The organism is Paraburkholderia sp. DHOC27, assembly GCF_003429005.1.
GTDB lineage: Bacteria > Pseudomonadota > Gammaproteobacteria > Burkholderiales > Burkholderiaceae > Paraburkholderia.
In genome coordinates, this window is sequence record NZ_QVQV01000003.1 from 170,987 (window position 1) to 400,423 (window position 229,437).

The window sequence follows — 229,437 nt, forward strand, 5'->3', positions numbered from 1 at the left end:
ACCATCGACGCCGGATGCGACAGGATACGTCGCACATCCTCCTCCGACATGTTGTGGTACACCGCGCCCGCCGGTTGCAGGCGCCTCGCCGCCTCCTGCTGCGTGACGCCCCATTCGGCAGCGATCTCCTTGACGAGTTTGCCCGCCATCTCAGGGTGCGGTGTCGACCAGGTCACGGTGATGTCGATATCCCCTGTCACCTGCTTCACATCCAGCGTCGACGAACTGCGATTGTACGGATAGCAGTCGCAACCCACCGGCTGCAAACGGCGCGCGCCGTCGAGCGACTTCAGCACTTCGGTGCTGCGCCCCCAGTTCGACGGCCCCGCGCACTTCAGATGCGAGATCACCACCGGCACGCTCGCGTGACGGCCCACCCGGTAGGCTTCGTCCATCGCGTCGAGGATCGCGTCGAACTCGGTCCGCATGTGCGTGGTGTACAGCGCGCCGGCCGCCGCGAGCGGCTCCGCCAGCGCCATCACTTCTTCGGTCGGCGCGGCGAAAGCCGAGCCATAGGCCAGGCCTGAACTCAGACCCAGCGCGCCGTTCTTCAGCGCTTCTTCGAGCTGCGCACGCATGCCCTCGATTTCCTGCGGCGTCGCGGCGCGGTCGAGCCGGTCCATCTGATTGTTACGCAGCGCCGTATGCCCGATCAGCGCGCCGACGTTCACCGCCGGACGCGCCGCGTTCACGGCGTCCACGTAGGCGGCGAAGGTCGGATAGCTGAACGCGTCGCGCTCGCCAAGCAGGTTCATCGGATCGGGCGGATCGCCCTTGAGCGCCACTGGCGACGCGCTGATGCCGCAGTTGCCGACGATCACCGTGGTCACCCCCTGGCTGATCTTCGGCAGCATCTGCGGCGCGCGGATCACGTGGGTGTCGTCGTGCGTGTGCACGTCGATGAAGCCGGGCGCCAGCGCGCGGCCGTTGGCTTCGATCACCTCTTCGGCCAGCCAGTTCGACAGATTGCCGATCGCGACAATCCGGCCGTCGCGCACCGCCACGTCCCGCTCGACCGGCGGCGCGCCCGTGCCGTCGTACAGTTGCGCGTCGATGATCAGCGTGTCGGCGGCTTCAGGATGCGAATGCATGGATCAATCTCCTAGCGGTTGTCGGTCGCCGCCACCGCGGTGCGCGTCGAGCGCATGTTTCATGCGGCGCAGCAGCTCGCGGCTCTCGTCGCCCTGGCTGACAGCGAGTTCAGTGACGAGCACGTCGAGCGCCATCATCATCGCGTAGCGTGATGACGATGGCTTGTAAATGAAGTCAGTTTCGAACGCGACGATCGGAATCACCCAATCGGCCAGCCTGGCCATCGGCGACGCGGGCGCCGTCAGCGTAATCAGCCGCGCGCCGTAGCTGCGTGCGATGCGGCAGTTCTCCACCATTTCGGGCACGCGCCCGGTGGTCGACAGCGCAATCACCACGCAGTCACGCGACACGGTACTCGCCACCATCCGTTGCAACAAGCCGTCCTGATACGTGGCCACCGGCCGGCCGAGCCGCACGAGGCGAAAGCGCATTTCGTCGGCGAGCGCGGTCGAACCGCCGCCCATGCCGAACACGTAGATCATGCGCGCCTCGCGTAGCGCCGCGGCGGCTTCGCTGACCGGCGCCTGGCGCAACAACTGATGGTTATGCGTGAGCGCGGTCTGCACTTCGTCGAAGACGCGGGTGGCGAGCGGCTCCGGCACATCCGCCGACGCCCCGCTCGGCAAGAAACGCTGCCCGACGGCCGCCGCCTGCGCAAGGCGCAGCTTCAGTTCGCGCACGTCGCGGCAGCCCACCGCTTTGGCAAAGCGCGTGACGGTCGCGACGCTCACCGCTGCCTGCTGCGCCAGCGCGCCGATGCTGGCCCGCGACGCGCCCGTCAGGTCGTCCAGAATCAGCGCGGCGACCTTGCGTTCAGCCGAACGCAACCCCGGCGCGCATTCAGCGATGCGCGCGACGATATCGAAGCTGAGGGGTTCCGCGCTGGAATTCATGTGTGACCGTCAAGACGGAGCGGAAAGACCATGCCGCGCGAGCAGGTAAAACGCGCAGACAAGCGGTACGATGACGCCCAGTAACGCGAACCGGGCGGCGCAGGCCGTGGTACTAAATAACATTTCAGCAAACATCGTACTTTCTGTAACATGGGAAAGTCAACTTCGCTGCAATTTATCTGGACGATGGAGCAGGGTCACATGAAAGTTACAAACTATCAGGGCGCGACGATTGATCCGTACAGCAAGGGCCTGGGCAACGTCCCCGGCACCAGCATTCAATTGAGGGATGCCGCGCGTCTTGAATGGAATCTGCTGAACGAGGACATAAGCCTGCCGGCGGCGGTGCTGTACGCAGATCGTATCGAACACAATCTGAAGTGGATGCAGGATTTCGTCGCGCAGTACGGCGTCAAGCTCGCCCCGCATGGCAAAACCACGATGGCGCCGCAACTGTTCCGCCGTCAGCTCGAAACCGGCGCGTGGGGCATCACGCTCGCCACGGCGCACCAGGTGCGCGCGGCGTATCACGGTGGCGTGTCGCGCATCCTGATGGCCAATCAGCTGGTCGGCCGCCACAACATGATGATGATCGCCGAGATGCTGAGCGATCCAGAGTTCGAGTTTTTCTGCCTCGTGGATTCGGTGGATGGCGTCGAGCAACTGGGCAAGTTTTTCGGTTCGGTGCGAAAGTCACTGAACGTGCTGCTCGAACTGGGCGTGCCGGGCGGCCGTACGGGTGTGCGCGACGACGCGCAGCGCGACGCGGTGCTCGAAGCCATCGCGCGTTATCCAGATGCGTTGCAGCTCGCGGGCGTCGAAATTTACGAAGGCGTGCTGAAGGAAGAGCAAGACGTACGGGCGTTTTTGCAAAGCACGGTTGCCGTCACGCGTGGTCTGCTCGACGCCGGGCGCTTTGCGCGGCAGCCGGCCATTCTGTCCGGCGCGGGCTCGGCCTGGTACGACGTGGTGGCGGAAGAATTCGCGCAGCTCTCGGCGGAAGGCAAGATCGAAGTGGTGTTACGTCCGGGCTGCTATCTGACGCATGACGTGGGCGTGTATCGCAAGGCGCAAACGGATATCTTTGCGCGCAATCCGGTGGCGCGGAAGATGGGCGAAGGCCTCTTGCCCGCGCTGCAACTGTGGGCGTATGTGCAGTCCATTCCCGAGCCGGATCGCGCCATCATCGGTCTAGGCAAGCGTGATTCGGCCTTCGACGCCGGCATGCCCGAGCCCGCCAAACACTACCGTCCCGGCGACAAAGCACCGCGCGAGATCGCCGCCAGCGAAGGCTGGGAAATCTTCAACATGATGGATCAGCACGCGTATCTGCGCATACCGGCCGGCGCGAATCTGAAGGTGGGCGACATGATCGCCTTCGACATCTCGCACCCGTGCCTCACGTTCGATAAGTGGCGCCAGTTGCTGGTGGTCGATCCGTCGTATGAAGTGACGGAAGTGATCGAGACGTTTTTCTGAGCGCTCGCTCAGCGTTTGGAAGGCGGTGCGCAGCTTGCGTGCCGCCGCTTGCAAGGTAGCAACCTAAAACTAAAGCGGCGCGCTGCTTAGCGCCCCGCTGTCGTCTCCGCCGCGGCTTCGACACCGGCGGCGGCAGCCACCTCGCCGATCCGCGCCTCCAGCATCCCCAGTGCGCTCGACAGCGCAGCCAGCGCATCGTCCGGCAACGCCGCCATCGTGTCGTGCAGGAACGCCGTGCGCCGCGGCAAGGCCGCTTCGGTCACGGCCAGCCCTGTTTCGGTCAGGCGCACGTTGGTCACACGGTTATCCCGCTCGTCCATGCTGCGCGCGATCCAGCCAAGCCGTTCCAATGCCTTCAACTGACGCGTCAACGCGCCGGGGTCGACGCGCAGACGTTCGACGAGGCGCTTCTGCGACGACTCGCCACCCTGATCGTGCAACGCGATCATGACGCGCCAGCGCGGCAGCGGATGTCCCACCTGCAACTCGAACGCCGCCATGAACGCCCGATAGGTGCGGCCAAATTGATGAACGATGGCGACGCGATCCTGTTCTTCCATGATGTACCGGTGATGCGCGAGGTCGAATCAATCCGCCAGAATGGTCGGCTCAACGTGACGATGAAGTTTGATGGGCGGCACGCGCCGGCTTTGCCAGATCGAGACCACGGCGATCACGGCGGCAAGCGCAAGGCCGAGATGGATCGCCGACACCAGCGACTCACGCGCCGTCTCCAGCAGCACCGCGCCGTTGTGGCCAGCCTGCATCAACTGGCTCAGCAGCGTGGTTTGCGCGTCGCGGTTGATCAAAATCTGCGGGTCGGCCATGTCGCTGAACCAGTGCATGGCCTGATCGTGCGTGAGCGCGCTGCGCACGCCGCTCGCATACATGTGCGTGATGAGCGTGCCGGTCAGCGCCGTGCCAATCATCCCGCCAATCATGCGTAACGACTGCAGCAACGCGGTGGCAATGCCGAGATGCTCGCGGCCGGCGGTCTGCTGCGCAAAGATGGTCAGATTCGGCATGACGAAGCCAAGCCCGAGGCCGCCCAGCACCATGAAGGTCATCAACAGCCATTGCGGCATATCGTGCGTGGCGACCACAACACCCAGGCACGACAGCGCGACCAGTGCGAAGCCCACATACAGCATCAGATTCGGATTGGGCACGCGTGAAACGATCCGTCCGTTCGTGATACTGCCAATGGTGATGAACACCACCAGCGGCGTGATGACGAGACCCGCTTCTTTCGGCGACATGCCGAAGCCGCCCTGGAACAGCAACGGCGCGTAAAACAACAGCGAAAACATCGTGAAGCCGCCGAGCACGGCCAGCGTGAACAAGGCGGCGAGACTGCGGTTGCGGAACATGTCGAGCGGCAGAATGGCGGTCGGGCAGCGCTTCTCCCACTGCAACAGCGCGAACGCACTGACCACGCTCACCGCGAGCAACGCGACGGCCATGAGCGAGAGGCCGTGTTTGGGCAGCATCTCGACGAACAACTGCAACGCGCCGAGCGACAGCGCAATCAGCAGCGCGCCGGGCCAGTCGAGCCGCATCTTGCCTTCATGCTCCACATGCCGCAGATGCGGCAGGAAACGCCAGACGAAGAAGAGCGACAGCAAGCCCACCGGCAGATTCACGTAAAACACGGAACGCCAGCCGTAGTACTGCGTGAGGAAACCACCGAGCGACGGCCCGATGGCGTTGGCGATGCCGAACGCCGAACTCATCATCACCTGCCAGCGCAGTCGGACGACGGAGTCGGGGAACAGATCGGGGATGCAGGCGAACGCGGTGCCCACGAGCATGCCGCCGCCGATGCCCTGCAAGCCGCGCGCGAGCACCAGGAAGAGCATGCTGTTGGCCATGCCGCACAGCACCGACGCCGCCGTGAATACGACGATCGAGGCGATCACGAAGGGCTTGCGGCCGTAGTAATCGCCGAGCCGCCCGAAGATCGGCACGGTGATGACGGAGGTGAGCAGATACGACGTCGCCACCCACGCGTACAACTCGAAGCCTTTGAGTTCGGCGACGATGGTCGGCAGCGCAGTGCCGACCACGGTCTGGTCGAGCGCGACGAGCATGGTCACGAAGGAAACGCCGAGCATCGCCATCAGCGATTCACGGAACGGTAAAACTTGCCCACTCGAATGGTGAGCCGCAGTATGTACAGCCATTTTTTGATAGCGCAACGGTTGACGCGTCAATTAATACTGAATCATACCATCCATTAGCGCTCTAAACTGCACATGGAAGCGGCGGATCGGGCACCTTGCCTGCTATCCCCCTTCACGATCCAAAGAAGTTGCGTGCATCAAGGGAGGCACATGGAGTCTATTTCGCTCGCCGAACAGAGCTTGTCCGCCGAGGACCTGCTGGCACTGCGCCGCGCCAAACATGAACTGGAAAGCCCGGCTCTGGCGATGAAGCTCGCCAGCATCGTCGGCGCGCCGCTCGAAAAGCTGATGTCGCGCATGCCGGTGATCGCCAATGAGAAGGTGAACGACGCTACGCAGCTCGCGCTACGCAAATGTCTGCAGATCGCCTTGCGCACACTTGGCCGCCAGGATAATGCGGCGGCGCCGCTCGCCGCGCCCGACAAGCCAAGCAATCTGCTCCACAAGTTCGCAGTGGCGACCACCGGCGCGGCGGGCGGCGCGTTTGGCCTGTTCGCGCTGCCGGTGGAATTGCCGGTCACGACCACGCTGATGTTCCGCTCGATCTGCGATATCGCGCGCAGCGAGGGGGAGGATCTGTCGTCCATCGATACGCAGTTGCAGTGCCTCACCGTGCTCGGCATGGGCGGCACATCGAAGGCCGACGATGACGCCGACTACGGCTATTTCATCATGCGTGGCGCGCTGGCTCAGGCGGTGTCGAAAGCGACTTCGGAGATCGCCACCAAGGGCTTCACCACCCACGGATCAGCCGCGCTGGTGCGCCTGCTCAACACCATCGCGTCGCGCTTTTCGGTGCAGGTCAGCGAGCAGATCGCGGCGAAGTCGATTCCGGCCATCGGCGCCGTGCTCGGCGCGATGGTCAACACGGTCTTTATGGACCACTTCCAGTTGGTCGCGCATGGTCACTTCACCGTACGCCGGCTGGAACGCCGCTACGGAACGGACCTGGTGAAAGAGGCCTATCAGGCCATCGACATCGCACTCGACGGCTGATCCGCCGCAGCCGTCACCTGGCCCACGAAGCCGGCGGCGGCATCCAGTGCGCGCCCCGCTTCGGGGATGAACGGCGCAAAGATCTGCCAGACGTGCGGCATCTTTGGCCAGACCTGCAATTCGACACTCACGCCCACGGCCCGCGCGTTCTCGGCCGCGCGCGTTGAGTCGTCAAGCAGGACTTCCGTGCTGCCAGCCTGGATGAAGAGTGGCGGCAAGCCGCGCAAATCTGCGTAGACCGGCGAGGCGTAGGGATGAGTCGCGGGCGTATCGCCCAGATAGACTTTAGCCGCGCGGCCGATGGCAGGGCCGCTGAACATCGGGTCCGCGCCGTCGTTGCTGCGGATGCTCGCGCCGCTCGCCGCCAGATCGGTCCACGGCGAAAACAGCACGCCGCCGGCCGGTAGCGGGTCACCCGCATCGCGTAATGCAACGAGCGTCGCCAGCGCGAGACCGCCGCCAGCCGAATCACCGGCAATCACGATCGAACCCGGCGCGATACCGCCCGCAAGCAGATGCCGATACGCCGCGACAGCGTCATCCAGCGCACCCGGAAAACGATGCTCCGGTGCCAGCCGATAGTCCAGCGAGAATGTGGCGGCACGGGCCCGTGTGGCCAGGCCGAACACCAATGAGCGATGCGATTTCGGCGAGCAGAAGTAGTAGCCGCCACCGTGCAGATACAGAATGACCGGCGCTCGTGCCGCACTGGTGGCGCTGCTGTTTGAGTCAGCGTCGAGCGGTTCGAGCCACTCGCCGCGCATGGCGTCGCCCGTTGCGTACTGTTCGCGCAGACGCCAGCCTGCCGGCACTTTCGGCACCCATGCACGCCTGGCCGTGAGATAGCGCGCGCTTTCGACATCGATCTCCGGCTTGAGCGTCGCCGGACGGAACTGCCGTCGCAGATACCAGCATGCCAGTGTGCTTTGCCAACTCATCGGGCGCATCCTCCATGAACCGTTCGCCGTCATGGTACGTGCGTTCGGCAATGCGCTAGTGGGGGATCGGTTCTAATCCTGTTAAGATGCACGGCTTGCCCGGCGGTCGAGGATCGCCCTGGTCCATTAGTTGGACGGCAGGATCTGACCGCGAATCTCACCCATTGGGTTTTGCACGGTGTGGATATTGAAGTACCACTGACCGGCCATCAGGTCCGTCACCTGCTGCTCCGTCAACTGCGCCGTGCCCGTTATCGGACTTGCCAACGCGCCCTTCTGAATGGGAATCTGGATCTTGGCGTTCTGGCCCACCGGCGCTGGACCGTGGAAGTGAGCAGCCGTCGCGGCGCTGCCAAGGCCTTCATACGTGATGGTCCATTGCAGCGACTGAGTCGTAGTGTCGAAGGTGGCATTCAACATGCCATGCCCGTGGCTCACGCGCGGCGGGACTTCACTGGATGGCTCGAGATCGGCCTTGAGCGCTACGGTATCTGCACGCGCCATCCCGGCATGGAAAGCCCCCGCTAGCGCGATGCCCGACGCGAGCGCCCCCAACACGACCATCCGCTCCAGCTTGCGAAACGCGATCATTTTTATGTCTCCGGACTTTGTGCAACGCCGCACCGGCCGATCGCCGGATGCAGGGCACCTCATACTAGTGTAAATCGCCCTTGGGTTTATGCGTCGCGTCCCACGCTTCGGTGTAGATCGTGCGTCAAAAGAAAAAAGGCACCGCAAGCGGTGCCTTTCATGACCCAGCGTTAAGCCGGTACCAGGCGAACGCTGATTGGGCACGACTGAGCGCCCAATCAGCACGAACGCATTAGAAGCGGTGACGAATACCCGTCGACACCACCACCTGGTTGCGACCCGAAGCCGGTGCGTCGGTGCCGAACACTTGCGTGCTGAGCGAATTGCCGCTTGCGCCCACATGCACGACGCCTTCAGCATACAGATCGGTACGCTTGGACAACATGTAGTCGGTTTGCAGACCGAACTGGTTCCAGTGATTTGCGCCGCTATCCGCGCCGACATCACGTGCCAGAGCTTGCGTGTACGTGTAAGCCGCACCCAGCGAGAGTGCCGGCGTCACGTTGTAATGCGCGTTGACTTCGTAGTTGTTGTAACGCACCGAACCGTTGCCCATGGCGAACTGGAAGCGGCTCTGCGTGAACAGGGCGCCAACCACGGCCGGGCCAAACGCGTAGCTTGCGCCGGCACCCCAGGTGCGTTGCTTCTTGGTCACGCCGTCATAGCCCGAATTCAGCGCGCCGTCCTGGATTGCACCGCTCGAACTACGGTCCAGGCCCTGCGCTTCGAGGTAGCCAGCAGCGATCTTCAGGCCGCCGTTTGCGTAGCCAGCACCCACGCTGTACGCGCGGTCGTTGGCGAAACCGCCTGCCTGGTTGGAGAAGCCATACAGGCCGCTGAACGACAGACCGCTGTAGTTCGCGCTCTGGAATTTCACCGAGTTGTTGATGCGCAGCGAACCGTCCGCGTTGTCGTTATCGCCAGCGTGGGCGAAGTACGTGCCGCCCCACGTGCCGGTTGCGCTCAACGGGCCGAGATAGTCGACCACGGAATCGTACTGGCGACCCAGCGTGAGCGTGCCGTACGGGCTGGTGATACCGACGAATGCCTGGCGGTCGAACATGCGGCCGTTCGATGCTGCCTGACCGTTGTTCACGTTGAAGCCGTTTTCCAGGGTGAAGATCGCTGCGAGACCGCCGCCGAGATCTTCCACACCGCGCAGGCCCCAGCGGCTGCCGTCCACATTGCCGCTCGTCAACGAATAGGCCGAATGATGCGTGCCGCTCGTTGCGCCAGCTTCGTTGTTCACGTACGTAAAGCCCGCGTCGACGATGCCATACAACGTCACACTGCTCTGTGCGTAAGCCGCACTCGCGAAGCTCGTGGCCACTGCCGCGAGAATCAGCGTCTTTTTCATGATGCTCCCTAATACCGTATGGATGACGAGTCGTCGGACCCGTCGTGGTCAATCGCATGAACTGCAGGCCGGGCACGCAACACAGCGTGGCCTCGGCGTTAGCCGGATACCGGTTTAATCTGCAGCGCAAGTTTAGGGGGGCAACTTTTCGCGACGGACGGCCCGTCTACACAAAAGACTTTTTGAATTATTCGAAAACAGCGAGCGGGTTTGGCTATGCGCCTTGAGTGGTAAGGCATTTGTTACGTTCGCGGCAGATCGTTAGCGTTACTTATCTAATTAAAGCGTTGCCGGGCCGCCACGACTGGAGCCAGAAACTATCTGATAAGGTGTTGTGACAGTTCGCATGCCTGTGGCGCTCGACAGGCTTTAGTATTCGTCGTCCCGACATGTACCGCGGAGTTCCATCAACACCACTCAGCGCCATCACCACGCTTCCCGCTTGAAGAAATCGAAGATGAATCATTTGCAGGCCATGCGCGTCTTTCTGAAAGTCGCCGAAAATGGTTCGTTCGGTCGCGCCGCGGCGAGTCTGGCTTTGTCCAATGCAGTGGTGACGCGCTATGTCGCGCTGCTCGAAACGCACCTGAACACGCGGCTCATCAACCGCACCACTCGCAGCGTGTCGCTCACCGAGGCCGGGCAGGCCTATGCCGAAGGCTGCCGGCAAACTCTCGAGCAGATCGAGGCCATGGAGTCCGCGATTTCCGAAAGTGCCACGGATCCTTCCGGCACGCTCAAGCTGGTGGCCTTCGCGTCGTTCTCGCTGTTTGGCTTGACGCCGCTGCTGGAGCGTTACCGTGCGCGTCATCCGAAGGTGAAGCTGTCGGTCACGCTGCTGCATCGTCCGGTGGATCTGATCGAGGAAGGTTTCGACGTAGGCATCGTGGGGCCTGGCCAGGTCAGCAGCGGCACACTCATTCAGCGTTCGCTGGTCAGGGTGCAGGCGGTCGCGGTTGCCTCGCCTGACTATCTCCACGCGCACGGCACGCCGGCCACGCCCGCCAGCCTCGCCGCGCATACGTTCCTCGCGCCTTCGGCGACGCTGCATGGCACGGAATGGTGTTTTGTCGGCGCTGATGGCCAGGCAGAGAAAGTCACGCTGGAGCCGGCCTATTCGGTCAACAATGCGGTGATGCTCCGGCAGGCCGCCCTCGCGCACATGGGCATTACCATCCTGCCGGAAAACCACGTGGCGGCTGACCTGTCGTGCGGTGCGCTGGTGAAGGTGCTGCCCGGCTATCAGATCAGCGGGGCGGACAAAGAAGTGTCACTGGTGTATCCGGGGCGCCGGCATGTCCCCGCAAAAACGCGCTCGTTCGTGGACTTCGCCGTCGAATACTTTCGCGGCAGTCCCGCCCCGGCGTTTTCCACGTTATTTCAAAATAGTTAATTGCGAAATACGGGGGCAATGCTCTCAAATTCACGCGCTATTCTTTAGCTAGCGAGAAGTGACTCCTTCATCGAAGGATGTCTCCAATCTTCAACGCGGCTTCGGCCGCGTTTTTTTTCGTCTGTGCATTGTGGACGCGTCCGGCGGGCGGCAATCTGGGTTAGCCCACAGCGTGTGCTTTATGGCAGCCGCTGGCCGTGGGCCGCAGCGCCGCAGAAGCGACGAGCGGTATCAGCGCGTTGCCGCACCTCGTTGCTGTTGACCCATCAATTCGCATTATGCGAGCAGAGCCGCCTGTTCCTCGATGCCATCGAGCATCGCATTGCACTTGCGCGTCAGCGCGAAGCCGTCGTCGCGCAGCCTGTCTGCGGCGTGGACGCCGATGCCGCGCCGGTACTGCTCCAGCACGGCGAGCAACGGCGGATATTGCAGCACACCCGCCGCGCCCGCGATCCGGTGATGCCATTCCCGCAGCCGCCCGGTGTCCGGCTCATCCAGCAAGGGCGGCAGCGCCTTGACGTCGTCGCGCACCGAGGTCACGAACGACGCCAACAGCGCCTTCACCGTCGACTCGCTGCCCCACAACTGGATCATCTGCGCCAGATCGACCGGCACGAAGGCATCCGTGGATTCGGCCGTGGGCGTTTCCGAGACCGGCGACACGCCCATGACCTCAGTCGTCCCCGCGCCGGTCCCCGCCCCCATCTGCCGCGCGCCGTCAGCGCCGAACCAGCGGCTCAGATATTCGCGCAGCGTGGCAAGCCGGGTGGGTTTGACGAGGCAATCGTCCATGCCCGCGGCGCGGCATTGGCTCAAGTCCTCCGGCGCAGTATTCGCGGTTATGCCGAGGATCGGCAACGGCTCGTCGCCGAACGGCCGGGTCTTTTCGGCTTCCCGAATCCACCTGGCCAGTTCGTAGCCCGACAGATTGGGCATGTGGCAATCGGTGATCAGGCAGCCGTAGCGGGTTTTGTCCAGCGCGGCCAACGCTTCCACGCCATCGTTGACCACGTCGCACGCAAATCCGAGCAAGGCAAGCTGGTGACGAATCAGTTCCTGATTGACCGGATGGTCCTCCGCCACGAGGATCAGGCGGCCGCTGGCAATGGCGCGCTCGCGGTCGGGCGGCGCCATGCTGACCTCGGAGGTATCGCGGGCGCGTGTCGGCGCGGGCGACAAACCGGTCAGCGCAGCCGCACAGCCCGCACCCAGTCCGCGCCACGAAATGGGATTGACGCTCACGCGCACGGCGTCGTCAAGAATGCGGTAGCCGGTCGGCTTGGGCTTTTCCGTCAGACAGATCACATGCGACGTAGACGCGACCGCGTGCGGCAGCGAGAGACCTTCGCTGAGGAAGATCAGATCCATGTCCTCGAACACGGCGGCGTCGTTCAGCTCCACCGCCGGCGATACACGGCGCAACTCGAGCCCCAGGGCCTGGCCGAAATGCATCAGCGCGTCGCCGACGCAGGCATCGGAAACCGCCACGATGCCGCGTTTGCCGCGCAGGCCGCTGACCTCGTAGTGTTGCGCCGCCACCAGCATGTCGAGCCGCACGGTCATGCGGGTTCCTACGCCGACGGCGCTCTGCAATTCGAGCGCACCGCTCATCAACGCGACCAGCTTGCGGCAGATGGTCAAGCCGAGTCCCGTGCCACCGAAGCGCCGCGTAGTCGACGACTCCGCCTGCACGAACGGCTCGAACAACTGCGACTGAACCTCCGGCGCGATGCCAATGCCGGTGTCCTCCACCGTCATCTGGAGCGTCTGCACGCCAGCCTTTTGTTCAACCACGGTCACGCTGACGTCGACCCGTCCGGACGGCGTGAACTTGATCGCGTTGCCGAGCAGATTGAAGAGGATCTGCCGCAGACGAACGCTGTCGCCACGCAGGCTGGCCGCAACCTCCGGCGCGATGTCGACGCGCACCTTTAACCCCTTCTCATGCGCACGCCCGGCGAGCAGTCCAACCGCGTTGTCGACCAGATCACGCAGATCAATCGGTTCGGCTTCGATGGTCAACCGCCCGGCTTCGATCTTCGAATAGTCGAGCAGGTCGTCCAGGATTTGCAGCAGGGCACCGGCGGACTCGTGGATCATGCCGAGCATCTCGCCCTGATCCGCGTTCAGACGCGTGCGTTCCAGCACCTCCACCAGCCCCAGCACGCCGTTCATCGGCGTACGGATTTCGTGGCTCATCATGGCGAGGAAGTCGTCCTTCGCACGCGACGCGGCTTCGGCCAGATCACGGGCGCGCGCCAGTTCGTCGGAACGCGCGTGTTCGACGCTGGCGTCCACCCAATAGCCGCTCCACACCACGCTGCCCTCCGCTTCGCGACGCGGCACGAGTTCGGCACGGACCCACGCGGGCTCCTCGAAACCGGCCGAGCGGAACTCCATATGGATCGGCGTCTCCATGCGCGCGGAACGCTCGAGTTCAGCCAGTACGCGTGGCCGGTCCTCGGCATACACGCGCTCGAAACTGAGTTCGCTCGCGCTCATCAGTTTGCTGCCGTCGCCGCCCAGCAGGTGCTGGGTGTCTCCGCCGATGTACGGGAACGAGTAATGGCCGGTGACCTCCCGCCGTAGCTGAAAGACGACGGCCGGCAGCGAGCGCGTCACGTCGAACAGTCGACGTTCATTCTCACGCGCGAGCATCTCCGCGCGCCGGATATCCGTAATGTCCACCACCGTGCCCAACACGCAGGACGGCTGGCCGTCGACACCGCGGCACAAACTGGTCCAGAAGAGCGCATGGTGCAGTTCGCCGGACCGGTCCGTAAATTCCAGTTCGACCTGCGAGCGCTGGCCGGTCTCGACCACCTCGCGCGTCACGTCTTCCAGCAGCAAGCTGTTCGCGGCACCCCATGCCTGCACGTCCTGGCCGTTTTGTCCGATGACCTGCTCGCGTTGCAATCCGGAGCACAGCTCATACGCGCGGTTGATGGCGAGATACCGTCCATCGAGGTCTTTCGCGACGAGCGGGTACGGCACCATCTCCATCATGGTTTGCTGGAAATTCAGTTGCGATGCCAATGCGGCTTCGGTCTGCTTGCGCAGCTTCACTTCGCGCTGCAGCAGCAGGTAAGCGCGCAACGTGATGGCAAGCACGACGCCAATGCCGATCAGCAACGGTAGCAGGCGCAGCGCCGTCACACTCCAGATGCCGCTATCGCCCGCGCGCCCCGTTACCCACTTTTGACGGATACGCTGCTTTTCCGCCGGCGGCATGGCCAGCAAGGCACGGTCGATCAAGCCAGCGAGCGGCGCCAGGTCCGGGCGCAGCGCGAAGCCGAGCGCTTCGGATTCACCGACCGTACCGAGAATCTTGAGCACGCCTGCGTACTGTTGCTTCAGTTGCAGATCGACGGCGGCGACATTGCCGATCAACACGTCCGCCTTGCCTTTGGCGACCAGTTCGAGGGCGTCATCGAGACTCGGCGTGACGATCACGTTCACGCTCGGGATTTTGTAGGCGGCCAGTGAGATCGAACCGGCCACGTGCGCGGACATCGCAATGCGGCGCGTCGCGAAATCGTTCAGGCTGCGTGCGGCAGGCTCGTCGTCGCGGCCGACGATCACCAATGGATAGCTTTCGTAGGCACCGGTTTTCGCTGCACCCGCGAGGCGCGGATCGCCCCGCGACGCCGTGGCCAGCAGCGCCAGATCGCCGCGCTGAAATGCGCTGACTGTCGAGGGCCAGTCTTCGAGCGGCGCGCGCGTGAACTGCAGACCGAGGGTACGGCTCAGATAGTCGAGATATTCGGCGGCAATGCCACTTGGATGACCCGCGTCGTCGAGGTAGCTGAAGGGCGACCAGGCGTTGTCGAAACCCACCGTCAGCGGCGGCAACGAGCGTAACCAGTTCTGCTCGGCAGGCGTCAGGATCAGACGGCGCGCCGCCGGGACTGCGGGTGAGTTGAAGTTGGCGCCAAGCCAGCGCGCACGGATGACGGCTTCGTCCGTGGGCGCGAGCGACGCCAGCGCGCGATCGAGTTGATCGCGCAGCAGCGCGCGATTGCGCGCCACGCCGAAGCGCAATTCGCTCGGCTGCGAGTTGTCCTCGAAAGCGATCCGCAGATCAGCGAATTCGGCATTGCCGAGCGCGTTCTGGACCGCTGGCGTAAAGCCGAGATAGGCGTCCGCCGTGCCCTGCTGGACCGCATTCAGGGCGGACGCCGTATTGGCGAACGTTTCGATTTGCGCGCGCGGAAAACGCTCACGCAAAACGCGTTCGAGTGCGAAGCCGGACTCGATGGCAATGCGCGCGTTGCCAAGTTGCTGCGCGTTCTGAATGACACTGTTTTGCACGTTGACCACCACGGAGGTGGACGCGCGGAAATACGGCGCGGTGAAACTCAGGCTGTGTTCCCGCTCGGGTGTGCGGGCGACGCTCATCAGCAGATCGACTTTGCCTTCGGAGGCGGCCGCAAGGAGATGCGGCATGTCGGGAAACGCCTTCGGCTCGATGACCACACTCGGGCCTACCAGCGTGCGCAGGTAGTCCGCACTCAGGCCGGTGAGACGGCCGTCCTTCAGGACCTCGAAAGGCGCCCAGCCACTAGCGAGAATGCCCACCGTGAGCTTTGCAGGCGCAACGGCGTTTGATGGTGCTGCGGTGTCGGGCGGCGCAGACGTGCTGGCGGCGAAGGCGAACTGCGTAACCAGCAGCATCAAGATGGATGCGAGTGTCAGCAGCAGGCGGCTCACCGAACTACGGCGGACGCGTACGGCTGTTCTGACGGAGCTTTTGAGGAGCGATGACGGTCCAGCCACACACGTTCCCACCAACCAGCCGGGCAATAACGAATCAGACAACTTCACCACACTCCCCCGTCGACTCGCGCTGGCTACGACGCGGTTTGCCCCACAGGAATGAGTAGAGGAACCCGGCGAGGATGGCGCCCGCCATCGGCGCGGCCCAGAACAGCCAGAGTTGATCGAGCGCCCAGTCGCCGACCAGCAGGGCCGGCCCGGTGGAGCGCGCCGGGTTCACCGATCCGTTGGTGACGGGCAGTGCAACCAGATAGATGAGCGCGAAACACGCGCCCTTTACGAGGGGCGCGACCGCTCGCGAAACGCGCCGGCGCGACAGCGTCAGATTCGCTATCACGAAGGCGAACGACAGCACCAGTTCGATCACCACGGCCGAATGAATTTGATAGTCGCCCGGCGAGTGGTCGCCAAAGCCATTGGCGCCAAACTCGCTCGCCGCAAGGTCGAACCCAGGACGACCGCTCGCCACATAGGCGAGCAATGCTGCGCCGGCCACCGCGCCCAGAATCTGCGCGGCGATGTAGGGCATCAGGTCACGAACGGGAAAGCGATGGGCGGCGGCGAAACCCACCGTCACCACGGGATTGAAGTGGCCACCAGACAGGCGGCCGAGCACATACGTGGCGGTGGCGAGGGCGAGGCCAAATGCCAGCGCAATCTCCAGCACGCCGTAGCCCTGCTGGGCACCGCCCGTATTCAGGACGATGCTGCCGCAGCCAATGAACACCAGCCAGGCCGTGCCCGCGCCTTCGACCAGCAACCGCTTACCCAAGCTCAACATTTCGTCCCTCTTTCTACGAGCGGCACGGCGCGATCACACCAACCATGCGTTGGCTCGTACCATGCAGATTCCTGAAAACCGTTTGCATGTCGAACCATTTCCCGATGAAGAAAGTGAACTTTCCTCTCTGATCTGCATGCCGTTCCGAAGTATGGAAGGGCGTTGCTGAGACTCTAATCAGACGATTCTTAAATTGAGATGCGGTACACGTCAGTCTGTCAGTGAATTTCCGACACTCGTTCAGGCTAATCCCATCTGCTGCGCGTATCGGATAAGCGCCGCATCGGAATCGAGCCCGAGCTTGCGCATGGCACTGCGCTTTTGCGTGCTGATCGTTTTCGCGCTGCGGTTCAGTTCCGCCGCGATCGTCTGTAGCGGCACGCCTTGGACGTAGAGACGGAACACGTGCCACTCGCGCGCGCTCAATACCCCCGCGCGTGGCTGCGGCAACGGGCCTGCTTCATCGAACGCTTTGCGTACGCAGGGGGATAGATACTGACGGCCGGCCATGACGGCGTCGATTGCTTCGATCAGCGCATGAGCCATGTCGCGCTTGTCGACGATGGCACGCACGCCGATATGCAACAAGCCGGACAGTGTTGGGGGATGACAGATCATGGTAAGCACCACCACCTGTGGATGAGGTGTGTGACGCAGCACCCGGCGCAACAGCGGCGTGGCGTTGAGCTGGCCGTCGAGGTCCGGCATGCCGATGTCGGAAACGACGACTTCGCAAGCACACAGGTCGATCAGTTCGGCGAGCGATTGCGTATCGGTTGCCTCACCCACGAGCGTCATGTGCGGCACCGTCTGTAGCAGATGCCTGACGCCATGCCGGATGCAACTATGGTCGTCCGCTACGATGACTCGGGTATTCGGTTTCATTTTGTTGTTGTGGATCTGACCGGCATTCCCTGCACTGAGTGCGTCCCCAGGAATGACCAGGCCGTTTTTTCTTGTCGTCGCGCGCTGGCGGCGTGCGCGAGGCCTGGTGGATCAGGTTTGAGGGGGGTGGGATTCGCCTCGTGCTTCCCGCCCATCCTCGGTCAGCACGCCATGATCTACAGCGAAGCGGAACAATTCGCTGTCGCTGTGCAGCGCGAGTTTGCGCATTGCGGTGCACTTCTGCGCGCTGACTGTCTTGACGCTGCGACCGAGCCGCATGGCGATCTCCGTAACCCCGACGCCCGACGCATACTGCGTGAGCACTTCCAGTTCGCGCGGCGTCAGCAGTTCGCGGACAAACTCGAAACGCCGCCCGACCGCCGCGTCGGCGATCAGCTTGAGTACCGCGGGGCCGATGTAACACTCATGCGCGAGCGCGGTCACGATGGCCACGTGGATCAAGTCGATGCGGTCGCGTTTGCTCATCAACGCATCGACGCCCAGCGTGAGCACTTTCTGCAACGTACCGGCGTCCGTCTCCATAGTCAGCACGACGAGCGGTGTGCCCGGGTAACGCCGCTTGAACTGCTTGACGCTTTCAATGCCGTCCAGCTCGTCGTCGCTCGACATGTACAGATCCATCACGGCAAGGTCGAATTCGGTCTGATCGGCTTGCGCAAAAAGTTCGCTGCAATCAGCGGCATGCCCGACGATCTGCACATTGGGATGTACGGACATCAGACTCTCGATTGCAAACAGCACAAGCGGATGATCGTCCGCAATAATGACCCGGACGGGTGTGCTTAATTCGGCGTATTCCAGCATTTTTCGGGCTCCCCCGGTTCAAAGATTCCCGTCGCTCTCTCGTGAACAACCGGCCCTGCACGAGCATCGAATATTCGCCATTTGACAAACATAAGATTGCTCCGAAATGCCCATTCGGATGAATATCTTTTACCTTTTTATTTAGTTATCCGACTTATTTTTCAGACAATCCATTAACCTTGACATAAGCGAACAGAGCGAGATCGTTGTTCACGCCGAGTTTCGCCATAGCGAGTCGTTTCATCCGGCTGATGGCGCGCACATCGCGTCCCAGCGAACGCGCGATATCGGATATCGACTTACCGTGTACGAACAGGCTGATCACGCGCGTCTCGTGTGGTGACAGCGGGCGCCTGACCTGCGTGTCGAAAATCTCGTCACCGCCCTCTGCTAGCAGCAGAGTTTCCTGGATGGCGTCGCTGACATAGGCGCGCTCACCACACGCCCGACGGACCGCCGCGACGAGTTCGGTCATAGAGCCGGCTTTGGTGAGCACGCTTATGGCGCCGTCAGAAATCGCGACGCGCAGAATGGTGGCGTTCATGGAACTGGTGAGAATCACCACGCGCAGCGCGGGCCAGCCCTGGCGGATACGCTGCACCATCCGTATGCCGTCTTTGAGTGAGCCGTCGGCCTCCGGCATGCTCAGATCTGTCACGAGCACGTCACAGGGTCGCGTCTGCAGCAGATGAAGCAACGAAGCAGGACTCGGAGCCTCGCCGACGATCAGAATGTCTGGATGCGCCGACAGCGCGGACCTGACACCGAGCAGAACGAACGGGTGGTCGTCTGCCAATACGACTCGAAGCTGCTCCATGATTTTCTCTCGTTGGTTTCATGACGACGCGAGGTGGGTGCTTCGGCGAGCCACCACGCCGGCTCCCGCTTATGACATGCATTGCATGGTGGGGAAACGGCGCAGCCGCAAACCTTCATGGAATCAAATTTGGGGCACAAACATAATGGGAGATTTCCGAATCCTTTCAGCGATTGCATTCACCTGACTCAATCAATCAGGAATGCATAACTATTTTCCTGCCGCGAGGAACATGACGGTGCGAATTGATGGCGCCGCCAATAGGAATGACGAAGCTAATGCGCTGGAGACTTCCTACAGAGAAGAGCCGGCGTGCTGCCACTGCGAGTTTCGTCATTTCTGCGCGTGCCGCCTCAGTCATCGCCACCGTCACCACTGTCGCCACCACTGTCACCGCCGCCAACTCCGGTTCCGACACGCTCACCACGTCCCACGCCCCGCCTGGCCCACGCACAACCTGCCGCCGACAAACCCTGCCATCGCCGCACAGGGCAACGCGAACGTGCCATACCAGCAACGAGGGCCGATTAGGCCAGCCAGTTGCCGGCAGCAAAAAGCGACGTTGAAAGCGCTGAGGATGCCGCCTATGATTGTTCGGTATCTGCAGAAGTGAGCCGCGTAATCGCGCACCACCCTGTCCGGCAACCATCGGGCAGGGGGTTTTTGCATGACGGCCATCTGGCCGTCATAAATCGGTCGAGCAAAACAGCTTTTCCCTTTAGATATTGGCTCAACGGTTATTGGTCGATTAAAAGTAAATGGTTGTCCATACTGATTCGGTGCCGAACGCCATGGTCAACTAACCGAACCCACTTAATCAACGCTTACTGATTCCGGTTTCGCTGTCGCGGTTTAAAGCAGGTTTGAAGGGCGGTCACGCAAACGGTATTCGCATACCGCGTGCGTGAAAAATATGCGTCATAAACGCGTTCTCCCCGACGAGGCTTGGCGTGCATCGCAGAACTATCGGATCCTCCATTCTGTTTGTGATTTACGCTGCGCGGGCCTGCGCGGCGCTCGCCGCCACGGACGCGGCGGCGCCCATGCCCTCCGCAATGGATGAGCGGGTGCGCGCCTGCACCTCCTGCCACGGCGCGCAAGGCCAGGGCCTCAACAACGACTACTTCCCGCGCATTGCCGGCAAGCCGGCCGACTATCTGTTCAACCAGCTGATTTCGTTTCGTGACGGCGGCCGCACCTATCCGCCAATGGGCTATCTGATCGCCTTCCTGCCGGACGACTATCTGCGCAAGATCAGCGCGTATTTCTCGGCCCTGCAGCCGCCTTATCCGAACGCGGATACCGGCAACGTTTCGCCTGCGGTGCTGCAATACGGTGAGAGGCTCGTCACCCACGGCGACCCGGCACGCAAACTGCCTGCCTGCGCTGCCTGCCACGGTGCGCGGCTGACCGGCGTACAGCCGGGCATTCCGGGGCTGCTCGGTTTGCACGCCAGTTATATAGCCGGGCAGATGGGCACCTGGCGCTCCGGCACGCGCCACGCCACCCCGCCTGACTGCATGCATTCGATCGCCATCAAACTGACCGACCGGGACATCACGGCGGTGTCGAGCTGGCTGGCGCGCCAGCCGCGTCCGGCGGATCCCACGCCTGCCGCGACAGGAGCCGGGCCGCTGCCACTGGCCTGCGGGAGTCAGCCGCAATGAAGCCGATCCTTGCTCAACCCAAACGCATCGCACGGCGTGTCCGTCTGGCAAGACTGCCCCACATCCGCCGCCGCGCTGTGAGCGCGCGCCCGGCCCGAATCGCGGCAGCGTTCGCCATGAGTGCCGTGTTCGTGCTCGCCGCGCTGAACCCGCACGCGGGACTAATCCGCATGGCACGCGCCGCGAGCGACGCATCGGCCCCCACGGCAACCGCAGCCGCCGACACCCGCCCCGACATCGTCAAGCGCGGCGAATACCTCGCTCGCGCGGGCGACTGCATTGCCTGCCACACGGCCCCGCGCGGCAAGATGTTCGCCGGCGGTCTCGCGATGGAAACGCCGTTCGGCACGCTCTATTCGCCGAACATCACCCCCGACGCGCAATACGGCATCGGCGCATGGAGTCCCGACGCTTTCTTCCACATGATGCGTACCGGCATAGCGCCCGGCGGCAAGGTGCTCTACCCGGCCATGCCGGTCGCGCAATACACCAAGGTGACGCGCGAAGACTCGGACGCGATCTTTGCCTATCTGCAATCCGTACCCGCGGTGCGCGAGCCGAACCATCCGCACGAACTCAAGTTTCCGTTCAACCAGCGCAAGCTGCTGCTGGGATGGCGCACGCTGTATTTCCGTGAAGGCGAATTCAAGCCGGACCCGAGCCGCTCGGTGGAATGGAACCGCGGCGCGTATCTGGTGGAGGGTCTCGGCCACTGCACGATGTGTCACACGCGCATCAACATGCTGGGCGGCTCGTCGCAGCGCGACCAGTTCGCGGGCGGCCTGATTCCGGTGCAGAACTGGTACGCGCCGTCGCTCACGTCGGACAAGGACGGCGGCCTCGGCGACTGGAGCGTGAAGGACATCGTCGATCTGCTGCAAGCCGGCATCTCGGATCGCGGCGCCGTGTATGGACCCATGGCGGAAGTCACGTATCACAGCCTGCAGTACATGACCGACGACGACGTGAAGGCGATGGCCGCGTACCTGAAGACGCTGCCCGACAACGACCCCGGCCGCAAATCCGGCCCCACCGCGCCGACCAACACCAAGGTCTTCGCGCTCGGTGAACAGATCTACGCGAACAAATGCGCGTTGTGTCATGGCGCGCAGGGTGAGGGCCAGTTGCAGCATTACCCGCCGCTCGCGCACAACCAGTCCATTGAAATGAACTCCGCCGTCAACCCGATTCGCATTGTGCTGAACGGCGGTTTTCCGCCCGGCACGCAGCGCAATGCCGAACCGTATGGCATGCCGCCCTTCGGCCAGGAACTGAACGATGTCGATGCCGCCGCCGTCGTGACCTACATTCGCACCGCATGGGGCAATCACGGCGCGCCGGTGACCGACCACGAGGTGAACGAATTGCGCAAGGCGCCGCTGCATTGACGTTGTGCTGCACGAACACTTCGAAACGCTGTACGGAGAAACCGCTAGATGGACGACAACGACATTCCCCACACCGCTTCGCCATCCGATGACGAAGTGTCACGGGTCGTCGCCGCCGGACCGCACGGCGCGGTTGCCGTGGCCGGCGTCGCCACGCTGATCGTGGTGGCGATCTGGTTTGCCTTCTACTTCCTCGTGTTCCTGCCACGCGGCGTCGTCCACTGATCATGTCCAGCCCAACCCCATCCCCCGACCATCCGGATAACGGCCACGCCATTGCACTGCGCGCCGAGCGCCGCTGGGCGATCTTCGCCTCGGGACTGATCCTCCTGATGCTGCTCGTCGTCATCTTTTCCGGCGTGCACTGGGCGATGATGCCGCCCTCGCGCGTCGAGACCGTCGATCCGAGCCGCCTGCAACTGTCCGGCGAATTCGTCGAAGAAAATCTGGGCTCGGCTGTCGAACCCGACGGCTCGGTAGTGGTGCGCTTCATCGCGCAACAGTATTCGTTCACGCCGCAATGTCTGCTGGTGCCCACCGACACGCCCATCACCTTTCGCACCACCAGCGCCGACGTCGTGCACGGCCTGCTCGTGACGGACACCAACATCAACACGATGGTCGTACCCGGCTATATCTCGACGCTCGCCACGAGTTTCGACAAGCCCGGCGAGCATCTGATGCCCTGCCACGAGTTCTGCGGCTTCGGGCATCAAACCATGTGGGCGCATGTGAAGGTCATCGACAAGGCTGCCTTTCTCGAGCAGGCACGACAATCACGGAGGTTGAGCTGTGTTCCTCGCTAAGCGACTCGTTCTCGCGCACTTCTGGCTCGCCTTCATCGCCTTTCTGCTGGCGCTTTTCATGGGGGCGTGGCAGATGCTGGTGCGCAGCCCGCTGCATCCGTGGGTGGGCGACCCCGAGCTTTACTACCGCTCGGTGACTGCGCACGGCACGGTGATGGCGTACGTGCTACCCACGCTGGTGGCGATGGGCTTCGGCTACGCGATCGTCGAACTCGCGCTGCGCCAGCCGCTGGTGGGACTCAAGTGGGCATGGGCCGCGTTCTTCGTGCTGGCGGTGGGCGCAGTGGTGGCGATGATCCCGGTGTCGATGGGTCAGGCGTCGGTGCTTTTCACGTTCTACCCGCCGATGATCGGCAGTCCGCTCTATTACCTCGGCGTCGTGCTGGTGGTGGTCGGCTCGTGGATCTGGGTCGCACTGATGCACGTGAACCTGCGCGTCTGGAAGCGCGCCAACGTGGATAAACCCGTGCCGCTCGCCATGTTCGCCAATGTGGCCGGCGCCTATTTGTGGGCGTGGACGGCCATCGGCGCCGCGCTCGAAATCCTGCTGCAGATTCTGCCGGTGGCGTTCGGCTGGGCCCATACCATCGACGCCGGCCTCTCGCGCGTGCTGTTCTCGTGGACGCTGCACGCCATCGTCTACTTCTGGCTGATTCCCGCGTATATCGCCTATTACACGATGGTCCCCGGCGCGATTGGCGGGCGCCTCTACAGCGATTCGATGGCGCGCGTGTCGTTCATCCTGTTCCTGATCTTCGCCATGCCGATTGGCATTCACCATCTGTTCGCGGACCCGCAGGTCGGCGCCGGCTTCAAGTTCGTGCATGCAGTCTTCACCGGCATGGTCTCAGTGCCGACGCTGCTCACGGTGTTTACGATCTGCGCCTCGGTTGAGATTGCCGGCCGCTTGCGCGGCGGCAAAGGCGCGTTCGGCTGGCTAACCGCGCTGCCGTGGCGCAATCCAATGATGCTGGTGCTGGCGTTTTCGTTCGTGATGCTCGGGCTTGGCGGCGCGGGCGGTCTCATCAACATGAGCTACCAGTTGAATTCGACCATCCACAACACGCAATGGGTGACCGGCCACTTCCATCTGATCTTCGGCGGCGCCATCGTCATCATGTACTTCGCGATCGCCTATGAACTGTGGCCGCAACTCACCGGACGCGCGCTCTGTTCGCTGCGCCTCGTGCGCACGCAACTGTGGCTGTGGTTCATCGGCATGATGGTGGTGACGATACCGTGGCACTACGTAGGCCTGCTCGGTGCGCCGCGCCGCATGGCTTACTACGACTACAGCGCGCCGGGGCTGCAACAGCAGGCCGTGTGGGTCGCCGTGTCGGCCATCGGCGGCTTCGTGCTGCTGGCTTCGGGCATCCTGTTCATTTACATCCTCGCCAAGTCGCAACTCGGGCCGCTCGTGCAACCGCGGGAATTCCGTTTCAGCCTGCCCACGCATCCGGTGGATCACGTGCCTGCCGCGCTCAACAGCTTCGGCCTGTGGGTGGCGTTGATGATTGCGTTGACGGTGGTCAACTACAGCGTGCCAATCTTCCAGCTCCTACGGCTGCAACAGACCTCCGTGCCGGCGGTGGTGGTTGGAGGCCAGCGATGAATCAAGAACCCGTCTTCAGCACGCGCAACCCGTGGTTCGTCACCAGCGTGGGCGGCGTGATTGCGCTTGCTATCGTGTCGATCCTGATTGGCTTTATCTGGTTGCCGTCGGTCAACGGTGACTTCAGCGGGCGCGGCCTGTGGGCGATGATCTGCAGCGCGGCGGGCGCGCCTTCAGCCTGGTACGCCAATGGCACGAACGTGACGGGCGCCGCTCCGAGCGAGGTGGTGGTGCTGCCGCCGCAGCATGTCAGCCCCGATGCGGCTTCGATCGGGCGCGGCGCGACGCTCGCCACACAGAACTGTTCGATGTGTCACGGCGTGCTGGGCACCGTGCAGGTGACGGCGCCGGCACTCGCCGGCCAGTACGCGGATGTGATCTACAAGGAACTGCGCGACTATCAGAGCGGGATGCGGGCGAACGCCATCATGCAGCCCATCATCCAGGCCCGCAGCGATCAGGATCTGCACGACCTGGCGGTCTATTACGCGTCGCTGCAACGGGCGAACCCGGCTGAACCGGCTGCATCAGCGGATGCCAACGCGGAGAAGCTCGCCATGCAAGGCGACCCGATCCGCAATATCGCGCCGTGCGCGGCGTGTCACGGTCAGCTCGACCGCAAGGGTGCGGCGCCGTGGCTGGGCGGCCAATCGTCGGTGTATCTGGCCGCGCAGATGCGGGCCTTCGAGAACGGCACGCGCCACAATGACATCAATGAACAGATGCGCAATGTGGCGCGGCAACTGACGCCGGAAGAAATCGACGGGCTCGCGAAGTATTACGCCGCGCAGCCCTGAGAGAACAAAACAGAGCCGATCAGATCAGTTTAGACGGCGCGCTGCGCCGTCAACCGCACGCCCGCTGCGGCGTGGCCATAACCGCGCGTCCGGCCATCTGATACAGCCGCTGCATCGGTGCGGAACACCGCGACCGCCGCCGTCAGACGGCGCGCCTGATCTTCCAGCGAGCCCGCCGCGGCCGCGGCTTCTTCGACCAGCGCCGCATTCTGCTGCGTGACTTCATCCATCTGCGCGATGGCCAGATTGACCTGATCGATGCCCGTGCTCTGCTCGGTCGCAGCCGCTGCGATCTCGCCCATGATGGCACTCACGCGGGCAATCGCCGTGACGATGTCGGTCATCGTCGCGCCCGAGCGTTCGACCAGTTGCGCACCGCTTTGCACACGCGCTGTCGATTCGTCGATCAAGCCTTTGATCTCCTTGGCGGCACCCGCGCTGCGCTGCGCCAGCGAGCGCACTTCGCTCGCCACCACCGCGAAACCACGACCCTGCTCGCCCGCGCGCGCCGCTTCGACGGCCGCGTTGAGCGCGAGAATGTTGGTCTGGAACGCGATGCCTTCGATCACGCCGATGATGTCCGCAATCCGGTGCGAATCGTCGACCATGTGATTCATCGTGCCCACCACCTGCTGCGTCAGCTCACCGCCCTGCGCCGCGAGACTCGACGCGCCCTGCGCGAGCGAACTGGCCTGCTTGGCGTTCTCGGCTGTCTGCTTGACGGTGGACGTCAGCTCTTCGATGCTCGCCGCCGTCTCTTCGAGCGACGCAGCCTGCTCCTCGGTACGCTGCGACAGATCGGCGTTGCCCGCTGCGATCTCGCTCACGCCCGTATCGATCGATTCCGTGCCGAGGCGCACCGTGTTCACCGTCGAGATCAGCGAGTCCTGCATCTTGCGCAGCGCCGTGGCGAGCTTGCCCATTTCGTTGTCGCCCAGCACTTCGATGCGGCCGGTCAGATCGCCGCTCGCGATGCGCTGGAACTGGCCGATGGTGGCGTCGACCGGGTGCACGATGGCCCGCACCAGCCAGACGCGTCCGAGCCACGCCAGCACCAGCGCCAGCACGATGCCCACGGCAACCGCCACGCTGACCGCGTAGAAGCGGTCCTGCGCCTCCTGAAAGCGTTGCGCGCCATGATCGATCTGCAACTGTTCGAGCGTGAGCATCGCCTTCTCATAGGCGCTGTAGAGCGACGGCATCTTGTGCGCCTGCAGCTCTTGGAAGGCGGCCTTGTCGCCCGCCTTGAGCGCGGCCATAGCCGGATCGACACCGTCGCGCAGGAAGGTGTCGCGTTTGTCCTGCATCTCCTTGATGAGGCGCTGCTCTTCGTCGCTCGTGCCCGCGCGGCTCAGATAATGCGCGAGGCGCTCGTTCGAGAGCTTTTGATACTGGTCGAAGCGTTGAAGGACGGCAGCGGCACCGTCCTGATCGTTCAGGTCCACCAGCGACGCATACGTGCCCAGCGCAAGCCGCAGACGCAGCAGTTGCCCCGCGCTGCCTTCGAGATCGGCGACGGCCGGCGTATCCACCGTGTACATCTGCTGCAACGACGCATTGCTCGCCCGCAGCGACAGCAGGCCGGCTGCGGCGCCGCCCAGCAACACGACGCCAAAGAAGACGATCATCACATTGAGGCAGGTGCGGATCGACAGACTTTTCAACATTGACAGATCTCCGTTGGGCTGCCTGACTGAGGGCCATGAAGGCCACATGGGCCGGCTAACCTTTACAGTCAAACGTGCTGCGCCCAAGCCCTCCGGCCAGGTCCGCAACTTGATTAGTATTTAAGCGAACGCCAGACAGGACTACGGCGGCTCTCCAGAAAACTTTATGGTCGCAGCAAACAATTGCCTTACTAGGCTTTGCTCGATCTCAAACAATCCCGGATACTGGCAACGCGCGTTCTGTTCATGTCCAGATTCACGGCCGCTTTATTCGAGGTTTCCATGCTCCGCGCCATTACCACGTTGCTGGTATTTCAATGCCTCGGCGAAGGCGTGTCGTATCTGTTCAAACTGCCGGTACCCGGGCCCGTCATCGGCATGCTGTTGCTGTTCGGCTTCCTGATGTTGCGCCCCGCAACCGCTGACGCGATCGAACCGACCGTGCTCGAACTGCTGCGCCACCTCTCGCTGTTATTCATTCCGGCGGGCGTGGGCATCATGGTGTCGGCCAGCAAGATTCGCGTCGACGCGCTGGCGGTCATCGTTTCGCTCGCGGTCAGCACCACGCTCGCGATAGCCGTGACCGCCCTCGTCACCCGCGCGCTGTTACGCCGGCAACGCCGCGAACCAGTCGCGCAGGAGGGCACGCCGTGAACGCCATCCCGAAGTTGGGCGCGATCTGGGTTTATCTGGCGGCGAGCCCGCTGCTCGGCCTGACCATCACGCTGCTGGCCTATCTGATTGCCCAGACGCTGTATGCGAAAGCGCGCTTCAATCCGCTCGTCAATCCGGTGCTGATCGCGGTGGCCCTGCTCGTGGCCTTGCTCGAAATCACCGGCACGCCGTACGCCACGTATTTCGAAGGCGCACAGTTCGTCCACTTTCTGCTGGGGCCGGCCACCGTTGCGCTGGCGCTGCCGCTGTATCGGCAATGGGCCAAATTACGGCGCGCGGCCCTGCCGCTGCTGGGCGGCCTGGTGGCCGGCTCGTTGACGGCGATTCTCTCGGCGGTTGGGGTGGCGGCGCTATTCGGCGCCTCGCATCAGACCATCGCGTCGCTCGCACCGAAATCGGCCACCACGCCCATCGCGATGGCAGTGGCCGCCGAGATAGGCGGCCTGCCTTCGCTGACTGCCGTGCTGGTGATCACCACCGGCGTGTTCGGCGCGGTCGTCGCCCGCTCGATCCTGAACCTGCTGCGCATCACGGAACCGGAAGTACGCGGCTTCGCGCTGGGGGTCGCCTCGCACGGCATCGGTACGGCGCGCGCGTTTCAGGTCAGCGAGGAAATGGGTGCATTCGCGGGACTCGGCATGGGCCTGAACGGCGTCTTCACAGCGTTCGTGGTGCCGGTGTTGTTGCCCGTGATTCTTCCGTGGCTGGTGCGGTAACTGCGCTGAACAGGAACGCGTCACCGTACGCGGCTCGGGACTACCCGAGGTTGTCCGCCCCGGTGACTTGACGGACAGTAGCGAGGCACAGCATTCGCGGAGCACTGCGCAATGAACGAGATCGGATCGGCCGTGTTGGTATTCGTGCTGCTACTCACCGGCACGTCTGCGGGCGTGCTCGTCAAACCCTTGCTGCCGGAGGAACACACCGCGCACGAAACGGTGCAACTGATCCAGTTGGTGATCGGCATGCTGGTGACGTTCACCGCCCTCGTGATGGGGCTGATGACCGCGTCCGCGAAGAACAATTTCGACACCGTGGGCAATGACTTCCGCAGCTACTCGGCGGATCTCATCCAGCTCAACGCCACGTTGCGCGAATACGGCACCGAAGCCGCGGGCGTCCGGCAAATTTTGCGCGCTTACACGGCAGCGGCCATTGCCAGCACCTGGGCGCAGGAACCGCGCCCACCCGGCAATTACTATCCAACCAACGTGCCCACTGCCGGCGGTTCGGAGAAACTGGAAGACACACAACTCGGCGACATGCTCAACGACGCCGGCCAGAAGCTGCAGCAATTGAAGGCGCCGGACGCCTATCACCAGCGGCTGCTACAGGTTGGCATCGCGCAGTTTCAGCGCATCGTGGAAGCGCGCTGGAAGCTGATCGAAGAAGCGCACAGCACGATCTCGCAGCCGTTCTTCGCCACGCTGACCTTCTGGCTCATCATCATTTTCCTGAGCTTCGGCTTGATCGCGCCGCGCAATGCACTGGCTCTGGTGATGATCATGCTGGGGGCTCTTTCGATTGCCTCCGCCGTATATGTCATCGTGGACCTCGATACACCCTTCACCGGTCCGATCGTCATTTCGAGCCAACCCATGCGCGACGCGCTGGTGCATCTAAACCGCCAGGACTAGGTTTAGCAGGCCACCATCTTTTCGCGCGCCCATGCCACGGCCGCACGCGCCGGGGCAACGCCGCTCGCGCGCACACGCTCCGCCAGTTCGAAGACGCGCGGACCGATCTGCGCCACTTCAGCGAGCACGGCCTGCTCCTGCGCGGAGCCGAGATATTCCCGCACGCAACTGATGATGCCGCCGGCGTTCACGAGGAAGTCCGGTGCGTAGAAAATGCCGCGGCGATGCAGCACGTCGCCTTCGGCCAGCGAGATCAGCTGGTTATTCGCGCCACCCGCGATCACCTTGAATTGGCAATTCGCTGCCACGGCTTCCGTGATGGAGCCGCCGAGCGCGCACGGCGCGAACACGTCTGCCTGCACGCTGGCGATGTCCGTGGTGGCGACCACGCGGGCGTTGAACAGGTCCTGCGCGCGCGCCGTGCGGGTTGCGTCGATGTCCGCCACGATCAGTTGCGCGCCCGCCTGATGCAGCCGCTCGCACAGATCCCAGCCCACCGAACCGAGACCTTGCACCGCCACCGACACGCCATCCAGCGAGGTACGGCCAAGCGCTGCTTCCACGGCCGCCAGCAGACCGACGAACACGCCGTACGCGGTGCGCGGCGACGGGTTGCCGCCATACACGGCGTTTTCGCGCGGAATGCCGCTCACGAAGCGCGTTTCGGCCTGGACGGCGCGCATGTCGTCAGCGGTCGTGCCGACGTCCTCGGCGGTGATGTAGATCCCTTCCAGCGATTCGACGAGCCGGCCGAACGCCGTGAACAGCGCGCCACGGTCGAGCGTCTGCGGACGGCGCACGATCACGGCCTTGCCGCCGCCGAACGGCAGATCGGCAAGCGCGTTCTTGAACGCCATGCCTTGCGACAGACGCAGCGCGTCGTTATAGGCCTCGTGGTCCGACGCGTACTGCCAGAAGCGGCAACCGCCGAACGCCGGTCCGCGCGCCGTGCTGTAGACAGCGACGATGGCCTGCAGTCCGGAAGCCTCATCCGTGGCAAGCACGATGCGTTCGTGAGCGGGTTCGCCATGCAAGCCGAAAAGCGTGCCAGCGGCAGTGGTAGTCAGTCGGTCCATCTCGGTTCCTTCCTTGTGGGCGGAGTGTTCAGTGTCCGCGTGAAGCGATGGCTTCACGCCTGGCCGCGAGCCGTCCGGATCACGGCGGCATGCGGAATACGGGCGAGGCCGCCCGTGCATGTTGCGCGAACGCCTCGACGGCAAGAGTGTAGGCGGCCAAAACAGGGGATTTGTTCTGTTTATCTGGCATCATCGCCTTCCCGGCAGAAGTATCCTCTGCCCTGTCATATTTTTAGAGACGAATCGTCTGCGGGTCACGTGCAAGGGCATTGCCTGCACGCAATCGACCCACACAGTCCCGCAGTCCGCTGGAGGAACCCATGAAGCTCGACGCCATCGACCAACGCATCCTGCGCGAGTTGCGCAACGACGGACGCCTGTCCAACGCGAAGCTCGCCGAACGCGTGGGCCTCTCGGCCACGCCGTGCTGGAATCGCGTGCGCGCGCTCGAAGAAGCCGGGGTGATCGAAGGCTATGCGGCGCTGCTCAACCAGAAGGCGCTGGGCTTGCCCGATACCGTGATCATCGAGGTGACGCTCGACAAGCACGACGAGCGCACGCTGGAACGCTTCGGCCAGGCGCTCGCGGACCTGCCGGAGGTGGTGGAAGCCTTTCTGGTGTCCGGCGAGTACGACTATCTGATCAAGGTGGCTGTGGCGGGGACCGAAGGCTACGAGTCGTTTCTGCGCCGCAAGCTGTACCGGCTGCCCGGCTTTCAGAACAGCCGCTCTATCTTCGCCCTGCGCTGCCTGAAACGCTCGGTGTCCGTGGAAGTGTGAAGGCGCCATGATGGCCGCCGGCCCTGCGCTAAACGACGCGCCGTTGCCCCGAACGCGCGCCGCCACGCCACAGGCCGCTGCGTCCAGTTTTTGCCCTGAGCGGCGTTGCGGCGAATTTCGGCGTGCTATAAGCTCGGAGCCGTCCGGCAGCAAGGCCATTCCTTACGGATAGCTAGACACCTTACGGAGACCTGATCAGTCTGTGCAATCACTGATTTAACCTGCCTCTCGATGCGCGGGTTGCCCGTGATGCAGGGTCCCCGGGCCTCCGTTCGAGGTGGTTCATGGGGATGAGCCCTCATCGGGCAGATCTTCCGCGCTTGCTGCCGTCGCCTCAAACCAGCGTGCCATCGACACAATCGGCGGCGTGCTGCTGGGACCTTTCGATACGGGAAGTTGCGCACCGGTGGCGGATCGCCCGCCGGTTCAGGCGCATAACGGGAGATGCACGATACGTGCGTGTCCGGTCGTCCGGGGTTGTGGCTTCAACGACAGGAAGGATCGGAAGTGAGACATATGCAAACAGTAGAGACCGCACGGCGCCCCATGATGGGCGGCCGTGAACTGGCGTGGCAGTACAGCGGCGGACCGTCGAACACGCCCGGCAGGGCAGCGGCTTGGTCGATCCATCAGGCTGCACGGCGCGCGGCACGCGCCGCAGTGACCGGCACGCCAAAGGCGCGCCCGATGTTCTTCCGTCAGTGGGCAGGGCCGGCCGTCCCGCGCGACTGGCTGTCACGCAGCTTCCTTCCCCGTTCCCTGCTCGCGCATTGGCATACACGCTTGCACACCCAGTTGCGCACAGCGCCCGCGCCGTTACCTTCCGGCGCGCACGGCTTGCCCTCCGGACTCATGTGAGCCTCGTTGTGCATGCGATGTCGCCGCCCTGCACCGGCCGCGTCCCGCTTCGTTCGGGAAAGCCGATTGCACCGCGCGCACTGCCGTTATTTTTTCTCCCGCATTTGCTGGCCATTTTCTTTCGACGCAATCCATGAAACCCACGCAGTTCTCGATCGCGGCATTCACCGCGCTCAGCCTCACCTTTGCCGGCGCCGCGATGGCGGTGACCGTTCCGCCAGGCGTCAAACTCGCCGCCAAACAGGACATCACGCGTCAGGTGCCCACTGAAGTCGAATCGCTCGACCCCGCGCACATCGAATCGTGGACCGGCAATACGATCGGCCTCGATCTGTTCGAAGGGCTCACCCGCATCGGCGCTTCCGGTGCCGTCGTCCCTGGCGTCGCCGAGTCGTGGACACGTACTGCGCCCGACACGTGGGTGTTCAAGCTGCGTCACGATGCGAAGTGGAGCAACGGCGAGCCGGTCACGGCCGCGGACTTCGTCTATGCATGGCAGCGCGTTCTCGATCCGAAGACCGGTTCGAAATACACGGTGCTGGTCGAGTTCGTGAAGAACGCCAAAGAGATTCTTGCCGGCAAGGCGCCGCTCAATTCACTCGGCGCACGCGCGCTCGACCCTTACACACTCGAAGTCAAAACCGACGTGCCCGCCGCGTTCTTCCCCGAACTCGCCGCCTCGGCGACGATGGCGCCCGTCAACCAGGCGGACATTGCCAGGTACGGCGATAGCTGGACGCGCCCCGGCAACCTGATCAGCAACGGCGCCTACACGCTCACCGACTGGGAGCCGAACAACCGCATCATCGCGAAGAAGAACCCGAACTACTGGAATGCGCGCAACGTCGTGATTTCCTCGGTGACCTTTGCGATGGTCGAGAGCAACGAAACGGCGATGCGCATGTATCAATCGGGGCAGCTCGATTACACGTACTCGATTCCATCCGGCATCTATACGCAAATCAGCAAGCAGTTCGGCGACGAACTGAAGACCGGTCTACAGATTGCGACGTACTTCTACAGCCTGAATCTCTCTGATCCGGCGTTCCACGATCCGCGCGTGCGGCAGGCACTCTCTATGGTGATCGACCGCAACCTGCTCACCTCGAAACTCACCCAGGCTGGCGAAGTGCCGATGTACGGACTGATCGCGAAAGGCACCAAAGGCGCAGCGGTTTATACGCCGGAGTGGGCGAGCTGGCCGATGCCCAAACGCGTCGAATATGCGCGCGGGTTGATGAAGGCAGCAGGCTATTCGGACACCAAACCGCTCACCTTTACGCTCACCTATAACACCAACGATCTGCACAAGAAAGTGGCGCTGTTCACGAGCGCGCAATGGCGCGTCTACCTGGGCGTGAATGCGAAACTGGAAAACGTGGAGTACAAGGTGCTGCTGAGCGAACGCCACGCTGGCAAGGTGCAGGCATCGCGTGATGGCTGGTTCGTCGACTATAACGACGCCATGTCGTACTTCGACCAGTTGCGCTGCGGCAGCCTGCAGAACGATGCGCAGTATTGCAACCCGAAGGTGGACGCGCTGATCGATCAGGCCAACGCGCAACTCGACGACAGCGAGCGCACCGCCCTGCTCACCCAGGCACACAATCTGGCCATGAGCGAGACGCCCTTGATCCCGCTCTTCCAGTATTCGGCGGACCGGCTCGTGAAGCCCTACGTGGGCGGCTATCTGGACACCAACTACGTGGACCAGCGCGCCTCGCAGGACATGTACCTGCTCGCTCACTGACGCCGCACCGGCAAAGGAATCCGTCATGTTCGCCTACGCGCTGCGCCGTATCCTGTGGGTCATCCCAACCGTCCTCGCGGTCATCACCGTGTGCTATCTGATGTTGCACGTGACGCCCGGCGGTCCGTTCGAGGGCGAGAAGCATCTGTCGCCCGCCGTGCTCGCCAATCTCAACGCCAAATATCACCTCGACCAGCCGCTCTGGAAGCAATATCTGCTGTATCTGAACGCACTGCTGCACGGTGATCTGGGGCCGTCCATCCGTTACGCGGACTGGTCCGTCAACGATCTGGTCAGCCGCGCACTGCCGGTGAGCCTCGGCGTGGGCGGGCTGTCGGTGCCGATCGCGCTGGTGCTGGGCGTGCTGCTCGGCACTGCAGCGGCCGTGCGGCGCGACGGCCTCACCGACCGCGGCGTGATGCTGCTCGGCAACCTCGGCAACGTGGTGCCGCCGTTCGTGCTCGGTCCGGTGCTGGTGTGGATATTCGCAATCCTGCTGCAACGCGCCGACGGCCACGGCTGGCTGCCCGCCGGCGGTTGGGGCGACGGCAGCTGGCGCTACCGCGTGCTGCCCATGACGCTGCTCGTCATCATCAATGTGTCGTCGATTGCCCGCGTGATGCGCGGCAGCATGATCGAAGTGCTGTCCGGCAACTTCATCCGCACGGCGCGTGCCAAAGGGCTACCCGGCCACGTTATCGTGCTGCGCCACGCGCTCAAGCCCGCGCTGATGCCGGTGGTATCGCTGCTCGGCTCGATCTGCATCTCGTCGATCACGGCCGCTGTGGTGACGGAGTCCGTCTTCGCGCTGCCCGGTCTCGGCCAACTGGTCGTGGATGGCGCCATCAACCGCGACTACACGCTGGTGCTCGGCCTCGTGGTGCTGACCACGGTCGCCGCCGTGATTTTCAACCTGCTCGTCGATCTGGCGTATGCGTGGCTCGATCCGCGCATCCGCTACTGAGCGGCGGCCATGCGCGCCGTTGAGCTATCCCGCGTCGATCATCGAACCTGGACATTGAAGCCATGAACTCCCCTACTACCGTCGCTGCCGCGAGCGCCGCGCCAGCGCGTCCGCGCAGCCCGCTGGCCCTCGCGTTCCGGCAGTTTTTGAAGAACCGTGCCGCCGTTGCGAGTCTCGTGATTCTTGCGTTGATCGTGATTGCGTGTTTTGCCGGCCCGCTGTTTCTGCCTAACGATCCGGATGCCAACGACTGGACCGCGATCGCCATGCCGCCCATGTGGGAAGGCATGCACTGGTTCGGCACCGACGACGTGGGCCGCGACCTGCTGGTGCGCACGCTGGTGGGCGGCCGCGTATCGCTTGAAGTGGGCTTGCTCGGCACGCTGGTGTCGGGCTTGATCGGCGTGGCGTGGGGCGCGACAGCGGGCTACATCGGTGGACGCACGGACGCGGTGATGATGCGCATCGTAGACATGATGTACGCGATCCCCTACATGCTGATCGCGATCCTGATGATGACGCTGTTTGGACGCGACTTTTATCTCGTCGTGCTCACCATCAGCGCGTTCTCGTGGCTCGACATGGCGCGCGTGGTGCGCGGTCAGACGCTGTCGTTGCGCACCCGCGAATTCATCGACGCCGCACGCGCTACCGGCGTCAGCACGCCATCCATCATCGCGCGGCATATCGTGCCGAACCTGCTGGGCGTGGTCGTGGTGTACGCCACGGTCACCGTGCCGGGCATCGTACTGACCGAATCGGTGCTGTCGTTTCTCGGCCTCGGCGTGCAGGAGCCCATGACGAGCTGGGGCGTGCTGATCAACGACGGTGCACAAAAACTGGAGTCGATGCCGTGGCTGCTTTTGTGCCCGGCCGTCGCGTTGTGTGTGACGTTGTACTGCGTGAATTTCGTCGGCGATGGCCTGCGTGACGCGCTCGATACCAAGGAGCGTTGAAATGGCCCTGCTGGAAGTCAAAGACCTCGGCGTGCGCTTTACGCGCCGCGATGCTTCGCCGGTGGAAGCCGTGCAGCGCGTCTCGTTCACGCTGGAAAAAGGCAAGACGCTGGGCATCGTAGGCGAGTCCGGTTCGGGCAAAAGCCAGACCGTGATGGCGCTGCTGGGCCTGTTGCCAGGCAACGGCCAGGCAACAGGCGAAGCGAACTACGCGGGACGCAATCTGCTCACGCTCAGCCAACGCGAGATGAACCAGATTCGCGGCGATCGCATCGGCATGGTGTTTCAGGACCCGATGACCTCGCTCAATCCGTTTCTGACGGTGGAGCGGCAGATGACCGAGGCGTTGCAGCAGCATCGCGGCGTGTCGCGCCGGGATGCACGTCGTCAGGCAATTGCCGCGCTACAGCGGGTGTGGATTCCAGATGCGGAGCGGCGCATCGACCGCTATCCGCATGAGTTTTCGGGCGGCATGCGGCAGCGCGTGACGATTGCCACCGCCCTTCTAACCGAACCGGAAATCCTGATTGCCGACGAGCCGACCACCGCGCTCGACGTCACGGTGCAGGCGCAGATCATCGAACTGCTGCGCGAACTGAACCGCGATCTCGGCACGGCGATCATCCTGATTACGCACGACATGGGCGTGGTCGCCGGGCTCGCAGACGACGTGATGGTGATGTACGCGGGCCGCACCGTGGAGCGCGCGAGCGCCCAGGCACTGTTCGAGATGCCGACGCATCCGTACACCCGTGGATTGCTCGACGCCCTGCCGCGTCTCGAAGACGAAGCGCACATGAGCGACCAGGTGGATGCGCCCTTGCGCACGATTGCGGGTAATCCGCCCGCGCCGGGGGAAGCCATCGAAGGCTGTGCGTTCGCGCCGCGCTGCGCGAGTGCGCAGGACCGTTGCCGCACTACGCGGCCGGCGCTCGAGCCGATTGGCGGCAAGCATGACGGATGGCGCGCGTGCCTGCGCCCGGTCACGGAAATTGTGGAGATTGCGGAGGTGGTACGGTGAACGAAACGGTATTGTCCGTACAGGACCTCAAGGTGCATTTCAAGGTGCCGCGCGGCGGGTATCCGTGGTCGAGCAAGGCGACCCTGCGTGCGGTAGAAGGCGTGTCGTTCCAGATTCGTCGCGGCGAAACGCTGGGGCTCGTGGGTGAATCGGGTTGTGGCAAGTCGACCCTGGCGCGCGCGATCATCGGTCTCACGCCGGTAACGGACGGCAGCGTGCGATGGCACGACACCGAGACGGTGCGCGACGGCCATCGCCCTGCCGATGCCATGCAGCGGTTGCGCAAGGACGTGCAGATGGTGTTTCAGGACCCGCTGGCCTCGCTCGATCCACGCATGACGATCGAGCAGATCGTCGCCGAACCACTGAAGGTGCAGCGCAAGGAACTCGGGCGCGAGGAGACGCGCGTGCGCGTGCTGACGATGCTCGAACGCGTCGGTCTCGGTGCGCATCATCTGGCGCGCTATGCGCATGAGTTTTCCGGCGGACAGTGTCAGCGGATTGGCATTGCGCGTGCGTTGGTCGCCGAGCCGCAACTCGTGATCTGCGATGAACCTGTTTCCGCGCTCGACGTGTCGATCCAGGCGCAGATCGTCAATCTGCTGCGCGATCTGCAGCGCGAGTTGTCGCTGTCGCTGCTGTTCGTCGCGCACGACCTGGCCGTCGTCAAGGCGATCAGCCATCGCGTGCTGGTGATGTACTTGGGGCGCGTGATGGAACTCGGAACACGACGCGAGGTGTATGGCTCGCCGCAGCATCCGTACACGCGCGCGTTGCTGTCGTCCGTGCCGCGGCCCGATCCGGCCACCGAGCGCACGCGCAAGCATGCGGTGTTGTCTGGCGAGATGCCCTCGCCGCTGAATCTGCCTTCAGGGTGTGCGTTTCGCACGCGCTGCCCGGATGCGATCGCTGCGTGTGCGGGGGATGTACCGCAAGCCGTGCCGCGTGGTACGGACGATAGGCGCGTTGCGTGTATTCGGGTCGGCGAGCAACTGGAGCAAGCGTCCAGCGTGATTGCCTGATTCCGGCAGCGCGCGAGAAAGTGGGGCGCTGTAGTCCGTGTTCAGCGGATGCGGCGCCGCTTCTAGCGTGATGCATTTTTGGCAATCTGCGGGGAACCAAACACAACGTAAAACCGCCGCGCATGGCACGAATTACAAACCAGTCCTCGGTTCATACGGCTTGCCCGGATGCTGCGCAATCGCCTGGAATTGCGGCGCCAGCAACGCGCTGACGCTGGTCTTCTGCTGATTGTTCAGGCTATCGTAGAACGTGATCCACGCATTTGCGGATTGCTCACGCAAGGCGTCGTCTTCCTTCTCCACCTTCACATGCGCGGCGTGCACGGCGCGCAGATCGATGATCGACTGCTGATCCGCCGACTGCATCTGTTGCTGCAACTGGTCTTCATTCATGCGGGCGCTGACGTGGCTTTCCTGCATGGTGTCCAGCGCCGTTTGCCACAGGTTTTGCTGCGTCGGCGTCAGGTTCAGTTGCGGCGCCAGTTGCTTCATTGCCGGGATGAACTGGCTGGTGGGCGTTGCGTCGATCGGCGCGGCTTGTGCCACGCCGATGCTGATGGCCAACGCGGCGAACGTGGCCACGAACATCCGGAACGTTTTGCTTTTCATCATCTTCTCCTCGTCGATTTTCGACTGGCCCTCGGGCCTGCTGGCGGTTGGATCCGGTTCAGTCAGGTGACTGCCGAATCCATACTCAGCATCGTATTCGTGGAGAATTAGCGAAAAATGAGGCGCGTGGCCGCCTCGCGGTCAGAACATGGGATGCGCGTCGGGATAAAGCGCAGTGCGCAACGCAAGTCCACCGAGCACCACGAAGATCAACGCCGCGAGAATGTGTACGGCCTTGGTCGGCAGACGGTCTGCGAACTTGTGACCGAGGTAGATCACAGGCACGTTGGCCAGCATCATGCCGAGCGTGGTGCCGGCGACGACGCCGAAGAATTCGTGAAAGCGGGCCGCGAGCGCAATGGTCACGATCTGCGTCTTGTCGCCCATCTCCGCCAGAAAGAACGTAACGGCAGTGGTGCCGAAGACACCCATCGAATCTCGCGCGGGTACTGCGTCGGCGTCGTCCAGTTTGTCGGGAATCAGGATCCACACGGCCATCACGGCAAACGACGCCACCACAGCCCAGTTCAGAATGTTAGGACTCAGAATGCTCGCCAGCCACGCTCCCAGTGCGCCAGACGCTCCATGATTGATGAGCGTCGCAGCCAGCACGCCAAGAATGATGGGAATGGGCTTGCGGTAGCGCGCAGCAAGCACCAGCGAGAGCAGTTGGGTCTTGTCGCCAATTTCGGCGAGGCCGACCACACTGGTAGAGACGAGAAAGGATTGCATGGGGTTTTGTTGTACCCGGGCCGCGCTGAAAAAACGCGATGACGCACATTCCGGCGACCCGGTTAGGTCGGAATGCGTGTCATCGGTCTTGCCAGGCATTACGCTGTGCACGCCATGGTGAGTCTTGCGACTGGCCAAGTATGTTGACGTGCACCCTCGAACATCGCGTTCGAGGCGGCTACTCCCCAATGAGAAGGTGCGATTCTATCGTGCGGGGTGTGACGGAGGCAAGTCGCGAGGGGAGCAAGCCGCAACTCCGCCCAGCCCAAACGAAAGCTTGTTGAAAGCACATCGCTGCGATAGACTGGGCGCCATCTTTTGGGGAGTAGCCTTCCTTCCAGCGCGGAAGGAGAGCGCGTCAACATACTCGGCGGGTCGCAAGATCAACCGTGGCGCGTTCGACCGGTCGGTTTGGCGAGACCATGGGTGCATGCGTCGTTCCTGGTCGGACGGCGGCAATTGCGCCGTGGTTCGTCGACGTCCGACCTGGAGGGCTCATGTTCTTCTTCGCTTCCCGTGTTCCTGTTTGCTTCGTTGCGCGCATCACGTATCGCGTCCTCTTGAAGGTCGGCAGTGCGTTTGCGCCTGCTCGTCCAGGCGGAGGCACGACATGATTCCGCTGTTTCTCGAACTCATTCTGATGCTGGCGATCATCCTCGTCGCCGCGGAAGTCTTCACGAACGCGCTGGAGCATCTCGGCGAACGCCTGAAGATTTCCGAAGGCGTGACCGGTTCGCTGTTCGCCGCGGTCGGCACGGCGTTGCCTGAGACGATGGTCCCGCTGCTGGCGCTCGCCGGTGGCACATCGAGTCAGCGCGTGAACGAGGAGATCGGCGTCGGCGCGATCCTCGGCGCGCCCTTGATGCTGGCCACGCTGACCACTTTCCTGATGACACTCGCCATCCTGCGCACGCGTGGCTTGCGTGGTGTCGTAAAGCCCGAGCGAAGCGGTCTGACGCGCGATCTGAACTACTTCCTGGCGGCCTTCGGCCTCGCCGCTCTTGCGATGTTCGTGCCGCACGACGACTGGTACGTCCGCGCGCTTTTCAGCGCGGTGCTGGTCGGTCTCTATGTGTTGTACGTGGTGATGACGTTTCGCGCGTCGGAGAAACTCGTGGAGAGCGGGCACGGCACGGAGGCGCCCGGCACCATGTTGCTGGCGCGGCTCGGCGTGCCGGTCAACCTCGGGACCATCATCGTGCAACTGGCGCTTGGCGTGGCGCTGCTGGTGGGCGGGGCGAAGGGCTTCATCCACGGCGTGGAGGGCGTGTCGCACGCGCTCGGCATTTCGGCGCTGCTGCTTTCGCTCATCATCATTCCTATCGCGACGGAATTGCCCGAGAAGGTCAACAGCATCCTGTGGATTCGCCGCGGTAAGGACACCCTGGCATTCGGCAACATCAGCGGCGCGATGGTATTTCAGGGCACGCTGCTGCCTGCGATCGGCATTTTGCTGACGCCGTGGGAGCCACGCGTCGAGGTGCTGACGGGCGTGGTCATCACGCTCGTTGCCGCCGCCTGGCTGCGCTTCAATGCCAGGGCGCGAGGTCTTGCGGTGGGCGCGTTGCTGGTGAACGGCGTGCTGTATCTCGGCTACCTGGTGGTTACATTGACGCGCTAGGCGTCGTATCGAGCCGCCGCCGCTGCCTGACAGACGGAGGTTCACGGTTCGCGGTTCACATTCGTGTTCTGCGTATTTCGCGGTGTCTGGCGGCAGCGTTCCGGGTCGAGGCACGCCGCTTGCTGCAACGAGAGCCATTCCATGCGAAATGGTCGACGGTCTTCGGACACGTCGCCCCGTTCGTGCCTACCGCCCGACTACGGGCGGTTCGTGGCCGGAATGCTTGCTTGCCGCTCACGCGAATTCATCCCACTAGGAGGGAAATATGGACCCGGTCTCACATGGCATCATCTTCTGGCTCATCATCGGCGGCATTGCGGGTGCGCTGGCCGGCCGTATCGTCGACGGCGGCGGCTTCGGCATCATCGTGGATATCATCGTCGGGATTGTCGGCGCCTTCATTGGTGGCTGGCTCGGCGGCGCGCTCGGCCTGCACCTGGGCGGCGGCATCATCGGCTCACTGATTACGGCGCTGATCGGGGCGGTGATTCTGCTGTTCATCATTCGCCTCTTCAGTAGCGGCCGTACGCGATCGCTTTGAGCGCCGTTTTCACCGCAATGGCCACGGCCTTTTGAAAAGACTTCCAGCGTCTTGATGTATTGCGCGGTTGATTGAACGCAGATTGCGATGCTGGAAACACAGCGGGCACGTCCTTTAGAGCTTAAAGGACATGCCCGCTTTTCTTCGTGCTGCGTTTTTCATTGACCACGCGCCTTCAAAGGCGCGCTTCTCGCCAAGCGCTTGGAACCCGGCGCTGACAACTGCGAATTGAAGACTGAGCGGCGCGCGAACGGAAGGCTGAGCGACACGCGAACGGCATGCAATCACCACGCCGTCCGCGCGAACCGCATTCAGCGCACGCGCCTTCGTTGATAAACCACGGCGCCGATCCCGAGCGCCGCGATCGCGACGAGAACGATCAGCAGAATTGCCAACGGATTCGAGCCGCCGCCAGCAGCAGGCGTATCCGCAGACGACGCCACGCTTGCCGTCGCTGGCGCAGACGCCGCCGACACGGCCTGCGGCAGCGCCACCCCATAGGCACTCCCTTGCCGCGACACCGGCACGCTCGACGACTGCTCGCTGGCCGCCGCCGCAGCCGTGCTTGCGGTCGTCTGCGGTGTACCGGGTGTAGCGGAAACGCTCGATGCCGGCCCCAGCGCCTCCGACGCGTTCATCACCGGCGCCGGCGCAATCTCGCCGACGGGTGGCGGCGCGCTCACCGCAGGCGCCGCCGCGCTTTGCTCGACGGCCTTGGTCGCATTGCTCCAGGCAGCGAACACCGTGTCGATGCAATGCACGTCGGTACAGGCATCGCGCTTTTGCTTCCACGCCGCGAGATCGGCCGCCGAGAGCTTGCCTTGCTGAAGCAGGCTCTGCTGCCCGGCATAGATGCCGTCGTACTCGTGATTCAGGATGGCGTGATCGCAGATCACCCGCTGGCCGGGCTGCTGCGCGCTCTCGCATTGAATGTCAGTCGCCCATGCGCTGGCGCTACAGAGCAGCAAAGGAATCAGGAACGTGCTTTTGAAGCTGCTTGCGTGCAATGGCAATTCGCCCTCCTCGGAGCACAGGTCAAGTTATGGATGTGGCCGTCACCCGGTATGCGTCAAAGCCCAGGCCAACGCGCCCTACCGATGATCTGACAGCAATCAGTGCCGAAAGTCCCCCAGACCTTTGCCGGTCCAGCGTTTTAATGCGCGGCGGAAGTTGGCAGCGTCGCTGAAGCCCAGCAGCATGGCGATATCTTCCGTGCTCATCTTGGTCGTCTTCAGATATTCCGTGGCCAGCGAGCAGCGCACGTCGTCGACGATCGCGACGAACGACGTGCCTTCCGCCTCCAGCCGTCGCCGCAGCGTGCGGCTGGTCATCTTGAGGGTATCCGCGACGATATCCATGCTCGGGAATTCACCGGGCTTGCTCATGAGGATCTGATACACCTCGCCGGATGCACCGGTCGAAGTCTTCGCCTGGCCAATCAGCCGGTCGCACATTTCCTGGATCAACGCAGCCGAATGCCGGTTCGCCAATTGCGGCTTTTGCTCGAGGATCGCGCTGTCATAGACCAGTTCGCACTGCTCCTCGCCGAAATAACACGGACAACCGAGGTACTTCGGATAGAGATCCGCATACGCCGGTTCAGCATAGGAAAAGCTCGCCCTGATGGGCGGGCAGCTATGACCTGCGACGTCCTGCAGATGCGTGACGTGCTGGGTGAACTGCTGCTCGATCAGGAATTCGCCCAATTCGCGCGACGGGCTGGAGATGAAGGCGTCCGGGAAAGTCCACACGGCGCGATCCGGGTATTCGGTCCAGACGATCGTCACGGTGGGCGTGGCGAGCCGATGGTATTTCACGCCGAGCCTGAAGTAGTCGCGCAGCGACAGACACGACATCAGCGCGTAGCCATACATGCCGTACGCGGACAGATGCAGACGCGAGCCCACCTCGAAGGGCGTGGCGGGGTCGTGCGAGAGCGCCACGGCGTTCTTGCACACCGCCGCGTACTGACGCACCGACGTCAACGTGGCCGGCGCATAGAGCTGATCGGCCTCGATGCCGCTGCCCTTCAGGCTGTCTTCAGGCGCCACCCCCTGCTCGGCCAGTACTTCCACCAGCGCCGCGATCTTGTAGGGCGCGTAGATACGCTCGTTGAGCAACGGCAATCTCGGCAACACGACGTCTCCTCAGAATGTCCCGCAATGACATTCACCTGTCCGGAAATGACCTTACGGAGCCGATCCTATCCGACTATGATCGGTCTCACAAGGGGCGAGTCCGCAGCCATCCACGGCAAAAGGCCGTCCCAGACCAGATGCCGGAGACAGCTTTGAGCAACACCAACCGAAAAGTCATCATCACCTGCGCCGTGACAGGTTCTGCGCATGTCCCCTCGATGTCCGAGTACCTGCCGCTCACCCCGGCGGATATCAAGGCGCAGGCCATCGAGGCGGCTGAGGCCGGCGCGGCGATCCTGCATTTGCACGCGCGCAACCCGGAAGATGGCCGGCCCACGCCGAGTCCCGAGATGTTCCGGGCGTTCGTGCCGGACATCGCCAGGGCGACCGATGCGGTCATCAATATCACCACGGGCGGCAGCACGCGCATGACGCTCGACGAGCGGCTCGCCTACCCGCGCGTGGCGCGTCCCGAGATGTGTTCGTTGAACATGGGTTCGATGAATTTCTCGCTTCATCCGGTGGCGGCGAAAATCTCGTCGTGGCGTTACGACTGGGAGAAGGAGTACGTGGAAGGCATGGAAGACATGATCTTTCGCAACACCTTCCGGGACATCAAGAACATTCTCACGGAGTTCCGCGAGTACGGCACGCGTTTCGAGTTCGAATGCTATGACGTCGGACACCTGCACAGCCTCGCGTACTTCGTCGATCAGGGCCTCGTGAAGCCGCCGTTTTTCATCCAGTCGGTGCTCGGCATTCTGGGCGGCCTTGGGCCGGACCCGGAAAACCTGTCTATCATGCGCGCCACCGCCGACCGCCTGTTTGGCCGCGAGAACTATCACTTCTCGGTGCTCGGCGCCGGCCGGCATCAGATGTCGCTCGTGACGATGGCCGCGATCATGGGCGGCAACGTGCGCGTTGGCCTCGAAGATAGTGTCTACATTTCGAAGGGCGTGAAGGCGCAGACCAATGCCGAGCAGGTGCGCAAGATCCGCCGCATCCTCGAAGAGCTTTCGTTTGAAATCGCCTCGCCCGCCGACGCCCGCGCGATGCTTGGGCTCAAGGGCGCCGACAAGGTTTCGCTCTGACGCATCACATCAGGATTCCGAATTTTTTTCATCACGTTGTTTAATCCGGCATTCGCATCGACAAGCGGCGCGTCTCACGCAGCCGTGACAACAAAAAGATGCTGCCTTTGGTTGGAGACACCATGACTACCGTTCCCGTCGACCACAGCCTCGGAGAAACGCACTGGCTTGCCACACGCAAGGCCATGCTGCGCCTCGTCCCGTTGATGTGCGCCATCTACTTCCTGTCGTTCATCGACCGCACCAATGTCGCGCTGGCCAAGGCTCAACTGGCCGTGGACCTCGGCATTAGCGCCGCGTCCTATGGACTCGGTGCCGGCATTTTCTTTATCGGCTATGCCTTGCTCGAAGTGCCGAGCAACCTCGCCGCACACCGCTTCGGTCCGCGCGTCTGGATTGCGCGGATTGCGGTGAGCTGGGGCGTGCTGTCGACGGCCATGATGTTCGTGCAGGGCCCGATGTCGTTCTATGTACTCCGCGTGCTGCTGGGCGTAGCCGAAGCCGGGCTGTTCCCCGCGTTGATGTACATGGTCACGCTGTGGTTCGCGCCGAAAGACCGGCCGGTTGCGGTCGGCTGGATTTACACGGCGCCCGCGATTGCGTTGATCGTCGGTAATCCGCTTGGTGCAGGTCTGATGCGGCTCAACGGCCTGGGTGGTCTGCATGGGTGGCAGTGGATGTTTTTGCTCGAAGGCCTGCCCACCATCCTGATGGGTTTCTCTCTGTTTTTCCGGCTACCGGAACGGCCCGCACTCGCCAAATGGCTGTCGTCGCAGGAAGCCAAGGCGCTGGAGACGCACGCTGTCATCGACACGCACGGTCACGCCGAGCTGACTTCGGCGAACTGGATCGCCGCGCTCAAACGCCCCACCACCGTCCTCATCAGCCTGATCTACTTTCTGAACCAGGTGGCGTTCGTGGGGCTGTACTTCTTCACGCCGTCCATCGTTCAGCAGATGCATGTCAAATCGCCCATGCTCGTGGGTTTTCTGTCGAGCAGCGTGGGGATCGGCTTTCTGGTGGGCGTATTGCTGCTGCCGCGCATTCACCGTCGCCTTGATCGTGACTGCGTCTACCTCGGCGTGCTGACGACGGGCCTCGTGATCGCCGCCTGTGCGTTCATCTCCACGAGCAATCAAACCGCGCAATTGCTGTTGCTCGTCGTCACCGGATTTTTCGCAGGTGGCGTGCTGCCGTCATACTGGGCGATCGCCATGAAGCGGCTGCAAGGCGTGCAGGCGGCCGCGGGGCTCGCCTTCATCAATACGGTTGGCCTGCTGGGCGGCTTTGTCGGCCCTTACCTGTTCGGCCTGGCGGAGACAATTTCCGGCCGCAGCGATTCGGGCTTTAATGTAGTCGTCGCAGCGGCGGTGCTGGGCCTCGCGCTGGTGCCGCTGCTGGCCAAAGCGATCCGCGCCGAAAATCGCGCTGCTTCGTCGGATGGGCTTGAACTCGTGTGAGTCTTGCGTGGGCCTGGTCCCGCGCAGATTCACACCTCAACACGATGGAACATGACTGATGAACACCTTTGATCTTTTGAAGCCGAGGCCCGGCCTGCGGGTATTCGTGTCCGGCGCGGCGGCCGGTATTGGCGCGGCGATTGCCGAGGCATTTCTTCAGGCCGACGCGACAGTCTACGTTTGCGACGTCGACCCGGCAGCTGTCGCAAAGGCGAAGGCGAAACATCCGCGCCTGCATGCCGAGGTCGCGGACGTGGCGAACCGCGAGCAGGTGGATCGCATCATCGACGATGCGCGCGCCAAACTCGGCGGGCTCGATGTCCTGATCAACAACGCGGGGATTGCCGGCCCCACCGGCGAGGTCGAAACGCTCGACGCCGAGCAATGGGAACGCACGATCTCCACCAACCTGAACAGCCAGTTCTATTTCTTGCGGAAGGCGGTTCCGGTGCTGAAGGAAACCTCGGACTGCCCAAGCATCATCGCCATGTCGTCGGTGGCGGGCCGCTTGGGCTACGCGTTTCGCACGCCGTATGCCGCCACGAAATGGGCGATCGTCGGGCTGGTCAAATCACTGGCTATCGAACTTGGACCGAGCAACGTCCGCGTGAATGCGATCCTGCCGGGCGTGGTGGAAGGCGAGCGCATGGACCGTGTGATTGCCGCGCGCGCGGAAGCGCAAGGCGTTAGCTTCGATGCGATGAAAGAGGAGTATCTGCGCAAGATCTCGCTGCGCCGGATGGTGACCGTGGATGACATCGCGGCCATGACGCTGTTTCTGGCTTCACCGGCTGGGCGGAATATTTCCGGGCAGGCGATTAGCGTGGACGGGAATGTGGAGTATTTGTAAGTTCAGTTGGCAATGAAAAAGCCCCGGGTCGCTTCCAGGTTGTTCAATCTGGGAGGAAGGCCGGGGCTGGTTTGAAGCGGTGTTGGGTGTTCTGGTTGGTCAAGCTTAAAATGCTTTCGGCGGGTTGGACTGTAAAGAAATGCTCACAGCTCAAGCTAGGTCTAGGGATCGCTGACGTCTTACTTCCTCTACACATGGTGTGTATCAATGTCACCCAAAAAATCACCGCAATGCCGCAAGCATGGTTGCTCGGAAGTGCCGCATATTGACGGCCTATGTGAGCAGCACCATCAGGAACAGGCCATCAATCAATGCGCGCGCCAAGACGCGCTGGCCCTTCTGCATCGTAATCTAGTTGATGGGATGGGAATAACGAACCCCGAGATTCGCGACGAGCAAGTTCGCCTCGGAGATTGGTGGCCCCGAATTTGCCATTCGTTGAACGCAAATCGCCTCGATCCAACTTTGCAGAATGAGACCGAGTACGCGCTCGATTGGTGTATCGCAATCGCGACAAGCCTCGTTGACGAAGAACGCCGCTTCAGACTAAGGGGGCCTTCAGACGACAGTATGAAGCGTCAACGAGACTTGTTTTGGCGACGGTTTGTGAACCTCGAGGCTGGTCCGATGAGCAATGACGTACCCGGGTCATAGCGCCAACGCAGCCCCATCGACCGGGTCTCAAGAAAAATACAGTGTGCATCCAGGGACACCGTCGACCTCAGGTGTCGTCCTGATTGATCAATCTACTTATCCAGATGCGCCGTCGACCCGTTTGGAACGTGAACGACGGGGAGCCGTCGCATCTCGGTCAGTCTCTGACAGCACTCGCGGAGTCGATTTTGTCGCCCGCGGTTTCTTGGTCGCGCGCTCTGAGGTTGACGCACTTCGATGTGAGGGAGGGGCGCCGATATGCTCGCATGCGACGACGAGCTTTTGGGCGTAAGAGAAAGCTGCCGTGCGAACAACGCCTTCCGTAAAAAAGCCCAACCAAGCGAGAAGCATGATGAGTCCAACAGCAAGCGAAACCCACTCGCCCCCCGAAAGCATGCGCTCTACATCGCCGGCGAGATGAAGTCGAGCCAATAACGATGTGATGCCGTGTCGCAGAAGTATCCAGCCAATGCAACCCGAGGCAACTGCCACGCCAAGCCATCTTAGCGCGTGGCCATTGCGACGAAATCCGTATGCGATGTTGTCGTTCTTCAGCAGCGGATATTTTTTGTCATCGCGTGTGTTTTCGCGCAACCAATTGCACGCGGACGTATAGAGCACGTCAGCAGCTGCAGGGTTTGCCATCTCCGCATCCCTTGATGGTGGGAACGGTTTGCCCACTTTGCTTTGAAGTATTTTGTGATAGCGCGACTTCGACAGGTCGTCGAACGTCGCGTCCGTATATCTCAAAACCTGCGTACTAGGAGGCCCACCCCACCTGCTCCAAAGCGCCTGCTCCTTTGCCTTGCCTCGGCTTCGTGCCCAATCCGCGAGCATTACCCAGCCGCCACAAAGACCGATAGTCGACACCACGGTCCCCAGTATGCCAAGCGAATTCCCATACAGCGCAATGATTGCAATAACTGCGGGAAGCAGGACAAGCAGCGCGGGCGCGAGTCGTGCGTTGCGGTCGTATCGGTCACCAAATTGCGCTAGAACTTTGTCGATAGCGATAGTCACTCTTCAACCTCTTCATAAAAAGGCACAACTGTTGCGGCGACCCACCCGCTGCGAGCCGGCATACCAATGAAATGGCGGAGAGGTACCCCCTTCGTTTGCGCAACATTGAATCCTCGTCGCTTGAATGCGTTTGTCACCTTCCTCTTGGGATGTCGCGGAGCACGCTCCGCGGCCGACACGAATGCTATTTTCGTCGGCGCTGCCTGTGAATTCGCCCACGGTGTCCCGAAGAGCAAATCTAACGTTGCGGTGGAGACATTGTGGCGACCGCCGTGGTGAGGAATCTGGGCGAACGTGACCCGCGTAGGGAGGTCAATCCCGATGCTGCTTGCATACGTGGCGCTTGCTCGCAACGTATCAATGCCGGCGTCCCCAGTTAGCAAATAACCCCGCTCGCCAACTGAAGCAAAAAGTACGGCACTGCTTTCGTTTTCGGCCGACGTTGAAACCGTCTCGGGAAGGTTCTCCCCCGTCCACAACTCGGCCACAAAGCCCACAGCTTCCATCAAAAAGTTCGCTGCCGATTTCATCATTTCTTTGGCAGCCTGGAGTTCCGGTGATTTTTCGAACTCCGGAATCAGCTCGTGCACATAGCGGTACTGTCCAGGCGAGAGCACGGTGAAAATGCCGATGCGCGAACCAGCGAATGGTTCATAAACGGGAATTTGCTTCTTCTCTGCGAGCTTTTCCAGCGCGTAGGCAGCACCCATCTTGGCCTGCAAACGCTTTGCAAGACTATCGCTCGTGATTCGGCCATCGCGGAAGTAATGACGGATATCGTCGCTGTAATTCCACGGTTGATGCATCCACAGTTGGCCGACCGACAATTGCTCTAGCACAATCGAAAGACCACCAGCATGGTCATTGTCTGGATGGGAGTTAACCACAAAATCGACATAGGTCGTGCCGTAGTGAACCTTCACATGGTCAACCAATGCTTGGCCGGTGCCCCGGTGGCCACCGTCGTATACGAGCACTTTGTATTGACCATCTTCGAGCCACCGAACCGCGATAGCATCGCCGCTGTGTTCGCCATCACCGACTGGCAAAAAATCAATCTCAATGCCACTAACCATTCTTTCTCTCCATCGCCAAAGTTTTTAGTATCACCGCGCACTCAGCCCTCACTGAGCAAAGCAAGCCGCACGGCCAGCGCGAAGATCCGGGCGCGAACGTCATGTTGGGTGGACCAGCAGCGCCTTCAAGAGAAAAAAGCGGAAATATTTTCCGCACCATCGCGATTTAGCGTGTGAGCACACGAACCTTCTGCTCGACAGAAGAAAAGCAAACGTTTGGTTTTTTGCATTCGACAGCTCGTGTTAGCTGGGAAACATAGAGCCGCGTCCGATGCATAAGCTGCGCTTGCTAAGCGACGCCATATGGGTATGGCTGAGTTGCACGTCCATGTTTCCTTCAGGCCGAAGGCAGCAGCGCGAAAACGCCGAAGGCGCTGGACGACGCGCTCCGGGACCAACAGGGTAACGATGAGCGTGAGATTTGGCAGCTCATCGACAAGATGCACGCCGAGCAGAAGATGAAACTCGAGCAGGAGTTTCTTAAGCAGCGAACCGACCTGGCGGATGCCGAGGGCAAACCGGAATCGAAGGTGAAGAAAACAGCAACCGAAGGCCGGTGCATCGTTACCGACAAAATGGAGGCCACGAGACTCGCGCATCTTCACCGGCTACTTCAGCCGGTGCTCTTGATGGAAAACGATCTCGGGCAACGTTCACTACCTTCGATTCATTCCCAAGACCAGTTCGGCTTTCCATTTTGACGCTGAAATGGACGGCGAGTGCGTCGTTGACGCAGAGTTTTAATCGAAGGAACGAGTTCCAGCCCTAGATCCAATTGGCTAAGTGGACGACGTGCTTACTGTGCAAGGGAACGTTAATGTCAACCTTGAATTGGTTGGCGAATTGTCGTGTTCTTTGAAAAACGATATCGACAGAGATACGGTACGCATCGGCCACGCACTTGCTGAACGCGAGCTTAATGTAAGCAGCGAGGTGCTATCTACATTCGAAGATTTTAAAAACGGGGAGCCAGAACTCGTCGAAATTGAAATCGTTCCAACGACAGTCGAGGTCGTATTTCGGGGAGTAGGCCCATATTACGAATCCTAAGCCGACATCTACTTTAATTGATGCAATTCTGCAAGGTTCGCCCAAGGGGCGACGTCTATCCGATTCCGTGCCGAACGAGCAGTCTGTCGAAGAACTCAGCTACATGGCGCTGCGCTTCTGGACCGATCTTCGGTTTCCCGGCAAGGTCCACGTCACGGAATTCGTACCCCCCGAACCGATACACCTCGTAGCCCATCAACCGCAGATGCCGGTCTTCCATCGCCATCTCGGCATATAACTGGGCGTTCGCGATATAGCGCTTGGAGGCGCTTTGGTCTCTCACAGCATAGTGATGGCGCCCATCTATTTCGATGACGATGCGAACGCCATGTTCAAGCATGAGAAGAAAATCCATTCGCTGCCGTGCCAAAAATTTCTCATCGCCCCGCTCGCGGCGCGTGTATGGGTCGTAATGCAGGTAGACCTGCGGGATCAAAGCCGGTAGTTTTTCGCCGAGCGTTTTACTGAAACGTTCGTAATATCCATGGAAAAGCGCGTATTCGCCAGGCGAGTTAGTGCCGATGACCGACTGGCGCAAACGCCGGTACAACATCTTAGAGCCTTCCGTGTCATCAACGTGTTGAAGTTCGGCGTACCAGTCGCGGAGGTCGCTCCATAGCAGCATCCCCGAACTAGGAAGCGGTTGGTCGTAGACCAGCACCTTGTCCGCGTGCTTCGTGATTTCGACATCATTGTTCAGCGCGTCGCGAAAGACTAATTCTGGCTTATCACCGGTCGACGCAAAGATCAGGTTCTTCATCGTCCCGACGACGCCCGCCTGAGCTCGAGCGACACCATAAATTGGGTAATGCGACTCGACAGAAGTCTGCTTCAGCTCAAAGCCGTCTCGCTTCAAAGCATCGCTGATAGCGTCAGCCAGCTCTCCCTGCCCAACATCCCGACGAGTGATCGGATGGACGAGCTTTTCGAGCAAGGCAAAAAATCGAACTTGAGTACATTTCAATGCGCCGCACTGAATGAGCATCTCCTCATGGGACCAGTCGGAAGTGCATAGATAATGTTGCTCTATCTGTGCACAGAGGCTGGCGCCGTCCACCCAAGACCACTCGCCTTCGCGCAATACCTCGGCACCGAATATTTCCTCCAAGCAGTCGAGCACTGGAAGTCCACCGAACAGTGAATCGACCCGATTAAGAACCTTGAGCACGTCGCAGCGGACAATTTTGCTCACGCGATGCTGACCGTGTTCTGTCATTTCGGCGATAGCCTCAGCAAGACCTTCGCTCGGGTATTCGCGAAGCACCTTTCGCGCTAGTTCGATGAGTGCATTTTCGTTGAATTCGAGGATTCTCCGATTGATGTACAACTTTTTGCTGCTGAACGCTTCTGCTTCGTCTTCCGGGTTAATGGACGGCTGAATTCCCAGCCGCATGCACACGTGAGGAAGTTTGTAGGATTTGACATCGTATAGAACGTCTGTAATCAGTTGCCGTATCGTCTCGAGAGGAATAATTGGGAGCTTGATACTCGAACCAGCCATGAATGATTCCTCCATGTCTTGCGTTTACGCATTATCGCGTTCGGGCCACCGCAAAAGCATGCCTTGGTTTCTGCAACAATAATAGGCACGAGACAGCTAAGAGGCTGGCCACTATGTCGGCTTCCGAAGTCGCATACCGCGGAGGGCGGCACATGGCCTCACGTAGACGAACTTCGACCTAAGTGGAGTAATTGGATGGAAATCATCGTTGAGACTTATGTGCCCTCTGGCGAACCCTCGTCAGCAAGCTTGCGCGTAAGGCCGCTCCTTGGGCAGGGAGTAGACCCAAAACTCAAAGTCGAGTGCAGTCGGTCCATGCGGCAGCAGTATCCAGCCGGCTCGCTGTTCCGGCTCACCGTGAAACTGACGAACCGTGAAGGCACACTGTTTCTGTACGCTCACCATGCAGCGCCGTTCGAGCATGTGAGCCGCGAAGAAGCAAATAGATTCATTTCGACCATGTTCGGCACCTGAAAAGGCGAGGCACGAACCTAGACAAAACACAAACAAAAAAGCCCCGACATTTAAGGTCGGGGCTCGATATGTTTACTTCAGTACACCTGTTCCGCGCTTAAAACGGAATATCGTCATCCATCTCATCAAACCCGCCACCTGCCGGCGCGCTCGGACGGCTGGCACCACCGCCACCCGCATTACCGCCCCGCGAGGCACCGCCGCCGCTCACTGCGCGACCGCCGCCACCACCGCTACGCTCCGACGGCTCACTGCGGCTATAGCCGCCTTCATCGCCGCCACCCATCGAACCGCTGCGGCCGCCCAGCATCTGCATCTGTTCAGCGACGATTTCCGTCGAGTAACGGTCGGTGCCATCCTGCGCCTGCCACTTGCGCGTACGGATGCGCCCTTCGATATACACCGACGAGCCCTTCTTCAGATATTCGTTGACGATTTCAGCGAGGCGCCCGAAGAACGAAACGCGGTGCCATTCGGTGGCTTCCTTCATTTCGCCAGACGTCTTGTCTTTGTATCGATCCGTCGTCGCAAGGCGGATGTTCGCCACTGCGTCGCCGCTCGGAAGATAACGAACTTCCGGATCGGCTCCGAGGTTGCCGACGAGAATGACCTTGTTCACGGATGCCATGTGTTTCTCCTGTTGATTCCGTTTCAGGTGGTGCGGCAACGCGCGGTGCGCGTCTCAGGGCCAACGAGGCCAGGGACCGAACTGCGCCTCAGCCGGCCACCGGTGAGTGTTTACCAAGAAAACGCCGGGCCGCTCCCGGTTTTCTTGCCCCTTGATGTCTGACGCAAAGCGGCGGATCAAGGGGACTGTCAGGCTTTCTTGCGCGGCGGCGCTTTCATATTTGCCGCGATTATAAGCCAGCAAAATACCAGCCCGGAGCACGTGAAGAACACCGCACTTTGTCCGTCCACCTTCAGCAGCCAGCCGCCAATCACACCGCCCAGCGCGAGGCCGATTGACTGCGTGGTGTTGTAGACGCCGGTGGCCGCGCCCTTGCGCGAACCCGGCGCCAGTTTCGACACCAGCGAAGGCTGCGAGGCCTCGAGAATATTGAAGCCCAGAAAGTACACGAACAGTATCGCCGCCACAGACAGAATGGTATGGGGTGCGACGCCCAACAACAACTGTCCGATCAGGATAAGACCAATCGCACTCAGCAGCACGGCTTTCATCTTGCCGCGCGTCTCGGCCACGATGATGGCCGGGACCATCATCACGAAGGAGAGGCCCATCACCGGCAAATAGATTTTCCAGTGCGATGCGACCGGCAGGCCGCCCGCCTCCAGAATGCGCGGCACCACGAGGAATAGCGCCGTTTGCGTGGCATGCAGCACCAGCACGCCGAAGTTCAGACGCAGCAGTTCGACGTTGTGCAGCACTTCGGAAAACGGCGCGCGCACGTGTACGGGCTTGGGGGCATCGGGGACGATCCACAGCACCACGCCAATCGCCACAATCGAGAAAATGCCGACCAGCAGGAAGAGCCCGCTCATGCCCACCCACTGGAACACGATCGGCGCGCCGACAATCGCCACTGCGAACGACACGCCAATGCTGCCGCCCACCATCGCCATTGCCTTGGTGCGATGTTCTTCCGAGGTCAGGTCAGCGATGAATGCGAGCACCGCGGACGACACCGCGCCCATGCCCTGAATCACCCGCCCGACGATGATCCACGTCATGTCGTGCGCGCCGGCGGCGACGAAGCTGCCAATCGCGAAGATCAGCAGGCCGGTTGCAATCACCGGTTTGCGCCCCACCTTGTCTGATATCCAGCCGTAGAAGATATACAGCAGCGATTGCGTCGCGCCGTACGCCCCCAGCGCAATCCCCACCAGCAACACGTTGTCGCCGCCCGGGATCGTTTTCGCGTAGATCGAGAACACCGGCATGATCATGAACAGGCCGAGCATACGCAGCGCAAAGATGCTGGCGAGCGACACGGTCGCGCGCATTTCAGGCGCGCTCATGCGTGAAGAAGTGACGGTCGGATTGGACATCGGGAACGTGGTTTGAATGAACGAGACGGTACACCGTGGGGCGGTGGGCAGCGTGAGCCGCGCCCCTTTCCCCGACCCCGGGCCGCCTCGTTTCAGGTCGCTGCAAGTCCGGCGCGAAGCCGCTGCGAGGTCGCCGCGAGCCTGCCGCGCGCCCGTCGCGCCTTGTCAGGAAGCCGTAACAGCGGTCTTGAAAAGTCGTTATAGTAGCAGGTTTAGCCTCCCCTCTTTCCGCCAGGTCATGGCCAGTTAATCACCCGGTGATGGATCAACGCGTGGAACAAATCCGTATTCGTGGGGCTCGCACCCACAACCTGAAGAACGTCAGTCTCGATCTGCCGCGTCACAAACTCATCGTGATTACGGGCCTGTCGGGATCGGGCAAATCGTCGCTCGCTTTCGACACGCTCTACGCGGAAGGACAGCGTCGCTACGTCGAAAGTCTCTCTGCGTACGCGCGGCAATTCCTGCAATTGATGGAAAAGCCGGACGTCGACCTGATCGAGGGCTTGTCGCCGGCCATTTCCATCGAACAGAAGGCGACCTCGCACAACCCGCGTTCCACGGTCGGCACCGTCACCGAGATTCACGACTACCTGCGTCTGCTGTTCGCGCGGGTCGGCACGCCCTACTGTCCGGACCACGAAATTCCGCTGGAGGCGCAAAGCGTCTCGCAGATGGTGGACGCGGCGCTCGCCTTGCCCGAAGACACCAAGCTGATGATCCTCGCGCCCGTGGTGGCGAACCGCAAAGGCGAGCACGTCGAACTGTTCGAGGAAATGCAGGCGCAGGGCTTTATCCGCTTTCGCGTGCGTTCGGGCGGCGGCGCAGCAAATGAAGAGGTGGCGAAGATCTACGAAGTGGATTCGCTGCCCAAGCTGAAGAAGAACGACAAGCACACCATCGACGTGGTGGTGGATCGTCTGAAAGTGCGCGCCGATATGAAGCAGCGCCTGGCGGAATCGTTCGAAACCGCGTTGCGTCTCGCTGACGGCCGCGCTATCGCGCTCGAAATGGACACCGACAAGGAGCATCTGTTCAGCTCCAAATTCGCCTGCCCGATCTGCTCATACTCGCTGCAGGAACTCGAGCCGCGCCTCTTCTCGTTCAACAACCCGATGGGCGCGTGCCCGGAATGCGACGGCCTCGGCCAGATCACCTTCTTCGATCCGAAGCGGGTGGTCGCGCATCCGTCGCTCTCGCTTGCTGCGGGCGCGGTAAAGGGCTGGGACCGGCGCAACCAGTTCTACTTCCAGATGCTGCAGAGTCTCGCGGCGTTCTACGAGTTCGACATCGACACCGCCGTCGAAGACTTGCCGGAGAAGGTCCGCAAGATCCTGCTGTTCGGTTCGGGCAAGCAGGAGATTCCGTTCTCCTATATCAACGAACGCGGCCGCACGTCGGTGCGCGAGCACGTCTTCGAAGGGATCATCCCCAATCTGGAGCGCCGTTATCGCGAGACCGACTCGGTCGCGGTGCGCGAAGAACTCGCCAAGTACCAGAACAACCAGGCCTGCCCCGCCTGCGACGGCACCCGCCTGCGCCGCGAAGCGCGCTTCGTGCGCATCGGCGCTGACGGCGACGCGCGCGGCATCTTCGAAATCAGCGGCTGGCCGCTGCGTGACGCGCTCGGCTATTTCCAGACGCTGCGGCTGGAAGGCTCGAAGCGCGAGATCGCCGACAAGGTGGTGAAGGAAATCGTCGCGCGCCTGATGTTCCTGAATAACGTCGGGCTCGACTATCTGTCACTGGAACGCAGCGCGGAAACACTCTCCGGCGGCGAAGCGCAGCGCATCCGGCTGGCGTCGCAGATCGGCTCCGGTTTGACCGGCGTGATGTACGTGCTCGACGAGCCGTCCATCGGCTTGCATCAGCGCGACAACGACCGCCTCATTTCCACGCTGAAGCACCTGCGCGATCTCGGCAACTCGGTGATCGTGGTGGAGCACGACGAGGACATGATCCGCATGGCCGACTACGTGGTCGACATGGGACCGGGCGCGGGTGTGCACGGCGGCATGGTGATCGCCGAAGGCACGCCCGAGGAAGTGCAGGCGGACGCGGCCTCGATCACGGGGCAATACCTCTCTGGTGCGCGCAGCATCGAGTATCCGGATGAGCGCAAGGAGCCGGACGAACGGCGTCTGCGCATCGTCGAGGCGTATGGCAACAACCTGCGCCACGTCACGCTCGATCTGCCGGTGGGCCTCCTCACCTGCATTACGGGTGTGTCCGGTTCGGGCAAGTCCACGCTGATCAACGACACGTTGTATCACGCGGTCGCGCATCACCTGTACGGTTCGTCAGCGGAGCCGGCGCCGTACGAGTCGATCGAGGGCCTCGAGCATTTCGACAAGGTGATCAACGTCGATCAATCGCCGATCGGCCGCACGCCGCGTTCGAACCCGGCCACTTACACCGGCGTGTTCACGCCGATCCGCGAACTGTTCGCGGGCGTGCCGGCCGCCAAGGAGCGTGGCTACGATCCGGGCCGTTTCTCGTTCAACGTGAAGGGCGGCCGCTGCGAATCGTGTCAGGGCGACGGCGTGCTGAAAGTGGAAATGCACTTTCTGCCCGACGTCTACGTGCCGTGCGATGTTTGCCACGGCAAGCGCTACAACCGCGAAACGCTCGATGTGCAGTACAAGGGCAAAAATATCAGCGAAGTGCTGGAACTGACCGTCGAGGCCGCGCATGAGTTTTTCAAGCCCGTGCCAGTGGTGGCGCGCAAGCTGAAAACGCTGCTGGACGTGGGGCTTGGCTATATCCGTCTGGGTCAGTCGGCGACCACGCTCTCGGGTGGTGAAGCACAGCGGGTCAAACTTTCTCTGGAACTGAGCAAGCGCGACACGGGTCGCACTCTCTACATCCTCGACGAACCCACCACCGGTTTGCACTTCCACGACATCGCGCTGCTGCTCGAAGTGATTCACCGGCTGCGTGATCAGGGTAATACCGTGGTGATCATCGAGCATAATCTGGATGTAATCAAAACCGCGGACTGGCTGATCGACCTCGGCCCCGAAGGCGGCGCCGGCGGCGGTCAGATCATCGCGCAAGGCACGCCGGAGCAGGTGGCGAAGTCCAAGGCAAGTTTTACCGGCAAGTATCTGGCGCCGTTGCTCAAACGTGAGGCCGCTACCAAGTGACGTTGCAACCCTGGGTTGGAGAACGGAAATAAGCCATGACCAAGCGTAACGAGGCGCCCGATGAAGGGCAGGTGCAGGATCTGCGCCCACGCCAGGTCAGGCTGACGAGCGACATGAGCCTGCCCAAACTCTCCGCGGTCGAGATTGGCAGCTACCTGATGATGCTGCTCGGCATGTGGGCGGTGCTGAATCTGCGGCTGCTGGGCGCGCTGCTGGCCGGGCTACTGGTGTTTCAGTTGATCCAGATGCTCGCGCCGCGCATCGAGAAGCATATGTCGAGCGGGCGGGCGCGCTGGCTGTCGGTGGTGCTGCTGTCCATCGTGATCGTGGGGGTGCTGACGGGGCTCGTGATTGGCATCATCGATCACTTCGAAGGCGACGTGCCCGACGTGCAGAAGCTGCTCGACCAGGCCATGCAGTTGATCGACGAGGCGCGTGGCCGGATTCCGCAGTTCGTCGCCAACTATCTGCCCGTCGACACCGACCAGATGAAGGCGCGGGCCGCCGAATTGATGCAGACGCACGCCACCATGCTTCAGCAAGGCGGCAAGAACGTGGCGCGGGTGTTCACGCATGTGCTGATCGGCATGATCATCGGCGCGATCATCGCGGTGGGCGCGCAAAAGCACATGCAGCGCTTGCCGCTTTCCACCGCCTTCGTCACGCGGGTCACGCGCTTTGCCGATGCGTTCCGCCGCATCGTGTTCGCGCAGGTGAAGATTTCAGCCATCAACGCGACCTTCACCGGGCTGTTCCTGCTCGTGCTGCTGCCCATCTTCCACGACCGGCTGCCGCTCTCTAAGACGCTCGTGCTGGTGACGTTCATCGTCGGCTTGCTGCCGGTAATCGGCAACCTGATCTCCAACACCATCATCGTCGCCGTGGCGCTCTCGGTCAGCTTTCCGGCGGCGGTGATGTCGCTGGTGTTCCTGATCCTGATCCACAAGCTCGAATACTTCCTGAACGCGCGGATTGTCGGCGGACAGATCGAGGCGCGCGCGTGGGAACTGCTGGTCGCCATGCTCGTGATGGAGGCGGCGTTCGGCATTCCCGGCGTGATCGCCGCGCCGATTTTCTATGCGTATATCAAGCGGGAACTGATTTATTTGCGGCTGGTTTGATCGGCTGAGCCGTTCCCGAAGTCAATGTAAAAGGCCGCCAGTCACGATGACTGGCGTCCTTTGTCTTTGCTACTTGCCTTCTTTTACCGCGCGCCTTCCTGCCGTGCACACGGCTTAGGCTTTAGCTCAGCGGAACACCACCGTCTTGCTGCCGTTGAGCACGATACGATGCTCGACGTGCCAGCGCACCGCGCGCGCCAGCGTCACGCATTCCACGTCGCGACCAATCGCCGTCAGCTGATCCGGCGTCATGCTGTGATCCACTCGCTCCACTTCCTGCTCGATGATCGGACCTTCGTCCAGATCCGTGGTCACGTAGTGCGCGGTTGCGCCGATCAGCTTCACGCCGCGATCGAACGCCTGGTAGTACGGCTTCGCGCCCTTGAAGCTCGGCAGGAACGAGTGGTGAATGTTCATCGCGCGTCCAGCAAGACGCTCGCACAGCGCGGGCGAGAGAATCTGCATATAGCGCGCGAGCACCACCAGATCGGCCTGATGCTCGTCGATTACTTCCATCACGCGGGCTTCCTGTGCAGCCTTGGCGTCGGGCGCCGAGCCCACCAGCGGAAAGTGATGGAACGGAATGTCGTAGCTGGCCGCGAGCTGATAGAAGTCCTTGTGGTTCGAGATGATGGCCGTAATCTCGATGCCCAGTTGACCGGTGCGATAGCGGAACAGCAGGTCGTTCAGGCAATGACCGATCTTCGAGACCATGATGACCACGCGCGGCTTCACGTTCGCGTCGTGCAGTTCCCAGCGCATGCCAAACTGCTCGGCGAGCGTGCCAAACGAGGTGCGCAGCGCGTCGAGGCCCGGGTCGCCGCCCACCTGCTGGAAGTGCACGCGCATGAAGAACTCGCCGGTGTGGCTGTCGCCAAACTGGGCGGAGTCGAGAATGTTGCTGCCGAGTTCGAACAGGAAGCCCGATACCGCATGGACGATGCCGGGCCGGTCGGCGCACGACAGTTTGAGAATAAAGCTGTGATCGGTCGACATGACCTGGGTAACTCCCTTGTTCAATGCATGATTCGTTCAGTGTGCCGCATGTGGCTGTGCTGGCGTCGTGGCAGTGTCAGCGGCGTCAGCAGCATCAGCCGGCGGACGACGGCAGAAACAGCGCCTCGATCCCCGCGCAAGCCTCAGCGTCGATCCAGTTCCGCCGCAGCAGGCAGTCGAGCGTGGCGAGGCTGGCGTCCACGGTCAGCGCGCCCTCTTCGATCCAGCGCGCCACCTCGTCGATGCGCGCGAGGCGATGCTCGCCCACTTCGCCATCCTGGTTGCGCGGCGCGAAATCCGCCGGCAGCGCCAGGTCGTAGACGAAGAGCTGTTCGGCCTGAGTGCCCTCGGGCAGCGACTGCAGCACGAGGAACGTGCGCCCACGTGTGGCGCTGGCCGCGATCGGCTCGGGAATGCCGGCTTCTTCCCAGCATTCCTTGACGATGGTTTCCTCGATACCGAAGCCCCACCCTATGCCGCCCGCCACCACGTTATCCAGCATGCCCGGATCCGTGGCCTTGGTTTCGCTACGCCGGGCGATCCACAGTTGTGGCGCGCCATCTGCATATTCTACGACGCCGTTCAGATGCACCGCGTAGGTCATGGTGCCGAAGAAGCGCGACGCGGCACGTTCGATATAGGCAAGCGGCGGCGCATCGAACGCGTTGCGGATCGCATAGGTTTCGTCGCGCCAGCCCGGAATGCGCCCTTCCGCAGCCAACGCGCCAATCACGGCACCGAGCGCCGCGCTGCGCAGATCCACGCTGTCGAAGCGCGCAGACAACGTGACGCGGGTAGCGTCGATCTCGAAGACATCCGGCCAGCGGGCCAGCAGCGCGACATCCGCGGAACGGATCCAGCCAACCTGCTCAGCGTCGATCCAGAAGGGCCGGTGCGCGGCCGGATCGAAACGGCGTGCGGCGGTGATACAAGGCAAAGTCATGAATGCTCCAACGGCGTTCAGTCTGGCAAGGTGAGCCTGTGGTTCACCTTCACCTGGCGGGCATGCTCAGTGGCCCCCGAACTCGGTCACCGTGTACAGCGGCAAGCCCGCGCCACGCAGCAAGGCGGAGCCGCCCAGGTCGGGCAGGTCGATGATGGCCGCGCCCTCGATCACTTCGGCGCCCAGACGCTCCAGGAGTTTCTTGCCGGCCATCATGGTGCCGCCCGTCGCGATCAGATCGTCGACGATCACGATGCGGTCGCCCTTCGAGCAGGCGTCCGAATGAATCTCGACGGTGGCCGTGCCGTATTCGAGGTGATACGACTCCGACTCGGTCTTGTAGGGCAGCTTGCCCTGCTTGCGGATCGGAATGAAGCCGACGTTCAATTCATACGCCAGCACCGGCCCGATGATGAAGCCGCGCGCGTCGAGACCGGCCACGTAGTCGAGCTTCGCGTCGATGTAGCGCTGCACGAACAGGTCGATCAATACACGAAACGTCTTGGGATGCTGCAGCAGCGGTGTGATATCGCGAAACTGCACGCCGGCCTGCGGCCAGTCAGGCACGGTGCGAATCTGGCTTTTGACGAACGCCGCTGCATCGAGCGGGGCGCTCGCAAGCGCGTTGGACATGATGACTCCCGATGGACCCGGAAGGGCCCCGATAAAAGACTTAGCTTACGCGACGTTCACGCCCGCCCGCCGATGTCGCGACAGACGTTCCTCGCCGGCCGCGAGCGCTTCAGGCAAGCCGCGCAGCACGACGATGTCGCTCGCGCGCAGCTTGGTGGAGGGGTCGGGCTCGACGCCGCGAATGCCGTGGCGGCGAATCGCCGTGACTTCGACGCCCAGGTCGTACAGGCCGACCTCGGCGAGCGTGCGTCCCACGGCGTCCGAGTTCTCGTCGACCGGCACCGATTGTAGTCGCACCTGCTCGTGACTGTCGTCATCGCCCGCGTCGTCGGCGCCGTGAAAATAGCCGCGCAGCAGGCTGTAGCGCTCGTCACGCATCTCCTCGACCCGCCGCACCACGCGGCGCATCGGCACGCCCATCAGCACCAGCGTATGCGAGGCGAGCATCAGGCTGCCTTCCACGATCTCCGGAATCACCTCCGTGGCACCGGCGGCCAGCAGCTTTTCCAGATCGGCGTCGTCGACGGTACGCACGATCACCGGCAAGGTGGGTTCGAGTTCGTGAATGTTATGCAGCACGCGCAAGGCGGACGGCGTATTCGCATACGTGATGGCAACCGCAGCCGCACGGTGGATACCCGCCGCGAGCAGCGATTCACGCCGCCCGGCGTCGCCAAACACCACTGACTCGCCCGCCGCCGCAGCGGCCGCCACGCGGTCTGGGTCGAGGTCGAGCGCGACGTAGGAGAGCCCTTCGTGCTCCAGCATGCGCGCGAGGTTCTGCCCGGCCCGCCCGTAACCGCAGATGATGGTGTGACCGCTCTGCTTCAGGCTCTGCGTGGCGATGCGGGTCATCTGCAACGACTGCATCATCCATTCAGTGGACGACAGCCGCAGCACGATGCGATCCGCATTCTGGATCAGGAACGGTGCGGCCAGCATCGACAGCAACATGGCGGCGAGAATCGCCTGTAGCAGCGTGGCGTCCACCAGGTGCTTGTCGAGAATCAGGTTGAGCAGCACGAAGCCGAATTCACCGGCCTGCGCGAGACCGATACCGGTACGCATCGCCACCCCCGGCGAGGCGCCGAAGAGTCGCGCGAGCGCGGTAATCATCACCAGTTTCAGCAGCAAGGGGCCGAGCAGGAAGGCCAGCACGATGAACGGGTGCTTCCAGATCACGACCGGATTCAGCAGCATGCCGGTGGTGACGAAGAAGAGCCCCAGCAGCACGTCGCGAAACGGCTTGATGTCTTCTTCAACCTGATGCCGGTACGGCGTCTCCGCGATCAGCATGCCCGCGATGAAAGCGCCGAGCGCGAGCGAGAGACCGAATTTGTCCGTGATGAATGCGCAACCCAGCGTGACCAGCAGCAGGTTCAGGATGAACAGCTCCTGCGAGCGGCGCCGCGCCACCACGTTGAACCAGCGCGTCATGAAGCGCTGCCCGACGATCAGCAACAAGGATAAGGCCACGACGATCTTCACCGCCGCGAGGCCGAGCGCGGACACCAGGTCTTCCGAGCTGCCGCCCAGTGCGGCGATGATGATGAGCAGCGGCACCACGGCCAGATCCTGGAACAGCAGAACACCGAAGATATTCTTGCCGTGCTCGGATTCGATTTCGAGGCGCTCCGCGAGCATCTTGCTGACGATCGCCGTGGACGACATGGCCAGCGCGCCGCCCAATGCCACGCTGCCCTGCCAGGTGATATGCACCCAGCGCTCCAGCACGAAACCCAACGCCACGGCCACCGCGACCGTGCCGATCACCTGTAGCAGACCGAGTCCGAACACGAGACGGCGCATGGAGCGCAGCTTGGAAAGCGAAAACTCCAGCCCGATGGAGAACATCAGGAACACCACGCCGAACTCCGCCAGATTCTGGGCGCCCTGCGAATCCGGAATCAGCCCGAGCGCGTGCGGCCCGACGACGATACCCACGCTCAGATAGCCGAGCATGGGCGGCAGGTTCAGGAAACGGAAAATGACCACGCCTGCCACCGATGCCAGCAGCAGAAACAGCGTCATTTCGAGCGGGGAAATCATCGGAGAAAGCGCATCTAAAGCGTCCTGGTTCGGCAACGGGCCATCGCACGCAAACCGCCGTGCGACAAGGTCGAGGGGCCTATGAAGGCAGTGGCGGGGCACAGCGCGCCCAGCGCGGCGAACAAGCGCCTTTTGTTATACTTCCGCGCATGATAGCGAAAATCAATGGCGACCGGGCCCTCGCGCTCGCTCGCGACGTGCTCGACATCGAAGCGGACGCCGTGCGCGCGCTTCGCGATCAACTCGACGATGGTTTCGTCGAGGCGATCGACTTCATCCTGAGTTGCCGTGGGCGGGTGGTCGTCTCCGGCATCGGCAAATCCGGCCATGTGGCCCGCAAGGTGGCGGCGACGCTCGCCAGCACCGGCACACCGGCCTTCTTCGTGCATCCCGCTGAAGCCAGCCACGGCGACCTCGGCATGGTCACCGCGGAAGACGTCTTCATTGCGATGTCCAACTCCGGTGAATCCGATGAATTGATGGCCATTCTGCCGATCATCAAACGCCTCGGTTCGAAACTGATCGCCATCACCGGCAAGCCGGGTTCGAGCCTCGCCCAACTGGCCGACGTGCATCTGAATTCGGCGGTCGCGAAGGAAGCCTGCTCGCTGAATCTCGCGCCCACGGCCAGCACCACGGCCGCGCTCGCGCTCGGCGATGCGCTCGCCGTGGCGATTCTCGACGCCCGCGGTTTTGGTCCGGACGACTTCGCCCGCTCGCATCCCGGCGGCGCATTGGGCCGGCGGCTGCTCACCTACGTGCGCGACGTCATGCGCACCGGCGATCAGGTGCCGGTGGTGACGCCCGCTGCAACCGTGCGCGACGCGCTGTTCCAGCTCACCGCCAAGCGCATGGGTATGACAGCCATTGTGGACGATAACGGCCGCGTCAAAGGCATCTTCACGGATGGCGATCTGCGCCGCGTGCTCGAACGCGCCGGCGACTTCCGCGACCTGCCCATTTCTTCCGTGATGACGCCCGGTCCGCGCACCATTGGCCCGGACCAGCTGGCTGTCGAAGCAGTGGAACTGATGGAACGTCACCGCATCAATCAGATGCTGGTGGTGGACGACGCGGGCAAGCTGATCGGCGCGCTCAATATGCACGACCTCTTTTCCAAGAAGGTGATCTGATGGCTGCCGCGACTCTTACCGCAACCGAACGCGCCCGTCGCGTCAAACTGATGATTTTCGACGTGGACGGCGTGCTGACCGACGGCGGCCTCGTCTTCACCGCCGAGGGCGACACCATGAAGGTGTTCCACTCCATGGACGGTCACGGCGCGAAGCTGTTGCGCCAGGCTGGCATCGAGACGGCCATCATCACCGGGCGCAAGTCGGGCATCGTCGCCGTGCGCGCCAAGGAACTGAAGATCGCGCATCTGTATCAGGGCGTGGAGAACAAGCCTGACGCCTTCGCTGACCTGCTCAGGCAAACCGGCATGAAGCCCGAGGAATGCGGCTACATGGGCGACGACTGGGTGGACCTTGGCGTGATGCTGAAGGTCGGCTTCGCGGCGGCGCCGGCCAACTCGCATCCTGAAGTGATCGCGCGCGCCCATTGGGTGAGCGAGGCACGTGGCGGTCATGGCGCCGTGCGCGAAGTCTGCGATACCCTGCTGCGCGCCCAGAACAAGTACGACGAACTGCTGGCAGCGGCCTGCGCCGGTACGGAGCAGAAGGGTCTGGTGGGATGAACCAGTTCCGCCTGACTTCGCTGATCCCGCTCGTCGCGATGGCGGCGCTCGCCGGCATCACCTGGTGGCTGCTGCAGGCCACCATGCCGCCGCCGCACGAGGGCGAGGTGAAGCCGAAAGAACATACGCCCGACTACTTCGCCGACAATTTCTCGGTGTCCGAACTGGATCAGTCGGGCGCGACGCAGTATCGTCTGACGGCCACGCATCTGGTGCATTACGAAGACGACGAACTGAGCGACCTGGTCAAGCCGGCTATCCGCGCGTTCCAGCCGGGCAAGCCCATCGTCACGGCCACGGGCGACACCGGCACCGTGAATGGCGACGCCTCGATCGTCGATCTGTACCACAACGCGCGTATCCTGCGCGCGGCCGGCGACGGCGATCCGCAGATGCAGGCCGATTCGGAGCATTTTCGGGTGCTGGTCAACGACGATGTGATCGAGACCGAAAAGCCGGTTAAACTTCAGCGCGGCCTGTCTGTCATGACGGCCAGCGGCATGAACTACAACAATGTGACCCGGGTGATGCAACTGTTCGGCAACGTCCGTGGCGCGATCGCCGCGTCCGACGCCTCCGGCGCCTCCCCGAAGCAACCCGGGTAATCCAATTCAGCGTGACTGCATGAACGAATCGTTCCCCCGTTTTGACACCGGCTGCGTGCGTACCCTGTCTGCGTGCCGCGCCGGACTCGCTGCGCTGCTGCTCGCACTGCCGCTCTTCGGCTTTGCGCCGCTCGCGCACGCGGAACGCGCCGACAAGGACAAGCCGCTCAACATCGAAGCGGACAACATGACCTATGACGACCTGAAGCAGGTCAACATCTTCACCGGACACGTGGTGGCCACCAAAGGCACCATCGTGATCAAAGCCGACCGCGTGGAAGTGACCCAGGACCCGCAGGGCTATCAGTACGCCACGGGCACCTCGAGCGGCGGCAATCTGTCGTATTTCCGCCAGAAGCGCGAAGGCCTCGACGAGTACGTGGAAGGCACCGCTGTGCGTATCGACTACGACGGCAAGCAGGACCTCACCACCTTGACCACCAACGCCACCGTCAACCGCCTGCAAGGCCTGTCGACGTTGATGGATACGGTGCACGGCAGCGTCATCACGTATGACGGCCAGAACGATTTCTATACCGCGAAGGCCGGCAAGGACGTGGCCGGCCCGGGCAATCCCAATGGCCGCGTGCGGGCCATGCTGTCGCCGCGTAACGGCGGCGCCGCGCCGCTCACCGGTGCGTCGGCCACGCTCGTGCCGTCCACCACGATCAAGGGAAACCCGAACCAGTGAACTCCGTGAACTCGCCCTCCCTCCCCCATCGCAAGCCGGCTGGGACCAGCAGTTCGCTGGTGGTTCGCAATCTGAAGAAGCGCTATGGCTCGCGCACGGTGGTGAAGGACGTGTCGCTCGACGTCAAGAGCGGTGAAGTGGTCGGCCTGCTTGGGCCGAACGGCGCGGGCAAGACCACCTCGTTTTACATGATCGTCGGACTGGTGCCGCTCGACGCCGGTGAGATCGACCTCGACGGCAAGTCCATCAGCCTGTTGCCCATCCACAAGCGTGCTTCGCTCGGCCTGTCGTATCTGCCGCAGGAAGCCTCGGTGTTTCGCAAGCTCACCGTCGAAGAGAACATTCGCGCGGTGCTCGAGCTGCAACTCGACGAGAACGGCAAACGCCTCAGCAAGGACACCATCACCACGCGTACCGAAGCGCTGCTCGACGAGCTGCAGATCGCCCATCTGCGTGGCAATCCGGCGCTGTCGCTGTCGGGCGGTGAACGCCGCCGGGTGGAAATTGCACGGGCGCTTGCGACCAACCCCAGCTTTATTCTGCTCGACGAACCGTTCGCCGGCGTGGACCCGATCGCCGTTCTGGAAATCCAGAAGATTGTTAAATTCCTCAAGCAGCGCAACATCGGCGTGCTGATAACGGACCATAACGTGCGCGAAACGCTCGGCATCTGCGACCATGCCTACATCATCAGCGACGGCAGCGTGCTGGCAGCGGGCGCTCCGAGCGAGATCATCGAAAACGAAAACGTGCGGCGCGTCTACCTCGGCGAGCACTTCCGCATGTGATCGAACGAGGGCGCGCATCTCGTGCTGCGTCCTCGCCCAGGCGGGCCTCAGCGTCTATTTTTGACGCGCCGGCCCGCCTGTCTTCCAGCAGGCCCTATCCAGACGGGCGCGTTATCGTGAATGCCGCAAGGTATCGCGGTCGTGGCAAACTCTCTACAATGAATCTCAACTTGCCATGAAAGCCAGCCTCCAACTCCGCCTGTCGCAGCATCTTGCGCTGACCCCTCAACTGCAACAGTCCATCAGGCTGCTGCAGCTGTCCACGCTTGAACTGCAGCAGGAAGTCGCGATGGCGATCGCGCAGAATCCGCTGCTGGAAAACGAGGACGACTGGATCGCCAGCCCGCTGCGGGTTGCGTCGGACGGCTCGCTGATCGCCCAGGCGCCGAACAACTCTGCGCCCGAGCAGATGAGCAACTCATCGTCGTCATCGTCCACTACGACCAGTGAGCGCGCCGAGAACGGCGAACCGCAGGGTGTGGACGAATACAACGGCCTCTCGGGCGACGCCAACGGCGACTCCACGCAATGGAACCTGGACGACTACGGCCGCTCCGGTACCGCCTCTGACGACGACGATCTGCCGCCGCTGCAGATTCACGAGTCGAGCACTTCGTTGCGCGATCATCTGACAGCGCAGTTGCGCGTTACCCAGGCCGGCCAACGCGACCGTGCCCTGATCACCTTCCTGATCGAATCACTCGATGACGACGGCTATCTGACGGCCACGCTGGAAGAAGTTCAGGCGGATCTGCCGGACGAGCTCGAAGTCGATCTCGACGAACTGAATGCAGCGCTTGCGCTGCTGCATAGCTTCGATCCCGCAGGCGTAGGCGCCCGCTCGGCGTCGGAGTGTCTGAAGCTGCAGTTGCTGCGCCTCGACCAATCGCCCACGCGCACGCTGGCGCTCGATATCGTCGGTCATCATCTGGAATTACTGGCGGCCCGCGACTTCACGCGCCTGCGCAAACACCTGAAGGCCAACGACGACGAACTGCGCGATGCGCACGACCTGATCCGCTCACTGGAGCCCTTCCCGGGCGCCGCGTATGGCAAGGCCGAAGCGGACTACGTCGTGCCCGACATCATGGTGCGCAAAACACCGCAGGGCTGGCAGGCAGAACTCAATCCGGAGGTGGTGCCCAAGCTGCGCATCAACCATCTGTACGCGAATATTCTGCGTAACAACCGGGGCGATCCGGGCAGCGGTTCGCTGCGTCAGCAGCTTCAGGAAGCACGCTGGCTGATCAAGAATATCCAGCAGCGCTTCGAAACAATCTTGCGCGTCGCGCAGGCCATTGTGGAGCGCCAGAAGAGCTTTTTCGTACATGGCGAAATTGCCATGCGGCCCTTGGTTTTGAGGGAAATAGCTGATACGCTGGGCTTACACGAGTCAACTGTCTCGCGTGTGACAACCGGTAAATACATGCTGACCCCATTCGGGACGCTTGAATTCAAGTACTTTTTCGGCTCACACGTTTCCACAGATACGGGCGGCGCGGCGTCTTCCACGGCCATTCGCGCGCTCATCAAGCAACTGATAGGAGCGGAAAACACCAAATCTCCTCTTTCAGATAGCCGCATAGCCGAACTGCTGGCGGAACAGGGATTCGTGGTCGCGCGCAGAACCGTTGCGAAGTACCGCGAAGCCCTCAAGATTCCGGCAGTCAACCTGCGCAAGTCTCTCTAGCGCACCCCAACCCGGCGCTTCGTGTCGGGCCCCGCGAGGGGAAGAAACATTTGGGGCGGCTCGGCGTGCTCTTGAGCCCGTCGCCTTCCGTGGCGGGCATTTTCCGGCCGCTCCGCCCGTTGGCGGACAGGCCGGCCGATGCGACCTGCCAGTAGTCAGTCAACGGGGGACGACACAGGCGAGCCGAGCGATCGACCGGTACTGCCCCATCGTGCGGACCAAGCGGCCACTAGCTTGGAGAAGCACTATGAATCTGCAGATCAGTGGACACCATCTCGAAGTAACGCCAGCGTTGCGAGAATACGTGATCACCAAACTGGATAGGGTGCTAAGACATTTCGATCAGGTGATCGATGGCAGTGTGGTCCTCTCGGTCGACAACCACAAGGAAAAGGAAAAGAGGCAGAAGGTTGAAATCAACCTGCATCTGAAGGGCAAGGACATTTTTGTCGAGAGCTGTGACGGCGACCTGTACGCCGCGATCGATCTGATGATCGACAAGCTCGATCGGCAAGTGATTCGTCACAAGGATCGCCTGCAAGGTCATCAGCACGAAGCGATCAAGTACCAACCGCTGGCGCAAGTGGAAGTGCCGCCGCAATAATGCGAAATTAGAGGGTTTCCCTCAACGCGCTAAACCGCCCGGAAACGGGCGGTTTTTCGTTGGGTTTCGGTTGGGCACGAGGCCCCGTGCTGCCGCTTCGTGCGCGTTTCACCAACCCGAGGCAGGCGCCACGAAACCCGCCGCGAATGGTGATGGCGCGCCGCACCATCAAAGGTCACCCTGTTCTATAATGGCCCGGTTACTATCGGGGTCAACCGTCGGGGTCAATCGGGGTTATTCAGCGGGAGTGCTGTGTTTTTTCGGCGCTCAAGCGCATCGCCGTGAGCATCTGTCGAGAATGGAACGCCACTCAACCGCCACAGCGAGGAGTATCCAGGCCACGTTTCCGCCTGCCAACATGAATCGTTTAGCCAAATTTCTTCCCCTCGAAAACGTCGTCGTCGGACTGTCCGTCACCAGCAAGAAACGCGTGTTCGAACAAGCGGGTCTGATTTTCGAAAACCAGAACGGCATTGCGCGCAGTACGGTCACCGACAATCTGTTCGCGCGCGAGCGCCTCGGCTCTACCGGACTCGGCGAAGGTGTCGCGATTCCGCATGGCCGGATCAAAGGCCTGAAGCAGCCGCTCGCTGCCTTCGTGCGTCTTGCTGAAGCCATTCCGTTCGAATCGCCGGATGGCCAGCCAGTCTCGCTGCTGATCTTCCTGCTGGTGCCCGAACAAGCCACCCAGCAACACCTCGAAATCCTCTCGGAAATCGCCCAGTTACTGTCCGACCGCGAAGCGCGCGAGCGGCTGCATACGGAAGAAGACCGCGAAACATTGCATCGCCTGCTCACTCAGTGGCAACCTTGATGCATCCGCGGCAATCCGCGCACGAACGGGTAAGGTCTCACGCTGAAACCGGCTCGGATCCGCTCCGGGCAGCCCGACCGCGCTAGCGCGGTCGGCGCGAGCAAAAAGCGCAGGAAAGCGCGAAAAAAGCGGCCCACATTGGAGTCAGGGATTCATGGATACGTCCAGCATCAACGCCCAAAGCATTTTCGACGACAACGCAGCCATGCTGAAACTCAGCTGGCTGACGGGGCATGAGGGCTGGGAGCGCGGCTTCTCCGCAGAGACGGTTGCGAACGCCACGTCGAGCGCGGACCTCGTCGGCCACCTGAACCTGATCCACCCCAACCGCATTCAGGTGCTGGGCGACGCTGAAGTCGAGTACTACCAGCGGCAGTCCGAAGAGGACCGCTCACGTCACATGGCCGAACTGATCGCCCTCGAGCCGCCGTTTCTGGTGGTGGCGGGTGGCGTGGCGGCGCCCCCAGAACTGGTTCTGCGCTGCACGCGCTCATCGACGCCGCTCTTCACCACGCCCATGTCGGCCGCGGCGGTGATCGACAGCCTGCGTCTTTACATGTCGCGCATCCTGGCGCCGCGCGCCACGCTGCATGGCGTATTCCTCGACATCCTCGGCATGGGCGTGCTGCTCACCGGCGACTCCGGTCTCGGCAAGAGCGAACTCGGCCTCGAACTGATCAGCCGTGGACACGGTCTGGTAGCGGACGACGCGGTGGATTTCGTCCGCCTCGGGCCGGATTTCGTCGAGGGCCGCTGCCCGCCCCTGCTGCAAAACCTGCTGGAAGTGCGCGGCCTCGGCCTGCTGGACATCAAAACCATTTTTGGCGAAACCGCGGTACGGCGCAAAATGAAGCTCAAGCTGATCGTTCAGCTCGTGCGCCGTCCGGATGGCGAGTTTCAGCGCCTGCCGCTGGAAAGCCAGACCGTCGACGTGCTGGGTTTGCCCATCAGCAAGGTCACCATCCAGGTGGCGGCCGGCCGCAACCTCGCGGTGCTGGTGGAAGCTGCCGTGCGCAACACCATCCTGCAACTGCGCGGCATCGACACGCTGCGCGACTTCATGGACCGCCAGCGTCTGGCCATGCAGGACCCGGACAGCCAGTTTCCGGGCAAGCTCATCTGATCGGAGTTGCGCCAGGCCGGGCTGAGCGCCTGGCGTGACATGGCACAAGCTGCCCATTCGGCAGAGGGTACGCGCACGGGGACCAGATGCTATGATGAAACGTACCGATTTCACCACTCCATGCGCATTATTCTGATCACCGGTATTTCCGGCTCCGGCAAATCCGTTGCACTGAACGCGCTCGAAGACGCGGGCTACTACTGCGTCGACAATCTGCCGCCGCGCTTTCTGCCGCAACTCGCCGCCTACCTCGCGCAGGACGGCCAGGATCGTCTCGCGGTCGCAATCGACGCGCGCTCCAGCGCCTCGCTCGACGAAATGCCCGCGATGATCCGCGACCTCTCCGGCGAGCATGACGTGCGCGTGCTGTTTCTCAACGCCAGCACGCAGTCGTTGATCCAGCGCTTCTCCGAAACGCGCCGTCGTCATCCGCTCTCCGGTTCGGCCTCGCAACATGCCGACGTTGGCCTGTTGACCTCGCTCGAAGAGGCCATTGAACGCGAGCGCGATCTCGTCGCGGGTCTGGCCGAATTCGGCCACCAGATCGACACCAGCAACCTGCGCGCGAACGTCTTGCGGGCATGGGTCAAACGCTTCATCGAACAGGAACACAGCGGTCTCGTGTTGATGTTCGAATCGTTCGGCTTCAAACGCGGTGTGCCGCTCGACGCCGATTTCGTGTTCGACGTGCGTACCCTGCCGAACCCCTACTACGACCACGAATTGCGCCCGCTCACGGGGCTCGACAAGCCGGTGATCGACTTCCTCGACGCACTCCCTGTGGTGCACGAGATGATCGACGACATCGAGACGTTCCTCGCAAAATGGCTGCCGCATTTCCGTGACGACAACCGCAGCTATCTGACCGTCGCGATTGGCTGTACGGGCGGCCAGCACCGCTCAGTGTTCATTGCCGAGACGCTCGCCGCGCGCCTCGCCAAACAGGCAAACGTTATCGTGCGGCATCGCGATGCGCCGGTCGACGCCGGCGAATCATCGAAGCTCGTCGCTTAACCGGCCGCATCGCGCGGCCTTAACCGAAGCGTTGCGCCATGCCCTCTACTGCTGCCGTGCTTGCCGATGTCCCGCTGTTTCCTCTGCATACCGTGCTGTTTCCCGACGGCGTGCTGCCTCTGAAGATCTTCGAAGCGCGTTATCTGGACATGGCGCGCGACTGTCTGCGGGAAAAGACGCCCTTCGGCGTGTGCATGCTGAAGAGCGGCGGCGAGGTGGCGCAACCCGACGAGCCGTCGGTGCCTGAGAGCGTGGGTTGCCTCGCGGAAATCGAGGACTGCGATGTAGAAACCTTCGGCATGCTGCTGATTCGCGCACGCGGCACGCGGCGCTTCCGGCTGCTGTCGCATCGCGTGGAACCGAGTGGTCTGCTGGTGGGCATGGCCGAACCTATGCCCGACGATATCCCGCTGGAAGGCAACGAACAGTTGGCCAGGTTCGGCGCATGCGCGGAAGTGCTGGAGCGCATCATCGCGACCATCCGTGAGCGTGACCCGGACAGCCTGCCGTTTGCGGAGCCATTCAGACTGGATGATCCGAGCTGGGTCTCCAACCGGCTATCCGAAGTACTGCCAATCGCCTTGCGGGCCCGACAAAAGCTGATGGAACTGACGGATGCCGGCGCGCGCATCGACGTGGTTCATCACTACATGCAGCAACATCAATTGCTGTGAGATTGCTGTGATGCCGGTTTGAACCTGCGTCGCGCCCGCCTGGTTAGATCAACGTTCCCTGCAGCCCATCCAGCAGTTTGCGCACCGGTGCGGGCACACCGTACGCGTCGATATTGCGCAACGCCACCCAGGCCGTTTCTGCGTCACCCAGCGCGACATGTGCGCTACTCGCGCGATCCAGTTCGGCAAGACGCGGCTCGATATCCAGCCGGAAATGCGTGAACGTGTGTGTGAGCGGAGCGAGCGGCGAGACGACTGCGCCATCGCCGCCGAAGTCACGCGCCCGCTCGGCGAGCGCCGTTTCGTCAGCGGCTTCCGGCAAGCTCCACAAGCCACCCCAAATGCCGGACGGCGGGCGCTTTTCGAGCATCACCTCATCGCCGTTGCGCAACACCAGCATCCACGTGCGGCGCGTCGGAATGGCTTTCTTCGGACGTGCGGCGGGTAGCGCGCGCTGCCGTCCGGTGACGTTCGCGACGCAATCCGCCGCGAACGGACAGCGCGCGCAGTCGGGCTTGCCGCGCACACACAAGGTGGCGCCGAGGTCCATCAGACCTTGCGTGTAGGCACTCACATCGTCATCGCTGCCGTTCACCGGCAGCAGCGATTCGGCGAGCGTCCACATCGCGTTTTCAACGCGCTTCTCGCCCGGGAAGCCATCCACGCCGAATACACGGGCAAGCACGCGCTTGACGTTGCCGTCGAGAATCGTTGCGCGTGCACCGAACGCGAAGGATGCGATCGCCGCGGCTGTCGAACGGCCAATGCCAGGCAAATCCGCCAGCGCTTCGACCGAGGCCGGAAATGCCCCGCCGTGCAACTCGACCACGGCCTGTGCGCAGCGGTGCAGATTGCGCGCTCGCGAGTAGTACCCAAGACCGGCCCACAACGCCATTACGTCGTCCACGGGCGCTGCGGCGAGCGCGGCGACATCCGGGAAACGCGCGAGGAAGCGCGCGTAGTACGGAATCACCGTCGACACCTGGGTCTGCTGCAACATGATTTCCGACAACCAGATGCGATACGGATCGCGCGTGTTCTGCCACGGCAGATCGTGGCGGCCGTGCTGACGCTGCCATGCAATCAGGCGCGCAGAAAAGTCAGGTAACGCGGGGGCAATCGTGACGGCGGCTGGAGTTATGCGTGAGGGCATTGAAATTAACGCTGACAGGTAGGGCAAAAATAGGTGGAGCGCTGCCCTTGCACGATCTGCTTGATCGGCGTTCCACATACGCGGCACGGCAGTCCGGCGCGATCATAAACGAAATAATCGAGCTGGAAATAGCCGCTTTCACCGTCACTTCCAACGAAATCGCGCAGCGTACTGCCGCCCTTTTCGATGGCAGCCGCGAGCGTCAGGCGCACTGCGTCGGCCAGCAGGTCATAACGGACCAGCGACACGCGGCCCGCCGCCGTGGTAGGACGAATGCCCGCGCGGAACAGGCTCTCGGACGCATAGATGTTGCCCACGCCCACGACGATTTCGCCCGCCAGCAGCGCCTGCTTCACCGACACCTTGCGACCGCGCGTCTGCCGATGCATCAGCGCGCCTGAAAACCCAGGCGAAAACGGCTCGACGCCAAGCCCCGCCAGCAGCGGATGAGCGAGCACGTCGCCGTCCGTGCGCGGGTGCCACAGGACGGCGCCGAAGCGCCGTGGGTCGCGATAGCGGAGAATGAACTCGTCGAAGATCCAGTCGATATGGTCGTGCTTCGCCGCCGCCGGCAGATGGGGCAGGTTGCGCAGCACGCGCAGCGTCCCAGTCATGCCCAGGTGCACAATGAACCAGCCAGCGTCGATCTCGAACAGCAGATACTTGCCGCGCCGCTCGACCTTGTGGACCACGCTGCCTCGCAAGGTTCTCGCAAGGTCGGCGGGAATCGGCCAGCGCAATGCGGGCGTGCGCACATCGACGCGCTCAACCTTGCGTCCGGACACATACGGTTCGATTCCCCGTCGGGTAACCTCTACTTCTGGCAACTCTGGCATTTCTAACTGGTCTGCAACTTGCGTGAGTGGTTGTGCGCTTATTGTAGCGAGCGCGTTACAATCGTCCGAAACATTGAACGGATTTCCATGAACTTGTCCTTCGTGAAGCTGTTTTCGAAGCGCCCGGCCCGTACATCGCGCGTGCCGCACGCCGTCTCCGCTCGCCGCCTGCTGGGCGTTGCGGCGCTGGCCCTGTGGGCACTCGCCGCCGTCCCGTCGTACGCGCAAGACCCCTCGCCGGATTCTGACGACAGCGCCATGTCCGCGCCGGACGCACTCGGCGCGCAAACGGCCGAGGATCAGAAGGACTTGCCTGACGTCCCGCTGTCGAGCCAGATCGTCTTCCAGGTGCTGGCGGCCGAAGTGGCGCTGCAACGTGGCCAGCCGGCGCCCGCTTACCAGACGTACCTTGCGCTCGCGCGCGACACGCACGATCCGCGCATGGCCCAGCGCGCCACGGAAATCGCGCTGGCGGCGCAAAGTCCGTCTGACGCCCTCGCCGCCGCGCAATTGTGGCAGCAGTATGCGCCGACTTCCGAACGCGCAGCGCAACTCGACGCATCGTTGCTGGTGCTGTCCGGCAAGCCCGATGACGCCGAGCCGCTGCTCGCGCGCGAACTGGCCCGGGTGCCCAACGAAAACCGTGGCGCGGCCATCCTGTCGTTGCAACTGTTGATCTCGCGCGGCCCGAATCGCGTGGGCGGCCTGCACGTGCTGCAGGATCTGTTGAAGAACGACATGAACCGGCCCGAGGCGAACCTCGCCATTGCGCGTCAGCAGATCGCCGCAGACGACGCGCCCGGCGCCCGCAAGTCGCTCGAACAGGCGCTCGCCCTGAAGCCCGACTATCTGCCGGCAGCGCTGACGCTCTCGCAGATGGGCCCGGAGGAGCGCAAGGAAGGCATTGCGTCGCTCGAAGCCTACGTGCAGAAGAATCCGAAGTCGCATGACGCGCGTCTCGCGCTGGCCCAGATGTACCTGGCAAGCGACCGTCTCGACGACGCGCAGAAGCAGTTCGAGATCATGCACAAGGACAACGCCGACGACCTGACGCCGTTGATGGCGCTCGCCCTGATCGACGTCCAGAAGAAAGACTTCGCCAACGCGCAGAACTACCTCGAGCAGTATGCGCAAAAGGCCGAGAAGACGCCGTCAGCCGATCCGGGTCAGGCCTACATCTACCTCGCGCAACTCTCGCTCGAACAGAAGAACGACGAGGCTGCCGGCAACTGGCTGAACAAGATTTCGCCCACGAGCCAACAGTACATTCCGGCGCAGATCACGCGTGCCCAGTTGCTCGAAAAGCAGGGTAAGCCGGACGACGCGCGCAAACTGCTCGCCAGTCTGCAGTCACCGGACCCGCGCGATCAGGCGTTGATCGCAAGGACTGACGCGGCCATTCTGTTCGACGCGAAGCGCTATCCGGAAGCGGAAGCGCGCCTCGCGCAGGCCACGGCAGATTTCCCGGAAGATCCGGACCTGACGTACGACTACGCGATGGCCGCGGAGAAGAATGACCACTACGACGTCATGGAAGCGCAGTTGCGCAAGCTGATCGAAACGCAGCCGGATAATCCGCAGGCGTACAACGCGCTGGGTTACTCGCTCGCGGATCGCGGCCTGCGCCTGCAGGAAGCGGACAAGCTGGTCGAAAAGGCCTCCTCACTGGCGCCAACCGACGCGTTCATCATGGACAGCGTGGGCTGGGTCAAGTACCGCATGGGCGACACCACGGACGCCATCAAGCTGCTGCGCAAAGCCTATGATCTGCAACCGAACGCCGAAATCGGCGCGCATCTGGGCGAAGTGTTGTGGAAAACGGGCGACCAGGATCAGGCCCGCGCAGCATGGCGCGAGGCCCGCAAGCTTGAACCTGACAACGATACGCTGCTCAAAACGCTCAAACGTTTTCAGGTGAACGATCTCTGATGCTCATATCGAACCGCTCCGTCCGCTCACTTCAATTGTTCCGCGTTCCTGAGGCGCCGCGCCGTGCGGCGCTCGGGTTCGCCGTGGCCGCCATGGTCGCGCTGGCGGGCTGCGCCTCGGTCAAGCCGCAGGGGCCGTCCACCTCGAACGCGGCGACCTCCGTCACGGCGCAGACCACCCGCGCCTATCATGGCCGCTTCGCGGTTCAGTACAACGACCAGAACGGCCAGCAGCGTAATGCGTACGGCAACTTCGACTGGCAGGAAACGGGCGATACCGTCACCTTGCAGTTGCGCAATCCGCTTGGTCAGACGCTGGCCATCATCACGTCGTCGCCGTCTTCCGCTTCGCTCGAACTGCCCAATCGCCAGCCGCTGACTGCTGACAACGTGTCCACCTTGATGCAGAACGCACTGGGCTTCGCGCTGCCGGTCGAAGGGCTGCGCTACTGGCTGCAGCCGTCGCCCGCGCCGACCTCGAAGGCGAAGACCGAGCAGGATCCGCAGGACCCGGCACACCTGAAGGAAATCCGCCAGGACGGCTGGACGATCGACTATCTCGCGTACGCCGATGCGCCGGCCACGGGCCTCAAGCGCGTCAACCTGAGCCGCGATGAACCGCCGCTCAATATCAAGCTCGTGCTGGACCAATAGCAGCAAACTTGCCGCGATTGGTCCATACTCGCGCCCGTACCAGCGCCCTGCATTTTGTCCCGACTCATGATTGAAACGAACGATTCGCTGCGCGATTGCCTCGCGCCAGCGAAGCTGAATCTCTTCCTGCACATCACCGGCCGCCGGCCGGATGGCTACCATTCGTTGCAAACCGTGTTCCAGTTGCTCGACTGGGGTGACACGCTGCATTTCACCCGTCGTGACGACGGTCAAATCACGCGCGGCACCGACGTGCCCGGCGTTCCCGCTGAAGACGATCTGACAGTGCGCGCCGCGCGCCTGCTGAAGCAGCACACGGGCTCGCGGGAAGGCGCTGACATCCAGATCGACAAGCGCCTGCCGATGGGCGGTGGTCTTGGCGGCGGCAGTTCGGACGCGGCCACCACCTTGCTCGCGTTGAACCGCCTGTGGAAACTGCACTTGCCGCGCGAAGAGCTGCAGGCGCTCGCGCTGAAGCTGGGCGCGGATGTGCCGTTCTTCGTGTTTGGAAAAAATGCGTTCGCAGAGGGTGTCGGAGAGGCGTTGGAGGTTGTACAATTGCCGCCGCGTTATTTCCTTGTTGTGACGCCGCGGGTTCAGGTTCCGACTGCAGCGATTTTCTCCGAAAAATCGTTGACAAGAGATTCAAAACCCCTCACAATTACGGACTTTCTTGCACAACATAGTTGCAGCGCAGAATGGCCTGACAGTTTTGGCCGAAATGACATGCAGCCAGTTGTCGTGGGAAAATACGCGGAAGTTGCGCAGGTGCTTGGATGGTTTGATCACATCGCGCCGGCGCGGATGACAGGATCAGGTGCAAGTGTCTTTGCAGCGTTCCAGAGCCGAAGTGAAGCAGAGGCGGCGCAAGCCAAACTGCCCGGTGAATGGAATAGCGCAGTGGCAGCGAGCTTGGATACGCATCCACTCTTCGCTTTCGCGTCATAGTTTTGCATCGTCGAACGGTCCTACACGTTCGGTGAAGCTCAAGTTAGTGTAGGGGAGTCGCCAAGTTGGTTAAGGCACCGGATTTTGATTCCGGCATTCGAGGGTTCGAGTCCTTCCTCCCCTGCCAAAAAATTCTCGCAGTTCCTCGCCCCCAGCCAGAAGCAGGTGCATGATGAGCAGCCATGACGGCCTGATGGTTTTTACTGGCAACGCGAATCCCGCGCTTGCACACGAAGTCGTAAAAATCCTCGGTATCCCCCTCGGCAAAGCGATGGTCAGCCGTTTCTCCGACGGCGAAATCCAGGTCGAGATTCAGGAAAACGTGCGCGGCAAGGATGTTTTCGTCCTGCAATCCACTTGCGCGCCGGCGAACGACAACCTGATGGAATTGATGATCATGGTCGATGCGCTCAAGCGCGCATCTGCTGGCCGGATCACTGCTGCTATTCCCTACTTCGGCTATGCCCGTCAGGATCGTCGCCCGCGTTCAGCGCGTGTTGCCATCTCGGCGAAGATCGTAGCGAACATGCTGGAAATCGCGGGTGTCGAGCGGATCATCACGATGGATCTGCACGCTGACCAGATTCAAGGCTTCTTCGACATCCCGGTCGACAACATCTATGCAACGCCCGTGCTGCTCGGCGATCTGCGCAAGCAGAATCACGAGAACCTGTTGGTCGTGTCGCCGGACGTTGGCGGCGTGGTCCGCGCCCGTGCACTGGCCAAGCAGTTGAACTGCGATCTCGCGATCATCGACAAGCGCCGTCCCAAGGCGAATGTCGCCGAGGTAATGAACATCATCGGTGAAGTGGAAGGCCGCACCTGCGTGATCATGGACGACATGGTCGACACTGCCGGCACGCTCTGCAAGGCAGCACAGGTTTTGAAGGAACGTGGCGCCACCAAGGTATTCGCGTACGCCACTCACCCGGTTCTGTCCGGTGGTGCAGGTGAGCGTATCGCCGCCTCCGCGCTCGACGAGCTGGTGATCACGGACACCATTCCACTTGGCGACGAAGCCCGCTCGTGCGCGAAGATCCGCTCGCTCACCAGCGCGGGTCTGCTGGCCGAAACGTTCTCGCGGATTCGCCGCGGCGATTCGGTGATGTCGCTGTTTGCGGAAAGCTAAGTATTTGCGAAGGCGCAGCGCGTAGTACATACGCACGCTGCGCTTTTGCACAATCGGCATGAACGAACGAAGGTTCGTGCCGTCGCTCTGGGGCCTCAGCCAGAATGGCGTGAAGGCCCCGTTTTTACTGCCTGGTCGCGGGCAGTGTATTGGAGATTCAAAATGAAAGTAGTCGCTTTCGAGCGTTCTTTGCAAGGTACGGGTGCGAGCCGCCGCCTGCGTAACTCGGGCAAGACCCCGGGCATCGTATATGGCGCTGGTGCTGAAACGCAATTGGTCGAACTGGACCACAACGCACTGTGGCACGCGCTGAAGAAAGAAGTTTTCCACTCGTCGATTCTCGACCTGGAAGTGGCCGGCAAGTCGCAACAAGTTCTGCTGCGCGACGTGCAATACCACCCGTTCCGTCAGCTCGTGCTGCACGTGGACTTCCAGCGCGTCGACGCGACGAAGAAGCTGCACACCAAGGTGCCGCTGCACTTCATGAACCAAGAAACCAACCCGGCAGTGAAGCTGTCGAGCGCGGTGATCTCGCACGTTCTGAACGAAATCGAAATCGAGTGTCTGCCTTCGGCTCTGCCGGAATTCCTCGAAGTCGACCTCGCGAAGATCGAAGCTGGTCAAACAATGCACGCCAAGGACATCGTCCTGCCGGCAGGCGTCGCGCTGGTTGCACACGTTGACGTAGAAAACCCCGTGATCGCGTCCGCGACGATCCCGGCAGGTGCTATCGCCGAAGAAGGCGCTGCTGCTGAAGGCGAAGGCGAAACGCCGGCTGCTTAAGCTCAACAGAGCAAGCAATCCTCTCGATCCGTTGGATTACGACGGACGATGTGACCCGCCGCGGTTCGCCCCGGCGGGTTTTTTTTCGGTTTTTTTCAGGTCGCGTGGCACGCCGCCGACCCACATCCAATCATGATCAAGCTGATCGTGGGGCTCGGCAACCCGGGCGCCGAATACACCGCGACGCGCCACAACGCCGGCTTCTGGCTGGTCGATCAACTGGCGCGCGAGGCAGGCACGACACTGCGCGACGAGCGCCGCTTTCACGGCTTCTATGCGAAGGCGCGTCTTCATGGCGAGGAAGTGCATCTGCTGGAACCGCAGACGTATATGAACCGCTCGGGCCAGTCGGTGGTCGCGGTGGCGCATTTCTTCAAGATCCTGCCCGATGAGATTCTGGTCGCGCACGACGAACTTGACCTGCCGCCCGGCACGGTCAAGCTGAAGCTCGGCGGCGGCAGCGGTGGTCACAACGGCCTCAAGGACATCTCGGCGCATCTGTCGTCGCAACAGTACTGGCGCTTGCGGATCGGCATCGGTCATCCGCGCGATCTGATTCCCGAGGCCTCGCGTGCGGGCGCCAAGCCGGATGTTGCCAACTATGTGCTGAAGCCGCCGCGTCGCGAAGAGCAGGACGTCATTGATGCTTCGATTGAACGCGCGCTCGTGCAGATGCCGCTCGTCGTCAAGGGCGAACTCGAACGCGCGATGATGCAGTTGCATCGCAACGGCTGAGCCCGCGTTACCCTGCCCGCGCATGTGCGCAACGACAGGATGCACTGAGCGCGTGATGGCGGCTGCGCTATGATCGGAGGTCCGCCGTGGCCATCCACGCAACCACCCTGATTGCATGCGCTTACCATGCGGTTACAAGCGATGCTGAAACGCCCAGGAGGCTGGTTTGAGTCGTTATTGGAGTGACATCGTCCACCGTCTGACGCCTTATGTGCCCGGCGAACAGCCCGCGCTGGCTCATCCGGTCAAACTCAATACCAACGAGAATCCGTATCCGCCTTCGCCGCACGTGCTCGAGGCGATTCGTCAGGAACTCGGCGAGAGCGCCGAAGCGCTGCGGCGCTATCCCGATCCAACCGCGCGCAAACTGCGCGAAACGGTGGCCGCGTATCACGGTATCCGCGCCGAACAGGTCTTTGCCGGCAACGGTTCGGACGAAGTTCTCGCCATGACGTTTCAGGCGCTGCTCAAGCACGACAAGCCGATCATCTTCCCCGACATCACCTACAGTTTCTATCCCACCTACGCGCGCCTCTTCGAGGTCGAATACCGGACCGTGCCGGTGGACGACGCGTTTGCGATTCGCGTCGACGACTATGCAATGCCGAACGGCGGCGTGCTATTGCCGAATCCGAACGCGCCCACTGGCCATCCGTTGTCGCTTGCTGAAATCGAACGGTTGGTGAAGATCAACAGCGAGTCGGTGGTGGTGATTGACGAAGCCTATGTGGATTTCGGTGCGCAGTCGGCGATCGCGTTGATTGATCGCTACCCCAACCTGCTGGTCGTGCAGACGGTGTCGAAATCACGCTCTCTGGCAGGTATGCGAGTGGGGTTTGCCTTCGGCCATCCCGCGCTGATCGACGCGCTGATTCGCGTGAAGGACAGCTTCAATTCCTACCCGCTCGACCGGCTCGCACAGGTTGCCGCGACGGCCTCCTACCTGGATGACGCGTGGTTCCGCGAGAGTCGTGCGAAGGTTATCGCGAGCCGCGAGCGCCTCACGGCGGGACTCACTGCGCTGGGCTTCGAAGTGGTGCCATCGGGTGCGAACTTCGTGTTTGCGCGTCACCCAGATCATGACGCGGGGACGCTCGCCGCGCGACTAAGGGACAAGGAAATATTCGTGCGCCACTTCAAGGCGCCGCGTGTCGATCAGCATTTGCGCATCTCGGTTGGCACAGATGCCGAATGCGATGTCCTGCTGACGTCATTGCGGGAGATGCTGCGAGCTAACGTGGGCTAATGCGACGGGGCGGGACCGCACGCAAGGTGTCGAAAGACTACTACCTGGCGTGCGCGTGACCGCCTTCCGTCAGAGGCGCAGAGCCGCTGGACATCATTGCGACCGCGCATGCTCCGGCGCGCACGATGCGCACGGCGCGCTCAAACGCCCTCAAGCACCCTTGGCGAGCTGCAACGCATGGTACTTCGCCATCAAGCCCTCAGGTGTCTCCAGATGCTCCGGGTCACGCGGAATGCACTCCACCGGGCACACCTGGATACATTGAGGCTCGTCGAAATGCCCGACACATTCGGTGCATTTTTTCGGGTCGATTACATAGATTTCCGGGCCCATCGAAATTGCGTCGTTCGGGCACTCGGGCTCGCACACGTCGCAATTGATGCACTCGTCGGTAATCATCAGGGCCATGCTGCTCTCACTTCATCCTTCACTACACGGCCGGCCGTGAAAGGCCACGGGCCGGTCAAACCGACAGTTTACGCCGGTTACGGTTGGCTCGCTGGCGGCTCGTCGTCCTTGCCAAGCAGGGCGACCTTGTCCATCAACCACTTCTCGACTGACGGAAACACGAACTTGCTGACGTCGCCGCCTAGCTGGGCGATCTCACGCACGATGGTGCCCGAGATGAACTGATATTGGTCCGACGGCGTCATGAACATGGTTTCGACGTCCGGCAGCAGATAGCGGTTCATGCCGGCCATCTGAAACTCGTACTCGAAGTCCGACACCGCCCGCAGGCCGCGCACGATGACCCGTGCGTTGTTGGTGCGGACGAAATCCTTCAGCAGGCCTTTAAAGCTCATCACCTGCACGTTCGGATAGTGACCGAGCACTTCATGCGCGATGTCGAGCCGTTCCTTGAGCGTGAAGAAGGGCTTCTTGTTGCGGCTGTCGGCGACGCCCACCACCAGCGTGTCGAAAATGCTCGACGCGCGCCGAACGAGGTCTTCGTGACCGCGCGTCAGCGGGTCGAAAGTACCCGGGTACACGGCGACTACCATGTGACTTCTCCTCTCTTCAGACAAATAGGCGCGTCAAACACGCTCTGGGAGCGCGTTGCCGCCGGCCGCGCGCGTAGCCCGCATTGGCCCGGCGCTTGTTTTAGAACGCGCATTATTCCTCATTTTCGCGTTGCAGCAAATGATAGTGGACCGCCCCTGCCTTCCCCTGCCGGATGATGCTCCAGCCCGCCAGCACGGGCGTCTGTGCGATGTCGAGCGCCTCGGCTGATTCGACGTAGAGGAAGCCCTCAGGGCTGACGAGCGGCACCGCCAGCTCCAGCGCACGCCCAAGAAGGTCCGAGTCGAACGGCGGATCGAGAAACACCACCTCGAACGAGCCGGGCGCGAGGCTGGCCGCCAACCGCAACGCATCGGCCTCGGCAATTTCAATGTTGTTCGGCGTGAGGCGCGCCTGATTGGCGCGCAACTGCCCCGCCGCCCGCGCGTTGCGCTCGACCATCAAGACCCGTGCCGCGCCGCGCGACGCCGCCTCGAAACCCAATGCGCCACTGCCAGCGAACAGGTCAAGGCAGCGCTGACCATCGAGACGCTGGCCAAGCCAGTTGAACAGCGTCTCGCGCACGCGATCCGGCGTGGGACGCAAACCGTCGAGGTCGAGCACCGGTAGCGGCGTGCGCTTCCAGTCACCGCCAATGATGCGGATGGCGTGCGGCTTGCCGCGGCTGGACGAAGCACCTGGCGTGCGGGAGGCAGAAGAACGGGGCATGCAGATTCGAACGGCTGAAGTTGGGTGGAGGGTGGCGCCCACGAGCGCTATGCCACGTGGGATTGAGCGCCAACGTTACCACACGGGGCCGGGCACGCCACCCTGGCCGGTTGGCTAATGCAACGCCGTCAAGCGCGCCTGATAAAATGACGGCCTTCCAGCGCCTTGCATCCCGCATTGCCACGCTGCCTGCCGCTGCCACCGGTTCACGCCGGCTGCGCGCACCGGCGCTCGCTCTCACCAAGCCAGATCATGTTCAGCTTTTTCAAACGATTCAAGGGTTCGAACGCGTCCGACGCCGCGCCTGAAGAAACGCAGGCAGCGCCGGAGTCCGCGACATCCGCCGCGCCCGTGACCGTGCCGCCCGTCGAGGCACCGCGTAGCCCGCGTAACGATTCGCCCGCGGTCCAGCCGTCGGCGGCACAAAACGTGGCAGCAAGCCGTGCGGCGCCGCTCGCCGAGGTCAACGCGCTCGAAACCGCTGAGATCGTTCCGCCGCCCGTACCCGAGGCGGCAGCCAAAAAATCCTGGCTCACACGTCTAAAAAGCGGGCTGTCCAAGACCAGTTCCAATCTCACGGGTATCTTCATCGGCACCAAGATCGACGAAGACCTGTACGAGGAACTGGAAACTGCGCTGCTGATGTCCGACGCGGGCGTGGACGCCACCGAATTCCTGCTCGAGTCGTTGCGCGAAAAGGTGCGCGCCGAGCGTCTGACAGATCCACAGCAGGTCAAGGCCGCGCTGCGCTCACTGCTGGTCGAGCTGCTCAAGCCGCTGGAAAAGTCGCTGATGCTGGGTCGCGCCCAGCCGCTCGTCATGATGATCGCGGGCGTCAACGGTGCGGGCAAAACCACCAGCATCGGCAAGCTCGCCAAACATCTGCAAAGTTTCAATCAATCCGTGCTGCTGGCTGCCGGTGACACCTTCCGCGCCGCCGCGCGCGAACAACTCGCCATCTGGGGCGAGCGCAACAACGTGACGGTCGTTTCGCAGGAAAGCGGCGATCCGGCCGCGGTGATTTTCGACGCGGTCGGCGCAGCGCGGGCGCGCAAGATCGACGTGCTGATGGCCGACACCGCCGGCCGTCTGCCGACGCAGTTGCACCTCATGGAAGAATTGCGCAAGGTCAAGCGCGTGATCGGCAAGGCAATGGACAGCGCGCCGCACGAAGTGCTGCTGGTGATCGACGCCAACACCGGTCAAAACGCGCTCACGCAGGTCAAGGCGTTCGACGACGCGCTGGGCCTCACCGGCCTGATCGTCACCAAGCTCGACGGCACGGCCAAGGGTGGCATTCTCGTGGCCATCGCGCGTCAACGGCCGGTGCCGGTGTACTTTATCGGCGTGGGAGAAAAGGTCGAAGACTTGCAGCCGTTCAGTGCAGAAGAGTTTTCCGACGCGTTGCTAGGCGGCTAACCAGCGCGATCTTTCTACCGCGCTGAGTTATGCGCTGTATTACCGGGTTTTCAGCCGCGCCGGAAAACGCAAAGCTATCCGTCACCTCACTCCGCATCCGGCTGCACACCCGGCGCAGCGCGCGCAAATGCGTCGATCTGCGCAGCGTGATCGCAAATGCGCTGAATGGTCGGAAAGCGCGTCACGTCGATCTTGAAACGCTGCGCGTTGAACACCTGAGGCACGAGACAGGCATCCGCCAACGTCGGCGTGTCGCCAAAACAGAACGCGCCGGTTCGCGAATCGTTCGCCAGATGCTCTTCGAGCGTCGTAAAGCCGTTTTCGATCCAGTGCTTGTACCACTCGTCGCGTGCTCCGTCGGCCACGCCAAGCGTGTGCTTCAGATACTTCAGCACCCGCAGGTTGTCCACAGGATGAATCTCGCACGCCACCTGTAACGCCACGGACCGCACGTAGGCGCGATCCAGCGGTGCCTTGGGTAGCAGCGGCGGTTCGGGATGCGTTTCCTCCAGATACTCGATGATCGCGAGCGACTGCTGCAGCACATGGCCGTCGTCGATCAGCGTGGGCACGATTCCATCCGGGTTGAGGCGGCGATATTCCGGCTTCAGTTGTTCGCCACCGTCACGCAGCAGATGCACCGGCGCGTATTCGAACGGCAATCCCTTGAGGTTCAGCGCAATGCGCACGCGGTACGCCGCCGAGCTACGAAAATAGCTGTAAAGCTTCATTGTTGTGTGTCCCCTCCGTTGCGTCCGCTCAGATCACGCGCACGCTGAACTCGCCCAGGCCGTCCACGCCACCCTGCATCAGATCGCCCTTCACGACCGCGCCGACGCCCTCCGGCGTGCCCGTGAAGATTAGGTCGCCAGGCTGCAGTTCGAACAGCGTCGACAGATACGCGATGGTCTCCGCCACCGACCAGATCAGTTGCGACACGTCCGAGCGCTGCTTTTCTTCGCCGTTGACGGTCAGCCAGATCGCGCCTTTGTCGACCTGTCCCACCTTGGCTACCGGATGGATCGGGCCGAGCGGCGCCGAATGATCGAATCCCTTGGCGGTATCCCACGGGCGACCAAGTTTTTTCGCTTCGGCCTGCAAATCGCGGCGCGTCATGTCGAGACCGAGCGCGTAGCCATAGACGTGTTCGAGCGCCTGTTCGACCGCAATGTTCTTGCCCGCCTTGCCGATCGCCGCGACCAGTTCCATTTCGAAATGCACGTTCTTCGACTGCGCCGGATACGGAAATTCGCCGGTCGCGCCAGGCGCGACGTAGAGCACCGCGTCCGCGGGTTTGCTGAAGAAAAACGGCGGTTCGCGGTCGGGATCATGCCCCATCTCGCGTGCGTGAGCCTCGTAATTGCGGCCCACGCAGTAGATTCGCCGTACCGCGAATTGATCGTCGGTCCCGACGACGGGCACCGCCATCACCGGTGCGGGAGCAAACACGTAACTCATGCCGTTCTCCATCTTCATTTGCCAGATTCAGGGGGCGCCGCCTGGGCGGCGAGAAAGCATTGAGTGTAACGCGGCGTCCGGTGGCATGAACGTCAGCCCGGCAGGGGCATCAGACGGCTGCCGCTGCGTTACTCAGGCTTTGGCGGAACGGCCGCGCGCTCCGCCACGTCGTGCCGAGCCGAGAAGAAAAGCCGTCATTGATGCGATACTGACTACGAGAGGCGCCGTCGCGCACAACCGCGAATCAACCGCGAAGTGCATGCCCCAACGCCAGGGCCAGCCCGAGCGTCACGAACAACACACCCCATTTAGCCCGATGACCGAATCCGTCGACACCGCCGCCCCCGTCTTTTCATGCGCCCGCTATATCAAGGAGATCGGCCGCGGACCAAATGGCGCGCGCGCATTGACGCCGGAAGACACGCACACACTCTACAGCGCGATGCTCGACGGCCGCGTCGGCGATCTGGAACTCGGCGCCGTGCTGCTGGCGTATCGCGTGAAGGGCGAGAGCGCGGACGAGCTTGCAGCCATGCTGGCCGCCGCACACGCGTCGTTCGAACCCATCCACATTGCGCACGGCGAGTTTCGTCCGGTTTCCATTCCCAGCTACAACGGCGCCCGCAAACAACCGAATCTGGTGCCGCTGCTGGCGCTGCTGCTGGCGCGTGAAGGGGTCCCCGTGCTGGTGCACGGCGTCACGGAGGATCCGGGCCGGGTAACCAGCGCGGAAATCTTCTCGCATCTGAAGATTGCGCACGCGCAGACCCACGCGGACATCGAGGACAGCCTCGCCGCGCGCCGGCTCGCCTTCGCGCCCATCACCGTGCTTGCGCCGAAACTCGCGCGTTTGCTGGAACTGCGGCGCCGCATGGGTGTGCGCAATTCCACGCACACGCTCGTCAAGATCCTGCAACCGTTCGCGCCGCCTGGCCTGCGGCTCGTCAACTACACCCACCCGCCCTATCGGGACAGCCTCACGCAGCTATTCGTGAGCCATCCGGATGCCGCTTTGGGCGGCGCCCTGCTCGCAAGGGGCACCGAAGGCGAGGCAGTGGCCGATACGCGCCGCCAGGTGCAGATCGACTGGTTGCACGATGGTATCTGCGAAACGCGCGTCACCGCGGAGCGCTCATCGGCCGATGCGCCCGAAGTCGCTCTGCCGGAAGCGCGCGACGCGGCCACCACTGCCGCGTGGATCGACGCCGTGCTGCGCGGCGAGGCGCCCGTGCCGAGCGCGATCGAACGGCAGATCGAGGTCATCGTGGATATCGCCAGAACGCCGGTTTGACGGGGCTCACGGGCCGCGCCGGGGCCCCCGCCAAGGGCCACAAACGACCACCGCCGGCCCCCGTAAGGCGCATGCGCGGTTGACACACCCCGTCGCCCTCGCATAAAGTCGACCCATGCTTTACCTCTCGAACACCCTCCGAATTACCTTCGGCCGCCTCGCGCGGCCCCTATCGCTACGTCTAGCGTAAGTCAGGCGTAGCGCCGCACGTTGGCCGCTCCATGCGGTCTCAGGCGGTCCTCAAAGCAGTTCCCAGCAGTCATTCGCTTCACCCCAACCGCAGTTCCTTTTACCAACCAGTTAGTCGTCTCTATTCGTCCGTTTACCGTTCGGACGAATCGCGAGGGTCAAATGCACATCGTATGGGCTTCGTCCGCAATCATTCCCGGCGTCATCATCGCCATGACGTTTCTCAACCGCGCCCGTTCCTCTGTTCCGCTAGCCATCGGCCGGCGGGCCATGCATCCGTGGCAGCCCGCCAGCCGCCTGCAGCCACACCCCTTTGCATACGACAGAACGAACGAGGCTCATCATGTTGCACCACCCCGCTGAGAAATACCGTCCCTTCCCCGCTGTCCGCCTGCCCGGCCGGAAATGGCCGAACCGCACCATCCAGCACGCGCCCATCTGGATGTGCACCGATCTGCGCGACGGCAACCAGTCGCTGATCGAGCCCATGAACATCGCGCAAAAGCTCGAATTCTTCGAGATGCTCGTGGCAACCGGTTTCAAGGAAATCGAAGTCGGCTTTCCCTCGGCTTCGCAGACCGACTTCGATTTCGTGCGCAAGCTGATCGACGAAGAACGCATCCCCGCTGATGTGACGATCCAGGTGCTCGTGCAGTCGCGCGAAGAACTGATTGCCCGCACCTTCGAGGCGCTCGACGGCGTACCCCGCGCCATCGTGCATCTCTACAACGCGACGGCGCCGACCTTCCGCAAGATCGTCTTTAATCAGTCGAAACAGGAAATCAAGGCTCTCGCCGTGGAAGGCACGCGCCTCATCAAGCAATACGCGCAGACGCGGCCGCAAACGCACTGGATCTTCCAGTATTCGCCGGAAACCTTCAGTACGACCGAACTCCCGTTCGCGCGCGAAATCTGCGACGCCGTTGCCCAGGTCTGGCGCCCGACCCGCACGCACAAGATGATCGTCAACCTGCCGGCTACCGTCGAAGCGGCACCGCCCAACGTGTACGCCGACCAGATTGAATGGATGCATCGCAATCTCGCCTATCGCGACAGCATCGTGCTGTCCGTGCATACGCATAACGACCGGGGCACGGCGATCGCCGCCGCCGAGTTCGCCTTGATGGCCGGCGCGGATCGCATCGAGGGCTGCCTGTTTGGCAATGGCGAGCGTACCGGCAACGTTGATCTCGTGACGCTCGCGATGAATCTCGGCGCGCGCGGCATCGATTCTGGCCTCGATTTTTCAAATATCGACGCCGTGCGCCAGGTGGTGGAGCGCTGTAACCAGCTTCCCGTTGATCGCCGTCATCCGTACGCGGGCGATTTGCTCCGCACGGCGACATCCGGGTCGGATCAGACGGCGGAAGTTGACTCAGCGGTTCCGCACGCTCCAGTCGCTCCGGCTGACCACTCGGCCAGCGACACGGCAAACACGAGCGCCGACGCCGCGATGGCCAGCTCGATGAAGGCCCATCAGGTTTGGCAAGAGACGGATCGCCGGGCGGCGGCCTGAACGGCGGAGAAAGGGCAAGAGAAAGGACGGCGACGCGGGATGTCTGCGACACCCCGCCTCAACGGTTTGCAACCGCAGGCGACAACTTGAACGTGACCGGCGCAACATGCCGCTTCACGTAGAACGACCGCTCACGAGGCGGTCCTGCGACGGGTTTCACAGGAAGTCTGGGTTACCACCCTCACTCGATCGCGCAACGCGTCGCCTGCCACGCAACCAGCCGCCACTGGCCGTCCTCCTGCGCGTGGATGGCAAGATAGGCAATGGGGAACAGCAGCGCGCCGTTGTTGGCCTCCATCTCGATCAACGCGCGCCCGGTCACCACACAGGTTTCGCGGCCCACCGGCAGCACGTCCTGTGACTGAACCTCGATTTGCCGGTAACGGCGGCGCCCGCCGGTGATGCCATCAATGAACTGCTGCTTGGTTTCCCGTTTGCCATTCGTGTGAACATAGCTCACGCTCTCCGAGAGCAGCGTGTCCAGCAACGGCCCATTGCCGTCCACCATCGCGCGAAAGCGGTCACGCTCCAGCCCACGAATCGCTTCGATTACTTTTGCCGGCATTGCTCAACCCCTTTGCGTGGACAGCCCCACTGACACCACCGTCGTCAGCCGCTATGGTGCGCCTGATGTTGCACGTATAGCTGGCTGAAATTTATACCAGGAATCGGCTCTGCGATACCGCCGCGCGCGTAGGCCAGAAAAGCCGGTGTCTGAGGAAGTCAGCGGGGGTCAGCGGGGGTCAGCGGAGGTCAGCGGCCGGAAATCCGGCTCCGTGCCGCCCCCGTAGCTCGCGGGCACCGAACAACTGCTCTAAAGCGGCATCCCGGGAGCGGCCCCGCGGTGAACCGCCCCTTTTTCGAGATGGCCGGGAAGCGCTAGAAATGTCGCTCCAAACCGTAAATCAGGCTAATTCTTGGCCGAGGAGAGGGAAATTGTGCATTTATAACTATCTGTGAGGCTTCACAGGTGCCGTGCACCGGTCTGTTATACGACGCTGGAAGGCGTATAGTGGCTATCGAAATCTAAATTTCAATAGGTAGCCGGGAACCACCATACCCCTACGTGCTCTAAGTATTAGCACTCACTTATCCAGAGTGCTAACATCCACGCTGGAGTCGATTTCTGACTAAGCTTTTGCCTGATTCCAAAGGAGTTTCCTACGTGAGCAACGCAATGACCCTTCCGAGTACTCTGAGCCCGTCGTCGGCTAAGGCCGCTTCGGCAGGTGCACTGACGCTCTCGCACGCTTCGCTGCTGCCCGGTCAACTGGGCAATATTGACGCCTACATCCAGGCCGTGAACCGGATCCCGATGCTGACGCCGCAGGAAGAGCGCCAGTTCGCCACGGAGTTCCGCGACGCCGCAAACCTGGAATCTGCCCGTCGTCTGGTGCTGTCGCACCTGCGGCTGGTGGTGTCGATCGCCCGTAACTATCTGGGTTACGGCCTGCCGCATGCCGATCTGATCCAGGAAGGCAATATTGGCCTGATGAAGGCCGTCAAGCGCTTCGACCCGGAGCAAAACGTACGGCTGGTGTCGTACGCCATGCACTGGATCAAGGCTGAGATCCACGAATACATCCTGCGCAACTGGCGCATGGTGAAGGTCGCCACGACCAAAGCGCAACGCAAGCTGTTCTTCAACCTGCGCAGCCACAAGCAGGGCTTGCAGTCGTTCACGCCTGAAGAGATCGAAGGTCTCGCCAAGGAACTGAACGTCAAGCGCGAAGAAGTGGCCGAGATGGAAACGCGTTTGTCCGGTGGCGATATCGCGCTGGAAGGCCAGGTCGAGGACGGTGAAGAATCGTACGCGCCCATCGCCTACCTCGCGGATTCGCATAGCGAGCCCACCGCCGTGCTGGCGGCTCGTCAACGTGACAAGCTGCAAAGCGACGGCATCGCCAGCGCGCTCGAGGCACTGGACGCCCGCAGCCGCCGCATCATCGAGGCCCGCTGGTTGCAGGTCGAAGACGACGGTTCGGGCGGCTCGACGCTGCACGACCTCGCCGATGAATTCGGCGTGTCGGCCGAGCGCATTCGCCAGATCGAAGCAAGCGCAATGAAGAAGATGCGCGGAGCATTGAACGAGTACGCATAACCTCGTCACTGTCTGATAGCAGCCCTGCCCTCTTAAGACGGCAGGGCTTTTTTGTCTTCCCCCCCGGATTCCCTCCCCGTTTCCTTGACGTAGCGCAATTTAGATTGCAATACTGAACATGACGGCAGGCATGCGCGACGCAATGTCACAGGCGCGAACTCCTTCACTGCCAGCCCCTATCTTAATATTCGTCATGTATTCGCCAGGCCGTGCATGCAGGCACGCGGCTTGATACCGGCCGGATAATCCGGCGTGAAGTCGTCCATCGACCGATCATGACCACAACGCTGCGTGACAGGAATACTCCGCGAGGCTCGCTACGCGCGTGGCTTGCCGGATGGGTACGCGGTCCGACATTTGGCAGAGATATCGCCATCGTCCTTGCCATCAAATTTGCACTGCTGATGGTCCTCAAGTACGCCTTCTTCAATCATCCCCAGGCGGACAACATGTCCATGCCGCCCGCAGTTGTCGCACAGGCACTGCTTTCCGTACCTGTCTCGCATTCGTCTCAAGGTGATCAACATGCCCGTTAGCGATGTCGTGGATCTCTCGCGCCTGCAATTTGCCATCACGGCGCTCTATCACTTCCTGTTCGTCCCACTGACGCTGGGTCTGTCGTGGCTGCTCGTCATCATGGAGTCGGTCTACGTGATGACCGGCAAGCAGATCTACAAGGACATGACGCAGTTCTGGGGCAAGCTCTTCGGCATCAACTTCGCGATGGGCGTGACGACCGGTCTCACGCTGGAGTTCCAGTTCGGCACCAACTGGTCGTACTACTCGCATTACGTGGGCGATATTTTCGGCGTGCCGCTCGCCGTCGAAGGGCTGATGGCGTTCTTTCTCGAATCGACGTTCGTCGGGCTGTTCTTCTTCGGCTGGAGTCGTCTCTCGCGCGTGCAACATCTGATCGTGACCTTCCTCGTTGCACTTGGCTCGAACCTGTCCGCGTTGTGGATTCTGGTGGCCAATGGCTGGATGAACAACCCGGTGGGCGCCGAGTTCAACTACGAAACCATGCGCATGGAACTGTCGAGCCTGTTCGCCGTGATCTTCAATCCGGTCGCGCAGGTGAAGTTCGTCCATACCGTCTCCGCCGGTTATGTGACGGCGTCGATGTTCGTGCTCGGCGTGTCGTCGTGGTATCTGCTGAAGCGGCGCGACACGGAGTTCGCTTTGCGTTCGTTCGCCATTGCTGCGGGCTTTGGTCTCGCATCGACGATCTGTGTGATCGTGCTGGGCGACGAGTCCGGCTATCGCACGGGCGAAGTTCAGCAGGTCAAGCTCGCCGCGATCGAATCCGAATGGGAAACCGCACCCGCCCCGGCGCCCTTCACGATCATTGGCATTCCCAATCAAAAGGAACAGCGCACGGACTATGCGATCCGCGTTCCCTACGCCCTTGGTCTCATAGCGACGCGTTCGCTCGACGAGCCCGTGACGGGGCTAAAGGACCTGATGGCGCGAAACGAAGTCCGCATCAAGAACGGCATGCTTGCCTACGCCGCGTTGCAACAGATCAAGCAGGGCAATGCGACGGACGAGATGAAGGCCGCCTTCGACGCGCACAAGGAGGACCTCGGCTACGGTCTGATGCTCAAGCGTTTCACGGCCAACGTGACTGACGCCACGCCACAGCAGATCGCGCTGGCCGCGCAGGCCACCATTCCGCCAGTGGCCCCGGTGTTTTTCTCGTTTCGCCTGATGGTGGGCTTGGGCCTGCTCTTCCTCGCGACTTTCGTGCTGGCGTTCTGGTTCTGCGCGCAGCGCACGTTGTTGCTGGAGAAGCGCCGCTGGTTCCTGCGCTGGGCCGTGTGGGCGATTCCGTTGCCGTGGCTCGCGGCGGAGTTTGGCTGGATCGTCGCCGAGGTGGGACGCCAGCCGTGGACCATTGCCGGCATCCTGCCCACCGCCCTGTCGGCGTCGAGCCTCACGAGGAGCGATCTGTATCTGAGCATTGGCGGCTTCGTGGTGTTTTACACGGCACTGTTCGTGATCGAAATCATGCTGATGTTCAAGTACGCTCGCCTGGGTCCATCTTCATTGCATACGGGCCGCTACCACCACGAAGAACAGACGGGCACGCCGCCGCTCACCACTCACCCGGCCGCGTGAGTTGCCGGCGCGTCGCATCAGGTGAATCAAGGGAAATAACATCATGGATTATGCAACCCTCAAACTGATCTGGTGGGTCTTGATCGGCGTGCTGCTGATCGGCTTTGCGCTCACCGACGGGTTCGACATGGGCGCGGCCATTCTGCTGCCCTTCATCGGCAAAGACGATGCGGAGCGCCGGGTGGTGATCAACACGATCGGTGCAACGTGGGAGGGCAATCAGGTCTGGCTCGTCACTGCCGGCGGTGCGATGTTCGCCGCGTGGCCGCTCGTGTACGCGGCATCGTTCTCGGGCTTTTACTTTGCGATGCTGCTGGTGCTGTTCGCGCTGTTCTTCCGTCCGGTTGGCTTCGACTATCGCGGCAAACGCGACAATCCGCGCTGGCGCAGCGCGTGGGATTGGGGCCTGTTTATAGGCGGTTTCGTGCCGGCACTGGTGTTCGGCGTCGCGTTCGGCAATCTGCTGCAAGGTGTGCCGTTCTCGTTCGATCCGGATTTGCGCGTCACCTATTACGGCGGCTTCTTCGGGCTCCTGAATCCGTTTGCGGTGCTGTGCGGACTGGTCAGCGTTTCGATGCTCGTCGCACACGGCGCGGCGTTCATCAAGATGAAAACGGACGGGGTGATCGCACGGCGCGCGTCGGTGGCACTGCGCGTTGCGTCGCTCGTCGCCGTGGTGTTGTTTCTGGCCGCTGGCGGATTGATTGCGACGATGATCGGCGGCTATCAGATCGTCGACGCTGCGCCACTCGACACCGTCGCCAATCCCCTGCTCAAGAGCGTGGTTGGCGCGCCCGGTTTGTGGCTCACCAACTACGCGACTTACCGGTGGATGATCGCCGCGCCGGTGCTTGGCGTGGCGGGCGGCGTGCTGGCCGTGGTGCTCGCGGGCTCGCGGTTCGAGAAAAGCGCGTTCATGGCCACTGGGTTGACGATCGTGGGCGTGATCCTGACAGCGGGCTTTTCGATGTTCCCGTTCATCATGCCGTCGTCGCTCGACGCACGCTCCAGCCTGACGGTGTGGGATTCGACTTCGAGCGAGATGACGCTGGAAATCATGCTCGGCGCGGTGATCGTGTTTCTGCCCATCGTGCTGCTTTATACGAGCTGGGTGTACCGCGTGATGCGCGGCAAGGTGACGGCCGCCGCGCTCAAGGAACACCACCATACGATGTATTAAGACGCCTCGCGGTTTTATCGCGGGTTTGAATGAAGCGTGATTCGCAGGAGTGGACGATGTGGTACTTCAGCTGGATTCTTGGGATTGGCGTGGCGCTGGCGTTTGGGATTATCAATGTGATGTGGCTCGAGTCGCAGGAGGAGGTGGAGGGGGCAAAGGCCAAGGCCACGGAGCATTGATACGGACCGGTTAGCGACAAACAAAAAAACGGCGCCCAAAGGCGCCGTTTTCATCACAACACGTCCTCTACCACGTCACGTCAGCATCACGCCGGTTGCGCAGCCGCGCCGCCTTTGGCGCCAGCCGCCGGCAACCGTGCCGACAGCGCCTGCGCGTAACGCTGCGCAGCCTCACCGACAACGATATGGAACGTGTCAGTCGAGACCCACGCCACATCGAGCGCCGCCAGACGTTGACGATCCACCGCTGTCGGATCGCTCACCACGATACGCAGACGCGTCGACGCCACTGCATCCAGCGAAACGATATTCGTCGCGCCACCAAACACCGCAAGCCAACGCACCGGATCCGGGTCGAGCGGGCCCGCCTGCGCGCCGCTTGCCGCTGCCGTCGAACTCACCGCAGCAGCCGGTACTGCAGCAGCCGCAGTCGCAGCCGCCACCGGCGCAGCAGCGCCGCCACCTTGCGCGATCGTCGCGCGGATTTCGTCAGCGATGATGTCCGCTTCCGGTCCTATGATCACCTGCACGCTCGTCGCACCGCGCTTCAACACGCCGCGTGCGCCAATCGTCTTCAACTCCGACTCCGACACCTTGCTCGGGTCCACCACCGACAGACGCAGACGCGTCGTGCAGGCATCCACGATGGACAGGTTCGCTGCGCCACCCAGCGCCGCGATATAGCGCACCGCGCGCGGCACGCCCGCTGCGGCACCTGGTGCCACGAAGCCACCCTTGTCGAACGACTCGACCTGCTCTTCAGCACCCGCCGGCTCACGACCCGGCGTGGCCATATTGAACTTGCGGATAAAGAAGCGGAACAGACCGTAGTACACCACGGCGTACACGACGCCGATCGGCAGCGCCCACCAGCCCTTGGTCGACAGGCCGTAGTTCAGCACATAGTCGATCGCGCCCGCCGAGAAGGTGAAGCCGAGGTGAATGCCCAGCGCCGAGCAGATGGCGAGCGAGAGTCCGGTCAGCACGGCGTGGATCGCATACAGCACCGGCGCGAGGAACATGAAGCTGAATTCGATCGGCTCGGTCACGCCCGTCAGGAACGAGGTCAGCGCCATCGAGAACAGCAGACCACCCACCATCGCACGGCGTTCCTTCGGTGCTTCATGGAACATCGCCAGACACGCGGCCGGCAGACCAAACATCATGACCGGGAAGAAGCCCGTCATGAACGTTCCGGCGGTCGGATCACCCGCGAAGAAGCGGTGCAGGTCGCCCGTCACCGCTGCGCCGCCCGGCGGCGTGAAGGTGCCGAACACGAACCATGTCAGCGAGTTCAGGATGTGATGCAGACCCGTGACCAGCAGCAGACGGTTCAGCACGCCGAACACGAATGCGCCAATCGCGCCCGCCGTGGTCAGCCAGTGGCCGGCCATGTCGATTGCCGCTTGCACCGGCGCCCACACGTAGCCAAGCACGATGCCGATCACCAGACAGGTCACCCCCGTGACAATCGGCACGAAGCGTTTCCCTCCGAAGAACGCGAGGTACTCGGGCAGCTTGATGTCCTTGTACTTGTTGTACAGCATGCCGGCCACGAGACCGGCGACGATCCCCGACAACACGCCCATGTTGAGCTTGTCGTTAATGTCCTTCATCACCGCGATTTCGACGAGGTAGCCAATGGCACCCGCCAGCGCCGCGACGCCGTTATTGTCCTTCGCGAAGCCGACTGCAATGCCGATCGCGAACAGCAGCGGCAGGTTGTCGAAAATCGCGCCGCCCGCATCGGCGATCATCTTGATGTTGAACACATCGGGTTGCCCGAGGCGCAGCAACAGGCCTGCGACCGGTAGTACCGCGATCGGCAGCATCAGTGCGCGGCCGAGGCGCTGCACCTTCAAAAACGGGTTGCCATCCATTGATACCTCCACTCCTTTGTCTCTTCGTGAGTCGTTGCTTTACGTGTGGTTATTGAGCGAAATCGTGCTGCCGACTGGATAGCGTTCAGTCGAGCGGCCAGGTTTCGCGGCTTGCTGCTCTTACCGCTTGAGCCGATTCGAGCGCCAGGGTGTCCTGAGCGCGTTGCCGGCACAACTGATAATCGAGATTGCGCACGCGCGCCTTGATGCCGGGCACGGAAACTGGATCGACCGACAATTCGGTGACCCCCAGGCCGACGAGCAGCGGCACGGCCAGCGGATCGCCCGCCAGCGCGCCACACACGCCCACCCATTTGCCATGCTTGTCGGCGCCCTGCACGGTGGCCGCGATGAGGCGCAGCACGGCCGGATGCAGGCCATCGGCTTGCGCGGCGAGATCGGCGTGCTGGCGGTCCATCGCAAGCGTGTATTGCGTCAGATCGTTGGTGCCGATCGAGAGGAAATCGGCGTGCTGCGCCAGTTGATCGGCCAGCAACGCAGCCGACGGCACTTCGATCATCACGCCCACTTCGATCCGCTCAGTGCGGCCGGCTTCCTGCGCGAAAGCGTCGATACGCCTGCGCAGGCTGATGAGCTCGGTGACGTCCGTCACCATCGGCAGCAGAATGCGCACGGCGCCCAACGGTTGCACGGCGAGCAGACCGCGCAACTGGTCGTCGAGCAGATCCGGACGCGCCTGGGCGAGACGGATGCCGCGCAGACCAAGCGCGGGGTTCGGCTCCGGCGGCAAGGTCAGGTAATCGACTTCCTTGTCCGCGCCCACATCCAGCGTGCGGATGATCGCGGTGCGGCCTTTCAGTGCCTCGACGATCGCCTGATAGCTTTGACGATGCTCGTCGATGCTCGGCGCAGCAGCGCGATGAATGAACAGCAATTCGGTGCGCAGCAGGCCCACGGCATCGGCGCCGTTGTCGGCTGCCGTCTTTGCGTCATCGAGCGTGGCGATATTGGCGGCCACTTCGATGGCGCGGCCATCCGATGTTTGCGCGGCTTGCTGCGAGGTCAGGCGGTTCGCCTCACGCACGCCGGCAAGGCGCGTGCGTTCGCTGCGCGCGCGTTCCACGTCGAGATCGGTCGGCGCATATTCGATTCGTCCGGCTGTGGCATCGACCACCACCTGCGTGCCTTCGGGAATCGTGTGCAGCGCGTCGCCCACGGCGACCAGCGCCGGGATACCGGCCTGGCGCGCCAGAATGGCGGCGTGCGAGGTGGCGCCGCCGCGTGCCATCAGGAGTGCGGTCACACGTGTGCGGTCCAGTGACGACAGATCGGACGGCGTGAATTCTTCTGCCGCCAGCACGGCTTCATCCGGCAGCGTGCGCGAAGCGGCATGCGAATAACCCAATGCACGCAACACGCGTTTTTCCAGATCGCGCAGATCGGCTGCGCGTTCGGCGAGCAATGCGTCGTTGATCTTGGTCAGCACGGCGATCTGCGCGCGGATCGCTTCGCGCCACGCAAACCCTGCGCTCTTACCCAGGCTGATCAGATCACGCGCGGCGTCGAGCAGCGTCGGATCTTCGAGCAGCACACGGTGTACCGCGAAGATGCCTGCCTCGCCGTGCGCGCCGCGTTGCGAGGCGTCGCGCACCGTCGTATTCAGTTCGGCATCGACGGTGGCCAGCGCCTTGTCGAGCAGACGGCTTTCCGCCGCCGAGGTGCCGCTCGCCGCTTCGGGCGGTTCGATGTCCGCGTCGTCCCAACGCACCAGCTTGCCCACCGCAATGCCGGGCGCGGCGCACACGCCGGCCAGCGTATTCGGCGCGAGCGTCACGCCGGCCGCTTGCGCCACGGGTTGCGGCGCGGGCGAGGTCTGACGTGCCGGCTTCTCTTCGACTTCGCCATGTGCTTCGCGCAGCAGTTCGCGTGCGACCGCTTCCACCGCTGCCGCCGCCTGCGCGCCGACACCGAGAATCTCGACCGTTGCGCCTTCACCCGCGCCGAGGCCAAGCAGGCCCACCACGCTTTCGATTGGCGCCTTGCGGCCTTCGTAACGGACTTCGACGCGTGCATCGAGACCGCGCGCAGCCTCACGGGCACGTGCCGCCGGCCGTGCGTGCAGGCCGCCCGCATGCGCGAGCGTCACGGTTTGACGGGCTTCATCCGTCACATTGGTGGCCTGACGCGCTGCTGCCGCTGCGGCGCCGTCGCGCGGGCGCAGCACCAGCAACTGCGTTTCGCCAATCTTGAGGGTGCCACCTGCGGCGCGATCGACGATCTCGAACGCATCCGAGTTGGCAATCGCGATCACCGACACGAGGCTCGGCGCATGGCAGGCCACCAGATCCTGATCGAACTCGATCAGCAGATCGCCCGCTTTCACGTGTGCGCCCTGTTCGATCATCGGCGCAAAGCCGCGGCCATTCAGTTCGACCGTGTCGATACCGATGTGCAGCAGAATCTCCGCACCTTCCGCCGTCGCGATGGTCAGCGCGTGACCGGTGCGGGCCAGATGAGTGACCACGCCGTCGCACGGCGCGACGAGCTGACCCAGCAGCGGGTCGACACCCACGCCGTCGCCGAACATGCCGCCCGAAAACACAGGGTCGGGCACATTGGCGAGCGGCACGACCGGGCCGGTCATGGGGGCGAGCAAAACAATCTGGCCTTGGGAAGGGCTCATCAAGCGGGACTCCTCGACACGTCGCATCTGCTGTCTCAATCAGTGAGTTTCTGTGACTTTGTTCAGATGGCGCGGCGCGTCCGGATTGCGTCCGCGTGCGGCGGCGAGACCGGCAGCCATCACGTAGAAAGAAAGAATGGCGGCAATCGGATCGAGCGCCGCGTGGCCCGTCGCCACGAGCGGCAAGCTGGCTTCCGGCACGTCGTTCGGTGCGGCGAGCAGCACGCGGGCGCCGCGCGCCTGCATGTCGCGCGCGAGCTGGATCAGGCCGGCCTGCTCGGGGCCGTGCGGCGCGAACACGAGCAGCGGGTAGTCGCGGTCGATCAGTTCCATCGGACCATGACGCACTTCCGCGCTCGAGAACGCCTCGGCCTGGATTCCGGAGGTTTCCTTCAGCTTGAGCGCGGCTTCCTGCGCGATGGCAAGACCGAGGCCGCGGCCGATCACAATCATTCGTTCAACGCCGCGCAGTTCGTCCACCGCCTTCGACCAGTCAAGCGCGCCGGCTTTTCGCAGCGCGTCGGGCAGCCCGGCGAGCGCGCCGAGCAACGCGCTGTCACCCTGCCAGTGCGCGACCAGTTGCGCGGAAATGGACAGCATCGCGATGTAGCTCTTGGTGGCCGCGACGCTCAACTCGGGGCCCGCCGCCAGCGGCAGATGCCATTCGCACGCATCGGCAAGCGGCGACTGCGGTGCATTCACCGCCGCCACCGTCAGCGCGCCAGCGTCGCGCAGCGCGATCATGGTGCCCACCAGATCCGGGCTCTTGCCCGATTGCGAGAACGCCAGCGCGAGCTGGTCACGTACCTTGAGCGGGGCTTGCTGGAGCGTCGCCACGGACATCGGCAGCGAGGCGACCGGCACGCCGATGCGGCTCATCGTGAGACTCGCAAAGTAACTGGCGGCGTGGTCGGAACTACCGCGCGCGACCGTCAACGCCACATGGCGCGGCTGCTCGGCGAGCTTCTGGGCGAGCGCCTGAACGTGCGACGTATCGGCGAGTTGCGCGGCGACCACATCAGCGGACGCCAGCGCTTCGTTAAGCATATTCGACAATTGATTCTCCTTCGACGTAAGTCGCGGTCAACGCCAGTTCACGATCGAACACGACGATATCGGCCCACGCACCGCGCGCAATGCGACCGCGGTCTTCGATGCCGAGATAGTCGGCTGCGTAGCGCGACAGACGATTGGAAACATCGGCCATCGGCAGGCCGAGCGAGACGAGATTGCGCAGCGCCTGATCCATCGTCAGGGTGCTGCCGGCGAGCGTGCCGTCGGCCAGACGGACGCCGCCCAGACACTTGGTGACGTGCTGGCTGCCGAGGCGATATTCGCCGTCCGGCATGCCGGTCGCGGAGGTGCTGTCCGTCACCACATACAGGCGCGGAATCGCGCGCATGGCGGCGCGGATCGCGCCCGGATGCACGTGCAGCAGGTCGGGGATGATCTCGGCGAATTCAGCGTGCGCGAGCGCCGCGCCCACCATGCCGGGATTGCGGTGATGCAGCGGCGACATCGCATTGAACAGGTGCGTGAAGCCGCAGGCGCCGTGCTTGAGTGCGGCGACGGCGTCGTCGTAGGTGCCGAGCGAGTGGCCCAGTTGCACCCGCACGCCACGTGCCGCGATCTCCGAGATGATGTCCATGTGGCCGGAGATTTCCGGCGCGATGGTGACCACGCGGATCGGCGCAATGGAAAGGTATTTCAGCACTTCGTCGAGCACGGCGGAGACCGCCGCGTCGGGCTGCGCGCCGAGCTTGCCGGGGTTGATGTACGGCCCTTCGAGATGCACGCCCAGCACGCGCGCGCCACCGGGTGTACGGACGCGGGCCACGTCGCCGAGATTCGCCACCACGTTCATCAACTCTTCGCGCGGCGCGGTCATGGTCGTGGCGAGCAGACTCGTGGTGCCGAACCGTGCGTGCGTACGCGTGATGGTTTCGATGGCATTGCCGGCTTCCATGACGTCCGAGCCGCCGCCACCATGGACGTGCAGGTCGATGAAGCCGGGCAGGATGAACGGAGCGTCGTTGGTCGCCGGGTCGGCGCGGTCGCCCGTGAGGTCGGTGATGCGGCCGTTTTCGTATTCGAGCGTGCCGTGAATCCACCCATCGGTGGTGAGTATGTTTCCGGTCAGCATGTGTCTCTCTGATAATACGTAGTGCGATACGTAACTGGATGGCGCGGTTCAGTGCGATGCGTAAGGCGCGCCGCTACTGGCGCAGTTCAGCGACAAAGTCGTAGTAATCGTCCCGGCAGTAGGTGTCCGTCAATTCAATGGCGCGCTGATCGGCGCTATAGCCGATGCGCGTGATCACCAGCAGCGCCGAGCGCGGCTCGATACCCATCAGCTCGGCGATTTCGCTGCTCGCGTTGACCGCCCGGAAGTGCTGCAACGCGCGTACCACGGCCATGCCGCGCTGCTCCAGATAGGCATACAGCGACACGCCGATCGAAGCCGGGTCCGGCACGATGGCCGCCGGCAGCGCCGAATGCTCGACCGCCATGACGATGCCGTCCGCGCGGCGCAGCCGCCGCAGACTCGTCACCGCCGCGCCCGGCGACAGCCCCAGATGCACCAGCTCGTCGCGATTGGCCGCGCGAATGCCGCGCTCCAGCCAGACCGAGTCCGGACGAAAACCGCGTTGCTGCATCTTCTTGGTGAAGCCCGTGAGGCGCGAGAGCGGATCTTCCACGCGCGGCGTGATGAAGCTGCCCGCGCCACGCGCGCGGCGAATCAGACCTTGCTCGACCAGCAGTTCGATGGCCTTGCGCGCGGTGATGCGCGACACGCCGATTGCGTCCGAAAGCGTGCGCTCCGAAGGCAGCGCTTCGCCTGCCGACCAGACGCCGCAGTGAATGGCGGTGGCCAGATTGCGCGCGAGTTGCAGATACAGCGGCGTGACGTTACGGGCGTCAGGCATCAGGGCAGACCAGCGTGTTTCCATGGCTCAAATGGGTCGAAAGGAAGAACACGGGGTATCGAAATGAGAGCCCATTATATAACCAACATAATACCAGTCAAAGGATTGGTTCCATGCTGGGCTATTGGCTGGCAAGTCCTTGATGGATAAGGGATTGAAGGCAGATCGCAGGGTTTCTCGAGCGGCTTCGAGGGCTCGGGATTTACCCCTAGTCGGCCCAAAACCAGTACCGAAAGCAGACCACTGGTTCGCTAGCGCACGGATGTGGCCCCAACGTTTCAATACCTTTGCAATGCCAGTTCAAGAAGCGTAGGCTTTCCACGAATCGGCAATTTTTTCTATAGGATGCTCGCACTATCGTCTGATCAATGAACCCATAATCTTCCGGGGGCCGTAAGTTGACCGATTCCACAGCGCTGCGGCGCGCTGAGGCTGTTCGCCACTTCAACCGCTTCTATACCCAACACGTCGGTGCGATGCACGAGCGTCTGCAGAAGAGCCCGTTCTCGCTGACCGAGGTCCGTGTGCTGCACGAGCTCACGCGCGGGCGCGCGCAAACCGCCGCTGCACTCGCCCGCAATCTCGGGCTGGACAGCGGGTATCTGAGCCGTCTGCTGACGAGTTTCGAGCGTCGCGCACTGATCACCCGGCGCCCCTCCGAGAGCGACGCGCGCCAATCGCTGATTGCACTCACCGACCAGGGTCACGCGGCATATGAGCCGCTCGACGCCGCTGCCATCGAGGAAGTGCTGGCCGTGCTGGAGCGCCTGCAAGCCAGTTCGCAGGATCAGTTGATTGGGGCGATGAAGCTGGTGGAGCGGTTGCTGGGCGACCGCTCGCAACGCGGCACTGTCACGCTGCGGGCGCCGCGTCCTGGCGAATATGGCTGGCTGGTGCATCGTCAGGCGGCGATCTTTGCGGACGAACACAACTGGGATCAGGCATTCGAAGGATTGCTGGCGCGCGTGATCGCGGACTTCACGCAGCACCACGATCCGCTGCGCGAGACCTGCTGGGTCGCGGAGCAGGACGGCATGATCGTGGGGTCCGCGCTGGTCATGAGCGTGTCGACCACGATTGCGCGGATCAGGCTGCTGTACATCGAGCCCGACATGCGGCGCATGGGCATCGGCACGCAGCTCGTCGAGGAATGCGTGCGCTTCGCCCAACGCGCGGGCTACACGAAACTCACGCTGTCAATTGCGACGGCGCTCGAGGCGTCCCGTCAACTGTGCGAGCGCACGGGCTTTGTCTATGCCGGCGGTGCCCCCGAAATACGCTTTGGACACGACCTGACGATCGAACGCTGGGAGCGGGATCTCTAGCCTGGGGTTGTGCAGAGCGCCGCGATAAAAAAAGCGCCGTGGTGTTCGCCACGGCGCTTTTCATTTGTAGACTGGATTCGGTCAGCCCGGCTAACCGTCTCGGGTTAGAACGAAGGCACCACCGCACCCTTGAACTGCGTCTTGATGAACTGGCGCACTTCGTCCGACTGATACGAAGCCACCAGCTTCTTCACCCACGGCTTGTCCTTGTCCTGGGTGCGGACCGCGATCACATTCGCGTACGGGCTGTGAATGTCCTCGAGCGCAATCGCATCCTTCTCCGGCTGCAAACCGCCCGCGAGCGCGTAATTGGTGTTGATTGCGGCGGCGTCGACGTCTGACAGCGAGCGCGGCAACTGCGCGGCATCCAGTTCGACCAGCTTCACTTTCTTCGGATTCTCGGCAACGTCGAGCGGCGTTGCGCTGTTGCCGTTCGTGCCGGCCCCCGCCTTCAGCTTGATCACGCCCTGCGCCTGCAACAGCAGCAGCGCGCGATTCTCGTTGGACGGGTCATTCGGCACGGCGACCTTCGCCCCTTGCGGCAGATCCTTCAACGACTTGAGTTTCTTCGAGTAGATGCCGAGCGGCGAAATATACGTGAGACCCACGCTCACGATCTTGTAGCCGCGCTGCTTCACCTGGCTGTCCAGATACGGTTGATGCTGGAAGCTGTTGGCGTCGAGGTCGCCCGCGTCGAGCGCGGCATTGGGCTGCACATAGTCGTTGAATTCGACGATCTTCACGTTCAGGCCGTTACGCTGCGCCACTTTCTGGACGACGCCCCAGATCTGCGCGTCCGGGCCGCTGATCGTGCCGAGCTTGATGACCTTGTCGTCGGCGTGTGCGCTGAAGCTGGCCGAGAGAACCGCGCTGGCGGCAACTGCTGAGAGGACTTTGAGGATGTTTCTGCGCTGCATGTGATTCTCGCTTTTTCTGATCGATGTCAGATTCGGGTGAAACGTCGACGGCGCATTACGCGCCGTCAACTGGACCGAAAATGGTCTCACACGCTCCGCGAGAAGGGAAATATTACGATCTCATATGGGTATACCCGGCTCGCGCGTCCTCATGCGCGCGTCTCCTCATACGCGCCGATCCGGAACGCGTTGACCGTCTGGCGCAACCGCGCGGCCTGATCCTGCAGCGAGCCGGCCGCGGCGGCAGCCTGCTCGACGAGCGCCGCATTCTGCTGAGTCACTTCGTCCATTTGCGTGACTGCGCGTCCCACTTGTGCGATGCCCGTGCTCTGCTCTTCGGACGCGGCGGCAATTTCACCCATGATGTCCGTCACGCGCTGCACGGCCTGCACGATCTCGCCCATCGTGGCGCCCGCCTGTTCCACCAGCGTCGAACCGTTGTGGACCCGCTCCACTGATGCGCCGATCAATTGCTTGATCTCCTTGGCCGCTGTGGCCGAGCGTTGCGCCAGGCTGCGCACTTCGCCTGCGACCACCGCGAAGCCTCGCCCCTGCTCGCCGGCCCGCGCGGCTTCGACCGCGGCATTCAGCGCAAGGATGTTGGTCTGAAAGGCAATGCCTTCGATCACGCCGATGATGTCGCCGATCTGCCGCGAACTCTCGTTGATCTCGCCCATCGTGCCGATCACACGGCTGACCACGTCGTTGCCTTTGATGGCGATATCCGATGCGGTGTGCGCGAGGCCGCTGGCCTGGCGGGCGTTGTCCGCGTTCTGCTTCACCGTCGCGGTGAGCTGCTCCATGCTCGCGGCAGTCTCCTGCAACGACGCCGCCTGCTGCTCGGTGCGCTGCGACAGATCGCCGTTACCTGCGGCGATCTGCTGCGTCGCCTCGGCCATCGATTCGGACGACTGGCGAATCTCGCCCAGCGTGCGTTGCAAGCGATGCTGCATCTCACGCATTGCCGCCATCATGCTGGACGAATCGCCGGCGCGGACGTCGACGACGCGCGTCAGGTCGCCGCGCGCGATGCTGGTCGCAAGCTCGGCCGCATGTTCGGGCTCGCCGCCGAGACTCGCGCGCACGTTACGGATGATCGCGAGCATCATCAGCGAAACCAGCACGCCGATCACGACGACGACGAGCAGGTGACCCAGTAGCGTCTCGTCATAGCTCGTGTCGATGTCCTTCACGAACACGCCGCTCACGATGTTCCAGTCCCACGGTGCGAAGCGGGCCACGTAGCTGATCTTCGGCACGGCGGTTTCGGTGTGTGGCAGGCGTCCGAGGTATTGCGCGAAACCGTGGCCGCTGTCTTTGGCGGCATCGACGAGTGAAGCGTACAGCAGCTTACCGTCAGGATCCTTGAAGTCGCCCACCGGCTTGCCGACCATCTGCGGCAAGGTCGGGTGCATCAGCACGACCGGCTTCGAATCCATCACGAACAGATAGCCGGACTCACCGTAGCGCATGGTGGACAGGCGGGCGAGCGCTTCACGCTGGGCATCGGCCTCGCTCATCTTGCCGGCTTGCGACAGCGCGTAATAACCGTTGACGACGCCTTGCGCGGCGTCGACGAGATTCACCATGCCGGCCTTGCGCTCGGCCAGCATCGTGCCGCGGGTCTGCACCGCGCTCCACAGCCCGACACCCAGCAACCCGAGCCACACCAGCGCGAGCGCCATCCATAGCTTGCGATTCAAACTCATCCTGCTCATTGTGTTGGTCTCTTTCGTGTGGTTTTTCCTGCTGCTCTCGGCGCGCACGACTGCCGCGCAAACGATTGCTTTTGCTTTAACGGCAGAGGCTGGGTGGAACTTGAGGCGGGGTCAGACGCGGTGGTCTGGAGAGGGGCGCGGGGCGTGAGGCGTAGGCGCGCGTGGAAGGGCGGCGCTTGCCCTCGAGATGACTGACAACGTGTTACGCGCCGTCACATACAACCCGGCGCGTCGCCTTGCAGTTAGTTGAGCAACAGCTTGATGTCGTGCACCCACGGTGCGGCGCCCTGGCCATCGCGTGCGAACAGCCGCAGCTTGCCATCGGGATCGAACACATAGCTGGCTGCCGTGTGGTCCATCGTGTAGCTGTCGGGCGTCTTGCCCGGCACCTTCGCGTAGTAGACGCGGAAGTCCTTCGTCACCTTGGTCAGCTGCGCCTGATCCGCAGGGCGCAAGCCGACAAACGACGGGTTGAAGGCGGGCACGTATTGCCCCAGCAAGGCTGCCGTGTCGCGCTCGGGATCGACGGTGACGAACAGTACCTGAACGCGTTGCGCGTCCGCCGGACCGAGTTGCTGAAGCGCCTGCGAAAGTTCGGCCATCGTCGTGGGACACACGTCCGGACAATGCGTGTAGCCGAAGAACAGCACCACGACTTTGCCTTTGTAGTCCGCCAGCGTGCGAACCTTGCCGCTGGTATCGGGCAGCGCGAAGTCAGTGCCGAACTGCGTGTTACCGGTGATGTCGAGATTCTGGAACGAGGGCGCCGGCTTGCCACAGCCCGCAGCGAGAAGCGTGGCGCCCAGCGCGCAAGCCATCAAGGCGACGCGCGCGGCGCGCACTAGCCGATTCGTGAGCATGGTGTTACGCGCCGATCAGGACACGTGCATAGTGATCGACCAACAGCGCGGCGAACAGCAGCGACAGATAAATGATCGAGTAACGGAAAGTCCTGCGCGCCAGCGCGTCGGAATACTCGCGGTAGATCTTCCAGGCGTAAGCAAGGAAAACGGCACCGAGCAGCACGGCCGCCACCAGATACACGATGCCGCTCATGCCGGAGATGAAAGGCATCAGCGTGACCGCGAACAGGATTACGGTGTACAGGAAGATGTGCAGCCGCGTGTATTGCTCGCCGTGCGTGTTGGGCAGCATCGGCAAGCCGGCGTTTTCGTAGTCTTTGCGGCGATACAGCGCAAGCGCCCAGAAATGCGGCGGCGTCCACACGAAAATGATGAGCACGAGAATCCATGCATCACCCGGTACGTGGCCGGTGACGGCAGCCCAGCCGAGCGCCGGCGGCATCGCGCCAGAAGCGCCGCCAATCACGATGTTTTGTGGCGTGGCGGGCTTGAGCAGCAGCGTATAGATCACCGCATAACCAACGAACGTGGCCAGCGTGAGCCACATGGTGAGCGGATTGGCGAACGTGGCCAGGGTCCACATGCCGAGGCCGCCGAGTACCGCGGAGAACGACAGGATCTGCGCCGTGGTGATCTCACCACGTGCCGACGGACGCCACGAGGTGCGCCGCATCTTAGCGTCGATTTTCTGTTCAACGAGGCAATTGATGGCAAACGCCGCGCCGGCCAGCAACCAGATGCCGATGGTGCCGCCAATCAGAACGGTCCACGGCACCATGCCGGGCGTGGAGAGAAACATACCGATGACCGCGCAGAACACAGCAAGCTGCGTGACGCGCGGCTTGGTAAGCGCGATGTATTGGGAGATCCGGCTGCCCGGGGTCTGGGAAAGAGTTGTGCTGTCCATGAGGGTCACGCTGGCGCGGCCCCGCTCGCAGGCAACGCGGCGCGGCCGGGACGGCTATAAGCGATTCGAAAGTTTAGCATAACGAGCAGGAGCAGCAGGATCGCGGCGCCACCGTTATGGGCGACTGCAATGGGCAACGGCCATTGCAGGACGATGTTCGACAGCCCGGTGATGAACTGGATCAGCACCACCAGCAGCACGCCATCGGCGGGACGGCGCAGCGATTCGAAGCGACGCACTTTCAAGGCGAACCACAGCAGATAAGCCACCACGAAGATCGCGAACGTGCGATGGGTCCAGTGGATCGCGACCAGCGCATCCTGCGTGATCATCTCACCGTCGCCGGTCATGCCGAGTGCGCGCCACAGGTGAAAGCCCTGCGCGAAGTTCATGGCGGGAATCCATTGACCGTTGCAGGTTGGGAAATCCGTGCAGGCCAGCACAGCGTAGTTGGTGCTCACCCAGCCGCCCAGCGCGATCTGCACGATCAGCAGCGCCAGCCCTGCGAGCGCCGCCACCCGCCAGCGCGCGGCCTCGGGTTCGTAAGCGGGAATCGGCGTCTGACGCGCTGCCAGCCAGCCCAGGCCGCCCAGCAACGCGAGCCCCAACAACAGATGCGTCGTGACGATTACCGGCTGCAACTTCATGGTCACGGTCCATGCGCCGAAAGCGCCTTGCACAAGGATTAGCAGCAACAGCGAGGTCGGCCACCACGGCGAAACATGCAAGGGCCGCCGCTTCACGCGCGCCACCCACGCAATCACCGTCTGCGCGACGATCAACACGCCAATGGCCATCGCGAAGTAGCGATGGATCATTTCGATCCACGCCTTGGTCATGCTGACCGGCCCGGTGGGCATGGCCTGATGCGCAGCGGCGATGGCGGCATGCGCGATGAACGGCGACGACGTGCCATAACAGCCCGGCCAGTCCGGACAGCCTAGGCCCGAGTCGGTCAGGCGCGTGAAGCCGCCGAACATCACGAGGTCCAGCGTCATGAACGTCGTCACCCAGACGAGCTTGCGGAATTTACTGTCGTCGGCCCGCACCCATACGTAGGACAGCGGCAACAACGCGATACACAAGCCAATCAGGCCCAGTTCCAGTACAAACATCTCTCTAACCTTCCAGCGATAGCGCAGTGCTCGACGGTGTGAATAGTGGCAGGCGCGGCGCCGCCGGTCCAATGCCGGATGTCACCCGCCCTGCGTTAAAACGCCGCATCAGCCGATGCTCGACCATTTCAGCAACTTCGTGATGTCGCCTTTGATCTTGCTCGGGTTCGGATCTTTGGGGAAACGCATCATCAGATTGCCGTTCGGATCGACCACGAAGATGTGGTCCGTGAGCGTCGTGCCCGCGTCGACAGGGAGCCACGCGGCGAGCGCGGCCGGATCAGCGATCAGCTTTTGCGTATCCGGATAGGCCTTTTCGATCACATCCGCCACTTTTGACTCATCCGTGCGCAGCCAGACCTCGACGACGCGGTCCCGCTCCGGACCCTGCGTGGCGCGCACCTGGCGCATGAAGTACAGCTTGGTGACGCAGGCCTTGTCACAGGCGCTACTGTCTACGGAGACCAGCAGCCACTTGCCACGCAGCGCCGTCAGTTTGATGGGCTTGCCGTCGTCACCGGTCACGACCAGCGCGTCGGGAATCGGCCGCTGCGGCTCGACGAGCGTGCCGTAGCTAGTCGTGCCGCCGGTCGGCTTGACCACGAAGTACGCGAAGTACGCGCCGATAGCCGGCGCCGCGCAGATTGCAGCGATGAGCAGCAGCATCCAGCGCCCGCGTTGCCACGAGCCCTTGCCTTGCGGCTGGCCAGGCATGGCGGCGGCGCCGGTGGATTTGCCGGTTTGCGGCGAACGGGGAGATTGCGTCGACACTACTGAACCTCTATCAATGATGGCGCGGCACGCAGCCTTCAGGCCGGGCTTGGCGCGTTCGGGGCATGGCACGCGAGCAGTTAGTTGGGCACCACTCACTGGACACCACTCATGCCACGCGTGTTTCAGATCACCTAGGCACCCTGCGCATGCTCTTTCTTCGCTGCGCGGCGTGCGGCGTACAGTCCAAAGCCCACCGCTGCGACGGCCATGCCCCACCACTGGAACATGTAGCCGTAGTTGCGGTCGACGTCGGTATTCGGCGCTGGCCAGTCACGCACGAGTTTGTCGCCGTCGTCGCTGGTCTGCTGGATCACGAACGGCTGCAGCGGCAAACCGGTTTCCGTAGCGTACGCAGCCACGTCCAGGTTCTGGCGAATCGACTGATGCGCGGCGGAACCGCCCTCGCCCAACTCGAACGCACGTGTGGCGTCGGCCCGGGCAATGCCTTCGATCTCGATCTGACCCGAGGGCGTGGCATACGGTTCGATCAGCGTGCGCTCGTTGACGTTGCGTGGCAGCCAGCCGCGATTGACCAGCACGTAGCCGCCGCTGGCCAGTTTAAAGGGCATCACCACATAAAAGCCGGCTTGATCGTTATACGGACGATTGTCGAGATACACGACCTTGTCCGGCACGAACTCGCCGACGGCACGCACGCGATGAAACTCGATGTCGTTCAGCGCGATGGGCGCGCTGCCGATCGACTGCGCAGGCGCACTCTCGAACTGCGTGATGTGCGCTTCCAGCGCTTCCTTCTGATGCGCGCGGTCACGCTGCCAGAAGCCGAGCCGCACCGTCACCACGACGACGATCAGGATCAGCAGAGCAGGCCACAAACGGACTTTCATCGCGGCTGACTCGACGTCGCACGGCGGCCGACGCACGGTGCGATAATAGCCTTATCGCCTTCGCGCCCCTGATTTTTAGCTGATTTCATGCACATTCTCGTTCCCATCGCCTTTGCCCTGATCATCGCCAGCATGGCCTCGGCGTTGTACTTCATGCTGCACGACCGAGGTACGACGAAACGCATGGTCTGGTCGTTGGCCACCCGTGTGGGTCTGTCGATCTCGCTGTTCCTGTTCATCCTGTTCGCACACTGGATGGGCTGGATCCAGTCGACAGGTATTCCTTACGGCCGCTAATCGACGACGGGCCTGGCTACCTTGCCTGGCGTGCCCTGCCCCGGTTACGCGAGCGTTTGCGTCGCGCTGCGCGTCACCTTCTGAGCACGTCTAAAAGCGCCACCGCAAGCGCACTCTTTAACCGCCTTGCGCACTGCCCACCAAACAAAACGCCGCCCTGACAGGGTCGAGGGCGGCGCTGCGTAAGGTCTACATCGAATTCTGCATCGCGTTTTCCGTGCTACGTGCGGGCTTCGCGGTCTGCAGCGAAGCCGGCACTGCGAAGGCCCGCGGCGCACACCGTACGGCTGCGCCCAGGCCGCACCGCATTACAGCCAGTACACCACGACATACAGCCCCAGCCACACCACGTCCACAAAGTGCCAATACCAGGCGGCGCCTTCAAACGCGAAGTGGTGGTCTGCGGTGAAGTGACCGCGAATCACCCGGATCAACACCACCGTCAACATCGTGCCACCCAGGAACACGTGGAAGCCGTGGAAACCGGTGAGCAGGAAGAAGGTCGAGCCATACACGCCGGAGTCCAGCGTCAGGTTCAGCTCGTTGTACGCGTGGTAATACTCGAAGCCTTGCAGGAACAGGAAGCACAGCCCCAGCAGGATGGTCGCACCCAGCCAGATGATCGTCTTGTTGCGGTGATTCTCACGCAGCGCATGGTGAGCCACCGTCAGTGTCGCGCCCGACGACAGCAGCAGCGCCGTGTTGATGGTCGGCACCGGCCACGGTTGCATGGACTTGAAGTGCGAGACCAGCGTAGCGGGACCGTCGTTCGGCCAGACCGCCGTGAAATCCGGCCAGATCAGCTTGTAGTCGAGGCTGCCCAGCTGATGCAGCGCAATTTCGCGGGCGTAGAACAGCGCGCCGAAGAAAGCGCCGAAGAACATGACTTCCGAGAAGATGAACCAGCTCATGCTCCAGCGGTACGACTTGTCGACGTTCTTGCCGTACATGCCGCCTTCGGACTCGGAAATCGCGTCGCCGAACCAGTGCCACAGCGTGAACAGCAGCCAGAGCAGACCGATGAGCACGGTGATGGGCGCCCAGCTCTCACCGTTGATCCACGCCGCCACCGAAGACAGCATGACCAGCAGCCCGATGGCCGCGCTGATCGGATGCCGCGACGGATGCGGTACGAAATAGTACGGGCTCTCGTTTTGACCGCTCATTCTTGATTCTCCACTTCAGTCCAGTTGTCCGCTTGGTCCGGTTCTAGTCCGGCTGTCTCTCTGACGGCGCGCCGACTCCGCACCGCTTTATTCTTACCGCTTCATTCGTCACTCGTGCTCACCGCCTCATCCCATCCCGAGACAGCGCCCGGCAGAGGACCGCTGGTGCAATCCGTCAATCTCACTTCACCACAGCGCGTACGACGAGCAGCAGAATGGCCGCAAAAATGGCCGCGCCGATCAACGCTGCCGCAATCACGTGCAACGGGTTGAGCTGGGTGGCATCCGCCTCCAGATCCCTTCCCTTGCGCACGCCGAAGAACGCCCAGAACACGGCTTTCATCGACTGGCCGAAGCTGCTCTTCCTGACGCCAGGACCGCCTGCACTACCGCCGTTGTCACTCATCACGTCCTTCCTTCGCCTGTCGCGCGTGTCATCAGCAGCGGTGTCCCGGCCCCGTGGCTCAACCAGCCGTCAGCCGGGGTTGGCGATCATCGCCACGGCTGCAACCGCCGGCGCCGCCGTCCCGCTCGTCACCGGCGCGGGCGTATTCAATTCGAAGAACGTGTACGACAGCGTGATGGTCTTCACGTCCTTCGGCAACTTCGGGTCCACGACAAACACCACCGGCAACAGTTTTCGTTCGTTCGCAGCCAGGGTCTGCTGCGAAAAGCAAAAGCACTGGATCTTCTTGAAGTACTCGGTGGCCTCTCGCGGGGCGTAGCTCGGAATGGCCTGCGCGTGAACCGGGCGCGCCTGTTCGTTGCTCACCGTGTACAGCACCGTCGTCACTTCGCCGGGATGCACGTCCATACTGCGCTGCTCCGGCTTGAATCCCAACGGACCGCGCGCGTTCGCGTCGAATTCGATCGAAATCGTGCGGCTCATGTCGACCTGCGTGTTCTTCGCCTCCGCCGCCGACACGTCACGCTGCACCAGGTTATTGATGCCGCTAATCTGGCAGATCGCCCGGTACATCGGCACCAGCGCAAACCCGAAGCCGAACATGAGGCACGCCACCACGACGAGCTTGATCAGCATCGACCGGTTGAACGAGCGATCGGCCTCGGCCTGCGGTTGCATCGACATCGAACTTCCTCAACAAGCCATCAATCCAGTTCAGACAACCGGATCAGTCAAACAGAGGCTCAGGAGAAGAAGCTCTGTTTGACGAAGATCCCTACGAAAAACGCCGCCGCAATGACCAGCAGGACGAGACCGAGCCGCAGATTGCCCGCCCGGATCTGTTCGGGCGTACATTGTTTGGGTGAATTCGGCGCCATGCTGCTACGACCGTTCATTCGACTGTCGGCGGGTGTTCGAACGTGTGGAACGGAGCCGGGCTCGGCACAGTCCATTCGAGGCCCGTTGCGCCATCCCACGGCTTGTCGCCCGCCTTTTCAAGCTCGCCACCGCCACGGTAGGCCGGCAGTGCCACTGCAAACAGGAAGTACACCTGTGCCAGACCAAAGCCGAACGCGCCGATCGTGATGACCTGATTCCAGTCCGTGAACTGCGCCGGATAGTCTGCGTAACGACGCGGCATGCCAGCGAGGCCCACGAAGTGCATCGGCAGGAAGGCGAGGTTGAAGAAGATCATCGAGGCCCAGAAGTGGATCTTGCCGCGCGTCTCGTTGTACATCCAGCCGGTCCACTTCGGCGACCAGTAGTACCAGCCCGAGAACAGCCCAAACAGCGACCCGGCCACCAGCACGTAGTGGAAGTGCGCCACCACGAAGTAAGTGCCGTGATACTGGATGTCGAGCGGCGCCATCGCGAGCATCAGGCCCGTCAGACCACCGAACGTGAACACGAACAGGAAGCCCACCGCGAACAGCATCGGCGTTTCGAAGGTGAGCGAACCGCGCCACATCGTGGCCACCCAGTTGAACACCTTCACGCCAGTCGGCACGGCGATCAGCATGGTGGCGTACATGAAGAACAGCTGGCCCGTCACCGGCATGCCGGTAGCGAACATGTGGTGCGCCCACACCATGAACGAGAGGATCGCGATCGACGACGTTGCGTACACCATCGAGCTATAGCCGAACAGCGGCTTGCGCGAGAACGCCGGGATCACCTGCGAAACGATCCCGAACGCCGGCAAGATCATGATGTACACCTCGGGGTGCCCGAAGAACCAGAAGATGTGCTGGTACATCACCGGGTCGCCGCCGCCCGCTGCGTTGAAGAACGACGTGCCGAAGTGGCGGTCGAACAGCACCATCGTAATCGCACCGGCCAGAACCGGCATCACGGCGATCAGCAGGTAGGCGGTGATGAGCCACGTCCAGACGAACATGGGCATCTTCATCAGCGTCAAACCAGGCGCGCGCATGTTGAGGATGGTCACAACGATGTTGATGCCACCCATGATCGACGAAGCACCCATCAAGTGGACCGCGAAAATCGCGAAGTCCATGCCCGGGCCCATCTGCGTGGAGAGCGGCGCGTACAGCGTCCAGCCCGCGGCGGTGGCGCCGCCCGGTGCGAAGAACGAACCGACCAGCAGGACCGCGGCAACCGGCAGCAGCCAGAAGCTGAAGTTGTTCATGCGCGCGAAGGCCATGTCCGATGCACCGATCTGCAGCGGCACCATCCAGTTCGCGAAGCCCACAAAGGCCGGCATGATCGCGCCGAACACCATGATCAGGCCGTGCATCGTGGTCAACTGGTTGAAGAACTCGGGGCGCATGATCTGCAGACCCGGTTCGAACAGTTCAGCACGGATCATCAACGCCATCACGCCCCCGGAGAGGAACATGGTGAACGAGAAGATCAGGTACAGCGTACCGATATCCTTGTGATTGGTGGCGTACAGCCAGCGACGCCAGCCATGCGGCGTGCCATGGGCATGGGGGTCGCCGTGTACGTGCTCGTGGCCCGCAACTACATCGTGTCCAACGCTAGACATGACAATCTCCTAATGCGAATACTGCGGTGCTGACCATGAACACGTCAGGCTGCCGGGCTAATCTGCACACGGCGCGCTTCCTTGGCATCGCTGCCGCCGGTGACCGTTTCCGGCTTCTTTAAAATAATATGGTCTTCGGCAATGCCGGCTGCCTTGAGCGCGTCGCGCACGGCTTCAGCGCGGCTCTTGGCGAGCTTGGCGTTGACGTCGGCGGAACCGGTTGCGTCGGTAAAGCCTGACAGCGTGAACTTCGCGTCGGGGTGTGCCTTCGCGTAATCCGCGGCGGCGTCGACGGCGGCTTTCGCGTCGTCCGGCAGCGTGCTCTTGCCGGTTTCGAAGTAGACGTTGGCCGGCAGCGCTGCAGCCTGCGGTTGCGACGCCATGCTGTCCGAGGCAGCCGGGGCCGCGCTCGACGCTGCCTCGCCACCGCTCGACGCTGCCGCAGCGCCGCTTGCCGCAGCGGCACCGGCTGCGTCAGCCGTGTGATCGCCGCCTTCCGGCAGCTTGCCGTTGCGTGCATCGGCAACCTGGCGCGGTTGCAGGATGTCGCCCGTGTGGTTGCCCCACGAGTTACGTTCGTACGTGATCACCGACGCGATTTCAACGTCCGACAGCGTGGGCGCCCACGACGGCATCGCATTCTTGCCCTTCAGCACGAGGCTCACGTGCTGGGCGATCGGACCGTTGGCGATCTTGCTGCCGTCCAGTGCGGGGAACGCGCCAGCGCCCTTGCCGGTAGGCTGGTGACAGACCGCACAGTTCGACGTATAGACCTTGCCGCCGCGTTCCATCAATTCGGCCATCGTGTAGGTCTTGTTCGGGTCGTCCGCGCCGGCGGCCATTTTCTTCTTCTCGTCGTCCACCCACTTGGCGTAGTCGTCAGCGGACAGCACTTCCACCACGACCGGCATGAACGCGTGTTCCTTGCCGCACAGCTCCGTACAGAAGCCGCGGAAGGTGCCGACCTTGTCAGCCTTGAACCACGTGTCGCGCACGAAGCCCGGAATCGCATCCTGCTTCACGCCGAAGGCCGGCACGTACCAGGAGTGGACCACGTCGTTCGCGGTGGTGATGATGCGGATTTTCTTGTCGACCGGCACCACGAGCGGGTGATCGACTTCCTGCAGATAGGTTGCGGTGATGGGCGCCTGGCCGTCGGTCTCGGCGCGCGGCGTGCTCAGCGTGGAGAAGAAGCTGATGCCTTCGCCCGGGCCCTTCACGTAGTCATAGCCCCACTTCCACTGATAACCGGTGACCTTGATGGTGACGTCCGCGTTGGACGTGTCCTTCATGGCGACGACGGTCTTGGTGGCCGGCAGCGCCATCAGCACGACGATGATGAACGGCACGATCGTCCAGATGATTTCGACCGTGGTGCTTTCGTGGAAATGGGAAGCCTTGTGTCCTTTCGACTTGCGGTGCGCGAAGACCGAATAGAACATCACGCCAAACACGCCCACGAAGATCACCGTACAGAGGATCAGCATGAACGTGTGGAGATGGTAGAGCTCCTCAGCGATTGCGGAGGCAGGTGGCTGGAGATTGATCTCGTTGACGGCAGGGCCGCCCGGACTGTCACCCACTGCCAGCGCCGCGCCTGCAAAGAGCAGCCCGCTCAGCGCCAGCCCACCCATGAGGGCTCGCTTGATTGTTTTCATAGCTTCCTTACCGAAAATTTCCATTCAAACCCTCGACCCCGCTGGAAGGCTGTCTCGCGCTCCCCCTGGAACGGCGCGCACGCCAGTGCGTCTAACAGCGCCTGAGCCACATGCTCAACTCGCCTGCGAACTGCGCGCGCCGATACTGCGCGAGGTGTTGCCCGATCATGATCGTCTCGCCGCGTGAGACCAGCTTGATATGGTCACGCGGTGTTGCACCCGCCTCAATGCGCACCCAGCGCGGATTGAATTCGAACTGGGTGAGTTGCTCCGCGCTCACCCGCTCGATCACGAGACGGTTCGGAAATAGCCGGACGCGTTCGTAATCCACAGCATGACGCGCATATATTGCAAAAGCGATCCCTACCGCCAGCAATTCGATTCCGGTGAACGGCAACACCAGCCAGGCGCCGACCAGAAACAGCATGAAAGCGATGATCAACGAGAACAGCGCAAGCGACACATAAAAGCACACGAACTGCTTCGGCGACACCGAACAGTTGCGCTTCATCATCCAGTCTTTCAGGACCGGTTCAGATTCAGCCAGCAGATCAGATGACACCATCGCTGTCTCCTGCGAATTGTCTCTTGCACCCTGCCTTTTACCCTGTCCTGCAGCCCAGCGCCTCGGGCCTGCCGCTACTGGAGGTGGGTCTCCGAGCGACAAACTGACGCATTATAGGCGCGTTCTATAGCATCCACAAGCAACGCCCTATCGGCCTGCAAGCCCGGTGGGACAAGCCTCTGCGCCGTTTTGACGCAGCATGCGAAACACTTTTGCCCCGCTAATCTCAGACATAACGGATGCCCTCTTTACCGCTTCAACGATTCCGGGACGGACCTCGTCCAATGTCCTCCAGACGGATGATCCCGTGACCCTCCGCGGTGGTGCGCGGCACGGCTTTCCAGGCGTGTCCGTAGATCACCTCGAAGGTCAGCGCCAGCGTGCCGTCAGCGCGCCGGCGCGCTTCCAGCGCCGCCAGCAGCGCCTTGTGGAGCCGCCGGGAGACTGCGCCGTCTGAATCCACTTCGCGCTGGAACGGGTAAGCGCCCCAGCGGCGCACGTCGGCCAGCAACGATTGCGGCGACTTATAGGTGATGGTGAGGGTTTCCTGATCCATGACCGGAATCTCGAAGCCGCTTTCCACCAGCATATCGCCAAGGTCGTGCATGTCCACGAAATCAATTACATGCGGGCGGGACGGCACGCCGTGGGCGGCCTCGACCTCGGCGTAGGCGCCGCGCAATTCCTTGAGGGTATCCGGACCGAGCGTGCTGAACATCAGCAGGCCGCCTACCTTGAGCACGCGCTGCCACTCGGGAAACACGAGGTCGGGCTGCGAGTGCCAATGCAAGGCCAGGTTGGACCAGACGAATTCGAAGGCGCCGGCCGCAAACGGCAAAGCCGAGAAGTCGGCTTGCGCAAAACGCGGACCGCGCGAACCCAGCGCCTTGCCGATCGAGGCCGGCAGGAAGCGCCGCCAACTGGTGTCAGCGGCGTCGTGCTGCAACCCGCGCGTCAGCATCGCACTGGAGATGTCCGTGCCGAACACCGGCGCCTCGGGGAAGCGCTCACGCAAACCGGGCAGGTCTTCGCCCGCACCGCAACCGGCATCGAGCACGCTGGAGGGGTTCACCTTGATGAAATCGAGACGCTCACGCATGCGCTGCGCGATCTCGCGCGGCAGGAACGCGACCTCGGAGAAGGTCGCCGCGCGACGGTCGAAAATCCGTTGCAGGCGCCGGGAATCATAGGCCGGACGGCCTGATTTTGCGGAAGTGGAGGGCATGGAAGTCACACGGACGAAGAGTGCGAAGTATACTCGCTCGCTCCTCTCCGTTCAGCGCAGGAGGCCCTTCGCGGGCGGACCACTCATGCAATTGCAGCGTTCCAGTTTCTTTTCCGGCAGACGGTTGGCACCGGTTGCGAACCGTCTTCGTTCAACATGGCCCCGGCTCGTTCACGCGGCCTTGCCGAACCTGTGCGCCCTGTGCGGCAATATGTCGCAGAGCACCATCTGCGCGGGTTGCGACGAGGCGTACTCGAATGAAACGCGCTTGCGTTGCACGGTGTGCGCGGTGCCGTTGTCGCGTCTGCCAAACCGCTCGTTGAACCATGCACGCAGGGCAGCACGGACGGACTACCGGTGCGGCGACTGCATTGCCACGCCACCGCCCTTCGACGCCACCCTCGCGCTGGCTGACTATCGTGCGCCGCTCGATGCACTGGCCGTTGGGCTGAAGTTTCGCGCCCGCCTGATGCTCGCGCGTGAATTCGCCGGGCGGCTTGCTCGCCTCACGGACGACACGCTCGACGCCTCACAGCGTCCCGATCTGATCGTGCCGGTGCCGCTGGCCGCCCGGCGTCTGGTCGAACGCGGCTACAACCAGGCGTGGCAGATTGCGCGTCCGCTCGCCAAGACGCTTCATGTACGCAGCCACGCCACCTTGCTCAGACGCGTGATCGAAACCGCGCCGCAGTCGAAGCTCGATCACGACGCGCGCCGGCTCAACGTGGAACGGGCTTTCACCGTCACCGCGCCCGTGCAGGGATTGCATATCGGCGTGGTGGACGATGTCATGACCACCGGCGCCACCCTTGAAGCCCTGGCCCGTGTGCTCAAGGCTGCGGGAGCGCGCCACGTCACCAACTTCGTCGCGCTGCGTACGCCGAAAAACTAGTTTTCCACTGGCTCACATTATGTTTAACGTCGTTCTCGTCGAACCCGAAATTCCGCCCAATACCGGCAACGTCATCCGGCTGTGCGCCAACACAGGCGCGCGGCTTCATCTGATCGAGCCGCTCGGCTTTCCGCTCGACGACGCCAAGATGCGGCGCGCCGGACTGGACTATCACGAGTACGCGCAGATGCACGTGCACGCGGATTGGGCGGCGTTCCTGGCCAAGGAATCGCCCGACCCCGCGCGCATGTTCGCGTTCACCACGCGCGGCTCGGGCGCGTTTCACGCGCACGCGTTTCTGCCGGGCGACTGGTTCGTCTTCGGTGCGGAGACGCGTGGATTACCGGATACGGTGCTCGGACAGTTCGACGGTCAACAGCGCGTCAGGCTGCCCATGATGCCGGGCAATCGCAGTCTGAATCTGTCCAATACGGTGGCGATCGTGGTGTTTGAAGCCTGGCGGCAGGCGGGGTTTGAAGGCGGGGCGTGAACTCGATCCGCGTTGACGAATATTCGCGGGCGGCCCGTCCTTGTGGCCAATGGAGAGGGCGGCAACGCGCCGCCGCGCCAATGAAAACGGCGCGGCAACCCTTTTAGGTCGACCGCGCCGCGCGCAAGATAAATCAAGCGAATCGAAGACTACTCAGCCTTGGCATCACGCCGCAATAGCGCGCTGACCGCATCGCGCGGCGCGACGCCGTCGAACAGCACGGCGCAGACCGCTTCGGTGATCGGCATGTCGATCCCATGCGCCTTCGCAATGCCGAGCACGGCCTGAGCGCAGCGCACGCCTTCGGCGACATGGCCAAGACCGCTGAGAATATCCGCGAGCGAGCGACCCGCCGCGAGTTGCATCCCCACCGTGCGGTTGCGTGACAGATCGCCGGTCGCGGTCAGGATCAGATCGCCGAGTCCGGTGAGCCCCGTAAAGGTTTCCGTGCGGCCGCCGAGCGTCACGCCGAGCCGCGACATTTCCGCGAGACCTCGCGTAATCAGCGCCGCACGCGCATTCAGACCGAGGCCGAGGCCGTCGCCGATTCCCGTAGCGATAGCCAGCACGTTCTTCACTGCGCCGCCCACTTCCACGCCGACGATATCGTCACCGGTGTAAATGCGCATGGCGCCATGATGGAATGCTGCGACGGTGCGCTCCCGGCACGTAGCCGACGCGCTCGCAATGGTCAGCGCAACCGGCAACCCCTGCCCTACTTCGCGGGCGAAGCTGGGTCCGGAAAGCACGCCGTTACTGCCGTGCCCCGCGAGTTCAGCGGCCACCACCTGATGCGGCAGGCGCTGCGTATCGGCTTCGAAACCCTTGCACAACCAGATGACGTTGGCCGGCACCTTGCCGGCGTCGCGCATGGCCTGGAACACGCCACGCAAGCCCGCCACCGGTGTGGCGACGACGCATAGCGCGTCGTCCGCCAGTGCGTGGTCGAGCGCCACGGTGAGGTCGGCTTCATAACGAAGCGCGGCAGGCAAAGCAACGCCCGCCAGATAGCGGGCGTTTTGATGGGAAGCGGAAAGCTCGGCAACCAGCGCCGGCTCGCGCGCCCACAACATGGTGTCGTGCCGCACGGCCAGATGACCGGCGAGTGCGGTACCCCAAGCTCCAGCGCCGAGAACGGCGACCTTCATACCCGGCACTGCGCGCAACGCTTAGTGCGTGACGCCGTTCTGCGCCGCGCCCTCTTGCGAGCCGATCTGCGCAAGACGTTGCTCGTACAGGGCCTGGAAGTTGATTTCGGCGAGGTGGATCGGCGGGAAGCCGGCACGGGTGATCGCGTCAGCGATGTTCGAGCGCAGGTACGGGAACAGGATGGTCGGGCAGGCGATGCCGACCAGCGGGTCGATCTGCTCAGCCGGAATGTTGCGGATATCGAAAATGCCGGCTTGCTTGGCTTCGATCAGGAACGCAACCTTGTCCGACACCTTCGCCGTCACGGTGCCCGTCACGAGGATTTCGAACACGGTCTCAGCAAGGCGCTCGGCCTTCACGTCGACTTCCACTTCCACCGACGGCATTTCCTGTTCGAGGAAGATGGCCGGCGAATTCGGCTGCTCGAGCGACATGTCCTTCAGATAGATGCGCTGGATATTGAAGAACGGCTGGTTATTTTCGTCGGACATGATTGGATGTTTCCGTGAATGTGTTCATAGCGGCGCGCCATGCAGGCATGGCGCGCCGGATCGTTGCGATGCATGGCGCCCCGTCAGGGGCAACCACGCACCGGCTTGTCTGGTACTGCTTCGCATACTCGCCGCTGGCCGCGGCCCGATCCCGCACAGGACCGGGACAGGCTCAAGCCGCTTCGAGCAGGGGCATCAGACCGCCCGCGCGATCGAGCGCGGAAAGGTCATCATAGCCGCCCACATGCGTCTCGCCGATGAACACCTGCGGCACCGTGCGACGGCCGGTACGGGTCATCATCTCTTCACGCCGGGCCGGATCCTTGTCGATCAGGACCTTCTCGACGTTTTCGACGCCGCGCGACTTTAAAAGACGTTCGGCCATCTGGCAATACGGGCACACCTGGGTGCTGTACATGATTACCTTGTTCACTTCGCTGCTCCTTGTTTCACCACCGGCATGCCGGCTTGCTGCCAGGCGTTCAGACCGCCTTCCAGCACATGCACTTCGGCGTAGCCCGCGTCCTGTACGACACGAACCGCCTTGTTCGACTGCTGGCCGTTCTGACAGACCAGCAGCACCGGGTTGCTTTTGTTCTTCACGAGCTGCCCCACCCTCGCCTGCAGTTCCGCAAACTCGAGATGCCGCGCCGAGGGCAGATGCCCCTGCGCGAACTCCGCCGCGGGCCGCAGGTCGACGACCACGGCGTTGCGGCGGTTGATCAGCTGGGTGGCAGCGGCGGCGTTCAGGCCACCACGGCCGCGGCGGCTGATCGTCGGCCACAGCAGCAACCCACCGGAGATGAGGACGACTGCGATGAGTACAAGGTTTGTGTAATCGGTGAAAAACTTCACGGAAAATCCGCCGAAAAAGAGAGAAATCGGAAAAATCAGAAAGGGACAATCCGACCATTATAAAATAACCGCCTGACGCGATGGCGGCGGTCCACTCGGCCGCGCCTGCTGCGCTTTACCGCTTCCTCACTACCGACCGGCCTTCTCATGTACAAACTCGTTCTCATCCGCCACGGCGAATCGACGTGGAACAAGGAAAACCGCTTCACGGGCTGGGTCGACGTCGACCTGACCGAACAGGGTAACAACGAAGCGCAGCAGGCTGGCGTGCTGCTGAAAGACTCTGGCTACACGTTCGACATTGCCTACACGTCCGTCCTGAAGCGCGCCATCCGCACGCTCTGGCACGTGCAGGACAAGATGGACCTGATGTATCTGCCGGTGGTCCACTCGTGGCGTCTCAACGAGCGTCACTACGGCGCGTTGTCGGGCCTGAACAAGGCTGAAACGGCCGCGAAGTTCGGCGACGAGCAGGTGCTGGTCTGGCGCCGCAGCTATGACACGCCGCCGCCGGCGCTGGATCCGTCCGACGAGCGCACCGCCTACAACGACCCGCGCTACGCCAAAGTACCGCGCGAAGAACTGCCGCTCACCGAGTGCCTGAAAGACACGGTCGCGCGCGTGCTGCCCATGTGGAACGAGTCCATTGCCCCGGCCATCAAATCGGGCCGCAAGGTGCTGATCGCCGCCCACGGCAACTCGATCCGCGCGTTGGTGAAGTATCTGGACAACATCTCGGACGACGACATCGTCGGCCTGAACATCCCGAACGGCGTGCCGCTCGTGTATGAACTGGACGCCGATCTGAAGCCCATCAAGCACTACTACCTGGGCGACCAGGACGCGATCGCCAAGGCCCAGGCTGCCGTCGCAAAGCAGGGCAAGGCGGGCTGAGGGGCTCAACTCGGGCTGCCCGCGGGCTTCAAACAGGCTCAGCGGGCTGGTCCATCGTTACGCGGTGACCGTCGTCCTTCAGCGGAGTCGGGCGGCCGCTGTGATGGCCCCTCATGCGTTGTCCAAAAGCATGTCCCATCACCGGGCGACGCAATGCGGGCCGGCCATTCGCGGCATAAAGCGCAATTCAAAGCTGCGCAAAACTGCGGGAAACGCCGGGCAGTCGTGCGGCCAGTATGCGGCCACCCGTTACCGGGCGCGGCACGCAGCGTATCTCAACGGACGCGCGGCCATCCTGTTACCGCACATTACTTTGGCGCCGCGCCGCCCGCGCCCCGAACCTGCCACGGCCGGCGCTGTCGAACCTCGTTTGTCAGCGCTGTGCCCCTGTCGGAGCAGGTGTGCAGTTATACTTGTCCGTCCCTATCTCATTGACGCAGCCACGCGCTTCCGACCGCAACAGACTCTATGCGAAAGAACCTGAAAAATATCGGCCTGATTGCCGCGGGCCTTGCTACCGGCGTTTTTGCCACATTGCAACTTTCCGCCTCGGCGCAGCAGCCGGCCAGCAGTGCCGCCGCAGCCAATGCGGCCGCCCCGCTGCCGCTCGACCAGTTGAGGCTTTTCGCCGAAGTTTTCGGGCAGATCAAGCATGAATACGTGGAGCCGGTCGACGACAAGAAGCTGCTGACCGCTGCAATCAAAGGCATGGTGTCGAGCCTCGACCCGCACTCGTCGTATCTCGACAAGACCGATTACGAAGAACTGCAGGAACAGACCAAGGGTCGCTTCGCGGGCCTCGGCATTGAGATTTCCTCGGAAGACGGCCTGATCAAGGTCATCTCGCCGATCGAAGACACTCCGGCGTTCCGCGCCGGTATCCGTCCGGGCGACCTGATCACGCGCATCAACGACAAGCCGGTGCGAGGCATGACGCTCGACCAGGCGGTCAAGCAGATGCGCGGCGATCCGGGCACCAAGGTCACGCTCACCATCTTCCGCAAGACCGATGACCGCACGTTCCCGCTCACGGTGACGCGCGCCATCATCAAGGTGCAGAGCGTGAAGATGAAGATCCTCGCGCCGGGCTATGCGTACATCCGCATCACCAGCTTCCAGGAGCGCACCACGCCTGATCTGGCCGCGAAACTGCAGGACATCGCGCGCCAGCAGCCGAACCTGAAGGGCCTGATCCTCGACCTGCGCAACAACGGCGGCGGTTTGCTGCAAAGTGCAGTGGGTGTGGCGGGCGCGTTCCTGCCGCCGGATTCGGTGGTGGTGTCGACCAACGGCCAGATTCCGGATTCGAAGCAGGTCTATCGCGACAACTACGACAACTACCGTCTACCGTCGTTTGACAGCGATCCGCTGAAGGACGAAGCGCCGATCTTCAAGACGGTGCCGATGATCGTGCTGACCAACGCCTACTCGGCGTCGGCTTCGGAAATCGTCGCCGGTGCGCTGCAGGATCAGCACCGCGCGCTGATCGTCGGCAAGACTTCGTTCGGCAAGGGTTCGGTGCAGACGGTGCGTCCGATGACCGCTGACACGGCGCTGCGTCTGACCACGGCGTACTACTACACGCCGAGCGGCCGTTCCATCCAGAACAAGGGCATCCGTCCTGACATCGCGGTGGATCAATACGCTGATGGCGATCCGGATGACGCACTCGTGACGCGCGAAGTCGACTACTCGAACCACCTGGCAAATACCCAGGACCCGAACGAGAAGAAGGAACAGGACCAGCGCGAGCAGGAGCGCATGGACCAGTTGCGCGCACTCGAAGAGCAGAACGACAAGAAGACGCCGGAACAGCGCCAGAAGGACCGCGACCGCAAGCCGGTGGAGTTCGGTTCGGCTGACGACTTCATGCTGCAACAGGCTCTGAACAAGCTGGAAGGCAAGCCGGTGCAGGAGTCGAAGTCGCTCTCCGAACGTCGCATGGCGCAGAACAAGCCGGAGCAATCGGCTTCGGCGCCGGTTGCGGTGAAGCCGACCAACCCGGTGCCGGGCATGGGCGCGTCTGACGCAACGCCGGCTTCCGCGCCGGCGCCGGCTTCGCAGAGCAACTAAAGGGACCGGGCGTCACGGCGGCTCAGCGCGAGCCGCCGCCGCCGAGCTCCTCTCAAGCAAGATCCGACGGGCCATCGCAGCGAATGCTGTGATGGCCCGTTCTCTTTCTACAGCGCGATTAAAATATCCGCTCTCACGCGCGCGACGCAGGCTTTTACCTCAACACTGATCCGCACCTGCCTACCGAACCGCGCCGCCCACTCACGCGCCTTTTTATGAACGACGACCAACTGCTTCGCTATTCCCGCCACATCCTCGTCGATGAACTCGGCATCGAGGCTCAGCAGCGCTTTCTCGATGCACACGCCATCGTCGTCGGCGCGGGCGGCCTTGGCTCGCCGGCGGCGATGTATCTGGCGGCGGCGGGAGTGGGCAAGCTGACGCTGGTCGATGCCGATACCGTCGATCTCACCAACCTGCAACGGCAGATCCTGCACGTGACTGCATCGGTAGGCCGCAAGAAGGTGCACTCGGGACGCGACGCGATTGCGCAGCTCAATCCGGACGTGGTGGTAGAAGCCGTCGCAGAACGCGTGGACGACGCCTGGCTCGAAGCCGCCGTGCCTCATGCGACGGTCGTGCTCGATTGCACGGACAACTTCGCTACGCGGCACGCCATCAATCGCGCCTGCCGTGCGCATGGGGTGCCGTTGGTGTCGGGTGCAGCGCTACGTTTCGACGGTCAGATCAGCACGTTCGATTTCCGCGATCCGGCGTCACCCTGCTATGCGTGCGTGTTTCCTGAGGATCAGCCGTTCGAGGAAGTGGCGTGTTCGACGATGGGCGTGTTTGCGCCCACGGTGGGGATCATCGGTGCAATGCAGGCAGCGGAGGCATTGCGGGTCATTGCCGGGATCGGCACGCCGCTCGTAGGACGCCTGATGATGCTCGATTCGCTGCGAATGGAATGGAACACGATGCGCATTGCGCGCCAGCCGGATTGCCCGGTGTGCGGCGGATCACATGATCAGCACCGTGATTGAAAACAACGAGACCCGCTAAAACCTCCGGCCATGCAAAGCCACGCATGACCGGAGCACAACGAATCACCTCAACGCCAGCCCCTCAAGCCAGCGCGACCAGCTTCAACGCCGCCTGCACCTCTTCCGGCTCGTAGGACGCCAGCACATCGGCCACCGGCTTTTCCAGCGCCTTCACGTGCGAGCGCAGGATTTCCTGCTTGACCACCAGCAACTGACTCGGGTGCATCGAAAACTCGGTGAGGCCCATGCCCAGCAGCAGACGCGTCAAGGCCGGGTCTCCCGCCATCTCGCCACACACCGACACCGGCACGTTCGCACGCTTCGCTTCACGCAGCGTGAACGCGATGAGATGCAGCACCGCCGGATGCAGCGGATCGTAGAGATGCGCGACGGAGTTGTCGGCGCGATCGATGGCGAGCGTGTACTGAATCAGATCGTTAGTGCCGATCGACAGAAAGTCGAGGCGCTTGAGAAACAGCGGCAACGCAATCGCAGCCGCCGGAATCTCGATCATCGCGCCAACCTGCACATTCGGCGCATACGCGAGACCGGCGTCGTCGAGCTGACGCCGTGCCTCACGAAGCAGATCGAGCGTCTGGTCGATTTCCTGCGCGTGCGCGAGCATCGGAATCAGAATCTTCACCGTACCGAACGCCGACGCACGCAGGATGGCGCGCAATTGCGTGAGGAACATCTGCGGCTCGGACAGACTCCAGCGAATGGCCCGCAGCCCCAACGCAGGGTTCGGCGCGGTTTCGTAGCCGTCACCACCGCCCATCGAATCAAGCGGCTTGTCCGCGCCCACGTCGATGGTGCGGATCGTCACGGGCAGACCGTTCATCAGTTCCACTGCGCGGCGATACGCCTCGAACTGTTCATCCTCTTCCGGCAGCTTGTTCTTGTGATTCATGAACAGGAACTCGGTGCGAAACAGGCCAATGCCGGTCGCGCCCGCTTCCACGGCCGCCTTGGCGTCGTCCGGCAGCTCAATGTTCGCGCACAGTTCGATGCGCGTACCGCACAGCGTCTGCGTGGGCGAGAACTTCAGGCGCTGCAGCTTGCGCTGTTCGAGCGCCTTCTCGCTTTGCCGATACGAATATTCTTCGAGGACGATGGGCGCCGGATCGACGATCACGATGCCATGATCGCCGTCGACGATGATCAGATCGTCCTGGCGAATCAGTGCGCTGGCATGCTGAACGCCCACTGCGGCTGGAATGCCGAGGCTACGCGCCACGATGGCCGTATGCGAGGTACGTCCCCCCAGATCCGTGACGAAGCCCTGGAAGGTCTGCGTCTTGAACTGCATCATGTCGGCCGGCGCGATGTCGTGGGCCACCACGATCATCTCGTCGCACTTGCCGTGCACGCCATTGACGAGACTCGCCGTCGATGCCCCCGCCAGCGCCTTCAAAATACGCTCGACCACCTGCTGGATATCGGCTTTGCGCTCGCGCAGATATTCGTCTTCGATGTCGTCGAAGTGACGCGACAGGCGCTCGAGTTGCTCCGTCAGCGCCCATTCGACGTTGTAGCGGCGGGTACGGATCAGATCGATGGTTTCCTGCACGAGCATCGCGTCGTTCAGGATCATTGAATGAACGTTGATGAACGCGCCCATTTCGCTCGGCGCATCCGCAGCGAGATCCTCGCGCAATGCATCGAGCTCCTGATGAACGCTTTCCTGAGCCGAGCGAAACCGCTCGACCTCACCCTCGATCTGGGCAGGTTCGATCAAATAGTGGTCGACGTCGAGTGCAGCCGGGGCGATCAGATAGGCCCGCCCGATGGCGATACCGCGTGACACGGGAATTCCATGCAGCGTGAACGACACGCGCACCTCCTCTAGTTGTGTGATGCCGCGGTATACCGCTGCAATGCTCTCAGACCCTGCGCGTCATTATAAATTCCGCAGCGAGTCCCCGCGTGCCTCATCGGTGTGCGCCGCAACAAAGAAAGTGTCCTGTTGCCGACATCTTGCCTACCCACAGCTTGCGATCCTGCGACGCGATCCCTCGCGTGCTTTCAGGTCACTGTTATGTTGACGATTGTGGATGCTAAAAATTGTGAAGTGCTAAAAAAAACGCCGCGGCAAGCCGCGGCGTCATGTTAGAGACGGATCAGTCCGCTGCGCTTACTGACCCTCGCCGAATTTATCAGCGATGAGTTTCAGCAGTGCGTCCATCGCTTCTTTCTCGTCGGTACCTTCGGTTTCGATGAGCACCGTGCTGCCTATCCCCGCTGCCAGCATCATCACCCCCATGATGCTCTTTGCGTTGATGCGCCGTCCGTTACGGCTCATCCAGATTTCTGCCTGAAAGTTACCTGCCAGTTGCGTCAGCTTGGCCGACGCGCGAGCGTGCAACCCCAGCTTGTTCACGATAGTCGTTTCCTGTTGCAGCATGTGATAGTCCGAAGCGCGCCTGTTGAGGTGATGAAAAAGTAAGACTGATACGGTTAGAGACTCGTTGTGCCGTGCTTGTGGGTCAGATCGGTCTCGGGCGGCATGGCCGGCAGGCATTCGTTGGAGCCTGCGGGCGGCGCGACCGGCGCCGGCGTCGACGCATTGATCGCGTGCACACCCTTGGTGGCACCCGCGAGCGCCTTGTCGACCAGCGTCTCCAGCGGTGTGGTGCGGTAACAGACCGCGCGCAACAGCATGGGTAAATTCACGCCGGCCAGCACCCGTACGTCGGGCAGCGTGGCTAGCCGCGCGGCGATATTGGACGGCGTGGCGCCAAACATATCGGTCAGCACCAACGCGCCGTTCTCTTCGCGCAACCGTTCGATTTCCGCGTAAGCGAATGAAACGACCTGAGCGGGATCGCAATCGGGCGTAACGTCGATCACGCCGATGCGGGCGGGTAAGCCGCCATAAACGTGAGCCACACACTCGCGCAACGCGGTAGCGAGCGGAGTGTGCGCAATGATCAGAATGCCTGCCATGTCAGCCTTGCTGCAAAAACGGCCGTGAACCGTAGCGCGGGCGTTGCCCGGCTGTCATACCCTCGACCGGCCGATGGTCAGGAGGGTCGGATCGGCGTCTCCTGCGCCCGCCAGGTGGGCCGATAAAGCCCGGCGACGAGCGCTGCTATGTGCCAGTTATGTCCGCTTCACGCGTATTAAACGCCTGACTGCGTGACGACCGGGCATTGTAGCAGGGTCGTTTTTGATGCTCCGGCACGGTTTCGTTCATCTTCGCACGGCTCAACCTGCTGTATCCGCCGTGATGACGCTGAATGCGCCAACACAACACATTGCGGCGAGCCAGCCACGTTCAAGCCCACATTCAGGCTCAGGCGGTCGCACGCTCCAGTGCGTCGATAAACATGGCCGCCACATCGAAACCGGTCTGATCCATGATTTCGCGGAAGCAGGTGGGGCTCGTCACGTTCACTTCGGTCAGATAGTCGCCGATCGCATCGAGCCCGACCAGCAGCAAGCCACGCGCGGCCAGCACGGGACCCAGCGCGGCGGCGATCTTGCGATCGTGGTCCGTCAGCGGCTGCGCGACACCCAGGCCGCCGGCGGCGAGATTGCCACGCACCTCGTTGCCCTGCGGAATCCGCGCCAGCGAATACGGCACCGGCTCGCCGCCGATCAACAGAATGCGCTTGTCGCCGTCCTTGATCTGCGGGATGAACTTCTGCGCCATCACCGAGCGCGCGCCATCGTGGCTCAGCATTTCGATGATGGAGCCGAGGTTCATGCCGTCCGCTTTCACGCGGAACACGCCCATGCCGCCCATGCCGTCGAGCGGCTTGAGAATCACGTCACCATGCTCGGCGTGAAACGCGCGCAGCCTCGCGGCATCACGCGTGACGAGCGTCGGCGCGACGAACTCCGGAAACTCGCCAATGGCGAGCTTTTCCGAGTGATCGCGAATGGCCTGCGGCTTGTTGAAGATGCGCGCCCCGCCCCGTTCGGCCATTTCGAGCAGCCACGTGGAGGTCACGTACTCCATGTCGAACGGCGGATCCTTGCGCATCAGCACAGCACTGAAACTCTTCAGCGAGCGCGGCGCAGGGGCTTCCGCGGCATACCACGGCTCGCGGTGACCGTCCGCCTGATCGCCGACAATCGCAAAGCGCTGCACGTTCGCCTCCACGTCCGCGCCGCTCCATGCGAGGTGTTGCGGCTCGCAGGTATAGAGCGTGTGACCGCGCCGCGCGGCTTCGGCCATCATGGCGTAGGTGGAATCCTTGTAGATCTTGAAGTGATCTAGCGGATCGGCGATAAACAGAATGTCCATGAAGGTCCTGAAGCGCCCTGATGGGCCTGACATGATGGGTTAAACAAAAGCGGCGCGCGCTACCCTGACACGCCGCAGCGCCCGCGCGGAGGGGCTAACGCGCCCACGTCACGCGCCTACGCGGATCAAACCTGAATCGCTTCCGGATCGGTTTTTTCCAGTTCCACGGAAGCCGCCAGCAAGCCCAGACGCGCGACCACGCCGTACATGTAGAAGCGGTTCGGCGGCGCCGCGCCCGGCTTGGCATGCGCATCCGGCAGCGCGGTGTGCTCGAAGCCGAGCGGCACGAAGTGCATGCCCGGCGCGTTCAGATTCTGATCGCGCTCGCGGCTGCCATGCACGCGATAGAAACCGCCCACCACATAGCGATCGATCATGTACACGACCGGTTCCGCCACTTCCTCGCCAATGCGCTCGAACGTGTAGACGCCTTCCTGCACGATCACGTCGTGCACTTCGAGACCGTCTTTGGTGGCGGCCATCTTCGCGCGTTCACGCTTGGTGAGCGCGGCCACTTCGGAGGCGTCGTGCACGGTCATCACGCCCATGCCGTAAGTGCCCGCATCGGACTTGATCACCACATACGGCTTCTCCGCGATGCCGTACTCGCGGTACTTCCGCGCGATCTTCTTCAGCACGCCGTCGATGGCATCGGCCAACGCTTCTTCGCCCGTGCGCTCCTGGAAGTCGACGCCTTCCACGTGCGCGAAGTATGGATTGATCATCCACGGGTCGATCTCCACCATCTTCGCGAACTTCTTGGCTACGTCGTCGTAGCAGGAAAAGTGTGTCGACTTGCGACGCACGGCCCACGCTGCGTGCAGCGGCGGCAGCAGATATTGCTCGTGCAGATTCTCCAGCACCGGCGGAATGCCCCCGGACAGGTCATTGTTCAGGAGAATCGAGCACGGATCGAAGTTCTTCAAACCCAGCCGGCGCGCCGAGCGCTCGAGCGGTTCGAGCACGATCTTTTGCCCGTCGGACAGCGCAATGGTGACGGGACCGACGATGCTTTCGTCGAGCGTGCCAAAGCGGACGTTCAAGCCCGCCTGACGCATGATGGTAGCCAGACGCGCGACATTCTCGAGGTAAAACGCGTTACGGGTGTGGCGCTCCGGAATGACCAGCAGGTTCTTTGCATCCGGGCAGATCTTCTCGATCGAGGCCATAGCGGCCTGCACGGCCAGCGGCAACACTTCCTGCGGCAGATTGTTGAATGCACCGGGGAACAGATTGGTGTCGACTGGCGCGAGTTTGAAACCGGCGTTACGCAAGTCCACCGAGCAATAGAACGGCGGCGTGTGCTCCTGCCATTCGAGACGGAACCAGCGTTCGATGGCGGGTGTAGCGTCGAGGATCTTCCGCTCGAGGTCGAGCAGCGGGCCGTTTAACGCCGTAACTAGGTGCGGAACCATTGATCACTCGCAGACTGGAGAAAAAAGATTGTAGAGCAAATGCTCTGCCCATTTGGGGACGGTTTCTCCATTTCGCAAGCAGGACGCGGATGCAATCCGACTATCGGCACGATAGCCCGCCGGTCGGCGCAGACTGCCCGTCCAGACCAGTTTAGCGCGATTCCCCCGGCCTCATCCGTAAAGCCCCACAAAGAAAAAGGCCCGCCAGAGGCGGGCCAAAGTCGCTGCGCTTGTTCGTCGTTCAGAACCGCCCGGATCGCGGTGCGGGTGCTTTCAGACGTTGCCTGAAAAGCAGTGGCCTAAAACCGTGGCCGATCCGGGCGTACCAAGCCAGTTGAAGTCTTATTCGACGTGTTCGCCGTGCAGGCTCACGTCCAGGCCTTCGCGTTCCTCTTCTTCCGTCACGCGGATGCCCATCACCAGATCGATCACCTTCAGCAGGATGAAGCTCACCACGCCGCTGTAGACCAGCGTCGTCAGCACGCCCTTGGCCTGCAGGATCACGCTGCCGTCCGCGCCGCCAATGTCCTTCACCGCGAACACGCCCGTCAGCAGTGCACCGACGATACCGCCGACGCAGTGCACGCCGAACGCGTCGAGCGAGTCGTCGTAGCCGAGCTTGGCCTTGAGCCACGTCGCCGACCAGAAGCAGATCACGCCAGCAGCAATACCGATCACCAGCGAACCGCCGATCCCGACGAAGCCCGAAGCCGGCGTAATCGCCACCAGACCCGCCACTGCACCCGACACGATACCGAGCACCGACGGCTTGCCCTTGGCGATCCACTCAGCAAACATCCAGGCGAGTGCTGCGGCTGCCGTTGCCACTTGCGTAGCGAACATCGCGAAGCCGGCACGGCCGTCTGCTGCCACTGCCGAACCTGCGTTGAAACCGAACCAGCCCACCCACAGCATCGCGCCACCAATCAGCGTGAGCGTGAGGTTGTGCGGAGCCATCACTTCCTTGCCGTAGCCGACGCGCTTGCCGAGCACCAGGCAGCACACCAGACCAGCGATACCGGCGTTGATGTGCACCACCGTGCCGCCTGCGAAGTCGAGGATGCCTGCCGTAGCCAGCCAGCCGGTCGGTTCCCAGACCATGTGCGCGATCGGCGAGTAGACGATGATCGACCACAGGGTCATGAATACCAGCATGGCCGAAAACTTCATGCGGTCAGCGAAGGCACCCGTGATCAGGGCCGGCGTGATGATCGCGAAGGTCATCTGATACACGCAGTAGACCGTTTCCGGGATCGTCGGCGCGAGGTGGCTAACCGTCAGCGTCGTGGCCTTGTCGCCGTGGATGTAGTTCATCCCGGCCATGAAGACACGCGAGAAGCCGCCGATGAACATGCCGCCCGGCGTGAAGGCGAGGCTATAGCCCACCACCACCCAGACGATCGTCACCACGCAGGTGATCGCGAAGCTTTGCATCAGCGTCGCCAGCACGTTCTTCTTGCGGACCATGCCGCCGTAGAACAGTGCGAGACCCGGGATCGTCATGAACAGCACGAGCGCGGTGGAGGTCAGCATCCAGGCGGTGTCGCCCGAGTTGATCTTCGACGAATCGACCGAGAACGGTGCGGTCGGTGCTGCCGGTGCGGCGGCAGCGGCTGCGCCCGAGGCATCGGCCGCGGAAGCTGCGTTGGCGGTGCCTGCGGTGGCCGCAGGTGCCGACGCGTCGGCAGCCGGTGCGCTTGCCGTGGTGTCGGCAGGTGCGGAGGCGGCTGCGGGTGCTGAAGCGTCGTCCGCGAGAGCGGCGCCGATACCGCCCGCAAGCAGCGATCCGGCCATCAGCAAGGACATCAATAATTTGCGCATCTTCGTTTCCTCTTGTCGCTATCTTTTATTACAGGGCGTCCGCCCCGGTCTCCCCGGTGCGAATCCGAATCACTTGCTCGATCGGCGTGACGAAGATCTTGCCGTCGCCAATCTTGCCGGTGCGTGCCGCACGTTCGAGTGCTTCGATGGCCTGGTCGACGATGTCGTCCGAGACCGCGGCCTCGATCTTCACCTTCGGCAGGAAATCGACCACGTACTCGGCCCCGCGGTACAACTCGGTGTGGCCCTTCTGACGTCCAAAGCCCTTCACCTCTGTCACCGTGATTCCGGAGACGCCGATGGCCGATAAGGCTTCACGCGCCTCATCGAGCTTGAACGGCTTGATGATTGCGGTAATCAGTTTCATGAAAATCCTCGCTGTAGTTGCGTAACCCGTTGCTAACCCGTTTGCGTAACCCGTTGCTTGACCTGATCTGCTGACCCGTCGTTACTGGTTCACCTGTGCCGTTGCGTCGACCTCCGGCGACCCGCTCGCCCGTCGATGCACGCCGGTAAAACGTCCCGGCAGTGCGCGCGGGGCAGTAACAGCAACTCGCATGCCATGTGAACATCCAGTGACATGGAACCGGTACCGCGCACCGCTGCGGCGCACCCCTGGCCGGATGGCCAACGTGGGCGGGGAACGGTGGCGCGTGGCGTGGATCGTTGCTAGAGTGTCCGCAGGCACCGAATGCAGCGAGCGCACCAAAGGCGCTCATGCCCGGACGCCCGCCAATCAACCATGCACCAAAACCGATCATCAGTTGATTCGGGGCACAGACGTAACGTTACATGCACATTTTTTGTGCATCCAAGGGGAACACCATGAAGCAACCGAACGACGTCTTTAACGATTTGCAGGCGCGCGTGAGCGATCTGCTCAAGAACTCGCCGGCCAAGGATGTCGAACGCAACGTCAAGGCCATGCTGTCGCAAGGCTTCTCGAAGCTCGATCTCGTCACGCGCGAAGAATTCGATACCCAGACCCAGGTGCTGGTGCGCACGCGCGCGCGCCTCGAGGAACTGGAGCGCCGGGTCGCCGAACTCGAACAGAAGCTGCCGGTCACGCATACGTCCTGAACCCGGCTGCGGTTCATACCTCTGGCCTGCCGCATCACGGAGATCTCCACAACGGAAGGTCTCCTGATCTTTCGATCCGTCCGATCATCCCGAGCGCCCCGATCACCACTGCTCCCGCCACCCCGAGCGTGCGGCGAGGCGGGTGATCGTGCGCGCGGCGAGAAACTCGAAACAGGCCAGCGTTTTCTTGAGAGCGAAACATCACCGGCAAGCGAGCCGTGACGTCATCAGCGCTTTAGGAGACTGTGCGCGCACGCTGCGCGCCGTCTGACGGGAGAAATCATGTCGCTTGCCGTGGTGCGCAGTCGCGCGCCGGCCGCTGGCCGCGCGCCCGAAGTAACGGTCGAGGTCCACCTCGCCAACGGATTACCCTCTTTTTCGATCGTCGGCCTGCCGGATCTGGAAGTGCGCGAAAGCCGCGAACGCGTGCGCGCGGCACTGCAGAACTGTGGCTACGACTTTCCAGTGCGGCGCATCACCGTCAATCTGGCGCCAGCGGATTTGCCCAAAGAATCGGGGCGCTTCGATCTGCCCATCGCGCTTGGAATCCTCGCCGCGAGCGGACAGATTCCGGCGGAGTCGCTGATGCATCGCGAGTTTGCCGGCGAGTTGTCGTTGACCGGTGCGTTGCGTCCCATGCGCGGTGCGTTTGCGATGGCATGCGGCACGGCGCGCAGCCATACGGCGCATGAGGAGGCGAGTGTCGCTGAGGGGTCGTATGCGGCTGCGGATGCTGGCAGTGGCGCGCTCCCGTTAGCCTCCACGGAACGGACTCGCGAGATGGATCGCCCACCCGAGCTTTACCTACCGGCGGCCAGCGCGGCCGAGGCCGCCCTCGTGCCCGGCGTGGACGTCTACGGCGCCGCCGACCTGCCCGCGCTATGCGCGCATCTGGCCGGCACGCCCGATTGCCGACTCACGCCGGTGAGCGCGCCGGAACTCAGCGATGCGCCCGTCGTCGGTCAACCCGACATGACGGACGTGATCGGTCAACGCGGCGCGCGACGGGCGCTGGAAGTGGCCGCGGCCGGTGGTCATCATGTCCTGATGGTCGGCCCTCCGGGCGCCGGGAAGTCGATGCTGGCAGCGCGGCTGCCCAGCCTGTTGCCGCCCATGACGGATGAGGAAGCACTTACTTCTGCCGCCCTGCTGTCTGCCAGCAGGACCGGCTTCTCGCCCACGCAGTGGCGTCGACGGCCGTTCCGCGCGCCGCATCATTCGTCGAGCGCGGCGGCGCTGGTCGGCGGGCGCAATCCGCCGCAGCCAGGAGAAATCACCCTCGCGCATCTCGGCGTGTTGTTCCTCGACGAGCTTCCCGAGTTCGACAGGCACGTCCTGGAGACGCTGCGCGAACCGCTCGAAGCTGGACGCATCACGATTTCGCGCGCCGCCCTGCAAGCGGACTTCCCCGCTGCCTGCCAGTTGATCGCGGCCATGAATCCGTGCCCGTGTGGATGGCGCGGCGATCCGAATGGACGCTGCCGCTGTACGCCGGAGGTGGCCGCCCGCTATCTGCGCAAGCTCTCGGGACCGCTGCTCGACCGGATCGACATCCAGATCGAGATTCCTGCGCTAACGCCCGCCGAGTTATCCGCGCGAACGGCTGTCAGCGGTGAATCCAGCGCTGCGATTGCGGAGCGCGTCAGCGCGGCGCGCGCGAGGCAACTGGCGCGTCAAGGGAAAACCAACCGCGAGTTGAGCGGGCGCGAGGTGGATGAGGTCTGTCGCCCGGATGCGGCCGGCGAGGCGCTGCTGCGCGAAGCAGGCGATCGCTTCGGCTGGTCGGCACGCGCCTATTACCGCGTGCTGAAGGTGGCGCGCACCGTCGCGGATCTCGCGGGCGACGAAATGCCCAGCGGGGGGCAGATCGCCGAAGCGGTCCAATATCGGCGCGCGTTTGCATCCGCGTAAAGCAAAAAAATAACTGTCAAGACTTGACTTATGCACACAAACGCCTTCCTGACAAATTCCAAGGCATTCGAAAGGTGCATTTAAGGCGCAGAACTCAAGTCATTGATTTTATTTCGCTTTTTAAAATATGCAGAATGCGGTAAAACTAACAGAAAGCCCGCCGGATGGGCATTTGCGGGCATCTCGCAAACGTTCTCCACAAAGTTATCCACAAGCCCTGTGGGTAACAGGAAAAGGTCCATGAAATCCATGAATTAGCGCTACAACCTGCGAAGGAACTTTCACTCAGGCATTTGATCATGACGCGGCCTCGAAGACCGCTAGTGTTTAGCCGCCAATCAATAGAGCTGGAACGACTGGAAAAACTGGTCCACCTGTTCCTGCGGCAACGGCTGGCTCGCAATGATCGCCGCCTGATACACGCGCTTGCCATGTACCACCAGCCGCGCATAGATGGTGCGGCTTTCCTTGTCCTCACCCGCCTTGCCGCTCAGCTTCATCTCCAGCCCGGCGATCTGGCCGCCGGCCGCCAGCGGGATCGGCACCGCGTGCGCATCCGGCGCGGCGCCTACGTTGCGGGCAAGGCCGTCGCGCAGGAAGTCGAGCGCGGCTTGCTGGGTCTGGGGCGTGTCCGAAGGCAGCATCACCGTGCCGACCGCGAATACCGCCTTGCCGGCTTCTGCCGTTTGCATGGCCATCTGCATGGGCGTGCCGCCAATGTCGATCTGGCGCGCGTCGTCGCTGGGCTTGGCGGGCAGATCCACGGAGTAGCCGTTGTCGTTGTTCATGATGGTGCGCCAGTCGTAGGTCGGCGAGCAGGCCGTCAACGTGCCGCTCACGGCAATGACGCACATGACGGTGGCCACCAGCGCGCGGATTCCGAAGAAAGGTGAGCCCGGTTGGCGCTCAAGCCGGCGCGCGGCGGCGGTGAGGAGAGTAATGGCGCGAAGCAGCAGGCGTGGGACGGGCAATCCAGAAGCGGGACGAGGCATGGGAAAGGTGTCGGAAAAGACTGAGGCATAAAGCACCATTATCTCCGACCCGACAAGGCGCGCTCCTGGCTTGCCCAGGAATTCGGCGATCCGGCTACAATAGCCCAGCTACGTTGCGCGCGTTCTGCGCGAATCTTGAGGTCCCGATCATGAGTGCTACCCCCGCTTCCAAACGCGCCAGCCCTGTCCGCTACCTTGCAATGGCCGTCGTTGCCGGCGCCATTGCGGTTGCCGGTTACTTCGCGTTCAACGGCCAGCAGCGTGTGCCCGACGCGACTTTCACGCTGCTTTCGGGGCAGAAGGTCTCGACGGCTGATCTGAAAGGCAAGGTTTATCTGATCAACTTCTGGGCGACCAACTGCGACACCTGCATGCAGGAAATGCCGCAGATGGTGAAGACCTATAACCGCTTCAAGGGCCAAGGGCTGGAATTCGTGGCGGTGGCCATGAACTACGATGCGCCCATGTACGTGGCGAATTACAGCGAAACGCGCCGTTTGCCGTTCAAGGTTGCGATGGACGACGGTTCGGCTGCCAAGCAGTTCGGCAACGTGCAACTGACGCCGACCACCTTCGTAGTAGACAAGGACGGCAAGATTCTGAAGCGCTACGTCGGCGAGCCGCAGTTCGCCGAACTCGATCAGCTGCTCGAAAAGGCGCTGAAGTCGGCCTGAAGCAACCTGAAGCAACGCGCTTCCCAAACAAAACGCGCCGGTAGCAGGCTCTCTGCTACCGGCGCGTTGCTTTTGGCGCGTATGCCTTAGCCTGCACTCAAGCCGCCAGCGTGCTCACCGTTCCGCGTCCCCTTTCACCGCCAACCCATACCGCTTGATCTTCTCGTAGAGCGTGGCCTTGCCTAACTGCAAACGGTCCGCCGCCACCGCCACGCTGCCGCCCGTCTGCTCCAGTGCCTGTGCGATCACGGCCCGCTCGAACTGCTCGACACGCTCCTTGAGCGGTTGCGCATCGGACGCCTCACTGGCAGACACGGTCATCGGATCCTCCGCGACACCGAGCACGAAGCGATCCGCGGCGTTGCGCAGTTCCCGCACATTGCCGGGCCAGTCGCGCTGCATCAGACCCGCGCGTTGACGGTCGGTGAGGATCGGCGCGGGCCGTTGATAACGCACCGCCGCGTCGAGCAGGAAATGTTCGAAGAGCGGCACGATGTCCTCGCGACGCTCCGCAAGCGGCGGCAGCGCGATCGTCACCACGTTGAGCCGGTACAACAGATCGCGCCGGAACGTACCGGCCGCGACGTGCTCCGTCATATCGCCTTTGGCGGCGGCGACGATCCGGCAGTTCACGCGAATGGGCTGATTCGAGCCGAGCCGTTCCAGCACGCCATCCTGCAGCACGCGCAGCAGCTTCACCTGCAGCCCGAGCGGCATGCTCTCGATCTCGTCCAGAAACAGCGTGCCGCCTGATGCATGTTCGAGCTTGCCGATGCGTCGTTTGGCTGCGCCGGTAAACGCCCCCTGCTCGTAGCCGAACATCTCCGATTCGAACATCGGCTCGGGCAGCGCGCCGCAGTTGACCGCGATAAATGGCTTGTCGCGACGCGGCGACAACTCGTGCAGGCTGCGTGCAATCAGTTCCTTGCCCGCACCTGTATCGCCATTGATCAGGACCGAAGCGTCGGTGGGCGCGATATTCGCGATCAGACGCCGCACCTGTTCGATGACCGGACTGCGGCCGATGATGCGCGGCGCAATCGTGTTTTGTCCCGCTAGTTGCCGGCGCAGCGCGTGGTTTTCGAGCAGCAGCGTGCGTCGTTCGAGCGCGCGCCGCACCGTTTCGATCAGGCGTTCGGATGCAAACGGCTTCTCGATGAAGTCGTAGGCGCCGTCGCGCATCGCCTGCACGGCCATCGAGATATCGCCGTGTCCGGTGACCAGAATCACCGGCACGTCCGGTGCGCGTTCGTGACACTGCGCCAGCAGATCGAGGCCGCTTGCGCCCGGCAGACGGATATCGCTGACAATCACGCCCGCAAAATCCGCGTTGATATCGCGCGCTGCGGATTCGACCGACGCGTGGCCCGTCACGGTGAATCCCGCCAGTTGCAGACTCTGCACGCTGGCGCGACGCACCAGTTCGTCGTCTTCGATATACAGCACAGGCAAGCTATGGTTGACCATGATCCTTCGGCGCCTTGAACATCTGTTTATCTTTCATTAGTATGGCTGGGCAAATTTCCTCGTCCGCGCGGCACACAAAAACCGGCTTAGTGATTCTCCGCGAACTGATGCGTCGCCTGCACGCGTGCCCGGCGTAACGTCAGCACGAACAGCGCGCCCCCTTCCGGCGCGTTGCGCGCCACCAGCGAGCCACCGGCGTCGCGCGCAATGGACGACGAAATCGCCAGACCAAGCCCCAGTCCCTGTCCCATCTCCTTGGTGGTGAAGAACGGCTCGAAGAGTCGTGGCAAGACATCGTCAGGAATGCCAGGCCCATTGTCATGCACGGAGATGGACAACGTCGCTTCGGTGGCTTCGATTTCAATCTCGATGCGCGGCATGGGCCGTTCGCCCGCCCGCAAAACGGCGCCGCTCGTGGCGCCACCCACGTCCTCACCGGCCCCCACCTCCGCGGTCGCATCCACCGCATTGCCGAGCAGGTTGATCAGCACCTGTTCGAGCCGCAGTTCATCGCAATTCCCTACCAGGTCTGCGTGTTCGACAGTCGGATCAAACAACACGCGGGTGCCCGCCTCGACGTCAATCACGGTCAGCACCACCTGCACACTCTCGAGCCGCTTTTGCAGCAGCGCCAGCACATTGCGTAACGCACGCGCCAGTGGTGCACGTGCACTGCGCGGTCGCGCGCGGCCCACGAACAGCTTCAACTGATTCGTGATCTTGCCCATCCGTTCGGTGAGCGACGCAATAGCCTCCAGATTCTCGCGCGCAGCCGCCTGGTCACCACGTTCCAGCAGCACGCGCGTGTTGTCCGAGAATCCTCGTAGCGCGGCGAGCGGCTGATTCAATTCGTGTGTGATACCCGCCGCCATCTGGCCCAGCGCCGCGAGCTTGCTCGCCTGTATCAGTTCATCATGGGCGGCGCGCAGCTCCTGTTCGGCGCGCGTGCGTTCGCTCACCTCGGTCTTGAGTTGTTCGTTCGCCTGCGACAGATCCGCGGTCCGCTCCGCCACCCGTTGATTCAACTCCGCGTACGCGCGTTGCAGCAGTTCGCGGCCACGCATAATCTCCCGCAACCGCGCCCGTCGCATCCGCCAGTAGAACGCCAGCAGGCATAGCGACACATAACCGAAGCCGACCACGACCGCGGCGTTGCGTGCGTCGGTGTCCACGGGATCCACGCTCGCCATCGTGATCAGATGCCAGTCCGGCTCACCCATCGAGCGGCGCGTAGCCAGATAACGCGGCGCATAGCGGCCACCGCCCACGCGCACGATCTGCGCATCGCCTTCGAGGGTGCGCTGAATCGTCACTGGCAGCGGCGCGATCTCCTGCCGCGCGTATTGACGCGTCTGATAGATCGAATCGGCCACGGCCCCGGAGAGCGGACGTACCGTGTGATATTTCCACGCTGGCACTGACGAAAGGAAGATCACGCCATGATCGTCCGTGACGATCAGCGGCTCGGCGGCATCTGTACCCTGGAACCATTCCAGGTTGAGCTTGACGACCGAGACGCCGACGATCTTGCCGTCGCGCCGTACCGGTTGAGAGATGTAGTAACCAGGATCATGCGAGATGGTGCCGATACCGAAGAAACGCCCCACGCCGCCTCTGACCGCATCGAGAAAATACGGCCGGAATTGATACTCGACGCCGACGAAGCTCTCCGGCTCGTGCCAGTTGCTCGCGGCCACACACAGGCCATCGGCTTTGATGATGTAGGTGGCGGTCGCCCGCGCGTGGCGGTTGAGGTCTTCGAGGTAATGATTGGCGCGCTCGACGTTCAGCGCATCCGGATTCACCAGCACGTCCTGCACATACGGATGCTCGGCCAGCAAATACGGCAGCGACTCGTAGCGCTCCAGCGTGCTCTTGAGCGAATTCGCCGTGCGATCGACGCGCACCGCAGCATTGCGCCGCAACGCGTCGATGCCGCGTTGCCATGTGATGCTCCACGTGAGCCCGCACGCCGCCACGAGTCCGGCGAGGAGCGCGAACAGAATCAGCAGACGGCGCGTCACGTTGGCGGATTCCAAGGGTGAGGTCCGGTTATTTTGGCACAAGCTGGTGGGACAACCGGCGATACAAACGACGGCGCAGGCGGGACGGAGAAGCGACGCCCGCCGCGCCGCCGCCGGGCCCGTTACGCGCCCGCCGTTTCCACTTCCTTCACGCTCGCCTCACCGCGCAGCATGGAGCGCAGCTTGCTGCGGTCCAGTTCCTTCTCCCATGCCGATACGACGACCGTCGCCACACCATTGCCGACAATGTTCGTCAGCGCCCGGCATTCGCTCATGAAGCGGTCAATGCCAAGTATCAGCACCATGCCCGACAGCGGAATGGTCGGCACCACGGCCAGGGTCGCCGCGAGCGTGATGAAGCCCGCACCGGTCACGCCGCTCGCGCCTTTCGAGGTCAGCATGGTCACCGCAAGCAAGGTGATCTGTTGCGTCCAGGTGAGGTCGGTGTTGGTCGCCTGGGCGATGAACAGCACGGCCATCGTCATGTAGATATTGGTGCCGTCCAGGTTGAACGAGTAGCCGGTCGGCACGACGAGACCCACCACGGAGCGCGAGCAACCCAGCTTTTCGAGCTTGATCATCAACTGCGGCAACGCGGCTTCGGATGAACTCGTGCCGAGCACGATCAACAGTTCCTCCTTGATGTAGGCCACGAAGCGCAGGATGCTGAAACCCACCATGCGCGCAATGCTGCCGAGCACGACCAGCACGAACACGATGGAGGTCAGATAGAACGTGCCGATCAGCTTGAGCATGGGCAGCAGCGAGCCAATGCCGTACTTGCCGATGGTGAACGCCATCGCGCCGAACGCACCGATGGGTGCGAGCTTGGTGACGATGCGCACCACGCCGAACAGCACGCTCGACAAACCGTCGATCAACTCAGTCACCACCTTGCCACGCGGGCCGAGTGTCGCGAGCACACTGCCGAACAGCAGCGCGATCAGCAGGATCTGCAGGATTTCGCCCTGCGCGAAGGCATCCGTGATCGTGTTCGGGATGATGTGCATGAAGAAGTCGACGGTGCTTTGACCGTGCGCTTTCGCTGCATATGACGCGACGGCCTTGCCGTCGAGCGTCGCCGGGTCGACATTGAAGCCGGCACCGGGTTTCAGTACGTGCGTGGCAATCAGACCGAGCACCAGCGCGAACGACGAAACGATTTCGAAGTAGAGCAGCGCCTTGCCGCCCACCCGTCCAACCTTCTTCATATCCTCCATGCCGGCAATGCCCGTCACGACGGTACAGAAAATGATCGGACCAATCACCATCTTGATCAGCTTGATGAAGGCGTCGCCGAATGGTTTCATGTCGATGGCGAGGTCGGGCGAAAAGTGACCGAGTGCAATGCCGATGGCGATCGCGACGATCACCTGGACGTAGAGCACTTTATGAATGGGTTTCTTCATGATGTTTCCTGCGATATGGATGAGCCAATGGCCTGTCACGCTGCGCGCCACGCGAACGAACGGACGTCTCGCCTGGGCACGGTATCGGGCCGCGACAAGACAGAACTAGCTATATCGGGGAGGGAAATCGGACATCGTTGTCTCCATGCTGTAGTTGTCGGGCCGTTGCGGCCGCGCTTCTATAGGGCAAGGTCGATGCCAGCTAAGGAGTCAGCGTGGGGCGTTGATTCGATTGAGTATTTTTGAGAATCAACACGTGGCGCGTCCAGCTTTCCGGAAATCTGGACAGGTGACGTCGGGGATTCCAGAAAGCATCCACGCGGGGAAGGAGACCTGGAGCAAGACTTCGCACCGGCGTGAAACGCTCTGCGAGATCACCCCAGGCGAGCGGGAAAAAAAATGCCTTCCTCGTGGCGGGAAGGCATCTTGAGCGGAATATCGAAACGTTGTTGTTCGTGGGCCCCGGTACGGTCAAGGCACAACGAAGCTCACGACTTAATATTAGGATGGATCTGAGGTCTTGAGCGTCAAGGATTGTTAAATCGTGCATTGGTACTTCTGCCTAGGGCTAAGCAGCACCCTCCTCCAGCACCAGCAGGTTTTCATGCGAGAAGCCCAAGGCAACCGGCTGGCCGCGCTCGGGTAGAGGACGATTCGGATCGTTGAAAACATCCAGCGAAATCACCGCGTCCTTGACGCGCGTGCGGATGCGCACCACGGCGCCGAGAAAATTGACCTCTTCGACCGTCGCCGCCAGCGTGTTGCGTCCTGCCGCCGGAGCTTCGAGCACGATCGCTTCGGGGCGTAACGCCAGCAGACGCTGCTTGCCGGCGTCGTCCGGCGCGAGCCGCTGCGTGGTGACGAGCGGCTGGCCGTCGACGGCCATCTTGCCGCTTGCCGGGTCCACCACATGGCCCGACAGGATGTTCAAGGTTCCGACGAATGACGCCACGAAACGTGTGCGCGGATAGTTATAGATTTCGGACGAAGTGCCCACCTGTTCGACCCGGCCTTCATTCATCACGACAATGCGGTCGGAGATCGAGAGCGCCTCTTCCTGGTCGTGGGTGACGAAGATCGACGTGATGCCCAGTTCGCGCTGCAGTGCGCGGATATCCTGACGCAGCGAAATGCGGATTTTCGCGTCGAGCGCCGAGAGCGGCTCATCGAGCAGCAACACCTGCGGCTTGCCGGCCAGCGCGCGAGCCAGCGCCACGCGTTGCTGTTGACCGCCAGACAATTGCCACGGATACCGTTCGCCGATATCCGGCAGCTTGATGAGCTCCAGCATTTCGCCAACCCGCGCGCGAATCTCCTGCTGCGGCCGGTGCGCCACGCGCAGACCAAAGCCGATGTTGTCGGCCACGGTCATGTTCGGAAACAGCGCATACGACTGAAACACCATGCCCACCTTGCGCTGACGCGTACGCAGATGCGTGACGTCGCGTCCGTCGAGGCGGATCGTGCCGCGGGTCGGCGCTTCGAAACCGGCGATCATGCGCAGCACGGTGGTCTTGCCGCAACCAGATGGGCCCAGAAACGTGATGAATTCGCCGCGCTCGATCTTCATGTCGAAGTGATGCAGCGCGGTGTTTGCCCCGAACGTCTTGTGCAGGTTTTCGATCTCGAGAAATGCCATGATTCGACGCCTCAATTCATCAGGGTTTTTGTCCGGCCAACCCGCGCGCGGACACGCGGGCTGAATGACGCGCTGAGCCGAATACCTGAATCAATCCCATTGATGCCCACGTGACGGCAAACGCGATGATCGCCAGCGCCGAGGGCTCATACGCGCGATTCGCGCCGATCAGTTGCAGATACGGCCCGAACGCCGGTCGGTCGAGCAGGCTCGCAATGGTGAACTCGCCGATCACCACGGCGAAGGTGAGAAACGCGCCGGAGAGAATGCCCGAGCGGATGTTCGGAAAGATCACCTTGAACAGGATGGTCGGCCAGTTCGCGCCGAGACATTCGGCCGCTTCGGTCAGCGAGCGAATATCAACGGCGGCGAGACCCGCGTCGACTGCGCGATACATGAACGGCAGCGACAACGTGACGTAGCCGAATATCAGCAACAGGTCGGTCGCGCGCTCGTTGCCGGTGAGCGGCAAAATCGAGCTGCTGTTATAGATGCGCAGGTAGCCGAACACGATCACGATTGCCGGGATCACCAGCGGCAGCAGCGTAATGAACTCGACAACGGGTCGCAGTTTCGGCAAGCGCAGACGGACCCAGTAGGCGGTCGGTACCACCAGCAACATGCCGACCACGATCGTCAGCAGCGCCATCAGCACCGAATAGCCAAACGACGCCTGAAAACGCGGGTCCGTGAGCACGACGCGATAGGCGTCGAAGCTGTACGAATCGCGTCGCATGCGCAGACTGAACTCGAACGTGGCGATCAGCGGAATCAGGAAATACAGCGCGCCCACGATCATCGCGGTCCACGCGCCCACGCGCGACTGTCGATTCATCGACGCCCCCTTTCCGCGCGCGAACGCAGCCAGATGTAGCCGCCGTTCGATAGCCCCGTCACGAGAATCATGCCGAGCGCGAGCGCGTAACCGAGGTTCTGGTTGTGCATGACATCACCGCGGATTTGCGCATACAGCAGGATCGTCACGATGTTCAGCGAACTGCCGGTCAGCGCATAAGCCGTCGCAACCGCGCCAAAGGAATTCGCAAACAGCAGCAAGGTCGCGCCCAGCACGCTGGGCCACAACACCGGCAACGCCACGTAACGCCAATACTGAAACGCCGTGCCGCCGAGACAATCGCATGCTTCGCGCCACTCGCGCTTCAGACCGTCCAGCGCGGGCGTGACGATCAGCACCATCAACGGAATCTGGAAGTACAGATACGTCACCGTCAAGCCGCTAAAACTGAGAATGCTGAAGCCCGTGGAGTACAGATTGAGGCCCACGTACTTGCGCAGCAGCACCGTCACGAGGCCGACGCGGCCAAGCGTGCAGATGAAGGCAAACGCGAGCGGCACGCCGGCAAAGTTCGACGCAACGCCGGAAAACGTCATCAGCGTAGGACGAATCCAGGCCGGCAGTTGTCCCTGCACCGCCGCCCAGGCCAGCAGCGAACCGAGCACAGCACCGCCAAGCGCGGACGCCGCGCTCACCTTGAAGCTGATCCAGTAGGCGTCGAGCACGCCCGGCTGAAACAGATCACGGAAATTCGCAAAGGTGAAGTGCCCTTGCGCATCCTGGAACGCGCCCACAATCAGAAAGCCGGTGGGCAGGATCAGAAACAGCAGCGCAAACACGAAGAACGGCGCGACGCCGAGCCACGTCAGCCAGTCAGACGAACGGCGTGGCCCGGAAACCTGCGGCACCGGCGGAGGCAGCGCTTCCGGCGATGCCGAGCCGGCATCCGATGAAGCGCTCATGGTTCACACTCGCAGCGGGCAAGCGCGCTCATTTCACGTTCGCGCCGACCACCTCGTCCCAATGCTTCGTGATGGCGTCCTTGGAGGCGTCCTGTTGAGGCAGCGTCGGGAACACCGCGTTCTTGTAGGCCGTCGCCGGCGGCAACTTGTCCAGCAGCGCCTGCGGCACCTTCTTCGCGGCAACCAGCTGGTTATAGCGGATCGGATGACAGTAGCCCGTCAGCCAGCCAATCTGGCCTTCGTCGGAGTACAGGTATTCCATCCACAGCTTCGCGGCATTCGGATGCGGTGCGTAGGCGCTGATTGCCTGCACATAGACGCCCGCCACCACACCCGTCTTCGGCACCACGACCTGCACTTTCGGATTGCCCTTGAGCGTGTCGCGATCGGCCAGCGCGTTGTAGTCCCAACGTACGATGATCGGCGTCGTGCCCTGCGCGAGCGATGCCGCCTTGCCGATCACCGGGACGAAATTGCCGTCCTTGTTCAGTTGGGCGAAATACTTCAGACCGGCGTCCGATGCCTTGTCCGCGTTGCCCTTGGTGCCGGACAAGCCAGCCGCGTAGACGGCCTGGATGGCCTGGTTGGCCGAGCGCGGATCGCCCGCCAGCGACACGGCGTTCTTGTAGTCTGACTTGAGCAGATCAGGCCAGTCGGCGGGGACCTTGTCGATCATGTCCGCGTTGACCTCGAACGACAGCACGCCGTAGTAATCGCCATACCAATAGCCGTCGGCGTCTTTCGCGGAATCGGGGATGTCCTTCCACGTCGACACCTTGTACGGCTGCAGCAGACCATCCGCCTTCGCGCTCGGGCCGAACGACAGGCCCACGTCGATCACGTCCGGCGCCTGCGGGCCCTTATTGCCTTTGTTGGCCTTGATGGCCTCCACTTCGTCACCCGAGCCGGCATCCGGATTCAGTTCGTTGACCTTGATGCCGTACTTCTTCTCGAACGCGGGAATCATCGCGCCGTAGCCACACCAGTCGTGCGGCAGCGCGATCACGGTAAGCTGGCCTTCCTGCTTCGCGGCAGCGACGAGCGCATCGGGAGGCGCAGCGAAGGCGCTGCTGGCGCCGCCTGTTGCGACGCCAGCAGCAACACCGGTGACCGCTGACATCGAGAGAACACGGCTTAACCACGTGCGGTTCATAGTATTTTCCATCCTCTGCCTCTGCCGAAAATTGATACGTTAGGAATGCTTCGTTCGATCTTTGTTTGGGGCTACGCGGACAGCATGTCGTGCGTGAGGATATCAATGCGGTCGGTGCAGATCATGTCAACGCCCCATTGATCAAGCACGCGCGCACGCGCGGTATCGTTCACCGTATAGGCGAGGACTCGAAAGCCGGCATCATGAATCTCGGCAACCCGCTCCGCTGTCAGATGCTGGTGATCCGCATGCACTGACACGCAATCCAGCTCTCGCACGATACGCAGCCAATCATCAGGCAACGCTTCGAACAGCATGCCGCGTGGCAGCGTCGGCACGGCGTCGCGTGCGGCGGCGAGCGCTTCCTGTGAGAAGGAGGACAGCAATGGCGGCGGTTGCAGTGACGTTTGCGTATTGGTTTGCCACAGCGCCAGCGCGCCTTGCGCGACGAGCGTGCCCGTCACCGCATCGCGTCCAGGACAAGGTTTGATCTCGATGTTGGCGGCGATGCCATCGCGCGCACAACGCGCGGCCGCATCCGCCAGTGTAGGCAAGCGTTGACCGGCAAACGCGGCGCCGTACCATGAACCTGCGTCGAGTTGCACCAGCGCTTGCCAGCTCTGCTGGGCGGCTGCACCGTGTCCGTTAGTGGTGCGATCGAGGGTGTCGTCGTGCAGCAGGAAGAGATGATCGTCCGCCGAGAGCTTGGCGTCGAATTCGACCATCCGGTAGCCATAACGCAGACAGGCATCGAAGCCGGCCAGCGTGTTTTCCGGGGCGAGCGTGCCGCCGCAACGGTGCGCAACCAGCCGCGGATAGGGCCAGTTCGTCGCTAAAGAACGATCAATCGCAGTTCCCACGTCTGTGCACCTTCGAAATAGCCCGGAGCCGGCCACTCTACCCTATGGGTTGGCGTCCTGATCTCTCGCGCGTCGTTGGCTGATAGGGGTCGACAATCCAATCTGCGAAGGCTAAATTTAAATACCCAAATTTGCAAGGGACCAAAAAAATACAACACGGCACGGGTAAAGTAGCGCCTATGACATCGCTTCGACACACAACTGTGTCACTGATGACATAGGCGTACGCGCCGCCTGGAACGACTCATTCGCAAGGGAAATACGCATGTGGCAGGAAGACCGTCATCAGAGAATTCGCGCGCTGCTTTCGACGCTGCACCGGGTGTCGACCGAACGGATCATGACGGATCTCGGCGTCTCGCGCGAAACCGTACGGCGCGACCTGCTCGACCTGGAAGCGCTGGGTGAATTGCGGCGCGTGCATGGCGGCGCCATCAAGCCAGCGGATGAAGCGCCGATCGCCGAGCGCGCACACACACGCGTCAAGTCGAAGACAGCGATTGCCAAGGCCGCGACGGGGATGGTTGCCAGCGGCCAGACGTTGTTCATCGACGCCGGCACTACCACCTCGGCGCTCGCCGACGAACTGGCGAAGCTCGCCAATCTCACCGTGGTCACCAATTCGATCGACGTCGCGCTGAAAATGCGCAGCGCGGGCGAACAGCAGGCGGTCGCACTCAATGAAGTCATCCTGCTAGGTGGTTCGATCAGCGATCGCGTCATGGCCACCGGCGGCAGCACCACGATTCTGGATATCCACCGCTATCGCGCGGACGTCGCGCTGCTTTCGCCGGTGGGCATCGACCACCGGCACGGCGCGACCAACTACGATCATGCGGAAACGGAGGTGGCGCGAGCGATGGTCGCCAACGCGGACCGTGTGGTGATCCTCGCGGACTACAGCAAGATTGGTCAGCGCAGCCGCATTTCGTATTGCCCCGTGGATCAGATCGACGTCCTGATCACCAACAAAAAGGCGGCCGAAGCCGCCGATTTTGCTGCGCTGAAGAAAAAGCTGGGACAGGTCGTTCTGGCTTGAGCGTGCTGGGTTCCACGTTTGATTGCGCGCCTTGCGAACGGCCTCTTTCGTGTATTGCCGCGCGGGCGATCAATTTCAAACGCGTCCCTTCCACGGCACGAGGCGACGCTCGAGCGCGCGCATGCCCAGATCGAAAATCCACGCAATCAAACCGATCAGGACGATGCCCATCACCACCACGTCCGTGCGCAAAAAGCTCGACGCATTGAGCACCATCTGACCGAGCCCCGCCGTGGCCGCCACCATCTCCGCTGCAACGAGCGTGGTCCAGCCAAAGCCAATCGCAATCCGCAAGCCGGTGAGGATTTCCGGCAACGCGGCGGGCAACACCACAAATCGCACGATCTGCGCAAAGCTTCCGCCTAGCGAATACGCTGCATGAATCTGCTCGACGGTCGCGCTGCGGGCTCCCGCACGTGCGGCCATTGCGATCGGCGCGAAGCACGCCAGATAGATCACGATGATCTTGGCAGTTTCGTCGATGCCAAACCAGATCACCACCAGCGGCAGGTAGGCGAGCGGCGGCAATGGTCGGTAGAACTCGAGCGGCGGATCCAGCAGGCCGCGCGCGACGCGGCTCACGCCCATCAGGATGCCAATGGGGACCGCCGTCACCGTGGCCAGCGCGAACGCGCCGAAGACGCGCACCGCACTCCACAGCAGATGCTGCGATAGCGGCAGGCCGCCCTGGATGCGGCCGTGACAGGCGTCGATAAACGCGGCCCACACCGCTTCGGGCGTTGGCAGAAACAGTGGGGGTATCCAGTGCAGATGGGTGGCAAGCCACCACAGCGCGCCCAGCACGGCCACGGAGATTACGCTCAATGCGGCCGTGGGCCCTTCGCCGGGCATGCGCCAGGCTCGCACGGCCGGGCGCGTCTTCGGTGAGGATGCGCGGGTTTCGGCCGGCGGTGGGAGTACGGCTTCGGATGCAGCGTCGGACTGGATCAGCGACGGCTTGCTCAAGGAGTCTCGCGAAGCCGTCATGACAGCGCCCCGGCTGACGTCCGTTGATGCAGGCGACGCACGAGCTTCTCGCGCCACTCGATGAAATCGGGCGCCGACTTCACCGCACGCGCATCGCGCGTCTGCAGGAAACGTCGCGCAAACGGCAGATCGTAGCTCTCGGCAATACGCCCCGGTCCCGGCGTCATCACGACGAGCCGGGTCGCGAGAAACAGCGCTTCCTCGACACTGTGCGTGATGAAGAACACTGTCTTGCGCGTGCGTCCCCAAACGTCCAGCACCAGTTCCTGCATGGATTCGCGCGTCATGGCGTCAAGTGCACCCATAGGCTCGTCCATCAGCAGCATCTGCGGGTCGCTCGCGAGCGCACGCGCAATGCCCACACGTTGCTGCATCCCACCGGAGAGCGCGTAGACCCGCGCATGAGCATGCTGCTCCAAACCGACCAGAGCAAGCATCTGACGCGCGACACGCTCGCGCTCCGCCTTGGGCACGCGCTGAAAGCGCAAGCCGAGCGCGACGTTATCGAGCACGTCGAGCCATGGCAGCAGCGCGTATTTCTGGAACACCACGCCGCGATCCGCGCCGGGGCCCGTGATGCGTTCGCCATTCAGCAGGATGTCACCGCCGGTTGGCTGAATGAAGCCGGCAATGCAGTTGAGCAAGGTCGTCTTGCCGCAGCCCGATGCGCCCAGCGCCACCACGAACTCACCGGATTCGACGCGCAGATCGACATCGGCCAGCGCGACAGTCGGCGCAGCGCCGCGTGCGCCTTCATAAGCGACGTGCAGCCGCCGGATTTCCAGACCACTCATGTGAATGCCCGTTGCTCAGGAACAGCGAACTGCGCGCGGAATGCCGTCGGGTAAGGACGTGTCCGCGCGCCGACGCTGCCCATCATACTAGTGTGTTGCCTGCTGAACGAAACGCGCATCGATACCCGCCGAATAGTCGGGCAGCACGTTCTGGATCGTGCCCTGCGTCTTCAGGAAGGCAGCTGTCGCCGCGAGGGACCTGGCCGCGCCCGATTGCGCGCCACCGCCCAGCCACACATTCGACGCCTGCTGGGTCGGCGACGGGAACGCGTACAGCGCGAGGCTTGCCGGCACGTCCTGCGCGTTGGCGCCGGACTCTTTCGCGACTGCCGCGACCTGCGCCGAACCGGCGTTCCACGCGGACGTGTGCTCGCGATAATTGGCGTCACTGGCCGCCAGCACCTTCACGAAGCGCGCGACGAACTCGGGATTCTCCTGCGCGAACTTGCGGTCCACCACGAAGCCATCGAAGGTCGCCTTGCCCGTCTCCTGCGCGACCTGTCCCGACGTAATCAACACCTTGCCGTTCTTCTTCACCTTGGCGAGAACGGGGTCCCAGATGTAGGTGGCGTCGATATCGCCACGGTCCCAGGCTGCCGCCACTTCCTGCGGACGCAGATTGACGATCTTCACGTCCGACGGATTCACGCCGGCATTCTGCAGCGCGACCAGCGTATGGAAGTGCGAGGTGGAAACAAACGGTACGCCAATCTTCTTGCCCTTCAGGCCCGCGACGCTCGTGACGCCGGAACCATCACGCGCGACCAGTGCTTCCGCATCGTTGATGTTGTCCAGAATCCAGAACAGCGAGATATCCACGCCTTGCGACAGACCCGCCGCGATGGGGCTCGATCCTGCTTCGCCGAGTTGCACCGAGCCGGATGCCAGCGCGCGCACCACTTCCGCGCCGCTGGCCAGTTGTCGATAGGTGACCTTGTAGCCGGTTTCTTTCTCGACTTCGCCGGTCGCCTGCGCGTAACGCCACGGCAACACCATGTCCTGATACGCGATCACGACTTCTTTGGTGTCGGCACGTGCGGTGGTGGCCAGCGGCGCGGACAACGCGAGCAGCGCGGCGGATGTGGCGAACGCGGCGGCGAGCGGTGTAAGGAATCGTTTCATCGAAGCCCCGTACTGATGAGGTGTTTTGGAGGATTTCTGACTATAGGGCGTTTGTGGACGGCCGGTTCCAATCAATTTTCGATTACAAATCACGCTGTTTCGGCATTGCTTTGCACGTTGGGTTGGATGCATGGCTGGAATCCTGGAGCGCGGACAGTTGCCTCGCATGCGCTAGATCGCCGAAGGGTAGATGAAATTCGCACAGACGTGTGGCCCGCGCAAGCTGGCCGTTCGGTGAATTGACTGTCAGGGATGGTCGCCCGGATCATGAGCACGCCTTTCATTTTGCATCCGGGTTCATGACTGATTTGTTAGCTTACCTAAGCTGGTTGTTGGCCAATATCGGTGTGCCGATTCTGGCGCCGGTTGCGCTTTTGCCGATGCTGCGCTTTTCACTGGCGTACCGCGAGATTGCAGCGGATGCGCTGAAGGCCGCAGTGTGCCATGGGCAATTGTTCTGGACGGTCATCGCCATGTGCGCGGGCGCCTGCTATGAACTGGCGTGCGCGATGGACAGACCGGGCGTGACGGGCGGCCATGTGCTCATCTGGATGGGCTTGATCTGGCATGGGGGATTCATCGTTGCGTCGTCCGTGATCGTCGTGCTCGGTACCGCAGATGCGCAAGCTTACGGACACGCCGCCGCCAAGAGCTTCACAGGAAAACGAATGACTCGTGCCTCGCTATTTTGCACAGTCGTGATTTCAATCAGCTTCGCGGCATCTCATTATTTCACGCGCCAATAAATATCTTTAACAAGCTAAAATTACTACCTCTTACGGGAGAATCAAGATATGCCTAATCTTATCGACTATGTTCTAGAGAACCCGGAGCGCCGGGATCGGATCGTGAATTACATGATCGGCTTCATGACAGTAACAGGCTTTCTCTGGGTGGCTGCCGTCATTTACTTCGTCAACAACAAATAGTGCACCTCATATCGGCGCCACGACCTCGCATCAAGTCGCCACATTTCGCGCACCCCAAAAAAAAGCCCGCACATGTGCGGGCTTTCCATCAAACGCCTTAAGACAGGCAACCACTCAAACCACGCCGGCCCCATGTGCCTGCAGGTCCGCGTGATAGCTCGAACGCACCATTGCGCCAACGGCTGCGTGCGTGAAGCCCATCTTGTACGCTTCTTCCTCGTACATCTTGAACGTGTCCGGATGAACGTACGAGCGCACCGGCAGGTGATGCTCCGAAGGCTGCAGATACTGGCCGATCGTCAGCATGTCCACGTCGTGCTCGCGCAGATCGCGCATCACCTGAAGAATCTCTTCTTCCGTCTCGCCCAGCCCGACCATCAGGCCTGACTTGGTCGCGACATCCGGATGCAGCGCCTTGAAATCCTTCAACAGCTTGAGCGAGTGCGCGTAGTCCGAACCCGGACGCGCTTCCTTGTACAGACGCGGTACCGTTTCGAGGTTGTGGTTCATCACATCGGGCGGTGCGGCATTCAGAATGCCAAGGGCGCGATCCAGACGGCCACGGAAATCCGGCGTCAGGATTTCGATGCGCGTTTCCGGCGACAACTCGCGCGTCTGCCGGATGCATTCCACGAAGTGCGCCGCGCCGCCGTCACGCAGGTCGTCGCGATCCACGCTGGTAATCACCACGTATTTGAGCTTCAGCGCTGCAATGGTGCGAGCCAGATTGCCCGGCTCGTCCGCATCCAGCGGATCGGGACGACCGTGACCGACGTCGCAGAACGGGCAGCGGCGCGTGCACTTGTCACCCATGATCATGAAGGTGGCCGTGCCTTTGCCGAAGCATTCGCCAATGTTCGGGCAGCTCGCTTCTTCGCACACCGTATGCAGGTTGTGCTCGCGCAGAATCTGCTTGATCTCGTAGAAACGCGAATTGCCGGTGGCCGCTTTCACGCGAATCCAGTCCGGCTTCTTCAGTTTTTCGATCGGGACGATCTTGATCGGAATGCGCGCGGTCTTGGCCTGCGCCTTTTGTTTCGCGGTGGCGTCGTATGCAGCAGGTGTGGCTGCAGCGTCAGGGGCGGCAGCGCCGGCGAGGTTCGCGGTAACGTCAGTCATTCGTTCGATCCAGTCAGGCGGTGACGGCACCGGCCTGTGGTTGGGCGACGGCCGCGGATGTGCCGTCGATATTTGCGGTGAGGCGTGCAACAAAGGTCCGGGCCACGTGGTCCCAGCTCGCGGTGACGCCGAGCGTCGCCATGTCGATGGTTTCAAGCCCCGCGTAGCCACATGGATTGATGGCCAGAAACGGCCGCAGGTCCATGTTCACGTTCAGGCTGACGCCGTGATAGCTACAGCCGTTGCGGATTTTCAGACCCAGCGCGCCAATCTTGGCACCGGCATGCGGCCCCACATCCGGACCCGGCGCGAGGTAGATGCCAGGGGCGCCTGCCTTGCGTTCTCCGGCCAGATTATACGCCGCGAGCGTTTCGATCACGGCCTGCTCGATTCGCGTCACCAGCTCACGCACCATCAGCTTGCGGCGCCGCAGGTCGAGCAGCAGATAGGCCACCACCTGTCCTGGACCGTGATAGGTGATCTGACCGCCACGGTCGACCTTGACCAGCGGAATGCCACTGTCGGCAGCCAGCAAATGCGCCGGATCGCCCGCCTGGCCAAGCGTGAAGACAGGCGGATGCTCGACCAGCCAGATCTCGTCGGGCGTGTCGGCCGTGCGGGCGTCGGTGAACGCGCGCATGGCCGGGAAGCTGGTTTCGTAGAGTTCGACGCCGCGCCAGCGCACCATCAGCGGGATATCCGATGCGGTGGAGGCTGCGGGTGACGACTCGCCAACGCTGCCCTCGCTCAGACCAAGGGGAGCCTCGGACGAGACGGGCTCAGCGGGACTCGTCGTCGCAGCGGACGTTAGAGGGGACGCCAACGGGGACACTAAAGGGGAGGAAACCGACGTGGCACACATGATGCCGTCAGTTTACCGAAATCCACGGTTTCCCGCCGGACGCCTCTCGCACGACGCACCCCGCAATCTCTTAAACGGTCCGCCAGCCGTCCCGCGAACGCAGTCCCAGCCGGTCGCTGACCCGTGCCAGCCAGTCGAACACGCGCACATCCGCGCGCGGCGCAACCGCAAACGCCACCCGCGCCCGCCCGCCGCCTTCCACGCTGAGCCAGAGCCGCTCGCCGCGCCGCAAGCGCAGCGTGTGGCCCGGTTGCAGCCAGTAGTCTTCCGTATCGTCGCTGCGCGTGACCCACACCGCGCCGCCGCTCACTGCCAGCCGGATGCTGCGCGAGACCTTCATCGGCACAGTCTCGCCAGCGTTGATTTCGAAGGTGATACTAGAGGAAATTTCTCGCATGATGCCCTCGTCAAAGGTTGTTTCGTGACTACAATCCTAGGCGTGACAAGGGCTCGATCAAAACGATCAATTTTCACCTCCTTGTGAGAAAAATTGCGATGGATCTTCGACAACTCCCCGCTCTCAACGCCATCAAGGCATTTGAGGCAGCCGCCCGGCATGAGAGCTTTTCACGCGCCGCGGACGAACTCTTCGTCACGCACGGGGCGGTCAGTCATCAGATCCGCGCGCTGGAAGCCGAACTGGGCGTGACCCTGTTCGCGCGCGACGGCAAGCGCGTGCGCCTCACCGAAGTAGGCCGCCGCTACGCCGCGCAGGTACGCAGCGCGCTCGTGGCGCTTGTCGACGCCACTCGCGAGGTGCGCGCGGGCGATCGCGAGCGGCGCCTGGTGGTGTCGATGCAGTCGTCGTTCGCCGCGCGCTGGGTGACGCCGCGCATCGGCGGCTTTATCGAAGCCCATCCGCAGTGGGATCTGGAACTGCTGTCCACCAACACCCTCACCGATTTCGCCCGCGACGACGTGGACGCAGCGATCCGCTTCGGCTTCGGCAAATACTCCGGGCTGCATGCGGAACTGCTGCTCGAGGAGATCTTTTTCCCCGCCTGCGCGCCGCATTTCAACGGCGGTGATTTGCCGAAAGTGCCGGAGGATCTCGCCAAACTGCCGCTGCTGCGCTCGGATGACGAACTGTGGCGCCCCTGGTTCGATGCCGCCGGCCTCACCGACTGGCCCGAACCGAAGCGCGGCGTGCTGTTTCAGGATTCGTCGAATCTGTTGCAGGCGGCGATCGACGGTCAGGGCATCGCGCTCACGCGCCGCTCTCTCGCACTGCACGAAGTGGCGGCGGGGCGCCTCGTCAGGCTATTCGATGTGGACAGCCCGAGCCCGTGGCAGTACTACTTCGTGTGCCCGCCGCACATGATGCAGACCGAACGGGTACGCGCCTTCAGGGATTGGGTTTTCGGGGAGGTGGGCCGCTTCAGGCAGCAATTCGATCAGGCATGCGCGGCAGGGCCGCAGCCCGCGGCGAACGCGTTGCACGTCGCGCCGTAATCTTCGAGGCAGGAAGCGCGCAATACCCGCGCGCCTTCCGTATCGCTCAAAGGACGACTTTCACCATCGGATGCCCGGTCAGGGCCCGGTAGATGTCGTCCAGATGCGCGCGGCTGGTGGCGCGCACCGTCACCGTCAGGCCGGTGTAATTGCCGCCGCTCGACGGCCGCGTCTCGACGCGCGTGGCGTCCACCGCAGGGTCGAACTGCTTGACCACCGTCACGATGGTGTCGGCGAACTCGGGATGAGCCTTGCCCATCACCTTGATCGGGAAATCACACGGGAATTCGAACAGGGAATCGGTATCGGGTTGCATCTTTCACTCCATGACGGCTCTCGCGCACCGGCAGCAACTGCCGCCGCAAGAGCCGTCGTCATGCCATCACGCTGTGCTTACTTCTTCTTGTTGAACATGAGCATCAGCGAATCCCACACACGACCCACGATACCCGCCTGCGGCACCTTCTGCAGCGCGACGATCGGGAATTGCGCGAGGGTCTTGCCATCGGCAACCAGCTTGACGGTGCCAACCTGCTGACCATCGGCGATCGGTGCGATCAGCGGGTCGATATGCTCGACCTGCGGCTTCACCTTGTCGCCCATACCCTTCGGTACGGTGATGTATTGATCCGACTTCACGCCGATCTTCACCGTATCTTCCGCACCCTTGTAGACGCGCGGCGTCTCGACCACCTGGCCGGCCTTGTAGAGACGCACCGTGTCGTACGCGCTGTAGCCGTAGTTCAGCATTTTCAGGCTGTCTTCGACGCGGTCGTGCTCCTTCACCTCACCCATCATCACCGACACCAGACGGCGTGACGCATCCGGCGCGCCCGGCAGCGGACGCTTCGCGCTCGCGATCAGGCAATAGCCAGCCGCTTGCGTGTGACCGGTCTTCAGGCCGTCCACGGTCGGATCGATCCACAGCAGACGGTTGCGGTTCGGCTGCTTGATCTTGTTGTAGGTGAAATCCTTGACCGAGAAAATGTTGTAGTAGTCAGGGAAATCGCGAATCAGACGTGCCGACAAAATAGCCAGGTCGCCTGCGCTCGTGTAGTGCTGCGCATCGGGCATGCCGTTGACGTCGGCGAAATGCGTATGGGTCATGCCGAGGCGCTGCGCCTCGGTGTTCATCATCGTGACGAAATTCGACTCGCTGCCGCCCACCAGTTCCGCCAGCGCGATAGCCGCGTCGTTGCCGGACTGGATGATCATGCCGTACACGAGGTCATGCACCGACACCGGCTTGTTCGCTTCGATGAACATGCGCGATTCGTCGTTCTTCACGCGGCGCACGGCCTCGCTCGGATTGACGATCTGGTCCATCGTGATCTTCTTGGTCTGCAACGCCTCGAACACCAGATACGCGGTCATCAGCTTGGTCAGCGACGCCGGTTCGACCCGCTCGTCGGCATTACCCGAGGCGAGCACCTGGTTGCTGGTTGCGTCGACCAGCACCCACGAGCGCGCATTCACTGCGGGCGGTGGCACCTGCGCGAACGCGGTGCTCGCGACGAGCGACGCGGGCAGCACCACACCGAGTGTGACGGCGCGGCTGATCGAAGTGGGAACGAAAGACGAGAGAGACGAAAAGCCGGAGGTGGAAAAACGCATAGGATCGATTCGGGCAGAAATATGCATCGCGCGCCTCAAGGCGCGCAGTTTGGAAGAGCCGGTCGGCGAGCGCTGGCCGCATATAAAGCAACGCGGCGCCCGTTGGACTTCCGGCCACGCGATCGGTTCGCGCAGCGCCTGCACCCGGCGCTGCCGCGCAACGACGACGCAACCAGCCGGATGGGCAACGCTACGCCCAAAAAATTGCGCCCATTATACGCGCGCCGGAGAGCCAACTTTGCGCATGGCGGGTAGATTAATTTTCATTTGACGCGTACCTGTACCCCGGAAAACTCGCGCGGGCATATGCAGTGGTCAACCGTCAGCGCCAGGCGTCCACGATGATGCGCTTCAGAATGTGCAGTTTTCGATGCAAAAAATGCTCGGCGCCGGGGATCACCACGACCGGTAATTCCTGCGGCCTCGCCCAGTCGTACACCGACTGGATCGGCACCGTGTCATCGGTTTCCCCGTGAATCACGAGTGTATTTTCCGGCACAGGCGCGACTTCCCAGCGGCTCGCAGCCGTGCCCACGAACACGATCCGTTCGATGGCCTGCCCTTCTTCGACGAGCCGCGCCGCCACGTGCGACAGCACGAAGGTGCCAAACGAGAAACCCGCCAGCACGAGGGGCAGATCAGCCTGGCCGGGCTGTGCGCGCATGTAATCGAGCACGGCGCGCAGGTCGTCGCGCTCGCCGATACCCGCATCGTGTTCACCTTGCGTTTGCCCCACGCCGCGAAAATTCGAGCGGTATGTCGTGTAATTCAACTGCACGAGCGTGCGAGCCAGCGTCTGCGCGACCTTGTTATCCATCGAGCCGCCGAACAGCGGATGAGGATGCGCAACCAGCGCGATACCGCGCGGCGCGGTGCCGTTATCGCGCGTCTCATCGGGCAGGTCGAGGGCGACTTCGATCTTGCCAACCGGTCCGTCGATCAGAAACTGTTGGGTATGGACGTTCATGCCAGCCCTTACCGATCGATCTTCAACCGTTCCACTACCTTGCCGTTTGCAAGGTGGGACTCGACGATCTCATCAATGTCGCTCGCGTCGACGTAGGTGTACCAGGTGCCTTCCGGATAGACCACCACCGCCGGCCCCTCTTCGCAGCGGTCCAGACAGCCCGCCTTGTTGATGCGCACCTGGCCCGGGCCCGCAAGCCCGAGTTGCTTCACGCGTTTTTTTGCATGCTCCTGCATGGCTTGCGCGTTGCAGTTCGCGCAGCTTGGGCGCTCAGAGCCGGGATCGCGCTGATTGAGACAGAAGAAGACGTGGTACTTGTAGAAAGAGTCCATGATGTCCGGGGCGAGCCTGTAGAAGTGAGGCCGGGTGAAATGGCGAATGCCCGGCAGCACGCGAGCCGTGCTGCTGGCCTGATACGTGATGGCACGGTGATGGTACGCAAGCGCGCCGGGCAATGATGAGTCAATTATAACGAGCGGGGCGTTCGGCCGTTCCCCGGCCCCACGCGCGGTTCAGACTGCGGTTCGTCGTATGCTGCACGCCGCGTGCCACCGTCTCACGATAGCCTGCGCCGGCGCCGCAACCATGCGCGCTCGACCGAGAACGCGAGCCACACCAGTGCTGCATACGGCCACATCCACGCAAGCCAGCGCGCCAGTCCGTTGAGATGCAGATAGCGCCCCTGGCGCCATCCCGCGAGGACGACATCGAAATACGGAGTGACCGGCAGCAGGTTGACCAGCACCAGCGCCACGACGAGCGCGACAGCGGCGAGCGCCGCCCGCCACGCGCGCGGCAACTTCAACGCCAGCAACACGGCGACCGTACCGCAGACGAGGCCGCTCAATCCGCCCGGTGTCGCCCAGTCGAAAGTGAGGCCCGCGACCGACTGCAAAAAGGTCGCGGCGATCTTGATGAACACCGTCAGCACGATCCATAGCAACAGCAGTCGCACGCGCGGCGTACGCAGGCGCATCGCCAGCGAGGCGAGCGCGCCGGCGGCGAACAGATCGAGCGTGGTGATCAGCGTCTCCCAGGCGTCGCTATAGAGGCACGCGGCGAGTCGCGCAGACCACGTCTCGACGTGCGCCGCGGCGGGCAGCCAGGCAAGCAGCGCGTCCTGCATGACCGGATCGGCATGCAGCCACAACGCGCGCGGCCAGTCGCCGACACCGAACAGGCGCGGCGTGGGATACATCGTCGCGAACGGCCACAGCGCAGCAAGGCAGAGCAGCGCCGCGCTATCGCGCTCGAACCAGAGCATGCGCAAGCGCCGCAGGAAGCCGCGATCGAGCAACGCGTCGGTGGCAGGCGCCATCATCGCGGCACCGAGCAGCGCGCCGATTGCGTTGGCGGCGAGATCGAGGTTGGAAGCGACGCGCGTCGGCAGATAGGTCTGCACCGCTTCCATCGTGCCGGACAGCAGCACGCCCAGCAGGAACGCCAGCGCGATAGCCCATGCGCCGCGCCAGCGTGGATAGGCGGCCAGCACGACGAGCGCGCCGAACGGCATATAACCGAGCACATTGGTGACGACGTCGAATGCCGTCAGATACTGCGGCATCGGATCGAACAGATACGCGAAGGGGCCGAGTCCGACCGAGCGCCAGCCCGAAAACGGATACCACGAGCCGTACACGATCAGCGCGGTATAGAGGACCAGCGCCTCGCGTGCGAGCACGGATGGACGGCGCTGCCACGGCTGGTCGCTCACGCGCTGCGCCCCGCTCTTCGGCGATGCGTGCGCGGCACGTCCGTCATTGCGCGGCGACGACGGCCTGCGAACCGAGCCAGGTGGCAATCTGCGCGACCAGGTCGTCGCTCGCCACCGCGAGCGCACGTGCGCCGCCGGCGGCATCCGCGGTATTGGCGGGCGCGCTGGCCGTGAAGGTTTGCTGGGCGAGCAGCTTGCCGTGATGCATCAAGGTAGCGCGCGCGCTGACCTGAGCGTGACTTTGCGTCTGACTGTCGAAGACCTGCTCGAACTCGCTGAGGTCCACCTTGAGCACGGGCGCGCTGATGCCGTCCGCGCCGGTCAACACCATGCCGCTTTGCGACAGCGTATTGCGCAGGCGCTGCGTGAGCAGTTCGGCCGGGGCCATCGTCCAGTGGCTGTTCGCGTATGACGCCATCTGCTGCGCATCGGCGTAGCTGAGCCGGTAGACCAGCTTGTCCGAGCCCAACGTCTGCGGCGCGGTCACTTCCAGCACCTTGACGGGCGGCATGTGCGCCGACGCAGCCGGCGCGGGCGGCGGCCCGAGATCGTAACGCGTGTCGGCCATCGGCTGCGGGCCCGCGCATGCCGCCAGCACGGTGCAGGTCGCGAGGAGCGCACAGGCGGCGCTGATGGAATGCCAACGGTTGAGGGTGCGTGCCATGACGATCATCCTTTCAGATCACTTTGCCGCATGGCCCGTGGGCCACGTGAAGCCGGGCTCACCGGGTCCGGGTGCAGCCGGCGGTGCGCCGAACAGCAGGCTATGCGGACTGGTGCCCAATACGTCCGCCGCGTGGTCCACGGAATGCACCGCGGAGCGCACGTCGTCCGTCAGCGAATTGACGCGCGGCAGCGTCTCGTAACCCACCCGCGACGAAAGTTCCTGCAAGGACGCGTTCATCGACGTAAGCGCGTCGCCCGCCTGTTGCGCGGCCGTGCCGACCTTGTTCAGGTTCATCTCGAACGGACCATTCGGCTTGTTCAGGCCCGTGATCAGCTGATTGGTCGAAGCGAGCGTGCGATCCAGCTGGTCGATCGTCTGCGGCAGCTTGCCCGCAGCGGGCTCCATCTGTTTGGTGAGGGTGGTGACGCCATCCGCGGCATGCTGCAGGCTCGCCGCCGTTTGCAGCAACTGCTCGCGCATTTCAGGCGAAAGCACGTCGTTCACGTCATCCGTGATGCGCTCCAGCTTGCGCAGCAGGATATCGCCGCGTTGCTGCAACTGGTCGAGCAGGCCCGGCCGCATCGGCAAGGTGGCCACCTGTTTTACCGACGACACCAGCGGCGTCATATCGCGCCCGGTATCGTCGAGCTGGATGAAAGCAATGCCCGTGACGCCCTGGAAGCCGAGGCTGCCGAAGGTGGAGTGCGTGATGGGCGCGTGCTGGTCCACCAGAATGCGAATCAGGATTTGCCCCGGATGGTCACGGTCGAATTTGATGGACTGCACCTTGCCGACGTCCAGACCGCGATAACGCACGGCGGCATCCGTGTAGAGCCCGGTCACGTTGGTGCGGGCGATCAGGTCGTAGGGCACGCGCACCGAGCGATCGACATTGAACAGGAATGCCGCCGCCGCGATCGCCACCGCCAGCACCACTGTGAAGAGCCCAGCCCAGAACGCGTGCGATTTGTTTTCCATTGTCAGCTTCCCTTTTTCACAGCGGCAATTCGGACGACGCGGGTTCGAGCGCCGCGGCCGGCAGCTTCCTGCGGCGCTCCGGCGGCAGCGCCTGCAATGCGCGGCGTCCGCGCAGGCCGAGGAAATATTCGCGGATGAACGGATGATCGACGCCCGCCGCTTCCTCCACCGGCGCGGCCACCAGCACCCGCCGGTCGGCCAGCACCGCGACCCGCGTCGACAGCGCGACCATCGTGTCGAGATCGTGCGTCACCATCACGACAGTCAGACCCAGCGCGCGATGCAGCGTGCTCACCAGTTCGACGAACTCGTCCGAGGCCTGCGGATCGAGACCGGCGGTCGGCTCATCGAGAAACAGCAGTTCCGGTTCGAGCGCGATGGCGCGCGCAATGCCGACGCGCTTGATCATGCCGCCCGACAGCGCCGACGGCATCTTCGACGCGTGTTTGCACGGTAACCCGACCATCTCGAGCTTTAGCATCACGATGTCGCGTAGCAGGTCGGCGGGAATCTTGCCGAGTTCGCGCAACGGTTGCGCGACGTTGTCGAACACCGACAGCGAGGAAAACAGCGCGCCGCGCTGGAACAGCATCCCGGAGCGGCTGCGCATCAGCAGCGCGGTTTCCGGGGAGATCTTCGACATGTCTTCGCCGAACAGCTTGATGGTGCCCGACGACGGGCTTTCGAGCCCGAGGATCTGCCGCACCAGCGTGGTCTTGCCAGAGCCGGAGCCGCCGACGATCGAGACGATCTCGCCGCGCCGCACGTCGAAATTGAGATGCTGGTGGACGATGTTGCGGCCGTAGCGCTTGGTCAGATCGCGCACCTCGATCACCGGTTCGGCGATCGTCGGCATGGGCTGGCCGCGTACGGATTCGGTGAGCGGCGCGGTCATGACAGCCCCACGTTCTGGAACAGGATCGCGAAGACCGCGTCGGCAAGGATCACTACCGTGATCGAGGTCACCACCGAGGTAGTGGTGCCTTCACCCAGGCTCTGCGAATTGGCCTTGATGCGAAAGCCAAAATGGCAGCCGACAATGCCGATCAGCATGCCGAACGCCACGCCCTTGCCGAGACCGATCCACAGGTTCGCGACCGGCACCACGCTCGGCAGCGCCCGCGCGAAATAGCTCATGTCGATGCCGAGCACGATCTTCGCGGCGAGCGCGCCGCCGGTTAGTGCCACGATGTTGGTCCACATCACGAGCAAGGGCATGGCGAGGCCGAGCGCGAGCACGCGCGGCAGGATCAGCCGCAAGCCGTGCGGAATGCCCATCACGCGCATGGCATCGAGTTCCTCGGTGACGCGCATCACGCCGATCTGCGCGGTGATTGCGGAGCCGGAACGGCCGGCCACCAGAATCGCCGAGAGTACTGGACCGAGTTCGCGGATCACCGACAAGCCGAGAATGTTGACGATGTACTGGTTCGCGCCGAAGAGCCGCAACTGCTGCGCGGACAGATAGCTGAGCACGATGCCGATCAGGAACGCCACCAGCGCGATGATGGGCAGCGCCTTCGCGCCGGCGTTATAGACGTTCGCCGAGATTTCGGTCCACGGCGTGATCTTCGGGTTGCGCGCAATCGCCACGAGGTCGAGCACCACGCGGCCGAACATGGCCACACCGCCGTAGAGATGCTCGAAGAAGGAGAAGATGCCGAGACCGAGGCGCGTGAACAGGTCGAGCCGCACGACCGCCTCGGGTGCTTCACGGGCGGTGTCGAGCAGGGCGATGCGCTCGAAGATGTCGCGCTGCGTCGCGTTCAGTTCGACCACCTGGGTTGGCAGCTTGTGCCCCCAGACGCGCCATAGCGCCTGGCCGCCGACGTGGTCCATCCGTTCGACTCGCGACAGGTCCCAGTGCAGGCCCTCTGCCCCGATCAGCGCCCGCAGGCGGGGCACCACCTTGCCGGTGGCACGGTCGCGCGCGAGCGCAAGCGCCGTCCACTGCCCGGAGAGCCGGACGATCTTGCCTTGGCTGCCTGCCGCGACTTCGAGGCCGGGCGGAGTGTCGTAGTTCAAGGATCGCGGGAATCGGTTGTCGGATCAGGGGCCATTGTAGCGAACGCGGCGCGAACTCAGTGCAGTGGTGTGCCTGGTGCGTCGCCGTTACTTGTCGTGGTTCTACTGATGTTTGCTGTGCCGGCTTCTGGTTGCATGCGGCTGCCTTGCGTGCGGCGTTGCGTGCGGCCGTGCATACTGCTGGCGGCGACGGCCCCCAGGCTCCGGTTGCGTGTCGTGTGTGTCGGACCCATGCAAGGGGGTGGCTGTCGCTACAATATGCAGCATGAACGTTTCCAACTCCGCTCCCCCCGCATCTCCCGTGCCTCGTCCCGATTCGTCGGACGCGAAGGGCGACTGGCGTATCGACCGCGAACGCGCCGTGGCGCTGTTCGGTCCGCACGCGCATGACTGGCCCATTGAAATCGTCGAAGAAACCGGCTCCACCAACGCCGACCTGATGGCGCGCGTGAAGGCGCTGCCGCGTAAGTCGACGGCCCTGCCGCGCCCCATCGTCCGCGTGGCCTATCTCCAAACCGCCGGCCGTGGCCGGCGCGGGCGCACCTGGTACGCCGAGCCGGGCAATGCCTTGCTGTTTTCGGTGGCCTGCGTGCTGCCGCGTCCGCTCGAAGAACTGGCTGGTCTGAGCCTCGCCGTGGGCGTGGCGCTGGTCGACGGCCTGCGCTCGCTGCCCGTTGCCGGACCTGGCCAGATCGCGCTCAAGTGGCCCAACGACGTCCTGCTGGAAGGCGACAAGCTGGCCGGCATTCTGATCGAAACGGCCTGGAGCACGGAGTATGCGAGCGCGGTGGTCATCGGCATTGGCACCAACGTCAAGGGCGCCGACGAACTGGCTGCCAAGGTCGGCGCGCTGAATGCCGAGGTGCCGGCCCAGGCGCGCGGCACGACGCCCACGGCCCTGTCGCGGGCGTTGCCCACCGCCAATCTGACCGACACGCTGGCTGCCGAACTGAACGCGCTCGACGCCGTCCTCAAGCGTTTCGGCGCCGAAGGCTTCGAACCGTTCCAGCCGCGCTGGAACGCCTGCCATGCCTACGCGGGCCGTGAAGTGGTGCTGCTCGAGCAAGGCGTGGAACAGGCGCGTGGCATCGCGGCGGGCGTGGATGAACGCGGGCAATTGCTGCTGGATACGCCCACAGGGCGGCAGGTGATCGCCACCGGCGACGTATCCCTGCGTCTGGCGGACGGTGGCGCATGAGAGCCCACGCATGAGCGGCACGCCATTTCTGCTGATCGACGCGGGCAATAGCCGCGTCAAATGGGCGCTGGTGCAGGACGATGGCACGCAAAGCCACGCCGGCGTGTTCGATCATGGCGGCACGGATGAGGTGACGGTGGCGGGATCGTCAGTGGCCCGAAACACCACCCCTGACTGGTCCACACTGCCGCCCCCCGCCAGCGCATGGATTTCCAACGTAGCCGGCGAAGCGGTCGCACAGCGCCTCACGGCGCTGCTGGATGCGCACTGGCCCGACCTGCCACGCACGACGATTCGTGCCTGCGACACGCAATGCGGCGTGACGAACGGCTATACCACTCCATCGGCGCTCGGCAGCGACCGCTGGGCCGGACTGATCGGCGCGCACGCTGCGTTTCCTGGCGAGCCGCTGTTGATCGCGACCTTCGGTACCGCCACGACGCTCGAGGCATTGCGTGGCGATGGCCTGTTCGTCGGCGGTCTGATTGCGCCCGGCTGGACGCTGATGATGCGTTCGCTCGGTGAGCACACCGCGCAGTTACCCATCCTCGATGCCAGCTCCGCCCGCGGTCTGCTTACGCCAGCGGCCAGTACCGCTGCCACCAAGGGTCAGCCGCCCGCCGAGGGCACACCACACGGCCCATTCTTCGCCACCGACACGCGCCGCTCGCTGTCCGCCGGCTGCGCGCTGGCGCAAGCGGGGCTGATCGAACGGATGTGGGACGATCTGCAACAGACGTGGGGCGTGCCGGTACGGCTGGTGGTGAGCGGCGGCGCCGCGGCAGAAGTGACAGGCGCACTCAAAGTGCCGCATACTCGACACGATTCGCTCGTGCTGTCCGGCCTCGCGTTGATCGCCGCCGAGAGCATGCAGGCGCGCCGCGCCTGAGCATGATCACCCCTCACGCACGTAGCACCTTTTTGACGGAGACTTCGACGATGCTGCGCTGGCTAATCGCTCTTCTGGTTCTTGCCAACCTGCTCGCCTTCATTACGCTGACCGGCATGTTCGGACCGCTGCCCTACGCCGGTGTGCGCGAGCCCAGCCACCTGACCCGCCAGATTCAGCCGGATAGCCTGAAGGTGCAGGCGCTTTCGGCCGCGGAAGCTGCGGATCAACCCGTGGTGGGCGCGCCGGCACCGTCGCCGGCCATCGCGGCCTCGGCACTGCCGCAATAGAAAGAGATGCTCCGTGCGGCGGCGCCTCAGCCGTGCGCGCGGACCTTCTTGAGCAGCGCGGTCGTCGAGCGATCGTGTTCAAACGGAATGGCCAGCGCACGGCCACCCCACCCTCGCACCAACGCCGACTCCGGAAGCTTGTCCATGTCGTAGTCGCCGCCTTTGACGAGGACGTCGGGGCGCAATTCTCCGATCAGTTCGACCGGCGTCTGCTCCTCGAAACACACCACCCAATCGACGCTCTCCAGCGCGGCCAGCAGCGCCATGCGGTCCGCTTCGTTGTTGATGGGCCGGTCGTCGCCCTTGCCGAGCCGGCGCACCGAAGCATCGCTGTTGACCCCGACGATCAGACACGCGCCCAACGCCTTCGCGTCGGCAAGATACGTGACGTGACCGCGATGCAGGATGTCGAACACCCCATTGGTGAACACCACCGGCCCCTGCAACGAGGGACGCAGTTGGGCGAGAGCGTCGCGGGTGACGAGCTTGCGTTCGAATAGAGCGGCCATGAGCAGATAGAAGAGAAAAGGGAGAGACAGATAAAAAACCAACGGCCCGGCAAGCTTACGCCTGGCGGGCCGTCAGTCTAGATTGTGTTGGGTCTGCCGGCTGGATAGCGTGCTGGCGGAGGCGCTTATGGAACGCATCGTGAACGTTGGTTCAGCGCTCGTTCAACCACGCCTCGCCGCCAGGGCAACGACTGCCCACCGCAAGCGTTCAGGCAGGCTGCTCAGCCGAATTCTGATCGGCTTGCAGGCGCGTCACCACTTCCTTGCGATAGCGGTTCAGTTCCTGCGCGGTGTTGAAGGTGCGCTCGAACAGAATGGACAGGTTGTGCAGAATGCGCTCCACGACCTTCTTTTCCCAGCCGTCGTCGAAACGGATCTGCTCGTCGAGCCAGCGTTCGAGCCACTCGGGATCGGGCAGACGCGACTGGATGGTGTCGCGCGGGAACAGCGCCTGGTTCACGTGCAGATTGGTGGGGTGCAGCGGCTTTTCCGTGCGGCGCGCCGACGCCATCAGCACGCCGATCTTCGCGAACGCCGCACGCGCGGAGTCGCCGAAATTCGTCATGGCTTTCTTCATGTAACGCAGGTAGGCGCCGCCATGACGCGCTTCGTCGCGCGAGATGGTTTCGTAGATAGCCTTGATGACCGGTTCGGTGTGCCATTCGGCAGCCCGGCGATACCAGTGATTCAGACGGATTTCACCGCAGAAATGCAGCATCAGGGTTTCGAGCGGCGGCGCCGGATCGAATTCGAAGCGCACAGCATGCAGTTCTTCTTCCGTCGGGCACATTTCCGGTTTGAAGCGGCGCAGATACTCCATCAACACCAGCGAGTGCTTCTGCTCTTCGAAGAACCACACGCTCATGAAGGCCGAGAAATCGCTGTCGTGATGGTTGTCGCGCAGGAACATTTCCGTTGCCGGCAACGCGGACCACTCCGTGATCGCATTCATCTTGATCGTGGCGGCCTGCTCGTCGGTCAGAAGCGATGCATCGAATTTGTCCCAGGGAATGTCTTTCTCCATGTCCCATCGAACGGATTCGAGCGATTTGTAAAGTTCCGGATAAAGCATGGTGTTCATAGTCCCACCCCTGTTCTGCGCATTGCGACGTCTGTTTGTGTCTGTTGCAATTCTTGCTCCCGAACGAAACACAAGCGTTCGCGAGCCAAGCGTTCAATTTTACGCGGTAATCGGCCACCCAGATGCACCGTGTGGCAAAGAAGTCCTGCGGTGTTGACGCGCCGACGAAAACCCGGGATTTCGCCACGCGGCCGACCGTGGGTTAAGTACTCCTGCCTGAGGTCGGACTGCCCGCTACGAGAGCGCCCTTTCCAGCCACCGCGCCGGTCTGAAACCGATGACGGACAGGCGCCTGGACTGGTTTTTCTAAGTGCGCGCCCAAGGGCCGGACAAAGCTTGCAAGATGATAGCACGCGGCCCTGACGGCCCTTCGCCGCAGAGGGTCAGAAGCCGGGTCCGTTGATCCATCTCAATTTAGACCTCGACACAGTAGCAGCCGTCCATGTTGTGCTTGTGACGCTGCACAAAAGCAACAGGCGGGTCGACACGCGTTGCCTGTCATGCAGCGGTTGTTGCAACAAGTGCCGCAACACATGCTGGAACAGGCCGTGCACTACAGGTGAACGCGATTTGAGGCCAAAGGCTTGAGGTTAAAGGCTTGAGGTCAAAGGCTTTACTCAGGCTGCGAAGGGGTCTTTTTCGGCGCGCGGCTTCGGCTCGTCGTGCCGCTCGAGGATTTCGCCGTTGCACCGCGTTTGGCAGCGGCGCTTTCCTCTTTCTTTGCTGTCTTCGCAGCGGCGCCGGATTCGCTCGCTGCCGCAGCGGCTACCGGCGCTTCGGGGGCGTCTGGTGGTTCCGTGGATGCACCCGCCGTCGCCGTCGCGGCTGCCGCGGCAGCGGCTGGCTGGGCCATCGCAAACTGCGCAATCTGATTGAACTGCGATTGCAGCAGATTCCACCAGGCCGACGGGTCGTAACCCGGCACGCCAGTGGCCTCGTTGTCCCCGGATGAGGGTGCTCCCGGCGGTGTGTCGCTTGCCGCAGCAGCGGGCTCGGCCGTTGCCTCAGCAGCGGGGGCAGCGTGCGGCCAATGCGACGACGGCGCCGACGCAGGGGCCGCCGTGGCCGCGGCCGGCTGCGCCATCGACTGCTGCGCAAACGCGCCGAACGCGCGCAACGTCGCCAGCGTGGCGCGCTGCACTTCGAGCGCCTGGATCGCGGACTGCAGCATGTTCAGATTGAGCTTGAGCCACTGCTCGACGGCGCGCATGTCGGTGATGCGCTTGTCGAGTTCTTCGACGTTCGTGAGCGGCGCCATCATGTCGGACATCATCGAAAGCGATGGACCGAAGCCACTCGTCGAGCCTGTCTGCGCACCCGGAAAGGCTGAGCCGAATGGCGTCATGCGCATCATGTCCCACATGCGGTCGAGCATCTCGCCCGGCGGAAAGCCAGGAAAACCGGGAAAGGGCGGCGTGGAGCCTGGGGTATCGGTCATGCGTATCTCCTCGCAGCAAACGTTGAACGTCGTTGAACGTCGCGGCCAGTTCGTGCGAGCTGGCCCTTTGATCCGATCATACCGCGTGTGATGCCAGCCTCACGCACGCGGCATGGTCTGTTTTTACTCAAGCCGGATCTTCGTTTGAACGATTTCTGCCCGTCGTATCCGCCCCGCCTTGCGTCTGGTCACTCCTCACGCTCACCCCTTCCGGATGCGCGCCACGAAAATCCGGGGGCCGCCTCTCACGCAGCGACGTGACGCCTTCGCGGACATCCGGGCCGGCGAAGCCCATGAATTCAAGCGCAAGCGACGTATCGAAGGCCGGCCCCGCCGTGCGCAACCAGTTGTTCAACGCGTACTTGGTCCAGCGAATCGCGGTTTGCGAGCCGTTGGCGAGCCTCGCCGCGACTTCGAATGCTTTGGGCAGCAGATCGTTTTCATCCACGGCGAGGGACACGAGTCCGATCCGTTCCGCCTCTTCGCCGCTCACCGGTTCGCACAGCAACAGGTAGTACTTGGCCTTCGCCATCCCGCACAACAGCGGCCACACGATCGCTGCGTGGTCGCCGGCGGCGACGCCCAGCCGCGTGTGTCCGTCGATGATGCGCGCGCTCTTCGTCGCAATCGAAATGTCAGCGAGCAGCCCCGCCACCAGTCCCGCGCCCACGGCTGGCCCGTGCATCGCCGAGACGATCGGTTTGCTGCAATTGATCACGTTGTAGACGAGATCGCGCGCCTCTTGCCAGACGCGCGTGCGAACCTCGAAGTCCGTCGCCATCTGCTCGACCAGATGCAGATCGCCGCCCGCGGAAAAGCCTTTGCCTTCGCCGCGAATCACTGCGACCCGCGTGTCCGGATCGCGGTCGATATCGCGCCAGATGTCCGCGAGTTCGCGATGCATCCGTGCATCCGCCGTCGCCAGTCCGCTCTTGTTGGCGCCCTCGCCGCTCATGATGACTTCGAGGATGCCATGCGGCTGACGTCGCAGACGCAGCGCCTGGTAGTGCGCGTAATAAGCGGGGGAACTGCCTGATGATTCGTGAGACATGGCTGACCATCCTGTGATCGCAATGGACCGCGAAGAATCAATGCGTCGAGTTTCCGTGCGTTGCTTTTAGCACATCATGCAGCGCACGGCGACATTCCGGTGTGCCAGGTTTTTCTGGCTTTCACGGCGAGCGGCACCGCTAAACCGCGAACTCACTGCGCGTCGAGCGGCGCGATGCCCTGCTCGATGGCGCCGAAGATCGACTTGCCTGCTTCATCGAACATTTCGATCTTCACCGTATCGCCGAACTTCATGAACTCGGTTTGAGCAGAACCGTGCTCGATGGTTTCGAGGCAGCGCTTCTCAGCGATACAGCAGTAGCCGCGCTTCGCGTCCTTGTTCGACACCGTGCCCGAGCCGACAATCGCACCCGCACGCAGATTGCGCGTTTTCGCGGCGTGCGCGATGAGCTGCCCGAAGTGGAACACCATGTCCGTGCCGGCGTCCGGCTGGCCGACCTTCTTGCCGTTCCAGTGCACGATCATCGGACGATGCACGCGCCCCTCGCGCCAGTACTCGCCGAGTTCATCGAGCGTCACCGCGACCGGCGCAAACGACGTAGCCGGCTTGCTCTGGAAAAAGCCAAAGCCCTTCGCGAGTTCCGCCGGAATCAGATTGCGCAGCGACACGTCGTTCACCAATGTGACGAGCCGGATGCCTTTGAGCGCCTGGTCGGGGGTGACGCCCATCGGCACGTCGGTGGTGATGACCGCGACCTCGGCTTCGAAGTCGATGCCGAACTCCTCCGAGGCACACACCACGTCGTCCTTCGGGCCGATGAAGTCATCGCTGCCGCCTTGATACATCAGCGGATCGACCCAGAATTCCGGCGGCATTTCCGCCCCGCGCGCGCGCCGCACCAGTTCCACGTGGTTCACATACGACGAGCCGTCGGCCCACTGGAAGGCGCGCGGCAGTGGCGCCATGCAGTCACGCGCGTCGAAGCTGAAGCTGTTGCGGGCGCGGCCCAGATTGAGCGCTTCGTACAGGTCCTGCAGTTGCGGCGCGTAGAAGGTCCAGTCGTCGAGCACGCGCTGCAAGGTGGGCGCGATGGCATCGGCGATGGCAGCGGTGTGCAGATCACGGGAGACGACGATCAGTTGACCGTCGCGCGTGCCGTCCTTCAGCGTGGCAAGTTTCATAGGGCAATGAGCGGGATGAGTGACGATAGAGGGAATCTATTCTACGATGGTGAATCGCCGCCGTGACAAACTGAAGGTTTGCAGGCGCTAAAACCGTGCCGTCGAGCGCCTTTCATTCCCAACTGCCTTACGCGTTACCCCCGTCCTGCCTATGTCGCCACCTGCCCGCCCCGGCATGATCCGTTCTGCAAGCGCCCGCGCCGAGCCGCTCGAAGCCGACGCGACAAGCGAAGTCACGCACCACGCCACGCACGCAAACGGTGGCGTCGACGATGAAATCGCCGAAGCAGGCGAAGAAAAGCTGCGCTCGGGCATCCAGTCCATCGAGGTGGGCTTTCGTCTGCTCGACGTGCTGACGCGCGAGCCACGCGCGATGATGCTGCGCGACCTCGCGCAACGGGCCGGCATGAGTCCGGCGAAGGCGCACCGCTATCTGGTGAGTTTTCTGCGCCTCGGCGTCGTCGCCCAAGATCGTCTGTCGGGCCGCTACGAGCTGGGTGGCTTCGCGCTGCAACTCGGCCTCGCGCGCCTTGCGCGGGTGGATGGCGTGAAGCTCGCGCGCGTGGCGCTGGCTGAACTGCGCGATCAACTGGATCTGACAGTCGGCATCGCGGTATGGGGCAATCAGGGGGCAACAGTCGTGCATTGGATGGAGTCGACACATCCCGCCAAGGCGTCGCTCAAACTCGGCGACGTGATGCCCCTGCTCGGCTCGGCCACGGGTTTGCTGTTCGCGGCGTATCTACCCGCCAGCAAAACCGCCGCGATGATCGAACGTGAACTGCACGATGCGCGCCGCTCGTCGCATCGTGATCAGCCGCACACACGGGACGAGGTGGAACGCATGCTGGCCGATGTGCGCGAACACCAGGCGGCGCGCGTCGAAGGCATGCTGTTGCCGACGATTCACGCGTTCTGCATGCCGGTGTTCGATGCCTCCGGCGATCTCGCGCTGGGCCTGATCGCGCTCGGTCACGAAGGCGCATTCAATATCCGCTGGGGTGGCGAGATCGACACCGCGCTGCGCGAATGCGCGGGCAAATTGTCGTATGAACTGGGGTACAGCGCGACGCCGCGTTAGGATGACGCGTTAGCTACACTTCTGGTTCGCCTTTTTTACCCGCTCTTCGCTCGACCACCTCACCACGATGTCCACACCGTCCACCGTCAAACGCTCTGATCGCATGCCGCCTGTTGCCGGGCAGCGGGGTCCGCGCGTCTGGCGTTGGCTCGTCGTGCTGGTGGCGGTACTGGTGCTTCACTGGATCGCGGCGCAGTGGGTGGAGCGCGCTCGCGACACGTTCGCGCCCGAGCAGCCCGTGCATGTGCCGGTGCAGGTCGCGTTGCTCACGCCGGAAAAGATCGAACGCAAGCCCAGTGAGGCGCCGGCCGCGAAGCCCGCGCCCGTGCAAGCGAAAGCCGCACCGAGCCAGCCACGACCGCATGCGCTGACGGCGTCGCCGCCCGCAGCCGCCCCAGCTGCTGCCGCTGCCGCCGCGTCGAAGCGTGCTGCCGAAGCAGTTGCACAGGCAGCGAGCGAGGCCGCCGCTTCGGCTGCTGAAGCGGCCGCTGCGGCCAGTGCGAGTGAAGCAGCGGCGAGCCACGCCGCTTCACAGTCTGGGGCACAGCCTGCCGCGTCTGCGGCACAGTCCGTCACTGCCCCTGCGGCGCCGGGCGTGAAGTTCTCGGTGCCGCCATCCGGCGAATTGCAGTACGACACGTTCTACAACGGTGTGCGCAATCAACCCGGCACGATTCACTGGTCGAGTGACGGCAAGACCCGCTACGAGATGGTCGTATCCGTGCCGCTGCCCTTCGTGGGAACCTTCAGTTATTCGAGTCACGGCCATATCGATGCATTCGGCCTCGCGCCGGATCAGTACATCGAAAAGCGTGGCCATCGCGCCGAAGACGTGTCCATCTTCAATCGCACCAGCAAACAGATCGTATTCACGAAGACGCCCGCGAGTTTGCCGCTCAGCGATGGCGCCCAGGACCGCTTCAGCATGGTGATGCAGCTTGCGAGCCTCGTGCGCGGCGATCCCGACATCTACAAGCCCGGCGTCACGCGTCAGTTTTTCGTGGTGGATAACGACAGCGGTGAAAACTGGCCTATCGAGACGATAGGCGACGAAACGATCCGTACCGCGCAGGGTTATGTCACGGCGCGTCACTTCATGCGGCTGCCGCGCCACGATGGCGACCGGCGGCGTATCGACGTGTGGCTCGCGCCCTCGCTGGGCTGGCTGCCCGCGCGGATCATGCAGACCGAACCCAATGGCACCGAGATCGAACTGGTCTGGCGTGGCGCATTGACGATCCCTGTGAATCGCGATGCGGGTAACTCGACGGATAGTGGCGCTGCGACGCCTGCGGCAACTCCACCCGCTGATGCCAACGCAGCATCGAATCCCGCTGCGCCGTCCGCGGCCGCGCCGGGCATCAACCCGGCGGTTGCCCCAGCCGATAGTCCGGCGGAAAGCCCCGCTGAAAACGCACCGGCGAACCCCGCTTCCGGTTCCACTTCTGGTCCCGCTCCCAGCCCCACTGCGCCGACGCCACCACAACCCACGCCGGACGACGCCACCCACTCTGCGACAAATCCTGCCGCCAACCCGTCAGGCGCTGCATCCGAAACCACCATACGGCCGTAAACGAAGAAGTATTTCGATGATTTTCCGGATCTACGTGCGAAACATGACATGCGCGTAGAACGACGAATATCGCGGCCCACTGGGAACAGGGATTGCTACCGTTCGGTACGAACCGGCACACGTGCTAGCACTGAGTTTGCGAACATGCTGAATCGCTGAATCACGCCGAGCCCGCTGCCTCGAGTCAAAGGGAGTTGGTATGCAAACAAAAGGGTATGCAAACAAAGGCAACGATGATGACGACGACAGCACGCGCCGTTCACCGTCCATTCATCAACCGCTCATGCTCTTTCCGTCGAGCATCAACCGTGCGATCGCTTCACAACACCGTCGTTCGAAGAACACGCCTTGCTTCGATAGACGCCTTTCTTGACCGCGACGTGCATACCCCCTTGGAGGAGATCCGTCCAGCCACGTTTGCAGTGCCCGGCCTCAGTGATGCGGGAATGCCACCTGCTCGCACACTAGCCGTCATGAAATTGATTGAAGGCGCACAATAGGAACTGCCGGATGCTGCATCTCTGGCACGCGTCACCTGGCCTCACCGTTTTGCTGCGTTGCTTGAAACGTTTCTCGAAACACGGGTCTAAACCGAAGGTCCGGGATTTTTTACCAGCGTCACTCCGGACCCACCCCTTGAATTCCACACCATACGCTCCACCTATGGCGCAGGAATGGCCAGGAGCCAACGGAAATAAGGAGTGTCGCCATGCAAATGATCTACAACAGCCCCAATTATTGTGTCGTCGAGTTCCCGCCGCAGGATGGTCCCCTCGCAATGAAGTCAGGTGGCTACGAAATCGTAGACAAGAATCTGCAGCGCGAAATCTACATTGACGGCGCAATGGCCGCGCGTTTTCGCGAGCATGTGACGAAGCTGATTGAAGAAGAACCGTCGCTGGACGAGGTCGATGAATTCCTCGGCCAGTTCGACAGCCTCATGCATCAGCCGGTGATTCTCCACTAACGCGCAGCCCAGGCGACACGCAGTCAAAACCCCGTCAGGCTTGCCCGGCGGGGTTTTTTGTTGCCTTTTTGATGCCATCCAGGCCCTTTTGAGTGGCCTCCGTGCGGCACCTAACACCGCAACAAACCCGTTTCCTCGGATCATTGTCGAGCGGCACGGCATCTTTTACCGCTGCTCTCCGTCGGTTTTATCTGTTTCGTTAGCCAATGCCGATACTTAGGCGCCGAACGCCACGTCCGACGGTGTTGCGACGCAACGGCTACAATGACAGGTTTCCTGAAAATACAGGCGCAAGCCCCTTTCTGCCATGAACCAGCCTGCCCCGATCGTCAGTCCAGTCCGTCCCGACACCGCCTATACGCGCGGTGCGGCGCTACCCGCGCTGTTGAAGTCGCGCATTCTGATCCTGGACGGCGCAATGGGCACGATGATCCAGCGCTACAAGCTCGGCGAAGCCCAGTACCGCGGCGAGCGCTTCGCGGACTATGGGCGCGACATCAAGGGCAATAACGAACTGCTATCCATCACGCAGCCGCAGGTGATCAGCGAGATTCACGAGCAGTATCTCGCGGCGGGCGCGGACATCATCGAGACCAACACGTTCGGTGCGACCACCGTCGCCCAGGCCGATTACGGCATGGAAGATCTGGCGGTGGAGATGAACCTGCAATCGGCGAAGCTCGCACGCGCCGCGTGCGACAAGTATTCGACGCCCGACAAGCCGCGCTTCGTGGCGGGCGCCATCGGCCCGACGCCGAAGACCGCCAGCATTTCACCTGACGTGAACGATCCGGGCGCACGTAACGTGACCTTCGACGAACTGCGCGCGGCGTACTACGAACAGGCCAGGGCACTGCTCGACGGCGGCGCGGACCTGTTCCTCGTCGAAACCATCTTCGACACGCTCAACGCAAAAGCCGCGCTGTTCGCGCTCGACGAACTCTTCGAAGACACCGGCGAGCGTCTGCCCATCATGATCTCCGGCACGGTGACCGACGCGTCCGGGCGCATTCTGTCCGGGCAAACGGTGGAAGCGTTCTGGAACTCGCTGCGTCACGCGAAGCCGCTCACCTTCGGCCTGAACTGCGCATTGGGTGCAGCGTTGATGCGTCCGTACATCGCGGAGCTGGCGAAGCTCTGCGATACGTACGTATCGTGCTATCCCAACGCGGGTTTGCCGAATCCGATGAGCGATACGGGTTTTGACGAGTTGCCGGCGGACACGTCGGGGCTGCTGAAGGAATTCGCGCAGGCGGGGCTGGTGAATATCGCGGGCGGCTGCTGCGGCACGACGCCGGAGCACATTGCTGCCATCGCGCAATCGCTCGCCGAGATCAAGCCTCGCCAATGGCCTAACCAGTATCGCGACGCGGCCTAAGGCCTGAAGCGCATCGCCCTCCGCTCACCGAACAAAGACGCACGCAACCGAACCGCACTCACGCCATGACCGATCACACCATGCGCCTTTCCGGCCTCGAGCCGTTCAACGTCACCTCCGGGACGCTTTTCATCAACGTCGGTGAGCGCACCAACGTGACCGGTTCAAAGGCGTTCGCGCGCATGATCCTGAACGATCAGTTCGACGATGCGATTGCGGTCGCGCGTCAGCAGGTCGAAAACGGCGCGCAGGTGATCGACGTGAACATGGACGAGGCCATGCTCGATTCGAAAGCGGCGATGGTCCGCTTCATGAATCTGATCGCCTCGGAGCCGGACATTGCCCGCGTGCCGATCATGATCGACTCGTCGAAGTGGGAAGTGATCGAAGCGGGCCTGAAGTGCGTGCAGGGCAAGGCCATCGTCAATTCGATTTCGTTGAAGGAAGGCGAAGAGGCGTTTCGCCATCACGCCAACCTGATTCGCCGCTACGGCGCCGCTGCCGTGGTCATGGCGTTCGACGAACAGGGCCAGGCCGACACGTTTGAGCGCAAGACGCAGATCTGCAAGCGCTCATACGACTTCCTCGTGAACGAAGTAGGCTTTCCGCCGGAAGACATCGTCTTCGATCCGAACATCTTTGCGATTGCCACCGGCATCGAGGAACACAACAACTACGCCGTCGACTTCATCAACGCCACGCGCTGGATCAAGGAAAACCTGCCTTACGCGAAGGTGAGCGGCGGTGTGTCGAACGTGTCGTTCTCGTTCCGCGGCAATGACCCCGTGCGCGAAGCGATTCATACCGTGTTCCTGTATCACGCCATTCAGGCTGGCATGGACATGGGTATCGTCAACGCGGGCCAGTTGGGCGTGTATGCCGATCTCGATCCCGAGCTGCGTGAGCGTGTCGAAGACGTGGTGTTGAACCGTCGTGAAGACGGCACGGACCGTCTGCTCGAAATCGCCGACAAGTACAAGACCGGCGCGGCGAAGAAAGAAGAGAACCTGGAGTGGCGCAATCAGCCGGTCGAGAAACGTCTCTCGCATGCGCTGGTGCATGGCATCACCAACTTCATTGTCGAAGACACCGAGGAAGTGCGCGCGCGTATCGCCGCCGAGGGTGGCCGTCCGATCAACGTGATCGAAGGACCGCTCATGGACGGCATGAACATCGTGGGCGATCTGTTCGGTCAAGGGAAAATGTTCCTGCCGCAGGTCGTGAAGTCGGCGCGCGTGATGAAGCAGGCGGTCGCGCATCTGATTCCGTTCATTGAAGAAGAGAAGCGCCAACTGGCTGCGGCCGGTGGCGACGTGCGCGCCAAGGGCAAGATCGTCATTGCGACGGTGAAGGGCGATGTCCACGATATCGGCAAGAACATTGTCTCCGTGGTGCTTCAGTGCAATAACTTCGAAGTGGTCAACATGGGCGTGATGGTCCCGTGCAATGACATCCTCGCGAAGGCCAAGGTGGAAGGCGCGGACATCATCGGCCTGTCCGGCCTGATCACCCCGAGCCTCGAAGAAATGGCCTACGTGGCCTCGGAAATGCAGCGCGACGACTACTTCCGCATCAAGAAGATTCCGCTGCTGATCGGCGGCGCGACCACGTCGCGTGTGCATACGGCCGTGAAGATCGCGCCGCATTACGAAGGGCCGGTGGTGTATGTGCCGGATGCATCGCGCTCGGTCTCGGTGGCGTCGAGTCTGCTATCCGATGAAGGCGCGGCGAAGTATCTCGACGAACTGAAGTCGGACTACGAACGTATCCGCGATCAGCACGCCAATCGCAAGGCGCTGCCTATGGTCACGCTGGCCGAGGCGCGCGCGAACAAGACGAAGGTCGACTGGGCGGCTTATCAGCCGGTGAAGCCGAAGTTCATCGGCCGCCGCATCTTCAAGAACTTCGATCTGAACGAGCTGGCCAACTACATCGACTGGGGCCCGTTCTTCCAGACGTGGGATCTGGCCGGTCCCTACCCTGCCATTCTCAATGACGAGATCGTCGGCGAATCGGCGCGGCGCGTATTCTCGGACGGCAAGTCGATGCTCGCGCGCCTGATCCAGGGACGCTGGCTGCAAGCCAACGGCGTGATTGCGCTGCTGCCGGCCAACACCGTCAACGACGACGACATCGAAATCTACACGGACGAGTCGCGCACGGAAGTCGCGCTGACCTGGCGCAATCTGCGTCAGCAGAGCGTGCGTCCGGTGGTGGACGGCGTGATGCGGCCCAACCGCTCGCTCGCCGACTTCATCGCGCCGAAGGATTCGGGCGTGGCCGACTACATCGGCATGTTCGCGGTGACGGCGGGCCTTGGCGTCGACGTGAAGGAAAAGCAGTTCGAGAAGGATCACGACGACTACAGCGCCATCATGCTGAAGGCGCTGGCCGACCGTTTCGCGGAAGCCTTCGCGGAAGCCATGCACGCCCGCGTGCGGCGCGACCTGTGGGGCTACGCGGCGAACGAAACGCTTTCGAATGATGAGCTGATTGGCGAGAAGTATCGCGGCATCCGTCCTGCGCCTGGCTACCCGGCATGCCCGGATCACCTCGTCAAGCGCGACATGTTCGACGTGCTGCAGGCCAACGAGATTGGCATGAGCGTGACGGAGTCGCTCGCCATGCTGCCGGCGGCGAGCGTCTCCGGTTTCTATCTGGCGCATCCGGACAGCACGTATTTCTCGGTCGGCAAGATCGCCCAGGATCAACTGGAGGATTACGCCCAGCGCATGAACCTCTCGAAGCAGGATGCCGAGCGCGCGCTTGCACCATTATTGTGAACGACAAGGCCTTGTCGCCCGCCGTCACTATATTGAAATTGAAAGACTGAATATTTCAGACCACGCAGGTTTTCGGCTTTGTAGACTGCAAGCGCTTGACCTGCCAGACGCGGGCCAAAAAACGCGTCGGCTCATCTACTTGCAACCGTCAACGGAGAAAATCGTATGAAGAAGCTGACGTTAGGTTTGGTTGGACTTTCGCTCGCGGTCGCTGCTTCAGCAGCCTTTGCCCAGGCGTCGGAAACGCGTGAAAGCTCGTACTCGCCGCCCACCCAGAAGCACGTCAAGAAGCCCAAGAAGCAGAAAATGAAGAAGGGCGCGTCCGCGCCGGCTGCCGCCAGCCAGTAAGCCGGTCAGCCAGGTCGATTGACAAACCCGGTTGCAAGTTTAGGCAACCGCATAAAAGACCTCAACGACGCAACGACGCAAAGACGTAAGGACGTAAAGACTCAAAAGCAAAAGCCCGCATACGCGGGCTTTTGCTTTTTAACTGCCGTTCGGAGTTCGGCGCTCGGTATTCGGCGCTCGATACTTAGCGTTCAGCGCGCCGCGGTCCCAGCTCGCGGACCGTGCAAGCGTTGCCACGCCACCAGGGCGCTACGCTGACCAGCACGCCTCAATCTCGATCAGACACCCCACACGATATCCGCGTTTTCCTTCTGCGCGGCACGCAGCATGTCGAGAAACGGGAAGGCGCGCTGCGCGAGTCCAACCGGAATCTCGTGATGCTCATGGCCCTCTTCGTGCTCGTGGAAGTGGCCTTCGTGCTCGGCGCGCTCCTGCTTGTCCGAGGTAATCGCCGATTCCAGTTTCGAGATCGCATCGGGGAGTTCGTCGTGGGTAATCACGCCACGCTCGCCGAGCCGCTTGCCGATGATGCCAACGAGGTATTGCGCCAGATTTTCCAGCATCATCACGTCGGGCGCGGCGCGGCACTTGAAAGTAATCAGCATGACAGTTCCCTTTTCATCTTGTTGGAATGACGCGCCGAAGGCCGTGGGAGGACCGTCTGCGCGGATTCGTTGGCACGCCGCCGGACGGCGGGCGGCCACGGCCCTTGCTGGGCATCTCATTGGACATATTAGCACCTGCTAAAATCCGTCTGGACGGAAAAGCGCGCCGCCCCGCGCGGCACAGCACCCGGTTGGGTTGGCTGCCGCTCTTTTTCCATGCCTTTGACGGACCGGCTCCGCACCTTGCGAGCCGCTCACGTCTCACCGCACTGCCTCACTGGACTCGCAACACAGCATGCTGCCCGCACAGAAACACACTCTCGAATCACTGTTCGCCGACGCGGTGAAGCAGGTCGCCACGGCTGCCGAAGGCGCCACCGAAGCGGCTTTCGTCACCCCCACCATCACGCTGGAACGCCCGAAGGTGGCCGCGCATGGCGACGTCGCCTGCAACGTCGCCATGCAACTGGCCAAGCCGTTGCGCGCCAATCCGCGTCAACTGGCGCAACAGATCGTCGATGCCCTGCTCGCGCATCCCGACGCAGCAGGCCTCGTGGCAGGTGCCGAAGTGGCCGGTCCCGGCTTCATCAACCTGCGTCTTGCACCGGCTGCCAAACAGGCGGTGATCGCCTCCGTGTTCGCCGAACAGGAAGCCTTCGGCCGCTCGCAACGCGACGCCGGCAAGCATGTGCTGGTGGAGTTCGTGTCGGCCAACCCCACCGGTCCGCTGCACGTCGGCCACGGTCGTCAGGCTGCACTCGGCGACGCGCTCTCGAACGTGCTGGCTTCGCAGGGTTACGACGTGCATCGCGAGTTCTACTACAACGATGCAGGTGTGCAGATCCACACCCTCGCGGTCTCCACGCAGGCACGCGCACGCGGTCTCAAGCCGGGCGACGCGGGCTGGCCCGAATCCGCCTACAACGGCGAATACATCGCGGACATCGCCCACGATTATCTGAACGGTGAAACGGTCGCAGCGAAAGACGGCGAGCCCGTCACCGGCGCACGTAACGTGGAAAACCTCGACGCGATCCGCCGCTTCGCCGTGGCCTATCTGCGTCACGAGCAGGACATGGACCTGCAGGCGTTCGGCGTGAAGTTCGACCAGTACTATCTGGAGTCGTCGCTGTATTCGGAAGGCCGCGTCGAGCAGACGGTGCAGGCACTCGTTGCCGCCGGCAAGACCTATGAACAGGAAGGCGCGCTGTGGCTGCGCACCACCGACGACGGCGACGACAAAGACCGCGTCATGCGCAAGACCGACGGCACCTACACCTACTTCGTGCCGGACGTCGCCTATCACGTCGCCAAGTGGCAGCGCGGCTTCACCAAGGTCATCAACGTGCAGGGCTCGGATCACCACGGCACCATCGCGCGCGTACGGGCCGGTCTGCAAGGGCTCGGCATCGGCATCCCGAAGGGCTATCCCGACTACATCCTGCACAAGATGGTCACGGTGATGCGCGACGGCCAGGAAGTGAAGATCTCGAAACGCGCCGGCAGCTATGTGACGGTGCGTGATCTGATCGAGTGGTCCGGTGGTGCGACGCCCGGTTCGGAAACCTCGCCTGATCTGCTGGACGAAGCCACGATTCGCCGCGGCCGTGACGCCGTGCGCTTCTTCCTGATCTCGCGCAAGGCCGATACGGAATTCGTCTTCGACATCGACCTCGCACTCAAGCAGAACGACGAGAACCCCGTGCATTACGTGCAGTACGCGCACGCGCGCATCTGCTCGGTGATCAGCGAATGGAAGACACGCTATAACGCGGACGAAGCCATTCTGCCGAAGGTGGACGTCTCGCTGCTCACCAGCGAACGTGCGATGGCGCTGCTGCAAAAGCTCGCGGAGTTCCCCGACATGCTGCAACATGCCGCCGACGAACTCGCGCCGCACGCCGTGGCTTTCTATCTGCGCGACCTCGCCGGGGAATTCCACTCGTTCTACAATGACAAGGCCGAACGCGTCCTCGTCGACGACGAAGGGGCGCGCAACGCTCGCGTTGCTTTGCTCGCCGCTACGCGCCAGGTGCTGGCAAACGGCCTTGCAACGATCGGTGTCTCGGCTCCCTTCAAGATGTAAGTCCTCCGGCATGCTTCGCACGCGACCGTCGTTATAATCGGCGGTCGATCCAGGATTCTTTTCGCAGGTGATTCATACGATGGCAAAACCACGCCGCACAACGAAGCAGTCGAAGCAAACCGGGGGCACGTTTCTCGGCATCGTACTGGGCCTGATCGTCGGCCTGGCAATCGCGGTAGTGGTGGCGCTGTATATCACCCGGGCACCTACGCCGTTCGTCGCGAAGGTGGCTCCGCCGGCTGCGTCCGACAACGGCGCAAGCGAAGCGCAATACGATCCCAACCGTCCGCTGCAAGGCAAGACGCCGGGCCAGCCGGTGCCGCAGGCCGCCCAGCCCACGCCGCCGAACACCGCGCCGGGGCAGACCAATGGCCAGACGCAGTCATCGGGCATCCTGCAGGAGCCGGAGATCGTCGAAGTGCCGCCGGCCGGAAACCAGAACGGTGTGGCAGTCGCGCCGGCACCCGCCCAGGATAACGGTGCGTCTGCACCCGCGAAGAAGCCGCAGCAGGCCATCAGCGCGCCCAGCAGCACCGCCGCCACGTCAGGCGCGGCTGCGAATGCGAAACCGGGTTCCAACGCGTCCACGGCTGCCGCTGACGCCAACAGCGGCTATTTCCTTCAGGTCGGTGCCTACAAGACGTCGGCTGACGCCGAGCAACAGCGCGCGCGGCTCGCCTTCCAGGGCTTCGAATCGAAGGTCACGCAGCGCGATGCCGGCGGTGTCACGTACTATCGCGTGCGTATCGGGCCGTATGCGAAGTTCGAGGACATGAACGCCGCCCGTCAGCGTCTGTCCGACGCCGGCGTCGAAACCGCCGTGATCCGCTTCACCAAGCAGTAATTTTCCGTCACGCGCCGCCGCTGAACCTCAGCGCGCGGCGCGGGTCTCACGCACGGCAACGGCCTGCCGCCCAACGCTTCATAACGGTGACAGCCACGCTCGTACAGCGCTCACTGCTGCATCGTTATTCCGTTTAATCAGGTTACCCAGACATGAAAAAACTGCTGAGCATTCTTTTCCTTTCGCTAGGCCTCGTTGCCTCCGCCGCTCACGCGTCGCCAACCGCGCCGGTTGCGGGCAAGGACTACACGGTGCTGTCGCCGGCACAACCGGTAGACGAACCCGCCGGCAAGATCGAAGTCACGGAATTCTTCTGGTACGGCTGCCCGCACTGCAACGAGTTCGACCCGTACCTCGAAGCGTGGATCAAGAAGCAGGGCCCGGACGTGGTGTTCAAGCGCGTGCCGGTGGCCTTCCGCGACGACTTCATCCCGCATTCGAAGATGTACCACGCGCTCGACGCATTGGGTCTCGCCCAGCAGCTCACGCCCAAGGTCTTCAACGAAATCCACGTCAACAAGAACTACCTGCTGACGCCGGAAGACCAGGCCAAATTCCTCGCCAAGAACGGCGTGGATCCGAAGAAGTACATGGACGCGTACAACTCGTTCTCCACCCAAAGCGCGATTCAGCGCGACAAGAAACTGCTGGACGACTACAAGATCGACGGCGTGCCCACGCTCGCTGTGCAGGGCAAGTATGAAACCGGTCCGGCGGCGACCAACAGCCTGCCGGGCACGCTCCAGGTGCTCGATTACCTCGTCGCCCAGATCCGCGCGAAGAAGATGTAACGCGCGGAGCGCCGGAATGAGCACACGTTTGAAGGTTTTCATTACCGGCGCATCCAGTGGCATTGGCCTCGCGCTCGCCGCCGAATATGCGCGGCGCGGCGCGATTCTCGGCCTCGTTGCCCGTCGCGGCGACGCCCTTGCCGGCTTCCAGCAGTCCCATCCCCAGCATCCCATCTCCATCTACCCGGTAGACGTCCGCGACGCCGAAGCGCTCGCCAACGCGGCCGAGCAGTTCATCGCGCAACACGGCTGCCCCGACATCGTGATCGCCAACGCGGGCATAAGCCGCGGCGCGGTCACCGGTCACGGCGATCTGCGGACCTTCCGCGAAGTGATGGACGTCAACTACTACGGCATGGTCGCCACCTTCGAACCGTTCGCCGCTGCCATGATGGCGGCGCGCAAGGGCTCGCTGGTGGGTGTGGCGAGCGTGGCCGGCGTGCGTGGTCTGCCTGGCTCGGGTGCCTACAGCGCCTCTAAGGCGGCCGCCTTCAAGTATCTGGAAGCGCTGCGGGTCGAGATGCGGCCCAAGGGCGTCGACGTGGTGACCATAGCGCCTGGCTACATCCGCACGCCGATGACCGAGCACAATCCGTATCCCATGCCGTTTCTGATGGATGCCGACCGCTTCGCCGCCAAGGTCGCAGATGCGATCGCGCGCAAGGCTTCGTTTGCGATCTATCCGTGGCAGATGCGTGTCGCGGCCGCGCTGCTGCACGTGCTGCCGCGCTGGGTCTATGACCGCGTGTTCGAACGGGCGCCGCGCAAACCGCGCGCCGCCGACTAGCATCGTAAATGCAAGCGTGCTCGCAGTGCAACGCAAGCCGCCATCCCCATCACCCTGTGAATATGCCGATTCGTTGGTTGTCGGCATCTCCCCCCTTCGATAAGCTTGCGGCTTGGCGGCGACACGTGGCCTGACTCTGCGCGGGCGCCGCAAACGTATCACAATCAAGCGGGTGGTCCGCGCGGGCCGCCGTCCCTGCAAGACGAACTGCCTGACCGCGCCTGTTATGGGAGATCCTATGCGCTTCACACTGCCCGGCACCGCCAACGCCAGCCTGCTCACCGCACTGCTCGCCGCATGGCTCGTTACATCGCCCGCCTCCGCTTTCGCCAAGGCGCTGACCGTGTGTACCGAATCGAGCCCCGACGGCTTCGATGTCGTTCAGTTCAACTCCCTCGTCACCACCAACGCTTCGGCGGACGTGATTTTCAACTCGCTGGTCGCGTACGACGAGTCGGCGAAAAAGGTCGTGCCGGCGCTCGCGCAAAGCTGGGACGTGAGCGCCGATGGCCTCACCTACACGTTCCACCTGCGCCCCAACGTGCAGTTCCAGAGCACCGATTACTTCAAGCCCACGCGCACGCTGAATGCCGACGACGTCGTCTTCACCTTCACCCGCATGCTCGACGACAGCAACCCGTGGCACAAGGTGACGGGGCCGAGCGGCTTCCCGCACGCGCAATCAATGGGTCTGCCCAAGCTCATCAAGTCGGTCTCGAAGGTGGATGCCAATACGGTCAAGTTCGAGCTGAACCAGCCGGACGCGACCTTCGTCTCGATTCTGACGATGGGCTTCGCGTCGATCTATTCGGCCGAATACGCCGATCAATTGCTCAAGGCCGGCAAGCAACTGGATCTGAACGCCAAGCCGATCGGCACGGGCCCGTTCATGCTGAAGAGCTATACGAAAGACGCCGTGATCCGCTACGACGTGAATCCGACGTACTGGGGACCCAAGCCGAAGGTGGACCGCCTGATCTACGCCATCACGCCGGATGCTACCGTGCGCGCGCAGAAGGTGAAGACGGACGAATGCCAGATTGCGCTCTCGCCAAAGCCGCAGGACGTGGCGGATGCCAAGGGCAACAGTTCGCTCGCGGTGGTGCAGACACCCGCGTTCATGACCGCGTTCGTGGCGCTGAACACGCAGAAGAAGCCGCTCGACAATCAGAAGGTGCGCGCCGCGCTGAACATGGCGTTCGATCGCACGACGTATCTGAAGACCGTGTTCGACAATACCGCGACGCCCGCCGTGAATCCGTTCCCGCCGAATACGTGGAGTTACGACAAGTCGGTCATGCCGTGGCCGTATGACCCGGCGAAGGCAAAACAACTGCTGGCCAACGCGGGCTTTCCGAATGGCTTCTCCACCACCATCTGGGTGCGTCCCACTGGCAGCGTGCTGAATCCGAACCCCAAGGCCGGCGCGGAACTGCTACAGGCTGACTTTGCGAAGATCGGCGTGAAGGCCGACGTGAAGGTGATTGAATGGGGCGAGTTGATCAAGGAAGCCAAAACCGGCCAGCACGACACGCTATTCATGGGCTGGGCCGGTGACAACGGCGATCCGGATAACTTCCTCTCGCCGCTCTTTAGCTGCAATGCCGTGACCTCGGGCATCAACTTCGCGCGCTTCTGCGACCCCGATCTCGACAAGCTGATTGCCGAAGGCAAGGCTACGCCCGACCAGGCCAAACGCGCGAAGACCTACCAGGCGGCGCAGCAGCTCATCCACGATCAAGCCTTGTGGATTCCGCTCGGTTATCCCACCGCCGCCGCCATCACGCAAAAAAGCGTGAGCGGCTACAACGTGAGCCCGTTCGGCCGGCAGAACTTCACGAGCGTGGCGGTGAAATAAGCGTTACGGCGCAGAGTTACGGCGCGAAGCGGATCACGCCGTCGGCGTCGTGGGTGCGCTTCAACGCGCCCGCGAGCCACAGCAGGTGCAGGTGGGCGAGCGCCTCGCCCATCGCGAAAGTCATCTGATGGATATCGAGTTGCCGCTTGAACATGAGCGGCACGATATCCGCCGCGCTGCGCGGTTTCTCGGCACACGCGTCGCGCACTTCGGCGAGCCGCGCATCGTGATGCTCGCGTAGTTGCAGAATGCGGGTACGCACGCCGCGAAACGGCTTGCCGTGCGAAGGCAGCACCAGCGTGTCTTCCGCCATCGTCTCGTAGCGGCCGAGCGATTCCAGATATAGCGCGAGCGGATTACCTTCCGGCTCCATGTCGAACACCGACACGTTGGTCGAGATGCGCGGCAGCACCATGTCGCCGGAGATCAGCACGCCGTCAGCTTCGTTATGCAGCGCGCAGTGTTCCGGCGAGTGACCAAAACCCGTCACCACGCGCCACGTCCTGCCGCCAATCGCAACCGTATCGCCCTCGCGCAAACGCCGGTATTGCGCCGGCAATGCGGGCACCAGGGTCGCGTAGTAGCTCTGGCGGTTGCGCAGCTTGTCCAGGGACGCTTCATCCGTCAGACCGTGACGCGCGAAATGGCGTGCGGCGCCTTCACCGCCCGCGTTCGATCCATCACCAGCGGCCATCACGCGCGCCTGCATGTATTCGCCGAGGGTGGTCCACAGCCGCACGTCCCAGCGCTTTTTGTCGCCGCCGGCGCACAGCCAGTGCGCGAGCCCGATGTGATCCGGATGGCAATGCGTGACGATCACGCGCAACACCGGCAGACCGTCCAGCACCGTGTCGAACACGTGCTCCCAGTTTTCCTTGATGGCGTCCGACGTGATGCCACAATCGACCACGGTCCACCCCTGCTGACCGTCGATCTCATCGCGCAGCAGCCACAGGTTGATGTGGTCCAGCGCGAACGGGAGCGGCATGCGCAGCCAGAACGCACCAGGTGAAACTTCGAAGGCGTGGCCGGGTTCCGGCAGAGTGTCGCTGAAGGGGTAGTTCAGTTGATGTTCGAGTGCGTTCATGGTCAGGTTTCCTGCGGCCGTGGCGTCGCGCCGGTCGTCGCGCCGCCGTGGATGCGCGCTGGTTGCGTATTGCTCAAGTTGACGATAACGTAAACGTCGATTCTATCGTCCAATCCGCTTTTCTGCCCGGCCACCGGATGTCCCGATGAACACGCAATACACCATCACCGAGCTCGCGCGTGAATTCGACGTCACGCCGCGCGCAATCCGCTTCTATGAAGACCAGGGTTTACTCTCACCACGCCGCGAGGGATCGGGTGGGCTGCGGCGCGTTTATTCAGGCCGCGACCGCACCCGGCTGAAGCTCACGCTGCGTGGCAAACGCCTCGGCTTTACGCTGTCGGAAATCCGCGACCTGCTCGACCTGTACGAGTCGCCCACTGACACCGTGCCGCAGTTGCACGCGTTCCTTGCCACTGTGGCGCGGCATCGCGAGGTGTTGGAGCGTCAACGCGAAGACCTGAACGCCACGCTCGACGATCTGGCGCAATACGAGTCCGAAGCGCGTGCCCTGCTCGATGCCGGTGGGCGCGCCGAGCAAGCGGACGCGTCAGGCCATGCTTCAGCGCAGACGTCGGCGCACTGAGCGGATGCCCGGCCGCGATGAATCACTTTCCCAAACTGCTGTCGTCGCAAATCGGCTTTGATGTCGCCGAGACCATGCTCGACGGCTTCAACCGGCACTACCGCATCTTTCGCGACGCCGCGATTGCCGCGAAGACGCTGTTCGAAGCCGGCGACTGGCACGGTCTGCAACGGCTCGCCAGGGAAAGAATTACTTCGTACGACGAACGGGTTGAAGAGTGCGTCGAACTGCTTGAGGATGAATACGACGCCGAGAATATCGACAACGAAGTCTGGCAGCAGATCAAGCTGCACTTCATTGGCCTGCTTACCACGCACCGTCAGCCGGAATGCGCCGAGACGTTTTTCAACTCGGTGTGCTGCAAGATCCTGCACCGCTCGTACTTCAATAACGATTTTATTTTCGTGCGGCCGGCCATCTCGACCGAGTACATCGAGAACGACGAGCCCGCCGCCAAGCCGACTTACCGTGCGTACTATCCGGCCAAGGACGGCCTCGCGGCGACGCTCGAACGCATCGTCACGAACTTCCAGCTGGAGACGCCGTTCGAGGATTTGGCGCGTGACGTACGCTGCGTGATGCAAGCCATCCACGATGCGTTCGGCGCCTTCAGCGAAGCGGCCAACTTCCAGATTCACGTGCTGTCGTCGCTGTTCTTTCGCAACAAGTCCGCGTATATCGTGGGGCGGATCATCAACGGTGACGCGCTGCTGCCGTTCGCGGTGCCCGTGCGTCACGTGGCGCCAGGACTGCTCGCCCTCGACACCGTGCTGCTCGAACGTGACGCGCTGCTCATCATTTTCAGCTTCGCGCACTCGTATTTCCTCGTGGACATGGAAGTGCCGTCCGCTTACGTGCAGTTTCTCGGCACCATCATGCCGGGCAAACCGAAAGCAGAAATCTATACGTCGCTAGGTTTGCAGAAGCAGGGCAAGAATCTGTTTTACCGCGATCTGCTGCATCACCTGTCGCACTCCAGCGATCAGTTCGTCATCGCGCCCGGCATCAAAGGTCTCGTGATGCTAGTGTTCACGCTGCCGTCGTTCCCGTACGCGTTCAAGCTGATCAAGGACAACTTCCCGCCGCCGAAGGAAACCACGCGCGCGAAGATTCAGGGCAAGTATCAGCTCGTCAAACGACACGACCGTCTGGGCCGCATGGCCGACACGCTTGAATATTCCAGCGTGGCGCTGCCGCTCGCGCGGCTCGACGATACGCTGCTGCGCGAACTGCAGAAGGAAGTGCCGTCGATGCTCGAATACGAGGGCGACAATCTCGTGATCCGCCATCTGTACATCGAGCGGCGCATGGTGCCCTTGAACCTGTTCCTGCAAAACGGCAGCGACGAAGATGTCGACCACGGCATCAAGGAATACGGCAATGCGGTGAAAGAGTTGATGCAGGCGAACATCTTCCCCGGCGACATGCTTTATAAGAACTTCGGTGTGACGCGACATGGCCGCGTGGTGTTCTACGACTACGACGAAATCGAGTATCTGACCGATTGCGTCGTGCGTGCCGTGCCGCCGCCGCGTAACGAGGAAGACGAGATGTCAGGCGAGCCCTGGTATTCCGTGGGTCCGCACGACATTTTCCCCGAGACGTATGGCACTTTTCTGCTCGGCGATACGCGAGTACGGCGCGCTTTCATGCAGCACCATGCAGATTTTTTCGAACCCGCGTTGTGGCAGCGTCACAAAGAACATCTGCTGAAGGGCGAACTGCCGGATTTCTTTCCCTATGACATGAAGGCACGTTTTTGCATCCGCTATCCGGAGCGTTTCGCGGCTCTCGGTGACGATGCCGCAGTCGAGGCCACCAGCGAAGCCACCCTACGCAGCACGGCGTGAACGACCATGGATATCGCTAAACGCCCGCTCCCCTGATAACGAAACCGACCGGTCCTGCGGTCGAGACAACCCCATCGAGCATCATGAACTCATCCGCATCACCTCAAGCCAATCCGCTCGCTCACCTGTTCGAGAACAACGACAAGTGGGTGACCCGCAAACTGGCCGAAGATCCCGAGTATTTCTCGCGGCTCGCTCATCAGCAGACACCCGAGTATCTGTGGATTGGTTGCTCGGACTCGCGCGTGCCGGCCAATCAGATCATCGGCCTGCCGCCGGGCGAAGTGTTCGTGCATCGGAACATCGCCAACGTCGTGGTGCATACCGATCTGAACTGCCTGTCGGTGATCCAGTTCGCTGTCGACCTGCTGAAGGTCAAGCACATCATGGTGGTCGGCCATTACGGCTGCTCGGGTGTAGCCGCGGCGCTGCATGGCCGGCGCGTCGGGCTTGCCGATAACTGGCTGCATCACGTGCAGGACGTGCGCACCAAACACGCGGCGCTGCTCGAAGCATGGCCGCTTGGTGAAGCACGTCACCGCCGTCTGGTGGAACTGAATACGATCGAGCAGGTCGTCAATGTATGCCGCACCACGATCCTCAACGATGCGTGGGCACGCGGTCAGGACGTAACTGTGCATGGCTGGGCGTATGGCGTGCATGACGGCAAGGTTCGCAATCTGGGCATGTCGATCAACCAGCCCGATGCGCTGGATGAGTCGTATCAACGCTGCGTCGCCGCCGTGACGGCGGGCGGCGTGCATCAAGCAGACAACGACGTCATCGCTGCCGATGCAGCGAAGCTCGGCGACGTGCCGGCTGTCGTCGAAGGTGTCATCAAGGAGCTAAAACATGAGTGAGACGAAACACAACACACAGAGCGATCCGGTCGTGATCGTGTCAGCCGCCCGCACGCCGATGGCGGCGTTTCAGGGCGATTTCGCGGCGCTCACCGCGCCGCAACTCGGGGCAAAGGCGATTGCAGCCGCCGTTGAACGCGCAGGCTTGCAGCCGGCGCAAATCGACGAAGTGGTGATGGGTTGCGTGCTGCCCGCCGGGCTTGGCCAGGCGCCCGCGCGTCAGGCGGCGCTCGGCGCGGGCCTGCCGCTTGCCACCGGCAGCACGACCGTGAACAAGATGTGCGGCTCCGGCATGCGCGCGGCCATGTTCGCGCACGACATGCTCGCCGCCGGTTCGGTGGACGTGATCGTCGCGGGCGGCATGGAAAGTATGACCAACGCGCCCTACCTGTTGCCGAAGGCACGCGGCGGCATGCGCATGGGCCACGGTCAGGTGATCGATCACATGTTCTACGACGGACTGGAAGATGCCTACGACAAGGGTCGTTTGATGGGCCACTTCGCCGAAGAATGCGCCGCCTCGTTCGACTTCACGCGTGATGCGCAGGACGCCTTTGCCATCGAATCACTGAAGCGCGCCAAGCGTGCTAACGAAGACGGATCGTTTGCTTGGGAAATTGCACCCGTCACCGTGGAGAGCCGCAAGGGTGACGTGACCATCGAGCGCGACGAGCAGCCGTTCAAGGCGAACCTCGAGAAGATCGCGTCGCTCAAACCCGCGTTCAGCAAAACCGGCACGGTGACGGCCGCGAACGCCTCGTCCATTTCCGATGGCGCCGCCGCGCTCGTGATGATGCGCGAGTCGACCGCGCGCCGCCTGGGTGTGGAGCCGCTTGCACGTGTCGTCGGGCACTCGACCTTCGCGCAGGAGCCGGCAAAGTTTACGACCGCACCGGTTGGCGCGATTCGCAAGCTGTTCGAGAAGAACGGCTGGCGTGCCGACGAAGTGGATCTGTATGAGATCAACGAAGCGTTCGCCGTGGTCACGATGGCCGCGATGAAGGAACACAAGCTGCCCCACGACAAGGTCAACGTGAACGGCGGCGCGTGCGCGCTCGGTCATCCAATCGGCGCGTCGGGCGCGCGCATTCTCGTCACGTTGATTGGCGCGCTGAAGCAGCGCGGTCTGAAGCGCGGCGTGGCGACGCTCTGCATTGGCGGAGGCGAAGCTACTGCTATGGGTATCGAACTGGTGTAGCGCATGACAATGTGTGCGTCGGCGCGTTGGCATACGCGGACGCCGGTGCACCCTGCCCGGCGCACAGCAAGGATAGTGAGGTAAAGCCAATGAAAACCGTATTGATCGTGGGCGCGTCGCGCGGCATTGGCCGCGAGTTCGTGCATCAGTACAAGCGTGCTGGCTGGCGTGTGCTGGCCACCGCGCGTGACGACGAATCGCTGGCCGCGCTGGCCGCCCTCGGTGCCGAAACCTTTTCTCTCGATGTCACCGAGCCTGCGGAGATCGCCGCGTTCGGCTGGAAACTCGATGGTGAACGGCTCGACGCCGCGATCCTCGTATCGGGCGTGTACGGCCCGCGCACCGACAGCGTCGAGACCGTCACCGCCGAAGACTTCGACGCAGTGATGGTGACCAATGTGCGCGGTCCGATGCAATTGATTCCGGTCCTGCTGCCGCTCGTCGAAGATGCGCGCGGCGTGCTGGCCGTGCTGTCGAGCCGCATGGGCAGCATCGCCGATGCAACCGGCACCACGGGTTGGCTGTATCGCGTGAGCAAGGCGGCGCTCAACGATGCGATCAAGATTACCTCGCTGCAAACGCGACATGCGGCCTGCGTCGCGCTGCATCCCGGCTGGGTTCGCACCGACATGGGTGGCGCACAGGCCGCGATCGATCCTGAACGCAGCGTGACCGGCATGCGCGAAGTGCTCGCCCAGGCGGCCGCTTCGCATGAAGCGTTCAATGGCCGCTTCTATCAATACGACGGCACGTCTCTCGACTGGTGAATCACTTGACTGCGCAACGATCGCCAACACAACAATCGCGCCCCCTGACGTGTCCCTGTGGCGGCGCCGCGCCGAATCTACGCAGCGGTGCGAAACCGCCCGCCTATGCAATGTGCTGCGGACCCTTCATCGACGGCGGCGAGTACGCACCTCGTGCACTCGAACTGATGCGCTCGCGTTACAGCGCCTATGTGCTCGGTGAGACCGCCTACCTGCGCGCGACGTGGGCGCCCCATACGTGCCCTGCGGATCTCGACGCCGCCCCTGACGCACCCGATGCACCCCGCTGGCTCGGCCTGCAGATCAAGCGCTTCGCAGAACACGACGCGACGCATGCTGAAGTCGAATTCGTCGCACGTTTCAAGGTCGGCGGACGCGCGCATCGGTTACACGAAACGAGCCGCTTCGTGCGCGATGACGACGGCCGCTGGCGCTATGTCGACGGTGATGTCGACGAGACGTAAGGCCCCGCAAAAAAGCCCTGAATGAAGCGAGCCTGCTGCGCGTTGCAGAGTAAGGGACTGTAAGGACTACGCAGGCTTTCGTGTCATGTGACACGCACGCACATGTGCCCCTCAATCACCGATGCATGATTTGTTGGCCGGGTACCACATCGGTCAATTGTTCCTTTCACCTGCCGCAGCGGCGTGCCTCAAGGATTCGACGCGACCTCGAGGCGTCGAGCACACCGAATTTTTTTGGTCGCGGGTTCTCCTTAATTGCACAACCACAAATTGTCGTGCCAGGATCGGCCTGTAGGTTTTGTAGCGACACGTTGTGAGGGTGCGGTCTAAACCGTCCCCGCATAGATGTCCGGAAGCCTCGCCGGAACCTTCACGGTACGAGTTTCGGCGACAGCTTCGAAGGACACCGTGTGTTGCTCATCTTCGGCGCGTGGGGTCGCGTCGGCCAAGGTTGTTGGTCATCCCGTGCGATCTCGATTCGCGTGCGTGCGCCAGGCGCGCTACATACGCGAGTGTCTTTTTGTTGCTTCCAATCTGACCGAAAGGCAACTGTCAGCGAGCAACGAAGAGCCGTGGGCGGCATAGGTTTTAAGGACGTACTTCAGGGCGGGTGCAGCGCATGGGTTGCAGAAAGTTTTTGACGGCAGGAATGATGGTGTGTGCGTGGACGGCCTGTGCCGTTTCATTCGCGCAAGCCGACCCACTCGCCGACACACAGGGTGGCCCCCTGAGCCGCGCCGCCGCGCCCATTGCTTTGGACGACGACGCCTACCTCCCCGCCGCCCGTCTCAACGAAACCGTCATCCGCGTTCCCGTGGATGCAGCCGGTTCCATCACACTCGAAACGACCGTGTACAAGCCGGATGGCCCTGGTCCGTTTCCGATGATCGTCTTCAATCACGGCAAGATGCCGGGCGACCCGCGTGCGCAATCGCGCAGCGAACCGCTGCCGTTTGCGCGCGAGTTCGTACGACGCGGCTATGTGGTGGTGGCGCCGAACCGCGAAGGTTTCGCGCAATCGGGCGGCACGTACCGGCAGGATGGTTGCGACGTGGCGACCAACGGTCTCGACCAGGCGGCGGATGTCGCCGCGACCGTCGACTTCATGTCGAAGCAGTCGTATGTGGATGCGCAGCACATTGTCGTCGCCGGCACCTCGCACGGCGGCCTCGCGACGATTGCCTACGGCGTGGAAGCCAACCCGGGTGTACGCGCGCTGATCAATTTCTCCGGTGGCTTGCGGCAGGACGCGTGTACGGACTGGCAGGGCAACCTGATCCATGCGTTCGATTCGTACGGCGCGAAGACGAGTGTTCCGTCGTTGTGGCTGTATGGCGATAACGATTCGATCTGGTCGGCTCCGCTGGTTGCGAACATGTACGCCGCTTACGCAGCGCACGGCGCGAACGCGAAGATGGTGGACTTTGGCGTCTACAAGAACGACGCGCACCGGCTGGTGGGCGACCGCGATGGCGTGCGAGTCTGGTGGCCGGCGGTGGAAGCATTCCTTGCACGCGTCGGGATGCCGACGGGTGTGCAGTACCGGGTCGAGGATCCGGCGCCGCCCAAGGCGAGTGGCTTTGCTGCGCTGGATGCGGTGACGGCGGTGCCTTTCGTCGATGACGCGGGGCGCGCTGGGTATCGGAATTTCCTGCATCAGTATCCTAGCCGGGCTTTTGCCGTATCGGACTCGGGGGCCTGGTCGTGGGCTGAAGGTGGGGATGATCCGATGTCGGTTGCTGTGGCGAATTGCCAGAAGCAGAGTTCCGATCCTTGCAGGTTGTATGCGGTGAATGATTCTGTTGTATGGAGTGATGGTGGGTCGCAGACTGCTTCTGCGGGTGCTGCTGGTGCTGCTGCTGTTGTTGGCTCCGCCGGTGGGGATAAGGGGGCGTTGGCTAGTCGGTGATGGTTTGGTTTTTTTGTCTTGCTGATGGCTCTGGGTTTTTTGGGCTTTGGCCTTTCCTTGATTTCTTATTGGTTTGCTTGTGTTGCCCCTGTGCGGGGCGGCACTCACTTTCTTTGCCGCCGCAAAGAAAGTAAGCAAAGAAAGCGGGCTCACACCGCTAGCTCGTAGGTGTCCACCTCGCCGCTCTCGCGGCATTGGTCCGAGACAAGACCCTCCTTCGCACTCTCCCCGCTCGTGGCACAGCAGTCATTCATCCCACTTCGCACTTCGTGCGTCGCGGATCGGTCCGCTCGGGAAATCCGGTAGTCGCTCAGGCGAAAATGTCTAGGATTCCGTGTTATTCAGCAGACCGCGCCAGTTATGCCCTTCGGCGGGGCGCGCAGCGCAACGCTGGAACGGATGACTGCCTGGTCACTAAGGCGAGTTGTGCGAGAGCTCATCTCGTCTCGGACCAATGCCGCGATCGCGGCGAGGGAGACACCTACTGGCTGGCGGTGTGAGCCGCTTTCTTTTGCCTACTTTTCTTTGCGGCAGGCAAAGAAAAGTAGGTGCCGCCCCGCACAGGGGCAACGCAAATAAATCAATAAGAAATCAAGGAAAGGCCAACGCCCAGAAACAAGCCACAAAAAAGCAACCAGACCACCAAGTAAACAAGGAAAGACCAACAAAACCAGAAAAAACCCAAAAACAAACGACCAACTCAAAGATTTTTCCAGTAAAGCCAGCTCACTTTGCCGCCGTCATCTCCCCTCATCTGAACCCTTCACCAAAAAACACCCACGACCTGTCGCGAACACCCCAAAACTCCGAACGAGCACCAAAAAACAAGCCCCGCAGGGGGGAGTGCACGACAAGAAAGAAAGCGCTAATCTCGACCCCGCCGCGGCGCCAAGCCGCCCACTCGCCCCACCGGCAGGCAAAACCGCCAGCCACCGCGAGAGAAACAAAAAGCACCGGAGTAGCAGTGTCGACCACAGCAAGCACCCCAACACCTCAACCTCAATCCGATGACTGGATCGCCCGCAGCCTGCGCGCCATCTGGCACCCCTGCACGCAAATGAAACACCACGAGCGTCTGCCGCTCGTCCCCGTTTCGCGTGGCGCCGGTGCCTGGCTCTACGATCGCGACGGTCATCGTTACCTCGATGCCATCAGCTCCTGGTGGGTCAATCTGTTCGGCCACGCCAATCCGCGTATCAATGCAGCCCTCAAAGACCAGCTCGATACGCTCGAACACGCCATGCTCGCCGGTTGCACGCACGAGCCCGCCATCGAACTCGCCGAGCGGCTCTCCGCGCTCACCCAGCACACGCTCGGTCACGCTTTCTTCGCCTCGGACGGCGCCTCCGCTGTCGAGATCGCCCTGAAAATGAGCTTCCATTCATGGCGTAATCGCGGCTTCGCGGACAAGCAGGAATTCGTCTGCATCGCTAACAGTTATCACGGAGAGACCATCGGCGCTCTCGGCGTCACGGATGTCGCGCTCTTCAAGGATGCCTACGATCCGCTGATCCGTCACGCGCACGTCGTTCAGTCGCCCGATGCCCGGCTCGCACAAGCGGGCGAAAATGCCACGGACGTCGCGCGTCGCGCGCTCGATCACGTTCGCGCGCTCTTAGAATCCCGCAACAATCGCATCGCGGCGCTCATCGTCGAGCCGCTCGTGCAGTGCGCGGCCGGTATGGCCATGCACGACCCGTCGTATATCGCCGGGCTGCGCGCCCTGTGCGACCAATATGGCGTGCATCTGATCGCCGACGAAATCGCAGTCGGTTGCGGCCGGACCGGCACGTTCTTCGCGTGCGAACAGGCCGGCGTGTGGCCCGACTTCCTGTGCCTCTCGAAAGGCATCAGCGGCGGCTATCTGCCGCTTTCCATCGTGCTCTCGCGCGACGAAATTTTCGCGGCCTTCTATCACGACGAGACGGCACGCGGCTTCCTGCATTCGCACTCGTACACCGGCAATCCGCTCGCGTGCCGCGCGGCACTCGCGACGCTCGACCTCTTCGCCAGCGACGACGTGCTCGCTCAAAACGCCCGCAAGTCCGCTGTCCTGCGAGCTGCACTCGCGCCGCTCGCGGATCATCCTCAGGTCCGCAACCTGCGTCAGTGCGGCACCATCTTCGCATTCGATGCGGTCATCACCGACGCTCAACGTGCCGCATCCTTCTCGCGCCGTTTCTTCGAAAACGCGTTGCAGCGTGAACTGCTGATCCGCCCCATCGGCACGACGGTGTATCTGATGCCGCCGTACATCCTCGAAGACGACGATCTCGCCTGGCTCGCGGCACGCACGCGCGAGACCTTCGAAGCGACCTTGCAGGAGGGTGCGTAATGGCCATGCATTTGCTCAAAACGCTCGAAGCGGGTCTGAAAGACATCGACGCACACGGCTTGCGTCGTCGTCGCCGCACCGCCGACACGCCATGCGCCGCTCACATGATGGTGGACGGCCGCGAAATGATCGGCTTTGCCAGCAACGACTATCTCGGCCTCGCGGCACATCCCTCGCTGATTGCTGCGATCGCCGAAGGCGCGCAGCGTTACGGCGCGGGTAGCGGCGGTTCGCATCTGCTGGGCGGCCACTCGCGCGCGCACGCGTTGCTCGAAGACGAATTGGCGGAGTTCGTCGGCGGCTTTGTCGATGCCCCGCGTGCGTTGTACTTCAGCACTGGCTACATGGCGAACCTCGCCACGCTGACGGCACTCGCCGGTCGCGGCACCGCACTCTTCTCCGACGCGCTTAATCACGCGTCGCTGATCGACGGCGCGCGGCTTTCGCGCGCCGATGTGCGGATCTATCCGCACGCCGACACTGCCGCACTGCGCGCATTGCTCGAAGCATCGGATGCCGAAGTAAAAATCATCGTCTCCGATACGGTCTTCAGCATGGATGGCGATGTCGCGCCGCTTACGCGTCTGCTCGCACTCGCGGAACAGCACGGTGCGTGGCTTATCGTCGACGACGCGCACGGCTTCGGCGTGCTCGGCCCGCAGGGCCGCGGTGCGATCGCGGCAGAAGCGTTGCGCTCGCCGCACCTCATCTCCATCGGCACGCTCGGCAAAGCGGCGGGCGTGTCCGGTGCTTTCGTCGTCGCCCATGAGACCGTGATCGAATGGCTCGTGCAGCGGGCTCGTCCGTACATTTTCACCACGGCGTCGGTGCCGGCTGCGGCGCACGCCGTGTCGGCAAGTCTGCGCATCATTGGCGGCGACGAGGGCGATGCGCGCCGTGCGCATCTGCATCAATTGATCGAGCGCACCCGCGCGATGCTCAAGCGCACGCCGTGGTTGCCCGTGGACTCGCACACCGCCGTGCAGCCGCTCATCATCGGCACGAACGAGGCGACGCTCGATATCGCCGCCACGCTCGATCGTGCCGGGCTGTGGGTGCCTGCCATCCGGCCGCCCACCGTCCCGGTCGGCACGTCACGTTTACGGCTGTCATTGTCCGCTGCTCACTCACACGCTGACCTCGATCGGCTGGAAGCCGCCCTACTGCAACTCAGCGAGGTCGCGGCATGAGCACCTCAAGCACATCAATTACGCCGCTGTCGCTATTCGTCACCGGTACGGATACTGAAATCGGCAAAACGCTCGTCTCGGCGGCGCTGCTGCGCGGCTTCACGCGCGCGGGACTGCGCGCCGCCGCGATGAAACCCATCGCCGCCGGCGCATTCGAAGTAGACGGCGTGTGGCACAACGAAGATGCCGATCAGTTGGACGCGGCGTCGAGCGTGCTGCTGCCACCCGGGATTCGCACACCGTATCTGCTGAAAGCGCCCGCCGCGCCCCACATCGTGGCCGAGCAGGAACACGTCACGCTGGATATCCCACGCATCGTCGATTGTCACGCCGAGGCCATGCAACGCGCGGACGTCGTGGTGGTGGAAGGCGTGGGCGGGTTTCGCGTCCCGCTCACGGATACGCTCGACACCGCCGATCTGGCGGTTGCACTGAACCTGCCGGTCGTGCTGGTGGTCGGCATGCGCCTGGGCTGCATCAGCCACGCGCTGCTGACTGCCGAGGCCATCGTGGCGCGAGGTCTGCATCTGGCCGGCTGGGTCGCCAATCGCGTCGACCCGGACATGAGTTTCGCCGACGAAAACATCGCTGCAATTCGTAGCCGGCTAGCACGCCAATACGACGTGCCGCTGCTCGGCATCGTGCCGCACATGCAGCCGATTTCCGCTGACGCCGCCGCCGACTGCCTCGACACGCCTCACCTTTTGCAGACACTGCGCGCCGCGCGGTCCTGACTGACCACATAACTATCCTAGAGGATTGACGACATGACCCAGCTTCACCTCGATCGCCCCCAAACCGCTCCGACCGCCACCGACGCCACGCACGCCGCCGCCCAGCAAAAAGCGCGCTGGCGCGTGGCCGATATCGTTGCGTTGTACGAACTGCCGCTCAACGATCTGCTGTTCCGCGCGCAGCAGGTGCATCGCGAGCACTTCGACGCCAACACCGTGCAACTGTCGACGCTGCTCTCCATCAAGACCGGCGGTTGCGAAGAGGACTGCGCGTATTGTCCGCAGTCGGTGCATCACGATACGGGTTTGCAGGCGGACAAACTGATGCCGGTGGACGAGGTGCTGGCCGCCGCGCGCACCGCCAAGGGCAACGGTGCAACGCGCTTCTGCATGGGCGCGGCATGGCGCAATCCGAAGGACCGTCACCTGGAGCCCATCAAGGAAATGATTCGCGGCGTGAAGGCGTTGGGACTCGAAACCTGCGTAACGCTCGGCATGCTGGAGACGCATCAGGCGCAAGGTCTGCGTGAGGCGGGGCTGGACTACTACAACCATAACCTCGACACGTCCCCCGAGTTTTACGGTCAGATCATCTCGACGCGCACGTATCAGGACCGCCTCGATACGCTGGAACGCGTGCGCGACGCAGGCATCAACGTGTGTTGCGGCGGCATCGTCGGGCTGGGTGAATCGCGTCGTGAACGCGCGGGACTGATCGCGCAACTGGCGAACATGGAGCCGTATCCGGAATCGGTGCCGATCAATAATCTGGTGCAGGTGGAAGGCACGCCGCTCAGCGGCACGGAAGCGCTGGACCCGTTCGAGTTCGTCCGCACGATCGCCATTGCGCGCATTACGATGCCGCGTGCGATGGTGCGTCTGTCAGCCGGTCGCGAGCAGATGAACGAAGCATTGCAGGCCATGTGCTTCCTCGCGGGCGCGAATTCGATTTTCTATGGCGATCAGTTGCTCACCACCAGCAACCCGCAAGCCGAAGCGGATCGCAAGCTGCTCGCACGTCTGGGCATGCGCGCGGAAACGGCGCAGCAGATGCCGCTCGCCAGGAGTGCCTGCGACCAGGCTTGCGACGCGCATGGCGCGGCGAGCTAACTACCAAGCGTTAAGCTCTAAACGCGTGGCGGCCCCGGCGTTAGCGGTCGTCACGCATGCGCCTGCGCCGCCAGTTCGAGCGTGTCTTCACGAAACCTGAGCGGCGCGGCGCAGTGCACCAGCGTATCGACGAAGTACTTGGCGCGCGGCCACGGGCCAAAGCCGGCCGCTGTGTTGATATGACCGGCATCGCCGAGATTGACGAAGGCACTGCCAAAACGCTGCGCGAGTTCGCGCGACTCCGCGAGCGGCATCCACGGATCGGTCTCACTGCCGATCAGGATCGAGGGCACGCCGAGCCGCCGTGCTTCGAACGGCCCCGCGAACGAAAACTTCGCAGGACTCGCGGGCGCCACGAACAGAATACCCACCACGTCCGCCACATACGACGCCTGTTGCAACGCATGCGCGGCAGCGAGGCAACCAAAACTGTGCGCCGCCAGCACGAATGGCCCGCGCTCACGCGCCAATACATCGCGCACGGACTGCGCCCAGACGGCGAGGTTGGGGGCGTCCCAATCGGCCTGCTCGACGCGCACCGAGCGGGCGAATTGCCGCTCGAGCCAGCTTTGCCAATGCGCGCCTTCACTGCCGTGCAGGCCAGGCACCGTGACGAGCCGCGGCGGCCACGGCGTTTTGCTGCATGAGAGCATGATTCTCCTCACTACCCCGATCTGGAAACCTATTGTGGCGCTGGGTGCCAGGGGCACGAACCAACTTATTGTGCTTTGCTTATTGGCTCGCGCGTCGGCCGCGCCCGCTCCAACGCCCGCTCGCGCTCAGGACGGCGTCACGCCTTTGGCTCGAAGCGCGCAGTGATTCACCGCGTCCCGTTTCGTCCCGCCCAGGTCAGATCAAACGCGATCGGCGTCGAAAAAGTAGAATGAAGCCTACCCCCAAAACGGAGTCCGCCCCATGTCGACCGCTTCGTCCGTCTCCTCACGCAGCCTGCAGCCCTTTCATCTGGCTTTCCCGGTCACGAGCCTCGCCAACGCGCGCGCCTTCTATGGCGATCTGCTCGGTTGCCCGGAAGGCCGTAGTTCACCGGAATGGGTCGACTTCGACTTCTTCGGCCATCAACTGGTCGCGCATCTCGCCCCGGACGAAACCGGCCGCGCCGGTGTGAATGCCGTGGATGGCGACGACGTCCCCGTGCGCCATTTCGGCGTCGTGCTCAGCATGGACGACTGGCACACCCTTGCCGACAAGTTGAAGGCCGCAGACACCGCTTTCATCATCGAGCCGCATATCCGCTTCAAAGGTGAAGTGGGCGAGCAAGCCACCATGTTCTTCCTCGACCCGTGCGGCAACGCGCTGGAGTTCAAGGCCTTCGCGGACATCGGCCGCCTGTTCGCCAAATGACCCGACGCGTTCCCGCATGAAAGTCATTTTCTACACGCCGCCGAAAGAGGCCGCCGACTGGCTGCGTGATTTCGCTCACGCAATGCCCGAGGCCGAACTACGCGAGTGGCAACCGGGTGATGATGCGCCGGCGGATTTCGCCGTCGTATGGCGGCCGCCGCGCGAGATGTTCACGCCGCGCGCAGGGTTGCGTGCGGTGTTCAACCTGGGCGCGGGCGTGGACGCGATTCTTGCGTTGGAACGCGAGCATCCCGGCACGCTGCCGCGTGATGCGCAACTCATTCGCATCGAAGATGGCGGTATGGCGCCGCAGATGGCCGAATACGTGGGGCACGCGGTACTGCGCTACCTGCGCCGCTTCGACGAGTACGACATCCTGCAGGCGGAACGCCGCTGGAAAGTGCTCGAACCGCATCCACGCGAAACGTTCACGGTCGGCATACTCGGCATGGGCGTGCTCGGCTCGCATGTGGCTCGTGCGCTCGCGCCGTTCGGCATGCCCGTGCGTGGTTATAGCCGCAGTCCGCGAGACATCGAAGGCGTCAAAACCTATGCAGGCGAAGCGCAATTCGACGCGTTCCTCAGCGGCGTGAAGGTGCTGGTGAATCTGCTGCCGCATACGCCGGACACGCACGATGTGCTCGACGCGCGCGTGTTTTCAAAGCTGGCACACGGCGCGTATCTGATCAACGTCGCGCGTGGGGCGCATCTGGTTGAACAGGATTTACTCGACGCGCTCGCCAGCGGTCAGATCGCGGCGGCGACGCTCGACGTGTTCCGTGAAGAGCCGTTGTCTGCCAATCATCCGTTCTGGCGGCAACCGCGTATTACGATCACGCCGCACAGTTCGGCGCTGACATTGCGCGCGGAGAGCGTTGCGCAGGTTGCTGCGAAGATCGCGGCGCTGGCGCGTGGCGAATCGGTGACGGGCGTGGTGGATCTGGCGCGGGGTTATTGAATTCACAGGCGACGCTGCTTTGCTGTGTCGACATCCTGCGTCGATGAACATAGATGAACGTATATGAACCAGAAAGCGTGCGTAACGCGCGAACGCTGGAAGAAAGGAGACATATCATGGGCTTGCCTCAAGCCGTCAAGATCGTTGAAGTCGGTCCGCGCGACGGTCTGCAAAACGAGAAGGATTTTGTGCCCACCGCGGTGAAGATCGAATTGATCAACCGGCTGTCGGCAGCGGGATTTCGCAATATCGAATCGGCTTCGTTCGTGTCGCCGAAATGGGTGCCGCAAATGGCCGACGGCGCCGACGTCATGGCCGGCATCGAGCGCCGCCCCGGCACGCTCTACTCGGTATTGACGCCCAATCTGCGCGGCTTCGAAGGCGCACTGGCGGCGCGTGCCGACGAGATCGTGATCTTCGGCGCGGCCAGCGAAGCGTTCTCGCAACGGAACATCAACTGCAGCATCGCGGAGAGCATTGCGCGCTTCGAGCCGGTTGCTCAAGCGGCCAAGCAGCATGGCGTGCGGATTCGCGGCAGCGTCTCATGTGCGCTCGGTTGTCCTTATCAAGGCGAGGTGCCGGTCGAATCCGTGGTGGATGTGGTCGAGCGCTTCGCTGCGCTCGGCTGCGACGAGATCGACATCGCCGATACGATCGGCGTGGGCACGCCCAACCGGACACGCGCAGTCTTCGACGCCGTCGCGCAGGTGTTTCCGCGCGAGCGCCTGTCCGGGCACTTTCACGACACTTATGGCCAGGCACTGGCGAACATCCACGCCGCGCTGCTCGAGGGCATCGAGATTTTTCACGCGTCGGTGGCGGGGCTCGGCGGCTGCCCGTACGCCAAAGGCGCAACGGGCAATGTCGCGACCGAAGACGTGCTGTATCTGATGAACGGCCTCGGCATCGAGACGGGCATCGATCTATCGCAAGTGGTCGCGATTGGCGATTTCATCTCGACGGCGGTCGGCAAGCCTAACGTCTCGCGGGCCGGAAAAGCGCTGCTGGCCAAAGCGCGCAGTGAGCAAACGTCGTGTGTCTGATGCGGCCGTGACGCGCCGGCCCACCCCTACTCTTTCGTAACGGGAATTTGCTTCATGACGGACAACACCCTTCCACACGTCGACGATCTTGCCGCCCTGCCCGATGCCGCGCGGCGTGTCGCGCTGCTGCTGCGCGAGCGCGGCCATGCCGGCCGTATCGTGATGCTGCCGGAGACTGGCAAGACCTCGACCGAAGCCGCCGCCGGCCTCGGCTGTGAAGTCGCGCAGATTGCCAAGTCGATTCTGTTTCGCCGTCGCGAGGACGACGCGCCGGTGCTGGTCGTAGCGAGCGGCGCGAATCGCGTGGATGAAAAGAAAGTGGCGGCGCAGGTGGGCGAGATTGCGCGTGCCGATGCGAAGTTTGTCCGCGAGAAAACCGGCTATGCCATTGGCGGCGTCTGTCCGATCGGTCACGCGACGGAACCCGTGACGCTGATCGACGCCGATTTGCTGACGCTCGACAGTCTGTGGGCCGCCGCCGGCCATCCCCATGCGGTGTTCAACCTGTCGCCGCAGGAACTGGTGACGCTGACCGGCGCGCCCGTTGCTGATGTCGCGCTGCGAGAGCCGGCATGACCACGGGTGTCGCGCCAACCCCGGACATCATCGCGCCCGTGCCGTCGCCATGCATCGACGTGTGCCGTATGGACGCCGCCACGGGCTGGTGCGAAGGGTGTCTGCGCAGCATTGACGAAATCCGCGACTGGTCATCTTATGACGACGCCGTCAAACGCTCGGTATGGGACAGCCTCGAGAGCCGTCACGCGCAATGGCTCATGGCCCGTAAGCAGGCTTCGGCATGAAGGCGCCGCCGCGTGTCGTGACGCCAGGCGAAGTCGTCAGCGAAACGTTGCCGCTGTCACCCGACTCGGTCAAGTCGTTCGCGACGCTCGTCAATGATCTGAACCCGCTGCATCACGATGAGGCTTACGCAGCGCAAAGCCGCTTCGGTGGACTGATTGCGTCTGGCACACAGCCGTCAGCGTATTTCATGGCCATGCTGGCCACGCATTTCTCGCGTTTCGCACAACCGTTGGGGCTCGAGTTCAACATCCAGTTGAAGAAGGCAGTCCTTGCGCACGACACGTTGACGATGACATGGCGCGTGCGCGACGCATGGTGGAAGCCGAGTTTGAACGGCGACTTGACCCAGCTCGACGGTCACGTTGTGAACCAGCGCGGTGACACCATGCTGCTCGGCACGGCAACCATCCTCGTCATGCCCAAACCCGGCGAGGAGCAAGTGCGCCCATGAGCTTGCCCCCTTCCATCCAGGTGTTAGAACGCGGCTGGCTGTCGTCGAACAATGTGCTGTTGATGGACGACGCATGCGCCGCCCTGATCGACACCGGCTACGTGAGCCACGCGCCGCAAACGCTCGCTCTGGTGCAAAGCGCGCTGGCTGGGCGACCACTCGATCTGATCGTCAACACGCATCTGCACTCGGACCATTGCGGCGGCAACGCGCTGTTGCAGTCCGCGTGGCCGCAATGCCGTACTGCGATTCCGCAGGCCGAATCAGAGGCCGTAGCGACGTGGGACCTGACGCGTCTCACTTACCGCGCCACCGGCCAGCGCTGCGCGCCCTTCACCTTCACCGAAACGATCGCACCCGGTGCCTCGCTCACATTGGGCAATCTGGACTGGCAGGTGCTCGGCGCACCCGGCCACGATCCGCATTCGCTGATGCTCTACTGCGCGAGCGAACGTGTGTTGATCAGTGCGGACGCGTTATGGGAAAACGGCTTCGGGGTGATCTTCCCGGAACTCGAAGGCGAGAGCGGCTTTGCGGAACAGCAGGCCGTGCTTGAACTGATTGCTGGCCTCGACGTGCGGACGGTGATTCCCGGTCACGGTGCGCCGTTCACGGACGTCGCGCCGGCGCTGGAGCGGGCTTTTTCACGCATCGCGTGGCTGCGTGCCGATCCCGCTCGCAATGCAAAGAACGCGCTGAAGGTGCTGATCGTGTTCAAGCTGCTGGAGGTGCGCGAAATGAGCTTCGATACGCTGCTGCAGATGCTCGATGACGCCACCGTGATGCGTGCGGCTGCCGCGATGCTCAAGCCACGCGATGCGTGGCCCGCGCTGCTGCACGGGTTGGTCGAGGAACTGGCGGTCAGCGGCGGACCGCTGGCAGTGGATGGTGCGCGCATCGTCGCACGCGGTCGCTGAGAATGCTCGCGCGTCAGCGATAACCGCTAACGACGCGCGCCACAAAAAAGAAAGCCGCTCGCAAAAATGGCGAACGGCGCAATTCGGTCGACGTGATCAGCGTCAGAGGAAATCATACCCGTGTGATTTTTTTGGCCGCATCAGTGATTTCCCTACAAAATCTTGACACTACCTTGTAGCCTGCCTACGACGACGCGCAGCGCCGACAGCCTCGAACCCTCCAACCGCCCTACTGCTCGACCGCCTCGAAGAACGACAGCATCTCCGCGAGCAGTTCATCCGGCGCCTCTTCGGGAATGTAGTGTCCGCACGGCAGCGCGCGGCCGCTCACGTCACGCGCCACGTGCCGCCATTCGGCGAGCGCGTCGAAGCATTGTTCGATGACGCCTTCCGCGCCCCACAGCACGCGCAGCGGGCAGCCAATCTTGCGGCCGCATTCGATATCCGCGCGGTCATGGTCCAGATCAATGGTCGCCGAAGCACGGTAGTCCTCGCAGATCGCGTGCACGGTGCCCGGTTGACGCAACGCGTGACGGTACGCCTCCAGCGCTTCGGGCGTGAAAGGCGCGAGCCCCGCGTGACGGCTGCCCATCACGCGGTCGACGTACACATCCGGGTTCGCGCCAATCAGCGTTTCCGGCAGCGGCTCCGGCTGGATCAGGAAGAACCAGTGGAAGTAGGACGTGGCGAAGGTGCGATCGGTGGCTTCGTACATGGCGAGCGTGGGCGCGATGTCGAGCAGCATCAGACGCTCGACGGCATCCGGATGGTCGAGCGCCATACGGTGCGCGACCCGCGCGCCGCGATCGTGCGCGCAGACCAGGAATCGTTCGAAGCCGAAATGGCGCATCACCGCAACCTGATCGGCCGCCATCGCGCGCTTCGAGTAGGCGGCGTGCGTGGCGTCGCTGGCAGGTTTGCCCGACGCGCCGTAGCCTCGCAGATCCGTGGCGATCACGGTGAAATGTTCAGCGAGCTGCGCGGCACAGCGATGCCAGATCAGATGCGTCTGCGGATGGCCGTGCAGCAGCAACAGAGGCGGCCCTGCGCCGCCCTTGACGCCGAAGATATCGACGTCACCCACGGCGACGCGAAACGGCGTGAAATCCTCGTAGGGCATGGCGATGTCTCTCTTGTCGTTGTACTCAAGGGCATTGTAGGAGCGCTTCGTGGCACTGCGGGGTGGGCTGGGCCACGTAAGCGTCGAACCTGAATACTCCTTCCAACTGCATGCGGACCGCACAACGCCGTGCTTTGGCCTATAATCGAACGATCGTTCTTAAATTTTTGCCGCTTGCATCGGCTACGCGGACGGGGCACCGAAGGAACCTACTAAAGCGCCCCGCCAAGCGGTGCGCAGCCGCACGTGCCCCGTCTTGCATGCGGTAGCCCAACTACACTCATAAATGCCGGTCGTCTGCCACGTACCGGCCAGCTATCAGGAGACTCGCATCATGGCTTTGCCCGCCGTCCTGCAGCACCTCGCGCTGCCTGTTGTCGCCTCGCCCATGTTCATCGTCAGTTACCCCGAGCTGGTGCTGGCCCAGTGCAAGGCCGGCATCGTGGGATCGTTCCCCGCGCTCAACGCGCGGCCGGCCGAACTGCTCGACGAATGGCTCACGCAGATTCAGGCGTCGCTCGCCGAGCACAAGGCAGCGAACCCGGATGCCGTGGTGGGGCCGATCGCCGTCAACCAGATCGTCCATCAGTCGAACACACGGCTCGAACACGACGTACGTGTGTGCGTCGAGCACAAGGTGCCCATCTTCATCACCAGCCTGCGGGCGCCGGCGCGAGAGATCATTGACGCAGTGCATAGCTACGGCGGCATCGTGCTGCATGACGTGATCAATATCCGTCACGCGCAGAAGGCGCTCGAGGCGGGCGTCGACGGCCTGATCCTGGTCGCGGCGGGCGCGGGTGGCCACGCCGGCACGACCTCGCCGTTCGCGCTGGTGGGCGAAGTGCGGCGTATTTTCGACGGCCCGATCGTGCTGTCAGGCTCGATCGCCAATGGCGGCTCGATTCTCGCCGCGCAGGCAATGGGCGCCGACCTCGCGTACATGGGCACGCGCTTCATCGCCACCCAGGAAGCTCACGCGGTGGATAGCTACAAGCACGCCATCGTCAGCGCGAGCGCGTCGGACATCATCTACACCAACCTCTTCACCGGGGTACACGGCAATTACATTCGCGAGAGCATCGTCAACGCGGGGCTCGATCCGGAGGCGCTGCCGCAATCCGACAAGACTGCGATGAATTTCGGCAGCGACAAGGCCAAAGCCTGGAAGGACATCTGGGGCGCGGGCCAGGGCGTGGGTTTGATGGACGATGTGCCGAGCGTGGCGGAACTGGTGGGACGGTTGGCGAAGGAGTATGAGGAGGCGAAGACGCGGCTGGGAGTGGGTCGCTGACTGGCTGAGGCGCGAGTGCTTGAGGCGCTGAAGCGGCGTAGCCTCCGACCGGCGCTGAAGCGCCAGCGCGGTGACTCGCTGCAGGCCGTCTCTCAGCTCACGGCCAGCGCCATGATCTGCTCGAACGACGGCCACAGCGCTTCGTTTGCAAAGCGGGTCGCGAGGAAATCGACGAACGAGCGAACCTTCGCCGACAGATGACGCCGGCTCGCATAGACGACGTGAATAGGCAGTTCGCTCGGCGGCACCTCGTTGACCAGCAACGGCACGAGGCGCCCCGCCGCGAGATCGCCGCCAATCACTTCCGTGCCGAGCATCGCGATCCCCGCCCCTTGCAGCACGAGAACCCGCAGCGCCTCCAGATGATTGACGATCAGATTGCCGGAGAGCCGCATGCGCTGCCCGGCGTCGCCATTGGCCAACCCAAGCTCAGGCGCGGCCACTCCGGCGTACTGCAGGTAGTTGTGGCGCGCCAGATCAGCGAGCTTTTCGGGCGTGCCGTGCCGGCGCAGATACTCGGGCGACGCGCACAGCACCAGATGCGCGGTGGCGATCTGCCGGGCAATCAGTGAGGAAGACTTGAGGCCGGTGGGCGACGCGCGGATCGCGACGTCGAAGCCCTCGTCGATCAGCTCGACCAGCCGGTCCGAGAGCGTCATTTCCACCGTCACCTTGGGATACTGCGCCGCATAGTCGGCCACTGCGCTCATCAAATAGCTCAAGCCGAAGGCCGACAGCGACGACACGCGCAGCCGCCCTTGCGGCACCACGCTCGCCGCGCCCACTACCTGTTCCGCTTCTTCCAGCTCAGTCAGCACCTGGCTCAAGCGCTCGAAATACTCGCGACCGGCTTCGGTTGGCGCGACACGCCGCGTGGTGCGGTTCAGGAGCCGTGCACCGAGTTGCTGTTCGAGATGCATGACGTGCTTGCTCGCCATCGCCGCGGACATCTCCATGCGTTCGGCCGCGCCGACGAAACTGCCCGCTTCGACGACGTGGCGAAACACTTTCATGCTGATGAGGGTGTCCATAACAATCGCTCGCGGAAGGAATGAATCCGCGTCATTTTGCCGTTTTTATCAACGTGCTGTGAGCAAAACGCGTAGCGATGCGTTGAATGCGACAAACCCCGCCTTCGTGAGAAGGCGGGGTTTGTTTTGAACTGCCAGCCCGCTTTGCGCAAGGCCGTTCCGAACCGGGGATCAGAACTTCGTGCGAATGCCCACGCCGTAGGTGTCGCCCGACGACTGCGACGTGAACTTGTCGTACATATAGGCCGCGTAGACGTCCGTGCGCTTGGACAGCGGATAGTCATAGCCAAGGGCCGCCGTCTGACGCGTCTGGTCCAGCCCGCTGCCGTCACGCGAGTACGCGTACGACGCCATGATGGTGCCCGGACCCGCCGGGACCGTCACGCCGCCCTGCGCGGTGTTCACGTGCCAGCTGCCGGTGGTCTGGTCGTTGTACGTGTACATGTACTGGCCGTAGAACTTGACGAACTTCAGGTCATACGACAAGCCCAGTTGCGCCACGCTCTGGCTCTTCATGTTGAGCAGTCCAACGCTTTGCGCGAGCGAAGTCAGATCGCCCGGGTTGTTGTTGAAGTTGACGTACTGGTAGACGCCGGTTGCTGCGAACGGGCCGTGGAAGTACAGGAACTGGGCGCTCCACTTCTTCGCGCCATTGTCGCCGGCCGTGTTGCCGAGCGCGTACATCACGTTGCCGCTCAGGCCGCCGAAGTTAGGCGTGGAGTACTGCACGGCATTGTTCCAGCCCGAATCGCCCACCACGCCCGTGTCGGTCGTGTAGGTCGGGAACGTGCCGAGGCCGAGGTAGGTGTGCCACACCATCGGCGAGAACTCGTACGAGTCGACGAACGGGTTGAACAGAATCGTCGACACGAACAGCGGCGTCGTCAGACGGCCCGCCGTCACCGTGCCGTACGGCGATTCGATACCCACGTAGGCATTGCGCGAGAACATCGTGTCGCCGGTAAAGCGGCCGTACTGACCGTTTTGCGCGAGGAAGAAGCCTTCGAGGGTGAAGAGCGCCTTATAGCCACCGCCCAGATCTTCTTCGCCCTTCATGCCCCAGTACGAGGTGGACATGCCACCGCCCGACACCTCCGCAGCGCTCTTGCCATCCGGGAATTTCTGCGCGCCGACCCACTCGTCGACCTGGCCATAGAGCTGCACGCTCGACTGAGCGAACGCCGACGACGCGCCAGCAACCAGGCCCGCGACGAGAGTCGCCTTGAGGGTGGTTTTGAGCGCACGGCGGGTGGTTGTATTCATGGGTTCTCCTGTCTTTGTCAAAAGGGGGTGGCTGTGCGTCGGGGGAGCTCGCGCCAACGGTTTCTTGTTCGTCCGTTAGATCACCGAGCTAATCTGGGCGGGATCATCTTTGCGGACCATTTTTGTGGACAAAAATATGAGTTGTTATTGCGGGTATATCGGTCTGATTAGTTTTTTCGGATATCGGCCGGGTACGGGCAAAGTTCGCTCGGCTGAAGATTGAGCGGGCGCGATTATCGCAACGGCCTGTAAAGCACGCCAGTCTTGCAGGAGCGAGGGTGATAGCGGACGAATCGCAGTCCCGACGACAGCGCCCCGCGCGACGGGCGGACGCCGAAAAACGATGTGAATACAACGTGTCAGGCCAAAGCAAAAGTGTGGCGTGAATACGTCACTCTGGCGGGTGCGGAACTGTCCATCAGGCGGGGGAAAGCGCTAAACAAGCGCTAACCAGGCGTTGAGCGGGCGTCGACGAGGCGACGATAGGCGGAAGAGAAGAGGTCTTTGAAGCTCTCGCACCCATCAGGGCACTACTTTTGATGGGCGGCTGGAAACGGTCTATGCATGCAGGCCACGCGGCGACGGTGGCTGGAACCGCACGCCGTCAACGGCGTGCGACTCGCAAGGAAGGAGGAGGAGAACCTAGTTGCGGTATGGCGACGGCCCCGGCGGGCGCGAGATATATTCCGGCGGCCGCGGTGCTGGGCGGTTGGCGCCGCGTTCCTCGTTGTAGCGTGCCACGTCGGCGCGGATCGAACCGGCTCTCACGAGCGATTCGTCTTCTGGCGGACGCGGCACCGAATGGGTCTCCGCACTTACCGTGGTGATAGCACCGGCGTACTGGAAGCCACCAGCGTCTCCGTGCCCGTAGCCGCGCGGATCGTTGCGGAATGCCTCGTTGGGACCACCCATCCGCGAGGCGCTGTTGAAGTTGCCGCGCCCTGCACCCATCGCACTATTCCCACCGCGTGCAACATGTATGCTGCGGTCGTAAGACGCGGCATGATCGTTGCGGTAGCCGTAGGAACTAAAGGCCCGGGAACCGAAGGCACGCGCGTTGTCATTGCCTTGACGCTGGAAGTTCGCATGCGGATAACCACCGCCGCCATGCGGCATCGCAGCGCCTTTTGCGAAGACGAGCGGGCTCAGCACAGCCAGGACTGCGCACAACACCCAACGACTCGTTTTCGACAACCCTGCGTCCACCATGATTCACCTGCCCGAGGTCCTGCCTGAAGCGTACCGTTCGAGCCACGGCATGCTTGTTACGGGAGTCGCGCCACATGCTGCAAATGTTCCGCAGCACGACGCATCCCAATGGCCTGTGAGCAGTAATTTATGGTCGGCTTGAAAGGGTGTCGAGCCAAAAAGTGTTAGGCCTCACACTGCCTTGTAACACCATGTTACTGCGACGTTTTTTCACGACAGACCGCTTGCGTCGCAAGGCATTTAGGGCTTCTGAACTAAGCCATTTCGAGATGCAAACGAGGCCCGTTTGTAGGACGAATCCGGGCTGGCCGAAAGCAGCAAAAAGTCCATTTCGACAGCGAACTATGCACTCGTTTTCAGCGTTTAAAACGCCCGCAAATCGCAGCTTGCGAACGCGACGCAATAACGGGCTACATGCTGTCCGCTCATCAATCAATTCGGCAAATGAATTTGCATTTTCAATTGCTATCCGTTACTAATGGACGCTTCCCCTTCGTACCGCCATGACCCGCGCTCCAGCGCCTGTGTCCGTGCGTTTGCGCTTCAGGTTGCGCTTTACCCTGCTTCGAGATTTCCAAATGGCTCGCCCGAAACTGCTCCCCGATAACTTCACGCTGTGCCTCGTCGGCACCGTGATCCTTGCCAGCCTGCTGCCCGTGCACGGGCAGGCCGCGACCGGCTTCAACTGGCTGACGAACATCGCGGTGGGCCTGCTGTTCTTCCTGCACGGCGCCAAGCTTTCAAGAGAAGCGATCATCGCGGGCGCGACCCACTGGCGCCTTCACATCGTGGTTCTGCTGAGTACGTTTGCGCTCTTTCCGCTGCTTGGGCTCGCGCTCAAACCGTTCCTTTCGCCCTTTGTCACGCCTGCGCTCTACGCCGGCGTCCTCTTCCTCTGTACGCTGCCATCGACGGTCCAGTCGTCGATCGCGTTCACCTCGATCGCCAAAGGCAACGTACCTGCCGCTGTATGCAGTGCGTCGGCCTCGAGCCTGCTCGGCATCTTCATCACGCCCGCTCTGGTGAGCCTGCTCGTCACCAACCAGGCGGCCGGCGGCAGTTCGGCCTGGCACACCGTCTGGAGCATCGTCCTGCAACTGCTGGTGCCGTTTCTGGCCGGCCAGTTGTTGCGCCCGTTGATTGGCGGGTGGATCGAGCGCAATCGCGGCGTGCTGAAGTTCGTCGACCAGGGCTCGATTCTGCTGGTGGTGTACGGCGCGTTCAGCGAAGCCGTCAACGAAGGCCTGTGGCATCACACCCCGCTCGCCGCGCTGGGCGGGCTGGTGGTCATCAACGTGGTGCTGCTGGCGCTCATGCTGGCCATCACGATCTTCGCGAGCAAGAAACTCGGCTTTAACCGCGCGGATCAGATCACCATCATCTTTTGCGGATCGAAGAAGAGCCTCGCCTCCGGCGTGCCAATGGCCAAGGTCATTTTCGCGTCGCACGCCGTGGGCGCCGCCGTTCTGCCATTGATGCTGTTCCACCAGATCCAGCTGATGGTGTGTGCTGCGCTCGCGCAGCGCTGGGGCGCGCGCGACACCAGCGGCGAAACGCTCGCCGCCACCCCGGACCGAGCCGCCGCAGCCGTGGCACGCCGCTGATCCACGGGCAGAGTTGAACAGAAGATTCATAAGCGCCCTCCCTGAGCCTGTTTGAAGAAAGCCGCCTGCCGGGCGGCTTTTTTGTTATTTCACGCTGAAAGGGCGACGCTGTCTGCCTGGCCGGATGGCATAGGCCAAAGGCCATGCAGGGGCAAACGCACCAGCACGGTGCAACGCGTCATTAAATCTTCACTTAATTTCCCGGCGTGTCTGCCGATAAGCCAGCGGTCCACCCCTTTGGCCGATTGCCATGTCACTCAGCACGCTCACTCGATCTGCTGCGCCGAGCATCGAGGAATTAATCACCCGGCGCCAACTGTCCGCCGTATTCCAACCCATCGTCGACTTCGACGGCGGCGCGATCCTCGGTTACGAAGGGCTGATCCGCGGCCCCGCCGGCTCACCGCTCGAATCGCCGTTTGCGTTGTTCGCGCAAGCCAACGCCGAGGGGCGCGTGATCGACCTGGAGCGTGCCGCTGCGCTGACCTGCATCCAGGCCTTCGCCAAGTCCGCCTGTGACGGCAAGCTGTTCCTGAACTTCAGCGCCGGCGCGTTGCGCCATCTCGCCACTGCCCGCGACGACGCGCTGGCCTTGCTCCGCCAGGCCGGTGTCGAGCCCGAGCGCATCGTCATCGAACTGACCGAGCAAAGCGCGGTGCTCGACATCAACAACTTCCTGCCGGTCCTCGCCGCCTTGCGCACGGCCGGCGCGCAATTCGCGCTGGACGATTACGGCACCGCGAACGCCAGCATGAATCTGTGGGTGCGTCTGCAACCGGACGTGGTGAAGATCGACCGTTTCTTTATCCACGACATTGCGAGCGATCCGCTCAAGTTCGAGGCCGTGCGCGCGATGCAGCATTTCGCGAACGCGAGCGGCGCGCGACTGGTGGCCGAAGGAATCGAGAACGAAGCGGACCTGATCGTGGTCCGCGACATGGGGATTGGCTGCGGGCAAGGCTATTTCTTTGGCCGTCCGAACGCGCAGCCGGCTCGCGCGGTGGCCGACGACGCCCGTCAGGCGATCCGCGCCGGACACATCGCGGTTTTTCCGGAGGCCACCCGCACGGTCAGCGCATCGCCTTCGGGTGGCATGGCGTCCGCGAAAATGCTGGTGCGTGCGCCCTCGCTGCCGCGCCGCGCCACCAATAACGACGTGCTCGATCTGTTCAACCGTCTGCCCGATCTGCACGCAGTGGCCGTGGTCGAAAACGACGAGCCGGTCGCGCTGATCAACCGGCGCGCCTTCATGGACCGCTACGCGCTGCCCTATCACCGCGAGCTGTTCGGCAAACGTCCGTGCCTGCTGTTTGCGAACGCATCGCCGGTGGTGATCGAGAAATCAATGACGGTCGAGCAGATGGCCAAGCTGCTGGCGAGCGACGACCAGCGCTATCTGGCCGACGGCTTCGTCATCACCGACAACGGCAAATACGCGGGCCTCGGCACGGGCGAAAACCTTGTGCGCGCGGTCACGGAAGTGCGCATCGAAGCCGCCCGCTACGCGAATCCGTTGACGTTTCTGCCGGGCAACATCCCGATCAGTTCACATATCTCGCGCCTCGTCGATAACGACGCGGGCTTCTACGCCTGTTACGTGGACCTGAACCACTTCAAGCCCTTCAACGATCAGTACGGCTACTGGCAAGGCGACGAGGTGCTGAAGTTCGCGGCTGCCGTGCTGGCCGACGTGTGCGAGCCGACCCGCGACTTCCTCGGTCACGTGGGCGGCGACGATTTCCTGATCCTGTATCAGAGCGAAGACTGGCAAGAGCGCGTGTTACGCGCCATCCACGTGTTCAACGAAGGCGCGCAACGCTACTACGCGCCCGAAGACCGTCTCGCGGGCGGCATTCATGGCGAGGACCGGCGCGGCAACAGCACGTTCTTCAGCTTCGTGACGATGGCCATTGGTTGCGTGCGGGTCGAACCGGGCGACGGTTCGGTGATGTACAGCAGCGAGGAAATCGCCTCCGTGGCGGCAGTCGCGAAGCGGCGCGCGAAACAGGATCCGACCGGCTTCGTGCTGATCGACGCCGACGAAAGCGCCGCGTTGCTGCGCGGCCAGCTCGAAGTGAATCACGACACCCGTAATTGAGGAACGCACGTTTCCATGCAAGCAGGTCAGTTGCCATGCTCAGTTCCCATGCTCAGCTGCCGTGCTCAGTTGCTGTGTTTAGTCACCCTGTTTAGTGATTTTACTAAACACTGAATAAGGACCCTGAGCCTTTACGTACAAGTATTTACGGGTATCTACGCGTATGCGATCTGACTAGGCCGGGGGTTTTCGGGCACGTTTTACTATACAATCCCGACACTCGATAACCCCGCGGCCCCGCCGGCCGATCCCACCGCCCACTTCGATGGCAGCCACCATCCGCGATGTCGCCCGTGCAGCCAGTGTGTCGATCGGCACCGTGTCGCGCGCGCTGAAGAACCAGCCGGGCCTCTCCGACGCCACCCGTCTGCGGGTCGTCGAGGCCGCGCGCCAGCTCGGCTATGACGCTGCCCAGTTGCGCCCGCGCATTCGCCGCCTCACCTTCCTGCTGCATCGCCATCACAACAACTTCGCGGTGAGTCCGTTCTTCTCGCACGTCCTGCACGGCGTCGAGGATGCGTGCCGCGAACGCGGCATCGTGCCCTCGGTGCTGACGGCCGGCCCCACGGAAGACGTGATCCAGCAGATGCGTCTGCATGCGCCGGATGCTGTCGCCGTGGCCGGCTTCGTCGAGCCGGAGACGCTCACCACGCTGGTTGCGATGCAGCGTCCGCTGGTGTTGATCGACCTGTGGGCGCCCGGTCTGCGCTCGGTCAATCTCGACAACGCGGCCGGCGCCACGCTGGCCATGCGTCACCTGTTCGAGCAGAAGTATCAGCGGGTCGCCTTCATTGGCGGGTCGCTGGCGCACTTCAGCATCGCGCAGCGGGCGCTCGGTTATCGGCGTGCGTTCTTCGAAGCGGGCCTGCTGTTCGATCCTTCGCTCGAAGTGACAATCGACGCCGGGCTCGATCCCGACACCGGCGCAGCCCTTGCCATGCAGCGGCTGCTCGACGCGTCGAGTAGTACCGGTCAGCGTCCCGACGCTGTGTTTGCCTATAACGACGCTGCCGCGCTCGCCGCGCTGCGCGTCTGCCTTGCACGCGGTCTGCGCGTTCCGCAGGACATCGCGATCATCGGTTTCGACGACATCCCCGCCGCCGCTCACGCCACGCCGCCGCTGTCGACCCTCTCGGTCGACAAGGAAGCGCTCGGCCGGCGCGGCGTCGAACTGCTGCTCGAAGACTCGCCTGCTGAACTCGAAGTCCGCTTGCCCGTCCATCTCATTGCCCGTGCCAGTACCTCGGTGAAAAAGCCATGACGCAATCCGATACGCCCCAAACCCAATCCGCAGATACGCCGTCACCGGTGCCTGCCGTCGCCAGCTTCCGCAGCCGCGAGTTTCTGCACGCTCATGTGCAGGACACCTTGCGCTTCTACGCGCCCAACGTGTTCGACCCGAGCGGCGGCTTCTATCACTTTTTCCGTGACGACGGCTCGATCTACGACCGCGCCACGCGCCACCTGGTCAGCAGTTGCCGCTACGTGTTCAACTACGCGATGGCGTTTCGCGAGTTCGGCGATCCGCAGCATCTGGAGTACGCACGCCACGGTCTGAAGTTCCTGCAGGACGTGCATTGGGATCCCGAGCATGCCGGCTACGACTGGGAACTGGAATGGCGCGACGGCACGAAGCACACGCTCGACGCCACGCGCCACTGCTATGGCCTCGCCTTCGTGCTGCTCGCCTATTCGCATGCGGCGATGGCCGGTATCGAAGAAGCGAAGCCCATGATCGCCGCCACCTTCGAATTGATGGAACACCGCTTCTGGGATGCCGCCGCCGGCCTCTACGCCGACGAAGCCACCCAGGACTGGCGCGTGAGTTCGTATCGCGGCCAGAACGCGAACATGCACACCACCGAAGCGCTGCTTGCCGCTTACGAAGCAACCGGCCACCTCGTGTATCTGGATCGCGCCGAACGGGTGGCCTCGAACATCACGCTGCGTCAGGCGAAGCTCTCACAAGGGCTCGTGTGGGAGCATTTCCACGCGGACTGGTCGGTGGACTGGCACTACAACGAAGAAGACAGCTCGAACATTTTCCGCCCATGGGGTTTCCAGCCCGGCCATCAAACGGAGTGGGCCAAGCTGCTGCTGATCCTCGAGCGTCACCGTCCGCTGCCGTGGCTGCTGCCGCGCGCCATCGAACTGTTCGACGCCGCCATGACGCGCGCCTGGGACGACGACCACGGCGGCCTCTACTACGGCTTCGGTCCGGACGGCACGGTGTGCGACCACGACAAGTATTTCTGGGTGCAGGCCGAAACCTTCGCGACCGCTGCGCTGCTCGGCAAGCGCACCGGCAACGAACGTTTCTGGGACTGGTACGACGAAATCTGGCGCTATAGCTGGGCGCATTTCGTCGATCACGAGTACGGCGCGTGGTATCGCATCCTCACCTGCGACAACCGCAAGTACAGCGACGAAAAAAGCCCGGCCGGCAAGACCGACTATCACACGATGGGCGCGTGCTACGAAGTGCTCGCGCATGCATTGCCGGCCAGTTCCGAAGCTGCCGATCCGGCCGCTGGTTCGGCTCCGACTGACTCCGCACGGTGAGCACCATGAACGCGACCACTGAATTCCCCCTCTTCGTTTCGGCCGGCGACATCCTCACCGACCTCGTGCGCGCCGGCGACTCGCAATGGCTCTCGCATCCGGGCGGCGCCGGCTGGAACGTGGCGCGCGCGGTTGCGCGTCTCGGCCTGCCCACAGCCTGCGCAGGCTCGCTCGGCACCGACAATTTCTCCGACGACCTCTGGAACGCGAGCATCGCGGCGGGTCTCGACATGCGCTTCATGCAACGCGTGGAGCGTCCGCCGCTGCTGGCCATCGTTCATCAGACGCATCCGCCCGCGTACTTCTTCATGGGTGAGAACGGCGCCGATCTGGCCTTCGATCCGAGCAAGCTGCCCGAAGGCTGGATGAACCAGGTGCGGTGGGCGCATTTCGGCTGTATCAGCCTCGTGCGTCAGCCGCTCGGCGACACGCTCGCGAAGCTCGCCGCCGATCTGCGCGAACGCGGCGTGAAGATCAGCTTCGACCCGAATTACCGCAATTTGATGGCGCACGGTTACGAGCCGACGCTGCGCAAGATGGCTGCGCTCGCCGACCTGATCAAGGTATCCGACGAAGACCTGCAACTGCTCTTCAAGACCAATGAGGCCGACGCACTGGCGCAGTTGCGCGCCATGAATCCGACCGCCACGGTGCTGGTGACGCGCGGTTCGGAGAAGGCCACCTTGATCGACGGCGATCAGGTGATCGAAGCCGCGCCGCCGCGTGTCGAAGTGGCCGATACGGTGGGCGCCGGCGACGCATCCATTGGCGGTTTGCTGTTCAGTCTGATGACCGCATCGCAGCGTACGTGGGGCGAGCATCTTGCGTTTGCGCTGGCCGCAGGCGCCGCTGCGTGCCGTCACACCGGCGCGCATTCGCCGTCGCTCGACGAAGTGGTGGCGCTGCTGGAAGGCTGAGCGCAGCGGGCCCCGGTCTTGCTGTAATAACGCGTGAGGGGGCAGTCTGCGCAGGCTTTGGCCAAACGCGCAGACGCCCCCGGAGCGCCACCCGGTGAGTCGAAAAACGGCGTGCTAGGATGGAATCTCCCCCTTGAAGGAGAGGCACCATGGAGGACGTCACCTATACCAAAGGACTCTACACGGCCACCGCTTCAGTGGTGTCCGCAGAGGGCGGTCAGTACCGGGGCGTCGTCGTACTGGCGCGCGACGAGGGCGGCGAACTGGAGAACACAGCCTACGAAGTCGAGGCCACCTCCACCACCGAGGAAGAAGCGCTTGAAGAAGCGAAAGCGCTTGCCCACCGTATCCTCGGCGAAATCGAATTCTAGGTGGGCCGCGCCGCGTGCGCCGGTGTGCACTGGTGTCTTTCCGCCAAAGCGGCGCCTTCCGTCACAACCGGCAGGAGGCCAAGATGGTCGATCAGCTCTTCCTCTACGGCGTGTACGCAATTCACGTACGCCCGCTCGAACTGCAAGGCGCGCGCTGGGACGCCGAGTACGAAATCCGTCATCGCGACCACGCGGTTCAAGTCTGGACCACGGTGGGCGGTGACGCGGGATTCGCGAACGAAACCGAAGCCATTGAAGCCGCGCATCGTCAGGCCGTGTCGGACATCGAACACGGTGCCGGCATACCGAAGCCGCGCACGTTTCCGTAATCCAGATTCACGCTGACCGTCGGACCCGGCTAAATTCGTCAAGACCGTTTGATTCCGCAAAACGCAGCCCTCGCTTAACGCGAGCGGCGTGCTACGCTTTGCGCGTTTTCACGCTCATCACCGCGCAATGGCAATCAAGACGTCCGGACGCATGACGGCCAAAACCGAGGCCAGCGGCTCACAAGAAAAATACGCAAACCGGCGCGGTCACCGCGTGGAGCTGAACTCGCGCGTGGTGTACGTGCATGGCATCTCCACACGCCTCTGGCAGGACTTGTATCACCGTGCGCTGGTGGTGCGCTGGCCGATGTTCTTCGTTGCGCTTGCGGTGTTGTTCCTGTTGCTCAACACCGCTTTTGCGACGCTGTATATGCTCGGCACGGCGCCGATCGCCAACCAGTTTCCGAAGGGCTTTACCGGCGCGTTTTTCTTCAGCGTCGAAACGCTCGCCACGGTCGGTTATGGCGACATGCATCCGCAAACCTTATACGGTCATTTGATCGCGACGCTCGAAATCTTCGTCGGCATGTCGGGGATCGCGTTGGCGACCGGGCTGATCTTCGCGCGCTTCTCGCGGCCGCGCGCCAAGATCATGTTTGCCCGTAATGCCATCGTGCGCCCGCTCGAAGGCCGCATGACGCTCGCAGTACGCGCTGCCAATGCGCGGCAAAACGTGATCGCCGAAGCCCACGCCAAGATGCGCATGATGCGCAGGGAAACCACGGTGGAAGGCTACACGTCGCTCAAAATCTACGACCTGAAGCTGGTGCGCGACCAGCAGCCCATGTTTCTGCTGAGCTGGATCATGATGCACGTGATCGACGAGAGCAGTCCGCTGTTCGGTGAAACCGCCGAGACACTCGCCGCCAGCGGCGCTTCCTTGTTGCTCACCATCGAAGGCTCCGACGAGACCACCGCGCAAACCATGCAGGCGCGCAACGCCTGGCATGCGGCGGACATCCGCTGGCAGCACGCCTACGTGGACCTGATCCACGAAGAGGACGGCGTGACCCACGTCGATTACGCGTCTTTCGACGACGTCGTGCCACTGGCGCCTTTGCCTGCGTCCGAAGCCGTCAAACCGCGCAGCACGACGTCAGCGCCTTGAGGTCTTAGCCGAGGCGTGCAGGGCACCGTCAGCGCCACGCCGCCGGGGGCGTTGTGCAGGCACTCACGAAAATCTCCCTCAAAAACGGGCGAATTCGCGCAGCTCTTCGCTTTTCTACGCAAACAAAGCCGCGAAGTAGCAAAAATCTACTCTGATTGGCGCTAAAAAATAGAGTCTGTTTCGACGCGTTGCCGTGCGGGCCTCACCTTTCCCGCAGCCCGGTCCCCACCTTGCATCGCGCGAAAACACGAACACATAAAAACGGAGACTCGCCCATGACAGCCCGCTTGCCCTTTGAAGGCACGCCCGCCCTCGCCGACTATCAGCTATCGGATAACCTCAGCGCCACCCGCGGCCGCATCTTCCTCACCGGCACGCAGGCACTGGTTCGGCTTGCCCTGATGCAGCGTGCGCTAGACAAGCAGCGCGACATGAACACCGCTGGCTTTATCAGCGGCTATCGCGGTTCGCCGCTCGGCATGGTCGACCAGCAATTGTGGAAGGCCAAAAAGTTGCTAACAGCCAGCGACATCCGCTTCCTGCCCGCCATCAACGAGGAACTGGGCGGCACCGCCGTGCTCGGCACGCAACGCGTGGAATCGGACCCGGAGCGGACGGTCGAAGGCGTCTTTGCGATGTGGTACGGCAAGGGCCCCGGCGTGGACCGCGCGGGCGATGCGCTCAAGCACGGCAATGCGTATGGCTCGTCGCCGCACGGTGGCGTGCTGGTGGTGGCCGGTGACGATCACGGCTGCGTGTCGTCGTCGATGCCGCATCAGAGCGACTTTGCGATGATGGCGTGGCACATGCCGGTGGTGAATCCGTCGAATGTCGCGGACATGCTGGAGTTCGGGCTGTACGGCTGGGCGTTGTCGCGCTTCTCGGGTGCGTGGGTGGGCTACAAGGCGATCTCGGAGACAGTGGAATCGGGTTCGACGGTGGACCTCGATGCCTTGCAGACACAATGGGAAGCGCCGCAGGATTTCACAGTGCCGGCGGGCGGTTTGCACAATCGCTGGCCCGATCTGCCGAGTCTCACCATCGAGGCACGGCTCGCCGCCAAGCTCGACGCCGTGCGTCACTTCGCGCGCGTGAACAGCATCGACAAATGGGTTGCGCCGAGTCCGCATGCGAACGTCGGCATCGTCACGTGCGGCAAGGCACATCTGGATCTGATGGAAGCACTGCGCCGCCTCGATCTGACCGTGCGCGATCTCGACGCAGCTGGCGTGCGCATCTACAAGGTGGGGCTGTCTTTTCCGCTGGAAATGAAGCGTATCGACGCGTTCGTCGCCGGCCTCTCCGAAGTGCTCGTGATCGAGGAAAAAGGCCCGGTCATCGAACAGCAGATCAAGGACTATCTGTACAACCGGCAGGACGGCGCGCGGCCGGTTGTGATTGGCAAGCACGCACAGGATGGCTCGCTGCTGCTGTCCGCGCTCGGTGAGCTGCGACCCTCGCGCATCCTGCCGGTGTTTGCAGAGTGGCTCGCGCGGCACAAACCCGCGCTCGATCGCCGCGAACGCGTGGTCGATCTGGTGGCGCCGCAAATCCTCTCGAACGAAGCGGATGCCGTCAAGCGCACGCCGTATTTCTGCTCGGGCTGCCCGCACAACACTTCGACGAAAGTGCCTGAGGGTTCCATCGCCCAAGCGGGCATTGGTTGCCACTTCATGGCCTCGTGGATGGAGCGTGACACCACGGGCCTGATCCAGATGGGCGGCGAAGGCGTGGACTGGGCATCGCATTCGATGTTCACGAAGACCCGCCACGTGTTCCAGAATCTCGGCGACGGCACCTACTTTCACTCGGGCATTCTGGCGATCCGCCAGGCGGTCGCTGCCAAAGCGACCATCACCTACAAGATCCTCTACAACGATGCGGTGGCGATGACAGGTGGGCAACCGGTCGACGGCAGCATCTCCGTGCCGCAGATTGCGCGGCAAGTGGAAGCGGAAGGCGTTTCGCGCTTCGTCGTGGTGAGCGACGAGCCTGAAAAATACGACGGCCATCACGGCCAGTTTCCGCAAGGCACGACGTTCCATCACCGCAGCGAACTCGATACCGTGCAGCGTCAGTTGCGCGATACCGACGGCGTCACCGTGCTGATCTACGATCAGACCTGTGCGGCCGAAAAGCGCCGTCGTCGCAAGAAAGGCGAGTTTCCCGACCCCGACAAGCGCCTCTTCATCAACGAAGAAGTGTGCGAAGGATGCGGCGATTGCGGCGTGCAATCGAATTGTCTGTCCGTCGAGCCGGTTGAAACGGCGTTGGGTCGCAAGCGTCGCATCGACCAGTCCTCCTGCAACAAGGACTTTTCTTGCGTGAATGGCTTTTGTCCGAGCTTCGTGACGGTTGCGGGCGGCAAGCTGAAGAAAGCCGCTGGCGCTGCATTCGACGCGGCGGCACTGGCCGCGCGTGTCGATGCGTTGCCGCTGCCCGCCACACAACTCGACGCCGCCCCGTACGACATTCTCGTCACCGGCGTGGGCGGAACGGGCGTGGTCACGGTGGGTGCGTTGATCAGCATGGCCGCGCATCTGGAAGGCAAGAGCGCCTCGGTGCTCGACTTCATGGGCTTCGCGCAGAAGGGCGGCTCGGTGTTGTCGTTCGTGCGTTTTGCCGCGCGTGACGAATGGCTGAATCAGGTGCGCATCGACACGCAACAGGCGGATGTGCTGCTTGCGTGCGACATGGTGGTGGGCGCGAGTTCCGACGCGTTGCAGACGGTGCGTCATGGCCGCACGCGCATCGTCGTCAACACGCATGCCATTCCGAACGCGACTTTCGTGCAAAACCCGGACGCGAATCTGCACGCGGACGCGCTGCTGGACAAGATGCGTCACGCGGCTGGCGCGGAACGGATGTCCTCCTGCGATGCGCAAGCGCTCGCCACACGTTTTCTCGGCGATACGATCGGCGCGAATATCCTGATGCTCGGCTTTGCGTGGCAACTCGGTCTGGTGCCGGTGTCGTTCGCCGCGATGATGCGCGCAATCGAGTTGAACAACGTAGCGGTGCAGATGAATCAACTGGCGTTCTCGGTGGGTCGTCTGGCCGCCGCCGATCCGGCTGCGCTCGAAGCGCTGTGGCAAGCACGTCACACGCAGCAGACAGCGATTCGCGTCGACACCCTGGACGAACTGATCGCGCATCGCGAAGGCCGACTCGCCACATATGGCGGCGAGCGCTATGTGACGCGTTATCGCGCGCTGGTGGACGCCGCCCGGCGTGCCGCAGCCAACCTTGCGGGCCAAAGCGGTGGCGCAGATGAACGCCTCGCGCGGGCGGTGGCGACGACGTTCTATCGGCTGCTGGCTGTGAAGGATGAATACGAAGTGGCGCGCCTGCATACGGACAGCGCGTTTCGTGCGGCGCTCGAAGCGCAGTTCGAAGGCGTGGCGGGCAAGGACTTCGGCATCTCGTTCAATCTCGCGCCGCCCACGTTGTCGCGTCCCAAACACGGCGCAACGCCCGTCAAGAAAACCTTCGGTCAGTGGATGTGGCCGGTGCTCGGCACGCTCGCGAAATTCCGCGCGCTGCGCGGCACGATGCTCGATCCGTTTGGACGCACGCTCGAACGCAGGATGGAGCGCGCGCTTGCCGACGACTACGAGACCACACTGCAACGCGCGTTGGCGAAGCTCGATGCGGACAACTTCGACGAGGTAATCAAGCTCGCCGATCTGCATGCGAAGGTGCGCGGCTATGGTCATGTGAAGCTGGCGAATCTGGCGGGCGTGAAGCGCAGCGAGCGCGAACTGGCGGCGCGACTGCAGATAGAAGCCGCCACCAGCACGGCGGTCAAACAGGCACTGGATGAAGTCAAAGGCGCGGGGAGCCTGCGCGGCATTCCGGTGGTCGTCGCGAAGTAACAGACTGCGCGCAGCGCAGGTTGCGCTGCGCGCGAAAAATCGAACGCTCATGCGGGGCAGCCGACATCACGGCTGCCCCGCATTCTTTTTATCAAGCAAATTTTTCCGGTTTCAGCATCCGGGTTCGTTGCGCCCGATTAGTTTGATCTGCGTATCAGCTTTTTACTCAAGCCATGGGCGAATCTGCCGTTAAAGAGGCATCAACGGAACGACGCCGGCCAACGTGAAGCATGGCCATCGGCGGTACGACGCCTCGCATGCATCCGCGCATGCCGTAGCCCCACACAAGGGCATACGACCTGTCGATATCGCCATCACACCGCGAACCTGCCACGACGTCATTCCTTACCCGTTCTTACCTGAATGCCGACGCACGCCTGTCGCACGCTCAGTTAGTCTAAGGATGCCTAAACGATGTCACGGGATACCCGCATCGCGATTCGAAACGATGCCGCGCCTCTGTTGCCGCGCGCTGTCGAGCCGTGCCCCAGCTTCACCAGCGTTCCGACTTCGCGCCGCCGGTTCTTGAGCGGATTGCTGGCGAGTGCTGGAGGAATTGCGCTCGCGGCTTGCGGAGGCGGCGGCGGCGGAGGTAGCGGCGCGGACGGCAGCCCGACGAGTGCAAACAGTTCGGGGTCCGGAACGACCACCAACGCCGACACCACGACGGCGAGCACCAGCATCAGTACCAGCAGCAGCGTCACGAGCAGCGATGCCACTACGGGAAGCAGCGGTACGCAAAGCGCCAGCGTGACGTCAGGGACCACGGGTTTGACGAATACGTCCGGTACTGCGGGGACGTCGGGCACGTCTGGAACATCGGGCGTCTCTGGTTCTTCGAGCACGTCCAGCACTTCTGGTACTTCCGGCAACTCGGGTTCTTCGAACACCTCGGGCACCTCGGGCACTTCCAGCAGTTCGAGTTCTTCCGGCAACTCCGGCACCTCGGGCAGCAGCACCACGCCGTCCCTCTTCTACGGCATGAACGGTCACATGGCGTACACCTCGGGCGTCTATGCGACCGTCACGCCGGCCGAGCAACTGGCCTTGTTGCAGGACCTCGGCGCGACCAACTACCGCGCGGACATCTATAACCCCAACGACTCGCAACTGCTCGCCAGCATCATGACGGGCGTGTTTGCGAACAGTGGTGTCTCGCTGCTGCCGTGCATCGTCCCCGTGTATTTCAATCAGGCGGGCACGGAGAGCGACGCGTACAACCTCGGCTATCAACTCGCTGTCTCCGTGATCACGCCGCTCAAGGGTATCGTGCAGCACGTGGAATGCGGCAACGAGCTGGATGCCAACGGTCTCATCAACGGCCCAGGCAATTCACCGTCCGACTACAACCCCGCTTACTGGCCCGCGTATCGCGGCGTGATTCGCGGCATGATCGACGGCGTGAAGGCGGTGGACCCGACCATCAAATGCGGCGTGAACGTGGGCATTCCGCTCGCCTACACGGCATTGCAAATGCTGTGGAATGGCGTGACACCCGACGGTTCGTCGACCGGTGTGACCGGTGCGACGCCGGTGCGCTGGGACGTCACGATGTATCACTGGTACGAAAGCTCGGGCGACATCCGGTACGCGGGCGCCTTCGCCAACATCAATGTTCTCGAGATTCTGACGCAATCGTTTGGCTTGCCGATCTGGTTGACCGAGTGGGGCTTCATCCCCTCCGACACGATGGCGGGCAGAGCGTCGTACGTGACCGGCGTGTTGAACGAGTATCACGCCGTGCGGGCGCAATACAACCTCGAGTCCATCATGATGTACGAGATGATCAGTGCGGCGTCGAGCGACGATTTCGGCCTGATCGGCACGGATGGCGCCACCAAAACGCTGGCCTACTCGGCGTTCAAGACGTTCACGGCGGCGAATCCGGTTTGACGGCGTCGCGCGCGGCCGCTCGCTGAGTTCTCGGCGAGTTCAGGTTCGCCGTGGCGGTTGTGGCAGCCGCGGGTTTATCTACGCTTCGTCCAGCAGCGCCCGCACCTGCGCGACCCGGTGCGGGTCGACCGGCGCCATGCCGTTGCCATCCACCCGCACGCCAGATCCAAAGTGCACGGCTCTTACCTGGGTTGCCTGAACGAATCCGCGTACGGCCTCGACCGTCAAGCCCGCACCCGCGAGTACCGTGCAGTGCGAACCTTCTGCCTGCTTCACCAGCGCGCGAATGGTCGCTTCGGCCATGAGCACTGACGGCTCGCCGCCGGAGGTCAGCACATTCGTCACCGCGTTGAAACGCAGCAGCGCATCGAGCGCGCGCCGTTGGTCGAGCACTTCGTCGAAGGCGCGATGGAAGGTGATGGGCAAACCGTCCGCCGCCTCGATGGCGCGCGCTAGCCCGT

213 protein-coding genes, 1 tRNA gene, 1 pseudogene and 1 riboswitch (2 of these 216 only partly in view) are annotated in these 229,437 nt (G+C 62.8%); of the genes and pseudogenes, 111 read left to right on the forward strand and 104 right to left on the reverse strand.

Annotated features, from left to right (window positions below; translation table 11 throughout):
- Both D0B32_RS12730 and D0B32_RS12735 read right to left on the reverse strand, forming a co-directional pair.
- Positions 1-1,091, reverse strand: the 5' portion of a protein-coding gene (locus D0B32_RS12730; protein ID WP_117334349.1) for an amidohydrolase family protein. Its footprint begins 391 nt before the window's first position; only the first 1,091 of its 1,482 coding nucleotides appear in the window; its start codon is at positions 1,089-1,091; the stop codon falls past the left edge of the window.
- 3 nt (positions 1,092-1,094) lie between these two features.
- The gene (locus tag D0B32_RS12735; protein WP_117334350.1) at positions 1,095-1,985 is read right to left on the reverse strand and encodes a MurR/RpiR family transcriptional regulator; all 891 of its coding nucleotides are present in this window, start codon (positions 1,983-1,985) and stop codon (positions 1,095-1,097) included.
- 201 nt (positions 1,986-2,186) lie between these two features.
- Between D0B32_RS12735 and D0B32_RS12740 the strand changes: the two genes are divergently transcribed.
- On the forward strand, positions 2,187-3,464 hold the full coding sequence (locus D0B32_RS12740) for an amino acid deaminase (RefSeq protein ID WP_117334351.1): 1,278 nt from the start codon (positions 2,187-2,189) through the stop codon (positions 3,462-3,464).
- Positions 3,465-3,550: 86 nt separating this feature from the next.
- On the opposite strand, the gene D0B32_RS12745 is transcribed toward D0B32_RS12740, so the two are convergent.
- Both D0B32_RS12745 and D0B32_RS12750 read right to left on the reverse strand, forming a co-directional pair.
- A complete protein-coding gene (locus D0B32_RS12745) occupies positions 3,551-4,024 on the reverse strand; it encodes a MarR family winged helix-turn-helix transcriptional regulator (RefSeq protein ID WP_117334352.1) in 474 nt (157 codons plus the stop codon).
- 27 nt (positions 4,025-4,051) lie between these two features.
- Positions 4,052-5,647, reverse strand: a complete 1,596-nt coding sequence (locus D0B32_RS12750) for an MDR family MFS transporter (protein WP_117334830.1) — start codon at positions 5,645-5,647, stop codon at positions 4,052-4,054.
- A gap of 150 nt (positions 5,648-5,797) precedes the next feature.
- On the opposite strand from D0B32_RS12750, the gene D0B32_RS12755 reads away from it, so the two are divergent.
- Entirely contained in the window at positions 5,798-6,643 is an 846-nt protein-coding gene (locus D0B32_RS12755; protein ID WP_117334353.1) for an EcsC family protein, read from the forward strand.
- On the opposite strand, the gene D0B32_RS12760 is transcribed toward D0B32_RS12755, so the two are convergent.
- From D0B32_RS12760 to D0B32_RS12770, 3 genes are all read right to left on the reverse strand, one after another.
- Entirely contained in the window at positions 6,613-7,581 is a 969-nt protein-coding gene (locus tag D0B32_RS12760) for an alpha/beta hydrolase (protein ID WP_117334354.1), read from the reverse strand. The genes D0B32_RS12755 and D0B32_RS12760 overlap by 31 nt on opposite strands.
- Before the next feature lie 126 nt (positions 7,582-7,707).
- A complete protein-coding gene (locus D0B32_RS12765) occupies positions 7,708-8,172 on the reverse strand; it encodes a CHRD domain-containing protein (RefSeq protein ID WP_117334355.1) in 465 nt (154 codons plus the stop codon).
- A gap of 232 nt (positions 8,173-8,404) precedes the next feature.
- Positions 8,405-9,529 (reverse strand): porin, encoded by a 1,125-nt coding sequence (locus tag D0B32_RS12770; RefSeq protein WP_117334356.1) that lies wholly within the window; start codon positions 9,527-9,529, stop codon positions 8,405-8,407.
- 457 nt (positions 9,530-9,986) lie between these two features.
- Between D0B32_RS12770 and D0B32_RS12775 the strand changes: the two genes are divergently transcribed.
- The gene (locus D0B32_RS12775) at positions 9,987-10,922 is read left to right on the forward strand and encodes a LysR substrate-binding domain-containing protein (RefSeq protein ID WP_117334831.1); all 936 of its coding nucleotides are present in this window, start codon (positions 9,987-9,989) and stop codon (positions 10,920-10,922) included.
- 276 nt (positions 10,923-11,198) lie between these two features.
- Here the strand turns inward: D0B32_RS12775 and D0B32_RS12780 are convergent, their stop codons facing one another.
- The 5 genes from D0B32_RS12780 to D0B32_RS12800 form a co-directional block, all read right to left on the reverse strand.
- Positions 11,199-15,596, reverse strand: coding sequence for an ATP-binding protein (locus D0B32_RS12780; RefSeq protein ID WP_117334832.1), 4,398 nt, complete (start codon positions 15,594-15,596; stop codon positions 11,199-11,201).
- A 136-nt stretch (positions 15,597-15,732) separates the two neighbouring features.
- On the reverse strand, positions 15,733-16,479 hold the full coding sequence (aqpZ, locus tag D0B32_RS12785) for an aquaporin Z (protein WP_117334357.1): 747 nt from the start codon (positions 16,477-16,479) through the stop codon (positions 15,733-15,735).
- Between the two features lie 240 nt (positions 16,480-16,719).
- Positions 16,720-17,364: a response regulator transcription factor gene (locus D0B32_RS12790; protein WP_117334358.1), complete on the reverse strand. Its 645-nt coding sequence runs from the start codon at positions 17,362-17,364 to the stop codon at positions 16,720-16,722.
- A 111-nt stretch (positions 17,365-17,475) separates the two neighbouring features.
- The gene (locus D0B32_RS12795; RefSeq protein ID WP_117334359.1) at positions 17,476-18,189 is read right to left on the reverse strand and encodes a response regulator transcription factor; all 714 of its coding nucleotides are present in this window, start codon (positions 18,187-18,189) and stop codon (positions 17,476-17,478) included.
- 154 nt (positions 18,190-18,343) lie between these two features.
- Entirely contained in the window at positions 18,344-19,006 is a 663-nt protein-coding gene (locus D0B32_RS12800) for a response regulator transcription factor (RefSeq protein ID WP_117334360.1), read from the reverse strand.
- A 950-nt stretch (positions 19,007-19,956) separates the two neighbouring features.
- Here D0B32_RS12800 and D0B32_RS12805 point away from each other — a divergent pair.
- Genes D0B32_RS12805 through D0B32_RS12825 form a run of 6 tightly spaced genes read left to right on the forward strand, consistent with a single transcriptional unit; the run spans position 19,957 to position 25,276 of the window.
- Positions 19,957-20,673, forward strand: a complete 717-nt coding sequence (locus D0B32_RS12805; protein ID WP_117334361.1) for a c-type cytochrome — start codon at positions 19,957-19,959, stop codon at positions 20,671-20,673.
- Positions 20,670-22,061, forward strand: a complete 1,392-nt coding sequence (locus D0B32_RS12810) for a c-type cytochrome (protein WP_404935550.1) — start codon at positions 20,670-20,672, stop codon at positions 22,059-22,061. Before D0B32_RS12805 ends, D0B32_RS12810 begins: the two co-directional genes overlap by 4 nt.
- Positions 22,062-22,109: 48 nt before the next feature.
- Positions 22,110-22,286, forward strand: a complete 177-nt coding sequence (locus D0B32_RS32530; RefSeq protein ID WP_181969797.1) for a hypothetical protein — start codon at positions 22,110-22,112, stop codon at positions 22,284-22,286.
- A 2-nt stretch (positions 22,287-22,288) separates the two neighbouring features.
- Positions 22,289-22,867, forward strand: a complete 579-nt coding sequence (locus D0B32_RS12815; RefSeq protein WP_117334362.1) for a cytochrome C oxidase subunit II — start codon at positions 22,289-22,291, stop codon at positions 22,865-22,867.
- Positions 22,854-24,479 (forward strand): b(o/a)3-type cytochrome-c oxidase subunit 1, encoded by a 1,626-nt coding sequence (locus D0B32_RS12820; protein ID WP_117334363.1) that lies wholly within the window; start codon positions 22,854-22,856, stop codon positions 24,477-24,479. The genes D0B32_RS12815 and D0B32_RS12820 overlap by 14 nt, the downstream gene beginning before the upstream one ends.
- Entirely contained in the window at positions 24,476-25,276 is an 801-nt protein-coding gene (locus D0B32_RS12825; protein WP_117334364.1) for a c-type cytochrome, read from the forward strand. The genes D0B32_RS12820 and D0B32_RS12825 overlap by 4 nt, the downstream gene beginning before the upstream one ends.
- Before the next feature lie 29 nt (positions 25,277-25,305).
- Here D0B32_RS12825 and D0B32_RS12830 read toward each other — a convergent pair whose 3' ends face one another.
- Positions 25,306-26,943: a methyl-accepting chemotaxis protein gene (locus D0B32_RS12830; RefSeq protein WP_117334365.1), complete on the reverse strand. Its 1,638-nt coding sequence runs from the start codon at positions 26,941-26,943 to the stop codon at positions 25,306-25,308.
- A gap of 282 nt (positions 26,944-27,225) precedes the next feature.
- Here D0B32_RS12830 and D0B32_RS12835 point away from each other — a divergent pair, with 282 nt between their 5' ends.
- The 3 genes from D0B32_RS12835 (at position 27,226) to D0B32_RS12845 (ending at position 29,255) form a co-directional block, all read left to right on the forward strand.
- Positions 27,226-27,597 (forward strand): CidA/LrgA family protein, encoded by a 372-nt coding sequence (locus D0B32_RS12835; protein WP_117334366.1) that lies wholly within the window; start codon positions 27,226-27,228, stop codon positions 27,595-27,597.
- The gene (locus D0B32_RS12840) at positions 27,594-28,334 is read left to right on the forward strand and encodes an LrgB family protein (protein ID WP_117334367.1); all 741 of its coding nucleotides are present in this window, start codon (positions 27,594-27,596) and stop codon (positions 28,332-28,334) included. The genes D0B32_RS12835 and D0B32_RS12840 overlap by 4 nt, the downstream gene beginning before the upstream one ends.
- Positions 28,335-28,445: 111 nt before the next feature.
- Entirely contained in the window at positions 28,446-29,255 is an 810-nt protein-coding gene (locus tag D0B32_RS12845) for a DUF4239 domain-containing protein (protein WP_117334368.1), read from the forward strand.
- 2 nt (positions 29,256-29,257) lie between these two features.
- On the opposite strand, the gene D0B32_RS12850 is transcribed toward D0B32_RS12845, so the two are convergent.
- Positions 29,258-30,331 carry a Glu/Leu/Phe/Val dehydrogenase dimerization domain-containing protein gene (locus D0B32_RS12850; RefSeq protein ID WP_117334369.1) on the reverse strand — a complete coding sequence of 358 codons (1,074 nt, stop codon included), beginning with the start codon at positions 30,329-30,331 and terminating at the stop codon, positions 29,258-29,260.
- A 320-nt stretch (positions 30,332-30,651) separates the two neighbouring features.
- Between D0B32_RS12850 and D0B32_RS12855 the strand changes: the two genes are divergently transcribed.
- The 7 genes from D0B32_RS12855 to D0B32_RS12885 all read left to right on the forward strand — a co-directional run bounded on the left by D0B32_RS12855 (position 30,652) and on the right by D0B32_RS12885 (position 37,681).
- On the forward strand, positions 30,652-31,110 hold the full coding sequence (locus D0B32_RS12855) for an Lrp/AsnC family transcriptional regulator (protein WP_117334370.1): 459 nt from the start codon (positions 30,652-30,654) through the stop codon (positions 31,108-31,110).
- 516 nt (positions 31,111-31,626) lie between these two features.
- Positions 31,627-31,968 (forward strand): hypothetical protein, encoded by a 342-nt coding sequence (locus D0B32_RS12860; protein ID WP_147329519.1) that lies wholly within the window; start codon positions 31,627-31,629, stop codon positions 31,966-31,968.
- Positions 31,969-32,101: 133 nt separating this feature from the next.
- Complete coding sequence (locus tag D0B32_RS12865) at positions 32,102-33,718, forward strand: peptide ABC transporter substrate-binding protein (RefSeq protein WP_117334372.1); 1,617 nt, start codon at positions 32,102-32,104, stop codon at positions 33,716-33,718.
- Between the two features lie 25 nt (positions 33,719-33,743).
- Positions 33,744-34,682: an ABC transporter permease subunit gene (locus D0B32_RS12870; RefSeq protein ID WP_117334373.1), complete on the forward strand. Its 939-nt coding sequence runs from the start codon at positions 33,744-33,746 to the stop codon at positions 34,680-34,682.
- Positions 34,683-34,744: 62 nt separating this feature from the next.
- Positions 34,745-35,638: an ABC transporter permease gene (locus D0B32_RS12875; RefSeq protein ID WP_117334374.1), complete on the forward strand. Its 894-nt coding sequence runs from the start codon at positions 34,745-34,747 to the stop codon at positions 35,636-35,638.
- Position 35,639: 1 nt separating this feature from the next.
- Positions 35,640-36,659: an ABC transporter ATP-binding protein gene (locus D0B32_RS12880; protein WP_117334375.1), complete on the forward strand. Its 1,020-nt coding sequence runs from the start codon at positions 35,640-35,642 to the stop codon at positions 36,657-36,659.
- Entirely contained in the window at positions 36,599-37,681 is a 1,083-nt protein-coding gene (locus D0B32_RS12885) for an ABC transporter ATP-binding protein (protein WP_117334376.1), read from the forward strand. Before D0B32_RS12880 ends, D0B32_RS12885 begins: the two co-directional genes overlap by 61 nt.
- 132 nt (positions 37,682-37,813) lie before the next feature.
- Here D0B32_RS12885 and D0B32_RS12890 read toward each other — a convergent pair whose 3' ends face one another.
- Both D0B32_RS12890 and D0B32_RS12895 read right to left on the reverse strand, forming a co-directional pair.
- A complete protein-coding gene (locus D0B32_RS12890) occupies positions 37,814-38,293 on the reverse strand; it encodes a hypothetical protein (protein WP_147329520.1) in 480 nt (159 codons plus the stop codon).
- 138 nt (positions 38,294-38,431) lie between these two features.
- The gene (locus tag D0B32_RS12895; protein ID WP_117334834.1) at positions 38,432-39,022 is read right to left on the reverse strand and encodes a TMEM165/GDT1 family protein; all 591 of its coding nucleotides are present in this window, start codon (positions 39,020-39,022) and stop codon (positions 38,432-38,434) included.
- Between the two features lie 17 nt (positions 39,023-39,039).
- Positions 39,040-39,221: riboswitch (yybP-ykoY riboswitch) on the reverse strand.
- A 411-nt stretch (positions 39,222-39,632) separates the two neighbouring features.
- Here D0B32_RS12895 and D0B32_RS12900 point away from each other — a divergent pair.
- A complete protein-coding gene (locus tag D0B32_RS12900) occupies positions 39,633-40,643 on the forward strand; it encodes a sodium:calcium antiporter (RefSeq protein WP_117334378.1) in 1,011 nt (336 codons plus the stop codon).
- A gap of 265 nt (positions 40,644-40,908) precedes the next feature.
- A complete protein-coding gene (locus D0B32_RS12905; protein WP_117334379.1) occupies positions 40,909-41,184 on the forward strand; it encodes a GlsB/YeaQ/YmgE family stress response membrane protein in 276 nt (91 codons plus the stop codon).
- Between the two features lie 311 nt (positions 41,185-41,495).
- Here D0B32_RS12905 and D0B32_RS12910 read toward each other — a convergent pair whose 3' ends face one another.
- Complete coding sequence (locus D0B32_RS12910; protein ID WP_259294989.1) at positions 41,496-42,197, reverse strand: hypothetical protein; 702 nt, start codon at positions 42,195-42,197, stop codon at positions 41,496-41,498.
- Between the two features lie 99 nt (positions 42,198-42,296).
- Positions 42,297-43,322: an AraC family transcriptional regulator gene (locus tag D0B32_RS12915; RefSeq protein WP_117334380.1), complete on the reverse strand. Its 1,026-nt coding sequence runs from the start codon at positions 43,320-43,322 to the stop codon at positions 42,297-42,299.
- Between the two features lie 152 nt (positions 43,323-43,474).
- Between D0B32_RS12915 and D0B32_RS12920 the strand changes: the two genes are divergently transcribed.
- The 3 genes from D0B32_RS12920 (at position 43,475) to D0B32_RS12930 (ending at position 46,723) form a co-directional block, all read left to right on the forward strand.
- On the forward strand, positions 43,475-44,413 hold the full coding sequence (locus D0B32_RS12920; protein WP_117334381.1) for a 3-keto-5-aminohexanoate cleavage protein: 939 nt from the start codon (positions 43,475-43,477) through the stop codon (positions 44,411-44,413).
- 122 nt (positions 44,414-44,535) lie between these two features.
- Complete coding sequence (locus tag D0B32_RS12925) at positions 44,536-45,873, forward strand: MFS transporter (protein ID WP_117334382.1); 1,338 nt, start codon at positions 44,536-44,538, stop codon at positions 45,871-45,873.
- Positions 45,874-45,931: 58 nt separating this feature from the next.
- A complete protein-coding gene (locus D0B32_RS12930; protein ID WP_117334383.1) occupies positions 45,932-46,723 on the forward strand; it encodes an SDR family oxidoreductase in 792 nt (263 codons plus the stop codon).
- 750 nt (positions 46,724-47,473) lie between these two features.
- Here the strand turns inward: D0B32_RS12930 and D0B32_RS12935 are convergent.
- Both D0B32_RS12935 and D0B32_RS12940 read right to left on the reverse strand, forming a co-directional pair.
- Complete coding sequence (locus tag D0B32_RS12935) at positions 47,474-48,397, reverse strand: hypothetical protein (protein ID WP_181969798.1); 924 nt, start codon at positions 48,395-48,397, stop codon at positions 47,474-47,476.
- Positions 48,394-49,473: a ComEC/Rec2 family competence protein gene (locus D0B32_RS12940; protein ID WP_117334384.1), complete on the reverse strand. Its 1,080-nt coding sequence runs from the start codon at positions 49,471-49,473 to the stop codon at positions 48,394-48,396. The genes D0B32_RS12935 and D0B32_RS12940 overlap by 4 nt, the downstream gene beginning before the upstream one ends.
- A 458-nt stretch (positions 49,474-49,931) precedes the next feature.
- Between D0B32_RS12940 and D0B32_RS12945 the strand changes: the two genes are divergently transcribed.
- Positions 49,932-50,174: a hypothetical protein gene (locus tag D0B32_RS12945; protein ID WP_147329521.1), complete on the forward strand. Its 243-nt coding sequence runs from the start codon at positions 49,932-49,934 to the stop codon at positions 50,172-50,174.
- A 404-nt stretch (positions 50,175-50,578) separates the two neighbouring features.
- Here the strand turns inward: D0B32_RS12945 and D0B32_RS12955 are convergent, their stop codons facing one another.
- Positions 50,579-52,024, reverse strand: a complete 1,446-nt coding sequence (locus D0B32_RS12955) for a hypothetical protein (RefSeq protein WP_117334387.1) — start codon at positions 52,022-52,024, stop codon at positions 50,579-50,581.
- Positions 52,025-52,219: 195 nt separating this feature from the next.
- Here D0B32_RS12955 and D0B32_RS32270 point away from each other — a divergent pair, with 195 nt between their 5' ends.
- Entirely contained in the window at positions 52,220-52,498 is a 279-nt protein-coding gene (locus D0B32_RS32270; RefSeq protein ID WP_147329522.1) for a hypothetical protein, read from the forward strand.
- A gap of 97 nt (positions 52,499-52,595) precedes the next feature.
- Here the strand turns inward: D0B32_RS32270 and D0B32_RS12960 are convergent, their stop codons facing one another.
- Positions 52,596-53,126, reverse strand: coding sequence for a single-stranded DNA-binding protein (locus D0B32_RS12960; protein WP_117334388.1), 531 nt, complete (start codon positions 53,124-53,126; stop codon positions 52,596-52,598).
- A 188-nt stretch (positions 53,127-53,314) separates the two neighbouring features.
- Complete coding sequence (locus D0B32_RS12965) at positions 53,315-54,505, reverse strand: MFS transporter (protein WP_181969799.1); 1,191 nt, start codon at positions 54,503-54,505, stop codon at positions 53,315-53,317.
- A gap of 272 nt (positions 54,506-54,777) precedes the next feature.
- Between D0B32_RS12965 and uvrA the strand changes: the two genes are divergently transcribed.
- Together uvrA and D0B32_RS12975 are read left to right on the forward strand one after the other, a co-directional pair.
- Entirely contained in the window at positions 54,778-57,651 is a 2,874-nt protein-coding gene (gene uvrA, locus D0B32_RS12970; protein WP_117334836.1) for an excinuclease ABC subunit UvrA, read from the forward strand.
- A gap of 35 nt (positions 57,652-57,686) precedes the next feature.
- Positions 57,687-58,772, forward strand: a complete 1,086-nt coding sequence (locus D0B32_RS12975; protein ID WP_117334390.1) for an AI-2E family transporter — start codon at positions 57,687-57,689, stop codon at positions 58,770-58,772.
- A 126-nt stretch (positions 58,773-58,898) separates the two neighbouring features.
- Here D0B32_RS12975 and purU read toward each other — a convergent pair whose 3' ends face one another.
- The 4 genes from purU to D0B32_RS12995 form a co-directional block, all read right to left on the reverse strand.
- Positions 58,899-59,768, reverse strand: coding sequence for a formyltetrahydrofolate deformylase (purU, locus tag D0B32_RS12980; protein WP_117334391.1), 870 nt, complete (start codon positions 59,766-59,768; stop codon positions 58,899-58,901).
- A gap of 94 nt (positions 59,769-59,862) precedes the next feature.
- Positions 59,863-60,711: a DUF4743 domain-containing protein gene (locus D0B32_RS12985; protein WP_117334392.1), complete on the reverse strand. Its 849-nt coding sequence runs from the start codon at positions 60,709-60,711 to the stop codon at positions 59,863-59,865.
- Between the two features lie 66 nt (positions 60,712-60,777).
- A complete protein-coding gene (locus D0B32_RS12990; RefSeq protein ID WP_117334393.1) occupies positions 60,778-61,344 on the reverse strand; it encodes an adenine phosphoribosyltransferase in 567 nt (188 codons plus the stop codon).
- Positions 61,345-61,389: 45 nt separating this feature from the next.
- Complete coding sequence (locus D0B32_RS12995; RefSeq protein WP_117334394.1) at positions 61,390-63,393, reverse strand: monovalent cation:proton antiporter family protein; 2,004 nt, start codon at positions 63,391-63,393, stop codon at positions 61,390-61,392.
- A gap of 149 nt (positions 63,394-63,542) precedes the next feature.
- Between D0B32_RS12995 and kdsD the strand changes: the two genes are divergently transcribed.
- From kdsD to D0B32_RS13050, 11 genes are all read left to right on the forward strand, one after another.
- Positions 63,543-64,526 (forward strand): arabinose 5-phosphate isomerase KdsD, encoded by a 984-nt coding sequence (gene kdsD, locus D0B32_RS13000; RefSeq protein ID WP_117334395.1) that lies wholly within the window; start codon positions 63,543-63,545, stop codon positions 64,524-64,526.
- The gene (locus D0B32_RS13005; protein WP_117334396.1) at positions 64,526-65,089 is read left to right on the forward strand and encodes an HAD family hydrolase; all 564 of its coding nucleotides are present in this window, start codon (positions 64,526-64,528) and stop codon (positions 65,087-65,089) included. The genes kdsD and D0B32_RS13005 overlap by 1 nt, the downstream gene beginning before the upstream one ends.
- Positions 65,086-65,694 (forward strand): LPS export ABC transporter periplasmic protein LptC, encoded by a 609-nt coding sequence (lptC, locus tag D0B32_RS13010; protein WP_117334397.1) that lies wholly within the window; start codon positions 65,086-65,088, stop codon positions 65,692-65,694. Before D0B32_RS13005 ends, lptC begins: the two co-directional genes overlap by 4 nt.
- Positions 65,695-65,713: 19 nt before the next feature.
- A complete protein-coding gene (gene lptA, locus D0B32_RS13015) occupies positions 65,714-66,385 on the forward strand; it encodes a lipopolysaccharide transport periplasmic protein LptA (RefSeq protein WP_117334398.1) in 672 nt (223 codons plus the stop codon).
- A gap of 5 nt (positions 66,386-66,390) precedes the next feature.
- Positions 66,391-67,173, forward strand: a complete 783-nt coding sequence (gene lptB, locus D0B32_RS13020; RefSeq protein ID WP_117334837.1) for an LPS export ABC transporter ATP-binding protein — start codon at positions 66,391-66,393, stop codon at positions 67,171-67,173.
- Positions 67,174-67,348: 175 nt separating this feature from the next.
- On the forward strand, positions 67,349-68,863 hold the full coding sequence (locus tag D0B32_RS13025) for an RNA polymerase factor sigma-54 (RefSeq protein ID WP_117334399.1): 1,515 nt from the start codon (positions 67,349-67,351) through the stop codon (positions 68,861-68,863).
- 247 nt (positions 68,864-69,110) lie between these two features.
- Positions 69,111-69,467, forward strand: coding sequence for a ribosome hibernation-promoting factor, HPF/YfiA family (gene hpf / locus D0B32_RS13030; RefSeq protein ID WP_117334400.1), 357 nt, complete (start codon positions 69,111-69,113; stop codon positions 69,465-69,467).
- A 298-nt stretch (positions 69,468-69,765) separates the two neighbouring features.
- Positions 69,766-70,281, forward strand: a complete 516-nt coding sequence (locus D0B32_RS13035) for a PTS sugar transporter subunit IIA (protein WP_117334401.1) — start codon at positions 69,766-69,768, stop codon at positions 70,279-70,281.
- A 154-nt stretch (positions 70,282-70,435) separates the two neighbouring features.
- Complete coding sequence (hprK, locus tag D0B32_RS13040) at positions 70,436-71,404, forward strand: HPr(Ser) kinase/phosphatase (protein ID WP_117334402.1); 969 nt, start codon at positions 70,436-70,438, stop codon at positions 71,402-71,404.
- Positions 71,405-71,524: 120 nt separating this feature from the next.
- The gene (gene rapZ / locus D0B32_RS13045; protein ID WP_117334403.1) at positions 71,525-72,418 is read left to right on the forward strand and encodes an RNase adapter RapZ; all 894 of its coding nucleotides are present in this window, start codon (positions 71,525-71,527) and stop codon (positions 72,416-72,418) included.
- A gap of 38 nt (positions 72,419-72,456) precedes the next feature.
- Positions 72,457-73,092 carry an LON peptidase substrate-binding domain-containing protein gene (locus D0B32_RS13050; RefSeq protein WP_117334404.1) on the forward strand — a complete coding sequence of 212 codons (636 nt, stop codon included), beginning with the start codon at positions 72,457-72,459 and terminating at the stop codon, positions 73,090-73,092.
- Between the two features lie 43 nt (positions 73,093-73,135).
- Here the strand turns inward: D0B32_RS13050 and mutY are convergent, their stop codons facing one another.
- Both mutY and mutM read right to left on the reverse strand, forming a co-directional pair.
- Positions 73,136-74,245: an A/G-specific adenine glycosylase gene (gene mutY / locus D0B32_RS13055; protein WP_117334405.1), complete on the reverse strand. Its 1,110-nt coding sequence runs from the start codon at positions 74,243-74,245 to the stop codon at positions 73,136-73,138.
- A 5-nt stretch (positions 74,246-74,250) separates the two neighbouring features.
- Positions 74,251-75,081 carry a bifunctional DNA-formamidopyrimidine glycosylase/DNA-(apurinic or apyrimidinic site) lyase gene (gene mutM / locus D0B32_RS13060; RefSeq protein ID WP_117334406.1) on the reverse strand — a complete coding sequence of 277 codons (831 nt, stop codon included), beginning with the start codon at positions 75,079-75,081 and terminating at the stop codon, positions 74,251-74,253.
- An 87-nt stretch (positions 75,082-75,168) separates the two neighbouring features.
- Between mutM and D0B32_RS13065 the strand changes: the two genes are divergently transcribed.
- The 8 genes from D0B32_RS13065 to hisC all read left to right on the forward strand — a co-directional run bounded on the left by D0B32_RS13065 (position 75,169) and on the right by hisC (position 82,504).
- Entirely contained in the window at positions 75,169-77,010 is a 1,842-nt protein-coding gene (locus D0B32_RS13065) for a tetratricopeptide repeat protein (protein WP_117334407.1), read from the forward strand.
- Positions 77,010-77,663: a lipoprotein insertase outer membrane protein LolB gene (gene lolB, locus D0B32_RS13070; protein WP_117334408.1), complete on the forward strand. Its 654-nt coding sequence runs from the start codon at positions 77,010-77,012 to the stop codon at positions 77,661-77,663. The genes D0B32_RS13065 and lolB overlap by 1 nt, the downstream gene beginning before the upstream one ends.
- A 66-nt stretch (positions 77,664-77,729) precedes the next feature.
- Positions 77,730-78,611 (forward strand): 4-(cytidine 5'-diphospho)-2-C-methyl-D-erythritol kinase, encoded by an 882-nt coding sequence (gene ispE, locus D0B32_RS13075; RefSeq protein WP_117334409.1) that lies wholly within the window; start codon positions 77,730-77,732, stop codon positions 78,609-78,611.
- Between the two features lie 50 nt (positions 78,612-78,661).
- Positions 78,662-78,738: transfer RNA gene (locus D0B32_RS13080), tRNA-Gln, on the forward strand.
- A 45-nt stretch (positions 78,739-78,783) separates the two neighbouring features.
- The gene (locus D0B32_RS13085) at positions 78,784-79,740 is read left to right on the forward strand and encodes a ribose-phosphate pyrophosphokinase (protein ID WP_117334410.1); all 957 of its coding nucleotides are present in this window, start codon (positions 78,784-78,786) and stop codon (positions 79,738-79,740) included.
- Positions 79,741-79,902: 162 nt separating this feature from the next.
- Positions 79,903-80,523 (forward strand): 50S ribosomal protein L25/general stress protein Ctc, encoded by a 621-nt coding sequence (locus D0B32_RS13090; protein ID WP_117334411.1) that lies wholly within the window; start codon positions 79,903-79,905, stop codon positions 80,521-80,523.
- Positions 80,524-80,655: 132 nt separating this feature from the next.
- Entirely contained in the window at positions 80,656-81,258 is a 603-nt protein-coding gene (gene pth / locus D0B32_RS13095) for an aminoacyl-tRNA hydrolase (protein WP_117334412.1), read from the forward strand.
- Between the two features lie 166 nt (positions 81,259-81,424).
- Complete coding sequence (gene hisC, locus D0B32_RS13100; RefSeq protein ID WP_117334413.1) at positions 81,425-82,504, forward strand: histidinol-phosphate transaminase; 1,080 nt, start codon at positions 81,425-81,427, stop codon at positions 82,502-82,504.
- Between the two features lie 150 nt (positions 82,505-82,654).
- Here hisC and D0B32_RS13105 read toward each other — a convergent pair whose 3' ends face one another.
- The 3 genes from D0B32_RS13105 to rsmD form a co-directional block, all read right to left on the reverse strand.
- A complete protein-coding gene (locus D0B32_RS13105; RefSeq protein WP_117334414.1) occupies positions 82,655-82,912 on the reverse strand; it encodes a YfhL family 4Fe-4S dicluster ferredoxin in 258 nt (85 codons plus the stop codon).
- Between the two features lie 77 nt (positions 82,913-82,989).
- Entirely contained in the window at positions 82,990-83,505 is a 516-nt protein-coding gene (coaD, locus tag D0B32_RS13110) for a pantetheine-phosphate adenylyltransferase (protein WP_117334415.1), read from the reverse strand.
- Between the two features lie 112 nt (positions 83,506-83,617).
- A complete protein-coding gene (gene rsmD / locus D0B32_RS13115; protein ID WP_117334416.1) occupies positions 83,618-84,232 on the reverse strand; it encodes a 16S rRNA (guanine(966)-N(2))-methyltransferase RsmD in 615 nt (204 codons plus the stop codon).
- Between the two features lie 252 nt (positions 84,233-84,484).
- Here rsmD and ftsY point away from each other — a divergent pair, with 252 nt between their 5' ends.
- Positions 84,485-85,651, forward strand: coding sequence for a signal recognition particle-docking protein FtsY (ftsY, locus tag D0B32_RS13120; RefSeq protein ID WP_117334417.1), 1,167 nt, complete (start codon positions 84,485-84,487; stop codon positions 85,649-85,651).
- A gap of 86 nt (positions 85,652-85,737) precedes the next feature.
- On the opposite strand, the gene maiA is transcribed toward ftsY, so the two are convergent.
- Together maiA and D0B32_RS13130 are read right to left on the reverse strand one after the other, a co-directional pair.
- On the reverse strand, positions 85,738-86,382 hold the full coding sequence (gene maiA, locus D0B32_RS13125) for a maleylacetoacetate isomerase (protein ID WP_117334418.1): 645 nt from the start codon (positions 86,380-86,382) through the stop codon (positions 85,738-85,740).
- Positions 86,383-86,410: 28 nt separating this feature from the next.
- Entirely contained in the window at positions 86,411-87,109 is a 699-nt protein-coding gene (locus D0B32_RS13130; RefSeq protein ID WP_117334838.1) for a fumarylacetoacetate hydrolase family protein, read from the reverse strand.
- A 316-nt stretch (positions 87,110-87,425) separates the two neighbouring features.
- Between D0B32_RS13130 and ybiB the strand changes: the two genes are divergently transcribed.
- Together ybiB and D0B32_RS13140 are read left to right on the forward strand one after the other, a co-directional pair.
- Entirely contained in the window at positions 87,426-88,400 is a 975-nt protein-coding gene (gene ybiB, locus D0B32_RS13135; RefSeq protein ID WP_117334419.1) for a DNA-binding protein YbiB, read from the forward strand.
- A gap of 532 nt (positions 88,401-88,932) precedes the next feature.
- Positions 88,933-90,000, forward strand: a pseudogene (locus D0B32_RS13140) (2-isopropylmalate synthase); the annotation flags it as partial.
- Between the two features lie 286 nt (positions 90,001-90,286).
- On the opposite strand, the gene D0B32_RS13145 reads toward D0B32_RS13140, so the two are convergent.
- Positions 90,287-90,670 carry a nuclear transport factor 2 family protein gene (locus D0B32_RS13145; RefSeq protein WP_117334420.1) on the reverse strand — a complete coding sequence of 128 codons (384 nt, stop codon included), beginning with the start codon at positions 90,668-90,670 and terminating at the stop codon, positions 90,287-90,289.
- Between the two features lie 600 nt (positions 90,671-91,270).
- Between D0B32_RS13145 and rpoH the strand changes: the two genes are divergently transcribed.
- The 5 genes from rpoH (at position 91,271) to cydX (ending at position 95,683) form a co-directional block, all read left to right on the forward strand.
- Positions 91,271-92,206, forward strand: a complete 936-nt coding sequence (gene rpoH, locus D0B32_RS13150) for an RNA polymerase sigma factor RpoH (RefSeq protein WP_117334421.1) — start codon at positions 91,271-91,273, stop codon at positions 92,204-92,206.
- A 275-nt stretch (positions 92,207-92,481) separates the two neighbouring features.
- Positions 92,482-92,742, forward strand: a complete 261-nt coding sequence (cydP, locus tag D0B32_RS13155; protein WP_117334422.1) for a cytochrome oxidase putative small subunit CydP — start codon at positions 92,482-92,484, stop codon at positions 92,740-92,742.
- Positions 92,732-94,324 carry a cytochrome ubiquinol oxidase subunit I gene (locus D0B32_RS13160; RefSeq protein WP_117334839.1) on the forward strand — a complete coding sequence of 531 codons (1,593 nt, stop codon included), beginning with the start codon at positions 92,732-92,734 and terminating at the stop codon, positions 94,322-94,324. The genes cydP and D0B32_RS13160 overlap by 11 nt, the downstream gene beginning before the upstream one ends.
- 43 nt (positions 94,325-94,367) lie before the next feature.
- Positions 94,368-95,504: a cytochrome d ubiquinol oxidase subunit II gene (cydB, locus tag D0B32_RS13165; protein WP_117334423.1), complete on the forward strand. Its 1,137-nt coding sequence runs from the start codon at positions 94,368-94,370 to the stop codon at positions 95,502-95,504.
- A gap of 56 nt (positions 95,505-95,560) precedes the next feature.
- A complete protein-coding gene (gene cydX / locus D0B32_RS13170; RefSeq protein ID WP_117334840.1) occupies positions 95,561-95,683 on the forward strand; it encodes a cytochrome bd-I oxidase subunit CydX in 123 nt (40 codons plus the stop codon).
- Between the two features lie 86 nt (positions 95,684-95,769).
- Here the strand turns inward: cydX and nagE are convergent, their stop codons facing one another.
- The 5 genes from nagE to D0B32_RS13195 all read right to left on the reverse strand — a co-directional run bounded on the left by nagE (position 95,770) and on the right by D0B32_RS13195 (position 103,158).
- Positions 95,770-97,563 (reverse strand): N-acetylglucosamine-specific PTS transporter subunit IIBC, encoded by a 1,794-nt coding sequence (gene nagE / locus D0B32_RS13175; RefSeq protein ID WP_117334424.1) that lies wholly within the window; start codon positions 97,561-97,563, stop codon positions 95,770-95,772.
- 85 nt (positions 97,564-97,648) lie between these two features.
- On the reverse strand, positions 97,649-100,234 hold the full coding sequence (gene ptsP, locus D0B32_RS13180; protein WP_117334425.1) for a phosphoenolpyruvate--protein phosphotransferase: 2,586 nt from the start codon (positions 100,232-100,234) through the stop codon (positions 97,649-97,651).
- Between the two features lie 12 nt (positions 100,235-100,246).
- Positions 100,247-101,254, reverse strand: a complete 1,008-nt coding sequence (locus D0B32_RS13185) for an SIS domain-containing protein (RefSeq protein ID WP_117334426.1) — start codon at positions 101,252-101,254, stop codon at positions 100,247-100,249.
- Positions 101,247-102,350, reverse strand: a complete 1,104-nt coding sequence (gene nagA, locus D0B32_RS13190; protein WP_117334427.1) for an N-acetylglucosamine-6-phosphate deacetylase — start codon at positions 102,348-102,350, stop codon at positions 101,247-101,249. The genes D0B32_RS13185 and nagA overlap by 8 nt, the downstream gene beginning before the upstream one ends.
- Positions 102,351-102,423: 73 nt before the next feature.
- Positions 102,424-103,158, reverse strand: coding sequence for a GntR family transcriptional regulator (locus D0B32_RS13195; protein ID WP_117334428.1), 735 nt, complete (start codon positions 103,156-103,158; stop codon positions 102,424-102,426).
- Positions 103,159-103,532: 374 nt separating this feature from the next.
- Here D0B32_RS13195 and D0B32_RS13200 point away from each other — a divergent pair, with 374 nt between their 5' ends.
- Positions 103,533-104,459: a bifunctional helix-turn-helix transcriptional regulator/GNAT family N-acetyltransferase gene (locus D0B32_RS13200; RefSeq protein ID WP_117334429.1), complete on the forward strand. Its 927-nt coding sequence runs from the start codon at positions 103,533-103,535 to the stop codon at positions 104,457-104,459.
- 104 nt (positions 104,460-104,563) lie between these two features.
- Here D0B32_RS13200 and D0B32_RS13205 read toward each other — a convergent pair whose 3' ends face one another.
- The 7 genes from D0B32_RS13205 to D0B32_RS13235 form a co-directional block, all read right to left on the reverse strand.
- Positions 104,564-105,376 (reverse strand): MetQ/NlpA family ABC transporter substrate-binding protein, encoded by an 813-nt coding sequence (locus D0B32_RS13205; RefSeq protein WP_117334430.1) that lies wholly within the window; start codon positions 105,374-105,376, stop codon positions 104,564-104,566.
- Between the two features lie 149 nt (positions 105,377-105,525).
- A complete protein-coding gene (locus D0B32_RS13210; RefSeq protein WP_117334431.1) occupies positions 105,526-107,094 on the reverse strand; it encodes a methyl-accepting chemotaxis protein in 1,569 nt (522 codons plus the stop codon).
- A gap of 242 nt (positions 107,095-107,336) precedes the next feature.
- Positions 107,337-107,954, reverse strand: coding sequence for an SCO family protein (locus D0B32_RS13215; protein ID WP_117334432.1), 618 nt, complete (start codon positions 107,952-107,954; stop codon positions 107,337-107,339).
- A gap of 4 nt (positions 107,955-107,958) precedes the next feature.
- A complete protein-coding gene (cyoE, locus tag D0B32_RS13220; RefSeq protein WP_117334433.1) occupies positions 107,959-108,864 on the reverse strand; it encodes a heme o synthase in 906 nt (301 codons plus the stop codon).
- Positions 108,865-108,869: 5 nt separating this feature from the next.
- Complete coding sequence (locus D0B32_RS13225) at positions 108,870-109,979, reverse strand: heme A synthase (RefSeq protein WP_117334434.1); 1,110 nt, start codon at positions 109,977-109,979, stop codon at positions 108,870-108,872.
- A 108-nt stretch (positions 109,980-110,087) separates the two neighbouring features.
- Positions 110,088-110,750: a cytochrome C oxidase subunit I gene (locus D0B32_RS13230; protein WP_117334435.1), complete on the reverse strand. Its 663-nt coding sequence runs from the start codon at positions 110,748-110,750 to the stop codon at positions 110,088-110,090.
- Between the two features lie 134 nt (positions 110,751-110,884).
- Positions 110,885-111,601 carry an SURF1 family protein gene (locus D0B32_RS13235; protein WP_117334436.1) on the reverse strand — a complete coding sequence of 239 codons (717 nt, stop codon included), beginning with the start codon at positions 111,599-111,601 and terminating at the stop codon, positions 110,885-110,887.
- Between the two features lie 87 nt (positions 111,602-111,688).
- On the opposite strand from D0B32_RS13235, the gene D0B32_RS13240 reads away from it, so the two are divergent.
- Positions 111,689-111,898, forward strand: coding sequence for a twin transmembrane helix small protein (locus D0B32_RS13240; protein ID WP_117334437.1), 210 nt, complete (start codon positions 111,689-111,691; stop codon positions 111,896-111,898).
- A 308-nt stretch (positions 111,899-112,206) separates the two neighbouring features.
- Here the strand turns inward: D0B32_RS13240 and D0B32_RS13245 are convergent, their stop codons facing one another.
- From D0B32_RS13245 to D0B32_RS13275, 8 genes are all read right to left on the reverse strand, one after another.
- Positions 112,207-113,064 carry a cytochrome c oxidase subunit 3 gene (locus tag D0B32_RS13245; protein ID WP_117334438.1) on the reverse strand — a complete coding sequence of 286 codons (858 nt, stop codon included), beginning with the start codon at positions 113,062-113,064 and terminating at the stop codon, positions 112,207-112,209.
- Between the two features lie 181 nt (positions 113,065-113,245).
- Complete coding sequence (locus D0B32_RS13250) at positions 113,246-113,470, reverse strand: DUF2970 domain-containing protein (protein WP_117334439.1); 225 nt, start codon at positions 113,468-113,470, stop codon at positions 113,246-113,248.
- Positions 113,471-113,539: 69 nt separating this feature from the next.
- Positions 113,540-114,154: a cytochrome c oxidase assembly protein gene (locus D0B32_RS13255; RefSeq protein ID WP_117334440.1), complete on the reverse strand. Its 615-nt coding sequence runs from the start codon at positions 114,152-114,154 to the stop codon at positions 113,540-113,542.
- 59 nt (positions 114,155-114,213) lie between these two features.
- Positions 114,214-114,348: a cytochrome oxidase small assembly protein gene (locus D0B32_RS32535; RefSeq protein ID WP_220444937.1), complete on the reverse strand. Its 135-nt coding sequence runs from the start codon at positions 114,346-114,348 to the stop codon at positions 114,214-114,216.
- Positions 114,349-114,362: 14 nt separating this feature from the next.
- Positions 114,363-115,979 (reverse strand): cytochrome c oxidase subunit I, encoded by a 1,617-nt coding sequence (gene ctaD, locus D0B32_RS13260; protein ID WP_117334441.1) that lies wholly within the window; start codon positions 115,977-115,979, stop codon positions 114,363-114,365.
- Between the two features lie 44 nt (positions 115,980-116,023).
- Positions 116,024-117,661 carry a cytochrome c oxidase subunit II gene (gene coxB / locus D0B32_RS13265; protein WP_117334442.1) on the reverse strand — a complete coding sequence of 546 codons (1,638 nt, stop codon included), beginning with the start codon at positions 117,659-117,661 and terminating at the stop codon, positions 116,024-116,026.
- Between the two features lie 67 nt (positions 117,662-117,728).
- Positions 117,729-118,202 (reverse strand): DUF2244 domain-containing protein, encoded by a 474-nt coding sequence (locus D0B32_RS13270; protein WP_117334443.1) that lies wholly within the window; start codon positions 118,200-118,202, stop codon positions 117,729-117,731.
- A gap of 256 nt (positions 118,203-118,458) precedes the next feature.
- On the reverse strand, positions 118,459-119,427 hold the full coding sequence (locus D0B32_RS13275; RefSeq protein WP_117334444.1) for a methyltransferase domain-containing protein: 969 nt from the start codon (positions 119,425-119,427) through the stop codon (positions 118,459-118,461).
- An 85-nt stretch (positions 119,428-119,512) separates the two neighbouring features.
- Here D0B32_RS13275 and D0B32_RS13280 point away from each other — a divergent pair, with 85 nt between their 5' ends.
- Positions 119,513-120,319 carry a ComF family protein gene (locus D0B32_RS13280; protein WP_117334445.1) on the forward strand — a complete coding sequence of 269 codons (807 nt, stop codon included), beginning with the start codon at positions 119,513-119,515 and terminating at the stop codon, positions 120,317-120,319.
- Positions 120,320-120,338: 19 nt separating this feature from the next.
- Complete coding sequence (trmL, locus tag D0B32_RS13285) at positions 120,339-120,809, forward strand: tRNA (uridine(34)/cytosine(34)/5-carboxymethylaminomethyluridine(34)-2'-O)-methyltransferase TrmL (RefSeq protein ID WP_117334446.1); 471 nt, start codon at positions 120,339-120,341, stop codon at positions 120,807-120,809.
- 149 nt (positions 120,810-120,958) lie between these two features.
- On the opposite strand, the gene D0B32_RS13290 is transcribed toward trmL, so the two are convergent.
- From D0B32_RS13290 to D0B32_RS13305, 4 genes are all read right to left on the reverse strand, one after another.
- Positions 120,959-121,957, reverse strand: coding sequence for an NAD(P)H-dependent glycerol-3-phosphate dehydrogenase (locus D0B32_RS13290; RefSeq protein WP_117334447.1), 999 nt, complete (start codon positions 121,955-121,957; stop codon positions 120,959-120,961).
- 21 nt (positions 121,958-121,978) lie between these two features.
- Positions 121,979-122,449, reverse strand: a complete 471-nt coding sequence (gene secB / locus D0B32_RS13295; protein ID WP_117334448.1) for a protein-export chaperone SecB — start codon at positions 122,447-122,449, stop codon at positions 121,979-121,981.
- 172 nt (positions 122,450-122,621) lie between these two features.
- Positions 122,622-122,882 carry a glutaredoxin 3 gene (gene grxC, locus D0B32_RS13300; protein WP_117334449.1) on the reverse strand — a complete coding sequence of 87 codons (261 nt, stop codon included), beginning with the start codon at positions 122,880-122,882 and terminating at the stop codon, positions 122,622-122,624.
- Entirely contained in the window at positions 122,879-123,304 is a 426-nt protein-coding gene (locus D0B32_RS13305; RefSeq protein WP_117334450.1) for a rhodanese-like domain-containing protein, read from the reverse strand. The genes grxC and D0B32_RS13305 overlap by 4 nt, the downstream gene beginning before the upstream one ends.
- Positions 123,305-123,451: 147 nt before the next feature.
- Between D0B32_RS13305 and gpmA the strand changes: the two genes are divergently transcribed.
- From gpmA to D0B32_RS13320, 3 genes are all read left to right on the forward strand, one after another.
- Complete coding sequence (gene gpmA, locus D0B32_RS13310) at positions 123,452-124,198, forward strand: 2,3-diphosphoglycerate-dependent phosphoglycerate mutase (RefSeq protein ID WP_117334451.1); 747 nt, start codon at positions 123,452-123,454, stop codon at positions 124,196-124,198.
- Between the two features lie 468 nt (positions 124,199-124,666).
- A complete protein-coding gene (locus D0B32_RS13315) occupies positions 124,667-126,271 on the forward strand; it encodes a S41 family peptidase (RefSeq protein WP_117334452.1) in 1,605 nt (534 codons plus the stop codon).
- Between the two features lie 215 nt (positions 126,272-126,486).
- Complete coding sequence (locus tag D0B32_RS13320; RefSeq protein WP_117334453.1) at positions 126,487-127,254, forward strand: molybdopterin-synthase adenylyltransferase MoeB; 768 nt, start codon at positions 126,487-126,489, stop codon at positions 127,252-127,254.
- Between the two features lie 82 nt (positions 127,255-127,336).
- Here the strand turns inward: D0B32_RS13320 and ptsP (D0B32_RS13325) are convergent, their stop codons facing one another.
- From ptsP (D0B32_RS13325) to D0B32_RS13355, 7 genes are all read right to left on the reverse strand, one after another.
- Positions 127,337-129,088 carry a phosphoenolpyruvate--protein phosphotransferase gene (ptsP, locus tag D0B32_RS13325; RefSeq protein ID WP_117334454.1) on the reverse strand — a complete coding sequence of 584 codons (1,752 nt, stop codon included), beginning with the start codon at positions 129,086-129,088 and terminating at the stop codon, positions 127,337-127,339.
- Between the two features lie 300 nt (positions 129,089-129,388).
- Positions 129,389-129,658 carry an HPr family phosphocarrier protein gene (locus tag D0B32_RS13330; RefSeq protein WP_117334455.1) on the reverse strand — a complete coding sequence of 90 codons (270 nt, stop codon included), beginning with the start codon at positions 129,656-129,658 and terminating at the stop codon, positions 129,389-129,391.
- Positions 129,659-129,711: 53 nt separating this feature from the next.
- Positions 129,712-130,200: a PTS sugar transporter subunit IIA gene (locus D0B32_RS13335; RefSeq protein WP_117334456.1), complete on the reverse strand. Its 489-nt coding sequence runs from the start codon at positions 130,198-130,200 to the stop codon at positions 129,712-129,714.
- A 349-nt stretch (positions 130,201-130,549) separates the two neighbouring features.
- A complete protein-coding gene (gene gshB / locus D0B32_RS13340) occupies positions 130,550-131,506 on the reverse strand; it encodes a glutathione synthase (RefSeq protein ID WP_117334457.1) in 957 nt (318 codons plus the stop codon).
- Positions 131,507-131,631: 125 nt separating this feature from the next.
- Positions 131,632-132,921, reverse strand: a complete 1,290-nt coding sequence (gshA, locus tag D0B32_RS13345; RefSeq protein ID WP_117334458.1) for a glutamate--cysteine ligase — start codon at positions 132,919-132,921, stop codon at positions 131,632-131,634.
- Between the two features lie 342 nt (positions 132,922-133,263).
- Complete coding sequence (locus D0B32_RS13350) at positions 133,264-134,742, reverse strand: ammonium transporter (protein ID WP_117334459.1); 1,479 nt, start codon at positions 134,740-134,742, stop codon at positions 133,264-133,266.
- 28 nt (positions 134,743-134,770) lie between these two features.
- Positions 134,771-135,109: a P-II family nitrogen regulator gene (locus D0B32_RS13355; protein ID WP_006048089.1), complete on the reverse strand. Its 339-nt coding sequence runs from the start codon at positions 135,107-135,109 to the stop codon at positions 134,771-134,773.
- A gap of 458 nt (positions 135,110-135,567) precedes the next feature.
- Here D0B32_RS13355 and D0B32_RS13360 point away from each other — a divergent pair, with 458 nt between their 5' ends.
- On the forward strand, positions 135,568-135,822 hold the full coding sequence (locus D0B32_RS13360) for an accessory factor UbiK family protein (RefSeq protein ID WP_117334460.1): 255 nt from the start codon (positions 135,568-135,570) through the stop codon (positions 135,820-135,822).
- Between the two features lie 282 nt (positions 135,823-136,104).
- Entirely contained in the window at positions 136,105-137,733 is a 1,629-nt protein-coding gene (locus D0B32_RS13365) for a YifB family Mg chelatase-like AAA ATPase (RefSeq protein ID WP_117334461.1), read from the forward strand.
- Between the two features lie 338 nt (positions 137,734-138,071).
- On the opposite strand, the gene D0B32_RS13370 is transcribed toward D0B32_RS13365, so the two are convergent.
- Positions 138,072-138,587, reverse strand: coding sequence for a hypothetical protein (locus tag D0B32_RS13370; protein WP_117334841.1), 516 nt, complete (start codon positions 138,585-138,587; stop codon positions 138,072-138,074).
- 287 nt (positions 138,588-138,874) lie between these two features.
- On the opposite strand from D0B32_RS13370, the gene D0B32_RS13375 reads away from it, so the two are divergent.
- Positions 138,875-139,399, forward strand: coding sequence for a peroxiredoxin (locus D0B32_RS13375; RefSeq protein ID WP_117334842.1), 525 nt, complete (start codon positions 138,875-138,877; stop codon positions 139,397-139,399).
- A gap of 114 nt (positions 139,400-139,513) precedes the next feature.
- On the opposite strand, the gene D0B32_RS13380 is transcribed toward D0B32_RS13375, so the two are convergent.
- The 8 genes from D0B32_RS13380 to ugpQ all read right to left on the reverse strand — a co-directional run bounded on the left by D0B32_RS13380 (position 139,514) and on the right by ugpQ (position 149,709).
- Positions 139,514-140,866: a sigma-54 dependent transcriptional regulator gene (locus D0B32_RS13380; protein WP_117334462.1), complete on the reverse strand. Its 1,353-nt coding sequence runs from the start codon at positions 140,864-140,866 to the stop codon at positions 139,514-139,516.
- Between the two features lie 86 nt (positions 140,867-140,952).
- Entirely contained in the window at positions 140,953-142,953 is a 2,001-nt protein-coding gene (locus tag D0B32_RS13385) for an ATP-binding protein (RefSeq protein ID WP_117334463.1), read from the reverse strand.
- A 59-nt stretch (positions 142,954-143,012) separates the two neighbouring features.
- Positions 143,013-144,302 (reverse strand): dicarboxylate/amino acid:cation symporter, encoded by a 1,290-nt coding sequence (locus D0B32_RS13390; RefSeq protein ID WP_310591194.1) that lies wholly within the window; start codon positions 144,300-144,302, stop codon positions 143,013-143,015.
- A 565-nt stretch (positions 144,303-144,867) separates the two neighbouring features.
- Positions 144,868-145,938 (reverse strand): ABC transporter ATP-binding protein, encoded by a 1,071-nt coding sequence (locus D0B32_RS13395; protein WP_117334465.1) that lies wholly within the window; start codon positions 145,936-145,938, stop codon positions 144,868-144,870.
- A 19-nt stretch (positions 145,939-145,957) separates the two neighbouring features.
- Entirely contained in the window at positions 145,958-146,773 is an 816-nt protein-coding gene (locus tag D0B32_RS13400) for an ABC transporter permease (RefSeq protein ID WP_117334466.1), read from the reverse strand.
- Complete coding sequence (locus tag D0B32_RS13405; RefSeq protein WP_117334467.1) at positions 146,770-147,696, reverse strand: ABC transporter permease subunit; 927 nt, start codon at positions 147,694-147,696, stop codon at positions 146,770-146,772. The genes D0B32_RS13400 and D0B32_RS13405 overlap by 4 nt, the downstream gene beginning before the upstream one ends.
- Positions 147,697-147,724: 28 nt before the next feature.
- Positions 147,725-148,849 (reverse strand): ABC transporter substrate-binding protein, encoded by a 1,125-nt coding sequence (locus tag D0B32_RS13410; protein WP_117334468.1) that lies wholly within the window; start codon positions 148,847-148,849, stop codon positions 147,725-147,727.
- Between the two features lie 71 nt (positions 148,850-148,920).
- The gene (ugpQ, locus tag D0B32_RS13415; protein ID WP_117334469.1) at positions 148,921-149,709 is read right to left on the reverse strand and encodes a glycerophosphodiester phosphodiesterase; all 789 of its coding nucleotides are present in this window, start codon (positions 149,707-149,709) and stop codon (positions 148,921-148,923) included.
- A gap of 265 nt (positions 149,710-149,974) precedes the next feature.
- Between ugpQ and D0B32_RS13420 the strand changes: the two genes are divergently transcribed.
- Positions 149,975-150,748 (forward strand): DeoR/GlpR family DNA-binding transcription regulator, encoded by a 774-nt coding sequence (locus tag D0B32_RS13420; RefSeq protein ID WP_117334470.1) that lies wholly within the window; start codon positions 149,975-149,977, stop codon positions 150,746-150,748.
- A gap of 75 nt (positions 150,749-150,823) precedes the next feature.
- Here the strand turns inward: D0B32_RS13420 and D0B32_RS13425 are convergent, their stop codons facing one another.
- From D0B32_RS13425 to tauA, 3 genes are all read right to left on the reverse strand, one after another.
- Entirely contained in the window at positions 150,824-151,735 is a 912-nt protein-coding gene (locus D0B32_RS13425; RefSeq protein ID WP_117334471.1) for an ABC transporter permease subunit, read from the reverse strand.
- Entirely contained in the window at positions 151,732-152,529 is a 798-nt protein-coding gene (locus D0B32_RS13430; RefSeq protein ID WP_117334472.1) for a taurine ABC transporter ATP-binding protein, read from the reverse strand. Before D0B32_RS13430 ends, D0B32_RS13425 begins: the two co-directional genes overlap by 4 nt.
- Before the next feature lie 87 nt (positions 152,530-152,616).
- Complete coding sequence (tauA, locus tag D0B32_RS13435; protein WP_117334473.1) at positions 152,617-153,651, reverse strand: taurine ABC transporter substrate-binding protein; 1,035 nt, start codon at positions 153,649-153,651, stop codon at positions 152,617-152,619.
- A 209-nt stretch (positions 153,652-153,860) separates the two neighbouring features.
- Here tauA and D0B32_RS13440 point away from each other — a divergent pair, with 209 nt between their 5' ends.
- Positions 153,861-154,397, forward strand: coding sequence for a hypothetical protein (locus D0B32_RS13440; protein WP_147329523.1), 537 nt, complete (start codon positions 153,861-153,863; stop codon positions 154,395-154,397).
- A gap of 297 nt (positions 154,398-154,694) precedes the next feature.
- On the opposite strand, the gene lipA is transcribed toward D0B32_RS13440, so the two are convergent.
- The 3 genes from lipA to D0B32_RS13455 all read right to left on the reverse strand — a co-directional run bounded on the left by lipA (position 154,695) and on the right by D0B32_RS13455 (position 156,958).
- The gene (lipA, locus tag D0B32_RS13445; RefSeq protein WP_117334475.1) at positions 154,695-155,699 is read right to left on the reverse strand and encodes a lipoyl synthase; all 1,005 of its coding nucleotides are present in this window, start codon (positions 155,697-155,699) and stop codon (positions 154,695-154,697) included.
- 13 nt (positions 155,700-155,712) lie between these two features.
- Positions 155,713-156,450 carry a lipoyl(octanoyl) transferase LipB gene (lipB, locus tag D0B32_RS13450; protein ID WP_181969817.1) on the reverse strand — a complete coding sequence of 246 codons (738 nt, stop codon included), beginning with the start codon at positions 156,448-156,450 and terminating at the stop codon, positions 155,713-155,715.
- 181 nt (positions 156,451-156,631) lie between these two features.
- A complete protein-coding gene (locus D0B32_RS13455) occupies positions 156,632-156,958 on the reverse strand; it encodes a DUF2917 domain-containing protein (RefSeq protein WP_117334477.1) in 327 nt (108 codons plus the stop codon).
- A gap of 98 nt (positions 156,959-157,056) precedes the next feature.
- Between D0B32_RS13455 and D0B32_RS13460 the strand changes: the two genes are divergently transcribed.
- Positions 157,057-158,013: a transcriptional regulator GcvA gene (locus D0B32_RS13460; RefSeq protein WP_117334478.1), complete on the forward strand. Its 957-nt coding sequence runs from the start codon at positions 157,057-157,059 to the stop codon at positions 158,011-158,013.
- A gap of 46 nt (positions 158,014-158,059) precedes the next feature.
- On the opposite strand, the gene D0B32_RS13465 is transcribed toward D0B32_RS13460, so the two are convergent.
- From D0B32_RS13465 to D0B32_RS13505, 9 genes are all read right to left on the reverse strand, one after another.
- Positions 158,060-158,329 carry a DUF493 family protein gene (locus D0B32_RS13465; protein WP_117334479.1) on the reverse strand — a complete coding sequence of 90 codons (270 nt, stop codon included), beginning with the start codon at positions 158,327-158,329 and terminating at the stop codon, positions 158,060-158,062.
- A gap of 77 nt (positions 158,330-158,406) precedes the next feature.
- On the reverse strand, positions 158,407-159,627 hold the full coding sequence (locus tag D0B32_RS13470) for a D-alanyl-D-alanine carboxypeptidase family protein (RefSeq protein WP_117334843.1): 1,221 nt from the start codon (positions 159,625-159,627) through the stop codon (positions 158,407-158,409).
- Between the two features lie 322 nt (positions 159,628-159,949).
- Entirely contained in the window at positions 159,950-160,594 is a 645-nt protein-coding gene (locus tag D0B32_RS13475; RefSeq protein ID WP_117334480.1) for an alpha/beta hydrolase, read from the reverse strand.
- 8 nt (positions 160,595-160,602) lie between these two features.
- Positions 160,603-160,926, reverse strand: a complete 324-nt coding sequence (locus tag D0B32_RS13480) for a ferredoxin (RefSeq protein ID WP_117334844.1) — start codon at positions 160,924-160,926, stop codon at positions 160,603-160,605.
- A gap of 224 nt (positions 160,927-161,150) precedes the next feature.
- Positions 161,151-162,308, reverse strand: coding sequence for a VanZ family protein (locus tag D0B32_RS13485; RefSeq protein ID WP_117334845.1), 1,158 nt, complete (start codon positions 162,306-162,308; stop codon positions 161,151-161,153).
- 43 nt (positions 162,309-162,351) lie between these two features.
- On the reverse strand, positions 162,352-162,972 hold the full coding sequence (locus D0B32_RS13490) for an ABC-type transport auxiliary lipoprotein family protein (protein WP_117334481.1): 621 nt from the start codon (positions 162,970-162,972) through the stop codon (positions 162,352-162,354).
- A gap of 18 nt (positions 162,973-162,990) precedes the next feature.
- The gene (locus D0B32_RS13495) at positions 162,991-163,953 is read right to left on the reverse strand and encodes an MlaD family protein (RefSeq protein WP_117334482.1); all 963 of its coding nucleotides are present in this window, start codon (positions 163,951-163,953) and stop codon (positions 162,991-162,993) included.
- A 16-nt stretch (positions 163,954-163,969) separates the two neighbouring features.
- On the reverse strand, positions 163,970-164,848 hold the full coding sequence (locus D0B32_RS13500) for an ABC transporter ATP-binding protein (protein ID WP_117334483.1): 879 nt from the start codon (positions 164,846-164,848) through the stop codon (positions 163,970-163,972).
- Positions 164,845-165,978 (reverse strand): ABC transporter permease, encoded by a 1,134-nt coding sequence (locus D0B32_RS13505; RefSeq protein ID WP_117334484.1) that lies wholly within the window; start codon positions 165,976-165,978, stop codon positions 164,845-164,847. Before D0B32_RS13505 ends, D0B32_RS13500 begins: the two co-directional genes overlap by 4 nt.
- A gap of 265 nt (positions 165,979-166,243) precedes the next feature.
- On the opposite strand from D0B32_RS13505, the gene D0B32_RS13510 reads away from it, so the two are divergent.
- The 3 genes from D0B32_RS13510 to D0B32_RS13520 are packed head-to-tail and all read left to right on the forward strand — an operon-like array spanning position 166,244 to position 168,355.
- On the forward strand, positions 166,244-167,176 hold the full coding sequence (locus D0B32_RS13510; RefSeq protein ID WP_117334485.1) for a biotin--[acetyl-CoA-carboxylase] ligase: 933 nt from the start codon (positions 166,244-166,246) through the stop codon (positions 167,174-167,176).
- Positions 167,177-167,186: 10 nt separating this feature from the next.
- The gene (locus D0B32_RS13515; RefSeq protein WP_117334486.1) at positions 167,187-168,065 is read left to right on the forward strand and encodes a type III pantothenate kinase; all 879 of its coding nucleotides are present in this window, start codon (positions 167,187-167,189) and stop codon (positions 168,063-168,065) included.
- A gap of 50 nt (positions 168,066-168,115) precedes the next feature.
- Complete coding sequence (locus tag D0B32_RS13520) at positions 168,116-168,355, forward strand: hypothetical protein (protein ID WP_117334487.1); 240 nt, start codon at positions 168,116-168,118, stop codon at positions 168,353-168,355.
- Positions 168,356-168,381: 26 nt separating this feature from the next.
- Here D0B32_RS13520 and rfaE2 read toward each other — a convergent pair whose 3' ends face one another.
- The 5 genes from rfaE2 to D0B32_RS13545 all read right to left on the reverse strand — a co-directional run bounded on the left by rfaE2 (position 168,382) and on the right by D0B32_RS13545 (position 173,576).
- Entirely contained in the window at positions 168,382-168,864 is a 483-nt protein-coding gene (gene rfaE2 / locus D0B32_RS13525) for a D-glycero-beta-D-manno-heptose 1-phosphate adenylyltransferase (protein ID WP_117334846.1), read from the reverse strand.
- Between the two features lie 208 nt (positions 168,865-169,072).
- Positions 169,073-169,945 carry a ferritin-like domain-containing protein gene (locus D0B32_RS13530; protein WP_117334488.1) on the reverse strand — a complete coding sequence of 291 codons (873 nt, stop codon included), beginning with the start codon at positions 169,943-169,945 and terminating at the stop codon, positions 169,073-169,075.
- A gap of 613 nt (positions 169,946-170,558) precedes the next feature.
- Complete coding sequence (locus D0B32_RS13535) at positions 170,559-171,383, reverse strand: PhaM family polyhydroxyalkanoate granule multifunctional regulatory protein (RefSeq protein WP_117334489.1); 825 nt, start codon at positions 171,381-171,383, stop codon at positions 170,559-170,561.
- A gap of 127 nt (positions 171,384-171,510) precedes the next feature.
- Positions 171,511-172,434: an enoyl-CoA hydratase/isomerase family protein gene (locus tag D0B32_RS13540; RefSeq protein ID WP_259294993.1), complete on the reverse strand. Its 924-nt coding sequence runs from the start codon at positions 172,432-172,434 to the stop codon at positions 171,511-171,513.
- Positions 172,435-172,586: 152 nt separating this feature from the next.
- Positions 172,587-173,576: a fumarylacetoacetate hydrolase family protein gene (locus D0B32_RS13545; protein WP_117334490.1), complete on the reverse strand. Its 990-nt coding sequence runs from the start codon at positions 173,574-173,576 to the stop codon at positions 172,587-172,589.
- 151 nt (positions 173,577-173,727) lie between these two features.
- Here D0B32_RS13545 and D0B32_RS13550 point away from each other — a divergent pair, with 151 nt between their 5' ends.
- From D0B32_RS13550 to D0B32_RS13575, 6 genes are all read left to right on the forward strand, one after another.
- The gene (locus D0B32_RS13550; RefSeq protein WP_117334491.1) at positions 173,728-174,657 is read left to right on the forward strand and encodes an IclR family transcriptional regulator; all 930 of its coding nucleotides are present in this window, start codon (positions 173,728-173,730) and stop codon (positions 174,655-174,657) included.
- Between the two features lie 67 nt (positions 174,658-174,724).
- Positions 174,725-176,230, forward strand: a complete 1,506-nt coding sequence (locus D0B32_RS13555; RefSeq protein ID WP_117334492.1) for a DUF3108 domain-containing protein — start codon at positions 174,725-174,727, stop codon at positions 176,228-176,230.
- Positions 176,231-176,939: 709 nt separating this feature from the next.
- Entirely contained in the window at positions 176,940-177,197 is a 258-nt protein-coding gene (locus D0B32_RS13560) for a DUF3567 domain-containing protein (RefSeq protein ID WP_117334493.1), read from the forward strand.
- A gap of 307 nt (positions 177,198-177,504) precedes the next feature.
- The gene (locus D0B32_RS13565) at positions 177,505-178,575 is read left to right on the forward strand and encodes a homocysteine S-methyltransferase family protein (RefSeq protein WP_117334494.1); all 1,071 of its coding nucleotides are present in this window, start codon (positions 177,505-177,507) and stop codon (positions 178,573-178,575) included.
- A 65-nt stretch (positions 178,576-178,640) separates the two neighbouring features.
- The gene (metH, locus tag D0B32_RS13570; protein ID WP_181969800.1) at positions 178,641-181,358 is read left to right on the forward strand and encodes a methionine synthase; all 2,718 of its coding nucleotides are present in this window, start codon (positions 178,641-178,643) and stop codon (positions 181,356-181,358) included.
- A 165-nt stretch (positions 181,359-181,523) separates the two neighbouring features.
- Positions 181,524-181,706, forward strand: coding sequence for an acid-shock protein (locus D0B32_RS13575; RefSeq protein ID WP_117334495.1), 183 nt, complete (start codon positions 181,524-181,526; stop codon positions 181,704-181,706).
- 278 nt (positions 181,707-181,984) lie between these two features.
- Here D0B32_RS13575 and D0B32_RS13580 read toward each other — a convergent pair whose 3' ends face one another.
- Positions 181,985-182,311: a DUF1840 domain-containing protein gene (locus tag D0B32_RS13580; RefSeq protein WP_117334496.1), complete on the reverse strand. Its 327-nt coding sequence runs from the start codon at positions 182,309-182,311 to the stop codon at positions 181,985-181,987.
- A 295-nt stretch (positions 182,312-182,606) separates the two neighbouring features.
- Here D0B32_RS13580 and argS point away from each other — a divergent pair, with 295 nt between their 5' ends.
- From argS to D0B32_RS13605, 5 genes are all read left to right on the forward strand, one after another.
- The gene (gene argS, locus D0B32_RS13585) at positions 182,607-184,397 is read left to right on the forward strand and encodes an arginine--tRNA ligase (protein ID WP_117334497.1); all 1,791 of its coding nucleotides are present in this window, start codon (positions 182,607-182,609) and stop codon (positions 184,395-184,397) included.
- Positions 184,398-184,476: 79 nt separating this feature from the next.
- On the forward strand, positions 184,477-185,241 hold the full coding sequence (locus tag D0B32_RS13590) for an SPOR domain-containing protein (RefSeq protein WP_117334498.1): 765 nt from the start codon (positions 184,477-184,479) through the stop codon (positions 185,239-185,241).
- Between the two features lie 152 nt (positions 185,242-185,393).
- Positions 185,394-186,032 carry a thiol:disulfide interchange protein DsbA/DsbL gene (locus D0B32_RS13595; protein ID WP_117334499.1) on the forward strand — a complete coding sequence of 213 codons (639 nt, stop codon included), beginning with the start codon at positions 185,394-185,396 and terminating at the stop codon, positions 186,030-186,032.
- Positions 186,033-186,048: 16 nt separating this feature from the next.
- A complete protein-coding gene (locus D0B32_RS13600) occupies positions 186,049-186,819 on the forward strand; it encodes an SDR family oxidoreductase (RefSeq protein WP_117334500.1) in 771 nt (256 codons plus the stop codon).
- Between the two features lie 238 nt (positions 186,820-187,057).
- Positions 187,058-188,677, forward strand: a complete 1,620-nt coding sequence (locus D0B32_RS13605; RefSeq protein WP_117334501.1) for an ABC transporter substrate-binding protein — start codon at positions 187,058-187,060, stop codon at positions 188,675-188,677.
- A gap of 16 nt (positions 188,678-188,693) precedes the next feature.
- Here D0B32_RS13605 and D0B32_RS13610 read toward each other — a convergent pair whose 3' ends face one another.
- A complete protein-coding gene (locus tag D0B32_RS13610) occupies positions 188,694-189,764 on the reverse strand; it encodes an MBL fold metallo-hydrolase (RefSeq protein WP_117334502.1) in 1,071 nt (356 codons plus the stop codon).
- A gap of 145 nt (positions 189,765-189,909) precedes the next feature.
- Between D0B32_RS13610 and D0B32_RS13615 the strand changes: the two genes are divergently transcribed.
- The 11 genes from D0B32_RS13615 (at position 189,910) to bioB (ending at position 202,767) form a co-directional block, all read left to right on the forward strand.
- Positions 189,910-190,350, forward strand: coding sequence for a MerR family DNA-binding transcriptional regulator (locus D0B32_RS13615; protein ID WP_117334503.1), 441 nt, complete (start codon positions 189,910-189,912; stop codon positions 190,348-190,350).
- Between the two features lie 17 nt (positions 190,351-190,367).
- The gene (gene aceK / locus D0B32_RS13620) at positions 190,368-192,200 is read left to right on the forward strand and encodes a bifunctional isocitrate dehydrogenase kinase/phosphatase (RefSeq protein WP_117334504.1); all 1,833 of its coding nucleotides are present in this window, start codon (positions 190,368-190,370) and stop codon (positions 192,198-192,200) included.
- 83 nt (positions 192,201-192,283) lie between these two features.
- Positions 192,284-193,060 (forward strand): carbonate dehydratase, encoded by a 777-nt coding sequence (gene can, locus D0B32_RS13625; protein WP_117334505.1) that lies wholly within the window; start codon positions 192,284-192,286, stop codon positions 193,058-193,060.
- Positions 193,053-194,258 carry an acetyl-CoA C-acetyltransferase gene (locus tag D0B32_RS13630; protein WP_117334506.1) on the forward strand — a complete coding sequence of 402 codons (1,206 nt, stop codon included), beginning with the start codon at positions 193,053-193,055 and terminating at the stop codon, positions 194,256-194,258. Before can ends, D0B32_RS13630 begins: the two co-directional genes overlap by 8 nt.
- A gap of 89 nt (positions 194,259-194,347) precedes the next feature.
- Entirely contained in the window at positions 194,348-195,025 is a 678-nt protein-coding gene (locus D0B32_RS13635; protein WP_117334507.1) for an SDR family oxidoreductase, read from the forward strand.
- A gap of 5 nt (positions 195,026-195,030) precedes the next feature.
- A complete protein-coding gene (locus D0B32_RS13640) occupies positions 195,031-195,489 on the forward strand; it encodes a YchJ family protein (protein WP_117334848.1) in 459 nt (152 codons plus the stop codon).
- A gap of 619 nt (positions 195,490-196,108) precedes the next feature.
- Positions 196,109-197,398: a dienelactone hydrolase family protein gene (locus tag D0B32_RS13645; protein ID WP_117334508.1), complete on the forward strand. Its 1,290-nt coding sequence runs from the start codon at positions 196,109-196,111 to the stop codon at positions 197,396-197,398.
- 964 nt (positions 197,399-198,362) lie between these two features.
- Positions 198,363-199,733 carry an adenosylmethionine--8-amino-7-oxononanoate transaminase gene (gene bioA, locus D0B32_RS13655; RefSeq protein ID WP_117334510.1) on the forward strand — a complete coding sequence of 457 codons (1,371 nt, stop codon included), beginning with the start codon at positions 198,363-198,365 and terminating at the stop codon, positions 199,731-199,733.
- A 5-nt stretch (positions 199,734-199,738) separates the two neighbouring features.
- Positions 199,739-200,923: an 8-amino-7-oxononanoate synthase gene (gene bioF, locus D0B32_RS13660; RefSeq protein ID WP_117334849.1), complete on the forward strand. Its 1,185-nt coding sequence runs from the start codon at positions 199,739-199,741 to the stop codon at positions 200,921-200,923.
- Positions 200,920-201,657 carry a dethiobiotin synthase gene (gene bioD, locus D0B32_RS13665; RefSeq protein WP_117334511.1) on the forward strand — a complete coding sequence of 246 codons (738 nt, stop codon included), beginning with the start codon at positions 200,920-200,922 and terminating at the stop codon, positions 201,655-201,657. Before bioF ends, bioD begins: the two co-directional genes overlap by 4 nt.
- Positions 201,658-201,690: 33 nt before the next feature.
- Positions 201,691-202,767, forward strand: a complete 1,077-nt coding sequence (gene bioB / locus D0B32_RS13670) for a biotin synthase BioB (protein WP_117334512.1) — start codon at positions 201,691-201,693, stop codon at positions 202,765-202,767.
- A gap of 50 nt (positions 202,768-202,817) precedes the next feature.
- Here bioB and D0B32_RS13675 read toward each other — a convergent pair whose 3' ends face one another.
- A complete protein-coding gene (locus D0B32_RS13675; protein ID WP_117334513.1) occupies positions 202,818-203,420 on the reverse strand; it encodes an alpha/beta hydrolase in 603 nt (200 codons plus the stop codon).
- A 262-nt stretch (positions 203,421-203,682) separates the two neighbouring features.
- Between D0B32_RS13675 and D0B32_RS13680 the strand changes: the two genes are divergently transcribed.
- The 7 genes from D0B32_RS13680 (at position 203,683) to D0B32_RS13710 (ending at position 208,302) form a co-directional block, all read left to right on the forward strand.
- Positions 203,683-204,129: a VOC family protein gene (locus D0B32_RS13680; protein ID WP_181969801.1), complete on the forward strand. Its 447-nt coding sequence runs from the start codon at positions 203,683-203,685 to the stop codon at positions 204,127-204,129.
- 16 nt (positions 204,130-204,145) lie between these two features.
- Positions 204,146-205,087 (forward strand): glyoxylate/hydroxypyruvate reductase A, encoded by a 942-nt coding sequence (locus tag D0B32_RS13685; RefSeq protein WP_117334514.1) that lies wholly within the window; start codon positions 204,146-204,148, stop codon positions 205,085-205,087.
- Between the two features lie 116 nt (positions 205,088-205,203).
- On the forward strand, positions 205,204-206,130 hold the full coding sequence (locus D0B32_RS13690) for a hydroxymethylglutaryl-CoA lyase (protein WP_117334515.1): 927 nt from the start codon (positions 205,204-205,206) through the stop codon (positions 206,128-206,130).
- 54 nt (positions 206,131-206,184) lie between these two features.
- Positions 206,185-206,706: a YbaK/EbsC family protein gene (locus D0B32_RS13695; RefSeq protein ID WP_117334516.1), complete on the forward strand. Its 522-nt coding sequence runs from the start codon at positions 206,185-206,187 to the stop codon at positions 206,704-206,706.
- Positions 206,703-206,933, forward strand: a complete 231-nt coding sequence (locus tag D0B32_RS13700; RefSeq protein ID WP_117334517.1) for a DUF1289 domain-containing protein — start codon at positions 206,703-206,705, stop codon at positions 206,931-206,933. The genes D0B32_RS13695 and D0B32_RS13700 overlap by 4 nt, the downstream gene beginning before the upstream one ends.
- A complete protein-coding gene (locus D0B32_RS13705) occupies positions 206,930-207,385 on the forward strand; it encodes a MaoC family dehydratase (protein WP_117334518.1) in 456 nt (151 codons plus the stop codon). The genes D0B32_RS13700 and D0B32_RS13705 overlap by 4 nt, the downstream gene beginning before the upstream one ends.
- Positions 207,382-208,302, forward strand: coding sequence for an MBL fold metallo-hydrolase (locus D0B32_RS13710; RefSeq protein ID WP_117334519.1), 921 nt, complete (start codon positions 207,382-207,384; stop codon positions 208,300-208,302). Before D0B32_RS13705 ends, D0B32_RS13710 begins: the two co-directional genes overlap by 4 nt.
- Positions 208,303-208,531: 229 nt before the next feature.
- On the opposite strand, the gene D0B32_RS13715 is transcribed toward D0B32_RS13710, so the two are convergent.
- Entirely contained in the window at positions 208,532-209,422 is an 891-nt protein-coding gene (locus D0B32_RS13715; RefSeq protein ID WP_117334520.1) for an alpha/beta fold hydrolase, read from the reverse strand.
- Positions 209,423-209,756: 334 nt separating this feature from the next.
- Here D0B32_RS13715 and D0B32_RS13720 point away from each other — a divergent pair, with 334 nt between their 5' ends.
- Complete coding sequence (locus tag D0B32_RS13720) at positions 209,757-210,716, forward strand: nitronate monooxygenase family protein (protein WP_117334521.1); 960 nt, start codon at positions 209,757-209,759, stop codon at positions 210,714-210,716.
- A 92-nt stretch (positions 210,717-210,808) separates the two neighbouring features.
- Here the strand turns inward: D0B32_RS13720 and D0B32_RS13725 are convergent, their stop codons facing one another.
- The 3 genes from D0B32_RS13725 to D0B32_RS13735 all read right to left on the reverse strand — a co-directional run bounded on the left by D0B32_RS13725 (position 210,809) and on the right by D0B32_RS13735 (position 214,183).
- Positions 210,809-211,747: a LysR family transcriptional regulator gene (locus D0B32_RS13725; RefSeq protein WP_117334522.1), complete on the reverse strand. Its 939-nt coding sequence runs from the start codon at positions 211,745-211,747 to the stop codon at positions 210,809-210,811.
- A gap of 171 nt (positions 211,748-211,918) precedes the next feature.
- Positions 211,919-213,010 carry a porin gene (locus D0B32_RS13730; protein ID WP_117334523.1) on the reverse strand — a complete coding sequence of 364 codons (1,092 nt, stop codon included), beginning with the start codon at positions 213,008-213,010 and terminating at the stop codon, positions 211,919-211,921.
- 642 nt (positions 213,011-213,652) lie between these two features.
- Complete coding sequence (locus tag D0B32_RS13735; RefSeq protein WP_117334524.1) at positions 213,653-214,183, reverse strand: hypothetical protein; 531 nt, start codon at positions 214,181-214,183, stop codon at positions 213,653-213,655.
- Between the two features lie 614 nt (positions 214,184-214,797).
- Here D0B32_RS13735 and D0B32_RS13740 point away from each other — a divergent pair.
- The 9 genes from D0B32_RS13740 (at position 214,798) to D0B32_RS13780 (ending at position 227,083) form a co-directional block, all read left to right on the forward strand.
- Positions 214,798-215,823: a bile acid:sodium symporter family protein gene (locus D0B32_RS13740; protein WP_117334525.1), complete on the forward strand. Its 1,026-nt coding sequence runs from the start codon at positions 214,798-214,800 to the stop codon at positions 215,821-215,823.
- 250 nt (positions 215,824-216,073) lie between these two features.
- Positions 216,074-217,921 (forward strand): phosphodiesterase, encoded by a 1,848-nt coding sequence (locus D0B32_RS13745; protein WP_117334526.1) that lies wholly within the window; start codon positions 216,074-216,076, stop codon positions 217,919-217,921.
- Between the two features lie 265 nt (positions 217,922-218,186).
- A complete protein-coding gene (locus D0B32_RS13750) occupies positions 218,187-219,182 on the forward strand; it encodes a LacI family DNA-binding transcriptional regulator (protein WP_117334527.1) in 996 nt (331 codons plus the stop codon).
- Positions 219,179-220,483, forward strand: coding sequence for an AGE family epimerase/isomerase (locus D0B32_RS13755; RefSeq protein WP_117334528.1), 1,305 nt, complete (start codon positions 219,179-219,181; stop codon positions 220,481-220,483). The genes D0B32_RS13750 and D0B32_RS13755 overlap by 4 nt, the downstream gene beginning before the upstream one ends.
- Before the next feature lie 5 nt (positions 220,484-220,488).
- Complete coding sequence (locus D0B32_RS13760; protein WP_117334851.1) at positions 220,489-221,400, forward strand: carbohydrate kinase; 912 nt, start codon at positions 220,489-220,491, stop codon at positions 221,398-221,400.
- A gap of 149 nt (positions 221,401-221,549) precedes the next feature.
- On the forward strand, positions 221,550-221,771 hold the full coding sequence (locus D0B32_RS13765; RefSeq protein ID WP_117334529.1) for a hypothetical protein: 222 nt from the start codon (positions 221,550-221,552) through the stop codon (positions 221,769-221,771).
- An 83-nt stretch (positions 221,772-221,854) separates the two neighbouring features.
- Positions 221,855-222,100: a hypothetical protein gene (locus D0B32_RS13770; protein WP_117334530.1), complete on the forward strand. Its 246-nt coding sequence runs from the start codon at positions 221,855-221,857 to the stop codon at positions 222,098-222,100.
- Between the two features lie 127 nt (positions 222,101-222,227).
- Entirely contained in the window at positions 222,228-223,208 is a 981-nt protein-coding gene (locus tag D0B32_RS13775; protein ID WP_117334531.1) for an ion channel, read from the forward strand.
- A gap of 275 nt (positions 223,209-223,483) precedes the next feature.
- On the forward strand, positions 223,484-227,083 hold the full coding sequence (locus tag D0B32_RS13780) for an indolepyruvate ferredoxin oxidoreductase family protein (protein WP_117334532.1): 3,600 nt from the start codon (positions 223,484-223,486) through the stop codon (positions 227,081-227,083).
- 407 nt (positions 227,084-227,490) lie between these two features.
- On the opposite strand, the gene D0B32_RS13785 is transcribed toward D0B32_RS13780, so the two are convergent.
- On the reverse strand, positions 227,491-228,045 hold the full coding sequence (locus tag D0B32_RS13785) for a hypothetical protein (protein WP_117334533.1): 555 nt from the start codon (positions 228,043-228,045) through the stop codon (positions 227,491-227,493).
- A 31-nt stretch (positions 228,046-228,076) separates the two neighbouring features.
- On the opposite strand from D0B32_RS13785, the gene D0B32_RS13790 reads away from it, so the two are divergent.
- Positions 228,077-228,976, forward strand: a complete 900-nt coding sequence (locus D0B32_RS13790) for a lipopolysaccharide biosynthesis protein (RefSeq protein ID WP_117334534.1) — start codon at positions 228,077-228,079, stop codon at positions 228,974-228,976.
- 78 nt (positions 228,977-229,054) lie between these two features.
- Here the strand turns inward: D0B32_RS13790 and D0B32_RS13795 are convergent, their stop codons facing one another.
- Positions 229,055-229,437 carry the 3' portion of a copper homeostasis protein CutC gene (locus D0B32_RS13795; RefSeq protein WP_117334535.1) on the reverse strand. Its footprint extends 322 nt past the window's final position, so the window shows 383 of its 705 coding nt (coding positions 323-705); the start codon falls outside the window, past its right edge — the gene reads right to left on this strand; the stop codon is at positions 229,055-229,057.

Excerpts from the sequence above, each read along its gene's own strand:
- D0B32_RS12735 (WP_117334350.1), bottom strand. The coding sequence starts at position 1,985 with ATGAATTCCAGCGCGGAACCCCTCAGCTTCGATATCGTCGCGCGCATC.
- D0B32_RS12740 (WP_117334351.1), top strand. The coding sequence starts at position 2,187 with ATGAAAGTTACAAACTATCAGGGCGCGACGATTGATCCGTACAGCAAG.
- D0B32_RS12745 (WP_117334352.1), bottom strand. The coding sequence starts at position 4,024 with ATGGAAGAACAGGATCGCGTCGCCATCGTTCATCAATTTGGCCGCACC.
- D0B32_RS12750 (WP_117334830.1), bottom strand. The coding sequence starts at position 5,647 with ATGGCTGTACATACTGCGGCTCACCATTCGAGTGGGCAAGTTTTACCG.
- D0B32_RS12755 (WP_117334353.1), top strand. The coding sequence starts at position 5,798 with ATGGAGTCTATTTCGCTCGCCGAACAGAGCTTGTCCGCCGAGGACCTG.
- D0B32_RS12760 (WP_117334354.1), bottom strand. The coding sequence starts at position 7,581 with ATGAGTTGGCAAAGCACACTGGCATGCTGGTATCTGCGACGGCAGTTC.
- D0B32_RS12765 (WP_117334355.1), bottom strand. The coding sequence starts at position 8,172 with ATGATCGCGTTTCGCAAGCTGGAGCGGATGGTCGTGTTGGGGGCGCTC.
- D0B32_RS12770 (WP_117334356.1), bottom strand. The coding sequence starts at position 9,529 with ATGAAAAAGACGCTGATTCTCGCGGCAGTGGCCACGAGCTTCGCGAGT.
- D0B32_RS12775 (WP_117334831.1), top strand. The coding sequence starts at position 9,987 with ATGAATCATTTGCAGGCCATGCGCGTCTTTCTGAAAGTCGCCGAAAAT.
- D0B32_RS12780 (WP_117334832.1), bottom strand. The coding sequence starts at position 15,596 with ATGCTGCTGGTTACGCAGTTCGCCTTCGCCGCCAGCACGTCTGCGCCG.
- aqpZ (WP_117334357.1), bottom strand. The coding sequence starts at position 16,479 with ATGTTGAGCTTGGGTAAGCGGTTGCTGGTCGAAGGCGCGGGCACGGCC.
- D0B32_RS12790 (WP_117334358.1), bottom strand. The coding sequence starts at position 17,364 with ATGAAACCGAATACCCGAGTCATCGTAGCGGACGACCATAGTTGCATC.
- D0B32_RS12795 (WP_117334359.1), bottom strand. The coding sequence starts at position 18,189 with ATGCTGGAATACGCCGAATTAAGCACACCCGTCCGGGTCATTATTGCG.
- D0B32_RS12800 (WP_117334360.1), bottom strand. The coding sequence starts at position 19,006 with ATGGAGCAGCTTCGAGTCGTATTGGCAGACGACCACCCGTTCGTTCTG.
- D0B32_RS12810 (WP_404935550.1), top strand. The coding sequence starts at position 20,670 with ATGAAGCCGATCCTTGCTCAACCCAAACGCATCGCACGGCGTGTCCGT.
- D0B32_RS32530 (WP_181969797.1), top strand. The coding sequence starts at position 22,110 with ATGGACGACAACGACATTCCCCACACCGCTTCGCCATCCGATGACGAA.
- D0B32_RS12815 (WP_117334362.1), top strand. The coding sequence starts at position 22,289 with ATGTCCAGCCCAACCCCATCCCCCGACCATCCGGATAACGGCCACGCC.
- D0B32_RS12825 (WP_117334364.1), top strand. The coding sequence starts at position 24,476 with ATGAATCAAGAACCCGTCTTCAGCACGCGCAACCCGTGGTTCGTCACC.
- D0B32_RS12830 (WP_117334365.1), bottom strand. The coding sequence starts at position 26,943 with ATGTTGAAAAGTCTGTCGATCCGCACCTGCCTCAATGTGATGATCGTC.
- D0B32_RS12835 (WP_117334366.1), top strand. The coding sequence starts at position 27,226 with ATGCTCCGCGCCATTACCACGTTGCTGGTATTTCAATGCCTCGGCGAA.
- D0B32_RS12845 (WP_117334368.1), top strand. The coding sequence starts at position 28,446 with ATGAACGAGATCGGATCGGCCGTGTTGGTATTCGTGCTGCTACTCACC.
- D0B32_RS12850 (WP_117334369.1), bottom strand. The coding sequence starts at position 30,331 with ATGGACCGACTGACTACCACTGCCGCTGGCACGCTTTTCGGCTTGCAT.
- D0B32_RS12855 (WP_117334370.1), top strand. The coding sequence starts at position 30,652 with ATGAAGCTCGACGCCATCGACCAACGCATCCTGCGCGAGTTGCGCAAC.
- D0B32_RS12860 (WP_147329519.1), top strand. The coding sequence starts at position 31,627 with ATGCAAACAGTAGAGACCGCACGGCGCCCCATGATGGGCGGCCGTGAA.
- D0B32_RS12865 (WP_117334372.1), top strand. The coding sequence starts at position 32,102 with ATGAAACCCACGCAGTTCTCGATCGCGGCATTCACCGCGCTCAGCCTC.
- D0B32_RS12870 (WP_117334373.1), top strand. The coding sequence starts at position 33,744 with ATGTTCGCCTACGCGCTGCGCCGTATCCTGTGGGTCATCCCAACCGTC.
- D0B32_RS12875 (WP_117334374.1), top strand. The coding sequence starts at position 34,745 with ATGAACTCCCCTACTACCGTCGCTGCCGCGAGCGCCGCGCCAGCGCGT.
- D0B32_RS12880 (WP_117334375.1), top strand. The coding sequence starts at position 35,640 with ATGGCCCTGCTGGAAGTCAAAGACCTCGGCGTGCGCTTTACGCGCCGC.
- D0B32_RS12885 (WP_117334376.1), top strand. The coding sequence starts at position 36,599 with ATGGCGCGCGTGCCTGCGCCCGGTCACGGAAATTGTGGAGATTGCGGA.
- D0B32_RS12890 (WP_147329520.1), bottom strand. The coding sequence starts at position 38,293 with ATGATGAAAAGCAAAACGTTCCGGATGTTCGTGGCCACGTTCGCCGCG.
- D0B32_RS12895 (WP_117334834.1), bottom strand. The coding sequence starts at position 39,022 with ATGCAATCCTTTCTCGTCTCTACCAGTGTGGTCGGCCTCGCCGAAATT.
- D0B32_RS12900 (WP_117334378.1), top strand. The coding sequence starts at position 39,633 with ATGATTCCGCTGTTTCTCGAACTCATTCTGATGCTGGCGATCATCCTC.
- D0B32_RS12905 (WP_117334379.1), top strand. The coding sequence starts at position 40,909 with ATGGACCCGGTCTCACATGGCATCATCTTCTGGCTCATCATCGGCGGC.
- D0B32_RS12925 (WP_117334382.1), top strand. The coding sequence starts at position 44,536 with ATGACTACCGTTCCCGTCGACCACAGCCTCGGAGAAACGCACTGGCTT.
- D0B32_RS12930 (WP_117334383.1), top strand. The coding sequence starts at position 45,932 with ATGAACACCTTTGATCTTTTGAAGCCGAGGCCCGGCCTGCGGGTATTC.
- D0B32_RS12940 (WP_117334384.1), bottom strand. The coding sequence starts at position 49,473 with ATGGTTAGTGGCATTGAGATTGATTTTTTGCCAGTCGGTGATGGCGAA.
- D0B32_RS12945 (WP_147329521.1), top strand. The coding sequence starts at position 49,932 with ATGAAACTCGAGCAGGAGTTTCTTAAGCAGCGAACCGACCTGGCGGAT.
- D0B32_RS12955 (WP_117334387.1), bottom strand. The coding sequence starts at position 52,024 with ATGGCTGGTTCGAGTATCAAGCTCCCAATTATTCCTCTCGAGACGATA.
- D0B32_RS32270 (WP_147329522.1), top strand. The coding sequence starts at position 52,220 with ATGGAAATCATCGTTGAGACTTATGTGCCCTCTGGCGAACCCTCGTCA.
- D0B32_RS12960 (WP_117334388.1), bottom strand. The coding sequence starts at position 53,126 with ATGGCATCCGTGAACAAGGTCATTCTCGTCGGCAACCTCGGAGCCGAT.
- D0B32_RS12965 (WP_181969799.1), bottom strand. The coding sequence starts at position 54,505 with ATGTCCAATCCGACCGTCACTTCTTCACGCATGAGCGCGCCTGAAATG.
- D0B32_RS12975 (WP_117334390.1), top strand. The coding sequence starts at position 57,687 with ATGACCAAGCGTAACGAGGCGCCCGATGAAGGGCAGGTGCAGGATCTG.
- purU (WP_117334391.1), bottom strand. The coding sequence starts at position 59,768 with ATGTCGACCGATCACAGCTTTATTCTCAAACTGTCGTGCGCCGACCGG.
- D0B32_RS12985 (WP_117334392.1), bottom strand. The coding sequence starts at position 60,711 with ATGACTTTGCCTTGTATCACCGCCGCACGCCGTTTCGATCCGGCCGCG.
- D0B32_RS12990 (WP_117334393.1), bottom strand. The coding sequence starts at position 61,344 with ATGTCCAACGCGCTTGCGAGCGCCCCGCTCGATGCAGCGGCGTTCGTC.
- D0B32_RS12995 (WP_117334394.1), bottom strand. The coding sequence starts at position 63,393 with ATGATTTCCCCGCTCGAAATGACGCTGTTTCTGCTGCTGGCATCGGTG.
- kdsD (WP_117334395.1), top strand. The coding sequence starts at position 63,543 with ATGATAGCGAAAATCAATGGCGACCGGGCCCTCGCGCTCGCTCGCGAC.
- D0B32_RS13005 (WP_117334396.1), top strand. The coding sequence starts at position 64,526 with ATGGCTGCCGCGACTCTTACCGCAACCGAACGCGCCCGTCGCGTCAAA.
- lptC (WP_117334397.1), top strand. The coding sequence starts at position 65,086 with ATGAACCAGTTCCGCCTGACTTCGCTGATCCCGCTCGTCGCGATGGCG.
- lptA (WP_117334398.1), top strand. The coding sequence starts at position 65,714 with ATGAACGAATCGTTCCCCCGTTTTGACACCGGCTGCGTGCGTACCCTG.
- D0B32_RS13025 (WP_117334399.1), top strand. The coding sequence starts at position 67,349 with ATGAAAGCCAGCCTCCAACTCCGCCTGTCGCAGCATCTTGCGCTGACC.
- hpf (WP_117334400.1), top strand. The coding sequence starts at position 69,111 with ATGAATCTGCAGATCAGTGGACACCATCTCGAAGTAACGCCAGCGTTG.
- D0B32_RS13035 (WP_117334401.1), top strand. The coding sequence starts at position 69,766 with ATGGAACGCCACTCAACCGCCACAGCGAGGAGTATCCAGGCCACGTTT.
- hprK (WP_117334402.1), top strand. The coding sequence starts at position 70,436 with ATGGATACGTCCAGCATCAACGCCCAAAGCATTTTCGACGACAACGCA.
- rapZ (WP_117334403.1), top strand. The coding sequence starts at position 71,525 with ATGCGCATTATTCTGATCACCGGTATTTCCGGCTCCGGCAAATCCGTT.
- D0B32_RS13050 (WP_117334404.1), top strand. The coding sequence starts at position 72,457 with ATGCCCTCTACTGCTGCCGTGCTTGCCGATGTCCCGCTGTTTCCTCTG.
- mutY (WP_117334405.1), bottom strand. The coding sequence starts at position 74,245 with ATGCCCTCACGCATAACTCCAGCCGCCGTCACGATTGCCCCCGCGTTA.
- mutM (WP_117334406.1), bottom strand. The coding sequence starts at position 75,081 with ATGCCAGAGTTGCCAGAAGTAGAGGTTACCCGACGGGGAATCGAACCG.
- D0B32_RS13065 (WP_117334407.1), top strand. The coding sequence starts at position 75,169 with ATGAACTTGTCCTTCGTGAAGCTGTTTTCGAAGCGCCCGGCCCGTACA.
- lolB (WP_117334408.1), top strand. The coding sequence starts at position 77,010 with ATGCTCATATCGAACCGCTCCGTCCGCTCACTTCAATTGTTCCGCGTT.
- ispE (WP_117334409.1), top strand. The coding sequence starts at position 77,730 with ATGATTGAAACGAACGATTCGCTGCGCGATTGCCTCGCGCCAGCGAAG.
- D0B32_RS13085 (WP_117334410.1), top strand. The coding sequence starts at position 78,784 with ATGAGCAGCCATGACGGCCTGATGGTTTTTACTGGCAACGCGAATCCC.
- D0B32_RS13090 (WP_117334411.1), top strand. The coding sequence starts at position 79,903 with ATGAAAGTAGTCGCTTTCGAGCGTTCTTTGCAAGGTACGGGTGCGAGC.
- pth (WP_117334412.1), top strand. The coding sequence starts at position 80,656 with ATGATCAAGCTGATCGTGGGGCTCGGCAACCCGGGCGCCGAATACACC.
- D0B32_RS13105 (WP_117334414.1), bottom strand. The coding sequence starts at position 82,912 with ATGGCCCTGATGATTACCGACGAGTGCATCAATTGCGACGTGTGCGAG.
- coaD (WP_117334415.1), bottom strand. The coding sequence starts at position 83,505 with ATGGTAGTCGCCGTGTACCCGGGTACTTTCGACCCGCTGACGCGCGGT.
- rsmD (WP_117334416.1), bottom strand. The coding sequence starts at position 84,232 with ATGCCCCGTTCTTCTGCCTCCCGCACGCCAGGTGCTTCGTCCAGCCGC.
- ftsY (WP_117334417.1), top strand. The coding sequence starts at position 84,485 with ATGTTCAGCTTTTTCAAACGATTCAAGGGTTCGAACGCGTCCGACGCC.
- maiA (WP_117334418.1), bottom strand. The coding sequence starts at position 86,382 with ATGAAGCTTTACAGCTATTTTCGTAGCTCGGCGGCGTACCGCGTGCGC.
- D0B32_RS13130 (WP_117334838.1), bottom strand. The coding sequence starts at position 87,109 with ATGAGTTACGTGTTTGCTCCCGCACCGGTGATGGCGGTGCCCGTCGTC.
- ybiB (WP_117334419.1), top strand. The coding sequence starts at position 87,426 with ATGACCGAATCCGTCGACACCGCCGCCCCCGTCTTTTCATGCGCCCGC.
- D0B32_RS13145 (WP_117334420.1), bottom strand. The coding sequence starts at position 90,670 with ATGCCGGCAAAAGTAATCGAAGCGATTCGTGGGCTGGAGCGTGACCGC.
- cydP (WP_117334422.1), top strand. The coding sequence starts at position 92,482 with ATGACCACAACGCTGCGTGACAGGAATACTCCGCGAGGCTCGCTACGC.
- D0B32_RS13160 (WP_117334839.1), top strand. The coding sequence starts at position 92,732 with ATGCCCGTTAGCGATGTCGTGGATCTCTCGCGCCTGCAATTTGCCATC.
- cydB (WP_117334423.1), top strand. The coding sequence starts at position 94,368 with ATGGATTATGCAACCCTCAAACTGATCTGGTGGGTCTTGATCGGCGTG.
- cydX (WP_117334840.1), top strand. The coding sequence starts at position 95,561 with ATGTGGTACTTCAGCTGGATTCTTGGGATTGGCGTGGCGCTGGCGTTT.
- nagE (WP_117334424.1), bottom strand. The coding sequence starts at position 97,563 with ATGGATGGCAACCCGTTTTTGAAGGTGCAGCGCCTCGGCCGCGCACTG.
- ptsP (WP_117334425.1), bottom strand. The coding sequence starts at position 100,234 with ATGCGACGTGTCGAGGAGTCCCGCTTGATGAGCCCTTCCCAAGGCCAG.
- D0B32_RS13185 (WP_117334426.1), bottom strand. The coding sequence starts at position 101,254 with ATGCTTAACGAAGCGCTGGCGTCCGCTGATGTGGTCGCCGCGCAACTC.
- nagA (WP_117334427.1), bottom strand. The coding sequence starts at position 102,350 with ATGCTGACCGGAAACATACTCACCACCGATGGGTGGATTCACGGCACG.
- D0B32_RS13195 (WP_117334428.1), bottom strand. The coding sequence starts at position 103,158 with ATGGAAACACGCTGGTCTGCCCTGATGCCTGACGCCCGTAACGTCACG.
- D0B32_RS13205 (WP_117334430.1), bottom strand. The coding sequence starts at position 105,376 with ATGCAGCGCAGAAACATCCTCAAAGTCCTCTCAGCAGTTGCCGCCAGC.
- D0B32_RS13210 (WP_117334431.1), bottom strand. The coding sequence starts at position 107,094 with ATGAGCAGGATGAGTTTGAATCGCAAGCTATGGATGGCGCTCGCGCTG.
- D0B32_RS13215 (WP_117334432.1), bottom strand. The coding sequence starts at position 107,954 with ATGCTCACGAATCGGCTAGTGCGCGCCGCGCGCGTCGCCTTGATGGCT.
- cyoE (WP_117334433.1), bottom strand. The coding sequence starts at position 108,864 with ATGGACAGCACAACTCTTTCCCAGACCCCGGGCAGCCGGATCTCCCAA.
- D0B32_RS13225 (WP_117334434.1), bottom strand. The coding sequence starts at position 109,979 with ATGTTTGTACTGGAACTGGGCCTGATTGGCTTGTGTATCGCGTTGTTG.
- D0B32_RS13235 (WP_117334436.1), bottom strand. The coding sequence starts at position 111,601 with ATGAAAGTCCGTTTGTGGCCTGCTCTGCTGATCCTGATCGTCGTCGTG.
- D0B32_RS13240 (WP_117334437.1), top strand. The coding sequence starts at position 111,689 with ATGCACATTCTCGTTCCCATCGCCTTTGCCCTGATCATCGCCAGCATG.
- D0B32_RS13245 (WP_117334438.1), bottom strand. The coding sequence starts at position 113,064 with ATGAGCGGTCAAAACGAGAGCCCGTACTATTTCGTACCGCATCCGTCG.
- D0B32_RS13250 (WP_117334439.1), bottom strand. The coding sequence starts at position 113,470 with ATGAGTGACAACGGCGGTAGTGCAGGCGGTCCTGGCGTCAGGAAGAGC.
- D0B32_RS13255 (WP_117334440.1), bottom strand. The coding sequence starts at position 114,154 with ATGTCGATGCAACCGCAGGCCGAGGCCGATCGCTCGTTCAACCGGTCG.
- D0B32_RS32535 (WP_220444937.1), bottom strand. The coding sequence starts at position 114,348 with ATGGCGCCGAATTCACCCAAACAATGTACGCCCGAACAGATCCGGGCG.
- ctaD (WP_117334441.1), bottom strand. The coding sequence starts at position 115,979 with ATGTCTAGCGTTGGACACGATGTAGTTGCGGGCCACGAGCACGTACAC.
- coxB (WP_117334442.1), bottom strand. The coding sequence starts at position 117,661 with ATGGAAATTTTCGGTAAGGAAGCTATGAAAACAATCAAGCGAGCCCTC.
- D0B32_RS13270 (WP_117334443.1), bottom strand. The coding sequence starts at position 118,202 with ATGGTGTCATCTGATCTGCTGGCTGAATCTGAACCGGTCCTGAAAGAC.
- D0B32_RS13275 (WP_117334444.1), bottom strand. The coding sequence starts at position 119,427 with ATGCCCTCCACTTCCGCAAAATCAGGCCGTCCGGCCTATGATTCCCGG.
- D0B32_RS13280 (WP_117334445.1), top strand. The coding sequence starts at position 119,513 with ATGCAATTGCAGCGTTCCAGTTTCTTTTCCGGCAGACGGTTGGCACCG.
- trmL (WP_117334446.1), top strand. The coding sequence starts at position 120,339 with ATGTTTAACGTCGTTCTCGTCGAACCCGAAATTCCGCCCAATACCGGC.
- D0B32_RS13290 (WP_117334447.1), bottom strand. The coding sequence starts at position 121,957 with ATGAAGGTCGCCGTTCTCGGCGCTGGAGCTTGGGGTACCGCACTCGCC.
- secB (WP_117334448.1), bottom strand. The coding sequence starts at position 122,449 with ATGTCCGACGAAAATAACCAGCCGTTCTTCAATATCCAGCGCATCTAT.
- gpmA (WP_117334451.1), top strand. The coding sequence starts at position 123,452 with ATGTACAAACTCGTTCTCATCCGCCACGGCGAATCGACGTGGAACAAG.
- D0B32_RS13315 (WP_117334452.1), top strand. The coding sequence starts at position 124,667 with ATGCGAAAGAACCTGAAAAATATCGGCCTGATTGCCGCGGGCCTTGCT.
- D0B32_RS13320 (WP_117334453.1), top strand. The coding sequence starts at position 126,487 with ATGAACGACGACCAACTGCTTCGCTATTCCCGCCACATCCTCGTCGAT.
- D0B32_RS13330 (WP_117334455.1), bottom strand. The coding sequence starts at position 129,658 with ATGCTGCAACAGGAAACGACTATCGTGAACAAGCTGGGGTTGCACGCT.
- D0B32_RS13335 (WP_117334456.1), bottom strand. The coding sequence starts at position 130,200 with ATGGCAGGCATTCTGATCATTGCGCACACTCCGCTCGCTACCGCGTTG.
- gshB (WP_117334457.1), bottom strand. The coding sequence starts at position 131,506 with ATGGACATTCTGTTTATCGCCGATCCGCTAGATCACTTCAAGATCTAC.
- gshA (WP_117334458.1), bottom strand. The coding sequence starts at position 132,921 with ATGGTTCCGCACCTAGTTACGGCGTTAAACGGCCCGCTGCTCGACCTC.
- D0B32_RS13350 (WP_117334459.1), bottom strand. The coding sequence starts at position 134,742 with ATGCGCAAATTATTGATGTCCTTGCTGATGGCCGGATCGCTGCTTGCG.
- D0B32_RS13355 (WP_006048089.1), bottom strand. The coding sequence starts at position 135,109 with ATGAAACTGATTACCGCAATCATCAAGCCGTTCAAGCTCGATGAGGCG.
- D0B32_RS13360 (WP_117334460.1), top strand. The coding sequence starts at position 135,568 with ATGAAGCAACCGAACGACGTCTTTAACGATTTGCAGGCGCGCGTGAGC.
- D0B32_RS13365 (WP_117334461.1), top strand. The coding sequence starts at position 136,105 with ATGTCGCTTGCCGTGGTGCGCAGTCGCGCGCCGGCCGCTGGCCGCGCG.
- D0B32_RS13370 (WP_117334841.1), bottom strand. The coding sequence starts at position 138,587 with ATGTGCGTCATTGCCGTGAGCGGCACGTTGACGGCCTGCTCGCCGACC.
- D0B32_RS13375 (WP_117334842.1), top strand. The coding sequence starts at position 138,875 with ATGAGTGCTACCCCCGCTTCCAAACGCGCCAGCCCTGTCCGCTACCTT.
- D0B32_RS13380 (WP_117334462.1), bottom strand. The coding sequence starts at position 140,866 with ATGGTCAACCATAGCTTGCCTGTGCTGTATATCGAAGACGACGAACTG.
- D0B32_RS13395 (WP_117334465.1), bottom strand. The coding sequence starts at position 145,938 with ATGGCATTTCTCGAGATCGAAAACCTGCACAAGACGTTCGGGGCAAAC.
- D0B32_RS13400 (WP_117334466.1), bottom strand. The coding sequence starts at position 146,773 with ATGAATCGACAGTCGCGCGTGGGCGCGTGGACCGCGATGATCGTGGGC.
- D0B32_RS13405 (WP_117334467.1), bottom strand. The coding sequence starts at position 147,696 with ATGAGCGCTTCATCGGATGCCGGCTCGGCATCGCCGGAAGCGCTGCCT.
- D0B32_RS13410 (WP_117334468.1), bottom strand. The coding sequence starts at position 148,849 with ATGAACCGCACGTGGTTAAGCCGTGTTCTCTCGATGTCAGCGGTCACC.
- D0B32_RS13420 (WP_117334470.1), top strand. The coding sequence starts at position 149,975 with ATGTGGCAGGAAGACCGTCATCAGAGAATTCGCGCGCTGCTTTCGACG.
- D0B32_RS13425 (WP_117334471.1), bottom strand. The coding sequence starts at position 151,735 with ATGACGGCTTCGCGAGACTCCTTGAGCAAGCCGTCGCTGATCCAGTCC.
- D0B32_RS13430 (WP_117334472.1), bottom strand. The coding sequence starts at position 152,529 with ATGAGTGGTCTGGAAATCCGGCGGCTGCACGTCGCTTATGAAGGCGCA.
- tauA (WP_117334473.1), bottom strand. The coding sequence starts at position 153,651 with ATGAAACGATTCCTTACACCGCTCGCCGCCGCGTTCGCCACATCCGCC.
- lipA (WP_117334475.1), bottom strand. The coding sequence starts at position 155,699 with ATGACTGACGTTACCGCGAACCTCGCCGGCGCTGCCGCCCCTGACGCT.
- D0B32_RS13455 (WP_117334477.1), bottom strand. The coding sequence starts at position 156,958 with ATGCGAGAAATTTCCTCTAGTATCACCTTCGAAATCAACGCTGGCGAG.
- D0B32_RS13460 (WP_117334478.1), top strand. The coding sequence starts at position 157,057 with ATGGATCTTCGACAACTCCCCGCTCTCAACGCCATCAAGGCATTTGAG.
- D0B32_RS13465 (WP_117334479.1), bottom strand. The coding sequence starts at position 158,329 with ATGCAACCCGATACCGATTCCCTGTTCGAATTCCCGTGTGATTTCCCG.
- D0B32_RS13470 (WP_117334843.1), bottom strand. The coding sequence starts at position 159,627 with ATGCGTTTTTCCACCTCCGGCTTTTCGTCTCTCTCGTCTTTCGTTCCC.
- D0B32_RS13475 (WP_117334480.1), bottom strand. The coding sequence starts at position 160,594 with ATGAACGTCCATACCCAACAGTTTCTGATCGACGGACCGGTTGGCAAG.
- D0B32_RS13480 (WP_117334844.1), bottom strand. The coding sequence starts at position 160,926 with ATGGACTCTTTCTACAAGTACCACGTCTTCTTCTGTCTCAATCAGCGC.
- D0B32_RS13490 (WP_117334481.1), bottom strand. The coding sequence starts at position 162,972 with ATGGCACGCACCCTCAACCGTTGGCATTCCATCAGCGCCGCCTGTGCG.
- D0B32_RS13495 (WP_117334482.1), bottom strand. The coding sequence starts at position 163,953 with ATGGAAAACAAATCGCACGCGTTCTGGGCTGGGCTCTTCACAGTGGTG.
- D0B32_RS13500 (WP_117334483.1), bottom strand. The coding sequence starts at position 164,848 with ATGACCGCGCCGCTCACCGAATCCGTACGCGGCCAGCCCATGCCGACG.
- D0B32_RS13510 (WP_117334485.1), top strand. The coding sequence starts at position 166,244 with ATGAACGTTTCCAACTCCGCTCCCCCCGCATCTCCCGTGCCTCGTCCC.
- D0B32_RS13515 (WP_117334486.1), top strand. The coding sequence starts at position 167,187 with ATGAGCGGCACGCCATTTCTGCTGATCGACGCGGGCAATAGCCGCGTC.
- D0B32_RS13520 (WP_117334487.1), top strand. The coding sequence starts at position 168,116 with ATGCTGCGCTGGCTAATCGCTCTTCTGGTTCTTGCCAACCTGCTCGCC.
- rfaE2 (WP_117334846.1), bottom strand. The coding sequence starts at position 168,864 with ATGGCCGCTCTATTCGAACGCAAGCTCGTCACCCGCGACGCTCTCGCC.
- D0B32_RS13530 (WP_117334488.1), bottom strand. The coding sequence starts at position 169,945 with ATGAACACCATGCTTTATCCGGAACTTTACAAATCGCTCGAATCCGTT.
- D0B32_RS13535 (WP_117334489.1), bottom strand. The coding sequence starts at position 171,383 with ATGACCGATACCCCAGGCTCCACGCCGCCCTTTCCCGGTTTTCCTGGC.
- D0B32_RS13540 (WP_259294993.1), bottom strand. The coding sequence starts at position 172,434 with ATGTCTCACGAATCATCAGGCAGTTCCCCCGCTTATTACGCGCACTAC.
- D0B32_RS13545 (WP_117334490.1), bottom strand. The coding sequence starts at position 173,576 with ATGAAACTTGCCACGCTGAAGGACGGCACGCGCGACGGTCAACTGATC.
- D0B32_RS13550 (WP_117334491.1), top strand. The coding sequence starts at position 173,728 with ATGTCGCCACCTGCCCGCCCCGGCATGATCCGTTCTGCAAGCGCCCGC.
- D0B32_RS13555 (WP_117334492.1), top strand. The coding sequence starts at position 174,725 with ATGTCCACACCGTCCACCGTCAAACGCTCTGATCGCATGCCGCCTGTT.
- D0B32_RS13560 (WP_117334493.1), top strand. The coding sequence starts at position 176,940 with ATGCAAATGATCTACAACAGCCCCAATTATTGTGTCGTCGAGTTCCCG.
- D0B32_RS13565 (WP_117334494.1), top strand. The coding sequence starts at position 177,505 with ATGAACCAGCCTGCCCCGATCGTCAGTCCAGTCCGTCCCGACACCGCC.
- metH (WP_181969800.1), top strand. The coding sequence starts at position 178,641 with ATGACCGATCACACCATGCGCCTTTCCGGCCTCGAGCCGTTCAACGTC.
- D0B32_RS13575 (WP_117334495.1), top strand. The coding sequence starts at position 181,524 with ATGAAGAAGCTGACGTTAGGTTTGGTTGGACTTTCGCTCGCGGTCGCT.
- D0B32_RS13580 (WP_117334496.1), bottom strand. The coding sequence starts at position 182,311 with ATGCTGATTACTTTCAAGTGCCGCGCCGCGCCCGACGTGATGATGCTG.
- argS (WP_117334497.1), top strand. The coding sequence starts at position 182,607 with ATGCTGCCCGCACAGAAACACACTCTCGAATCACTGTTCGCCGACGCG.
- D0B32_RS13590 (WP_117334498.1), top strand. The coding sequence starts at position 184,477 with ATGGCAAAACCACGCCGCACAACGAAGCAGTCGAAGCAAACCGGGGGC.
- D0B32_RS13595 (WP_117334499.1), top strand. The coding sequence starts at position 185,394 with ATGAAAAAACTGCTGAGCATTCTTTTCCTTTCGCTAGGCCTCGTTGCC.
- D0B32_RS13600 (WP_117334500.1), top strand. The coding sequence starts at position 186,049 with ATGAGCACACGTTTGAAGGTTTTCATTACCGGCGCATCCAGTGGCATT.
- D0B32_RS13605 (WP_117334501.1), top strand. The coding sequence starts at position 187,058 with ATGCGCTTCACACTGCCCGGCACCGCCAACGCCAGCCTGCTCACCGCA.
- D0B32_RS13610 (WP_117334502.1), bottom strand. The coding sequence starts at position 189,764 with ATGAACGCACTCGAACATCAACTGAACTACCCCTTCAGCGACACTCTG.
- D0B32_RS13615 (WP_117334503.1), top strand. The coding sequence starts at position 189,910 with ATGAACACGCAATACACCATCACCGAGCTCGCGCGTGAATTCGACGTC.
- aceK (WP_117334504.1), top strand. The coding sequence starts at position 190,368 with ATGAATCACTTTCCCAAACTGCTGTCGTCGCAAATCGGCTTTGATGTC.
- can (WP_117334505.1), top strand. The coding sequence starts at position 192,284 with ATGAACTCATCCGCATCACCTCAAGCCAATCCGCTCGCTCACCTGTTC.
- D0B32_RS13630 (WP_117334506.1), top strand. The coding sequence starts at position 193,053 with ATGAGTGAGACGAAACACAACACACAGAGCGATCCGGTCGTGATCGTG.
- D0B32_RS13635 (WP_117334507.1), top strand. The coding sequence starts at position 194,348 with ATGAAAACCGTATTGATCGTGGGCGCGTCGCGCGGCATTGGCCGCGAG.
- D0B32_RS13645 (WP_117334508.1), top strand. The coding sequence starts at position 196,109 with ATGGGTTGCAGAAAGTTTTTGACGGCAGGAATGATGGTGTGTGCGTGG.
- bioF (WP_117334849.1), top strand. The coding sequence starts at position 199,739 with ATGCATTTGCTCAAAACGCTCGAAGCGGGTCTGAAAGACATCGACGCA.
- bioD (WP_117334511.1), top strand. The coding sequence starts at position 200,920 with ATGAGCACCTCAAGCACATCAATTACGCCGCTGTCGCTATTCGTCACC.
- bioB (WP_117334512.1), top strand. The coding sequence starts at position 201,691 with ATGACCCAGCTTCACCTCGATCGCCCCCAAACCGCTCCGACCGCCACC.
- D0B32_RS13675 (WP_117334513.1), bottom strand. The coding sequence starts at position 203,420 with ATGCTCTCATGCAGCAAAACGCCGTGGCCGCCGCGGCTCGTCACGGTG.
- D0B32_RS13680 (WP_181969801.1), top strand. The coding sequence starts at position 203,683 with ATGTCGACCGCTTCGTCCGTCTCCTCACGCAGCCTGCAGCCCTTTCAT.
- D0B32_RS13685 (WP_117334514.1), top strand. The coding sequence starts at position 204,146 with ATGAAAGTCATTTTCTACACGCCGCCGAAAGAGGCCGCCGACTGGCTG.
- D0B32_RS13690 (WP_117334515.1), top strand. The coding sequence starts at position 205,204 with ATGGGCTTGCCTCAAGCCGTCAAGATCGTTGAAGTCGGTCCGCGCGAC.
- D0B32_RS13695 (WP_117334516.1), top strand. The coding sequence starts at position 206,185 with ATGACGGACAACACCCTTCCACACGTCGACGATCTTGCCGCCCTGCCC.
- D0B32_RS13700 (WP_117334517.1), top strand. The coding sequence starts at position 206,703 with ATGACCACGGGTGTCGCGCCAACCCCGGACATCATCGCGCCCGTGCCG.
- D0B32_RS13705 (WP_117334518.1), top strand. The coding sequence starts at position 206,930 with ATGAAGGCGCCGCCGCGTGTCGTGACGCCAGGCGAAGTCGTCAGCGAA.
- D0B32_RS13710 (WP_117334519.1), top strand. The coding sequence starts at position 207,382 with ATGAGCTTGCCCCCTTCCATCCAGGTGTTAGAACGCGGCTGGCTGTCG.
- D0B32_RS13715 (WP_117334520.1), bottom strand. The coding sequence starts at position 209,422 with ATGCCCTACGAGGATTTCACGCCGTTTCGCGTCGCCGTGGGTGACGTC.
- D0B32_RS13720 (WP_117334521.1), top strand. The coding sequence starts at position 209,757 with ATGGCTTTGCCCGCCGTCCTGCAGCACCTCGCGCTGCCTGTTGTCGCC.
- D0B32_RS13725 (WP_117334522.1), bottom strand. The coding sequence starts at position 211,747 with ATGGACACCCTCATCAGCATGAAAGTGTTTCGCCACGTCGTCGAAGCG.
- D0B32_RS13730 (WP_117334523.1), bottom strand. The coding sequence starts at position 213,010 with ATGAATACAACCACCCGCCGTGCGCTCAAAACCACCCTCAAGGCGACT.
- D0B32_RS13740 (WP_117334525.1), top strand. The coding sequence starts at position 214,798 with ATGGCTCGCCCGAAACTGCTCCCCGATAACTTCACGCTGTGCCTCGTC.
- D0B32_RS13745 (WP_117334526.1), top strand. The coding sequence starts at position 216,074 with ATGTCACTCAGCACGCTCACTCGATCTGCTGCGCCGAGCATCGAGGAA.
- D0B32_RS13750 (WP_117334527.1), top strand. The coding sequence starts at position 218,187 with ATGGCAGCCACCATCCGCGATGTCGCCCGTGCAGCCAGTGTGTCGATC.
- D0B32_RS13755 (WP_117334528.1), top strand. The coding sequence starts at position 219,179 with ATGACGCAATCCGATACGCCCCAAACCCAATCCGCAGATACGCCGTCA.
- D0B32_RS13760 (WP_117334851.1), top strand. The coding sequence starts at position 220,489 with ATGAACGCGACCACTGAATTCCCCCTCTTCGTTTCGGCCGGCGACATC.
- D0B32_RS13765 (WP_117334529.1), top strand. The coding sequence starts at position 221,550 with ATGGAGGACGTCACCTATACCAAAGGACTCTACACGGCCACCGCTTCA.
- D0B32_RS13770 (WP_117334530.1), top strand. The coding sequence starts at position 221,855 with ATGGTCGATCAGCTCTTCCTCTACGGCGTGTACGCAATTCACGTACGC.
- D0B32_RS13775 (WP_117334531.1), top strand. The coding sequence starts at position 222,228 with ATGGCAATCAAGACGTCCGGACGCATGACGGCCAAAACCGAGGCCAGC.
- D0B32_RS13780 (WP_117334532.1), top strand. The coding sequence starts at position 223,484 with ATGACAGCCCGCTTGCCCTTTGAAGGCACGCCCGCCCTCGCCGACTAT.
- D0B32_RS13790 (WP_117334534.1), top strand. The coding sequence starts at position 228,077 with ATGGCGTACACCTCGGGCGTCTATGCGACCGTCACGCCGGCCGAGCAA.